Below are 226,717 nucleotides of genomic sequence, written 5' to 3'. Positions count from 1 at the left end.
GCGCAGGTCGAGCCTCTCCAGGCGGAACTTTCCAGGCGGCGAGGCATGCGCCGGGCAAGCGGGCACGGAGGCACTGGTGCAGATGCGGCACGCATGGCGATCGCCTCCCTGCAGGGCTCAATCGCTGTGGCTATGCCCAAGCACTACGACGAGCTGGCCAAGGCTTTGACGGCGGCCTATCGCAGCTTGGCGCATAAGGGCGTCGTCGAAACGGTTGCCATTGCAGATGACGGGGACGTGTCGCTTCTCGACCCTTCGGGTAGAAACTTGCGGGACACCGACGCGTCCGCCGGTGAGAACCAGATTTTCGCGATGGCGCTGATCGCCGCGGTGAGCGGTCTCGGTGGGCGCTCCCTGCCATTGGTGATCGACACGCCGTTGGGGCGTCTCGACACGGCGCATCGGGAGCGCGTCCTCGATTACTTCGTTCGCCGGGACTCCCAGACCATTCTCCTCTCGCAACCCGAGGAGGTCTACGGGCGCTACTACGACCGCATTTTCCACCGCATCGGATCCGAGCACCACCTGGTCTATCGACCCGAGTCAGGTGGCTTGGGCGAAACGGTCGTGGAGAAGGGTTATTTCCCGAGGCAGGCAGCATGAACCAAACTGCAGCGCTTCAGATTGGGGACATCTCCAGAGCTGACTTCCGCACCTCATTCGCTGCCGACAGCGAGAACTCGCGTATCCAAAAGGCATTGGCGCTGCCCTTCCGCTATCAACCGGCCCGTTTGGCTCTGTCGTTGTCGCTCCGCAGACCTGACTTGCCAGCTCCGATCAACGATGGCGGCGGAAGGCCGATTAAGGGGGACACCCTGTTCGGGCAGGACGAAGCGGACCTCACGCTCTGGATTGCTCTCATCGTGCAGCACTGCGGTCAGAGCGGTTTGAGCCGGCGCGCCTTCCAAGACCTGGTCGCAGCCCACTGGGCGCGGGGCATGGATCTGCTTTCAAGGTCCATAACGGGCGCCGCGACGATCGAGCAAGCATTCGCGAGGCTATTGGCAGAGCGACCCACCAAGTAGGGTGCTCCGATCTCGCAAACAACTGTTGCGCATTGTCGATCTGCCAAACTATTCTTGGTACGGGGCAGGGACTTCGCAGCCAAAACCTTCGCAATACCGGCTTGCTGCGCACAGCGCGAGCCGGTTAGGGATTGTTGCGAAATGCCATGCACGGCTGTCGGCCTGGGGGAACGATGAAAGACAAAGAAGGCAGGGCCGCTATCGTCGCTGAGGTCTGCGCGCAAGAGGGCGTCGACCCATCCTTCATAGAGGCCTTGCTCGATCTCGAGACCGAGCATGGCGACCTCCTCGCATGGGGTGCAAGACCTCATTTGAGGCGCGACGTATCACGGATCGTCGACCTCGCGTTGAAGAAGCATCGAGCGGAGGGCGCCGATGAAGCTTCTCAAAGTTAGGCTCGAGAACATCTTTGCATACAAGGATGCGACGTTCGACTTCTCGGCAACCACCCCCGACAAGAACATCGTCCTGATCTGGGGTCGCAACGGCATGGGGAAGACCAGCTTCCTCAACGCTATGAAGCTGTTGTTCACGGGGGCCGAGCAAACCGAATTCCGCATGGTCGGCGTCCCACCCGCACCGCTTTCCGGTCCGCAATACGTTCTCGGCGATGGTTCGCAGTGGACGGGATTGATCAATCGCGAAGCCAGGCGGCGCGCCTCCGCGCTTGGCGAGCCCGTGACTGCTCAAATCGTCGCCTCGTGGTTGGACAACGTGGGCGAGACAGTCACTGCCACACGATGGTGGACCGTGGAGGCCGAGGAATACACCACCGGGATCATCGTTGAGCGCGGCAGCGATCGGAAGACGGCGCAACCGGCTCAAGCGATCTTGGAAGACACCATTCCATCGCGCCTCGTGCGCTTTTTCTTCTTCGATGGCGAGGACATCAAGAGCTTGGCGGAGAGCTCGGGCTCTTACCAGGCAGACTTCAATCGTCTTCTGCAAATCACCTTTCTAGAGGACCTGGCTCGCGAACTGGTGGCACTCTCGGGCGATCGCAAGAGAAGCGGCCTGGAATCAAGTCTACGGAAAGCTCTGGACGAAGCGCAAGCGAGCCTTGCCAAAGCCAAGACCTTGCAGTTGGAGGCCCGGGAAGCCCTCGAGGAGATAGAGTCGCTTCTGAGCATCGACAGCGTCGAACTGCGACGCGTCCAGATCCGCCGGGCCAATCTGAGCTCGGGCGCGTCCGAAGCGCAACGCAAACTGCTCGAGGAGCAATTACGCTCCGAGAACAACAAGCTGAGCAAGCTTATAGACCAGATTGTACGCGAGCTGCCGAAGGACGTTCCGATCCTTGCCAATCTCGGTCTCGTGCAGAAGGCTCTGCAGGAGATCGTGGCTCGGATGTCGCACGCCGGCAGCACCGAGGCCAAGTTTGCCAACAACGTATCGAGCCGGTTGAAGGGTTGGATCGCCGAGGGTTGTCCGGCCTTGTCGGACAGCGAAGGCGCCAGGCTTTCCGATTTTCTTTCGGAGCGCATCAACGGCCTTCTGCGCGTTGAAAACGGCAGCGGACTGTTCGCTGCCGTCAGCCCCGCGGTGCTCGAGCGACTCGTTGGCCGCTTCGAGACCTGGGTAATCGCGGGTGGCGGCTTGCGATCAACTCGAGGTCGGGCGTTGATCGAAGCCTATCGTCTGGGAAACTCGGTACAGGAGATCAAGCGCAATCTGTTCAATCTCGAGGTGGGTGCAAATGGCAACGCCGAAGAGTTTCGTCAGGTGTCTAACAAGGTCGTGGAGCTGGAAGAAGGCATCGCCAAGCAGAACCAGCTGAAGGGGCAGTGGACGGTGCGAGCGGCCGAAGCCGTCGCGGACGAGCAGCGCTGGGCAGCGGAGGTCAAGCGCCTCGAGGAGTCTCAGGATCAGGTCTCGCAGGCGGCCAAGGACAGCCGCTTCGTCCTAAAGGCCGTGAAAGCGCTCAACGAGATCAGCGAGCGTATCAAGATCGTGACCAGGGCCGAACTGGAAACGATGCTGAACGACAGGTTCAAGCGCATCATCCAACATCCCCTGATCGACCGCATCGGCATCGATGAGGGCTACGTGCTGACGTTCTACGAGAAGAGCGGCAAGCCGATCGGCCGGACGAGCTTATCGAGTGGCATGAAGCAACTTGCCGCGACCGCCTTGCTATGGGCGATGAAGGACAGCGCGGACAGTGATGTTCCCGTCATCATCGATACGCCGCTCGGTCGTATCGACCGCGAAAACCAGGAGCATCTGCTTCGGGCCTACTACCCGGTCCTGTCCAAGCAGGTGATAATCCTGCCTACGAACGCCGAGATCGACGACCGCAAGCTGAAATTGCTGTCCCAAAAGGTTGCGACCCACTTCCGCATTCTCAATACCAGCGGTGACGCCGCCACTGTCGAAGAAGGATCGTTGGTCTGATGGTTGCGCGTGTTCAGCTTACCGAAAAGGACAAGAATATCCTCCAGCAGATCATGGAGGAAGGCTGGCAGCGTCCGGATTTGGACTACTGGACGATCGCCAGACTGGCTCTTGCCCGGTCGCTGCAGATGTCGAACGCGCCGGATCCGGAGGCCTATCCTGTGCTTCCCGTTCAGGAGAACGGCATTCAGATGCATCCTGAGCAGTTGATCGGCGAGACCAGACAAGGCGAGGACGATTACTCGGACGTCTATCGAGCCATGATTTCCGTTTACGAAGGGAAGGATCTTTTCGCCGATGAAGCGGCATTCCATGCAGCGCTTCAGCGGCACGTTCGTCGCGGAATCGCGACACTGGCTGCGGAATGGACGCCTGGGTCAGATTTCAACCGCTACTTGCTGCAGGACATGTTCACCGAGGGCCCCGAGAACGATGAACTCGCCGGCGAATTGGGGGATCAGGTAGCAGGAATCATGGCCGAAATGGGTGTCGACGGCCGTTTGATACAGACCGCGCAGGGGCCTAGATTGACCCGCTTCACCTTCCAGCTCACCGGGCTCGATGATCTGAGCAGGCTAAAGAGGGGTGAGGACAAACTCGCCTTCGGACTTGGCCTCGGGGATCGTGCTGCCACTGTCTCGAGTGCTGCCGTCGAGCGCCAGGTATGGGTTGATATCCCGCGTCCTGCCAGTCAGTGGCGAACGATTGATTGGGGCGACTTGGAGCCATCGCTGCGTTCCAAGGCAGCAGAGGGCATGAGTTTGCCCGTTTGCCTCGGAACCGACGTCCTGGGCGCGCCGATGCTCATCGATCTTGCAGTTGCTCCGCATCTTTTCCTTGGCGGAACCACCGGCAGTGGCAAGAGCATGACCCTCCACGGCATCCTGCTGTCATTGCTTTCCGGGCGAGATGTCCCGGACCTGTTGCTCGTCGATCCCAAGGCGGTCGAATTCGCTCCGTACAAGTCGCTCAAGAATCTTATCACTGGTGAGATCGTCACTTCGGTGGGCGATACTCTTGCTGCCTTGAACGATCTCATCAAAGAGATGAACCGACGCCAGGAGGAGTTCACCGAACTGGGCGTACGGGATCTTGCCGAGGCGCGCGAGGCAGGTTCTGACCTGAAGCGCATAGTGGCGGTGATCGACGAGCTTGGCGACTTGTTCATGCAGTCGGATGAGATCGAAGTGCCTTTGATCCGCTTGGCGTCCAAAGCTCGTTCCGCGGGCATCCATCTCGTGCTGGCCACGCAGCGACCGGAGGCGGCCACCTTCCCTGGAATGCTGCGTTCGAACGTTCCGAGCAGGGTGGCACTAACAGTTCAAAAGGGCTCCGAATCCCGGATCATCCTTGATGACGGCGGCGCAGAGAAGCTGCTCGGCAGGGGCGACATGCTCGTCAAGTTCAGCGGGCAAGCAGCGGTGCGGGCCCATGGTCCTAGAATTCAGTCCTCGGACATCAGTGGAGCGGTGGGTGACAATGCCTGACGTGATAATCGGCGAGTGGAAGCTGCTCAGGGTCACCCTCGAAGGATTGGGGCCTTTCCGCAATGGCAGGCAGATCTTCGACATCACGGGTGCCGATACCGATGACGTGGAGTCGGAGACCACCGACGCCGCGAGTATGTATATGATCCTGGCCGCGAACGGCTTCGGCAAGACGACGGTTCTCGAGGCGATTTACGGTTTGTACGGGCTTCTCAATTCCGTGCCTCATGGGAAATTTGCCGATGGGACGTTCAATGGCCGTGCCCAGATCGACGTGAAGGTGTCCTGGATACTGGAGGGCGTTTCCCAGACGATGGTTCTCTCCTTGTGGACTGGCACCGAACAGCCGGTTGATCCACTGTCGACCGTGGACCTTGAGAACCTGGCCGTCACGGACATGTGGGCAAAGCTCGGCCTCGACAGCAGCGGTGCGATCACCGCTGGCTCCAACGATTTCGGCAGACGTATCTTCCAAGCGCTCAAACAAGGGTTGGATGCGCCTCCCACCGAACTTTTCGGCCTATCGCAGAATTTGCCTTCGGTCCTGTATTTTCCGGCCGATCGCCGAGTGGTGGCGCCGACGCGTCATGAGGCCGTGACGAGACCCGCCAACTGGGGTTACCAGCCGGCGGTGCATCTGGGTTCCGACGGCCCGGACTGGGGCTCTTCCATCGACAACGTTCTCGTGTGGCTGGAGTGGTTGGCTACCGCGCCTGGAGCCGATCTGCGCGACCAACGCGTCAACGACCTCTTGGAGTTCGTCAACGAACTGATCTTCAAGGATGCATCCGACAAACGAATCGAGCGCCCTGATCGTGAAGAGCTTCGATCCTATGTCAGGACGAGGCATGGCCTTCATACGCTCAATGCCCTGAGCCATGGCGAGCGGGCCATGCTGCACATCCTGGCTCGAACGCTGACCCACATGACTTCGAACACCATCGTGCTGATCGATGAGATCGAAATCCATCTCCACACCAGATGGCTCAGCCGCATGTTCGAAGCACTCAAGGACCTGTTGCGATCCTACCCAGCCGTGACTCTCATCTTCACGACGCACCACCTGGCATTGATCGATCTCTACAGGTTCGAAGTCAAGGAACCGGGCCTCATCAAGGGTGGCTACCTGATCGACACGGATATCCTCTGATGCCAAGCCTCGGTCAAATCGGTGATACCACTGCGCTCAAGCATGCCTACATCCGCAAGGTCGTCGTGTATGTGGAGTCTCAAAGCGATGTGAAGCTTTTCCGCACGATCGTCGGAACCGGCTTTCAGCAATACATCGATTTCGAAGTGCCGCCGGATGGGGGCACGGGGTGTGGCCCGGTTAGGGCAGCCGTGGAGAAGTATCGACCCAAGAATCCTCAGGTGTTCGCACTTCTGGACGGCGAGGCCTCGGTGGACCAGGAGGACGGTTTCGCACGGTTCGTTGGCACCGATGCTGCGATCTTCTCCCTGCCACAATCCGAAGGCGTTCTCTATCTGGCGGATCATGAAGCGGAGAACATTCTTTTCCGCCAATCGGACATCGTCGCCTACATTGCGGATCAGACCAGGCTCGAAGAGTTGGGAATGCGCGATCCCGTGGAGATCCTCGATACGATATCGGCAATTGTCGACCGACAATTCGAGGGCGCGCTGTGCAAATACGCAAGCTACCTGCTCAAGGCCAAGAAGAAGATGGACGGAGTGCTCAGCGCCACGCACAAGAACAAGCTCGCGGACGACGAGCTTCTGGAGCTGTTGATCAAACGGGTCGAGAAGCAGAACTGCGATTGGGAAACGTTCAAGGCGGAATTGGATCAGGTCCGGAGCCACATCGTTCTGCACATTGAGTCCTTGGGGGAGGATGGAGAACTCACGACCGTGTGGCGCCTTGCCGATGGCAAGCTGGCATTCGACACCATGCGAGACGCATATAGCATACCGCCGACCTGCGAGGCTCCCCTGGCCCGAAAAATCGCCGATACGGAATACGCCGAACGATTTCGGCTAGACTTGTTCAGATTGACAGACATCGACATCGCTGCCTGACCACGCTGGCGATCATGACGCTGCAAGGCCCGGGCGAGGTTCGCGGATGTCGCAGCAGCATTCGTCACTGCTACAGAAGGTTGTGCCGCCGAGCACTCATGATCGGGCAGTCGGGTTGAGAGACATCGAGGTTTTCATGCTCGTCTCCATGCGAGGTCATCGCCGACGGGTCACCGAAGGTGACGGTTCGGATTTCCGATCCTTCCCGCGGTCTACTGTGGATGCCTGCAAAGATAGGCTCGGCTCCCCCGCGATTACCGTGGCACAATCGAATGGACCTATCGGTTCTTGATATGAATTCTTAGACCATCGCTCGCCTATTCTCAGGTACAGAGATTCTAGCCTGAGCTTTCGAACGGTCTCTTGGCCAAGCATTGGACGTGTGCCTCGGCTTATGTGCCAGGCCGAATGGATGGGCGGGTTCATGACAGACGAAGAAGTCGTTGAAGTCTACGAGAAGCTAGTGGCCATCATTCGGCACTATGGCTGGGATCAGTATTTTGAGCCGTTTCCACCAACGGATGCGCTCGAGCGGACCACCGTTTCCCGCGCACAGGTTCTGGAGCTCATCGACAGGCTTGGTCGGCTCGTCGATCTGGTCCCGCTTTTAGAAGAGGCCATCACTTCGACGGGCGATATCAAGTCGGTGGTTTTCGAGAGCGAAGCTAATGAAGACGCTGAGCCGGTTGCCGGACCCCGGGTCGAAAGAAACGCAAGAGCGGCGAACGCCCGCGTCGAGGGGATGAGGGGCGCCCTGGTGGAATTGAGGGCACAAGTTGAAACCGCAGGTTAGTGCGCTGCTGTCGCATGTGAACGCCGGTCTAGCTGGGCTGGCGACGCTCGGTTATGCCAGTGGCAGCGCAGTCGAAGACGTCTATGAAGCGTTCGTCTGGTGGCGCATGCTGGTCGTTGCGAATGGCCTCGGTTGGCAGATCCACTACATGCATCTTGAGAACGGCGCCTTGCGGTTCAGATGCGGGCCGGGGACATCTATAGCCCGGCCGGCTTCAGCCATGCGGTGCTCATCCACCAAAACCACCAACCACTCGAGGTGCATCTGGGCATTCGCGTTGCCGGCCGATCAGGCGTCGAGCACGAGATGGATGTCGTTGCTCTTGATGGGGCCGAAGCCATTGCTGCACGACGAGATAGGAGAGCACCGTCTTGGAGACACGTTCGCGTCCATGCGGAATGCAAGGTCTATGCAGACAAGCTGTCCCTGCCGCTTGGCCGGCAGATGTGGGGCCTGTCCGCGGACTGCCGACTTCGTTTAAAGGGCGGGTTGGTCAGCAATGCCGGCAGGACGGATTCAATCTCCAACCTCTTGGGCAAACATGGCACCTACTACCGTTCAGACGTGGAGCCCAACACGCCCGGGATGTTCGAACTTGATCGGGACCTGCGCGACCGCTTCGAACGCATTTGACAGATCGCGTCAGCAAGACCCTGAGCTGCACTGCGCCTATCAGCTGAAGTTGTTGCACGACGAAAGTCTAACTATCGAAGCAAGGTTCGATCTTTGAAGGCTCCATGGTGAGAGGACCAGCCACTTGAGGAGGTCCCATGCCAACCTGGAGGAACTGATGAGCAACGACAATTCGAGCCTGCGAGATGCTGCGCTCCATTTCCACGAGCATCCTCGCCCCGGCAAGCTCGAGATCGTTGCGACCAAGCCGCTGGCCAATACGCGCGACCTCTCGCTGGCCTATTCCCCTGGAGTCGCCATCCCCTGCGAGGAGATCGCCGCTGACCCGCAGGCGGCCTACAAATACACGTCCAAGGGTAACCTCGTCGCCGTGATTTCCAACGGCACCGCCGTACTGGGCCTGGGCAATATTGGCGCCTTGGCCTCCAAGCCCGTGATGGAAGGCAAGGCGGTGCTGTTCAAGAAGTTCGCCGGCATCGATTCCATCGACATCGAGGTCAACGAGCAGGATCCCAAGCGCTTCATCGAGATCGTCGCGCCGCTCGAGCCGAGCTTCGGCGGCGTCAACCTCGAGGACATCAAGGCGCCCGAGTGCTTCGAGATCGAGGAAGCGCTGCGCGAGCGCATGAACATCCCGGTGTTCCACGACGACCAGCACGGCACCGCCATCATCGTGGCCGCAGCCGTGATCAACGCCATGAAGCTGGTCGGCAAGGATATCGCTTCGGTCAAGATCGTGACTTCGGGGGCAGGGGCGGCCGCCATCGCCTGCATGAACATGCTGATCGCCGTCGGCGCTCGGCGGGAGAACATCTGGATCGCCGACAGCAAAGGTCTGGTCACCACGGCACGACACAACACGGTGGATCGCTGGCGTGGCGCCTTCGCGCAGGACACCGATGCGACCGAGCTGTCGGAGGTCATGGCCGGCGCCGATATCTATGTCGGGCTTTCCAAGGCCGGTGCGCTCAAGCCCGAGATGATGAAGGACATGGCGCCAAACCCATTGATCCTGGCCCTCTCCAACCCGATCCCCGAGATCATGCCCGAACTGGCGCGCGAAACGCGGCCCGATGCGCTGATCTGCACAGGCCGGTCGGACTATCCCAATCAGGTCAACAACGTCCTGTGCTTTCCCTTCCTGTTCCGCGGCGCGCTCGATTGCGGTGCAACGGTGATCAACGAGGCGATGAAGGCCGCCGCCGCCGAAGCCATCGCCCGGCTGGCGCACGAGCCAGGGCTCGAAGCCACCGCCCATGGCGTGCCCGCCATCTTCGGACGCGACTATCTCATCCCCAACCCCTTCGACCAGCGGTTGATCCTGCGCATCGCTCCGGCCGTCGCCAAGTCCGCGATGGACACCGGTGTCGCCCAGCGTCCCATCGCCGATTGGGCCGCCTATCGCGACCAGCTCAATCGTTTCGTGTTCCGCTCGGGTCTCGTGATGAAGCCGATGATCGAGCGGGCGCAGGGGCAGGGCAAGACCATCGCCTTCGTCGACGGCGAGGACGAGCGCGTGCTGCGCGCCACCCAGGTCATCCTCGAGGACGGCATCGGCCATCCGCTGCTCATCGGCCGGCCCTCGGTCATCTCGCAACGCCTCGAGCGCTTCGGCCTCACCATCCGCCCGGGCAAGGACTTCGCCGTCATCAACCCCGAGGACGATCCGCGCTATCGCGACTATGTCGCCGACTTCCATGAGCTGGTCGGCCGCAAGGGGGTCACCGCCGACACCGCCCGCACCATCGTGCGCACCAATACCACGGTGATCGGCGCCCTGGCCGTGCGCCGCGGCGAGGCCGATGCCTTGATCTGCGGCCTCCAGGGCCGCTTCATCAAGCATGCCCGCGACATTCAGAGCGTCATCGGGCTCAGCGATGAGGCATTGCAGCTCTCGGCATTGTCCATGCTGGTGATGAACCGGGGCGTGTTCTTCCTCGCCGACACCTATGTCAACATCGACCCCACCGCCGACGAGATCGTCGCCATCACCCTCCAGGCCCGCGACCACCTGCGCCGCTTCAATATCGAGGCGCGGGCAGCGCTACTGAGCTACTCCAACTTCGGCTCGCGCGATGGCGCGACCTCGATCAAGATGCGCCAGGTCTACGAGACGCTCAAGGAGGTGGCGCCGGACCTCGTGGTGGAAGGCGAGATGCAGGGCGACCTGGCGGTCAACGAGAGCCTTCGCGACCGGTACGTGTCGAGCTCGATGCTGAAGGGCGAAGCCAACCTCCTGATCTTCCCCAATCTCGAAGCGGCCAACCTTTCAATGACGCTGCTCAAGGAGCTCAACAACGCTCTTCCGGTCGGACCGATCCTAATGGGCACCCGGCAGCCGGCGCACATTCTTGCCCCGTCAGTAACCAGCCGTGGTGTTGTCAACATGGCCGCCATCGCGTCGAGCGAAGCGGTGGGTAATTAGGTACGTTCAAACCAGGTCGGGCAGGGAAAAGCCGCACTCACGTTTCTTCGTTCTCCTGCGAATCGTCGGCAGGTCAGGACATGGACCTTTGGTGGCTATCAGCAAATGTCGCACTTGAGTCATCTTTCTGAATCGCCTGCCAACGAAGGTGAACGCGAGGACCACGAGCAACCCATTCGACGATGCAGCGGATCGCCTGCGGCGATCCGACCTCGGTGAATCACCATACCGATGGATCATCGAGCACCAAGGGTCGGCTCGATCGCTCTGCTGCGAATCGGTGGGGGTGGTTGCAAGTGGTTCCTTGGAGGTTCGGCGCACCTTCCTCGCCCCTCGCCAGATGAAGTCTTCAACGGAGGCATCGTTGGGTCATCGTCCATGCAGGTGAACCCAATGGCGCGCTGCGGAGCAGCGAGTCCTCACAATTGTCCTCACAACGGGCAGATTTCCCAAGGATTCCGGGCGCCCACATATGTCCTTAAAGATTTTTTGCTGGATCGTATAGAATCCGATGAACTCACTAAGTCTTTGACCTAATGAGATAAATTCTTGACCAGCATTCCGGGGCTTCGGCTGCAACGGAACTGAAATGAGTGCTTCGGAACGATGAATCCGCACAAATGTCCTCACAGGGCCGGACGGCATCATGCCTGTAGAACGTAGGCGCCGAACCGCTCACCGAAGGATGGGAGTAAGGGCAACGGCTCTTAAGCGCACGGTCATCTGCTCATGGCATTCTGGGCTTTAACCGTACAGAGTTCGAGCGAATCCATGCAGCCACAGCGCCCACAGGAATCATTCTTCACCTTCCTTCCTAGGCGATTCGCGGAGATCGAATCGCGTCTAGAATCGCTGAGGCGAGAGATTCAAACGCTCGAAGCGGAGCACGCAGTGCTGCTTCCACATATGGAGTCGCTCAGGTCGTCCGTCGATGAAGAATGCGCTTCGAACTCGGCACCAGAATCGCTCGGTGAATCCGTACTGGCGGCTGCTTCGACGTCGATTGCCCAATCCCCTGAGCGGGTGAATATCACCGTAGCGACCGACAGCGCTGGGCCATCGGCAGCGATCTGGCAGCAGGTGCTGACGATACTCGATGCAGCCGAAGAGCCGATGACCACCGGCGAAATTATCGCTGCATTCGCCACGCGCTTCGATCGGGTTGTCCCACGAAGCAGCATCTCGCCGCAACTCAATCGTCTTCTGCGCGAAAAGGCCGTTCTGAAGACCGAGAAAGGCTGGATGTGGCTGAAGCCCAACCCGAACGCCGAAAAGACATAGGAACCTGGCGACCTCCGGTTGAGAGCAGTCGCGTTGCTTCCGATGCCACACGGGCCGTGGAACTGGGAGCCCGGGTGCCACACCATTCCTGGAACGTAGAATTGACTGGGGGCGACGAAACAGTGTTGGCACCCTGAAGGCGCCGCAGTTCGCACGATCTATTGCGCGGGTCGTTAACCATCGCAGCGACGTCAGTGCTCCGAGGTCTTGAACCCCGCTGCCCTCAACCTACTTCTGGCCACAGGCGTGGAATTAACGCCGGATGCTTGAATTCGCACCCCGCTCCCGCGTGGTGGCGCGCGCTTCTCAATTTTTAGCGTTCCACCATGGCCAGCATCCCCCACCATTCACCCGCACGATGCGGTTTCCGCTCATCACTGTCGCTGTCGGCCGAGTCTTCTCAGGCATGGGCCCGGGCGTTGTCTACCCGGTCGGGGGACAGAACCAATGGATAATCTCGAGCCATCGATGGACGATGTCGCGTTGGACAAGATCTTCGGCAAGCGCTTGTTGATCCCCATGGCTGAGGCGGCGCACGCACTGGCTATGGACGTCAGGACCCTGCGTGAGCACGCGCAACGAGGCGAGATCGTTTTCACCCAAGTTGGTCGAGGCTCCGACCGGATCAAGCGATGCTTCACCCGGTCGCAACTGCTTGCCTTCCTAGCGCAAGGCGAGAAGCAAGATCGCCCCGCACCTCTCTCGAAAGGTCAGGCCCTGGCCGTCGACGCCATCCTTCGAAAGCGCGGGGCTGGAAGCAGGGACTTCATTCGTTAACGGCCGTTAAGGTCGGAATAAAGCAAAGTTGGACCTTTTCTTAACGTCGATCAAAACTGGTGCGCGTCTTGTTGAGGGACGCAGTTCGGAGAGCACCCATGACCACTTATCTTCGTGGCAAGATCTACCACTACGAATTTCAAATCGATGGGCAAACTTTCCGTGGCACGACCCGCTGCAAGAACAAGCGCGACGCAGACGCTTTCGAAAAGCTCAGGCGTCAGGAAATCCTCGAGATCATAGACGCCCAGACTTCCCATCCTGAGGTCGTCACCTGGAAGTACGCCATCGACCGCTATTTGGCGGACAATCACCATATGCATAGTTCTCGCAAGGACGCCTGTCGACTGGTGCTTGGAGCTTTCGGCCCGGAAACACCGATCTCGGAAACGACCGACGAGGCGATTCATGCTATGGTGGAGGGCGAGCAGATCAAGCATTTTCTATCGACCTGGCGACTTCCCTGCACGGTGGAAGAGTTTCTCGTCGACATCGCGGACGAGCGGTGGCCAGTCCAGCCGGGCCAGAAGCTGTCCTTGCAGGAGAGGGTGGAAATCCGTAATGCGGCCGAGGCTGGGTCCGGCTCCGAGGCCTTGTATTATCGCAAGCACAAGGGCGAATGGACGCGCAGGTCATACGTGGACGACCCACGAGGTCCGCTCAGCAACATCACTCTTCGAAACAATATCATCCAGCCCATCATCGCGGTTCTTCGCTATGCCCGCGATGAATTGTATGTGGTGTTCCGCAAATTCCCAAACCCACGTCGGCACAAATACTCAATCATTTGGCGCCTGAAGACACTCTCTGAAGCCGATCAGCCCAAACTGTTCGACGCCATGGAGGAGGACCTGCGAGATATTTGCGAGTTTGCTCTCGCATCAATGATCCGCTCGAAAAATTTGATGGATTTGACCTGGGAACAGGTGGGCGAGGTCAGCAACTACATCCGATTGCTTCAGAAAGGCGATAAGCCATTCAATCGCTACATCAATGACACCATGCGACGCATCCTCGAGAAGCGGGCCGGCATCCATCCCGTCTTCGTGTTCACCCGTATGACCGAGTATGCTGACCGCGTGAACGAACTTGTGCCATGGACGGGTTGGATCAAGGCACGCAACTTCCGCCGGGCCATGGAAGCGGCGAATATGACCGACCTTCATTTTCATGATCTGCGCCGCACCGGTGCGACCAGGATGTTCGACGCCACCAATGACATCGAGGCAGTGCGGGCCGCGCTGGGTCACAGCCATTGCGGCGTCACTTGGCGGTACATCGGCCGTGATCCAAACGATGTCGAAACGGCCGAGATCAAGCGCGAGGCTCGTGATCAGGTAATGGCTATGATGGTGGAGGCGCAAGCTAATGGTGTAAGGCTCAACACCATTTCAGCCGCGGGCAAGAATGCGCTTATCGATCTTGCGGTGAAGGCGAGGGTCCTCAAGAGCTTTGGAGATGCGGACGCGCAAGCAGTGGAGTTTTTGAAGAACCTCCTTCTCGCGGAGAACAGACCGGATGCAGGCGGTCCCATCATCGACCTCATTCCAAATGCATCCGGGAGCGGCGGCCGTTCGGGCGCTCATACGACCAAAAACCCGGACGCATCCAAGGCCAAGGAGACGATGCCAGTTGAAAAGTTCCTTCCTACGTTCATCAAGCGCCTCGTCTTCCCCGGCCACCCCACCTACTACCTTTGGGCACCCTTCGACGGTGCGGAAGTCGTGCAGGCCTATACCGACGGGCCTGAATACACCCTGCACCTCGTCGTTCGCGCGGCGGGGTACCAGGCTCCGCCTGCACCCTTGGTGTCGCTTCACCAAGTCGACGATCTCGAGGAGTTGCTGTGCGTAGGACCAATCTGCGTGCAAGCAGGACAGCATGTCGCTCTTGTTCGCGATATCAAGGATCTCGAGGCCTATCGTGAGCGCCAACTCAGCTTCGACGATGAGCTTTTTGAATTCACCATGGACTTGGTGAATCATGAAAGCAGCAATGGGCGCCCGGGCACTGCGTTGATCAGCTACGACCAAACCGCGTCGCTTGCCGGCTGAGCCTCGGCATCACCGGCTTGTTGGCCGGACGGCAACCTGCTGCTGACTCCGGTGCCGGTTCGCTGTGCTCATCACCGCGAGATTGCGGCAGATGAGGGGTGGTGAACACTGACATCGGTGAAGACTATGGAAAAACGCCATAGGTGACACGGTCAGCAGACGGAAGAACAACGCGTGCCAGTCGCTTGCACGACGAAGAACCGTACCAATGATCGGAGCATCGTGTTGCTGGTTTCAACGCACACTATCCTGTCCACTGCTTCCACGCCCCGGAGTGGATCATGACCGCCTTGGGCACCACCGTTACCATACATTATCGCGACGCTGCGCTTGATGCCTTGAGAACTGCAGAGTCCCGGATTTCGCCATTGCGCGTGTATGCGGGCCCATGGAGCGATCTCCAGCGGCTCTTCGATGCCGGCCTTCCGCCAGCCCACGGCATATATTTGCTTACAGGGCCGGCATCTGGTCGGTTGGGCGTGCGCCCAGGAGAGGCAAGCGATCTGCGCCGTCGACTGCTGGAGCATGCGTCCGATCCAACAAAGGCGCATTATGCCGAGGTCTATGCCTTGAGCGCGGTGGACTCCAGGCTGACCAAGTCTGCATGTCGATACCTTGAGGCAAGGGTGCACGAGATCATTGGCGCACTGCCGGGCCGGACGCTTGAGGTCGACCGAATGCCCGTGGTTGGCGACTGCCCACCATTCGAGAGGGACGAGCTCGAAGCCCTACTGGCTCAAGCGCGCATGCTGCTGCATGCAGCGGGATGCCGCGCCCTAGATGCTTCATTCTTGCCATTCGAAACAGCAGTCACGGCAGCTATTGCCGACGAAGGCGTCGTGGAAGTGCGCGATGAGATATCAGGGCAGATCGAGGATGAGCACGAGCTGAGCTACGATGGCGTGTGGGCCCGAGGATACCCCACCGACGGTGGGTTCGTGGTCCGCGCTGGATCGGATGTGCGGATGCGTGAAGGGGCGGCACTACTAGCTGGAGTGAGCGGACGCCGGCGGCTTCTCGCTGACCGCGGCGTGCTTGGAGAGTTGCCAGGCGTCACGGACCGGTGGCGGCTGTTGGCCAACGTCTTCTGCTCGTCGAGTCTCTTGGCGGCAAAGATCGTGACTGGCGCTCATCTCAGCCGGGCGCCGTGGCAGCGCATTAACCCACGGGCGCGGCTGGTGGTCGCTCGATAGGCGAAGTTCCTGGTTCACAGTGCGCTTGAGGCTGGTCACGATTAGGTGTCGACGACACTGGAGCGAGTGGCCATGTCTCAAGCTGCGCGGGGCTTAACACCCGTTTCATGTCTCGCCCGGCCGTCAGCAGTCATCTCGATCTCATTGTCGCCGACAGTGATATAGCCCGCGGATTTTGCATGCCCGCGCGCAACGGATGCTTGTTGCCGGGTGAACCCCTGATCCTCCATCCGGTCATAGATCAGGGTTTGGTCCGTCATGCCGTGGTAGATCAAGGCAAGCAGCTCATCGACGGGTTTGCGCTTCTTTGGCGAAAGCATCTGTGCCAGTCGTGCCATTTGCTCTTCGGCGCTGGCTCTCGCGGCGAGTTCCTCCTGCAGACGGGCCACTTCGACCTCCGCTGCCTCGGCTCTGCTCAGAGCAGCGGTTTCGTTCTCTTCCGACGCGCGCAAAGCGTTCAGGAGACCGACCTGGATACTCAGAATGCTCTCGATACGCTGTTCGTAGCGCTGGCTCACCAGTTGTTCGGCTTCCTTCCAAAGCCTCTTGGCAATGGATTCGCTGCTCGCCCGAAGGAAGGCTTCGGCGGTATCCGGAAGTTCGACTTCCTCGCGCTCCCCAAGGATCGTCTGGACATGCTTCGCGATGGTGCTTTGGCTGCCCTCCGTAATCGCACGAATCTCTCGCAGAGTGGGAACTTGCCCTTGGCGCGCAAACTCTTCCCAGACTTCGCGCACAGCAGAGAGTGTTGCTTTTGGCCGCATGGTCAAACCCAGATAGTGGTACGATACGGTACGATACAGTCCTTACTTGATGGCCAACGCGGTTGGTTAAGTGCTCGTCACAATGGGTGCCATTGAGATGGGAAGCCCATGCGGGAGGCGATCGTCATCATCGCCGGCACTACGGACGAATATGCCTGCTGCAGGGCATCGGCGTCGCCCAATTGGCGTGGCGACAGGCGCAGATCCAAGCAGTACTGCTCGAGGAATGGCGACTTGTCGCGATTGGTGATGGCTCCGCGAAGGACCTGGGCATGGAACCTGGCGAGGGCATCGACATACCGAATGTCGGGAATGCGCGCACCTTTGGCAGAGTTCAAGGACCCGGCCACGGGCAGCAGGTTCCAGATCCTGTCATGCGCAACGAAGCTTCGCGGCAAGAAATGGTCCAGATGAAGTGGTCCTTGCACCAAGGCACCAGTGTAGGCGCAGTGAAGCTGTTCCGGTGGCACGCTCCGGAGAAAGAAGGAGCGCTGTTCGCTGAGCGATTTCCGAAGATCGATCGGCTCCAACTTCTGCATGCTGACGGGAACATTGGGATTGCGGTCCTGGACCCACATGCACCAGGCATGATCGACCCAGCCCTGCACCACGGGAAGATTGGCCGTCAAATAGGCTAACCAATCCGCGTCGAGCACGATCGCATTCGCCTGCCGTGCGTAGATTGGAGCAGAGGAAGCCCTTGTCCAAGGTTCGACGAGCGCCTCCACCACGTATCGAAGCGGCGTATTCTTCTTGCCCATCGCAAGATTTGCTCGCGCAGCAGCCAGCGCCTCCGGTCTGGACAGGCTGGCCCTGCCGGACGTGACGATGCCTTCGACCACGGAAGTGAGGATATCGTTGCCGGCTGCGTTGCCGATATTGAGGCGAGAAACCGCAATTGGCCACCACGCGCCGAGGATCATGTCGGCAAGCAGGTCCTCGAACGCAACGATGGGGGCTCGCGTCCTCCGGACAGAAGCTAGGATGGCTCGAAAGAAGAGGAATTTGTAAGATTGGGTGGTGCTGCGGAAGAGCCTCGCCAAGCGATCGACGTCGACCTTTTCGCTATGGGGCAGAGGTTCATGCACTCGAGACCCTCCTCGCCTTGCAGCATTCGTTGGCTTCCGCCGTCAGAAGGATTGTAATAATTCTTCTCAGTAAGCCAAGCAGGATCAAAGGCGTTCTGCATCGACGTTTGCCTGCAAGGATGACATCCTGCACGTGGCCATGGCGCCTCGCGCCGCGCTACCAGATTTTCAGATGAGTGGAGACTTCTATGATTTCTCGACTTGCACAGGCTGCCTTGCTTGCAGCATTCGTCGTACCCTCCGTGTCGGCCGAGGAGTTTCGGGTCGGCACCTTGAACATCACGAACCTTCACCACGAATCAGGCGTCCCCTTGAGGAGCGGCGCCACCCCGCGCGACGACGTGGATTATGAACGTTTGTCTGCTTATGCAGCTTCGCTTGACCTGGATGTGGTGGCTTTGCAGGAAATTGGCTCGCCCGCTGCCGCGGCACGCATCTTCCCAGCGGATCAGTACCACCTAATCTTCTCGACGGACTATGTCGTCGGTGCCGAGGCAGGGGCAGATCGCGACATCTACACGGCGTTCGCCGTGAGCAAAGCAGCCTTTCCGGTCGTCCCGCCATCGCGCACGTTGTCCGCGTTGCGCCTCCCCAACATCGAGATCAACGGTGACGGCCAAGCTCAGGACTTCTCGGTGCGCTCAGGCCTGGTGCTGGAGCTCTCGGCCGGGCCTAGACCGATCGAGCTGCTCAATGTGCATCTCAAGTCGGGATGCAACGCGAATTCGCTGGCCCCAGTCTTCGACACCCGCCAAGACGGTCGCGTGAACAACAATCGTTACGATTGTCGCACTCTGCTGGCGCAAACCGCCATACTCGAGAATTGGATCGAGCAGCGGCACGAGCTAGGTCATGCTGTGCTCGTCCTCGGGGACTTCAATAGGCAACTCAATCGACCAAACGGCGTCGACCACATGTGGCAGATGCTGGACGACGGCGGACCCGGTGACCTCGACCTCGTCAAAGCACCGGAGGGGCTGAACACTGTGTGCTGGCCCGAGCCGCATAAAGGCTTCTTCGCTGAGACGATAGACTTCTTGGTTTACGATGCGAGCCTTGCCAGTGCCGTGAGCGAGGTCGAAAAGGTGGGCATCCCTTTCGCGGACGATCCTCGATATGCAGGGCAAATGAATGCTCGCCTGAGCGATCATTGCCCTGTGGTCGCGAGTATCAAGCTACAGTAGAACAGTTTCCAAGTACGGCTCACCCGTACGTGTTACCGGACGGTTCCACCATCTGTCTGAATTCGTTGGCAAAGTCTGGATCACCTAACTGAGCGTCCACGAGTGATAAAGCTTCGTTGGCCAACTGGCGCCATCTGGGGCCTCGGTCGTTCAGCTCGGCCCACAGATCTTTCAACTCGTAGGGTCGCGTCGGCATTAGTGCGCGGATAAGCTCGACTGCTTGACGAAGATCCTTCTGAGCCTTCGTTTGGCTTTCCTTCGTTGCCAATCGCAAACGACTTACCATCAGCTTGTGAAGAGCATACCGTTCCGGGGCCGGAACGTTGATGGGGATGCCAGGGCCCCAAAGCGCGACCGAACGAACTTCCTGAAAGATCAGGAAGTCCAGGAAGCGCAATGGCTGCGCATCCGATCGAATGGATGGCAATGTCACCAGAGCATCGTCGTCGGGACCTCGGTTGGGCGTTAGAACATCCACGCGATATCCCGTGCCTACGGCATAATGGGAGTTCCGTCCTGGGCTGAACGTATCTGGCACTGGTCGGAACTCAGGATCGACCGTCTGCAGGATCTCGAGCAAGGGCACATCTACCTCGTCGTCGACGGCCACTGAGATCGTCTTGAATTGAGCCAAGTCCAAATCCTCCGTGATGGCATTGCTGGCTGCCAGCTTGGCACCAACAAGGCCCGCGTAGGTTTGATAAGCCGTAGTTCCAACCACAACGGCTCGCATCCTGAAGATGCCAGCATTTGCGAGGGCCTCCAAAATTCTGCCCGTGCGGGCATCCGGGCCCTTTATTCCGGTGCGCTCCAAAGCGGTGACGAGCTGCCTGCGCTGCTTGTAGTCGTCCCGTGCCGTTTCATGGTTCTTGATGAGGCGGCGGAGCTCTTCGCTATCTGGGCCGACATACTTGTCAGTCCTTTCACCGGCCTTCATGGCACTCCGAAAATACCAATATTCCCGTCCGTTCAGTGATCTCGTGATGAAGCGGCCAGCCACGTCGAATTCAGTTTGCAGTTGATGTGCGTGTGCCCTTTCGACGAGCTCGGCGAACAAAGTCTGAACCGGAAGTGCAATCCTCTCCACGATTACCCCCATTTTGAAATTTGAGTGTAAGGAAAACTATCCTATCGGCAGGCATGAGTCAAATTTTTACCCCCACGGTGGAATTTGGGGGTAATCGTGCCAACAGGGATGTTGGAGGTGTCTACAGGGAGCTGAGGATGCGCCTCAGCGCCGTAGGGGCGTTGCGCAAGGTTGTCTCCATGTCTACTGGCGCATCAGCAGCATCACAGAACTCACCGGTTGCAGTTGCGAGCTGAAAGCGTCCCATCGGGGTCTCTAGAACCAGGAGGTCACCTTTAGCAGCGTAGCTCAGGTAGTGCTGCGGGTTGACGGTCGACGAGGTGCACCAACGTGTTCCTTTGCCCCACCAAACAGCTGCTTGGCGGCCCTTCAACCTGATCAGGCGCCACACCCCATCGTCGTGCAGGAACTCGGTCTCGAGCATGGCGGATGCTTTTTCATGCCGACGCCGAGCACGAATGCCAGCTTCATCTAATTCCGTGGCCGCAGCCTTTAGATCCGATGCCGTCATGCAGGTATTGACGTCCCGGCACTCGCTCCGAAGCTGGTGCCGAACCGCTTCGAACTCAGCCAGCGCCTGGGCCAGATCGATGGGATGATCGCTGCCGACCGGTCCGCGCATACCGTGTAAGGGCCAGCTTCTCCGACGCCAGCGCGACAACCAGTCTGCGTAGCGACCTTGCGGCGTGGGATCACAGGCCAGAACCGTCTCGAAAATCTTCCTCTCGCGCTCGACTGCCAAGTATGGGTCGAGCCCTTCGAACCCTGCTCGTTCCCAGGCTTGCTGCAAATGCGCGATCATCACGGCGTCGTTCCGGCGAAGGCGGGGCGTTTTCGTCATTGCACGATCTTGCACCGAGTCGGTCGTCCTGCGCTGGACATTCCGAGCTCTGGCATGTTGACCTTGTGCCAACGATGTCGTCGACAGCGACTTGTTCCGAGCCGAGCAGGGGGTTTCGAGCCAAGACCGACTGCGCAATAATCCAGTCGCTTGGCCTTCCTCAGTAGAGACCCTGGAACTCGCGGAACCATCCTATGTCAGATCCGACTTTCTCCACTCGTTTCGGCTTCCGCGCACCCGACGTCGAGATCACCGTCCGTGAAGACGCTCCGCCCGAAATACGGGATGCAGTTCTGATGGGCGGGTATGCATCGGGCTACGGCCCCAAGGGCATGCGAGATATCGTCTGTGCAGTGATGCTGCGCCGACCGAACCATAATAACTGGTCGGACGAACCTGTGGAACGAGAGGTGCAAGACCTGGTCGATGACGCGCCGTGGTTCCGCATCTACGATCTGGCTGAGAGGATCTATCAATCCCTCGAGCGGCAAGACAGTGACGGCGATAAACCACGTCAGTACGAGGAGCTGCTCAACACCGCGTTCCGCGAACACGGGATTGGGTGGAAGATGGAAAAGGGCAAAATCGTTGTCCGGGGGTCAGAGGCGTTCGAGCTAGCAACGGCAACAGCACCAAGCTTGATGCTGGCCGCAGGAGCACCAACCGCAGCCAACGAGATCCACCAGGCCCTGATAGACATCTCCAGGCGCCCCGAGCCAGATGTGACCGGCGCCATTCAGCACGCTATGGCCGCACTCGAGTGCGTGGCGCGAGAGTACGATGGAACGACCGGCACGTTGGGCTCGATCATAAGTCGGCTGCCCCTGCCCAAGCCAATGGATGAAGCCGTTCGGAAGCTGTGGGGATTCGCGTCCGAGCAGGGCCGGCATATCATGGAAGGCAGGGACCCTGCGTTCGAAGAGGCCGAATTGGTGGCCACGACCGCGGCGGCACTCAGCGTCTACCTGATCCGCGTGAAGACGCGCACTCCTGATCCTAGAACTGAGACAGCCTAGCCGACCAACCGATGTCGGTTCGAGTACGGGCCAGGATTGATGCCGGTGACGATGAAATCGATGCGTCACCTGAGCTTCGAAGCCTTCCTCAAAACTCTTCGAGATCATACCGGAGGTGCGGTGCTCAAGGCACCGCCGCGTACTGGCAGCAAGCGAGGCTGCAAACGCTGTTGAAACCCAACATTTCTGACCCCCTTGAGCTGTCTTGTACCTGTAATTCAAGCTGTGATGAAGAAGGCGTTCACCGACCCCTGCGATGGGTGTTGCTGGAGCGAACGGACGTGGCTCGTCGCTGCGACACCGTTCACGCAGGAAGCGCTATTTAATTGGGAGACGAACGAGCATGGACATCAATACCGTCGTGCTTCGCGTCGCGAGCGCGATCCTTTCGGAGTATTTCTCGATTGCCGAGCGGCTGTTACGGAAGGTCGATCCAGGCTTCAAACTTCCAGTCGAGCTGACGGGTGGCGAACGTCTGACCATCGATGCTCGGATCGCCAAGATAGACAACGCCCGGGAGAACCTGGCAGACGCGATTGCAGCGATCGACGAGCTGCGCCGGGAGGCCGGACAGCAACAAGGCAGAGCTGGAAGCAGCGCTGGGACAGATCGCCCAGCTGGAGGAAACGCGAAAGCAAACCGAAGCAGATATCGCCGCGCTCGATCACCTGGCGAAAACGGACACCGAGGCCTTCAGACGATTGGTCGGAATGCCAACGAAGGCCGACGTGAACCGAGATCGCATCTTCGGTTTCGTCAGCGGCGTGGTCGCCTCGGTCGTGGCCACGGTCCTGTTTCTTATTGGCGGCTGGCTGATTTCATTGTTTTCGTAGACGAAAAAACCTCTCTACAGGGGGTTCACGATGGGCTTCTTGGTGTCCGTCCCCTCATAGCGACTGTTGTTCACGTCGCGTGCGATTGCGATGGAACAGCAGCTGTGCATCGAGATGATTGTCCATCAGCAAAGCCTTGGCGTCCTCGCCCTGAGCTTCGCCCGACAACCAGGCATCGTAGGCGCTCTCTTCGAGGATGACGGGCATTCGGCCATGGATGTGGGCTATGTGATCCACGGCCGGGGCGGTGATGATGGTGCAGCTCGTCACCCTGAGATTGTCGTTGTGTGCCCATAAGCCTGCAAAGCTGAAGCCACGATGTTCTGGCAATGCAGGAGCAAGGGTCCTTCTTCCCATCGATCGGGCTCGTGATCAATTCGAAGTAGCCATCGGCCGGAATGAGGCAGCGTTTCTTCTTGAACGCTTCGCGAAACGCCCCTGAGGTGTACACGGATTCGATGCGTGCATTGAACATGGTCGCCTTGGGCAGTTCTTTGGCGAAAAACGGAACGAGCCACCAGCGACCACGAAGGAATTCATGGGCGCCGGCCTTGTCATTGACGACGAAGTCGACGTCCTGAGTTGGTGCAATATTGTACCTGGGCTGAAGATTAGACCTCGGCCCCGTGGGAAACAATTCATCGCTCAGGCGGTAAAGGGTATGCAGCTCGGCCCATGTGAACTCGTTGGTGAAGCGACCGCACATAACGCACTCCGTGATCAGGAGCCTAGGAGCGCTTCCGTACGACGGTCAATCTCTAAGCTTCTTCTCGACGGCGTCTCGACTGTTGCCAACTGCCTTCACGGCTTCCTTGACCTCCGCCTTCGATGCACCGGTCTTGCCGGCCTCGTATTTGACCTCGTGATCCTGGCCCCCGGCGACCTTGACTCGATCCTGCTTGGAATTGGACATCTGTTTCTCCTCGAAGAAATGGAGCGTGATCAACGTTTGCCGGAATCGATGGTTCACATTGCGCCGCATGCGCGGCAACCGAATGTGCCACCGGCCATTGTGGATTCCCGATGTACCCGAGTGAGACATGGCGGCCGTAGCGGTCCCAACCCGCCAGAAGCGGTCAGCCCGCAGGGACTCAGAATCTACCCGTCAGACAGAACTTCCGAATTTTCGCCCATTTCAACTCTGTACGCTGTCCACGAGTATACCGTCGGGCACGGACTAGCTGTTCGAGATGAAGTTCGACGGATACCGCGCGCAGATCGCGATCTCGGGTGCCGAAGTGCGCGTCTACACCCGGAATGGGCACGACTGGACCGAGCAATTCAAAGTCATTTTGCCGCCTTTGCGTTCGCTGACGAGCGGGTCCGTGCTTCTCGACGGCGAAATCGTAGCGATCGACAGGCATGGACGGACCAATTTTTCCATGCTGAAGACGAGCATCGGCGCTGGCCTGCCGCTCAAGTTCTACGCCTTCGACATCCTAGAGAAGGATGGCCAAAACCTTGCGTCGAAGTCGTTGTTGGAGCGGAAAGCGATCCTGGAAGCGCTGATCGGTCAGCGAGAAGCCAGCGACAGCTTGCAATACTCGCATCATGTCGTCGGGAACGGCAAAGCGGTCTTCGAGGCTATGTGCGCGGGCGGGCATGAGGGCACCATCGGCAAGCGAGCGGACGCGCCCTACAAGGGCGATCGCACCAAGAGCTGGTTGAAGATAAAATGCACGAAGCGTCAGGAGTTCGTCATCGGTGGATGGCGTCCGACCGACGATGGTCGTGGCATGGCATCGTTGATACTCGGCACCTATGAGGACGGCCGGTTCGTGTATCGAGGGCGGGTCGGCACGGGTTTCACCGAAGCGATGAGGGACAAGATCCTCGCCCAGCTCGAACGCCGACGTCTCGACAAGCCGTCGTTTGCCGGCGTGCCGAAGGAGATATCGCGAAAAGCCAGATGGGTCCGCCCAGAGCTGGTGGCCGAGGTCGCCTACGCCGAGATCACCCCTGACGGTTCATTGCGTCACGCCTCCTTCCAGGGCTTGCGTGCAGACAAGCACGCCACCCAGGTTGTGCTCGAAACTGCGGTCGACGACGGCGTCACGAGGCTCGACCCCAAGCTCGGCCTGGAGATCGCAACCGGTCTGGGGTGAAACTCACCAACCCTGACAAGCTGATGTATCCGGGGACGTCGATCACGAAGGCGCATCTTGTCTCCTATTATGCGGCGGTTGCCGACCGCATGCTGCGGCATCTGCGGCACAGGCCGCTCTCGCTGGTACGAGACACGGACGGGGACTTGTCCAAGACCTTCTTCCAGAAGCACAGGCTACCAGGCATGTCGGAGGCGATCCGGTCGGGGCAATTGCAGAAAATGTCAGGCAAGGACAGCAAGATCCTGTGGATCGAAGATCTGGCCGGTCTGGTGGCCGGAGTGCAGATGAATGCCCTCGAGTTTCACGTATGGGGATCCGATCGCCATGCACCGGACCTGCCTGAACGAATGGTTTTCGACATCGATCCGGACGAAGAACTGAGCTTCGCGGAGGTCAAGCAGGCAGCATTCGACATCCGCGACATATTGGGCGCGATCGGCCTGAAATCCTGGCCGCTGGTGTCCGGCGGCAAGGGTGTCCATGTCGTGGTGCCCCTTGTGCCAGAAGCTGACTGGGACGAAGTAAAGTCGTTCTGCCAGGACTTCGCCGAGCTCTTGGCCAAGACCGACCCATCTAGTTTCGTCGCCAACATGAGCAAGGCCAGGCGTAAGGGGCGCATGTTCCTGGACTACCTGCGTAATGGGCAAGGGAGCACCGCGATATGCCCGTGGTCGACGCGGGCTCGGTCAGGTGGAACCGTCGCTGTCCCGGTGTCCTGGGAAGAACTTCAGGACCTCGATCGCGCCAACGGCTTCGACGTGTTCGCTGCTGCCGACCGAGCGCAAGGGCAAGACGCTTGGGAAGGGTATTTCGACGCTGGTCAGGTTTTGACCGAGGCGATGCAACGCGTCGTCAAGCGCTGATCTGGTTCGGCGGCCGCCCGCCAGTCATTGCTATCAATGCCTGAACTGCTGCCAGGGCAGCGATGCAAACGATTACTGCACTCTGTCGTAGACATGGTATCCAGGTCCCGTCGAGAGTTTGGGAGCGAGGGGAGAACAAGGAGCAGGCTACTTGTTGATTTGCGCCGAGAAATGACCCGAGTTTTCCATTAAGAAGTATCTCGATGGAATAGTCCCGCCTAATGGGTCACTTATCAGTGCCAATCAACACCAAGCTCTTCAGTGGAGGCTGCGGTCAGTCTCATCGGGGAAATGGAAGTCGGTCATCCTCTGGCATTTGCTGGACGGACCGAAGCGGTTCAACGAGCTTCGCCGCCGCATACCGAACCCACGCAGCGGATGCTGACCAATCAGCTGCGTGAACTCGAGGAAGACGGACTGGTTCACCGCGAATTCTTCCCGCAGGTGCCGCCCAAGGTCGAATACAGCCTGACGGCCAAAGGCAGTACCCTGAGCCACATTTTGGTGGCACTCAGGGAAGGGGGAGATGCGAACCTGGAGTTAGCCGAGACCCCTTTATGACACCTGATAGCGCAGGTGAATGAAGTCGTGCTCCAGCCGGTCGACGCCGGTGAGCTTGAGCTTGTTGGCAACCCCATCGGTGAAGAGCGTCGGACCCTCTCCGGCATCGGCAACCGGTGCAACAAGTACACTGAGCTCGTCGATAAGGCCCGCCTTGAGGAAGCTGCCGTTGATGCCGCCGCCGCCTTCCAGCAGCAGCCGCTTCACGCCGAACTCGTCACCCAGTCGCCCGATGGCCAGGCTCAGATCGAGTTCTCTCCCGCCGGCAAACAGGTATGAGATGCCGTCCCGCCGCAACTCGGCAAGGTGATCGTCGGTCACCGTTTCGGTCAGGACTGCCACCAGCGGGTCCCCGTTCGCCTTGTGTCGGTTGAGGTGAAGCTTGCCGGCCCGGTCTATGGCCACGGCATAGGGGCCTTTTTCACGCCCGGCGCCTTCCAGGTGCTGCGCGGAAAGGTCTCTGTTGCAATGGCAGGTCGAGGCTCCCCCTTGGCGAATTCTGCCATGGTGACACGTCCCACGATCCATGCGTCGCCCTGGAGGTCGCGATGGATCTGTTCGTAAACATCGTTGAGTTGAGCCGAAACTTCTTCTGGCCATGAGCTCGGGACAATGCGTCCATCGATGCTGATGCCCATATGCATAACGACGTGCGGCTTCATCGGTTCTCTCCTCCGAGATCTGACTGCAGGCCTGCCGCTGAGGCAGACCCGCCGAGAAGTGTTCTTATGGCTTGACCATGACCTTGATCGACTTGCGATCGTTCATGTCGCGATAGCCCTGCGGAACGCCCTGAAGATCGGTCACAACGTCGAACACCTTGCCGGGTTCGATACGTCCTTCCATCACGTCGGGCAGCAGTTCCTCGATGTAAGCGCGAACCGGCGCCGGGCCGCCGCCGACAGTCACGTTCTTGAAGAAGGCGGGAGCGGCTGACGGATTGGCTTCATAGTGCGGCACGCCTACCCGTCCGATGGCGCCACCTGGACGCGCGATCTTGACGGACGTGTCCATCGCCTGATCTGTACCGACGCATTCGAGCACCGAGTGGGCACCGTGGCCGGAGGTGAGCTCCAGGACCTTGGCAACACCTTCCTCGCCGCGCTCGCGGACGATGTCGGTCGCGCCGAACTCGCGAGCCAGCGCGATACGATCTTCGTGGCGTCCGAGCAGGATGATGCGCTCGGCACCCAGGCGCTTGGCGGCAAGGACGCCGCAAAGACCAACAGCACCGTCGCCCACAACAGCCGCGGTCACACCGGGGCTCACGCGCGAAACCACGGCTGCATGGTGGCCGGTGCCCATGACGTCAGAGAGGGTCAAGAGCGAGGGCATCAGCGCATCGTCCGGACCAACATTGAGCGGAAACAGGGTGCCATCGGCATTGGGGATGCGAACGGCTTCGGCCTGGGCGCCACCGACAGCCTCGTTGCCGAAGAAGTGCACGCTTTCGCAGGACGTCGGAAGGTGTTCGCGGCAGAAGACGCAGGTGCCATCAGAGGAGGCAAACGGCATCACGACCAGGTCGCCGACCTTGATCGTCGACACATCGGATCCGATAGCCTCGATACTCGGGGCTGCGTTGGATGGTATCGGACTGGGGTACATCCCCCAGACCTTGGCAGCGCCTCATCTGCGGGATGGCAGCCTCTTCGAGGTGCTGGGAGAATGGTGCCCGCTGTTTGATGGGGAGTACCTATACTATCCAAGCCGCAAGCAGAATTCTCCGGCCTTCACCGCCTTTGTCGAAGCGTTGCGCTATGATGGGCCTAGAGTTTTCACCCTTTGAACCAGGTTCGATAAACCGCGACATCCCAAGTCAAGATGCAACACCTCATCAATAAGACTCCGTCGGCTCCCGGCGAGCCTTGTCACAGACTTCCATATTGAGTGTGCATGACTCGCAACACGAAAGTAGCCGTCAGGTGAGCGCATGGGATTTCTGCTGATGTCACCGCCGCGATGACTTGCATGCGGTAAATCTTTCGCCGCTTCAAAGCCTGGAGGAAGCGCGTTCTTTCGGCTTGAGAACGCCACGCGGCGGTCGCTTCAAATTCCGATTGCACGGGCTTCAGATACTTCATCGAGCCTGTTTGGAGTACTAGCGATCCGGAAACCAAAATTTTCGTTCTCGATTGCGGTCCGGATCAGCAACCAACACGCCAGGAACCGCGACCGAATACAGACTGCCGCCGAAAGCAGTGCCAGTGTAGTTGATGTTCGGCGTTAGCGGAGCTTGAAGCGTCACTACATCGGAGGAAGCTGCTGTCAATCCGACAGCCATTTCCCGCGATAGTGGAATTTGGTCGGACAGATGTCTTTCGAGGTCGGCAAGGGTTCTCATGTATCAAGGTTCCACCAGAGTTTGGACACAGTTGCCACTTGCAGCACTAAAATTAGGTACACAGGGGTAGCCCCAGTGGATATTTGAATGCAGTTTAGATCGAAAAAAGGGTTCGCTGAGATACAATGAGACCCATGCGCTGACTACAAATCTTCTAACGGGCAAGCATCTTGGACGCATTCGAAAACACTCTTCTTGAAGAACGCAGGCTTATAACGTGTCAGCCGCATCCCCAACGTTGGGAGGAATTCTCCAATTCTTATAATCTGGATTGGACGGTAATCCCGTTCGAAGACGGTGGGAACTCTGTGCTTCCCAAGGCCTCTGGCTTCTACTGCTTTGCAGTAGCAAGCTTTTTCCCAATCTACCACAAGTCTTCTACCCTCTGTACGCGGGTGAGACGGACAATCTCTATAGGCGTTACGCGGATTACCTTAGGGAGAAGGATGCCGAGAACGGCCGATTTCACGTCAAGAAGTTCTTACGTGTGTTCGATGGCGAGGCAGTGTTCGTCTACGCACCGTACTCTGCCGACAAGGTGGCCCTGCGGGAGGTCGAGAAGAAGCTGAACGATGCGCTTATGCCGCCGTACAGCCTCAGGGATTTCACGGTCGAAGTCAAACAAGCGAAGGCGGCATGGCAATGAAAAGCGTTCTACTTCCTGCATTGCAGGGGCGCCTCGGCAGTTGGCATTATTATTCGGCTTTGATGAAGTTGTCCGATCTCGTGGATCGTGTCTCCTACGCCGACGAGATTCACGAGAACACGCGTCTCAGCGAAATGATCCAGCGGCGACTGGACGAGGCCAAGCGGTCCGAGGACATCGAGCAATATCTGCTCAAGACCAAGGACCGTTTCTTCAACTCGTTGGTCGTAGGCGTCTACGGCGGCTCACCGCAGTGGCACCCCTTTGAGGTCAAGGTGACGAACCAGAGCCATGCCGAGATCGACATGATGCAGCACGAGGAAGGTCTGGTCGGCTATCTCGAGCTCAATGGTAGCGAGAGGCTGTTCGCACTGGACGGGCAGCATCGCTTGAGCGGGATACGTCGTGCCATCAAGAAGGATAGCAAGCTCGGCGACGAGCTCGTTTCGGTGCTCTTCGTGCCGCACAGCGATACACCTGCAGGCCTTCAGCGAACTCGTAGTCTTTTCGTCGCCATCAATAAGAAGGCGGTACCAGTCGCGAGGCGCGATATCATCGCCTTAGATGAGATCGACCTGGCTGCGATCGTGACGCGGCGCCTTGTTGATACCAACCCATTGTTCTCGAAAGGGCAGGTCGACCTAGATCGGTTCACGCAGAGCATTCCCGCAGGTGCTCCCGCTCTGACCACGATCGGCAACCTCTACGACATCACCAAGATCGCATTGGCCGAGATCATCGAGGATCGCGATGCTGCAGAGTTGGCCAATGCAACACGCATTCGCATGTCAGATGATCGCATTGCCCACTACGAGGCTCAGGCCGCCGAATACATCAAACATCTCATCGAGCTGGATCCTGATCTCATCTCGGCGATAACCCAGGATGACTTCGGTCCGTCGGTCATTCAGCAACGTCGGCCTGACGCGGCAAGAGTGCTCTTTCGGCCGATTGGCCTAACCATCTTCACCAAGGTCATCGCCCAGTTGAGGAAAAAACATTCGCTCGCAGAAGCCATGAATGAGATGAACAAGGTGCCCCTGGTAATGACGGAAGCACCATTCGAGGGCGTGATATGGGACTCTGCACGAGAGCGAATGAACACTGGAAATGCCTCGCTCTGCATCGGTCTGCTACTCTACATGCTAGGTGAGGCACCCGCCGAGGAGCGCCTCGTGAACCGCTACGCCTTGGTCCAAGGGATTGCCCCTGAGGACGTGGTGCTTCCCAGCCCTTTCAAGTAGCGCAAGGGGGCGGGGCAGGGTCCTCTCCTTGCACTAAGTGTAGCTCCATGCAGTTCGCGGGGCGCAAGAATGAACTGGAGAGATGTTTGCCCAATTTTCTGGTGACCTACGATTTCTTGGCAGCAGGCAAAACAGACGGCGCATGCATTTTAGACAAAATGCGAATATTACGCATTTAGGGCAAAGTAAGAATTTGGTGCCATGCTGAGCGCATGAAGGAATTCTCGCTGTCAGATCTGCATCGTCGCTCTGGGGAGATCATCGACGCCGCGCTGTCAGGCCCGGTCGTGCTGAGGAAGCACGGTCGACGTCATTCAGTACTGCTTTCGGCGGCTGCCTACGACGAGCTTGTCGCCGGCATTGGCTCGAGTGACGTCGTGCCTTCGCAACCGGCTGCGAGCGGTGCGCCGAAGGGTAAATTGAGCCGTCTCAGCCAGCTATCGAGAGAGCCTGAGACGGAAGAGGAGCCCTAGTGGACAGTGGTACAGGAAGATGGTACAAATATTGAAGGTTTGGCGCTGAAAAGTTAAGTGATTTCAGCGGTTACTAGCATACAGCGGAGAGTCCCTCTCTCTCCGCCACTTGCTCAAGCGAGTTAGTCGAATTTGTTGAACCAGCGCTAGGTGCGGCGGCATTGCGCCCAGTCGTCTTTCGCCCAACTCGGCCTCAACGACGTCACCGAGCTTTATGTCGAAGATCGGAACGAATCCAATGACCGTGCCAAGCTTGAAGCGCTTGAAGGCGTTCAGGCGGTTTTCTTTTCAGGTGGCGATCAGCTTCGCATCATGAGCCAGATTGGCGGCACGCCCATTTTCGACCCCGTCCTCGAAATCTATAAATCTGGCGACGTTGAACATTAGACGTTGTCACCCCCATTATCCTGCCGCTGGCCTCATTCTCAATCTTCAAAAATCCGCCGCGGCTTCAATGTTCGTAGCGGCCTGGATCAGTGACTGCTTGTTAGCCTTCTTCCGCTACGGCTTAGCCACTTGCCCCAGTGAGGCGTGGCTATGGAAGCCCAGTCCAAATCGTTGTCGTCGCAGATTGCCTATGTGTCCTATGGCTTTGCTGTGACCTTGGTCGTCGTTTTGGCGACTTTTGGGTGGTGGGCTGCTTCCCGCATTGACGATCGCGCCATGGCGCGTCAAACCCGTTCGGTGTTTGCCGAACTCAGTGAACTGGCCGCTCGGATTCCTGTCGAACAGGACAGCTCTGCTATCTGGGACGACTCCGTCGTCAATTTGCGGCTCAACAACGAACCCTGGATCGCAGAAAATCTCGCCGAATGGATGAGCGAGCATTTCAATCACGATCGCGTCTACCTGCTCAACGCAGAAAACAACGTTGAGCGCGCGGTTCGAAACGGCGAGCAGATCGACGAGGGGACTTACACAGCGGAACTGGTGCGAATAGCACCCTTCATAGAGGATCTGCGCCAAAGAATGGCCCGGGCTCGGAAGGGGAAACGGACTCCACATCGTCTATCACGGGCATGGGCAGTCTCGATTATGTTTCGCTGGGTGCCGACCGCGCCGGCATTGTCAGCATCCGCCCGATCGTGCCGTCCAGCGATATCGTGCAGCAGTTGCCCGGTACCGAGTACCTGATGGTTTCCGTGCGCTATCTCGCGGGATCGCTGCTTGAGGAAATTCAGGCCAGCACGGAACTCTTCGACCTCGAATTCGAAACGAGTGTGGCAAGCGGGGATGATCGTATTCGTCGTCCGGTCCTTGACGCGGATGGTCGCATCGTCGGTTTCTTCAGCTGGGTGCCCGAGGAACCTGCCTATGAACTGATTACCGAAACCGCGCCGGTGATCGCATTTGGGATTCTAGCCGCCGCTCTCGCCGTATCCATTTTGCTGCGGCGCCTGAAGCGCACATCGACCAAGCTTGAGGCAACCGAAGCCAAGGCGTCTTATCTGGCTTTTCACGACCCTCTCACCGGCATCCCCAACCGTGCACTGTTTGAAGATCGGCTCGACCAGGCCTTGGCCAACATGCGCAGGACTGGCTCAATGGTGGCGCTCCACTACATCGATCTGGATCGTTTCAAGCACATCAACGATACACTGGGTCACCCAGCGGGAGACGAGCTCATTCGCACTGCCTCGAAGCGGTTGGCTGCGTTGGTGGACGAGGTCGATACGGTGGCGCGCCTTGGCGGCGACGAGTTCGCCATCATCCAGTTCCAGCCACACGACGTGGCAGCGGCCGAAGGGCTGAGCCAAAGAGTGGTGGAGTCGCTATCCGCCCCAGTGCCGATCGCTGGCGTCGAAGCGCTTGTGGGCGCAAGCGTCGGCGTTATCGTCACTGCCGACGCGTCCGCTGACGCTGCCGATCTCATGCGCCAGGCAGATATAGCCCTCTACCAGGCCAAGGATAATGGTCGCGGGCGCTATCAACTCTTCGCCGGCGAGATGGATGAGGCGGTCAAGGAGCGCCACCTTCTTGAGATCGAGCTTCGCGCAGCACTTGCGACCGGGACCGGTTTGGCTCTGGTCTATCAGCCGATCTTCAGCAGCACCGATGGCAGCCTATCTGGGGTCGAAGCCTTGGTCCGCTGGAACCACCCGACGCGCGGCCTCCTGGCGCCGAACGTATTCATCACCCTGGCCGAAGAACGAGGTCTGATTGATCAACTCGGTCTCTGGGTATTGCGATCAGCATGCTTGTTCGTCGCGACTTCAGACCTGCCTTGGGTCGCCGTCAACGTGTCACCCATGCAGTTCCGCAGTGAACGTTTTGCTCAAAGTGTGCTGACGGTATTGCGCGAGACGGGGATATCGCCACATCGGCTTCAGATCGAAATTACTGAAGGGCTGTTGCTGCAGAATTCTCCTGTGATCCAGACGATCCTCACCGAGTTGCGAGCGAGCGGCATCCGCATTGCTCTCGATGACTTCGGGACAGGCTACTCATCGATCAGCTACCTTCGTAATCATGGCATCGACAAGCTCAAGATCGATCAGTCGTTCACGGCATTGCTGGGCAAGGATCCCCAGATCGAGAGCATCATCAAATCCATCGTCGATCTGGGCCGATCCATGAACATGGTGGTCACGGCAGAAGGCGTTGAAACGCCGATGCAGAAGTCGCTTCTCATAAACATAGGGTGCGACGAGTTGCAGGGCTACCTGCTGTCAAAGCCGGTGCCGCCCGAGCAGTTGTCGTCACGCAAATCCCTGAGTTTCGCCTGACGCCGATTACCTGCTCAGCTGCCGCAGCCAACCCCGTTACGGTCTGATGTCGGTATGTAACACGAGGCTCTAATCAAGCATTTCAAGCGGCCACACCTCGACCACCTCGTGCGCGACCGCGCGAGGCGTCTTGGCCGCCAGTGCGATCGCTTCTTCCATCGATGACGCTTCGATGATGCCAAACCCTGCTACAGGCAGATCGGCTTTCATGAACTGACCCGCAGCCGATACGACGCCCGTTGCTTCAGGATTGCGCACTTGCACGGGTTTACCTGCAACGCCGATGATCGCGCCTTTTGCGACCTGTGCAGCATCTGCCGCATGAGCTTCGTCTCTGACGCTGGGCGGCGTGCGATCGTAGCCGGACTGATCGCCATACCCAATGGTGAGATACCTGGGCATTCGGCCCTCCAATGTCGTGGATTACTCTGAGAACCGCATGAACGGCTTCAAGCCCTTGACGCCGTGTTCCTCAAGCGACTTGCGATGCTCTCCCGTAGGCTCACCCCATGTTTCGCCTTCCATATCCACTATGTTGAAGATGGCAGCAGCGTTTTCGCCCATGTTCCCAAAATGGATCAACGCCGCTTCGGAGCTTTCGAACTCTTCATAAACAAGCGCTTCCGTCTCGTCGTCGTTCATGAAGATGTCATAGCGAATAGTGCCGGTGTCATTGGCTTTGGCGAGCGCCATGCAATTGGCGGATAGTCGCTTGAACTCTTCTGTCTTGCCTGGATGGATTTTGAAACGAGCGATGCTTTGAACGCGAGCCATGTTGATCTCCTAGTCATCAAGCAGAACACATGCTCAACAGCCAGGGTTGCAAACTTGGGAGCATTCGGCCGAGCTGATCTGCCGAAACCGAATGAGGCAGAGCAATCATCGAGGGATTAAGGTCTTTGGCGGCGGGCTATACGGGAATAATAGGGCCCTTTCTCAAGCCTGGGCGATAAGAGATTCTATGTAGGCACATGCGGCCCATGATGACGGCCTTGGCAGTAAGGCCAAACTATTCCTCCTGGAACACTTCCTCGCGCTTCTTGCGAATGCTTGGCAAAAGCAGCGTGGCCAACAGAACCACTGCCACAAGAATAAGCCCGGCGCTGATCGGTCGGATGAGGAAGACGCTGAAGTCGCCCTTGGCGAACAGCAGGGCGCGACGGAGGTATTCTTCCATCATCGGCCCGAGGATGAAGGCGAGCAGGAGTGGTGCCGGTTCGGCATCAAGCTTGCGTACGGCGTAGCCGGCGATGCCGAAGATGGCCATGCCGAAAACGTCGAATGTGGTGTTGTTGACGCTGAACACGCCGATGGCGCAGAAGATGATGATGATCGGATAAAGGTAGTGATAGGGGATGGAGATCATCTTCACCCACAGCCCGATGAGCGGCAGGTTTAGCACCAGCAGCATTAGGTTACCGGCCCACATCGAGACGATCAGGCCCCAGAACAGGGCTGGCTGACTGGTCATCACCGATGGGCCTGGCTGGATGCCCTGGATGATCATCGCGCCGATCATCAGCGCCATCACGGAATTGGACGGCAGGCCCAATGTCAGCATGGGAATGAAGGAGGTCTGTGCTCCGGCGTTATTGGCCGATTCCGGACCGGCAACGCCTTCGATGGCGCCTTGGCCGAACTCCTGCGGGTTGCGCGCCAGACGTTTTTCCAGCGAATAAGATCCAAAGGATGCCAATGCCGCGCCGCCACCTGGCAGAACGCCGAGCACGGATCCTAGCGCGGTTCCGCGCAAGATCGGCGCAAGGATACGCTTCCAGTCATCGCGCGTGGGGAGCAGGCCGGTGACCTTCTTGGTCATGGCGCTGCGATCTTCGGTATTTGAAAGATTGGCAATGATCTCGCCGATACCGAAAACGCCCATGGCCAGGACGACAAAATCAAGACCGTCCGAAAGTAGCGGCATGCCGAAGGTGTAACGCGACACGCCCGAATTGACATCGGTGCCCACCATGCCCAGCAAGAGACCGACCAGGATCATGCCGAGCGCATGCAACAGCGCGCCCGATGCCATGACGATCGATGCGATCAGTCCGAGCACCATGAGGGCAAAATATTCTGCGGGACCAAATTGCAGGGCGACAGCGGCCAGCAGCGGTGCAAAGACGGCGATCAGCAGTGTCGCGATCGTCCCGGCAATGAACGAGCCGATCGCCGCAGTGGAGAGGGCGCGGCCGGCCTGACCCTTGCGCGCCATCTGATGACCATCGATCGCCGTGACGACCGAGGATGGTTCACCTGGAAGATTGACCAGGATGGCCGTGGTCGAGCCGCCATATTGGGCGCCGTAGTAGATGCCGGCCAGCATGATCAGTGCCGATTCGGGCGGCAGGCCGAACGTGATCGGCAGCAGCATGGCAATGGTCGCAACCGGCCCAAGACCGGGCAGCACGCCGATGGCGGTGCCCAGGATCGTCCCAACGAAACAATAGAGCAGGTTGGCTGGCGTGAAGGAGACGGAGACGCCCAGCATCAAGTTCGCAAAGATGTCCATGATCCTGGGCTCTTAACGGTACAGGCCGGCGAAGGCCGTGCCGAAAATGGAAATGGGCAGGCCAAGCCCGGTGACAAACACCAGTGCGCAGCAGGCGGCGAAGGCGAAAAGGCCGAGCAAGGCCTGCCAACCGAGCTTGAATCGGTCGTTGGCAGAAGCCGCAATCAGACCGCTAATAACAATCGCAACGATCAGCCCGGCAGGCCTGAGCAACAGTCCGAATGCCACAACCGAAGCGGTAATCAGCGCGATACCCTTGAAATCAATCGGTCCGACCTCGGGACCATCGACGGCCAGGCCACGGCAAATGGCAACAAGGCCGAAAATTACCAGCAAGCCGGCTATGATGACCGGGAAGAAACCGGCGCCCATACGCGCTGGCGTGCCGAAAGGGTAAGTTTGGCCAAACCATAGGCCGGCGGCGCCAAGCGCCAGATAGAGGACGCCGATGTAAAAGTCCTTCTCGCCGCGAACTTTGATCGCCACGTCGATACCTCCTCGCCGGGCGCACGCGCCGCGGCTTTAGTGCCCGTGAGGGCCGCCAATGGACTGGCCCTCGCGCATGCGCATCTGCATGAGTCTGAGGCCATAGGGTGCCGTGGGATTACGCCAGCGCTCGAGCAAGCGCTCGAACACCCCTTCTGCCTGTTCGGCGGCGCTGTATCCCACGATGTCAAAGAAATCGGCGGCTTCCGCCGCCACGTCGGTGCGCCCCAAAAGGACAACCGAAAGCTGATCTGGAACGGAAAGACCCGCCTCACCCAACAGGCTGCGCAACCGCGCGCCGTTTTCGACACCCCAGACGATGATCGCAGGATGTTTAGGCGCGGTGCCTTCAAGCGTGGCCATAATGGCCTCGACCACGGTTTGCTCGAAATCGGCCGAAGGTAGCGACGAAAGGCAGATTTCAGGCTGCAAGAGCCCGGCAAACTCTTCCTGCTGGCGCATGGCGCGATAGCGGTGCAAACCCAATTCGTTGGCAAGGAAGAACCGGTCAGTGGTGACCAAAGTGATGTGGTCATGCCCGGCGGCCAACAGGCGATGAATGGCTGCAGCGATCGGCTCGCCCCATTCAAATCCTACTGCATCGACATCAGTGCCGACGAGCCAGGCGCCGTCAACGACCACCGTATCGGTCTTGCGGCGAATGGCCGAGATCATCTCGATCGGCATGGCATCGAACGAATTTTGGATAATGCATGCATCGAAACGGGGTAAAGTCTGCAAGACCTGCCGCGCATGCGCGGCGTTGGAATAGCCGACATCCAGCGTGACATCACCAGCGTCGGCGATTTTTTCCTGCAATCTATCGAGCACATTACGCGCCCGTGCATTCTGTTGCGAACGGCGCAACAACATGACGCTGCGCCCGGTTCTGATTGCAGGCGATCGCGGAGCAGGGGCCTGTCCAGTGTTGTTGCCGGTGAAGAAGGTCCCTCGACCGACATGGGCTGCTATCAGACCTTCTTGCTTCAGCCCGTCGAGCACCCGCTCGACGTTGAGCTGTGACAAGGCGAAGTCCTTCATCAACTGCCGCACCGTAGGCAGCTTCTCTCCCGGCACCGCTGTTTGAGCAGCTGCCAGGAGCGAGGATCGCAATGAAGACAGATCGGTCATGTGATTTCCATATACAATACAATTACATTTTACAATCCCGTAAGCTGATGGCGGCGCAAGGTGACTTGCCAAGAGCTTTTGTTGGGCTTATCTGTCTACAACAAGTAGCCTAATAATACAATATGTATTGTATTTTCCGGGTGCTAGGAGGAAAGATTTATGTCAAAAAGATCTCTGGCGATTACCGTTGCAACGCTGGCCTTGGCGGCTGCATCCACTGCCGTTTCAGCACAGGATGGCCCAATCACTCTTCTGGTCGGCTATTCTGCCGGCGGCAGCGCTGACTTCGCTGCGCGCGTCATGGCCCCTGAACTCAGCGAGCGCCTCGGTCGCACGGTCGTCGTTGAAAACGCTACTGGCGCTAGTGGCATGATCGCGCTGCAGAACCTGATCAATGCCGAAGCCGACGGCAGCACGCTCTACTATGGCGGCTTCGACACGGTTGCCGTTCCCATGGTCAACGCTGCCGTCAACATCGACTGGAAAGTCGAAACAATTCCGGTGGGCCGTACCGCGACGACCTCGCAGACCATCGCCGTTCCGGCTGCATCACCCTATCAAACGCTAACCGACCTGATCGAAGCTGCACGCGCCGAGCCCGACACGATCACCTACGGCACCCCTGGCATCGGCTCGGCCCAGCACTTCGTGGGCGAGATGATCTCGCACGCCGCGGACGTTACCTTCCTGCACGCGCCCTATCAGGGCGGGTCACAGGTGTCGAACGATCTGCTGGGCGGCATGTTGGACTCCGCAGTCTTTACCACGTCCACCGCGCTTCCCTTCGTCAACGAAGGCAATATTCGGGCGTTGGCCGTGACGAGCGCAGAGCGTTCGCCCGCGCTTCCCGACGTTCCGACCTTGGGCGAAACCGCTGGCCTTGAAGGTCTCGCGCTGCCTCTTTGGCAGGGCATCTTTGTCAAGGCCGGGACGGACGAGGCTTTCGTCACCGAACTTGGCGCTGCCATCGAGGCATCTTTGGCTGAGGCGGATGTGCAGGAGCGTTTGGCAACGGCAGGCTTTACGGCCGCGCCGCTGGCGCCGGCTGAATTCACCGCCTTTATCGAAGAACAGGCTGCTACATACGCTCAGATCGTCGAACAGTCGGCCATCTCGATCCAATAATCTGGACAGGCCGGGCCGTCCCTCCCTCGGCATTCGGTCCCGCGCAACGCGGCTGCACTACCGCGTTGCGCGCCTTTCTCTATCGTTGCGGAAAACCAGCCATGACCATCGGCATGTTCGAGTCCTTTGTAACCCGCCATTGGTTCAGCCCCACGGCCAAGCAGATATGGAGCGACGAGCAAACGCTTCAGGCTTGGCTCGATGTCGAAGCAGCGCTGGCGCTGGCGCAGGCTGATCTCGGCGTCATTCCCATGGACGCTGCGCCGCAGATTGCCGAGGCTTGCGACGCATCGCGTTTTGATCCCGACCAGCTCAGCCGCGACATAGAATATGCCCAGCACCCTTTCGTGCCCGTGCTCAAGCACCTCGAAAAGCTTTGCGGGGATCCAGCGGCCGGATACATACACTGGGGCGCCACGACACAGAATATTTTCGATAGCGCATCGGCGCTGCAAATGCGCCGCACCCACCATCATGTCGTTGCCAAGCTCGCTCATGTCGAGAAGGTGCTTTCGGCTCTTGCCGTCGAACATCGCGACACGTTGCAGGCAGGCCGCACCCATGGACAGCACGCCCTGCCCATGACATTCGGGTTCAAGGCATTAGGCTGGCTCGAAGAAATTCGTCGTGATCACCAGCGTCTCATCGCCCGGATCGAAGAGAGTTTTGTCGCCAATCTTGGCGGAGCAATCGGGACCTTTGCCGCCATAGGCGATAAGGGCAGGGCCGTTGAGGCTGAAATGGCCAACCGCCTCGGCCTTCTTGCTGCCGGTCTTCCGATGCGATCGTCGTTCGACCGCGGTGCCGACTATATCAACTCACTCGGACTACTCGCGGGTACGGCAGAGCGTATCGCTCGCGATGTCGTCTTCATGCAACGTACCGAGATCGGAGAGTTGGAAGAGGCTTTTCACATGGGCAAGGTCGGTTCGTCCACCATGGCTCAAAAGCGCAATCCGTCCACGGCCCTGATGCTGATCAGTCTTTGCCGATTGATGCAGTCACGCGTTACCCTAGCCATGGGCTCGATGGTTCGTATGGACGAGGGCGACTCTTCGGCCACCAACATCACCGATGTCGCCCTGCCCGAGATCGGCATCCTCGCCGCCTCGATCGCTGAAACGCTCGATCGTCTTCTCGATGGCTTAGTCGTGCACAAGCACAAGATGGCGGCCAATCTCGGCCTGACCAATGGTCTTATAGTTTCTGAGGCCGCCATGATGCAGATGTCGGACCAGATCGGCCGCCATCACGCTCATGAATTGCTCTATGACGCGGCCCAGCGGACGGTACATGAAGGCATCCCATTCCTGGAAGCCATTCGCCAGCACGAAATGATGAGCCACCTGCCGGCAGAGCAGGCGATCAACCTTGACCCGGCGGCATATACAGGCGCCAGCGGCACGTTGGTGGATGACTTGGCGGGATAGGTGGAGCAAGCTGGATGGCAGTGAGCAATCAGGCAGGCCCGCGGCCACAGAGAGGCCTGTAGCCCAAATATTTTAGGCGACTGTCACAGTTGGCGGTCACACTGACGAACCCAACTTTGTTTCTTTCGGCGAGACGATTGCCCGCGCCTTTGGGCGCGGCTTATCGGAGCCTGCCTGCCAGGTCACTAAGCGCCTCCGCCACTATGGTCGCCTGACCAGGGTGGAGGTTGCAGGGGTCGAGCCAGAATACGCCTTCGTCGACCTTGTGGCCTCGGACGACGATCGAGGGGCTGCCGGCTGCGAGCGTTTTTGTGAGGGCTGTGGCGGTGGTGCCGGACTTGGGAAGGACCCTGATCTCAAGACGGTCGAGAGGGTTGCCTGTCGGGTCGGGGACGATCTTGATTTCGAGGCCGGGAGTGCCCGCAAGGCTTGCTTGCCAGAGGTCCAGTGCCGCGCGCTCGCTCTGCCTGATGCCGGTGTGATCGCGCCGGGTCCAAGCGTCGAGTGCGGCAATGAGGCCGGCGATGCTTTCCTTGCCCACTTTCATGGCGCGGCCAAGGCCGCTGTTTTGCAGGCGGCAGGCTTCAATGAGGTCGCGCCGGCCGGCGATGATGCCGCTGGTTGGTCCGCCGAGGAATTTGTGGCCGCTATAGATGACGAGATCGGCACCCTCGGCCAGAAAACGCCTGAGATCGTATTCCGAGGCGGCGTCGACGATCACCGGCACGTCGCGCACATGACACAAGCGCGCAAAGGTCGGCAGATCGACCATGCCGGTGCGGGCTGTGGTGTGCGCCACGACGAAAAGCCCGGCGGCTGTGTTTTCGGTGATGGCGTCTTCGATCTGCGCGGCGGTGACCGCCGAGGAAGTTCCGCAGACTACCGGCGTGCCGCCAGCAATGCGGATCGCCTGGGTAAGGGAGTTTCCATAATCCACATCGTGGCCGCCCTGCAGCACGACATCGCCCTTTATGCCCTTGGCGCGCAGCGGCAGCATTTTGATGGCCGGCAGCGAAGGTCCGGTCATCGCCGCCGCAACGGCGATGATGATGCCGGCAGCGGCGGACGCGGTGACAATTCCTGATTCGGCGCCCGTGGCGCGCACTATCTCTTCGCTGGCGCTTTGGTGCAGTTCGGCCATGTCGAGGAATTGGGGAGCGATCGCCGCCATTGCCTCGATGGCTTCGGGCACCATGATCGAGGCGCCTAGCGCGGTCATCGTGCCGCTCACATTAATGATAGGGCGCATCGAGCAGACTAGAGCTTGCGATTGCGGGCGGAGCGCATGTGCTCGACGATGTGCCGGCCGGATCCCAGGATATGAAGGCGCACGGCTTCAGCGGCGCCGGCCGCGTCCTGGTTCTTGATGCGATCGATGATCTGGCGGTGTTCGACCAGGATCTCCTTGCGTCGCACCATCGAATAGGGAAAGCGCCGCGCGATAGTGCGCAGGATTTCGCGATGTCGCCACCAGAGCTCGGCGGCGTGGCGATTATAGTGCCCGTCATAGATGATCTGGTGAAAGCGCGTGTCGAGCTCGGAGTGCCGCAGAGGATCTTCGAAGCCCAGCGCCTCGATTTCATCCTGCACGTCTTCGAGCTGGCGGATCGCTTCTTCGGTCGCGATGCCGACGAACCAGGCGGTGAGATAGGGCTCGATCAGGGCCTCGACCTCATAGATGTCGCGGGCAAAATCCTCGTCGATCGGCCGCACCCGGGCGCCCTTGTTGGGGCTGAAGATGACATAGCCCTCGCCGCGCAGCTGTTGCAGGGCCTCCCGGATCGGATTGGTGCTGGTGCCATAGCGCGTCGCCAATGCCGAGACTTTCAGCCGCTCATTGGCCTGCAGTCGTCCGGCCAGAATGTCCTGGAGGATCTGCTCGTAGATGCTGTTCTCCGAGCTGCTCTCTGGATCAAGCAGCAGGATGGAACTGGCGGTGGTGTTGGTGGCGCTCATACCCTAGCTTTAAGCGAAACTTCGTCACACGCCAATCTCAAAAGTGTACTGAGATGTTGACAGATAATGTACGATCTGGAATGCATCACGCATCGGCTCATTAGAAGGCCGGGGGAGAGGCGAGCATTTCGCGCCCTCATTTTGCATCGTGGCTTGACGACCGGCAGTGTCCTGCCGGCGGAGGAGAAAACATGTCTTTGCATTTCGCCGGGTCGCGCCTGGCAAAGCTCACCCTGGCATCGCTGTTCGGCGCGCTGATGGCGACGAGCTCGCTGGCCTGGGCCCAGGAATACGGCCAGTCGCCGATACTCGACGCCCGCGTCGAATCCGGTGAGCTGCCGCCTGTCGAGGACCGCCTGCCGGCCAACCCCTATGTCGAAACCATGGTCGACGGCGTCGGCCAGTATGGCGGCACGCTGCGCACGACAATTCTCGCCAATGGCGACCACTATAACCTGACCCGCACCATCGCCAACGAACTGCTGGTGCGCTGGACCCCGGACTGGACCGAGGTCGTCCCCTCGCTGGCCGAAGAAGTGACCGCCTCGGACGACGCGACCACCTTCACCTTCAAGCTGCGCGAAGGGCTGAAATGGTCGGACGGCCAGCCCTTTACCGTCGACGACATCATGTTCTGGTATGAAGATATCTTCATGAACGAGGCGCTGACGCCCGACAAGAACCCGATATTCGTGGTCGGCGGCGAGCCGGTCGTCGTCACCAAGGTCGACGGGCAGACCGTCGAGTTCAAGTTCGCGTCGTCCTATGGCCTCTTCCTGCAGCAGCTGGCCTATGGCCAGGGGCACCTCCCGGTCATCTACCCCAAGCACTATCTCAGCCAGTTCCACGAGAAGTATAATGCCGAGGGCATTCCCGCCCTCTTGCAGGGCAATGCCACGGCGTCCGACTGGGTCTCGCTGTTCAATTCCAAGGTCTCGGTTACCTTCCAGCCGGCCTATTGGCAGAACCTCGAACTGCCGACGCTCAACCCCTATGTGCTGACCGTTCCCTATGCCGACAGCGACCGCGTCGAGGCTGTCCGCAATCCCTATTACTGGAAGGTCGACACCGAGGGTAACCAGCTGCCCTATATCGATAACATGACCTGGGCCAAGCTCGACGATCCGCAACTCATGCTCCTGCGCATGACGGCCGGCGAACTCGATTTTGCCTTCCGCCACATCAACAACTCGACCTTCAAGTCGGTGCTGTTCGACGGCCAGGAAACCGGCAACTACCACTTCGTCGACGTCAAGGACCTTCCGGCCAATGACGCAACGCTGCTGCTCAATCTTAATGTCGAAGATCCGGTCAAGAACGAGATCTTCAACAACAAGAACTTCCGCATCGCGCTGAGCCACGCCATCAACCGCCAGGACATCATCGACCTGGTCTATGTGGGGCAGGGCGCGCCGTCACAAGTGGCGCCGCAGCCGGAGCACGAGCTCTACAACGAGGAAATGTCGACCCAGTATACGGAATACAATCCGGAACTGGCCAACCAGATGCTCGACGAGATCATGCCGGAAAAGGATGCCCAGGGCTTCCGTCTCGGGCCGGACGGCAACCGCTTCACCATCAACTTCATGGTGGCCGACGTCTTCGGGCTCTCCTACCCCGACATCATGTCGATGGTGCAGCAATATGCAGCCGATGTCGGCATCGACATCCAGATCCGCACCACCGATCGCGCGCGCCTCAACACCATGTGGTACGCCAACGAGCAGGATGCCTACATCTGGAACTGCGTGGGCGGTCTTTCGGAAGCCTATACGGACGTGCGCTGCTACATCCCGTTCCAGAAGGCCGACATCTTCTTCGCGTCGAAGTGGTCCGAATGGTATTCCGATCCGACCACGGGCGAAGAACCTCCGCAGAGCGTCAAGAATGCCTATGCTGCCTATGACCTCGTCAAGGCCGCAGTCACCGACGAAGACCGTCTGGCCCGCATGAAGGAATTCCTCGCCATCAGCGCGGACAACCTCTTCACCATTGGCATCTCGCGCCCGATGCCCAAATACATGCTCGTCAACAACGACATCAAGAACGTCGTCCAGGGCATCCCGATCACCGGCAACCTCTGGCACCCGGCTCCGACGCTGACCCAGTGGTATTTCGACCGGGCGCAATAGGCTCCTCCCGGCCTCGGGGCGGCGGTTGCGCCGCCCCACCTTCTCCCGCCCGACTTTGGAGGCGAAGCTGCTTACCTTCATCCTCAAACGCATGCTGTTCGCCATCCCGACACTGATTGCCGTGTCGATCGTGGCCTTCATCATCATCCAGCTGCCGCCGGGCGATTATCTATCGACCCTGATGGCCGATCTTGCGAGCCAGGGCGGGGCTGTTGAAGAAGGCACCGTCGCCGCCCTGCGCGAGCGCTTCGGCCTCGATCAGCCCATCTACGTCCAATATTGGAAGTGGGTGTCCAACATCGTCCTTTACGGCGATTTCGGTATTTCCTTCGAGCTCAACCGACCGGTGACCGATGTCATCTGGGGGCGTCTGGGCTTCTCGTTCCTCCTTGCGATCCTGACGCTGTGCTTTGTCTGGGCCGTCGCCGTTCCGATCGGCATCATCTCGGCCGTGCGCCAGTATTCGATTACCGATTACGGCGTCACCTTCTTTGCCTTCTTCATGCTGGCCGTGCCCGATTTCCTTCTGGCGCTGGTCTCGATGTATGTGCTCTCGACCTATTTCGGCCAAAGCGTCGGCGGGCTCTTTTCGCCCCAATTTGCCGATGCGCCATGGAGCCTGGCGCGCGTTGGCGATTTCCTCGCCCATGTCTGGCTGCCGGTCTTCGTCATCGGTATCGGAAGCCTCGCGGCGCTGGTGCGCATCATGCGCGCCAATCTCCTCGACGAGCTGCACCGTCCCTATGTGACCACGGCGCGGGCCAAGGGCATGTCGGAGCTCGAGCTGCTGCTGCGCTATCCGGTGCGCATGGCGCTCAATCCGCTGATCTCCACGCTGGGCTGGATCCTGCCGGCAGTGGTTTCGGGCGAGATCATCGTCTCCGTCGTCATGAGCCTGCCGACCACCGGGCCGCTGCTGCTGCGGGCATTGCTGTCGCAGGACATGTATCTGGCCGGTTCGCTGATCCTCCTAATTTCCGTCCTCACCATCATCGGCACGCTGATTTCAGACGTGCTCCTGGCCATCGCCGACCCCAGGATCCGCCTGCAATGACCACCGAAAGCACCGAGCTCCCTCCGTCCGGCATCGACCACACAGTCATCGATCCGCGCAATGCCGACATCGCCGTGGCCGGGCAATGGAAGCTGTTCTGGCTGAAGTTTTGAAGCATCGCCTCGCGGTTGCGAGCCTCTTCGTCGTGCTGTTCATGTATGTGGTCGCAGCGCTGGCCGACTTCATCGCGCCCTACGATCCCAACCAGACCAATGCGCGTTTTACCTATGCGCCGCCCCAGGCGCTGGGCTTTTTCACCGATGCCGGCTTCCAGCCGCATGTCGATGGTCTCGCCATGGAGCTCAACACCGAGTCCATGCGCCGCGTCTTCACCCCCGATCCTGAGGCTCCGGTCGAGGTGGGCTTCTTCGTGCCATCGACGCCCTACAACCTCATGGGCTTCATCCCCATGCAGCATAAGCTGATCGGCCTTGTCGATGCCGGCCCGATGGACTCGATGTATCTTTTCGGGGCCGACCGCTTGGGCCGCGATATTTTCTCCCGCGTCGTCCACGGCGCGCGCATCTCGCTCTCGATTGGCCTCGTCGGCGTGTTCCTGAGCCTTATCCTCGGCGTCACCATCGGTGGCCTTTCCGGCTTTTTCGGCGGCTGGACCGATACCGTCATCCAGCGCGTCATCGAGTTCCTGCGCTCGATCCCCACCATTCCGCTCTGGATGGGCCTTGCCGCCGCGATTCCACTGTCGTGGCCGCCACTGCAAACCTATTTTGTCATCACGCTGATCGTCTCGCTGCTGGGCTGGACATCCCTCGCGCGCGAAGTGCGCGGCCGCTTCCTGTCGCTTCGCAACGAAGACTTCGTCACCGCAGCGCGGCTCGATGGCATGAGCGAGATCGGCATCATCTTCCACCACCTCGTGCCCTCGTTCATGAGCCACATCATCGCGACGCTGACGCTCGCCATCCCCAGCATGATCTTGGCCGAAACGGCTTTGTCCTTCCTCGGCATCGGCCTTCAGCCGCCGATCGTCTCCTGGGGCACGCTGTTGCAGGAAGCGCAGAACATCCGCGCCGTATCGCAGGCGCCCTGGCTTCTGTTCACGCCCGCTGCCGCGATCGTCATTTCCATCCTCAGCCTCAATTTCCTGGGTGATGGATTGCGCGACGCGGCCGACCCCTACGAGGCGCATTGATGACCACCGATCCCCAACTTCAGCCGGTCCTCAAGGTTCGCAACCTGGCCGTGCAGTTTCCGACCCGTACCGGCGTCGTCAAAGCCGTGGACGATGTGTCCTTCGACCTCTACCGCGGCAAGACGCTGTGCGTCGTCGGCGAAAGCGGCTCCGGCAAATCGGTCTCTGCCCGATCGGTGCTGCAGATCGTCGATCGCCCGGGGCGCATCACCAATGGCTCGATGGAGCTGACCCGGCCTGACGGCTCGGTTGTCGATCTCGCGAAGCTCGACCCGCGCGGCAAGCAGATCCGCGCCATTCGCGGCCGGGAGATCGCCATGATCTTCCAGGAACCGATGTCGTCGCTGTCGCCCATCCATCGCATCGGCGAGCAGATCGGCGAAACGTTGCGCATCCATTTCGGTACGCCCAAGGACGAGCGCCGGACGCGGGTCATCGAATTGCTTAAGCAGGTCGAAATCCCCAATCCGGAAAAGGCCATCGACCGCTATACGTTCGAGTTTTCCGGCGGCATGCGGCAGCGCGTGATGATCGCCATGGCGCTAGCCTGCAATCCATCGCTGCTGATCGCGGACGAGCCGACCACGGCGCTCGATGTCACGACACAGGCTGAGATCCTGGCGCTGATCAAGAAGCTCCAGGCCGAATATGGCATGGCGGTGCTGTTCATCACCCATGACATGGGCGTGGTGGCCGAGATCGCCGACGAAGTGCTGGTGATGTATCGCGGCAAGGTCATGGAGCGCGGGCCGGTCGAACAGATTTTCCACGCCCCACAAGCCGATTACACCCGAATGCTGATCGGTTCGGTGCTGAAGCTCGAAAGCAAGGCCGAAATTCGCCTCAAGCGTGAGCCGGAAGCCATCGCGCCCGAGCTCCTGCTCGACGTGCGCAACCTGAGCCTTACCTTTCCCGGCGGGCTCAAGGCGGTCAACGATGTGTCGCTCACCGTCTCCCCGGCGAAACGCTCGGTATTGTCGGCGAGAGCGGTTCGGGCAAGACCACGATGGGACGTTGTCTCTTGCGTGTTTACGATCCGCAGCAAGGCACCGCCAATTTCCGCCGCTCGGACGGCTCGATCGTCGACCTCTGCTCTGCCAAGGGCGAGGAACTGAAAGCCGCCCGCCGCGACATCCGCATGATCTTTCAGGATCCGGTGGGCTCGCTCAATCCGCGCAAGACCGTGGCCGACATCATCGCCGAACCGCTGAAGCTCGCCAAGCTGGCCCGCGGCAGGGAACTCGACGACCGTGTCGCCGCGCTGATGGCGCAGGTGGGGCTCGAACCGTCCTGGCGCGAGCGCTATCCGCATGCCTTTTCCGGTGGCCAGCGCCAGCGCATCGGCATTGCCCGTGCCATCGCCGTCAAGCCACGTCTCATCATCGCCGACGAAGCAACCTCGGCGCTCGACGTTTCGCTGCGCAGCCAAATGCTGGATCTGATGATGCAGCTCCAGGACGAGATGGGGCTCTCCTTCATCTTCATCTCCCACGACATGTCGGTCATTCGCTACATGTGCGACCGCGTCGCCGTCATGTATCGCGGCCGCGTGGTCGAGACCGGCACCACAGAGGCCGTCACCGGCGCCCCGCAGCACGCCTATACCCAGGCGCTGCTCTCCGCCATTCCCCATCCCGATCCGCGTGACCGTCGCCTTGCCGGCCGCACCCGTTACCAAGAGACTGCCTCGTGAAGATCACCGATATCAAGGTCATCGTCTGCTCGCCCGGACGCAACTTCGTTACCGTCAAGATCATGACCGACGAGGGCCTCTACGGCGTCGGTGACGCGACCCTCAATGGCCGCGAAAAGTCGGTCGTCGCCTATCTCGAGGAACACATCATTCCGTGCCTGATCGGTCGCGATCCGCGCCGCATCGAGGACATCTGGCAATATCTTTATCGCGGTGCCTATTGGCGTCGCGGCCCGGTCACCATGTGCGCCATTTCCGGCATCGATACCGCGCTGTGGGACATCAAGGCCAAGGCCGCCGGCATGCCGCTCTACCAGCTGCTTGGTGGCGCCTCCCGTGAAAATGTTCTCTGCTATACCCATGCCCAGGGCACCGACATCGCCGAATGCGTCGATGCGGTGGGCACTCGACTAGAACAGGGTTATAAGGCCGTGCGCTGCCAGACCGGCATTCCAGGCCTGCCCAATGTCTATGGCACCGGCAAATATGCCGTCACCACCAATGCCGCGGACGACGCCCTGCCGCGCGAAGAGGTGTGGTCCACACCCAAATATCTCAACTATGTGCCCAAACTTTTCGAAGCGGTGCGCGGCGCCTATGGCGACGACCCGCACCTGTTGCACGACACCCATCACCGCCTGACCCCAATCGAGGCGGCGCGGCTTGGCAAATCGCTCGAACCGTTCAACCTGTTCTGGCTCGAAGACACGGTTGCCGCCGAATTGCAGGAAGGCTTCCGCCTTATCCGCCAGCATACGACGACACCGCTTGCTGTTGGCGAAGTGTTCAACACCATCTGGGACGCGCGGCTCCTCATCGAAGAGCAGTTGATCGACTATATCCGCATGACCGTCGTCCATGCCGGCGGCGTCACGCCGATGCGCCGGATCATGGATTTCGCCTCGGTCTATGGCGTACGCACCGGTTGCCACGGCGCCATGGACATGTCCCCGATCTGCCTTGGCGCCAACCTCCATCTCGATCTCTGGGCGCCCAATTTCGGCATCCAGGAATATTCCGGCTACCTGCCGGAAATCCTCGACGTCTTCCCAGGCGCTTGGACGCTTGCCGACGGCATGCTGCATCCCGGCGAGGCGCATGGCCATGGCGTCGATATCGATGAAGACCTTGCCGCCAAGTATCCCTACCAGCGCGCATACCTGCCGGTGAACCGTCTCGAAGACGGCACCCTCTGGCACTGGTAATTCCTCACGAGCATAGACCCATGAAAATCACCGCCATTCGCGCCTTCCCCTGCTGGGTCGGCATTCGCACGCAGCTCCTGGTCAAGGTCGAAACCGACGAGGGCATTTTCGGCTGGGGCGAAAGCGGCCTCACCGGCCGTGAAAAAGCGGTGGTCGGCGCGCTCGAGCACTTTGCCGAACTGATCGTCGGCATGGACCCGTTCAACATCGGCGGCATCTGGCAAAAGCTTTACCGCAGTCAGTATTTCGAAGGCGGCCGCGTGTTGGCAGCGGCGCAGTCGGCGATCGACATCGCGCTCTACGACATCAAAGGCAAGGCGCTGGGCGTGCCGGTCTACCAGTTGCTCGGCGGCAAGCAGCGCAATCATATCCCGACCTTCGCCACCACCTCCGGCGAACCCAACGAAGCAATGATCGAGCAGGCGCAGATGCTGATCGATCATGGCTGGACTGCCATGCGTCTTTCGCCCTCGGGTCATGACGAGACCACCTACGAGCCGCGCGAACATATCGCGACCACGGCCAAGTGGTGCACCAAGGCGCGCGAAGTGCTGGGCGACGACGTCGTGCTTGGCGTCGATTACCATCACCGGCTGTCGGTCGCAGAAGCGGCCAGCTTCTGCCAGAAAATGCCGCGCGGCACCCTCGACTTCCTCGAAGAGCCGATCCGCGACGAGACGCCGGAAGCTTACGAATCTCTCCGCCGCATGACCGATATCCCCTTCGCCATCGGCGAGGAGTTCGCCTCAAGTGGCAGTTCCTGCCCTTCATCGAGCGCGATATCCACCAGTATAACCGCGTCGACGTCTGCAATGTCGGCGGGCTGACCGAGGCGATGAAAGTCGCCGGCTGGAGCGAGGCGCACTATGTCGACATGATGCCGCACAATCCGCTCGGCCCCATCTGCACTGCGGCCACCGTGCACTTTGCTGCCGCGGTCCCGAACTTCTCGTGGCTCGAAACGCGCTCGTCGCCTGCCGAAACCCATCTCGGCTTCGACAATGCCGATCTTTTTCCAGTGCAGCCGCGTCTCGAAGGCGCTGTCTATCCGGTGCCCGAAGGGCCGGGCCTCGGCGTCGAGGTCAACGAAGAGCTGGTGCGCAAGCAGGAGTTCAAGTTCTGGAACGCGCCCATGCTCAACCGCCGCGATGGTTCGGTGACCAACTGGTGAGCCGCTGCGCCACCCCGTTTTTCTTTAAGAGTGCACTGACATGAAGATCGTCGCGGTCACCCCCTATCTCGTCAAGGAATGGCGCACCATGCTGTTCGTCAAGGTCGAGACCGACGAGGGCACTATCGGCATCGGGGAGGGCGGGCTGACCTCGCGCGAAGCCGGTGTCGCCGGCATCATCGAAGCGCTGGCGCCGCTCTTGGTCGGGCAGGACCCGATGCGCTCGGAACATCTCTGGCAGCTGATGTGGCGCAGCGGTTTCCACCCCTCCAATCAGGTGCTGACCTCCGCCATCGCCGCCATCGACATTGCTCTCTGGGACATCAAGGGCAAGGCGCTGGGCGTACCGGTCTACCAGCTGTTGGGCGGCAAGGTGCGCGATAAGGTCGATACTTATTGCCATATGGCTGCGGCGACGCCCGAGGAACTGCTCGGTGTCGCGCGCGAGCGCGTCGCCGAGGGCTGGAACTGCCTGCGCTGGGACAGCGGCCCGTTCGGTGGCACGCTTTACGAGCCGCGTCACGCCGTCGACTGGACCATCGAGGCCTTCCGCCTGCTGCGCACCGAACTCGGGCCTGAAATCGAACTCGCCTTCGACGCCCACACACGCACCAGCGTTCCCGACGCCGTGCGCTTGTGCCGTGGTGTCGAAGCCTATCGCCCGATGTTCATCGAGGATCCCCTGCGCATCGAAAATCCCGAATCCTATCGGCGCCTCCGTGACCAGACCGCCGTGCCGATCGCGGCCGGCGAGCAGTTGGGTACGAAGTGGCAGTTCCGCGCGCTGATCGAGGAAGAGCTGATCGATTACGCCCGCATCGATATGTGCATTGCGGCCGGCTTTACCGAAAGCCGCAAGATTGCGGGCTGGAGCGAAACGCACTTCATCGATATCGCCGTGCACAATCCGATCGGTCCTGTTTCGACGGCCGCCTGCCTCCATCTCAACATGGCAACGCCAAACATGCTGGTGCAGGAACTTCCTCGCCGTCCCGGCGAAAGCCTCAACAACGCCATCACCAGCAATCATCGCTGGGAAGACGGCTGGCTGATCTGCTCCGACGATCCGGGTCTCGGCCTCGAGGTCGACTGGGACGCACTGGGACAATTTCCGTTCGAACATGCCAGCCTGCCGATTTTTTATCGGACGGACGGATCGCTGACCAACTGGTAGGCATGAGCCGGTTACGTCTTTTCAGGAAGGACATGCCCCTCGCCGTCGACGCGTAAGTGGACGGTGTCGGCGGTGGCGACGTGATGGGCGCTGGTGACGATGTCGATCGGCTGGTCAAGGCCTGGACAGGCGATCTTCAACCGCCAGGAAGCGCCCTGGTAGAGCCGGCTTAGGACGGTGGCCTCGGCGATCTGGCTGGTGCCGACCTGGACTGGCGACACGGTCAATTGCTCGGGGCGAAGTAGAATGCTGGCGCGGCGCGATCCGGTCGCATCGACGCGGATGGCGCCCAAGACGGTGTGTGCAAGGCCGTCGCGGATGTCTCCGTCAAGGATTATAGCCGGACCCAGAAAGCGCGCGGTGGCTGCGGTATTTGGACGGTCGTAGAGGCGTTGTGGGGGACCGGCGTCGGCGACGCGGCCGGCCTGCATGACGACGAGATGGTCAGCAAAGGCCAGCGCTTCGGATTGGTCATGGGTCACGAGGATCGAGGCGATGCCAGCCTCGCGCAGCACGGTCTCGACCATGTCGCGCATGTTTTTCCGCAGGCCCGCATCAAGCGCTGAAAACGGCTCGTCCAGCAGCATCAAGGCCGGTTGCTGCGCCAGGGCGCGGGCGAGCGCGACACGCTGCTGCTGGCCGCCCGACAGTTCGTGCGGGCGGCGGCTTTTCATGCTCGTGGGAAGGCCGACGCGGGCCAGGAGGTCGTCGATCCGCGCAAGGCAGTCGGTGGCGCGGCGCGGCATGGCAAAGCCGATATTGTCGGCGACGCTCATATGGGGAAAAAGCGCGCCTTCCTGTGCCACATAGGCAATGTTGCGCTGGTGCGGTGGAACGGAATCGAGCGGCTGACCATCGAGAGTGATGCTGCCATCGTCGGGACGCTCGAAGCCGGAGATCAGGCGAAGCAGGGTGGTCTTGCCCGATCCCGAGGGACCAACGATCACTGTGCGGCGGCCTGCGGGGGCCACGATGCCGATGTCGGACACGGCTTGCTGGTCGCCGTAGGATTTGGAGACGCCGACAAGTTGCAGCATGGTCAGGCCTGACCCATGCGATCGGCACCGCCATGCAGCAGTACGACAAGCGGCACCGAGAGCAGAACCATCAGCAGCGCATAGGGTGCCGCCATGGCGAGGTCGAGTTCGCTCGTATGGGCCCAAAAGCGCATCGCCAGCGTCCGCGTGCCGTTGGGCGCGAGCATGAGCGTGGCGGTGAGTTCAGTCGTGATGCCCAGGCCGACAAGCGCTGCGCTGGCCAATGCCCCTGGCGCCGCAAGGCGGATGGTCGTGTGCCAGATGGCGGAAAGGGGGCGTCCGAGGCTTGTGGCAGCACGTTCGAGCTCGACGGGCGCTTGGGCGATGCTGGTGCGCAGACCAACAAGGGCGCGTGGCAAGAACATCAGCACATAGGCAAAGAGCAGAATTGCAACGGTCTGGTAGAGGGGCAGGTAGACGTTGACGGTGACGGTCACAAGGGCGAGGGCGATGATGATGCCGGGCAAGGCGCCGACGTAGGAATGCGCCGCCTCGAGCAGCTTTTGCAGCCGGCTCGGCGCGCGCACGGTCAGCCAGGCGATGGGCAGGGCCGCCATAGTCGTCAGCGCGGCACCGGACAGGGTAAGAAGTGCAGTCTGCCCCAGAGCGGGGAGGATGAAGTCGAAGCGCCAGATTTCGGCGCCCCCTGAAGCAAGCCAGCGCAGAAGCGTCCATGCAGGGACAGCGAGGGACAAGAGGGCGAACGATCCGCAGAGGGTCAGCGCGGGCCATGTCCAGCGGCCAAGCGTGCTGCGGCGCCTGCTGCGGGCGGCACCGGCCCCGACGCGAGCATAGCGTTCCCGGCCGCGCAGGCGCGTTTCGAGCCCAAACAGGATCAAACAGAGGAGGACGAGGACGCCGCCGAGCAGGTTGGTCGAGGGGCCATTGCCGACCGACTGGAACTGGTCGACGATGACTGTGGCAAAGGTGTCGAAGCGGGTGAGGACGAAAAGCCCATACTCGGCCAATAGGTGCAGTCCGATCAGCAGCGCTCCGCCCATGATGGCCAGCCGCAGCTGCGGCAGCACCACCCGCAAAAAGACGATCGGCGGCGACTTGCCCATCGACTGTGCGGTTTCTTCCAGAGCCGGATCGAGCCGGCGCAGCTGGGCGGCAATCGGCAGATAGATGAAGGGCAGGTAGGCGAGAATGGAGACGAGGACGGCGGCGCCCAGGCCATGGAAGCGCGGCGCAAAAGCGCTCCAGGCGTAGGAGTGGACAAAGGCTGGTACCGCCAGCGGCGCAACCATGATCCAGGACCAGAACCGCGCAAAGGGGATGTCGGTGCGCTCGATCAGCCAGGCGAAAGCCAGCGCCAGCACCGCCGACACGGGAAGCACGATCGCCAGCAAGGCCGACGTGTTAAGCAAGAGCGTGCCGACCTTGGGGCGGAGTACGAGGTCGGCGATCGCCTGCCAACCACTGGTCAGGGCGACATAGAGCACGAAGGCCAGGGGCAGGAGGCTCAGGAGGCCGGTCACCACCGCGGCACAGAGGATAAACGATGGTCCTTCCCAGCGCGCACGCGGTTTGGGTATTGCGCGGATCGACTGCAGGTCGGTGGTGACGGTCATGACAGGGACCGCCTAGAGCAGTCCGGCCTCCGTCATGAGCTCGGCGGCCTTGACCGTATCGAGCCGGGTCGGGTCGATCTGCGGCGCCCCTAGGTCGTTCAGCGGGGGCAGGGCGGCGTTCGATTCATGATCCACGCCAATCGCATATTCATAGGAGCTGCCGTCCCGCAGCACATCCTGCCCCTTGGTGGTGATGAAGCGGAGGAAAGCTTCGGCCTCCTCCTTGTGCTGGCTCGAGGCGAGCACGCCGCCGCCGGAAATGGAGACAAAGGCGCCTGGGTCGTGGGCGCCGAAGTAATGAAGCGAAGTGTTGGCGCTGCTTTCGCCGGTCCCCGCCTGATCGCCGAACCAGTAGTAATGGTAGATCAGCGCGCCATCGACTTCGCCGTTGTTGGCCGCGGCCAGCGCAGCGCGATTGCCGCGGACGATGACGGCATTGGCCGCCATGCCCTGGAGCCATTCGAGCGTCGCAGCTTCTCCCTCGAGTACGAGATAGGCGGCAACGATCGCCTGGAAATCGGCGCCGCTCGGCGATGCCGCCCAACGACCTTGCCAGGCGGGATCGGCAAGCTCCGCCATGGTCTTGGGAAGATCGGCTTCGCCTAGGCTATCCTTGTTGTAGGCAAAGACGGTGGAGCGCGCAGCTATACCGGTCCAGTTGCCGTTTTCGGGCCGAAACTGCGCCGGCACGGCATCCAGGATGTCCCGGGGCAAGGGTTCGAAGAGACCGGCATTGTCCACCAGCACCATGCCCGGAGAGTTTTCCGTGAGGAAAACGTCGGCGGGGGAATTGGCGCCTTCCTGAAGGATCTGGTTGGCGACTTCGAGATCGGATCCCTGTCGGATGATGACGGGAATGCCGGTTTCCTCGGTAAAACCGGTGGCCCATTCCTGCGCCAGCGTTTCGTGCTGGGCATTGTAGACGGTGATCGGCCCCTCCTGCGCGAGAGCCAAGGAAACACCAAGCGCCAGAAGCGCTATCGAAGCGAAGAAAGCCTGCCTGATCATTGTGCATCCAAGGCGCCAGACCGCCGGTCGCAAAGTTGATGCGCAGTGTCTAATTTGAAGTGGAGCAGATGTCCACGCCCAGTTGCTTTCCTAAGGTGAGAAGCGTACTCAGCTTTGCCAATTTCACCCGAGGAGTGGTTGATGCCTTTGATCGACAAGCGCTGGCTGCGCGGTCTTGCCCTGTCTCTTGCCGTGTCGGTTTCGCCCATGGCGGTACAAGCGCAGGCGCCGGCCGATGCGGATGTGTTGAGCAATTACGCCGACCTGGCTCTTGCCGGCTACGAGGATAGCCTTGCCACCGCAAGGACGCTCGATGTAGCAATAGACGCCTTGATCGCCACTCCGAGTGAGCAAACCCTCGAGGCTGCACGCGATGCCTGGAAAGCGGCGCGCATTCCTTATCAGCAGACCGAGGCTTTCCGCTTCGGCAATCCGATCGTCGACGAATGGGAGGGTCGCGTGAATGCCTGGCCGCTCGACGAAGGGCTGATCGACTATGTCGCCACAAGCTATGGCACCGAAAGCGACAGCAATGCTCTTTACGTGGCCAATGTCATCGCCAACTCGGACATCACCATCGACGGAGCGGCAGTGGACGCTTCCGATATCACGCCCGAATTGCTGCGCGACGCGCTCCAGGAAGCTGCAGGCGTCGAGTCCAATGTGGCGACCGGCTACCATGCCATCGAATTTTTGCTCTGGGGGCAGGACCTCAACGGCACCGAGGCTGGCGCGGGCGAGCGCCCCTTCACCGATTACTCCAGCGCCGACCATGCCGATCGCCGCTCTGCATACCTCAAAGCGGCTTCCACCCTCCTGGTGAGCGACCTGAAAGAAATGGTGGGCAACTGGGAAGCGGGCGGAGCTGCCCGCGAGGCGCTTCCGGAGCGCGGCATTTCCGCCATCCTAACTGGTATGGGTTCGCTCAGCTTGGCGAGCTGGCCGGCGAGCGCATGAAGCTTGGCCTCCTGCTCCATGATCCGGAAGAAGAGCATGACTGCTTCTCGGACAACACGCATGTGTCCCATCTTGAGGATGCCCGCGGCATCCAGAACGTTTACCTGGGCAAGTATGTGCGTATCGACGGATCGGTGGTTGAAGGGCCATCCCTGTCCGATGTCATCGCCGCCAAGGACGAGGCGCTCGACACCGAGATCAAGGCGCTCCTCGACGACACCATGAGCAAAATGCAGGTTATGGCAGATCGTGCCGAAGCCGGCGAGGCCTATGACCAGCAGATCGGCGAGGGCAACCAGGAAGGCAATGCGGTGGTGCAAGCCGCGATCGACGGGCTGATCGCCCAGACGCGCGGCATCGAACGCGCCGTGGCCCTCCTAGAGCTGTCGGATGTCACGATCGAGGACAGCGATTCCCTCTCGGACCCTGACGCCGTGTTCCAGTAGGCGCTCTGCTCAAGAGGCCCGGGCCACGCGCCCGGGTCCGCTAACTCCGGTTGCCCGCATGCATCTTCGTCTCACCCTTGCGCTGATTGCCGTTCTGGCAGGCGGGCTGGTGTTTGCCGACGAAAACGGCACGCGCCCCGACCTTAGCAGCGAGGATCTGGCGCGAGTCCGGTCCGTGACGGCGGCGACAACCGATTTTACGGCGCCGGAAAAATTCGAGACCAATCCCGCCGGCGCAGGGACGACGCGGTTCTCGGTCAACCAGGACGCGTTCAGCCATTTTCTGGACAATCTCAGCTTCGAGCAGGAAGAACAGTTCAAGCTGGGCAATGCCCTGTTCCGCAAGATCTGGGTGAGTTCTCCCAGTTCTACCCAGGCCTCAGATGGGCTCGGGCCCCTGTTCAACGCGCGCGGGTGCCAGAGTTGTCACATCAAGGACGGTCGGGGCACACCCCGTTTGCCGGACAGGCCGAGAACGTTTCGATGTTCCTCCGTCTTTCCGTGCCGCCGACCGATCGCGACCCTCGCCTCGCCATGGATGGCGTCATTGCTGGGGAAGTGGGCGATCCGACCTATGGCCTGCAGCTGCAGGATTTTGCCGTGCCGGGCTTAAAGGCCGAGGGGCGCATGGTCATCGACTATGTCGACCTGCCAGTGACCTTGGGCGATGGAACGGTCGTGACGCTGCGCAAGCCGAGCTATTCCGTGGCCGATCTCGCCTATGGCCCGCTGGCAGACGACGTCATGATCTCGCCGCGCATCGCCAATCCGATGATCGGGCTTGGTCTGGTCGAGGCCATTCCTCAGGAAGACATTCTTGCCCATGCCGATCCCGATGATCTCGACGGCGATGGGATTTCCGGGCGCGCGAACTGGACCATAGCACCGGAACGCAACGAGACGGCGCTGGGGCGTTTCGGCTGGAAGGCGGGCATGGCGACCATTCGCAGCCAATCCGCCTCAGCCTTTGCCGGCGACATCGGTATTTCGACGCCGCTTATCGATCTGCCGCACGGCGATTGTACCGAGAAGCAGCCTGAGTGCCTCGTTTTGCCCACCGGCGAGCAGCCGCGCCTGGGCGAGGGGGAAGCCCCAATCCGGTCCTTGATCTTGTGACCTTTTATGCCGGAACACTGGGTGTGCCGGAGCGACGGAATGTCGGTGACGCGAAAGTTCTGGCTGGCAAGGCGGCCTTTTACCAGGCTGGTTGCGCCAGTTGCCATGTGCCCAAATTCGTGACCAGCAAGCGTGCCGAGAACCCGGCGCACCGCTTCCAACTGATCTGGCCCTATTCGGACTTCCTGCTGCACGACATGGGCGAAGGCCTGGCCGATGGGCGTCCCGAAGGACTGGCGGATGGCAGCGAGTGGCGCACTCCACCGCTTTGGGGGATCGGGCTCACTGAAACGGTTTCCGGCCACACATTCTTCCTCCATGATGGGAGGGCGCGTAATCTTACCGAAGCCATCCTTTGGCATGGCGGCGAAGCGCAGGCGGCGCGCAACAGCTTTGCGGCCATGAGCGAAAAGCAACGTGCCGACCTTTTGGCGTTCCTGGGATCTCTTTGATGCGCATTGTTGCCGCCATCCTCGCCGCCCTTTTGCTGATGACACCCGCTGCGGCGCAGGTCATCTCCCCTCTGAAATGCTGCGCTCGAGCGTTTCCAACTTTATCCGGCCCCAGACCAAGGCCTTCGCGCTGCGCACCGCCGAGCTTTCCAAGGCCATGTATGTCCTTTGCGAGACCGGTGATCTTCGCGGAGCACAGGAAGCCTTCGCATCGGCCGCGTCGGCCTATGGTCGCATCGAGTTTCTTCGCGTTGGCCCGCTCATGGAGGCGAACCGCGCCGAGCGCATCCTGTTTTTCCCGGATCGAAAGGGCATCGGCCTCCGCCAAATCCAGCAACTTCTCGCCGAAAAGGATCTTGCCGCCACCACTGTGCCGGGGCTCCAGGGCAAAAGCGTTGCCCTTCAAGGGCTCGGTGCCTTGGAATTCGTGCTGTTCGGCGCCGGCTTTGAAACAATCGCCACATCCGACGGTGCCTTCCGCTGCGCCTACGGGGCGGCTATTGCCAAGAACCTTGAGCAAATGGCCAGCGAAATCGCCGCCAGCTGGGCAGATCCTGAGGGCATTGCCAAGCGCCTGGCACAACCCGATGCGGCCTATGCCGACTATCGGACAAGTACGGAATCGCTCGAGGCTGTGGTTGGTCTTGTGTCGCACGGCATCGAAAACATACGCGATACGAGGATCAACCCCGTCATCGCCAATGCTGATCGGAAGGCCAATCCGAAACAGGCCTTGTTCTGGCGTTCCGGCCTCACCATGGCCATGCTCGATGCCAATGTGGAAGGGCTGCGCGCCTTGGTGGAGCTCTCCAGTGTCGTCACCGATCCGGCGCTGCTCGCCGAGATCACAAGTGCCTTCGATCGCGCCGAGACCGCAATAGGCGCTGTCACTTTACAGATCGACCAGGCCCTTGCCGATCCAGAGCAGGCTGGAGCCCTCGTCGATCTGGTCGGAGCAACGCAGGATCTGCAACGCCTCATTGGCGAAGACCTCTCGGCCACGCTCGGGCTGAGCGTCGGCTTTTCGTCTTTGGACGGAGACTGAGCATGTGGCAGCGCCGCGCCTTTCTCAAATCTGCAGGCGCCGGCTTCATCGCCAGCCTCATGCCACGCCAGCTCTTGGCCATCGAAAGCAACGACCTGGTCTTTGCCAGCGCCATTGAGACAGCAAGCGGCGGCTATGGCGCGGTGTTGCTGGGCGAGCGTGGCGACGTCATCTCCACCATCGACCTGCCGGATCGTGGCCACGACATCACCGTAAGCCGGGAGGCTGGACGCGGCGTCGTCTTTGCCCGGCAACCAGGCACGTTCGCCTTGATTTTTGATGCCAGCGGGCGAGAAGCGCCGCAAACGCTCACCAGCGCCGAAGGCCGGCATTTTTTTGGCCACGGCGTCTTTTCGCCCGACGGGCGTCTGCTTTATGCCACGGAAAGCGACTTCGAAGCCGCCAGGGGCGTCATCGGCGTCTACGACGCCACCGACCGCTATCGGCGTGTCGGGGAATTTCCCACCTTTGGCACCGGCCCCCATGAAATGCTGCTGATGCCAGACGGCATCACATTCGTGGTAGCCAATGGCGGGATCGAGACGCATCCAGACTATGGTCGTGCCGAGCTCAACCTCGACACAATGGACCCGTCCATTGCCTTTATCGACCGCCGCGACGGTGCGCTGGTGGGCCAGTTGCGGCTCGACGCCGGCTTGCATCAGCTTTCGATCCGCCACATGGCGGTGGACGGAAGAGATCGCGTCTGGTTTGGGTGTCAGTACAAGGGATCGCCCAGCGATACGCCGCAGCTGGTCGGCTATGCGACGATGGACGGCGACATCCGGCTCGTTGAATTGCCGCCTGCAACCCTTGGCGACCTGCGCAACTATGTTGGCTCGGTTGCCGCCTCGGCGGACGGCAATTTGGTGGCCTTGTCGTCGCCCGAAGGCGATCTGCTGGTCACTTTCGACGCCGAGCAGCAGCGTCCGGTGCTAATTGAAACGCTGCGCAATGGCTGCGGCCTTGCCCCAGACCGCACCGGGTTTCTCGCGACCAGCGGCAAGGGCGCGATGGTCGGCATCGCCGGGGCAGAGCGGCAATCGCGGCAGTTCGACTTCCTTTTCGACAATCACATCCTGCGAATCTAGGCGTGGTCGTTTCATCGAATATTGAGGACTAACCGCGTATTCTCCCCAAGTAGGTGAGAACACGCACATGCAGAAAACTGCAGATCAACTGCTGACGGGAAAATTCAATCGACGCTTGATGCGGTCGTTGTTCGCCCTGTCTATTGCGGCCCTCGTTCTGGTTGTCACCTTTTCCGTGCTCGGGGCGGTGAGCCAAAACCGGTTGGCGATCGAGTCATCGAGGCAGTTGGCAGCGACGGCGCTTGAGGTCAAACAGCGCGAGATCGCCCGCAATCTTGAAGACTACGCCTATCGCGAAGACTCATATCGAAATCTCCACGCAGACTTCGACTACGGTTGGGCGTCGGCGAGCGGTAACTTGGGCTCCAACATTTTTGCCAATCTCGGCTATGAGATGGCCTTCGTCATCTCACCGGACAAACAAACGCTTTATGCCACGGTCGAAGGACAACCTCAGTCGCTCGACGCCTTCGAGGCAATAGGTTCGGGCCTCTTGCCGCTGGTGCAGGAGGGCGCGCAGCGCCTTGCCCCAGCCGTGGGCATGCTGCGGTCCGACGACAGCGTTCTTCTTGTGGCTGCCACGGCTATTCGTTCGCCTGAAAAAGCCATGGAAAGCCTTGGCCGCAGCGACAATTCCGTTCTGGTTTTTGCCAAGCGCCTGAACGGGCCGCTGCTCACCCGGATCGGCAGCGACTATCTGCTGAACCGGTTGAGACTTTCGGGCCCCAATGCGGTGGATCTGGGTGCCTCGTTGCCGCTGCAGACCCATGGCGGGGAAAAGATAGGGCAGGTGACCTGGGTGCCCGAGCAACCGGGCTACGAGAACCTTCGTACGCTGCTGCCGCTGATGGGCGGATGCTTTCTGGTGTTCGGCCTGTTTGCGTTCTTGGCCATGCGCTATGCGCGACGCTCCAGCAAGGAACTGCAGTCCTCGGCTCGCACCATCGATGCTTATTCCGAGACGCTGAAAAAGAGCGAGGCGCGGTTCCGCGACGTTGCCGAAGCCTCGTCCGACTGGATTTGGGAATGCGACAAAGATCTTGCGATCACCTTCGTTTCCGCACGCTTCGGCGATGTCACGGGCCATGCCGATAAGGTTGCCCTCGGTTCGACGATCGAAAATTTCTTTGCGCCTGACTTCGACAATGCGGAAGCAAAGCTTCATTGGGCGGCCATCGGCAGCCGCAAGCCGTTTCGAGATCTTCGCTGCAGTTTCCGCAATGCTGCCGGTGAAAAGCGGATCTGCCGCGTTTCGGCCCGGCCTATTGTTTCGGAAGATGGACAGTTCCAGGGTTATCGGGGCACCGCGGCTGATATTACCGAGGAAGTGGAAGCACAGGCCCGGGCCGTGCACCTATCCCTCCACGACTTGTTGACCGGCTTGCCCAATCGCGCCCTGTTCCGCGATCGGCTGCAGACGGCCTGCGACGAGCCGCTGCAGCAGCGCAGCCGCATAGCCGTGCTCTGCATCGACCTTGATCATTTCAAGCACATCAACGACACCCTGGGCCATGCCGCCGGTGATCTGGTGCTACAGCAAGTTACGTCTCGCCTGCGCCAATGCGTCAACGCTACCGATACGGTGGCGCGGCTGGGCGGAGACGAGTTCACCGTCATTCAATACGGCTCGTTCCAACCGCTCGACGCCTCCGTGCTGGGCCGCAGGATCATCGAAAAACTCAGCGAACCCTATCTCTTGGACGACAAGGAGCTGTTTCTCGGCGCCAGCATCGGCATTGCCTTGGTCGGGGAAGACGGCGACACGCCCACCGCGCTGCTCAAGAATGCCGATATCGCGCTCTATCGCGCCAAGCAGGCCGGCCGCGGCACCGCCCGGCGCTTCGAGCCCTTCATGGACCAGGAGCTGCGGATGCGGCGCTCACTCGAGCATGACATGCGCCAGGCCATCGCCAAGGATCAGTTGGTGCTCCATTACCAGCCGCTGGTTCAACTCCATTCCGGGGAGGTGGTCGGGGTGGAGGCACTGGTCCGCTGGAACCATCCGGAACGCGGGCTGGTGCCACCCAATCATTTCATCCCGCTTGCCGAAGACACAGGTCTCATCCTGTCCATAGGCGAATGGGTGCTTCGGACGGCCTGCCAGCAGGCCGCCCAGTGGCCCGGGTTGGTTGTGGCCGTGAACCTTTCACCGGTTCAGTTCAAAAGCCGCGACCTGGTCGAAACGGTTTCGCAAATCCTGCGGGAGACCGGCTTGCCGCCGGGCCGGCTCGAACTCGAAATCACCGAAAGCGTGTTGCTGCACGATTCTGCCGCTGCGCTGGCTGTCCTCGAGCGGCTCAAGGCTGCCGGCGTGCGCATCGCGATGGATGATTTCGGCACCGGCTATTCCTCGCTGGGCTATTTGAACTCTTTCCCGTTCGACAAGATCAAGATCGACCAGTCCTTCATCCGCGATCTCGATGCGGAGAAGTCCAATGCCATCGTCCGCTCGGTGGTGAGCCTCGGACAGAGCCTCAAGATGATCACGACGGCTGAAGGCGTCGAGACGGTCGGGCAGGCCGAATTCCTGCGTCAGGTCGGCTGCGAGCAGGTTCAGGGCTATCTCTACAGCCGTCCGCTTCCCGCCGAACAACTTGCACCGCTCTTGCTGGGCTGGGTGCAAGGGAGCGCCAGTGCAGCATAGCTGCGCTGGCCTTTAGAATTGGGACGGATTGCCGGTACGGACCACGCCATTGCCGTCGATGACGCCGTTCTTGAGCCAAAGCACTTCCCCTGCGGAGGTCAGGCTGGCGCCCCAGCATTGGGCGGGCGACGTCTCGTCGTAGACAAAGCACAGCGTATCGTCCACCACGCTCCACTTGCCGTCATAGTTGGATCCGCGCAGGGTGCCGTCGGGAAGATAGAATTCCTCATAGGGTCCGCCGGCCGCCATGTTGCCAACGACGGTATTGCCCGCGATCAGCGTAGCGATCTCCGGGCCAGACAGAACCCGTGGCTGCTCCTGCGCGGAGAGCGGCGTCACCAAAGCCGCAAAGGTGACGAAGGCCGCAAGCTGACGCATCATAATCCTCTCCATCGAAGCGCCTCAAGAAACCGGGGACAGCAATTGTCGCGCCCCGGATCATTCCTTCACTGGCATAGCTTGGCAAGGCCGTGTTGGTATCGTCTTAACGTCCGAAACGTGGGCCAGATGCAGTCGAAGAAAGGATTGACCGGCAGCGATCCTTCCATCGGGCTTTGGCTGCAGGTTCTGGGGCCGGAAGGGCGTGGGTAAGATGCCAAGGTAACTGTCTGATCGGCTCGGCTAGCGACCAGCCTCGTTGGCAAACCGGTTACAGCTCCTGAACCATTTTGATCACCACGGCGATGACACAACCCTAAACCGCTTGACGTCACTCAAAAGTATACCATACCGTATAGTATATTTTTTTGGTGTGGTGCCCTAGCGGCTTGGTTCCTGAGGATAGGTGTCGATGGTCTATGCGGTAAGGGTCAACGGCAGCCTCCATAAGGTCGAGGCAGATGGGCAGACGCCGCTGCTATGGGTGCTGCGCGACACGCTGGGGCTGACCGGTACGAAATATGGATGCGGCATCGCGCAATGCGGTGCCTGCACCGTGCATGTGGATGGGCAGCCGATGCGGTCGTGCTCCCTGCCGATCGAGTTTGTCGGCTCTGCGGAAGTGACGACCATCGAGGCGATCGATGATCCGATCGCCACGGCGGTGCAGCAGGCGTGGGTCGCGCGCGATGTGCCGCAATGCGGGTTTTGCCAATCCGGTCAGGTGATGAGCGCCGTCGCTCTGCTGCGTGCGATGCCGTCGCCCAGCGATAGCGACATCGACACCGCCATGAGTGGCAATATCTGCCGTTGCGCGACTTACAATCGTATCCGCGCTGCCATTCACGACGCTGCCGCTACCCTCAGAGGAGAGGCAGTGTGACCCGGCGCTCGGACAGGCCCAGGCGACGACGTTTTCGCATTGCGCGCATTTTCGGGATTGCCGGATTGCTGGTGGTCGCGGCGATCGGCCTTGGGCTCGTTTATCTGCTGTACCCGCGTCCGGTTCTGCAAAGCGAACCGATCGCGGTCGAAACGCTCTACGCTCAGCTTGAAAGCCTGCAGCCCGTCTCGGCATTCGACACCATTGTCGAACCCCGGCTGCGCTCGGTCGCATTATTTGAGGAAGTCGGCCGCGTGCTGCAAAGTCCGCGCTGTATGAACTGCCATCCGGCGACGGATCGACCGACCCAGACCGAAGCCATGTGGCCGCACATGCCATGGGTATCGCGCGGCCTGGATGGCGGCGGGGAGGCCAATATGCGCTGTACAACCTGCCATCAGGCCCAGAATGCCGAAGCCTCCGGCGTCCCCGGCAACGCCAAGTGGAGCCTCGCGCCCATCGAAATGGCCTGGCAGGGTAAGTCGCTGGGCGACATCTGTCGGCAGTTGCTCGATCCGGCGCGCTCGCACATGACGCGCGAGGAACTGCTGCATCACATGGCCGAGGATGACCTTGTCGGCTGGGCCTGGAACCCCGGCGGCGGCCGTCAGCCCGCGCCCGGGACGCAAGACGAGTTCGGCGCCCTGGTCGCGGCCTGGTTGGAAACCGGCGCCCAGTGTCCGCAATAATGGGCAGGACCTTAAAATGACCGAAGATGCTCAAGACTCCCGCGGTTTTCGCCTGACAAGGCGGCGCCTGATCCTCGGCGGCACGCTGCTCGGCGGTGCGCTCCTCGTGGGCTATGGGGTGGCGCGGCCAATGGATGTTGCCGGGGCAATTCTGAGCGGTGGCGGCACCGACCCGGAAGAGAGCCCCTTCGGCGCCTTTATCCGCATCGATCTTGAAGGCTGGGTGACGGTCGTCAACAAGCAGCAGGAACTGGGCCAAGGCATCCATGCCGGCATGGCGGCGATGATTGCCGAGGAGCTGGATGCGGATTGGGACCGAGTGAAAGTGGTCGAGGCGCGCAGCAATTTCCGGGCCTATGGCGTCCAGATCACCGCAGGCTCCAACGCTATCGCCACGAACTGGGATGCCATGCGCAATGCGGGCGCCGCTGCACGCAGCATGTTCGTCAATGCCGCAGCGCTGCGCTGGGACGTCGAGCCTGACGCGATCGAAGTGCGCGACGGCGTGGTCTCGCATCCCGCTTCGCAGCAGTCGGCCAGTTTTGCGGAACTGCTGGTCGAGGCTTCGCGCCAGACACCGCCGCAGGTGCCGGTGCTCAAGACGGCAGAGCAGTATCGCCTGATCGGCACCGATCGCGTCCGGCGAAAGGACAGCCAGCCCAAGAGCAATGGCAGCCTGATCTATACCCAAGATGTGCAGCGGCCGAACATGCTGGTCGCCATGGTCGCTCACAGTCCTCGCTTCGGCGGCAGGCTCGCCCGCTTCGATGACTCGGACGCGCTCAAAGTGCCTGGCGTGGTGGAGGTCTTTGCGATCGACACGGGCGTGGCCGTCCTTGCGGAAACCACCTATGCCGCCAAGCTCGGGCGGGATGCGCTGCGCCTCGAATGGGACGACACCGAGGCCGAGACACGCTCGACCGCCGACCTCGTCGCCTATTACCATGATATCGCGGCGGGCAATGGCGGCATCGGCTCGGCCGACTTTGCGACGATGGGAGAAGACCCTGACGCGCCGTTGACCGGCGACATGGTCGAATTCAGCTTCGATTTCCCCTATCTGGCGCACGCGCCGATGGAGACCATGGACTGCGTGGCTGAGGTCAATGGCTTCGATGTTTCCATCAGTTCGGGCGCACACCTTGCAAGCCTCGACCAAGTCATGGCGGCGTTCACCGCGCGCACGATCCCCGGTAGGGTCGATCTCGAAGTCCTGCCTGCCGGTGGTTCGTTTGGCCGGCGCGGCGTTATGACGGCCGACTATTTGGTGGAATGCGTACGCATTGCACAGCGCGTGCAGGGTCGTCCGGTCAAGCTGATGTGGACCCGCGAAGACGAGATGCGCGCCGGGTTCTATCGGCCGATGTCGCACCATCGCGTCTGGGTTGAGATGGGTGCGGACGGTTTTCCCGCGCGCTGGCGCTTTCACAGCGTCTGCCAGGCTTTGACACCGGTGGGCGACAATATTCAGGCGACCGAGGGCATCACCCACTCGCCTTATTTCTCGACGGCCAGGACCGTCGCGGGCAAGATTTTCAGTCCTCGCTTTCCTGTCCCGGTCGGCTTCTGGCGCTCCGTCGGCGCGTCCCATACTGCGCTGGTGATGGAACATGTCATCGATCAGCTGGCCCGCCGCGCGGGACAGGATCCAGCTGCTTATAGACGCAGTCTCTTCGAAAAGGCTGGGGACGACCGACGCATTGCCGTGCTCGATGAACTCATGGAGAAATCGGGCTGGTCCACTCCGATCGAGGCCGGTTGGAGCCGGGGCATGGCGATCTCGGAGGCATTCGGCACGATCGTCGGCCAGGTGGCGGAGGTTCGTCTCGAGGGCGGACGGCCGGTCGTGCGGCGCGTCGTGGCGGTGGTCGATTGCGGCATCGCCGTTGCTCCCGACCAGATCACCGCGCAGATGGAGGGAAGCATCGGCTTTGGCCTTTCCGCGGCGCTTTTTGGGGCCGTGACGCTTAAGGACGGCTATGTGCAGGAAACCAATTTCGACACCTATCCCGTGGTGCGCATGAACGAAATGCCCGCGGTCGAAACGCACATTATCAAGTCCACCAACAGGCCGACCGGGATGGGCGAACCCGGCGTGCCGCCGATCGCACCGGCTGTCGCCAATGCCATCCTGGCGCTGACCGGCACACCGACCACGGCGCTTCCCTTCCTGAGTGGCGCCGCGGCGACGAATGCCGGCTTTTCCATGCGCGGCTAGGCCTAGGGCCTGTTGTCCGCAATGGGGGCTGCCAGACTGGTGCCGGCAAGAAAGATCGCTATGGCGCGCTGGATCGCGGGGCGATCGGTGTCCGACGGACCGCCGACATGGGGATGGACAGCAGACGGCTGACGATGCTCGAGCAGCGTTGCGAAACGCTGCGGTCCGGTCGTCATGTTGAGAAAAATGCTGGCCAACTCCCAATAGTTCTCGCGCGTCTGGGAGATATTTCGAGCATTCAAGGTCGCTACCGCTTCGAAATAGTCGGCAAGCATGGCTTCGGCATGCTCGATGATCTGTTCATGCAGCATCTTACCCAGATCGGCAAAGCGTTCCGCGCCGCCCATGACCACGCGCTGCAGCTGGACCGCGCCCCGCCAGGTGCTAAGATCGCTGAACCCCATGGCAAAAGCTTCAAGCTCGCGAGCGGGGTCGGACGGGTCGGCAAGTTTTGGCATCTCGCTTTGAAAAAGCTCGACTGCCTTGACGAGGGCACTGCGAAACAGCGCATCTTTGCTGCCGAAATGGGAATAAACCGTGCGCTTGGTGGTCGAGGCGCGGGCCGCAACGTCATCCATCGAGGCGTTGTCATAGCCTTTTTCGACAAAGGTCAGGATAGCGGCAAACAGGATGGCTTCGCTCAACGGCAAGCCGTCAACTTTTTCATATCCCCTCCTGTCGCCCTCTTATGCATAGGGTGGAGAGCACTGACAATCGGCAGCTAGTGTTTGGGACGCGGTGGTGGCGCTTTGGTCCCGATCAGGCGGGAATGGTTGCGCTATAAGCCGCAATCATGAAGCCGAGCGAGGCCATGTAGAGCGTGGAAAGGATCAGGGTGCGGCGCATCGTATTGTTTCCTGGTCTGGCGGTTAAGTCACTCGCCGAAGTAACGGGGTCCAGCCGGCCGAGGTGACCGGCTGGATCGTGATTTTTAGCGAACGACGTAAACGATCTGTCGTGTGCTTGAATGACGAATTAGTTGGTGACGGTGACGGCCGGAAGGTCGACGTTGACGGCGTCGCCATTGCTGGTGATGCCGCCGTTGACGACCCACATGATCAGCAGGGCCGCGACGATGACGGCGATGACGAGGCCGATGATGCCGAACGGGCTGCCGCCGCTGACGACGGTGGTTTCCGTTGCGGCGGGACGCTCGATAATGGTTTCGCGTTCGATGGGCATGTTGCTCTCCAAAATATCTGGAGGGTCTAACGCGTCGTGCCTGCAAAGTTTCCAGTTAAGCCATTGTTTTTGTTATTGCATTTTGGTTACGGCAGCTGTCAGCGATGCGTAAGGCAGTGCTCGGTCTTGCTTTCGGCAGCCTTTGACCCATAGCTAGCAGGTGTGTGTCTCCGAAGACAGTTGCTGACAAAGGATGGAAGCCGGCATGTTGGCAACGATCATTTTGTATCGTGTCCCAATCGAGACGCCGGTGCGCACGTCCTTCGGCGTCATGCTGGATCGACCAACCCTTGTTCTTCGTCTCGAGGACGGGGACGGCGCCGTGGGATATGGCGAGGTCTGGTGCAATTTTCCGAGCGGGGGCGCAGAACATCGCGCCCATCTTTTGGAAACCGTCATCCTGCCGCTCGCCGCTTCCAGCGGTCTGCTTGATGATCCGGGCGCCCTCTGGGTCTGGCTCACGCGGCGCCTTCATGTGCTGGCAATCCAATCGGGTGAGCCGGGCCCCTTTGCGCAATGCCTTGCCGGGCTTGAATGTGCCTTGACCGATCTGGCGGCGCGCCGTGCCGGTCTGTCTCTGTCCAGGTTTCTCAATCGGGAAGCGCCGGCATCGGTCGGCGTCTATGCCAGCGGCATAAATCCCGAGGGTGCGCCGGAAGCGGCGGCCCGGGCCCATGCCGACGGGTACGCCGGCAGCAAGATCAAGATCGGGTTTGATCCCGTGGTGGATCGAGAAAACCTGCGCCAGGCGCGCGCCTTGCTCGGGCGTGAAAAGCTGCTGATGGCCGACGCGAACCAGGGCTATGGCCTTGCCGAAGCGCTGGCCATTGCTCCGGTGGCCGACGAGGTCGGCCTGTTTTGGCTTGAGGAACCTCTGCCGCAAGATGCGCTCGATGAGGACTGGGCCGCCTTGCACCGCGGACTGCAGACACCGCTGGCAGCGGGCGAAAATTTCAGCCGAGAAGAGCATTTCACCGCTTTGGCGGACAGGCGCTCGATAACCGTCCTGCAGCCTGATCTTGGCCGATGGGGTGGCGTCCGAAAGATGCTGGAGGTCGCAGAAGATGCCAAGCGTGCCAACCGTTTGCTGTGTCCGCATTGGCTGGGCGGTGGTATAGGGCTTCTGACCAGCTGCCACGTCAAGGCCGCATCCGGCGTGAGCACGGGCTTTGTCGAAGTGGACTACAACACCAATCTCATGCGTAGTGAACTGGCCCATGACATGCTGGCCACCCTTGCGGGTGGCCGGGTTGTGCTCAGTGACAGTCCAGGCATCGGGATCGACGATGCTGCCATGGCAGGCTTTAAGAGCTATGCCGTCCAAACTCGCGAGATCGCGCTCTAGATGGCTCAATCCGCCGCTCGGACCTATGACTATGTGATCGTCGGATCGGGCTCGGCCGGCTCGCTTCTGGCCAATCGCCTATCGAAAGATCCAGACACGCGTGTCCTCGTCATCGAAGCCGGTGGACAGGATCGCAATCATTGGCTGAAACTGCCGGTCGGTTATTTCCGCACGATCTATGACACGCGCTTTTCGCGCATCTTCGAAACGGAAGCCTCCGATGGCTCGGGCGACCGCGCCATAGCCTGGCCACGCGGGCGAGTGGTCGGCGGATCGAGTTCCATCAACGGCCTCATCTTCATAAGAGGCCAGTCCGAGGATTTTGACGACTGGGCGCAATCGGGTGCCAGCGGCTGGTCCTATGGGGATGTGCTCCCACACTTCAAAAATATCGAGCGCTATAGCGCCGGGTCTGACACCTATCGCGGTCGAAATGGCGAGCTTGCCGTGTCGCAACTGCGCAATGCCAATCCCGCCTGCGCCGCCTGGCTGCGGGCGGCGCAACAGACCGGTCTACCCTACAATACCGATTTTAACGGGGAGACCACATTCGGTGTGGGCTCCTATCAGCTGACGCTTGGCCGGCGGATGCGCGCCAGCGCTTCGGCCTCGTTTTTGCGGCCTGCACTCAAGCGGGGAAATGTCGACCTCATGACTGGCGCCATGGCCAGCCGCGTGGTGCTGGAAAGTGGCAAGGCGATCGGCGTGCAATATGTCGTCGGCACAAAGACCCATGTCGTGCGGGCGGGACGCGAGGTGATCCTTGCGGCCGGCACGATCCAATCGCCGCAATTGCTGCAGCTATCGGGCATCGGGCCTGCCGATCACCTCCGCGCGCTTGGGATCGATGTCGCGGTGGATGCGCCCGAGGTCGGCGAGAACCTTCAAGACCATTATCAGATGCGGCTGATTGTGAGGCTCAAGGACAAGCTGTCGCTTAACGACGCCGTGCGCAATCCTCTCGAACTGGCCAAGATGGGCGCGCAATGGCTTTTCCGGGGAACGGGACCGCTGACGGTCGGAGCAGGGCAGGTGGGCGGTGCGGCCTGCACGCCCCTGGCGTTCGGGGGCGGCCCGATGTGCAGTTCAACGTCATGCCCTTGTCGGTCGACAAGCCCGGCACGCCATTGCACCGCTATTCCGGTTTTACCGCCTCGGTCTACCAGTGCCATCCCGAAAGCCACGGCCGAGTTCGGATCACGAGCGCCGATCCTTCTGTCGCTCCCCGTATCGAACCACGGTATTTCGAGCGCGAGATCGACCGCCGAACGATCGTCGAGGGCGTCAAGATGCTGCGCGAGATCCACGAGCAGCCCGCCTTCAGGGCGCTGTGGGATGAAGAAGTGGTTCCAGGCGCGGCGTTCGAAACCGACGAGCAGATCTGGAACGCCGTGCGCATCATGGGCGGAACGGTGTTTCACCCCGTCGGCACCTGCCGCATGGGTTCGGACAGCACAGCCGTGCTCGATCCTCAGTTGAGAGTAAGAGGCATCGACAATTTGCGCGTCATCGACGCCTCGGTCATGCCCAAGATCGTCTCGGCCAACACAAATGCCGCGACATTGATGGTGGCCGAGAAGGGCTCAGCCATGGTGTTGGGTAGAGAGGGAAGGGCCTAACCGGCGCTTCCCCTATCCCGGCGATGCATATTGTCCCAGCCGGGCAGGACTATTCTTCCTCCGCTGCGCCAGCCAGTGCCTTGGGATGGGTTCCTGCTTCTGTGGCCTTCAGGGTCGTGACCAAGTCGGTCATCGTATAGGGCTTGGTCAGCACCTTCTCTGCGGCGTCCTTGGGAACGGCCGCGACATCGCCGGTGGCGAAGACAACTTCGATATGCGGCCTGATGCTGCGAGCGCGGCGGGCAAGGTCGACGCCGGATGCGCCGGGCAGGTTGACGTCGGTGACCAGAACGTCGACCGGCGCTGTTTCCAGCGCGGCCAAGGCGTCCTCAGCGCTCGCTGCCGAGACCACGACAAAGCCGGCGTCTTCCAGCATGTCGGCGGTGGAGAGGCGGATCAGGGCTTCGTCTTCGACCAGCAGCACTGTGCGCTTCCTGGTCACGGTGGCGCTGCCGCCTTCGGCAGCCAGCGTCGGTCTTGGGGTGGATTGGATCAGTTGGCGTTGGTCACGATTGGCCAAAACATGGCGGAATTTTCGTGCCAAGGCCTCGCGCGTATAGGGCTTGGACAAAAGCTCGACCCCCGCATCGAGCCGGCCGCCGTGGACGATGGAGTTCTCGGTATAACCGGAGGTAAAAAGCACGGCGATGTTGGGCAGCCGTTCCTTGACCTTGCGGGCCAGCTCCGGGCTCTTGAGCGTTCCGGGCATGACGACGTCGGTGAAGAGCACATCGATCGGAATGCCGGATTCGACGACATTGAGCGCGCTGGCGGCATCGATGGCCTTGAGCACACGATAGCCAAGATCGCCCAGCATCTCGACCACGGTGGCGCGCACTTCCTCATCGTCTTCGACGACGAGCACGGTTTCGGTGCCGCCCACGACCGGACCGGCGCTGGCGACGACTTCGATATCCTCGCTTTCAAGCGCCCGCGGCAGGTAAAGCTTGATGGTCGTGCCGTGGCCGACTTCGGAATAGATCTTGACGTGGCCACCCGACTGCTTGGTGAAGCCATAGACCATGGAAAGGCCAAGCCCAGAGCCCTTGCCTTCGCTCTTGGTTGAAAAGAACGGCTCGAAGACCTTATCGATGATATCGGGCGACATGCCCGAGCCGGTGTCGCTGACGGCCAGCATGACATATTGGCCGGGCGTTACTTCGTCATGGGTGCGCGCATAGTCGTCGTCGAGATGGGCATTGCCCAGTTCGATGGTGAGCTTGCCGCGGCCATCCATGGCGTCGCGCGCATTGATGGCGAGGTTGAGAAGGGCGTTCTCGACCTGCGCCGGATCGATGAAAGTGTTCCAAAGACCGCCACCGACCACGGTTTCCACTTCGATCGCTTCGCCGATGGCGCGCGCAGCATGTCGTCCATGTCGCGCACGAGGCGGCTGATATTGGTGACCTTGGGCTCCAGCGCCTGGCGGCGCCCGAAGGCGAGGAGTTGCGAGGCGAGCTTGGAGCCGCGCGACACACCGGCCATGGCATTGCCGACCCGGCGCTCGGCGCGCTCGTTGCCGGCAATGTCCTTGGCCAGAAGCTGCAGATTGCCGGAAACGACCTGCAGCAGGTTGTTGAAATCGTGGGCCACGCCGCCGGTCAGCTTGCCGACGGTTTCCATCTTCTGGGCCTGGGCGAGCTTGGCCTCGGCGCGGCGGCGTTCATCGATCTCGGCGATAACGCGGGCTTCAAGATCCTCGTTGAGCTGCCGCAGTGCCTGTTCGGCAGCACGGCGATGGGTGATGTCGGTATGGACGCCGATCCATTCGAGGATGTCGCCCTTGTCATCGAGCGCGGGAATGGCGCGAATGGCAAAGGTGCGCCAGGTGCCGCCTTTTTCGCGCACGCGATGTTCGTGGACGAACATGGACTTGGCCGCGACGGCGGCGTTCCAGTTGGCGACGCTTTCGGCCTGGTCGTCGGGGTGAACGGCATTCGACCAGCCAAAGCCCTGGTATTCTTCAAAGCTCTGACCGGTGAGCTTGGCCCAGCCGGGCTGCTCGCCCAGCATCTGGCCATCGGCGCTATTGGTCCACAGCACACCGTGGACCGCATCCATGGCCGCCCGGAAACGATGATTGCTGGTCTTGAGATTGGCTTGCAGCAGGACCTGATCGGTCTGGTCGATGACGGTGCACATGACGCCGCCGACTGCGCCGTGATCGTCATAGACAGGAGTGTAGTGGAGATCGAAAATGAAGTCGCCCTTGCGATGCTTGTTGTCGAGCTGCATGGCTACACCGGTGTTGGAGATCAACTCGCCGCGGTGTCCAGCCTCAAGAATGGAACGATTGAAATCCCAAACCTCGGGAAGCGCGGTCGCAACGGCTTCGCCCATGGCCGTGGGATGGCGCTGGTCGATAATGGGCGCATAGGCATCGTTGTAGAACATGCGGTGCTCGGGACCCCACATGAGGACCTTGGCAACCGGGGAATTGACGATATTGGCGACCGTTGCGCGCAAAGCCGGGGGCCAGCTCTCCACAGGGCCAAGGGGCGTGCTGGCCCAATCCTTGGTGCGGATGAGGGCGCCGCATTCGCCACCGGCGATCGGCCAGCCGACCGGCAAGGCAGAGCTTTGTCCCGGGCCGTCGCGCAGCTGACGCAGCGCCGAGCGCACGACTTCGCTGGCATTGGCGTAATCGCCCGATGCCAGCTGGTCCGAGATAAAGGCCTCTAGCTCGGGTGTGAGGGAAACATTGCGGGACTGACGGGTGCTCATGCCTGCTCATTTGCAGCAGGCGAAGAGTGTGTCAACGACTGACACGCCTCGGTGCTATCACTTCGAGGATTGGGATTTAGCTGTTCGCTCATCCTGTCGGGAAAACGTGGACAGAAGACCAAGAAAGTCGCGAGGAAAAACGTGATCGACTCTGGCGCAACTTAAAGCGAATTGCTTCTTTTTCCCTGCAACTATGCGGGGACGAAGATGGCGGACTATGAGCAATTAAAACCAGGCATGCGCACGCCGCACGATGCTGTCGTGGTGGAAGTGACGCAGATCTTCGGTCGCAGTGTTGCTGACGTCGCGAGTTTTGACGAAATCGCGTCGCTGCCCGTCCCGGTCAAACAGGCGCTCGCCAAAGCGGAAGCCTTGCGCAGCGAGGCGGGGCTCAAGCGCATCGTCATTCGTATCACCGATGAAAAACTCTGGAACCCGGCCTGGGGCAGGTTGGTCGAACTGGTTTCGTAACGGCTTCTATTCCGTCGCGACCACCTGGTTTCTGCCCCGCGCTTTTGCATAATATAGCCTGTCGTCCGCCAGGCGCAGCATTTCGTTGAAGCTGTGCGATGCAGGATCGCCGCGGAATACACCGAAGCTTGCCGTGATCGTCGTGGCGACGCCGCCCAGGGTGGGCTGCCAGTCCTCGATCGCTTGTCGGATGCGTTCGGCGGCCCTGATGCCGAAGTCATCGCTGGCATCCGCGGAAACGACGCAGAATTCTTCCCCGCCGATCCGGGCAATGAGGTCGTAAGGCCTAAGTTGGCGCTGGGTGACTTCGGCCACGATCATGAGGACCTCGTCGCCCGCCGCGTGACCGAAGCGATCGTTGATTTCCTTGAAGCGATCGAGGTCGAAGGCGATGACCCAGATCGACTGGTTGCGGCGCATTGCGCGGCTGATCTCGACCGAAACGGCATTCTGGAGCCAGCGTCGATTACCGAGGCCGGTCAGCGGATCACTGTTCGCCTGCCGTCTCAAAGCGCTCAAGGATTGCTCCTGGGCCCGCACTAGGCTCGCAACCTTTTCCGCAAGCCTCTTGACGCTGTCGCTTCCGCGAACTTCGACAAAAGGCTCGGTGCCTTCTTCCTGATAACGGTCCACCGCCCGTACCAGTCGATCTATTGGGCTGACCATCTGATAGATGGCGAGGTAGGACAGGATCGATCCCAGCAGAGTCGCGATCAGCGCGACAACCAGAATGGATATCGGGTCTGCCGGACGCCCAAGGCCGAGGTAAAGGCTCAGCGAAAGCAGGGGAACGTGGATGGCCAAAAAGCTCACCCCGAACACTTTGGCCACAAGCGAGCCCCTAATCCGCTCAACCATCCCCATGATCACGCCTCCGCTATCGAAACGGAGGCAAACTGCCATGGCGAAGTTGGCAATCTGCCGAGGATAAAGCTAAACTTTTATCGTTTGGTCAGAGCAAGATACCCAGGCCAAGCGTTGGAAACCGCCTTGCAATGAAAGCGGCTTCCAACGTTCACGGTGCAACTAGTTCGGCTCGTGGATTGGGCAGCGATTGAAGGCTGCTCGGAAGTCCGAAGAGTGTTTGTAGGGCTCGTTGCGGGCGCGGTTGATATTGCCCAAAGGTTGGTGGGCGGCAAGGCCGGTCCAGATGCTGAAACGCATTTCTTCGTCCACGGCCTGAACCTTGCCGGGGTCCCAGCTGTCCTGCGGCGAGGCTTCAAGCGTTGCGACGGTGACATAGGGGCTGATGTCCTCGTCCCACTCGACGGTGGGGTCTTCCACCGGCTGTTCCTCAAGATCGCGACAAAGCTGGACGCGGAATTCCCAGCGGCCTTTGGCCTCAGCCATGTCGCTTCGCACTGTGTGGCGGATTGCATCCTCGTCCTTGCTGGCGTTGATTTCCTGGCCTGTCAGCGACGTCAGGTCGTCTGACACCGGCACTACAGAAAACTTGGCGATGTAGTCGCCATAGCGGAAGGGCGTGACACTGAAATAGCTTTCGCCAAGCGGGTGTACATTGGGAGCGCCGCCCAGCGTCTGCACCTTGGGGCTTTCCACGCCGACAGCCGTCAGCACCTTGTTGACGCCACGCAGCACCCCGACATGACTTCCTTGGTTTTTTCCATCTTGTCGGTGGTGGCAGCAAGCAGCTTGAGATTGCTCAAGAATTTGTCGCTGGTCTTGTTCTGGAAGACCGAACCGTTGACAAGGACGAAGTCCTGCGTCGTGCCCTCGGCACCGGCGAGGCGTGCCCCCTCTGCGTCCAAAACTTTGAGCGCCATGCCGCGGGGCAGGGAGATGGCATCGGGCAAGATGTCGCCGGCATTGGTCGAGATGCGGATATAGGCCTTGTGCTCGCCGGGCCTTGCGAAAAGCCCCTGCGCGTATTCGGGCGGAAGGTTGGGGTGGACACGCAGCACGCCTTCGAGGATGCCATGCGCCTTGGCATGCACCGACCGGACGGCGTGACCATAATCCTCGGCGGTCTTGTGGAGGATTTTGTCGAAAGTCTCGTTGAGCTTCTGGATGGTCTCGCCCTCATCCTCGCGGATGGTCTCGACACCGGGATGAAAGCGGATTGGGGAAGCGTGGGGCATGGTTGTTCTCCGAACTGGAAGAAGAACAGGGGCCTGCCAAGCTAAGTTCCTGCGGAACGACGCCTCTGCCGGTCACTTTTATGCTCAGCCTAGCTGAAGACCTCGAAGCCATCGTCGCGCGCCACGCCGATCAGCGTAATGCCGGCGGCCTGCGCCGCATCAACGGCGAGCCGTGTCGGGGCCGAGACCGCGATCAAGACGGGCGCCCCCAGCACAGCGGTCTTCTGGATCAGCTCGATGCTGACGCGGCTGGTGAGCAGCACGGCGCAGTGGCCGGCATCTAGGTTCATCTGCGCGGCGCGTCCGGCCAGCTTATCGAGCGCATTATGTCGCCCGACGTCCTCGCACACGGCAAGCACGCCGTGGTCGGGATGCCAGAGCGCTGCCGCATGGACGGCGCGGGTGATGGCATTAAGGCTCTGCACCGGCCGCAGGCTCGAGGCAGCTTCACGGATCTTCTCTACGGAGAGATCAAGCCGCGACCTCACCGGCCGCGATACGCGCATTGCCTCTTTGAGACTTTCGATGCCGCAAAGTCCGCATCCTGTCGGTCCAGACTGTTGCCGGCGGCGTGCGGCCATCGCCTGCGCCTTGTCCGCGCCTATCCACAAGCGCACTTCGATGCCCAGATCGTGGTTAACCACCTCGAGCCGTGAAATTTCCGATGCCTGCTCGATCACGCCTTCGGTCAGCGCAAAACCGACGCCGAAGGCTTCGAGGTCTGCCGGCGTCGCCATCATCACCGCAAGCGTGCTTCCGTTGACGACGATCGCCACGGCCACCTCTTCGGCCAGTTCGCGCGTGCTGCGCCCCTTGCCCCAGCTTTGCGGGGACACGGAGTAGTGCGTGGCAAAGCTCACAGCACCAGCCTCACCGGCACCGATTTGGCCGCCGGCACCTTACTGCCCTGCGCATGCTGGTAGACCGGGATCAGCACATTGCATTCCGGGTAGTAGCCGCCACAGCTGCCTTCGGGAATGTTATAAGTCACCGCGCGCAAGCCGCCGAGCCAGCGATCGACGCCATCATCGGCGACCGTTGCAAGACCCACTTCCTGGCCCTCGGAAATGCCATAGCGCTTCATGTCGGCCGCGTTGAGCAACAGCACGTCGCGGGTGCCGTGAATGCCGCGGAAGCGATCGTCATAACCGTAGACGGTGGTGTTGAACTGGTCGTTGCTGCGCAATGTTACGAGCCGCAGCACATCCTTGTCTTGGCCGGTGTCAAAGCTCGCATTAATGGCTTCGGGCACGGTGAACTGCGCCTTGCCGCTTTTAGTCTTCCACTCGCGGTGGCTTGCAGCGATCGGACGGCGAAAGCCTTCGGGCTTTTTCATGCGCTCATTGAAGTCGAAGAACTGGTCGGGATAGGTCGCGGCGATGGCATCGCGCACCTTGCCGTAATCGCCGACCCACTCGTCCCAAGGCACTTTGGGATTAAAGGGCAGGGTCGCCCTGGCGATCTCGGCGACGATCTTGGGCTCCGACAGCAGGTCCTTGCTGGCCGGCTCCGACAGGGCCTTGGAGCGATGGATCACCGCCGTGCTGTCTTCGACGGTCACGATCTGCTCGCCGGTCGCTTGCCGATCCTTTTCGATGCGGCCGAGACAGGGCAGGAGGTAGCTGGTTCGCCCGTTGAAGAGATGCCCGCGATTGAGCTTGGTCGCGACCTGCACCGTCAGCCGCAGCCGCGGCCAGGCCGCCTCCATCTGCCCGTGATCGGGCACGGCGCGCAGGAAATTGCCGCCGAGGCCGATAAAGGCATCGACCGTTCCTTCGATGATGCCCTTGCAGGTATCGACCGTCGTCAGCCCATGTTCGCGGGGCGCCGAAAATCCATACTGCTTTTCAAGCAGGTCGAGCGGCACCAGTTCGGGATTGTCGGCAATGCCGACGGTGCGCTGTCCCTGGACGTTGGAATGCCCGCGCACCGGACAGATGCCGGCACCCGGCCGTCCGATATTGCCGCGCATCAACGCCAGATTGACCAGCATCTGCACGGACTGCACGCCCAGTTTATGCTGGGTAATGCCCATGCCATAGATGATCATGGCTGCCGGGGCTTCCGCATAAAGCCTTGCCGCAAGCTCGATCTGGTTGCGCCGCAGACCGGACTCGCGCTCGATATCGGCCCAGTCCTGGGTCATGACCCAGGCAGAAAATTCTGCAAAGCCATGGGTGTGTTCTGCGATGAAGCCATGGTCGATCTTGTCGGCTTCAATCAGCCAGCGGCACATGCCGGCGACCACGGCCATGTCGCCACCGGGGCGCACCTGGAAATATTCGCGCGCGATGGGCGTTTCGCTGCGCGTCGCCATCTGTATTGGGTTTTGCGGGTCGGTGAACCGCTCGAGCCCCCGCTCTCGCAGCGGATTGAAGGCGACGATGGTGGCGCCGCGATCGCTGGCATCCTTGAGCTGATGCAGCATGCGCGGGCTGTTGGACCCCACATTCTGCCCGAAGAAGAAGAGGGCGTCGGCATGGTCGAAATCGTCGAGCACCACGGTGCCAACGGGAACGCCGATGCTTTCCTTGAGCCCGACCGAGGTGGACTCGTGGCACATGTTCGAGCTGTCCGGCAGATTGTTGTTGCCGTAGAGCCGCGCCATCAGCGCATACATATAGCTGGTTTCGAGCGATGCCCGGCCCGATGCGTAAAATACCGTGCGCTTAGGGTCGATCTCGCGGATCGCGGCCAGCTCTCGGCCGATCGCGGCAAAGGCCTCGTCCCATTCGACGGCGACATATTTGTCGGTCGCGGCGTCATAGCGCATCGGCGTGGTCAGGCGTCCGATTTCCTCGAGCTGGAAATCCGACCAGCCCTGCAGCTTGCTCACCGTATGCTTTTGGAAGAATTCCGGCGTTACCCGCTTCTTGGTCAATTCCCAGGCGGTCGCCTTGGCGCCGTTTTCGCAGAACTCGGCCGGGTGGGACGGAACGGGCTTGGCCCAGGCGCAGCTGACGCAGGCAAAGCCATCCGGCTTATTTTGCTTGAGCAAAATGCCCGGCCCTTCTACCAAAAGGTGTTCGCTGCCCAAATATTTGGCGACTGACTTTGCCGATCCCCAACCGCCAGCCGGTCCCTTGTAGGGATAGATTTTGGTCTTCATGGTCATTGCCGCTGGCTCCCGCGCGTCCTTGAACCTAAAGGCTTTTGACAAGGCTTCGTTCCTGCCGGAATGCGACAAGCAAACGCCGCGCCGTTTGACAGGCGCGGCGTCAAGAAACGCTAGGTGTCAGGCAAGAAACGGTGTCGCCGCTGCCAAGACGGCATTCTTGCTCAGTGGCTTGTCGAAGGCGCTGTCCCAGCCGTATTTGAGGCCGATGCGGCGGACTTCGGAAGCATGGCGGGCTTCGACAGAGTGGATCTGCAGGGCAACCGTGAGGATCGCACCCGAGCCCATGAGATTGCCGGCCTGGCCCTTGTAGGCTGCAACGCCCAGGTCTTCGAAGGTCTGGCTGAGCAGACGGAAGGTCTCGAAGTTCTCAAAGACGTCGGCATACTGGCCGCCGGCAGTGAAATCGACGGCGGGTGCTGCAACGGAAGCCGAGCCGAGAACGCCCTTGAGCAGTTTGACGTGGGCATTTTCGTGTTCGCCTATGGTGCGGAACACCGCGCGATATTCGCGCGGCACGACGCCCGACTTATTGCCCTGGTCGTAGAAGGCGGCTTCGAGATATTCGAGCGTCAGCGCGAAGTTGAGAACGTCGACGACCTGGCTCGGCAGCGACTGGCCGAAGGCTTGGTTCGAGGCAAGGGCCAGAGCCAACGGGGCGCTGGCAACGATGCCGCCCATCTTGGCATAGCGGGAGAACATTTCCCGGCGGCCGACCGCGATGCGGTCGACGACTTCGGGCTCGATCTCGGAGAGGATGGAATTTTCCTGGGTCATTTCAAACTCTCCTTATGGCAGCGTTGCGGCGGTGACGGGCGTCGTGATGAACGGCGCCGCGGCAGGCAGGACCTGGGACGGCAGCAGCGCCTTGTCCAAGCCCTTGCGATCGACGACGCCGCGGCCGGCAGCTTCGGCGCTGAACGGGCGGAGCAGGTCGGTGATGGCCGCAGCGTGGCGGGCTTCGATCGATACGATCGAACCGGCAGCGACGAGGTAATCGGGGTTGGAGATCAGCTGGCCGGCGCCGTTATAGGCGGCAACGCCCAGGTTCTCGAAGACTTCTGCGGTGCCGAGGACGCTGCGGCGCGAGCCGAAATCGACGGCGGAGAAATCGACCTCGAGCGCCGGGATGGCGCGGCGGCCCAAAGCGCCCTTGAGGAAGTCGCGGTGGGCGATTTCATGATCGCGGATCTGGGTGAGGATGCGCTGGTCATTGACCTGCATCTCGCCGAACGGGTTCTGCAACACGGTGGTGTAGAAGGCCGCTTCAAGCTGTTCGAGCGCATAGGCATAGTTCAGCACCCCAATATCGCCATCGCCGAGTTCTGCGGCTAGCGCGGCGGAAATGCCGAAATTGGGGAGCATGGCACCGGCTACCGCCAAGGTCCCGGCAGCGCCGGTCCACTTGAGCAGGTGACGCCGGGATAGGCGGGAAGTGCTGTCCATTTGTTGTTTCTCCGGGTGGGCAGGATCAGTTCGAGCACGCAACCGTGAGCAGTTACGGCGACGGCAGCGAACGAGTTTCGGGCGGGACGGCGCAAAAAAAAAAGCCGCCGCGCTTGTAGGGCAAGGCGCGGCGGCGGGACGCTGGAGTGTTTTAGGCGAGGAACGGGGTGGCCGCTGCCAACACTTCTTCTTTCGTCATCGGTTCGTCGAAGGCGCCGTCCCAGCTCTTCTTGCCGCCGATCTTGCGGACAATGGCAGCGTGGCGGGCTTCGACGGAATGGATCTGCAGAGCAGCCTGCAGGATATCGTCATTGGAGATCAGGTTGCCGGCCTGGCCCTTATAGGCGGCGACGCCCAGATCCTCGAAGGTCTGGCTGAGGGTGAGGTAGGTGTCGAAGTTTTCGAGCGCGTCGGCATATTTGCCGCCGGCGGTGAGATCGAGCGCCGGACGGTCGATGGCGGCGCTGCCCAAGGCGGTCGAGAGGAAAGCGACGTGTGCCGCCTCATGCTTGCCGATCTGGTTGAAAATGCCGACATATTCGTCCGGGATCAGGCCATCGGCCTCGAGACCCGAGCGATAGAACGCGTCCTCGATATGCTCGAGTGTCAGCGCGAAAGTCAGCACATCGACGATTTCCTGCGGCAATTCCTGCCCGAAAGCCTGCTGCGAGGCCATGGCGAGAACCAGCGGTGCAGAGGCCATGGCGCCGAGCTTGAGCGCGGACGAGCGGAAGAACTCGCGGCGATTGGCGACGAGGCGCTCGGTGATTTCCGGATCGACGGTGGAGAGGATGGATTTCATGGTCATGGGTGTTCTCCTCAAACCAGCGCTTCGGCGGTGACTTCGGTGGTGATGAACGGATCGGCTGCAGCCAGCACTTCCGCCGGTTCCTTGGCGACGTCGAGACCGTTTTCGTCGACCACGTCATCGCCGGCAAAGGCGACCGAGTTCATGTTGACGAGGTCGCGAATGGCGGCGGCGTGGCGGGCTTCGACCGAAACGATCTTGCCCGCAGCAAGCAGGTAATCGCCGTTTTCGATGAGCTTGCCGGCGCCGTTATAGGCTGCAACGCCGAGGTCTTCGAACGTCTGGGCCGTTGCCAGAACGCTGTCGCGGCTGGTGAAGTCCACGGCGGAGAAGTCGACTTCAAGATCGGGAATGGCACCTTCGCCGAGGGCTTCCTTGAGGAAGTCGCGGTGTTCGACTTCATGGTCGCGAATGTCGGTCAGCCAATCGGTTTCTTCATCGGTAATGCCCTCGAATGGCGTTTCGATGACCTGGGTGTAAAAGGCTGCCTCAAGCTGCTCGAGCGCGTAGGCGTAATTGAGAACGCCAATGTCGCCTTCACCCAAATCGGCGGCAAGGGCGGCGGAAATGCCGAAATTGGGCAGCATGGCGCCGGCGACAGCGATGCCAGCATTGGCTCCCGTCCATTTCAGCAACAGACGGCGTGAAAGAGTTTGGGTCATGTCGTACCTCCTGCGAAGAATCTATGAAGAATCTATGCGGGAGCAACGCGCAAATTTACTGGGCCCGCAATCCGGGTTTGTTTGAAATTTAAGCTATAGGCATGGCAACCAAAGTTGGCTTTGCTTGTTCACGCGGACCAAGCCGAAGGAAACATTTTTCCAGCAACTTTTCGGTCGGCATAACCGTTCACGGAAAACATCATCACGGCTTTGCTACTGCGCGCCGGAAACTTCCCTAAAATGCGACCCGTATCCACCGGTATCAACTCAGATACCGGAGCTTTTTGCACGTGGAGCATATCTACCGCGGCTTTCGCATTTCCTTGCGGCAGGACCATGACGGCTGGCACGCCAAGTTCTGGCGGGTCAGCGGCGCGGCTGTTTTTCTGACCGCCGTCGCGACGGAAGCCGAAGGGCAAGATGTATGCTTAAGGCGTGCGGAAACGGCGGTCGCAAACTTTCTTGCGTATGTCGGCGCGACTACAACTACGGAGCCGTAACGTCAGAGATTGTCCGCTCAGTCTCTTGCCAGAATGATCAGCCGATCGCCTTCGACATAGGTTTCGGCAACACCCTTGGGGGATTGATGAGGATGCCGTTGGCGGCGGCGTCCGGGCGCGGCCGGTGGTAGCCGATCGCGACCTCACCGCGTTGCCGAGCCGCTTCGCTGACCGTGTAAAAGCTTACCGACACGTCCAGGGCAACATAGTCGCTGGCGGACCGCATATAGAGTTCCGAGCCGGCTTCATCGAGGAGATCATCGAAAATGGCGGTCAGCGCATCGTTTTCCGAGGCCTGCGCGAGCATCAGGCTGACGAGCTTGTTGGACACGACGAAATCGTCTGCCCGGGTCACCTCGGCCAGTTCGCGATTGCGCACGTCGACCATCTCCGACACCACTTTCACCCGGCGCCCGGTGCTTTCGGCAATCTTGCGCAGGTGCAGTAGCGTCACCAGCGTCCGCGTGTCGGTGGGTTGCGGCGCCAATATGTCGGAATAGCCGAGCACCAGCACATGGTCGTAGCTCGAAATATTGAGCTCTTCGAGCGCCTTGCGGCTCGTGATGTCGGTGCGGCTGAAATAGACCTTTAAGTTTTCACTGGCGACGGCCAAAGCGCCGATATCGTCTTCGATCGTGGGCGTGTCCGCTGCGATGGTCAGGGCCGAACCCGGCTCCACATAGCGGCTGAGTTCGAAGGTGATGACCGGCGCCCGACGGTTCCACCCCAGCAGCAAGACGCGCTCGGGTTGTTGGGCGACCGCTGCCGGCATGCGGATTTGTGAAAGGTCGGGTTCGACGAGCGGCGCCTTGATCTGGATCGCAGCATCGTCCTCGGCGATGATCACCGCCCGGTCGCCCGCCGCCACGCGCCGGTCCATTGGTGGATTGAGCTCCACATGTCCCTCGGCGGTCACGAGCCCAATCAGCGTCGAGCTCTCATAGGACATGACGCTTTCCGCGAAGGTCTTGCCGACAAGGCCCTGCTGCTCGACCGTGTAGATCTCGCAGCCATCGAAATCGAGTAGTTCTGAGTAAACCGCGGAAAGGCCCGATTGGCGGCTCGAATGCACGACGATGCGCCCGATCAGGTCATCGGCCAGCACCAGTTGCGCCTCGCGTCCCCCGACCACCCGTGCCACCTCGACATTGCGGGCGTCGCGGATTTCTGCGGCGATGCGATAGGGCTCGGCCCGGCGCCGCGGATCATGCACCAGCGCCAGGATCGACTTGATGACGCAGCTATCCGGATCGTCCTCGCTGTCAGGGGAGAGAATGATGATCGAGCGCGCCGATTGCGGGGTTACCAGCGAGAGGTCGTACAGGTCGGTCGGGTCGCCGCTGCGGCAGATGATGCGGGTATTGCCAAGCTCTGCGACCTTGGCCGCGATCTCATCCTCCATCTCCACCTTGTCGCGGTTGGCCATGATGACGATGCGTGGGCGGTTGCGGCTCCGATTGGCGACGACCAGTTCGGAGATGACGTCGAAGATCGACGGGCTCCAGTTCAGAATAATGGTATGGTCCTTCTCGAGCACCTGGCTGCGACCCTTGCGCAGGTCTTCGAGCTTGCCTTCGATGCCCGAGGAAAGGACACCGATCAGCGTCGAGAAAATGAAGATGCCGGCAATGGTGACCACGAGCCCGACGGCGCGGAAGGTCCAGCCCGTATCGCCGGCGACCGTGCCCGCATCCATCGATCGCATCAGCGATTCCCAGGCGGCCTCGAGAAAATCGACCGGCTGCCCGCCTTCGGGCGCCAGCTGGAACAGCACGAGGATGATCGAGGCCACCATGATCACGACGATCGAGAGCAGCGCCAGCCAGCCGATCAGGGCCACGGGACCTGCCGACATCGACTTGTCGAACTCGTAGCGAAGGCGGGCTCGCAGGGATGGCCGGGAAGGGCTGGTCATGAAAGGGAATCTCCGGACCGAACGCGTCGGTACGCCAAGCGATATCCCAAGCGCGCCCGGCTTCCAACGGGTGACCGCCGAATTTTTGCAGCAAAATCATGGCCGTGCGGGGGTGAGCCAGGGCCCCGAGAAGATTCTCGCATTCTAAATTCTGGCTGACGTCTCGGTTCAGGTCCGGTTCATGCCGGAAGGCGCCTTATGCGGTCAACGGACCAGATGGTCCCCCCCGAATGAGGAAGCTGAAATGCAGATCAAGAAAAACGTCATGAAGGCTGTGGTCGCCGGCGCTGTGATGCTGGCTTCGGCCGGTGCTGCTTTTGCCGCGCAGGCGACTGCCACCACCCATGTCAATGTGCGCTCGGGTCCAGGAGGCGGCTACGGCGTGGTCGATAGCCTGCGTCGCGGTGATCGCGTCGAGGTGCAGGAATGCCAGGCCGGTTGGTGCTACGTGCAGAAGCGCGGTCCCGACGGCTGGGTGTCCTCGCAGTATCTCCAGCTTCGCGGCAATGGCGGCTATGGCAACAACTATGGTGGCGGCTATAACGGCAGGCCGAACTACAGCTTCGAGTTCAACTTCGGCAACGCTCCGGCGCCCCGTCCGCAGCCTCAACCGCCCCGCCCGCCGCGTCCCGATCATGGCGGCTGGAACAATAATGGCGGCCACAACAATGGCGGCTGGAACAACGACTGGGATCGCGACGATCGCTCCGATGAGTGGCCGCGCGGCTGGAACTGAATAGCCCCGTCAAAATAGACGCCGTCTCGGGAAACCGGGGCGGCTTTTCGATTCAGTCAGCGCGCGGCGAGCACCGCAAGTTTGGCTGGCACGGAAATGACATCGCGGATCAGCTGCACGCGCTCGGGCGTAAAATGGCCGGCAACGTCGAGGATGTTGACCACCGCAATCAGCGTGCCGCCGACGATGACCGGCATGTTGACGATGGACTGGCAGCCGAGCTCGTTGATGAGTTCGTGGTCGAACAAGACCTTGGCGATGTCTTCGATCGTGTTGGCGATAAAATAGGCCTTCTGCGTGTGCACGGTGTCGAACCAGGGCCCGTAATTGATCGGCTTGGTGCCCGAGGTCGGGTAGTTGACCGGATCGCTGGTGTAGGCGCGGCGGCTGAGATCGTGCTTCATGTCTACGGTCATGACCGTAAAGAGCTTGGCGCCCACCGTGGCGCGAACCAATTCCTCAAGCGCCAGATAAGCCGCCTCGGCGCCTTTTGCCTCGGCAATGGCGGCGTCGAAGTGGGCAAGGTCCGTGGCGTGTTCGGTCATCGCGCTCATGCCCAATAGGTCTTGAGCGTCGTCGGCGTGTGCATGTTGCCGTAAAGATATTCCCAGAACTCGGCGCGACGCTCGGCGGGGACTTTGCTCCACACTTCATGCACCGCCATGTCGCCGCACCAATAGGCATAGACGAAGGGCGCGCGCAGGTTGTGGCCCAGAAAGGCCAGACGCGAGCGGGCCGTGACCGGATCCTGGAACCCGCCTTCGGCAATGATCGGCACGATCTCGTCCAGCGTCATGCCCTCTTCATGCATCATCCAGGCCGCGTTGCAGCGGAGGGCACCGCGCAGGCGCTGCAGCGCAACGCCAAGCTCGTCTTCGGGGCCTTCAATCCAATCGAGAAAGAACGTGCCATTATCGGCAATGCCTTCGAAGAGCGCACTGCTGGCGGAGCTGGTCACCACCTGTGCGCCATCGAGCGGCATGGTTCCTTCGGCAACATACTTTTCCCGCAGGGCAAGATGCACAAGGTGGCCGGGAAACACTTCGTGCGTCGCGAGGTGCTTGAGAGCGAAGCGTGTATAGGGAAGTCGAGGTTCATCAGCACCTTGCGCGAGGGGTAGTCGCAATAGGCCGAGAACGGCACGGCGGAAACGCCCACCGGCTCCATCCACTGGTCGGCCATCGGGTACATGGTGGCCGTGACGCGCTCGCGAGCTTCAAGGGTCAGCGCTCGCATGGTGTCGAGCACCTGATCGACGGGGACGCGCACCGTTTCCTCGTAGCGCGCCAAATCGTCCGCCAGCGCACCGCCGCTATAGCCGAGCTCGTCGAGCTTTTCGCGAATGACGCTGCGATAGCCGTCCAAGACATCGTCGCCGATGCGCTGGGTAGAGACGCGGATCTGCCGGCTGACGCGATCGGCGAAGGAGACTTGTTCCTCGCGGAATGTCGCCACCAGCGTCAGCAGCGAGTCGATCATCTCGTCGAGATAGTCGCGGCGCAGCGGGCTTTCCGCTTCCGCTGGAAGACGAGCCCGCAGGGCGTTCAAGGCGTCCACCGCTTCGTCGTAATCGGCCAGCGGGCGGGGCGTTACCTCGGCGACCGCGACGGGGATTAGGCCCTCCTTATCGAGGAAACCGTCGCTGCGCGGCGTGTTGCGATAGAGCTGGTCGATGCCGGCGGTGAGTTCTGCCAGTTCCTTGCCGAGTTTCATCTGCGCAACTCCTTACTGGTGACCGGCGACCGGCTTAGGATGGTAGGGCGCTTCCATCGCTGCGACGTCCTCATCGCTGAGCTTGATGTCGAGAGCGGCAACGGCGTCATCGAACTGGTGGAGCTTGGAAATGCCTACCAGCGGCGCGGTGATGCCGGGACGGCTGGCAACCCAGGCATAGGCAATCTGCGCCAATGGCCTTTCGTGCCGTTCGGCCACCTGGCGCACGGCGGCGACCACCGCTTCATCCTGCTCCGCCGATCGGTCATAAAGCGCACCGGCGGTCTTGTCGGTCTGCGAGCGGGTCGAGGCATCCGCTCCGCGTCCGGCCAAACGACCCCGGGCCAGCGGGCTCCACGGAATGACGCCGACGCCTTCCGAGCGGCAAAGCGGGATCATTTCGCGCTCTTCCTCCCGATACATCAGGTTGTAGTGCGGCTGCATGGAGACGAACGGCGCCCAGCCATGGGCGCGCTGCAGGCCTAGCGCCTTCATGAACTGCCAGGCATGCATGGAGGAGGCGCCGAGATAACGCACCTTGCCGGCGCGGACCACGTCGTTGAGGGCATCCAGCGTTTCCTCGAGCGGCGTCTCGTAGTCGAAGCGATGCAGCTGATAGAGGTCGATGTAATCGGTGCCGAGGCGCTTAAGGCTGCCATCGACGGCTTCGAAAACGTGCTTGCGCGAGAGGCCGCGATCGTTCGGGTCCTGGCTCATCGGGTTATAGAGCTTGGTTGCCAGCACCAGCTTGTGGCGCGGCACATGGGCGAGGGCTCGGGCGACCACGATCTCACTTTCGCCAGCCGAATACATGTCGGCCATGTCGAAGAAGTTGATCCCCAGCTCCAGCGCCTTGTGGATGATCGGCGTCGAGGCCGCTTCGTCCAACACCCAGGGCGCCCAGTTCGGCGAGCCGAAGGTCATGCAGCCGAGCCCAAGCCGAGAGATCTTGAGGCCGGTTCGGCCAAGGTTGACATAGTCCATTAGTACACCGCCTTCACATGCGCCTGGTTCGGTTGGTACCGCCCAACTGCCGAAGGGCAGACGAGCGGACTGCAAACCGAAGCCGTTTTGCGCTAAAGTGCACATAATTTCGGCGGATGCAAACTGTGGATAAATTCTGTCCAGACCTATTGCGTCGCGCAAGTACCTACTGTTACGGTTGAGGTGTACTAGCGCGGAAGAACACGTGTTTCCCATTGACGCTGCCAGCATCGACAAGTCTTTGCCCGTGCCCGTCGGTACGCAGCTGCATGGTCTTTTGAGCTACGCTCTGGCCTTCGGGAACATTCCGTACGGCACCAAGCTGCAATCGGTGCGCCAGCTCGCGTCAGAGCTCGGCATCGCGCCGATGACGGTCAGCCAGGTCTATCAGCAGCTGCGCGACGAGGGGCTGATCGAGATGCGCGCCGGGCTCGGCGCCTTTACCGCTGGCGATCCGCGCAAGGGCATCGACAATTCGCAGCCGATCAATGCCCTGCGCGGCGACATCGACGCCATCCTCGCCAAGGCGGAGACGCTGGGCGTTTCGCCCATGGCCCTCGTTTCCATGATCAGCGCCCGCGCCCAGATGCGCCGGCCTTCGGTGGGCCTCGACATCATTTTCGTCTGTATTTTCGAAGGACCCGGCCGCGATTACCTCGAACAGGTGCGCGCCGTGCTTCCCGCCGGCGACGAGATCAAGCTCGTCACCATCGATGCCTTGCGCAAGGGTGCGGAAACGCTGGCCGCCTGCCATGCCGCCGACATCGTCGTCACCTTCAGCCACCGCGAAGCCGAAGTGCGCGCCCTTCTCGGGCAGGGAGAGGTGGTGGGCCTTCGCATGCTGCCCTCGCAAGGCACGCGCCGGAGCCTTGCCGGCCTCGACTCGCGCTCCCGGGTCGCCGCGGTCACCCACTTTCAGGAATATATCGCCATCATGCGTCCCAGCGTGCGCGAATTCGCGCCGCATGTTTCGGACATCCGCGTCACCTGGTCATCGGCACCGGATCTTAAAGACATCATCAGCGGCTGCGACGCCGTCATCTACGCCTCGGGCGCCGACCATGTGGCCGAACTCGTCGGCCCGGACGTGCAGTGTTTTGAATACCGGCACGCCGTCGATCCCGGCGGGCTCGACACCATTTTGACGCCGCGCCTCACCGAACTGCGCCACGCCAAGGGCGCTCGACAGAACTCAAGATCGCCTGAGCGGTCTTCGGTAAAAAAGGGAACAGGGAATGAAAACTTTTCTTTTGACCACCAGCGCCATCGTCGCGCTGAGCTTCATGCCGCTGCAGGCGGTTGTCGCACAGGATGCCGATACGCTCGTGATCGGCGCCGACGTCGATGCCGGTACGCTCGATCCGCGCTTGACGCGTGACTCGACCGCTTCGCGCACCGCCGACCTCATCTATTCGGGCCTCGTGCACATCACGCCGGCGCTCGAACCGGTGCCGGACCTGGCCGAAAGCTGGGAAAATCCCGATCCGACCACGTTCATCTTCAAGCTGCGTCCGGACCTCACCTTCTCCGACGGCAGCCCGCTGACCGCCGACGACGTCGTCTATACCTACACCACCCTGGTCAATCCCGATTTCAACGCCCCGCAGCGCGCGCTTTATAGCCCGATCAGCGCCGTGGAGGCTGTTGACCCGCAGACCGTCAAGTTTACGCTGAGCGCGCCCCTATGCGCCGCTCCTCAGCTACCTCGATATCGGCATCGTGCCAAAGGCGCTGGTCGAAGGCGGCACCGATATCGGACTCAACCCGGTCGGCGCCGGTCCGATGAAGATGGTGTCGTGGAACCGCGGCAGCGAAATCGTGCTCGAAGCCAATGACAGCTACTGGCGCGGCGCTCCCGAGATCGAGAACGTCACCATCAAGATCATCGGCGACAACTCGGCTCGCGCCCAGGCCTTCGAAGCCGGCGACCTTGACGTGATCCAGTCGCCGCTGTCGCCGCAGGACATCGAGCGTCTCTCCGCTGACGACCGCTTCGGCAATGTCATCACTGCGGGCCTCGGCATCAACTACCTCAACTTCAACACCAAGGATCCGCTGCTCGCCGATCCCAAGATGCGCCAGGCCTTTGCCAAGCTCGTCGACCAGGACACCATCGTCAACGACATCTACCAGGGTGTCGACCAGGTTGCGCATTCGATCATCCTGCCCTCGTCCTGGGCATTCTCGGACACGATCTCGCAGCCGACCTTCGACATCGAAGGCGCCATGGCCGATTTTGCGGCGCTTGGCTGGACCGACAGCAATGGCGACGGCGTGCTCGACAAGGACGGCCAGGATCTGGCCATCACGCTTGCCACGCATAGCGAAGATCCCAACCGTGTTCAGACCGTCGAATATCTGCAGGCCATCTTTGAATCTGCTGGCGTAAAGGCCACCGCGCAGATCACCGATTGGCCGTCCTTCTCGACCAATTACGTGCAGCAGGGCCTGCACCAGATCGCCTTGCTCGGCTGGCTCAATATCGTCGATCCCGATCGCCTGATGTTTGCCCAGTTCACCACGGACGGCCCGACCAACTGGGGTGGCTATTCCAACCCGGATGTCGACACCCTGCTCCAGCAAGGCCGCTCGACCCTTGATCAGGCGCAGCGCGCGACGGCCTATCAGGCTGCCGCCACCATCCTGGCGGAAGAACTGCCATACTACGTGGTTTCGGCCCAGGGCTACCAGCTGTTCTACTCCAAGGACATCCCGGTCGAAGTCCAGGGCACGCCCCGTGGCAACCTGCGTGGCCTGATCGGTTTTAACGACTGATCGGCTAAACGCGGCCGGCGCTTGCCCCCAGCGCCGGCCAAATCTTTCCATCAAGGATATCGTCATGAGCTTCTCCCAGCGGCTGAGCGCCGATTACTATGCCGCGCTCCACCGCGACATTCGCGCACGGATGGCCGAAACCGGCGTCGATGTGCTGCTGCTCGATAGCAATGACGACGTCATCTATACGACCGGTTTTTCCCACTACACGACCGAGCGTCCGGTGGTATTCGCGCTGACGCAGCAGAATGCCTATCTCCTGGTGCCTGAACTCGAGCGCCACCACGCCACCGAGCAGCACACCGCCGCCGAACTCGTGGTCTATTTCGAATTTCCTGGACGCGACCGGCCATTTGCCGTGCTCGGCCGTACCCTCGGCCACATCAAGGGCGTCGTCGCCCATTCGCCCAGCTTTCGCTTGCCCGGGTGCCACAGATCGAGGCCGCTTTCCCCAATGCCACCGTTCGCGCTTCCGGCATCGTCGGCCATATGCGCCTCACCAAGCGCCCCGAAGAGTTGGTGCTGCAGCGCGAAGCGGCGCGCATTTCCGACTCCATGGTCAGCGCCGGCGTCGCCCTGATCGGCGAGGCCCTGCGCAACAACACGCAGATGCCGACGGAGATCGAGATCGAGTCGCACATCATCCGCCATGCGCTCGACACCATGTATCGCGAGCACGAAGACATCATGCTGGTGCAGGGCACGGCCGGCGGCCTCGTTTATTCCGGCAAACGCTCGGCATTCCCCATGGCATGCCGTCCGGCCATCGCCCGCAGCGCGGCGAAAGCATGATCCTGTCGCTCGGCTGCCGGGTAGGTGGACGCGCGGCTGAAAGCGAGCGCACCTTTATTCTGGGCGAGCCCACCAAAGAACAGGAATGGTTCTACACCACCGCCCAGCAGGCACAGGAAATAGGAACCGCCGGCCTCGTCGCCGGAGCCACCTGCGCCTCGGCCGATGACCGGGCCCTCGATTTCATCCGCGACGCGGGCATGGGTCCCTACTGCCTCCATCGCGTCGGCCACGGCATGGGCGTGATGTTCCATGAGCCCCCGTGGGTCGAAGGCGGCGACGACACCATCCTCGTGCCCGGCATGGTCTGCTCCTCCGAGCCCGCCCTTTATGTGCCCGGCCTCGGTGGCTTCCGCCTTGCCGATACCGTGCTCGTCACCCAGGACGGGCCGGAAAGCCTCACCCAGTTTCCGCGCAAGCTCGACGAGATCATCATTGTCTGATCCCCACCACCTTCTCGAGGGACCGCCATGCTAGCCTATGTCGTTCGCCGGCTATTGCTGCTGATCCCCATGGCCATCGGCATGGTCGTGGTCACCTTTGGCCTGCTGCTGCTGATCCCCGGCGATCCGGCTGCGGTGCTGCTCGGCCAGGACGCGACGCCCGAGGCCATCACCAACCTGCGCAATACGCTGGGGCTCAACGATCCCTGGTTCATCCGCCTCTGGGACTATTTCGCTGCGCTCCTGCAAGGCGATATGGGCCGCTCTATTTTCCAGAACCAGCCCGTCGCCACGATCATCGCCGGCCGTCTTGGCGCAACGATCGAGCTTGCCGTAGTCGCCTTGATCCTTGCGACCCTCATCGGGCTGACCCTGGGCGTCCTTGCGGCCATCCGGCAGGGGTCCTGGATCGATACGGTCACCATGCTTTTTGCCCAGATCGGCGTTTCCATGCCGGTTTACTGGCTGGGCCTGCTGCTGATGCTGCTCTTTGCGGTGCAGTTGGGCTGGCTCCCGGCCATCGGTCGCGGCGTGCCGCTGCATGAGGCACTGTTTGCCGCCGTCACCGGTCGCCCGCAGGTCTTGTGGGACTCGCTGACCCATATGGCCCTGCCGGCGCTGGCGCTGGCCGCCAACTCGGCCGCCATCATTTCCCGTCTCGTGCGCGCCTCCATGCTCGAAGTGCTGCGCGAGGACTTCGTCCGCACCGCTTATGCCAAGGGTCTGCGCAAGGGCAGGGTGGTGGTGCGCCACGCGCTGCGCAATGCGCTGTTGCCGGTTTTGAGCGTCATCGGCCTGCGCTTTGGCGCGCTTCTGGGTGGCGCGGTGATCACGGAGTCCATCTTTGCCTGGCCTGGCCTCGGACAGCTGACGATCGCCGCCATTTCGCAGCGCGACCTGCCGCTGATCCAGGGCATCGTCTTGACCTTCGCCATCGTCTACGCGCTGGTCAATCTGGTGGTCGACCTTCTTTACGCCGCGGTCGATCCGCGCATCCGGCTCGGGTGATCCTCATGCAGCTCCCAAAAGCGCTTCGCAACACCTCGCTGGTCCTTGGCCTTTTCATCACTCTCGCCATCATCTTCTGCGCCGTTTTCGCGCCCTATGTGGCCACCCATGGCGTCGAGCAGATGGACATGCGCAACCGCTTCGAGGGCCCGACCTTCGAGCACATCATCGGCACCGACAATTTTGGCCGCGACCTCTGGTCCCGCCTCGTCTTCGGCGCCCGCATTTCGCTGACAATCGCCGTCATTTCGGTTGTTTGCTCGGCCCTGATCGGCACTGTGGTCGGTCTCGCCGCCGGCTATTTCGGTGGCTGGGTCGACCAGCTCCTGATGCGCATCACCGATGTCTTCCTCGGCTTTCCGGCCATCGTGCTCGCCCTGGCCATCGTTGCCGTGCTCGGGCCGGGCGTGCTCAACGTGTCCTTCGCCATTATCGTCGTGGCCTGGACCGAATATGCCCGTGTCGTACGCTCCACCACTTTGGTTTTGCGCGAACAGAACTATGTGCAAGCCGCACGCGCCCTGGGCGCCAGCCCAGTGCGCATCCTGTTCCGCGAGATCCTGCCCAATGCCCTGGGCCCGATCATCGTCCTGGCCTCGCTCGGCCTTGGCACCGCAATCATTTCGGAATCGGCCTTGAGCTTTCTCGGCTTCGGCCTGCCGCCGCCGACCCCCACCTGGGGTTGGACCCTGGCCTATGGCACCAAGTTCATGCGCGATGCACCCTGGCTCTCCATCATTTCGGGCGCGACCATCATGATCACCGTGCTCGGCTTCAATCTCCTGGGCGACGGGCTCAGGGACGTTCTCGATCCACGCCAGCTTTCGCGCGGCGGGGCCAAGGCCTCCAAGGCCAAATAACACCAAGGAATATTCGCATGGTCAAAACCATCAACCAGCTCCGTCCCAAGTTCACCACCAATGCTGATGGCAGCGATGCGGTGCTCTTTATCCACGAGCTGGTCGGCGAGGAAGCGGGCCCCACCGTCGGCATTTCGGCCTCCATCCATGGCAACGAAAATACCGGCTCGCAGGCAATCCTTGAGCTCTTCCACATCCTCAAGGACATGCCGCTCAAGGGCCGCATCCTGCTGCTGCCGGTCGCCAACCCATCCGCCTTTGCCGTAAACGAGCGCTATGCGACCATCGACAAGGTCGACCTCAATCGCCAGTTCCCCGGCAACCCCAAGGGCACCTATAGCCAGCAGCTCGCCCATGCCCTGACCGAGCAGTATCTCAACGTCATCGACATCCACATCGACCTTCATAGTGGCACCGATCGGCCGACCGTCGACTATGTCTACATCTGGAACGACGAAGAACTGTCGCGCGCCTTCGGCTCGAAGGTGCTGTACCGTCCGGTCGAGAACAAGCAGGGCACCGTTTTTGGTGGCACCACCAAGTCGGTGACCATCGATACCCGCAACATTCCGGTCGCCGTCATCGAGCTCGGCGGCGGCATCGTCGACCAGACCCCTATATCAAGCGCACGGTCGACGGCGTTCTCAACATGCTGCGGACCAAGGGGGTCATCCCGGGTGAAGTCACGCCCAACCCCAAGCAGATCGTCGTCACCGAGCTGGCCGGTATTCGACCTACACAGGGCGGTTTCATCGAAACGCTGGCTCCCGCGAACGGGGAAACCATTACCGGCGATCAACTGCTCGGCCGCGTCGTCAGCCCCTACAATTTCGAAGTGCTCGAAGAGATCAAGACCCCGTTCAAGAACGGCATCATGATCATGCAGCACCTCACCCGCAACGTCGTCCAGAGCGGCGACTATGCCTACATGGTCGGCAATCTCGACGGCGCCACCGACTGAACGGGCACCAGGACAAGGAGACAATAGCGATGAACGCCATTGTACAAAACGATCAGGCTCCCGTGCTGCAGGTCACCGATCTTGAGATCGAGATCAATGGCGGCCAGGGAAGCTTTGCTGTTGTCTCCGAAATGAACCTTCATGTGCGTGCCGGCGAAACGCTCTGCATCGTTGGGGAAAGCGGTTGCGGCAAGTCCATGACCGCGCTTGCACTTCTGCGCCTTCTCCCGGATGCCGCCAAGGTGGCTTCCGGCAAGATCCTCATCGATGGCCAGGATTTCATGGCCATGAGCGAGCGGCAGGTCGAAGACTATCGCGGCGAAAAGATCGCCATGATTTTCCAGGAGCCGCTGACGGCGCTCAATCCCGTGCTGCGCATCGGCGAACAGATCGCCGAAGCCGTCCGCCAGCACCGCAAATGCTCGCGCAAGGAAGCCTATGCCAAGGCCGTCGAGACGCTGCAACTGGTGCAGATGCCCGACCCCGAGCGGCGGGCCGGGCAGTTTCCGCACGAACTTTCGGGCGGCATGCGGCAGCGCGCCATGATCGCTTTGGCGCTGGCCTGCGATCCCAAGATCATCATCGCCGACGAGCCGACCACCGCTCTCGACGTTACCATCCAGGCCCAGATTCTGGGCCTGATCTCGACCTGCAAAAGCGTCTCGGCACGGCGCAAATCCTCATCACCCACGACCTCGGCGTCGTCTCCGAGGTCGCCGATCGGGTGATCGTCATGTATGCCGGCCGCAAGGTTGAAGAGGCCAGCATCTTCGACCTCTTCGACCGGCCCTTCCACCCCTATACGATCGGCCTCATGGGTGCGGTGCCGCAGGGCGGCGCCTCGAGCCAGGCCGGCGATCGCCTCGCCGATATTTCCGGCACCGTGCCGCCGCTCTGGGATCTGCCGAAGGGCTGCGCCTTCGCACCAAGATGCCCGGGTGCCTCGGCCCGCTGCCTCGAGGAGCGCCCGCCGTTCCAGGAAAAACGCCCCGGCCACTGGGCCGCTTGCTGGGAGCACGACAATGCAGCCTGACGCTACGCCGCTCCTCAGCGTCGACAATCTCGAAGTCCATTTCCCCATTCGCGCCGGTGTGTTGCAGCGCCAGGTAGGCGCCGTCAAAGCCGTCGATGGCGTCAGCTTCTCGCTTAATCGCGGTGAAACGCTCAGCCTTGTGGGTGAGAGCGGATGCGGCAAGTCGACGACCGGCCTGGCGCTGATGGGGCTGGTCAAGCCGACCGGCGGCACGGTCAATTTCGACGGGCAGGAGATCCGGGACTTCAACCGCTCGGCGCTGAAAAGCTATCGCCGTCGCATGCAGATCGTCTTCCAGGACCCGTTCTCGTCGCTCAACCCGCGCCAGCGGGTAAAAGACATTATCCGCGCGCCGCTCGATATCCATAAGGTGGGCACCAAGGCCGAGCGCGACGATCGCGTCGCCGAGCTGATGCAGCGCGTGGGCCTGCGCCCCGACCAGGCCGACAATTTTGCGCACCAGTTCTCCGGCGGCCAGCGCCAGCGCATCGGCATTGCCCGCGCCCTGGCGCTCAACCCCGATGTCATCGTCTGCGACGAGCCGGTTTCGGCGCTCGACGTGTCGGTGCAGGCGCAGATCCTCAATCTCTTGAGCGATCTGCAGCGTGACCTCGGCGTTTCGTTTCTCTCCATCTCGCATGACCTCGGCGTCGTCGAATTCATCTCGCATCGCGTCGCCGTCATGTATCTGGGCAAGATCGTCGAGATCGCGCCCAAGACGCTGATCTTCGGGCACCCGACCCACCCCTATACCGAGCTCCTGATGCGCTCGGCGCCTTCTCACGATCCGCGCAGGCGCCATCAGTTCAGCGCCACCAATGATGATATCCCGAGCGCCACGCGCAAGCCCTCCGGCTGCCCGTTTCACACGCGCTGTCCCCTCGCCACCGAAGTGTGCAAGACGGTTGAGCCGGCATTGACGGCGCGGCCGGAAGGGCAATTGGTGGCGTGCCATCACCGCTAGGTTTGGAGAACTTTTGATGACGTCCAGCACTCTTTTCACCGGCGGCCGCGTGCTAGACGCAGAGCAGGGCACTCTGGCCGACGGTCTCGATGTGCTGGTGACCGGCGACCGGATCGTCGCCGTTGGCGAGAACATCGCGGCCCCCTCCGATGCGGTGACCATCGACGTTGGCGGACGCACCATCATGCCCGGACTCATTGATTGTCATGTCCACGTCGTTGCCGAAACGCTTGACCTTTGGGGTAACATGACGGCGCCCGCTTCGCTCGCGGCCTTGCGCTCGGCGCGGGTGATAAGCGAGGCGCTGTTGCGCGGCTTTACCACACTGCGCGACCTGGGTGGCGCCGACTATGGCCTGGTGCGCGCCGTCAACGAGGGTGTCATCACCGGCCCGCGCATCGTCATCTGCGGCAAGGGACTGACCACGACCGGCGGCCATGCCGACCTGCGCTCGCGCACTGACGACCGGCCGGGCATCTTCTCGGACCGTCTCGGCTCGATGGGGCTCATCGTCGACGGCGTCGACAATGTCCGCGCCGCCTGCCGCACGATGATCAAGGAAGGCGCCAACTTCATCAAGGTCATGGCCAATGGCGGCGTGTCCTCGCCCAACGATCCCATCCACTCGATCCAGTATTCGCGCGAGGAAATCCTCGCCATGGTGGAAGAAGCCGAAAACGCAGGGCTCTATGTCGCCGCCCATGTCTATACCGATAAGGCCATCCGCCGCTGCGTCGAACTGGGCGTTCATTCCCTCGAACATTGCAACCTGATCGAGCCGGAAACGGCAAGGCTCGCTGCCGAAAAGGGCTGCATCGCGGTGCCGACGCTTGTCGCCTATGACGCGCTGGCGCTCGAGGGAGAAGCCCTCGGTCTCGGCGCCGCCGAGTTCGCCAAGATCGAAGTCGTCCGCAGCGGCGGCCTGCGCTCGCTTGAGATCATGCGCGATGCCGGACTGCCGATGGCCTTCGGTTCCGACCTCTTGGGCCAGTTGCGCAAGTATCACTGCATGGAATTCGAGCTTCTGGCCAAGGTGCTCACTAATGCCGAAATCATCCGCTCTGCCACGACAATCGGCGCGCGGCTGTGCCGGCTTGAAGGCGAGGCTGGCGTCGTTGCGGCCGGCGCCTCCGCCGACCTACTCGTCGTCGATGGCGACCCGCTCGAGGACATCTCGGTGCTGCAGGGCGATGGCGCTCACATGCCCGTCATCATGACTCGCGGCCAGTTTGCCAAGAACCAGCTGCACTGATCTTCCGACCCGGTGAGATGCCATGCTGCTCGGATTGTTCGCTCTGCTGGCCTGCCAGCTTGCCGGCGAGGTCATCGTTCGCGCCTTCGCCTGGCCCGTGCCGGGGCCGGTGATCGGCATCGTCCTGATGTTTGCCGTCCTGACCCTTCATGGTCATCTCCGAAAGCCTGAAGCAGCCGAGCAGGGGCCCATCGCCAAAGTCGCCGATACGCTGCTGTCCAATCTAGGCCTCGTCTTCGTACCGGCAGGCGTCGGCATCTCCCAGCATTACGGCCTGATCCTCGACCACGGCCTTGCGCTGGTCGTGGCTCTCGTCGTCTCGACCGTGCTGACGCTGCTGGTGACGGTCGGCGTCTTTCGCCTCGTCAGCCGGTTGCAGTCCAGTCGCCGGCCAGTTCCATGAGTGCAGCAACGCCCTTCGACCTTTGGGTCTACCTTGCGGCGAGCCCGCTGCTCTGGCTCACCATAACCGTCGGCATTTTCGTGGGCGCCCAGCGCCTCGCCAAGGCCAGCGGCTTCAACGCCTTGGTCAATCCGGTGCTGATCACTATTGTCGCCGTCGTCATCGTGCTGCAGCTGACCGGCACGCGCTATGACACCTATTTCGATGGCGCCCAGTTCATCCACTTCATCCTGGGTCCGGCCACAGTCGCGCTCGCCGTTCCACTGTATCGCGCCCGCCAGCTTGTACGGGCAAAAGCCCTGCCGATCCTGGCCGCCCTTGCCGTCGGGGCGCCGTTCGCCATCGCCTCGGCCACGATCATCGCCTTTCTGCTGGGCGCGGGCCGAGAGATCATCCTCGCTCTCGTCCCCAAATCGGTGACCGCTGGCATCGCCGTGGGCATAGCCGGTGAAATCGGCGCCGAACCGGCGCTCACAGCCGTGCTCGTGATCGCAACCGGCATTCTGGGTGCCGTCATCGTCACCCCGCTCATGAATGCGCACAAGATCACCGACTACGCCGCCCGCGGCTTTGCTGCGGGCCTCACCTCGCATGGCATCGGCACCGCACGGGCCTATCAGGTCGACCAGATCGCCGGCTCGTTTGCGGGCCTTGCCATGGCGCTCAACGGCCTCGCCACGGCCATCATCGTTCCGCTGGCCTTCGGCGTGTTCGGCTGATGACGAAACTCCCTCCCTTGCGGGGGAGGAGATGAGCTTGGGCCTATTCGATGCCGAAGGTCCAGAACATGGTTTCGCCCGAGCTATCGTCCACGCCATCATTGTCGGTAATGACATAGGCCTTGCCATCGCTGTCGATAGCGAGGCTTTCGACCTTGTCGACGATGTAGCCATCTTGCGCGGCCAGATCGGGGAGGAGGTCGCGCACCAGTTCCTTGCTGACGGTAGGCAGGTCGCTGTCCAGTTCTGCGCCAGAAAGGTCGGCGACCGGGACGCGGTAGACGGCCTTGAGCCTGGCCTTGTCGGCGATCTGGTTGTCGCGTTCGATCAGATAGACATAGTCACCATGCAGGCTGATCTCGGAAAGGCCGACCCAGGCGCCTTCCGCGGCGGTTTCGAGCGGATAGCGCACGGCGCTCCATTCTTCGGTGGCTGTGTTGTAGCCGACGAGCTTCACAAAACCTTTTTCGTCGTCCTTCCACTCGCGCTGGATGGCGATCCAAAGCGTGTCGCCAACTTTGGCGATACCTTCGGCACCCGAGCGGGTTTCGCCGGCAAGCAGTTCGGCCGGGAAGGCGATCTCTTCTTCGATCTCGCCCTCGGCATTGACGTGGAACAGGGCGTGCGGGGTGAGCTTGGCGGTGTCGCCTTCCGAAGCAAGCCAGAAGCCGCCTTCGCCATCACCGGTGATGCCTTCAAGATCGAGCTTTTGCGCCGGCTGTCTGTTGCGCGTGATCACGGTCTTGGCCGTGATGCGGGCCGGGGTGGCCGTCGCATCGATCGTATAGATAGCCGCCTCCGCAAAGGCGCTGTCGCTGACGGCGACGAGCTTGCCGGGTTCGGTCGCATAAGCACCAGAAAGCGCTGCCCAACCGATCGGGCGATCGTCGGCGTCGAGGTCCGAAATCAGCTGCGGGTAGTTGGCTTCGCCTTCCGCCAGTTCATAGATCATGACATGGGAGCCGACACCGCCATCTTCGCGCAGGTCAGCCTCGTTGGCGGTGGCCAGGAGGTTGCGCGACGGGATGGCGACGACGCCTTCGGGGAAATGCCGGAAGGAACGGCCTGCACGAATTGGGGCGTCTCGCCATCGGTGTAGACGGCGATCAGCGAGGAGCGCTCTTCGGTCACGAAGATATAGTCGGTGTCGCCGAAGGTGGCGACTTCGAGCCCTTCGGGTTCGACGCCCTTGGAGGCACGGTGCTCGGGATAGTGACCGAGCTGCGCCGCGTTGTGATCGAGTGCATTGCCGGCTTCGAACAGCTCTTCGCCGGTCTTGCTGAAGATGGTGAAGCCGCGCGACCCGCCGTTCCAGTCGCCCTCATTGGCGATGACCAGGCGATCATTGTCGAGCCACTTGACGCTATCGGGCTCGCGCAGGCGATCTTGCTGGGTGCCGGAGAAATCGAGCACGCCGTTGCGCTCGGTGTCGACATCGGTGACGGTGGTCGAGCCGGCGCTAAAGTGGTTGGTAACCGCGCCGGTCTTGCCGTCGATGATCACCACATGATTGTTTTCCTGCAGCGTCAGGGCGATCTCGTCATTGGCGTTGAAGTCGACGAATTCGGGTTCGGGATCTTCGCCCGCGATATCGGCGAGACCGGTGACGTTGATGGTCTTGAGCTCTGCCGAAGCGACGTCGAAGATGACCAGGAAACCAGCCGGCATCTGCGGGATGGCGCCGTCATTGACCTCTTCGTTGCGCTCATTCTCGATGGCGATGGCAAGGAGCGTGCCGGCTTTGTTGCGGGCAACGGAGTCGGGCTGGCCGCCCAGGTCGTACTCGGCCTCGGCCGTTTGCGTCGCTATATCGACGACGACGAGCTTGCCGGAGGGCTCGGTGAAGCTCTCGGACGTGTTGACGCCCACATAGGCCTTGTCGCCGATGATGGCGACGGAGGTCGGCTCGCCCTCGATGGCGAGGTAGCCGGCGGGTTTGGGCGCGGACGCATCGGTGATGTCGATGAAGCCGATGCCGCCGCCGGGGCTATCGGAATAGATCAAGGTCATGCCGTCTTCGCTGGCGGCAATGATTTCAGAGGATGTGGCTTCCGCCTCGGGCGCGTTTTCCGCCACGGCAAAGCTTGCGATGCGATTGAAGTATGGCGCGGCTTCAACGCCTGTAGTGGTCAACAACAGAACGGCGCTCAAGGCGGCCAGACGCTTTTGTGCGATCATAAAAAGTCCCCAAATGACGGGGTCCGATTAGGCACAGTGCATGACGTCCATGTGACAGGCCGCAGGCTGCAAGAATTCACCGTCGCCGTTAGCTCCGTAGTTACTCTAAGGCCCCTTGCGGCTTGTCCTTGCCCACCCCGCTTGCCAGCTTCGGAGCATAAAGGATCGAGGAGCGGTGATGCGACACAGTGCACTTTTCCATTCGGCGGCGGTCTTTGGGCTGTGCCTTGCTGGACATTCCGCCGAGGCGGGCGAGATCAGCGTCACTCTTTCGGGCGCGGCCTTCGAGGGCGGTCCTGCCTTCGAAATGGCGCTGGGCGGCACGGTGGTCGGCAGTGGCACGGTCGAAAACCCGGTACCAGAAGGGCAAACTTTTACCTTTGCTGTCGGCGACGATCTCCTTGCCACGCAAGGCGATCTGACGCTGCGCCTCACCAATGATTATTTTGCCGGCGAGGGGCAGGACCGCAGCCTTGAGTGCTAGGCGCCAATGTCGGTGCGACGGCCCTCGCCGCTGCCGATTTCAACATTGTTGCGGATGGTACCATCATCGAACGCGACAAGTCGGCCGGAGCCCTGGTCTGGTCGGAGAACGAAACGGCAGTGGCCAATGCGCCGCCCGGCAGCTGGCAGGCTTTGACCGAACAGTCTGCAGCCGCCGCTTGCTCCGCATCCGCTGACGTCACCGGCTTTGCCAGTGACAGCACGGCGGCGGACGCGGGCGAAGCCCTCTCACCACTCGTTTCCGCTGCTGCGGCCTACAACTGCTCCGTCACCATTACCGGTTACGCCGATGTCAGCGGCACCGAACTGGGCAACCTGCGCTTGACCGCTGCCCGCGCCAGCGCTGTGCTCGATGACCTCCTGGTCGCCGGCGCGCGCTTCCCTGCCGCCAACATCGTACCAACGCCTGGCACCGACCAATTCGGCGCGGAAGCCGCGGACAATCGACTCGTAAGGGTGCAGCTCTGGAGCCCGGCGCCTGTCGCTCAGCCGCCCGCTGTCGTACCCGACAACCCAGTTTCGCAACTGGCCGGTGAAGCGCAGGGCGCGGATCTTGCGCATATTCTTGTTCTCGGATGGCGCAATGACGGCACCCTTTATGTCCGCTCCAGCAACACCGATCCCAAGGAGGTGTTGTGGCTGCTCGAGCAGGCCAAGGCGCGCCTGATCGCAGGGGAACCAGTGCTCGGACCAGGGCATTAGCGGTGCCATGACGGATTACGGTTTCCGCTCGCGTTTTGCGGCACAAAAACCTTGGACGCCCCTGCGCTATTCGCCATGGCATGAGGCGCTCTGGCAGTTCCTCAGCACCGCATGCCTGGCCTTTGGCGCCTGGTACATCATCTGGCGCTGGATGTTCTCGGTCAATTTTGAGGCGCTGTGGTTTTCCATTCCCCTGCTCGTAGCCGAGACCGGCGCCTATCTCGGCCTCTTCCTTTTCACCCTCAACCTCTGGTCGGCAAAATCCCCGGAACGGCCGCCGCTGCCGGTGACCACGCGCGACTGCAGCGGCGATCCCGATGCACCCGAGCGGCCGCTCGCCGTCGATGTGTTCTTTGCCACCTATAGCGAGGATCCCGAGCTGGTGCGCCAGGGCCTGCAAGCGGCAAAGGCGCTGACCTACCCTCATCCGATCGACCTTAAGGTGCATGTGCTCGACGATGGCAAGCGCCCGGCCATGGCCGCCGTCGCGGCAGAAGAAGGGGTCAACTATATCACCCGCAGCGACAATCTGGGCTTCAAGGCCGGCAACCTGCGCAATGCGATGACCGTCACCGGCGGCGACTTCATCCTGATCTGCGACGCGGACATGATCCCGTTTCCCACATTCCTTGAGGAAACGCTGGGCTATTTCCGCGACGAAAAGGTTGCTTGGGTGCAGACGCCGCAATGGTTCTACGATGTGCCCCCGGCGTGCCGCTGCCGGCAAAGCTGGAGCGCCGCCTGGGCCGGCCCGGTCGCTGGCTGGGGCGGGCGGTGGAGCGGCTAGTCGGTCCGATCCAGTTGGGCGAAGATCCCTTCGCCAACGATCCGCAATTGTTCTTCGATGTCATCCTGCGCCGACGCAACTGGGCCAATGCCAGCTTTTGTTGCGGTGCTGGCTCCATTCATCGCCGCGAGGCCGTGATGGAGGCCGCCCTTCGTCAATGGTCGGACGCCATAGAAGCCGAGGCCGGCCGTGACGAGGCTTCGGCGCGCCGGCTGACCGGCGAAACGGCGATCGCCGAGTCGATCAAGAGCGCGATGCGCTGGCAGGGCGCGCTCGATACCGAGTTTCAGCCCTATAAATTCCACGTCTCGGAAGACATCTATACCTCGATCGCCCTCCATGCCGACCGCGAGCGGGGCTGGAAATCGGTGCTGCACCCGGTCCCGCAAGCGCGCATGCTCTCGCCCAACGACCTTCTGAGCTGGACGCTGCAGCGCTTCAAATATGCTGGCGGCACGCTCGACATCTTCGTTACTGACAGTCCGCTCTTTCGCCCGGGGCTGACCGGGGCGCAAAAGCTCATGTATGCGGCGACGTTCTATTCGTACCTGTCGCCGATCTGGAACGTCATCTTCCTCGTCTCGCCCATCGTTTTTCTTCTGACCGGCGTCGCCCCGCTGGCGGGCTATTCGCTGGATTTTTTCATCCACATCACTCCGTTCCTCGTGCTCAACGAGCTTAGCAAGCTGGTCTCCACCTGGGGAAATTCTAATAGCAAAGGCCGCGCCTGGTATCTGGCGACATTCCCGCTGAGCCTACAGGCGCTTTGGACCGTGCTGCGCGGCAAGAAGATCGCTTTTCCCGTGACCCCCAAGGATCGGCAGGTCGGCACTTACGGTCGCCTCGTGCGATGGCAGATCGGGGTTGTGGTGTTGACGCTCGTGAGCCTGGCCTGGGGCTGGGTCGCCTATGCCCAGGGCCGTCATGGCTATGGCCTGGGCGCCATGCTGGCCAACACGCTTTGGGGCCTTACCAATGCCAGTTCCATGCTCCCCATCATCCGCGCCGCCTTCTGGCAACCCGACGCCGAATTCGAAAGCGAGATCGTCGCCGGCAAGATGCATCCGCACCAATCCAAAGGCGAGGAGGCCGTGTCGCCATGAGTTTTCGCGATGGCATGCTGCAAGCCCGCGGGCAGATCGTCTTTATCGCCGCGCTGCTTTGTTCCACCGCTGCGATCGTCTACCTCGAATACTTCGATACGACTGGGCGTATCCGGGACCAGGTTATTGCGGCTCAAGCCACGACAGGCTCGAAGGCTCCCGTGCTTGCCCCGGACTTCGTCGGGACGGCGATGCAAATGGGAGAGGATGCTTATGGCGCCGATCCCAGCACCGCCGGCAATAGGGCGGCAGCGTTGAACGCGGCCGTCCTCGGCCTTTCCCAGGGACTGGGTCAACCGGCGCAGCATCGTCAATCGCTGGAACAGGTCATCGCCACGCTCGAGGCGGAGGCACCCTCTGCGGCTCAGGAGGTCGCGCCGGCTTTGGCGCTGGTGGCCGCAGCCGTTCCGGATCTGGAGCCGCGCGTCAGGGCGCTACTTGCGCGACAATAGCTTGGTCAAGGTCAGCGTGTTGACGCCCTTGCGGGACGAATAGGCCACTTCGTCCATCGTCATCTGGATCAAGGCCAGGCCCATGCCGCCTTCGGGCAGATCCTGCGGCTCGGCCGCGTCTATCCCGGCCCAGGGATCGCTGGGCTGCAGTGCCGACGGGGGCATGGGCGGTGCCTGATCGATGATCTCGACCACCACCTTGTCGGCCTTGAGGCCGACGCGCACCTGCACCAGCGACCCCTTCTGGCCGGCATAACCGTGCTTGATGACGTTGTTGAGCGCTTCCACCACTCCCAGTTCGAGCTCGTCGAGCGCTAGCTCGTCGAGCGTTTCTGAGCACAGCGCGCGCACCGCCCGAGCCACCGGTCCGACACCTGCAAGGTCGCTGTCAATCTTCAGACTGAGGGAGGATGACATGGCCTATGCCCGAAGGTTTTCGATAGCCGATTGCGGCGTATCGTAGAGGATAAAGACGCGGTCCATGCGGGTGAGGCTGAAGAGGCGCCGTACGGCGCTATTGGCGCTGGCAATGGCAAGACTTCCCGAGGGGCCGAGCCGTTTCAGCACCGAAACAATCACACCCAGCCCCGAGCTGTCGATGAATTCCACCTGTCCCAGGTCCAGCACCAGCCGGTTCACGTCGCCGCCAAGAGCTGCGCTCACATGCTCTTTGAACAAGGGCGCCTTGCTGGCGTCGAGCCGGCGCTCTTCCACCCGCACGATCAGCACGCCGTCGATGGTTTCAGTGGATAACATGGTTGCTCCTTAAGTCGGTTCGTTCAACGATCAGCACGCTGACATCGTCGGTCAGCTCGCTTTCTCCTCGCCACATGCGCAGCGAATTCTCAAGGAACGCCAAAAGGTCGGGTGTAACGCTCCGGGCATGGCCAGCGACGAAATCGTGGAGGCGTTCTTCCGAGTAAAAGGCGCCGCGCGGATTTTCGGTTTCCACCACCCCGTCGGAATAGATCAGCAGCCGGTCGCCGGTGCGGAAGGCAAATTCGATGCTTTCATAATCGGCCTGGGCGACCATGCCCACCGGGAAGCCGCTGCCACCCAAGGGAACTACTTCGCCGCTGGAGCGGATTAAGAGCGGGCTGGGATGCCCGGCCTGAACGATGCGGCCAACCGGCGCCGCTGTGTCGATCTCGCCCAAGATGGTGGTGAAGTAGGGCAGGTCCTCGGGCCATTCGCGGTTGACCTGGGCGAGGATTTCTTCGATCGGCTCCTCGCGCCGCCGCGTCAGGATCGCCTGGGAAAGCGTATGCTGCCCCGCCACCGACACCAAGGCCGCCGCCGCCCCGTGTCCCGCGACATCGATCTGGAAAAAGCCGACACCGCCCTCGGGTTGGGCGATGACATTGTAGGTGTCGCCGGCAACAAGGCTCGATGGGCTATAAAGCCCGTTGTGGCTGATGCCATTGACAACGGCCGGCGCCGGCAGCATGGCGAGTTGGATGGTTGCGGCCGCCTCGAGGTCATGCCGCAACTGATCATAGGTGCGCTGCAGGTTCTGGTGCACCGCGTGCAATTCGCGCTGGGTCCGTTGCCGCTGGATGGCATTGGCCTTGAAGGTGCGCAGAGCATTGGTCATCACGCCAACCTCGTCGAGGCGCCGGGCGCGCGGCACCGGCGTCGACAAATCGTTGTCGGCCAGCCGCACCATGGCGCCACTGATCCGCCCGATGGGCTCGATCACCCGCCGCCGCACCACAAGCAGGATCAGCACCGCCGCGACGGCGCCGGCTCCCGCAATCAGGAAGAACATGATCGCCGAGCGCCGGGCATCGCGAACCAGCAGTTCGAGCCGTTCGGATGAGCTTGCGATCAGCGTATCCTGGAGCGCACGGAGCGCATCGAGCATCTGGTCCGACGTCGCTTCCCAGTTCGCAACCACCGCACCTAAAACTGTGCTCGTTTGTGCATCGACAAGGCCGAGCAGCAGCGGATCGTAGTCGAGGCGATAATGTGCGCGTGCACTGGCGACCGCCGCGCGCACCCTCGCGCTGAGCGATGTGTCGACCTCGTTTTCGATCATCTGCCAGGCAAGACTCATCCTGCCCACGGTGCGCTCCACCGTGACCAAGGTATCGCTCGGCGCCCCGTTCCCCTGGGTCAGCAGGGCAACCCCGATCGCCTCGTTAAAGGCGATTGCCTCATGCAGAATATCGACATAGGCGCGAATGTTGGCTTCCGCCGCCAGCACGGCATCGGTCGGGCGATTGTCGTTGAGGAGGTCGAGCCGCGAAGCCTGCAAATCGTCGATCAAGGCAGATGCCTCGGTGAGCCAGGCCGCCGCTGCGGCGCGGCGTGCACCCTCATCCCCAACGCCGATGGCGCGGTCGATCCTCGCACGCAAGGCCGTCAGTCTGCGCCCGTTGGCGACGATCCGCGCATGGCTTTCCCCAGCTCGTGCGAGCAGCGCCTCGCCAGATCGAAGCGCCGTCCCCGCCCGGTTCAGTGCTTCATCGGCATCGGCGCGCATCTGGGCGATGTCGGCGTCGAATGCATCCTGGTTCGATGTGGTGAGCTGGATGAAGGTCTTGGTGCGCTCGCGGGCCAGGGCAGTGCTCGCCACCAGCAATTCCTGCCGCACCGCGTTGGAGGCTTGGAGGCGCTCTGCGGTTTCAAGCTTGGAAAGCTCGCCGCGAAGCAGCACGATGGCCACAAGGATCAGGGCCAGGCCCAGGCCAGCGGTGAGCACCAGGATTATGTCGCGTATCTTCATGGGCGGCTCGCGTCTGGCTCGCTAATGCTTTGAAAGAAAAATCGTTGAAACAGTTCGACGAAAATCGTGGCTCGGCTCCTTTCCCCACATTTGGCTATGCCGTCACGACGGCCGACCTTGACCACCGCGCACGCCGCGCGGCGATCCTGCGCGATTGCACCTCGCTGACGCCCGAATATGAGGGCAAATGGGACGCCGTATGCCGCGCCGACGGCAGCCTCGAATTTGCGGCGCTCGATCGCCTTGCCGACTTCGCCAAGGCCAATGATCTTGCGCTTCATGGCCATACTTTGTGCTGGCATGGTTCGGTCCCCACGCAGTTCACCAAGGTGGACGCCGAGCGATTCCGCACGGCCGCAACAGTCTACGTGCGCAACGCGGTCGACCGGTACCGTGGCGTCATGCGTTCATGGCATGTCGTTAACGAACCCTTGCACCTGCCCGATGGCCGCGACGATGGACTGCGGCGAACGCTCTATCTCCATGCCTTCGGCCCCGCATACATCCACGAGCTATTCAGGATCGTTGCGTCGCGCGATCCCGACGCGCTGCTGGTGCTCAACGAAATGGGTCTTGAAGACCAATCGCCAGAGGCCGACGCCAAACGGCGCGCCATGTTGCGGCTCCTCGAGACGGCGCTGGGGGACGGGGTGCCCATCCATGCCCTGGGCCTGCAGTCGCATCTCGATGCCGCGACGTTTTTGCGCGGGAGCCACGAGCCCTTTGCCCGCTGGCTGCGCGATGTCACCGCGCTCGGCATCGAGGTCATGGTCACCGAACTCGACGTCGACGATCGCGGTCTCGACGGAAACACTGACCTGCGCGACGCTCTAACCGCCGTGGTTTATCGCGACTATCTTGCTTTGGTCCGCGATAATGCCCTTTTGCGCGACGTCACCTTATGGGGTCTTTCCGACGACCACAGTTGGCTTAATGCTAGCTGCGACGATCGCTCGGCGCGCCCGCTTCTCTTCGATAAAAATCTCATACCCAAACCGGCCTGGCACGAAGTGATGGCTTTGCGACGCGGTGTTCGCCGCTCCTAAAGATGCATTGACGCCAGCGTCACCATGCCGCCCTCATCAGTCCCCGAAAGCTTGAGCATCTGCGCCCGTTTGCGTAATGACAAAGCGCGCCCAAAGAAATCAAAGAACAGCACCGGGCGACGGTACCCACCCTTGAGCATGATCCTCGACAGCACCTCATCCATTGCGACCGAAATTCTTGAGAGGGATTGGTCGGCGACAGCGTTGGGTCACCGCGAAACCTGGCCCGCCGCGTTGCGCACCATGGTCTCGTTCATGCTCGACGCCGATACGCCGGTCTGGCTTGCCTGGGGTCCGGACCTGACGCTCCTTTATAATGATGCTTATCGCCCCCTGCTCGGCGACAAGCCGCCCGCCTTGGGCCGCCCGCTCAGGGAAGTCTGGGGAGAGGTATGGGACACTGTCGGCCCGCTGATCGATCAGACGCTTTCCGGCAAGGGCGTCGTTGTCGAAAATGCCGGTCTTCGCGTCGACCGCGGCCACGGGCTCGAAGACGCATGGTTCAGCTTTTCGTATACGCCGCTGCGCGATCACGAAAAGGTCGCGGGCTTCATCTGCCTCGTGACCGAAACCACCGAGCAGGCGCTGGCACGGCGCTCCGAGCAATTCTTGAGCCGCCTCGAAGAAGACCTGCGCACGCTAGCGGACCCAGCCGAGATCATCCAGGTCTCTCAACGCTCGCTTGGGCAGCACCTCAAGGCCAACCGCGTCGGTTATGGGTCGGTCGACGTGACCGAACGCTTCTTTACCACCGAGAACAACTGGACCGACGGGCTGATCGAAAGCTTCAACGGTACGCACGATCTGGCTGGTTTCGGTCCCGAAATCCACGGCGCGCTGAAGCGGGGCGAGCCGCTGGTGGTCGACGACGTTTATAACGATCCTCGTATTGCCGATGACGCCAGCAAAGCCGCTTTCGCCTATCTGCAGACGTTCTCCGCCTTAACCGCGAGTCTGGTCAAAAATGGCCGCATGATTGCGGCCTTCTATATCCATTGCCGTGATGTGCGGAAGTGGACGCCGGCCGAGACCAAGCTCATCCAGGATGTCGCCGAGCGCACCTGGTCTGCCCTCGAACGTGCCCAGGCCCAAAATGCGCTCGAACGCGCCAATCGGGAGCTCGAGCAACGGGTCGAGACCAAGACGCGCGACCACGACCGGTTGTGGAAGATCTCGCAGGAACTGATGCTTGTCGCCGACCACGAAGGCCGCATCACCTCGATCAATCCCTCGGCCACGCGCATTCTGGGATACGATCCCGAGCACCTAACCGGGCGCTTGCTGACCGACTTCATTCACCCCGATGATCTGGCTTCCACCGAAAGAGAAATCAGGCGCCTGTCCGAGGGCTACACCACCTTGGCCTTTGAAAACCGCTACCGCCATGCAGATGGGACCTATCGTGTCCTCGATTGGACGGCAGTGCCCTTCGAAGATCACATTCATGCCGTGGGCCGCGATGTGACGGCCGAGCGCGAAGCTGGGAGGGCGCTGCGGCAGACCGAGGAAGCGCTTCGCCAGGCGCAGAAGATGGAAGCCGTGGGCCAGCTCACGGGCGGCATCGCCCACGATTTCAACAACATCATTGCCGGGATCACGGGCAGCCTCGAGCTGATGTCCAAGCGCCTGGCGCAAGGACGCGTTTCGGAAATCGAGCGCCACATCATCGGTGCCACGGGGGCCGCCAACCGGGCGGCCAATCTCACGCAGCGGCTCTTGGCCTTCTCGCGCCGCCAGACGCTGGAACCCAAGCCAACGCGCCTGTCCGCGCTGATCGCGGGCATGCTGGAGCTGATTCAGCGCAGCGTCGGGCCGGAGATCGAGGTCAAGACCGTCGAGGAGAACGACCTCTGGACGACCTTCCTCGATGTCGGACAACTCGAAAATGCTCTCCTCAACCTCTGCATCAATGCGCGTGACGCCATGCCCGATGGTGGAACGATCACCATCCGATCGGCCAATACGCGTTTAGATGCGTCGGAGGCACGACAGCATGGCCTGAACGCCGGAGACTACGTGTCCCTATGCGTTGAAGACACCGGCGTCGGCATGCCGCCAGAGGTGGTACAGCGGGCCTTCGAGCCATTCTACACCACCAAGCCCATGGGGCAGGGTACCGGGCTAGGCCTTTCCATGGTCTATGGCTTTGCCGGGCAATCGGGTGGCGCCGTCAACATCCGGTCCAAGGTTGGCGAAGGCACGGTAATCTGCCTTTATCTGCCGCGCCATCAGGGTCAGTCGCTTACCAATGATGCGGACAATGCTGCGTCCGAGGCCATCTTACCCGAGGGCAAGGAAACGGTCCTAGTCGTCGATGACGAGCCGCTGGTCCGCATGGTCGTCGTCGAAGCGCTGGAAGACCTCGGCTATTCGATCCTCGAAGCTGGGGATGGCGCCTCGGCCCTGAAAGTGCTCGAGTCCGACGCCGTGATCGATCTTTTGGTGACCGATGTCGGCCTGCCCGGCGGCATGAATGGCCGCCAGGTCGCCGCTGCCGCAAGAGAGGTACGGCCAGGCCTCAAGGTGTTGTTCATCACTGGCTATGCCGAGAATGCCGTGCTCAATCACGATCATCTGGAGCCGGGCATGCAGGTTCTGCCCAAGCCCTTCCAGATGCATGCCCTGGCACAACGCGTGCAGGAGCTCCTGGCCCTACGCTGATGGGCGAAGGGCAATAATCTCCGAAATGTTTGGCGGCGTCGGGCCCTAGACGATGCCGCCCGAACCGCCTTCGACTTCTGGCCGAATGTCGGCAACCTTGGCGCGATAGCCCGAGGCGCGGTAAGTCGCGAGCGGATCGATGGCGCCGCCCTGTTCGAGGCGGGCCATGGCCAGAATAGGCTCGACATCGGTGCGGAAGGCGTGTCGCAGCTGCTGGGTTGCAGTCAGCGCATCGTTAGCCACCTGCGCAGCCTTGAGCGCTTTTCTGTCCACAAGCAGAGCCTGCGCGTAGGAGCGCTGCACGTCCGACGCCGACAGCATCAGCGACTCGATCGGATCGGTGACATTGTGCGACTGGTCCAGCATATGCGCCGGGCGGAATTCGGCGTCCCGGGTTTCGATATCAACGAGTTCGTTGAAGACGAGGAACAGGCGATAGGGATCGACCGAGCCGGCGTCGAGATCGTCGTCGCCATATTTGCTGTCATTGAAATGGAAGCCGCCAAGCTTGCCGAACTGGGCAAGGCGGGAGACGATCATTTCGATATTGACGTTGGGGGCATGGTGGCCGAGGTCGACGAGGCAGAAGGCCTTATCGCCCAGTTCCTTGGCGATGATGTAGTTCGTGCCCCAGTCCTGCACGACCGTCGAATAGAAGGCCGGCTCGTACATCTTGTGTTCGGTATAAACGCGCCAGTCGTCGGGGAGTGCGGCGTAGATGGCCCTGGCGCTATCGAGGTAGTTGGCGAACTGGTCGGCGAAATTGACCTGGCCCGGAAAATTGGAGCCGTCACCGATCCAGATGGTCAAAGCTTTCGAGCCGATTGTCTTGCCGATCTCGATGCATTCGAGATTGTGCTCGATCGCCTGGTCGCGGGTCGCCTTATCATAGGCCGAGAGCGAGCCGAACTTGTAGCTCTGCATCTGCCCCTTGGCGTCCGAAAACGTGTTCGAGTTCATGGCATCGAAGCCCAGGTTGAAGCGGCTCGCAGCCTGCTTCAACCGGTTCGGATCGGCCTTGTCCCATGGAATGTGGAGCGAGATGGTTCTGGTCGCCTGGGTCAGCTGGGCGATGACGGCGCAGTCTTCGATCTTGTCGAAAATATCGCGTGGCTCGCCCTTGCCCGGGAACTTCGCAAAGCGCGTCCCGCCGGTGCCGACGCCCCAGGAGGGGACGGCCACGGAAAAATCGGCGACCTTGGCTTTGATCGCGTCGATGGCGATGCCACGGCGGTCGAGGCGTTCGCCCAGGGTTTCATAATCCCGGCGGAGGTCGGCCTCGCGCTTGGCGTTTTCCGCTTCGACAACGGACTGCTCGATGATCTGTTCGGTCATTTTATTGCTCCTCCTCCCACACCCACCGGCTGTCATCCCGGCCTTGAGCCGGGATCCATCTTGAGATCTCAGGATGGGCCCCGGCCTTCGCCGGGGTGACATTCAGTGGGTGGGCTAGGACAATGCCAGATTAGCGCGGGAACGACTGGGCATTGCCCGCGTCGACGTTGAGGATGTTGCCGGTGGATTTTGCCGAGGCTTCCGAAGCGAAGAAGTAGATCGCCTCGGCAATGTCTTCGGGGAACACCGAACGCTTCAGCATCGAGCGCTGGCGATACATTTCCTCAAGACCATCTTTGTCGGTCTTGTAGGTCGAAGCGCGCTGCTCGAGCCATTCGCCGGCCCAGATCTTCGAGCCTCGCAAGACGGCGTCCGGATTGACGACATTGACGCGGATCTGCGCTTCGGCGCCTTCCAGCGCAAGGCAGCGGGCGAGATGGATTTCGGCGGCCTTGGCGGTGCAATAGGCGGCGGCGTTGGGGAAAGCGGCGAGGCCGTTTTTGGAGGCGACGAAGACGACGTTGCCGCCGATCTTCTGGCTTCGGAATAGCCGGAAGGCTTCGCGCGACACAAGGAAATAGCCCGTGGACAGGATGTCCATGTTCTTGTTCCAGAGCTCGAGCGTCGTCTCCTCGATTGGCGCCGAGGAAGCTAGACCGGCGTTCGACACGAGAATGTCGAGGCCACCAAACTCCACTACGGCATGGGCGAAGCCGGCGGTGACCTGCTCTTCCTTAGTGACGTTGATGTTCACCGGACGGACAAAGTCAGCGCCAAAAATGCCGGAAAGCTCGGCCATGGCGCCATCGAGGGCGGTCTGATCGATATCGGCTAGGACCACACAGGCGCCTTCGCGCAGCAAGCGGGCAGCCGTGGCCTTGCCGATGCCACCGGCGCCGCCGGTGACGAGAGCGATCTTGCCGGCCAGCGATTTGGGCTTCGGCATGCGCTGCAGCTTGGCTTCTTCGAGCAGCCAATATTCGATGTCGAAGGCTTCCTGCTCGGGCAGGCCCTGGTACTCCGAGACGGTCGAAGCGCCGCGCATCACGTTGATGGCGTTGACATAGAACTCGCCGGAAATGCGGGCGGTCGCCTTGTCCTTGGCAAAGGTGATCATGCCGACGCCCGGGATCAGGTAGACGACGGCGTTCGGGTCGCGGATGGCGGGCGAATTAGGGTGCTTGGAGCGCTCGTAATAAGCGGCGTAATCGGCACGGTAATCGGCAATCTGCTTGTCCAGCCCGGCGATGACGGCATCGACATCGGGATTGGCCGGATCGAAGTCGATGACCAGCGGTCGAATCTTGGTGCGCAGGAAGTGGTCCGGGCAGGAGGTGCCGAGCGCCGCCAGCGGGCGCAGGTTTTTCGAATTGACGAATTCGAGCACCGCGTCGCTATCGTCGAAATGGCCAAGCTTATGGCTGTCTTCGGAGATGAAGCCACGAATCTTCGGCATCAGTTTTGCCGCAACGGCGCGACGCTCTTCAGCCGAAAGCGACTGGGTGGCGATGCCACCAAAGATGGTTTTGCCCTCCGTCTGCCCTTCGAACCATTCGATCGCCTGGTTGATGATGCGGATCGTGGTTTCGTAGCATTCCTTGGGCGTATTGCCCCAAGTGAAGAGGCCGTGTGACTCTAGGATCACCCCCTCGGCTTCGGGATGTTCCAGGTAGAACTTTTCCAGCCACAGGCCAAGCTCGAAGCCCGGCTTCTTCCAAGGCAGCCAGCCGATCGTGTTGCCAAAGATCTGCTGCGTCAGCTCGCGCGAGTTTTTGGAGGCGGCGATGGCGATGATTGCGTCCGGATGCATGTGATCGACAAAGGGCCGGTTCACATAGGCGTGGAGCGGGGTGTCGATCGAGGAGGCGCGCGGGTTGAGGTTGAAGGTCGCGTGCGGCAGGTAGCCCACCATCTCGTCTTCGAATTCGACGCCGCGATAAAGCCCCTTCAGCGCGCGCAGCTTGTCCATATAGAGGGTGGCAAAGCCATCGAGCTTGATCGAGGCATTGTCGCCACCCGAACCCTTGACCCAGAGCACTTCCACGTCCTCGCCGGTCAGCGGATCCTTCTGCCAGATCTTGGAGGAGGTGTTACCGCCGCCATAATTTGTGACGCGCTTGTCGGAGCCCAAAAGGTTGGAGCGATACACCAGCCGCTCAGGCTCGCTCATGCTGGCGGCAACCGCATCGTCCCACTTGTTTTCGAGGCGCTTGGGCGCGGTGGACATGGCATTCCTCCCAGATCGGCAATAGTCAGTTGCGCGGAAAAGGCCACAGCCACCTGATCCCTGTCAATCAGAAACAATCACTTCGCGTCATCGATGCGCAATAATGATTGGTCCTGAATTTTTGATGATTGACTTTGATCGCGGCGAGTGGAAGGAAATGCGTTCAGGGAGTATCAGCATTGCACGAAACGGAACGCCATCGCGTTATTCTGGCCGCAGCGCAGTCCCGCCCCGTCGCGACGGTGGCGGAGTTGTGCGAGGTCACCAATTCGTCCGAAGCCACCATTCGCCGGGATATTGCGGCCCTGCATGTGCAAGGCAAGCTGCGCCGCGTGCGCGGTGGCGCCGAGGCCATCAACCCACCGTCGCAAGGCGGACTGATTGGTCGCCCATTCTCCGTCAACGAAACGATCAACATAGGGCAAAAGCGCGCAATTGCGCGCATCGCTGCCGATATGTGCGTTGATGGCGAGCCCATCATCATCAATGGCGGCACCACCACCTACCAGATGGTGCATCATCTGACGGCCAAGCGTCTCAGCGTCTTCACCAACAGCTTCGCCATTGCCGAGTTCCTGATCCACAACTCGCGCAATTCCGTGGTCATTCCGGGCGGCACCGTTTATCGCGAGCAGAACGTCATCCTCTCGCCCTTTGGCGGCGTGGTGGCGTCGCATTTTTTTGCCAAGCGCATGTTCATCGGCTGCCAGGGCCTCGGCGCTCACGGCCTGATGGAGGCGGACCCGATGGTGGTCCAGTCCGAACTGGCGCTGATCGGACAGGCCGACGAGCTGATCGTCCTTGCCGACTCCTCGAAATTTTCCGCCCGCTCGAGCCTCATCCTTTGCGGGTTGGACCGAATTGCTGCCGTCATCACCGACAGCGGCATCCGCGACGAAGATCGCCAAATGCTGGAAACGGCAGGCGTGCGGCTCCTTGTTGCGGACGTAACCTCTCAGGCCGACAAGCAAGCAACCGTCGCCTGAGAACAAGATCAGATATCATGGGAGGAAACCAAATGAACCTGTTCAAACTGCTCGCTGCCACGGCCACCGTTGCCGTCATGATCGCGGCCCCCGCCGCGGCCCAGGACGGGACCCGCATCGCGCTGGTCGTCAAGTCGCTAGGCAATGGCTTCTTTGACGCCGCCAACAAGGGCGCGCAGGAAGCCGCCGAAGAGCTCGGCGTCGAAGTCATCTATACCGGCCCGACCGCCGCGACTGCCGAAGCCCAGATCGAGGTGGTCAACACCCTGATCGCCCAGCAGGTCGATGCCATCGCCATTTCCGCCAACGATCCGGACGCTTTGGTCCCGGTTCTGCAGCGCGCCCAGGAACGCGGCATCAAGGTCATCTCCTGGGATTCGGGCGTTGCGCCGGAAGGCCGCCAGATCCACCTCAACCCGTCCGACGTCAACCTCATCGGCGAAACCATCATCAAGCTCGCCGCCGATTACCTGCCGGAAGGCGGCGACGTCGCGATCCTGTCGGCCGCGTCAACCGCGACCAACCAGAATGCCTGGATCGAAGCCGCCAAGGCAGCGATCCCGGAAAAATTCCCCAATATCAATCTCGTCGCGACCGTCTATGGCGACGATGACTCGGTGAAGTCGACCGAAGAAGCCCGCGGCCTGATCTCGGCCTATCCGGATCTCAAGGCGATCATCGCCCCGACCACGGTCGGCGTGGTTGCCGCGGCGCAGGTCGTGACCGACCAGGACCTGATCGGCAAGATCAACGTCACCGGCCTCGCCTTGCCGTCCGAGTTCAAGCAGTTCATCGATAACGGCGCCTCGCAGGCCGTTGCCCTCTGGAACCCGATCGACCTCGGCTACTCGGCCGTGTTCCTTGCCAATGCCCTCGTCGAAGGCGAAGAAGCTGCCCCCGGCGCCTCCTTCTCGATCGGCCGCGTCGGCGAAGTGACGCTGGACGACACCAACTCCGCCGCCATGGCCGCCCCGTTCCAGTTCGACGCCTCCAACATCGAAGAGTTCTCCAAGATCTACTGATCTGAAAGATACTCGGTCCTGATGCGGGCTGCCGCATCAGGGCTTTGGCACTAGTGGCCCCACCCCACCCTCATTCCCTCCCCATCAAGGGGAGGGAGGCGCATACTGCGACGCCGGTGTTCATCGCCTCCCTCCCCCTTGTGGGGAGGGAATGAGGGTGGGGGTTCTTTTCTAAGAGAAGACAATGACCGACCCCATCCTCACCCTTTCCGGCATCACCAAGAGCTTTCCCGGCGTCCGGGCGCTCAATGATGTGTCGCTGGAACTCTATGCCGGTGAGGTCACCGCGCTGATCGGGGAAAACGGGGCCGGCAAGTCAACCCTGGTCAAGACCATGACCGGCATCTACCAGCCCGACGCCGGCGAAATCCGCATGGCCGGCGGCCAGATCACCCTGCCGACCGCTCATTCCGCCGCGCAGATGGGGATCACCGCAATCCACCAGGAAACGGTGCTTTTCGACGAGCTGTCGGTCGCCGAGAACATCTATCTTGGCCACACGCCGACCAACCGTTTCGGCATGATCGACTGGAAGACGATGCGGCGCGAGGCGCAGCTGACGCTTGATTCCATGGCGTCCGGCATCGACGCCAGCATGCCGCTCAAGGAACTCGGCATTGCCAAGAAGCATCTGGTTGCCGTCGCCCGGGCGCTGAGCGTCGACGCTCAGGTCGTCATCATGGACGAGCCCACTGCGGCGCTGAGCCAAAAAGAGATCGAGGAGCTTTACGTCCTCATCGAGCTCCTCAAGGAAGACGGCAAGGCCATCCTCTTCATCTCGCACAAATTCGACGAAATCTACCGCATCGCCGACCGCTACACCGTCTTCCGCGATGGCGAGATGGTCGGCAAGGGCTTCATCAAGGACACGCCGCAGTCCGAAATCGTCCGCCTCATGGTCGGGCGCTCCGTCGACCAGATCTTCCCCGCCCGCGAGGCGCAGATCGGCGAAACGGTGCTCGAGGTCAAAGGCCTGACCCATCCCACCGAATTCGAAGATGTCAGTTTTTCCGTCCGCAAGGGCGAAATCCTCGGCTTTTATGGTCTCATCGGGGCAGGGCGCTCCGAGGTGATGCAGGCCGTCTTTGGCATGACCAGGCCTTCGGGCGGCACCATGGTGCTCGGCGGCAAGACGGTGGCGCCGCGTTCTCCTGCCGACGCCGTGGAAGCGGGCATCGTCTATGTGCCCGAAGAACGCGGCAAGCAGGGCGTCATAACCGGCGAGCCGATCTTCAAGAATGTTTCGCTCCCCAGCCTCGGCAAGACCAGCCGCTCCGGCTTCCTGCGCATGGCCGAGGAATATCGGCTCGCCCGCACCTATACCGAGCGGCTTGATCTTCGCGCCCATTCGCTGAGCCAAAACGTTTCGACCCTCTCGGGTGGCAATCAACAGAAGGTCGTCATTGCCAAGTGGCTCGCGACCCTGCCCAAGGTCATCATCCTCGATGAGCCCACCAAGGGCATCGATATCGGCTCCAAGGCCGCCGTGCACGAATTCATGGGCGAACTGGTCGCGCAGGGCCTCAGCGTCATCATGGTCTCGTCCGAACTGCCGGAAGTCCTGGGCATGAGCGACCGCATCGTCGTCATGCGCGAAGGGCTTGTGATCGATACGCTCGACAACAAAAGCCTCGCCCCCGAAACCCTGGTGCGTCTCGCCGCCGGCATCGTCGAGGAAGCAGCATGAACAGGCTTCTCAAAACCCGCGAGATCTGGCTGGCGCTCGCCATCCTCGCCGTCATCGTCCTCGTGACCTTCCGCTTTCCGCGCTTTTCGCAGCCAGCAAACCTGCTGACCATCTTCAACGACACTTCCATCCTGATGATGCTGGCGCTCGGGCAGATGGCGGTCATCCTCACCCGCTCGATCGACCTCTCCATGGCCTCCAATCTTGCCCTCACCGGCATGGTCGTCGCCATGGTCAATGCCGCCTTCCCAATGATCCCGATCCCGCTCCTGATCCTTGGATGTATCGTCGTCGGCGCCGCGCTTGGCGCCTTCAATGGCATCCTGGTGTGGAAGCTCGATATTCCGTCCATCGTTGTGACGCTGGGCACGCTGACCATTTTCCGAGGCCTTGTCTTCGTCATTTCCGGTGGCGCCTGGGTCAATGCCGCGCAGATGAGCCCGGCCTTCATCCAGTTGCAGCGCGGCTCGTTCCTGGGCCTGCCGATACTGAGCTACTTTGCCATCGCCGTCGCAATCCTGGTCTATATCCTGATGACCCGGACCCCGCAGGGCCGCGCCTTCTACGCTATCGGCGTCAATCCGACGGCCGCGGTCTATACCGGCATCGATGTCGGCCGCACCAAGTTCCTGGCCTTCGTGCTGTCGGGCGCCATTTCAGGCCTTGCTGGCTATCTCTGGATCTCGCGCTACGTCATCGCTTCGGTGGAAGTCGCGAGCGGCTATGAACTCACCATCATCGCCGCCTGCGTCATCGGCGGCGTTTCCATCGCCGGCGGCATCGGCACTGTGGCCGGAGCCCTGCTCGGCGCGCTGTTCCTTGGCGTCGTCAACAATGCCCTGCCGGTGATCGGCGTCTCGCCCTTCTGGCAGATGGCCATTTCCGGCGCCGCCATCCTTGTCGCCGTCATCCTCAACGCCCGCGGCGAAAGCCGCAAGGGCAGGGTGATCTTGAAGCGTGCGGGGGTGTCGCGTGATGGTGCGGCAAGACCCCCACCCAACCTCCCCGGAAGGCGGGGAGGAGCCCTATCGTGCTCGACCACCGTTCTGCTCCTCCCCTTCTTCAGGGGAGGCCGGGTGGGGGCGCTTACACAAACCCAACCTTATCTTTCGCGCCGGAACAGCACCCATGACCTACACGACCGCAAGCGGCCGCCGCCTTCCGGACAGGCTCGATACGCCGCTCAAATCCGCTGTCCTCAGCTGGGAAACCTTGCTGGTGCTTGTCGCCATCGGCATCTTCATCGCCAATTCGATCGCCTCGCCCTATTTCCTGAACGCTTGGTCGCTTTCCGACATGACGTTCAACTTCACCGAAAAAGCGCTGATCGCGCTGGCCATGGCGCTGGTGATCATCACCGGCGAGATCGATCTTTCCGTCGCTTCGATCATCGCGCTGGCCTCTACGCTGATGGGCCTGGTGCTCAACCAGTTCGGCGCGCCAACTTCGGTCCTGGTACTGGTCGGCATCCTTACCGGCCTTGCCTGCGGCGCCTTCAATGGCTGGCTGGTGACAGGGCTGAAGCTGCCCTCCATCGTCGTGACCATTGGCACGATGAGCCTGTTTCGCGGCATCGCCTTTATCATCCTCGGCGACCAGAGTTATGGCGGCTACCCGCGCGATTTCGCCTGGTTCGGCCAAGGCTATCTCTGGTGGGTGATCTCCTTCGAGCTTGTTCTATTCCTCGTCGCCGCCGTGATCTTCTACGTGCTGCTGCACCATACCAATTTCGGCCGCCGCGTCTTTGCCATCGGCAACAACGCCACCGCCGCACAGTTTTCCGGCGTGCGCGTCGACCGCATCAAGTTTGTGCTCTTCTGCCTCACGGGCCTGATGAGCGGCATCACCGCCGTGCTCCTTACCGCGCGCCTCGGCTCGACCCGGCCCTCGATTGCGCAGGGCTTCGAGCTCGATGTCATCACCATGGTCGTCCTTGGCGGCGTCTCGATCCTGGGAGGTGCCGGCTCAATCATCGGCGTCGTGCTGGCGGCGTTGATCATCGGGCTCGTGACCTTCGGTCTTGGGCTGCTCAACGTCCCCGGCATCGTCATGACCATCTTTACCGGCACGCTCTTGATCATCGTCATCGCTCTGCCGATCCTTTGGAACATGTGGAAGGCGCGCCGGGCATGATCACCGATCAGGGTTTTGAGAAACACGCCTTCCGCATGCAGCTAAAGCCGGGCATGGCGGCCGAGTACAAGAAGCGGCACGACGAGATTTTTCCCGAACTCGTCGATCTGCTGCACGCGGCTGGGGTGAAGGACTATTCCATCTTTCTCGATGAAAAGAGCGGCGTGCTGTTCGGCGTGCTCTGGCGGCGCCTTGATCACACAATGGACGCGCTTCCCGAAAACGCCGTGATGAAACGCTGGTGGGCGCACATGGCCGACATCATGGAAACTTATTCGGACAAAAGCCCGGTGCAGGCCGATCTCACCCCCGTCTTCCATCTGCCTTGAGCCATGGCAGTTCCCGTCCGACATGTTGCCGTCATCGACATCGGCAAGACCCACGCCAAGCTGGCCCTCGTTGATCTTGAGGCTCGCGCGGAAATCGCCGTGTGCAAGCAGCAGAACACGGTGGCGGCGGATGGCGACTATCCCCATTTTCCCGTCGAGCCGCTCTGGCAGTTTCTCGTCGAAGCACTGGCCGAGCTTGGCAAAACCCACCCCATCGACGCCATTTCCGTCACCACGCATGGCGCCACTGCCGCTTTGCTCGACGAAAGCGGTGAACTTGCCCTGCCGATCCTCGACTATGAATATGCCGGGCCGGACGCGCTTGACGATGAGTACAGGGCCGTCCGCCCGCCGTTCGCCGAAACCGGTTCACCACGGCTTCCGGCGGGCCTCAATCTCGGGGCACAGCTGTTCTGGCAGCAGCGCATTTTTCCGGAGCGTTTCGCCCGCGTTCGCCACATCCTGACCTATCCGCAATACTGGTCGTACCGGCTCACCGGCGTGCTGGCGACGGAAGTGACGAGCCTTGGCTGCCATACCGACCTCTGGAATCCGGCGATCGGCGACTTTTCGTCGATGGTCCGCGCGCTGGGCTGGACCGAGCTCTTTGCGCCCGTGCGTCTTGCCGGCGATCGCCTCGGCACAATGCGGCCAGAGCTTGCCGCAGAGCTAGGGCTCTCGCCGCAAACGCCCGTCTTCTGCGGCGTCCACGATTCCAATGCCTCGCTCCTGCCGCATCTTTTGACGCGACAACCGCCGTTTGCGGTCGTCTCCACCGGCACCTGGGTAATCTCGATGTCGATCGGCGGCTCATCGCCGGCGCTCGATCCCGATCGCGACACGCTGATCAACGTCAACGCCTTCGGCCAGCCGGTGCCGTCGGCGCGCTTAATGGGTGGTCGCGAGTTCACGCAGGCGACCGCCGGCCTCCCCGATGGCCACAGCGAGCAGGATCTCGCCGACGTTCTGGGCCAACCCATCCTGTTGCTGCCCTCGCTCACCCCCGATCGGGTCCGTTCCCCCATGCCGCCCCGCAATGGCTGCCGCAGCAGCCGAACGAACCCGGCCGACAGCGTGTCGCCGTGTCCTTTTACCTCGCGCTGATGACCGCCACCTGCCTCGATCTGACCGGTGCCGAAGGACCGATCATCGTCGAAGGCCCCTTCGCCGCCAACGAGCTGTTTTTACGCATGCTGAGCGCTGCCAAGGGCCGGCCGGTCATCGCCGAAACACTGGCACTGACCGGCACCAGCATCGGCGCTGCCCTCCTGACGCAAGATCATGCTCCCTCCGCGCAAGCCGCCGCACAGATGGAAATCGTCACCGACCCGCAATGGCACGCTTACCCCGCTGCGTGGAAAGCGAGCCTGCGCAGCCAAAACCGCTGACCGCCGTTCCATAGACTGACTAGCTATGGAGCCCGACTTGAAGAACGATCAGCCGACTGACAGTGAACGCGCGGCGATGCAAACCATCATCGGCAGGGCTCTCAAGGCCAGGAACGAGAGCGGCAAAGCGGGTATTGCTGCCAGCATTATCCGCGACGGGCAGGAAGTCGGCGCCGGCGAGAACCAGGTGCGGTTGCAGTCCGACCCCACCAAGCATGCCGAAATGGTGGCGCTGACCGCGGCCGCGACCCAGCTCGGCACGACCGATCTATCCGATTGCGTCATGATCTCGACCCTGCAGCCCTGCGAAATGTGCCTTTCGGCGATGCGCTTTGCCGGCATCAAGCGGGTCATCTTCGCGGCGACGCAAGAAAAGGTCGCCGGCAAGTATTTCGTCTTTCCCGGTCTTTCCCTCCAGGATTTTCAGAAGGCCGGCGAGCCCTTCACCGCTCTGGGCGGTGTTTTCGAAGACCAAGTCCTCAAGCTCTATGAGCATGGCGACGAGTAGCGGCGATCACGAAGCCGTAAACTTGGCACATTCCCCGCCTAGCCCTGTCAGCCGGTTTCCGCATTTCGGGGGCCGGCTCATAGCGCTGCGACCAGCGCAATTTCAAATGTTCAAATCGCGAAGGGTTATGCCCGTGTTCAAGATTTTGCCCATTCTCCCTCTTTTGGCCTTTGCTTCAGCAGGCGTCGCCTACGCCAAGACTTTGTTGCTCCCGGCACCGCGCTGGCGGTCGGCGAAGAAGCCAGCGTTCCTTTTCTCATCCCCAACGGCCCGGAAGTGCCGATCGCGCTTACCGTCACCGAGATCGAAGCGGGCGATATTGCCGATCTCGGCAATTTTGAAATTCCCGCCGGCTTCGATGATGCCCGGCCCTATTACGTGCGCTTCACCTATGCCAATGCCGGCGCCGAAGACCTTGCCAATTACCAGGTCGCCGGCTTTGTCGGTTTCGATGCCGAGGGTGCCGAAATCATGCCCTCGATGACCATGGGCGGCAGCGAGCCGTTCACCGCCTGCCAGAATATTGCCCCTTCTGCCCTCGCCGAAGGCGAAAGCGCCGAGGGCTGCGTCCTCTTTCTCGTGCCTGACGATGGCGAACTCGCATCGGTCGGCTATCGCGGCAATTACCGCTACGAAGAAGGCAAGAACACCGAGGCCGATTTCCCGATCTACTACGATCCAGTGCTTTGGACTGCGGAGCAAGCCAGCACCAAGAGCAAAGGCGCGGTGATAGCCCCCGCCAACTAAATTGCCTAATTGAGGGTCAGCTAAGGCCGCTTTCGCCAAGTCGCGAAGGCGGCCGTTCTTTGTCGATGAGAACAAGCACGCCTTTGAGGGCGCGAGCGATACACGCTATGAGGATGCATTCCGGCCAGAAGGCTGCTGCCTCTCGGTCACGCCCATCGACATTGCAATTCCTCAGGAACACCCATGCTCACCTTGTCTCGCCTCGATCTCGCCGACGCCCGCAAGCTTTTGGAAGGCGCGCGCGAAAAGCCGTCGCCATCGGTGTTCCCATGTGCATCGCCATCACCGATGAAAGCGGCAACCTGATCGCCTTCGAGCGCATGGATGGCGGCAAGATCACCAGCGTCACCATCGCCATCGACAAGGCTTTCACCGCCGGCGCTGCGCGCAAGGCCACGCATGAATATGGCACGGCCAGCCAGCCGGGCGCTGCCGCCTACGGCATCGGTCGGCGATCGGCGGCCGCCTGATGGTGGTTGGCGGCGGCCTGCCTGTGTTGGTTGGTGGCGACGTCGTCGGCGCGATCGGCGTCAGTTCCGGCACGCCGCAGCAGGACATGGAGGTCGCGCAGGCCAGTATCGACCACTTCCTGCGCGGCCTCTGATCTCGCCAGTTAAAAGGGGAGGGCTTAAAGAAGCCCTTCTGCCTTGAGGTCGGACCACAGTGCATCGGGCACATCCGTATCTAGGCTGGCCAGATTCCGCTCGAGATTGCGCGTGTTCGACACGCCCAAGAGAACCGAGGCGACCGCCTCATGGCGCAGTGGAAAATGGAGGGCTGCCGTCGCCAGCGGCACGCCGTGGGCGGCGCAGACGCGCTCGATGTGCTGCGCCTTGGCGATGACTTCGTCCGATGCTGGGGCGTAGTTGAACATCGCGCCCGGCTTGGGCCCCGTGGCCAGGATGCCGGAATTGAACACGCCGCCGACGACGAGGCTGGCGCCGCGATGGCGGCAGGCCTCGAGCAGGGGTGCAGCGCTATCGTGGTCGAGCAGCGAATAGCGCCCGGCAAGAAGGAAGCAGTCCAGATCAGCGTGTTCGAAAGCGTCGAGGCAGACCTGCACCTCGTTGACGCCGAGTCCGATGGCTTTGACGAGACCCTGTTCGCGTAGCTCCACCATGGCCTTGAGGCCGCCGTCGAAGGCGATCGGCTGCCAATGCGCATTGGCATCGCCATGGGTGTCGGTGCCGATGTCGTGCATGTAGAGCACGTCGATCTGGTCGAGGCCGAGCCGCTGCAGGCTGTCCTCGAAGGAGCGCATGACGCCGTCATAGCTATAGTCGTATTCCTGCTCGAAGGGCAGGGGATCGGTAAAGCCATAATCGGTCATGGTGCGGCCGCGTAGCGGCGTCAGCAAGCGCCCGACCTTGGTCGAGAGCACATAGCTGTCGCGCGGTTTTTGCCGCAGGAAATCGCCCAGCCGACGTTCGCTGAGGCCATGGCCATAGCGGGGCGCCGTATCGAAGAAGCGGATGCCGGCATCCCAGGAGCCATGGAGCGTTGCTTCGGCATCGTCGCGCGTAGCCGGCTTGAAGAGATTGCCGATGCCGCCGCCGCCAAAGCTGATGGCGGTGACATCGAGGCCGGTGCGGCCGAGCGGGCGGGTTTGCATGGGATCAGCCTTTAAACTCATTGGCGGCAATGGATTGGCGCTTCATCTCGATCGAGAAACCCGGGAGCTTGGGCGGCATGTAGGCGGCGTTTTCAATGACGCAGGGCTCAAGGAAATGCTCGTGCAGGTGATCGACATATTCGATCACACGACCGTCCTTGGTGCCGGAAACGACCAGGTAGTCGATCATCGAAAGATGCTGCACATATTCGCATAGGCCGACGCCGCCAGCATGCGGCCACACGGCCTTGCCGTATTTGGCGGCCATCAGCAACACCGAGAGCACTTCGTTCAAGCCGCCGATGCGGCAGGCGTCGATCTGGACGATGTCGATGGCGTCGCGAGTGATGAACTGCTTGAACAGGATGCGGTTCTGGCACATTTCGCCGGTGGCGACTTTGACCGGGGCGACGCCGTCACGGATCTTGCGATGGCCTTCGACATCGTCCGGGCTGGTCGGCTCTTCGATGAAGAAGGGGTTGAAACGCTTGAGTTCGTTCACCCAATCGATTGCCTGGTCGACTTCCCAAACCTGGTTGGCGTCGATCATCAGGTAGCGATCCGGCCCCATGATCGATCGCACGATTTCGAGGCGGCGGATGTCGTCGGCCAGATCGCGGCCGACCTTCATCTTGATATGGTTGAAGCCGGCTTCGACCGCTTCGGTCGCAAGCCTCGTCAGCTTCTCGTTGGAATAGCCGAGCCAGCCGGCGGAGGTCGTGTAGCAGCTGTAGCCCTCGGCCCGGAGCGTCGCGATCCGCTCTGCTTTCCCGGCTTCAGCCTTGCGGAAAATGGCGAGTGCTTCCTGGGGCGTGATGGCGTCGGTGAGGTGAGGTAGCGGAAGTCGATGATGGAAACGAGCTGCTCGGGGCTCATTTCGGCGACATAGAGCCAGACCGGCTTGCCGGCCTCCTTGGCAAGGAGGTCCCAGACGGCGTTGACGACGGCACCGGTGGCAAGATGCATGGCGCCCTTGTCGGGGCCGATCCAGCGCAGCTGGCTGTCGCCGGTGACGTGGCGCCAGAAGCGGCCAGGATCTTGGGCAATCCAGTCGAGATCGAGGCCGACGACGCGATCGGTCAGCGCCTTGATCGCCGCCACCACAACCTCGTTGCCGCGGCCGATGGTGAAGGTCAGGCCATGGCCCTCGAGGTCGCCATCGGTCCCTAGGATGACATAGGCGGCCGAATAGTCCGGATCGGGGTTCATGGCGTCCGAGCCATCGAGCGATGCCGAGGTCGGAAAACGCAGGTCGTGAGTTTTGAGGGAAGTGATCTTGGTCATGGTTGCGCTTTGGATGCCACGACCTCGTGGTTCGACAGGCTCACCATGAGGTCTACTGCGGGCTCACAATTGATTTGCAAGACCTCATCCTGAGCCTGTCGAAGGACGAGGTCTGGGCACGCTGTCACGCCGTCCATCCACCATCAATGATGTGGACCTGGCCGGTCGTATAGGTTGCGCCTGCAAGGTAGACCGCAAGATCGGCGACCTCTTCCGGGCGGGCGATGCGACCGATCGGCTGGCGCGCGATAAAGGCTTTCCGCGCGCCCTCGAAGTCGCCGGTCGCGGTCCAGCGCTCATGGAGGCTTGGGCTGTCGACCGTGCCGGGGCAAATGGCGTTCACGCGGATATTGCTGGTCGTGTAATCGGCAGCGATCGACTTGGTGAGGCCGACAACGGCTGCCTTGGAAATCGTATAGGCGGCGCGGTTGGGCACGCCTTTGATCGACGACGCAACCGTTGCCATGTTGATGATGGCGCCATCCTTGCGTTCCAGCATCTGCGGCAGGATGGCCTTGATCGTCCTGATCTGCGCGCGGACATTAAGGTCCAACGCAAAATCGAGATCGCTGTCGCTCATGTCGAGCAGCGCGCCGTTATGCACGACGCCGGCGCAGTTGAAGAGCACGTCGATGCGGCCGATCTCCGCCACGGCCGTGCGCACAGCCTCGTCGGACAAGACATCGAGCCGGCGCGTCGTGACATTGGGCACGCCTTCGAGCGCCGCGAGCTTTTCACTATTGATGTCGGTGGCGATCACCTTGGCACCCGCCTCGGCGAAGGCGCGGACGGAGGCTTCGCCGATGCCTTGCGCTGCAGCGGTAATGAAGACGATTTTTCCGGTGAGGTCGGCCATGATGATCCTGGAAGAAAACCGGGCAGCGCGATGCTGCCCGGCCTTGGAGAAGATATCAGTCGTAGAGGACAGCCGCGATCTCCGGGTCGGCCATGTTGGACTTGTCGTAGTAGTTGAAACCCGAGTCGATGATGGCGGGCAGGGTTTCGCCCTTGAGCGCGCCGATCGCAGCCTTGACGGTTTCGTAGCCGATGCCGACCGGGTTCTGGGTGATAGCGCCGGCCATGGCACCGGACTCGATGAAGCCCTTCTGGGCAGCGCCCGAGTCGAAGCCGATGACGACGATGTTGCTGCCCAGCTCGGTCTTGCCGTTGACGACACCGATGGCCGAGCCTTCGTTGGCGCCGAAGATGCCCTTGAGGTCCGGGTTGGCAAGGAGGATCGACTTGGTGATTTCAGTCGATTGCAGCTGGTCGCCGCCACCGTACTGAACGCTCACCACTTCGATATTGGGGTGGGCTTCCTTGATGCGGTTGACGAAGCCATCGACGCGGTCGATGCCGGTGCGGCTGGTCTGGTCGTGGGCGACCACGGCAACCTTACCTTCGTCGCCGATCAGTTCGGCCATCTTGTCGGCGGCAAGCGCTGCCGCGGCAACGTTGTCGGTGGTGACGGTGGTGACCGGGATGTCGCTATCGACGCCACTATCGAAGGCGATGATCGGGATATTGGCGGACTGCGCCTGCTGCAGCTGCGGCGTTGCGGCCTGCGAATCGAGGGCAGCAAGGCCGATGGCGTCGGGCTGGCGGGAAAGGGCGGCAGCCAGCATGTCGAGCTGACGATCGACCTGGGTTTCGGTTTCCGGACCTTCAAAGGTCACGGTCACGCCGAACTCTTCGGCAGCCTGGTCGGCGCCAGCCTTCACGGCCTGCCAGAACTGGTGCTGGAAGCCCTTGGAGATGATGGCGATGTCGTAGTTTTCCTGCGCGAAGGTCGGGCCGCTGGCGGCGGCCAGCATGGCGACGGCGCTGATGGCGCCAAGCAGGGTGCGGCGGGTGAGCATGGTTTTCCTCCCAGATGCTGCGTTGAAGCGTTTGCCTATTTTCTTGTTCTTGTTGGCGCCGGAGCGCTGTTGGTGGGTCGGCGCCTAAAGTGCGCGGCGCCGCAGTATGTCGGCATAGACGGCCAGGATGATGATGCAGCCGGTCACCACCGTCTGCCATTCCTGAGCCACCGATAGGATGCGCAGGCCATTGGCCAGCACGGAAATAATGAGCGCGCCGATCAGCGTGCCCAGAACGGTGCCGCGGCCGCCTGACAGCGAGGTGCCGCCGATGACCACGGCCGCGATGGCGTCGAGCTCATAGCCCTGGCCGAGCGCCGGCTGCGCCGAATTGAGGCGGCTTGCGATCAGGAGGCCGGCAACGCCGCAGATGGCGCCCGTCACCGAGTAGACGGCGATCTTCCAGCGATCGATGTTGACGCCGGAAAGACGCACGGCCTCTTCGTTGCTGCCGAGCGCAAAGGTGTAGCGGCCGAGCGCGGTCTTGGAGAGCACGAAGGCAGCTATCAGCGCCACGGCAAAGAGCACCAGCACGCCATTGGGCAGCGGCACGGCGGGGAAGATCTGCCCGATGAAGGAGCCCAGGGCGATCTGGTTGAAGCCGGGCGTGTCGTTGAAATAGATGGGCTTGGTGCCCGAGATCACCAGCGACAGGCCCTTGAGGATCAGCATCATGCCCAGGGTGGCGATAAAGGGCGGCACCTTGAGCTTGGCGATGATGGTGCCCGAGACGAGGCCGCTGGCAGCGCCGGCAAGGATTGCGCCCAAAATACCCACCGGCAGCGGCAGGCCCCAATAGGTGAGGATGACACCGGCAACGACCGCGCAAAATGTCATCAGCGTGCCGACCGAAAGATCGATGCCGCCAGTGATGATCACCAGCGTCGCGGCGATGGCAAGGACGCCATTGACCGAAGTCGCCTGCAGGATCGCGAGGATATTCTGCGTCTGCAGGAAGTTCGGCGAGGCCAGCGAAAAGGCGACGATGAGCGCAATCAGGCCCGAAAAGGCAAGCAGCCGATGGAAGGCGCCGGAAATGCGGGGGCCGGTCTTGGCGGCCGGGGCGGGGGCGGTGGTGTCGGTCATGCTGGTGCTCCCGAAAGGTGGACGGCGGCAAGAAGGGTGAGGCGGCTAACTGGCATGGCGCACCGCCATGGCTGGTTCGCGCAGGGTCGCAAGGCCCATGATTTCTTCCTGGCTGGCGCCGCCGGGCAGGATGCCGGTGAGGCGTCCCTCGCACATGACGGCGATGCGGTGCGACAGGCGCAGCACTTCGGGCAGCTCGGAGGAGATCACGATGATGGCCTTGCCCTGGGCGGCCAAGGCATTGAGCAGCTTATAGATTTCCGACTTGGCGCCCACGTCGATGCCGCGTGTCGGTTCGTCGAAAATCAGGATGTCGCAGTCGCGCAGGAGCCACTTGGCGATCACGACCTTCTGCTGGTTGCCGCCAGAGAGGAGCCGCGCTTCCTGCGTGTCGCTGGGCGTCTTGATCGCGAGCTGGCGAATATAGCTCACCGCCTCGCGCTGCATGCCGGCTTCGTCGAGCACGCCGATGGGGCTGGTGAAGCGCTCGAGACTGGCCAGCGCCACATTGTTGCGGACGTCGAGCCCGGTGGCGAGGCCGAAGTGCTTGCGATCCTCGGAGAGGTAGCCGATGCCGGCGGCGACGGCATCCTTGGGCGTCGAGATGCTGACCCGCTGCCCATGCACGAAGATGTCGCCGCTTTCGCGCCGGTCGGCCCCGAAAATGGCGCGCGCCACCTCGGTGCGACCCGCACCCATCAGACCGGCAAAGCCCAGGATCTCGCCCTTGCGCACCGCAAAACTGACGTCGCGGATTTCGCGGCCACGGTTGAGATTGCGCACTTCGAGCGCCACCGGCTGGCTCGCCGTATCGGGGATCACCAGGGCGTCGTTGGACAGCGTGCGGCCGACCATCATCGAAATAATGGTTTCGATCGGCGTTTCCGCGCCCGGCACGGTGCCGACATATTCGCCGTCGCGCATGATGGTGACGCGATCGGAGATGCGCTTGATCTCATCCATCTTGTGCGAAATGTAGACGACACCCACCCCTCCGCCTTGAGGCGGTTGATGATGGCGAAGAGTTCGGCGATTTCGGCGTCGTTGAGCGCCGCCGTCGGCTCGTCCATGATCAGGACGCGCGAGCGATAGGACAGCGCCTTAGCAATCTCGACCATCTGCTGCTTGGCAATGGTCAGCGTCTCGACCTTGACCGTCGGCTCGAGCTTTAGGTTCATCGACTGGAAGATCGCGGCGGCGTCGCGGTTGAGCTGGCCTTCATCGAGGATGCCGAAGCGGCGCGGCTCGCGGCCGATGAATATGTTCTGCGCCGCCGTCAGGTCGCGCATCAGCGCCAGTTCCTGATGGATGATGCCGATGCCCAAATCCTGCGCCTGGCGCGGCGAGCTGATCTCCACCGGCTGCCCGTTCAGGAGCACCGTCCCGGCATCGCGGGTGTAGACGCCCGAGAGGATCTTCATCAGCGTCGACTTGCCGGCGCCGTTCTCGCCCATCAACGCATGCACCTCGCCGGGCAAAAGTTCGAAACGGGCCTTGGACAGCGCGCGGACGCCGGGGAAGGATTTGTCGATCTCGGTCATCACGACCAGCGGCTGCACACCGGCACCCGCGGACATGGATCGCTCCTGACCTGACATCCTCATCCTCCCAAGGTCCGCAGCATCTCTCATGGAGCCGTCTTGACCTGCCCGAGTGAATTTCAAATCGAATAGGCTGTCAAGTGGTCATACCAGTAGACCAGCGCGAAACTCTGCGCTAAGGTTTGAGCGAGACGGCAACGACTGTCTCGGGGAGCAATGAAACTTCAAGCCGTTTCCAACCGCAAACTTTATATCCAGATCGCCGACCAGATCCGGGACCAGATCCTGCTGGGTGCGGTCGAAGCTGGGCAGCAATTGCCGTCCGAGCGCGACCTGGCGACGAGCCTCAATGTATCGCGGCCAACGGTGCGCGAAGCGCTGATCGCGCTTGAGGTTGCGGGCTTTGTCGAGGTGCGGGTTGGCGTCGGTGCCTTTGTGCGCGATCAGGGCAAGGCCGGTGCGGCCCTCCCGGACGAAAACCATTCACCCCTCGAAATCATGGAAGTGCGGCGCTTGCTCGAGCCGGAAGCGGCTGTGCTTGCCAGCCAGCATATTTCGGCCGAGGGCAAGGCTCGCCTCAAGCTCAGCATCGAGCGCCTGGGTGCCGACAAGGCCAACGGTCTCTGGTCGACCGACAGCGATCGCATGATGCACATGACCATTGCCGATGCGTCGGGCAATTCGATGCTGCGTGAAATTCTCGACCTGCTCTGGAATTCTCGCTCCGAAGTGGTCGACACGCGCTTCCATGAACATCTGGGCGCTATGGCCGAAGTCCGCGAACATATTTTCATCGACCACAGCAAGGTGGTCGAAGCTATCGTCCACGGCGACGCCGATGCGGCACGGGACGCCATGGCCGACCACCTCGATTTTGTCACCGCCGCGATGATGAAGGCGTGGGACTGAGCTTTAGACGAAAGAGTTTTGCCATGCAGGCGCTACGCATTACCAAACCCGGACTGGCGGAAATCGCCGACATCGACGTGCCTGTGCCCGCTCAAGGCGAAGTGGCGATCGACGTGGCCTATGTCGGCTATTGCGGCTCGGACCTCACCTCCTACCGCGGCCTCAACCCGCTGGTGAGCTATCCGCGCGTTCCGGGGCACGAGATCGCCGGCACGGTCGCTGCAGTTGGACCGGGCGTCGACGGACTGGAGATCGGCCAGTCGGTGACGGTGATCCCCTATTTCAATTGCGGCCAGTGCAAAGCCTGCCGCGGCGGAAAGCCCAATGCCTGCGCCTTGAACGAGACCATGGGCGTGCAGCGCGAAGGCGCAATGACCGGCCGCGTCGTCGTTCCCGCCGGCAAGGTCTTGCCCGTCGATGGCATGGCCCTGCGCGACTTGGCGCTGATCGAGCCCTGTGCCGTCGGTTTTCACGCCGTGCGCCGCGCCGCTGTTACAAATGGCGAGACCGTCTTGGTGCTGGGCTGCGGCATGATCGGGCTCGGCATCATCATGGGTGCCTTGCGCGCCGGGGCGACCGTCATTTCCGCCGACCTCAGCCCCGGCAAGCTCGAAACCGCCAAGGCGCTAGGGGCCGCTCACGTCCTCGAAGGCGGTGCGGGCCTCGGTGACCGCTTGCGTGCCCTCGTGCCGGAAGGGCCGGACGTGGTCATCGAAGCCGTCGGCGCCGAAGCGACTTTTCTCCAGGCCGTAGACCTCGTCGCTTCGACCGGACGCGTCGTCTATGTCGGCTATGCCAAGGCGCCGATCGCTTATGACACCAAGGTGTTTTTGACCAAGGAGCTCGACATCCGCGGCTCGCGCAACGCCACGCCCGCGGATTTCGAAGCCGTCATCGAGTGGCTCAGCACCCATCCCGGTGCCGGCGATCTCGTAGTTTCGGAAACAGTGAGCCTTGAGGATGCCCCCGTGCCCTCGAGGCCTGGCACCAGGCGCCGGGCGACTTCACCAAGGTCATGGTCAAGCTCGGCGCATAGCCGCTGGCACATCTCTCCTAGTGGCTGTAGCGTAGCGACACGCACGGAGGAGGATCCATGCTGGACGCCGCGGCTATCGAGGAACCAGGCATTGCCTTTGCGGCACTGCCCTATGACGTCGGTCTAGATCCTGACGATCCGGCGTCGGTATTCACGCTGCTCTCATTGGGCCTCGAACACGGCGTGCCCGGCGCGCTCCTCACCATTATCGACATTTCCGGTGGCGCGCCGCGCGGGCTCGGGGCGCAAATGGCGGTTCTGGCCGATGGCCGCTATTGTGGCTACGTCTCTGGCGGCTGCGTCGAAGCTGCGGTCGCGGCCGAAGCCATGCGCGCCATCGAAGCCGGGAAAGACGAAATCCTGCGCTTCGGTACGGGTTCGAAATTCATCGACATACGCCTGCCCTGCGGCGGCAGCATCGATGTCCATGTCCATGTTCGGCCCGATGCCACGATCATCGCAGAAGCGCTGAACCTGCTCGCCGCGCGCAAGACCTTTTCCCTCCGCTTCGATACGGCAGCGTCAAGCGTCAAGCTCACACCGCATTCGGCGCCGCGGGCGCGCAGCGAATGGCAGGCGTTCGTTTTCGTCCGTCACTATCATCCGCTAACGCAGCTTTTGCTGATCGGCGAAGGACACGAACTGGTAGCGCTGGCCCGTCTCGGCTGCGCCGCCGGACTGCCGGTGCGCGCCTATATGACGGCCGAGGCTGGCTCGGATCAGGTTCAAACTTTCGGCGCTGCCGTTACCCTTCTCGATGGCGCCGACCTGCCCGAGCTGCCCGCTGACCCCTTCACTGCCATCGTGTTTCTGCTGCACGACCGCTTCAAGGAAATGCGGCTTCTCGAAAGCGCGCTCGGCTACGATCCCTTCTATGTCGGTGCCCTGGGCAGCCGCCGCACCCATGCCGCGCGCGTGTCACGGCTCGAAGCTGCCGGTGTCAGCGACAGCCGCATTGCGGCGCTGAACGGACCTATCGGACTGTTCGGCCCGACCCGCACCGCCTCGGCCCTGGCCATCTCGGTGCTCGGCGAAATCACCGACGCTCGCGTGCGGCTGGATGGTTGAGCCAGACCAGGGCGCCGTCGTGGTCCTCGCGGCCGGCCTCTCCCGCCGCTTCGGCGCCGACGACAAGCTTCTCGCCGATCTCGATGGCCAGCCCCTCGTCCAGCATTGCGCGGAAACCCTTTCCCGCCTCGATTTCGCTCATCACATCGCCGTCTGCCAGGACAACTCGCCGCTCACCACCCTCTTCGCCGATCGAGGCTTTTCCGTCCTCATCAACCCTGACAGCGCCCAGGGCCAGGCCTCATCCCTCGCACTCGGCGTGGCGGAAGCCGCCAAGCGCGATGCCAATTTCGTGCTGATCTGCCTCGCCGACATGCCCTTCATTACCGCCGAGCACCTGCTCCACCTGGTCGACGTTCTGGACCACACCCCCAATGGCGTCGCCGCCTCGGCTGCGCACCCGGACGCTCCACCCACCCCACCGGCGATCTTCGCTGCACAACATTTCCCGGAACTCATGGCCCTCACCGGAGACCAGGGCGCCCGCCACCTCTTGCGCCAGGCTCAGATCGTCATCTCCGGAGAAGGCGAGCTCGCCGACTTCGACACGCCGGCAGACTTCGGCTAGCCGTGCATCGACAGCTTGAGGCTATGCGTTGACGGGCCGGAGTGAATCGACCAACGCTGCCGCCCTGATGGCAAACCTCGTCTACTATTCGTCCAGCTCTGAAAACACCCATCGCTTCGTGCAAAAGCTCGGGCTACCGAGCACGCGGCTGCCGGTCGATGCCGCTTCGGAGCCGCCCACGGTCGACGAACCCTTTGTCCTGGTGCTGCCCACTTATGGAGGCGGCGACGGCAAGGGCGCGGTGCCCAAGCCGGTGATCCGTTTTCTCAACAACAAGACCAATCGCGAGCTGATCCGCGGCGTCATCGCCGCCGGCAATACCAATTTCGGTACCGGCTATGCCCTCGCCGGCGACATCGTGGCGCAAAAATGCGCCGTGCCGCTGCTTTATCGCTTCGAGCTTTTGGGCACAGCGGAGGACGTGGTCGCGGTCAAGGACGGGCTCGCCCGCTTCTGGGCTCAGACCGGCTCGGGCACGATGGTTGCAACGATGGACGCATCCAGGGCCTCGTAATCGGCCAGCCCGATCTTTTCATAGAGCTCGGCGCGCGTCTGCATTTCGGGCACCATCGCCTGGGTCGAGCCATTGCGGGCCAGCGTCGCATAAAGCTTTTCCTGCGCCTTGTTGGCGACGCGCAGCGACGACACCGGCCAGATCACCATGCGGTAGCCCATGGCTTCGAATTCGCTGGCGGTAAAGAACGGCGTGCGGCCGAATTCGGTCATGTTGGCGAGGAGGGGACGCCCGGCATGCGGGCGGCAAATTCGCGGAACATGTTGGCCGTGGTCAGGGCCTCGGGGAAGATCGCGTCGGCGCCCGCTTCCATATACATTTTGGCGCGGGCAACGGCGCCGTCCATGCCTTCGCTGGCCGCCGCATCGGTGCGGGCGACGATATAGAGGTGACGGCGCGCCCGGGCGGCAGCGGCGACCTTGGCGGCCATGTCATGGGCCGTCGCGAGCTTCTTGTCGTTGAGATGGCCGCATTTTTTAGGAAGCAACTGGTCTTCGATATGAACGGCGCCGGCGCCGGCATCCTCGAATGTGCGGACCATATGCATGACGTTGAGCGCTTCGCCATAGCCGGTATCGCCATCGACAAGGAGCGGCAGTCCGCTTGATCGCGCAATCTGGCGAATAAAGAAGCTCACTTCATCGACGGTGATGATCCCAAGATCGGGCAGGCCCATCGATGCGGTCATCGCGGCGCCCGAAAGGTAGAGCGCCTCAAAGCCCGCCGCCTTGGCCTGGAGGCTTGCCATGCCGTTATGGGCGCCGGGGAGCTTGAGGATACCGCCGCGTTCGATCAGGGCGCGGAAACGTTCGCCGGCTGGGGCGGTGGGGAGGTCAGCGGAAACGAGATAGGGCATCGGTGTGTCTCAGCGGCGATCGATGGGAATGAATTCGAGGTCTTCGGGCCCGGTATAATTGGCCGAGGGGCGGATGATCTTGTTGTCCTCGCGCTGCTCGATCACATGCGCGGCCCCAGCCTGCCGTGCGGGCAATAACGAAGAGCGGGGTGAACATGGCGGTCGGCACGCCCATGGCATTATAGGAAACGGCGCTGAACCAATCGAGATTGGGGAACATCTTCTTGGCATCGGCCATGGTCGTCTCGATGCGCTCGGCAATGTCGAAAAGCCTTGTCGTGCCCGCCGCCTCCGAAAGCGAACGGGCCACGTCCTTGATCACCACATTGCGTGGATCCGAAATCGTATAGACGGGATGGCCGAAGCCGATGATGACTTCCCTGGCCTCGACCCGGGCGCGAATGTCGGCCTCGGCTTCGTCCGCCGTCCGGTAGCGCTTCTGGATATCGAAGGCGACTTCGTTGGCGCCGCCATGCTTGGGGCCGCGCAGCGCGCCGATGGCGCCGGCGATCGCCGAATACATGTCCGAACCGGTGCCGGCGATGGTGCGGGCGGTAAAGGTCGAGGCGTTGAACTCGTGCTCGGCGTAAAGGATCAGCGAGACGTTCATAGCCTGTTCATGCGAGGGGTCCTGGACCCCTCCATGCAAAAGCGTCAGAAAGTGACCGCCGATGGTTTTGTCGACAGTTTCTGTTTCGATGCGACGGCCATTATGGGCGAAGTGGTACCAATAGAGCAGCATCGAGCCGGTCGAAGCTAGGAGCTTGTCGGCGATGTCGCGGGCGCCGCTGCCGTTATGGTCATGCGCTTCGGGCAGCACACAACCGAGAACCGAAACTCCGGTGCGCAAGACATCCATCGGATGCGTCGCTGCCGGCAAGACTTCGAGCGCGCGCTTCACCACGTCCGGCAGGCCGCGCAAAGCCTGCAATTTCCGCTCGTAAGCCGCCAGTTCCTGCCGGTTTGGCAGGGTTCCGTGCACCAGAAGGTGGGCGACTTCCTCGAAACTGCATTGCCGCGCCAGGTCCAGAATGTCGTAGCCGCGATAATGAAGATCGTTGCCGCTGCGGCCAACGGTGCAGAGCGCCGTATTGCCGGCAACCACCCCTGAAAGGGCCACCGATTTCTTTGGCTTGAACGCAGTCATGGACACCCATCCTCGCACATTTTTGTCAACAGAACGATTGAACTCAGGCTCTAACTTATCATAGGCTAGCCGACAAGACGGGATTATGTCGACAAAAGACCCGTTCGCAAGGAGGATTTAATGAAGATCAAGACAGCCCTGGCGTCCCTGGCGCTATTCGGCGCCCTCGCCACCGGCGCCGCGCAGGCCCAGGTCAATGTGATGCTGCCGGCCAATCCGGGTGGCGGCTGGGATGGCCTTGGCCGCCAGGCCTTCCAGGCCATGAACGATGCCGGCATTTATACCGAAGGCGTCAACTTCACCAATACCGGCGGTGCCGGCGGCACTGTTGGTCTTGCCGAGTTCCTGGGCACCTCGTCGGGCCAGCCCGATGCGCTGGCCGTGTTCGGCGCCATTACGGTGGGCGCGATTGAGCTCAACAATTCGCCGATCAACCTGGCCGAGTTCAAGCCGGTCGCCCGCATGACCGCCGAATATCTCGTGGTCGCCGTGGCCGCTGACTCGCCCTACAACACGCTGGCCGACCTCGTTGAAGCCATCAAGGCCGATCCCGGCGCGCATCCGCTCGGTGGCGGTTCGGCCGGTGGCGTCGACCACATCGCACTGGCGCTTCTCGCGCAGGAAGGCGGCATTTCGGTCGCCGACCTCAACTACATCCCGCAGACTTCGGGCGCCGAAACGGTCACCGCCATCGTTAACGGCACGCTGACCGCGGGCGTTTCGGGTACGTCCGAATTTGGCCAGTTCGCTGAACAGGGCCGCATCAAGATCCTCGCCGTGACCTCGGCCGAGCGTCGCGAAAACCTGCCCGACGTCCCGACCTTCACCGAAGCCGGATACCCGGTGGAACTCGCCAACTGGCGCGGCATCCTTGCGGCTCCCGGCGCTCCGGAAGAAAACACCGCTCTTTGGGTCGATCGCTTCACCCAGCTGTCGCAGAGCGATGCCTGGAAGCAGGTTCTCGCCACCCAGGGTTGGGAAGACTTCTTCCTTGCCGGTGATGAGTTCGGTGCCTTCATTGCCGAAGAAACCGAGACACAGGGCCAGATCCTGAAGGACGCTGGTCTTGTCCAATAACGGCAACCCGACGCCGAACACTCTGGAAGGGGGCAGCCATCTGGCTGCCCTGCTCCCTCCCGTCCCTACTGGATCGGCATTGGCCTCATGGTCATAGGCGCGGTCTGGCTGGTCAACGCTTATGGCCTGCCGCAGGGCGCGCGCTATGCTGCCGTTGGTCCCGGGCTCTTCGTGACCATTTCGGGCGCAGCGCTGCTGATCCTTGGCGCTATCCTCATTCTCCAGATTTGGCGCGGCGAAAGCTTTCAGCCGCAGGACGCTGAAGACGCCCTTGCTGATGCCAAGATGGACAAGCGCGCCTTTTTGACGGCGCTGGTCGCCGTGGCTGTACCCGTCGCGACGATGGGCCCCCTGGGCATGCCCTTTACGGCGACTCTTTCCTTCGTCCTCGTTGCTAATGCCTTCGGGTCGCGCCGCTGGTGGATGGACCTAACTTGCGGCGCCATCCTTGCCTGCGCGTCCTGGTTCCTGTTCAGCCAGCTCGGCCTGCAGCTCGGGCGCTTTTTCCCGCCACTGGGGTTCTAGGCCATGGATACTCTCGGGCTTCTTCTGCAAGGCTTTGGCGTTGCGCTTCAGCCGGTCAACCTCATGTGGGCGTTGGTCGGGTCGGTGCTCGGCACCGCCATCGGCATCCTGCCCGGTATCGGTCCGGCACTGACCATCGCGCTGCTTTTGCCGGTGACGACAGCACTGGCGCCGACCTCGGCCTTCATCATGTTCGCCGGCATCCTGTATGGCGCCATGTATGGCGGCTCCACCACCTCGATCCTGCTCAACACGCCGGGCGAAGCCGGCTCGATGATGACGGCGCTCGAGGGGAACAAGATGGCCCGCGCCGGTCGCGGCGCCGCGGCGCTGGCGACCGCGGCCATCGGCTCCTTCGTTGCCGGCACTTTCGCGACGCTGGCGCTGACTTTTGCCGCGCCCTTCGTTGCGGAACTGGCCTTCTACTTCAAGCCGACCGACTATTTCGCCATCACGGCGCTGGCCTTCTGTTCGGTTGCCGTGGTGATGGGTGCCTCGCGCACGCGCGGCTTCATCTCGCTGTTTTTGGGCATAGCCATTGGCGTCATCGGCATCGATGCGATGACCGGGCAGCCGCGCCTCACCTTTGGCAATATGCAGCTGTTGCGCGGTATTGCGCTCACCGTCGTGCTGGTGTCGCTCTTTGCCGTGGGCGAAATCCTTTATGTCGCCAGCCGCTATCGCAGCGTTCCCGGCGTCATGGCGCCGGTCAAGGGCAAGCTCTGGATGACGCGGGAAGATTTTGCCCGCTCCTGGAAACCCTGGCTGCGCGGCACCGCCATCGGCTTCCCCATGGGCGCACTTCCGGGCAGTGGCTCGGAAATCCCGACCATGCTGAGCTATACGCTTGAGCGAAAGCTCTCCAAGCACCCCGAACAGTTCGGCAAGGGCGCCATCGAGGGCGTTGCCGGGCCGGAAGCTGCCAACAATGCCGCCGCCGCCGGCATCCTCGTGCCCCTGCTGACGCTGGGCCTGCCCACGTCGGCCACCGCCGCCGTGCTGCTGGCCGCTTTCCAGAACTATGGCCTCCAGCCCGGCCCCTTCCTCTTCACCTCGAACCCGGCGCTGATCTGGGGCCTCATTGCCTCGCTCTATGTGGGCAATGTGATGCTCCTGGTGCTCAACCTGCCGCTGGTCGGCATCTGGGTGCAGTTGCTGCGCATCCCGCGACCGCAGCTTTATGCCGGCATCCTCGTCTTTGCCATGATCGGCGTCTGGGGCTTGGCCGGTTCCTGGGTGGACCTGGCCATCATGTTTGTGGTCGGTCTCGCCGGTTATGTGATGCGCGTCTACGACTTCCCCATTGCCCCGGTGCTGATTGGGTTGATCCTCGGCCCCATGGCCGAAAACCAGCTGCGCACGGCGCTTGCGGCAGGCCAGGGCAATCCGATGGTGCTGGTCTCGACCCCGCTTTCGGCCATTCTTCTCACCATCGCCGTGCTGCTTTTGGCGCTGCCGATCCTCCTCAAGCGCTTGCGCGCACACGCCTGATCTTTCTCCTAAGGACAACGACCCAATGAAGACCTACGACGTCAAGGTTCATCCCTCAGCCGCCAACCTGCCCCGCGAAGGGCAGCTGGCCTGGCACATTGCCGAGTTTGCGGCCAATTGCGGCCCGCTTGATGCCGATGTGTCCGAGATGATCGCCTGCCGTATCGTCGACAATGCCAGCGTGGCGCTGGCCGCGATCAACCGCGCTCCAGTCGCTGCAGCGCGTGCCATGGCGCTGGCCCATCCGCGCAAGGGTGGCGCGACCCTCTACGGTCTTTCCGGTGTTCGCGTCGATGCCGAATGGGCGGCCTGGGCCAATGCCACGGCGGTACGCGAGCTCGACTATCACGACACCTTCCTCGCCGCCGACTACTCGCATCCGGGCGACGCCATTTCGCCGCTGATTGCGGTGGCGCAGCAGATGGGTCTTGATGGCGCAGCTTTGGCGCGCGGCATCGCCGTGACCTATGAAGTGCATGTGGCGCTGGTGAAGGCCATTTCGCTGCACAAATACAAGAAGGACCACGTCGCGCACCTGGCACCCGCCACCACCGCCGCGATCGGCGCCATGCTCGGATTGTCGACAGAAGTGATCTTCCAGGCCGTCAACCAGGCGGTGCACCTCTCCTTTTCCACCCGCCAATCCCGCAAAGGCGAAATCAGCTCCTGGAAAGCCTATGTTCCGGGCTTTTCAGGCAAGCTTGCGATCGAATGCGTCGACCGCGCCATGCGGGGCGAGAAGTCGCCCTCGCCGATTTATGAGGGCGAAGATTCCGTCATTGCCTGGATGCTCGGCGGCAAGAACGATGCCTACCAGGTGTCACTCCCGACGCCCGGCGAAAGCCCGCGCGGCATCATGGAGACCTATACCAAGGCTCATTCCGCCGAATATCAGGCGCAGGCGCTGATCGATCTTGCGATCGATCTTTCCAGCCAGATCGGCGATCTCGGCCAGGTCAAGGACATCCTCCTCGAGACCAGCCACCATACGCACAACGTCATCGGCACCGGCGCCAACGACCCGCAGAAGATGGATCCGGAAGCCAGCCGCGAAACGCTCGATCATTCGATCATGTATATTCTTGCGGTCGCGCTCGAAGACCGCAAATGGCATCATGTCGACAGCTATACCCGCGAGCGTGCCCGCACGCCTTCGACCGTTGCCCTCTGGCACAAGATCCGGACGGTGGAAGAACCCACCTGGACCACGCGCTACCTCGACCCTGATCCGGACAAGCGCGCCTTCGGCGGCAAGATCATCGTCACGCTTGACGATGGCCGCGTGATCACCGGCGAGCGCGGCGTGGCCGATGCTCATCCCAATGGCAACCTTCCCTGGACCTGGCCGGACTATGCCGGCAAGTTCGAGAGCCTGACGCGCGACGAGCTCGGCGACGCCGAACGGCAGAGCTTCCTCGACGCCGCCAAGGGCTATGCCGGCCTCCCGGCCGGGGGTCTCGATGCGCTGCTTCCGGTGCTCAAGTCCGGTGCGGTCACGCCGTCCCAGCCCACCGGCCAGGGCATTTTCGACCACGGCCTCTAAGTCCTGCACAAAATGCCTCCAGGTGCCGCAGATTTGGACATGGACGCTAGCAGTTTGCTAGCTGACAGCCTCTTCAAGCAGCTCTGCGAGGCCATCGTTACCGGGCAGATCGCGCCCGGTAGCAAGCTCAGCGAACCGCGGCTGGCTACCCAATATGGCGTCAGCCGCGGGCCCTTGCGCGAGGCGATAAGGAGGCTCGAGGAGCGTAAGCTCGTCACCCGCCTGCCGCGGCAAGGCGTGCGCGTCATCGTTCCAACGCGCGAGGCGGCCGACGAACTCTTTAGAATTCGCGAGGTTCTGGAAGGGCTTGCGGCACGGGAGGCGGCGCGTCACGCCACTGCCGAAGACATTGTCGAGGTCCGCGCCATGCTCGCCAAGCATGCCAGGGCGCTCGACCGGCCCGATGCCATGCTTTATTGGCAGGACACCGCCAATTCGGATTTCCACTTCCTGATCGCCCGCATCGCTCGCAGCCAGTCGCTGTTCGACCTTCTATGTGGCGAATATTACACGCTTTTTCGGCTTTTCCGCATGCGCCACCAGATCGTCCCCGGTCGGGCGCAGCGCGCGCTGGTGGAGCATGAGCGCATCGTCGACGCCATTGCCGATGGGGATGAGGAGCTGGCCGAAATGTTGATGCGCCGGCACATCGCCACGGCCCGCAACGGCCTTGCTGCCAATCCCGAAGCGCTCTAGCCGCGGCCGATAAAGGGCATGTTGGTGGCCATGACGGTCATGAACTGCACATTGGCTTCAAGCGGCAGGCCGGCCATGTAGAGCACGGCATCGACCACGTGGCGAAGCTCAAAAGTCGGCTCGGGCATGGTGCGTCCGTCGGGCTGCAAAACGCCACCGGTCATGGCTGCCGTCATGTCGGTTGCGACATTGCCGATATCAATCTGCCCGCAGGCGATGGAATAGGCGCGGCCATCCAGGGAGATGGCCTTGGTGAGGCCGGTGATGGCGTGCTTACTGACCGCATAGGCCGCAGCGTGCGGGCGCGGCACACGGGCCGAGATCGAGCCATTGTTGATGATGCGGCCGCCTTGCGGGTTCTGGTCGCGCATGGCCCGAAAGGCGGCATGGGCTATGTTGAAGGCGCCGGTGAGGTTGACGTCGATGACGCCATCCCAGTCGCCGGGGTCGATGTCCCCAAAATTGGCAGTAGGCGCCGATCGCCCCGCATTGTTGAAGACCAGGTCGAGGCGACCAAGCGCTTTCTGCATGCCGGCAAAGTAGCGGGCGACATCTGCTCGGTCGGTGACGTCGCAAGCCTGAGCAAATGCAATCGGGTGATCTGAGACAAGACTTTGGAGCGCATCATCCCGGCGGCCAAGCGCGGCGACGCGATAGCCCGCCGCGGCAAGCCCAATGGCGGTTGCTCTGCCAATACCGGACGTGGCGCCGGTGACGAGCGCGACGCGATCACTCATGGGTGCACCGGCCTTGTGTTGAGGTAGACCGCATAAAGCGAGGTGGTGGCAGCGATGAAGAGCCGGTTGCGCTTGGGTCCGCCGAATTCGACATTGGCGACGACCTCGGGGATCAGGATGCGTCCAAGGCGCGTGCCGTCCGGCGCGTAGCAGTGGACGCCATCGCCAGCGCTGGTCCAGACATTGCCGTGTTGATCGACGCGAAAACCGTCGAAGCCGCCGATCTCGCAACTGGCGAAAACATGGGAATGACCCAGCATCTTGCCGTCATCATCGACGCTGAGGGCCCGAATATGGCTCGGGCTCACGCCGGTGTCGCTGATGTAGAGCACGCTCTCATCCGGCGAGAAAGCAAGGCCGTTCGGCCGCACGAAGTCGGTCGCCACAGCGGCCAGGGTTCCATCGGGATCGATTCGATAGACGTAGCAGCCATCCTGCTCGCTCGGGGCCTGGTCGCCTTCATAGTCGGTGTCGATGCCGTAGCTTGGGTCGGTAAACCAGATCGAGCCGTCGGACTTGACCACGACATCGTTGGGCGAATTGAGCTTTTTGCCGTTGAAGTGGTCAGCCAAGATGACGCGCTTGCCATCATGGTCGATCATCGACACGCAGCGGCCGAGGTGTTCGCAGGAGATCAAGCGGCCCTGGGCATCGACGGTGTGGCCGTTCTGATGGTTGGAGGGCTGCTGGAAAACGGAAACCGAGTTGTCGGTTTCGTCGAAACGCAGCAGGCGGTTATTCGGGATGTCCGACCAGAGCAGGTATTTGCCGGCAGCAAAATAGGCCGGCCCCTCAGCCCAGCGAGACCCGGTATAGAGCTTTTCGACAGCGACATTGCCCAAGACCAGTCGCTCGAAGCGAGTGTCTTCGACCACGAAATCCTTTGCGAGCATGATGCCTCTGTTTTAGCCGACGGCCAGCAGTTGGGGCTTGGCGAGCTTGTTGTCGCCGAAATAGCGAAGCGGGCGGATCTCATAGGAGCCGACACCCGGATTGGCGACGGCGAGTTGCTTGGCGAAGTCGAGCGCTTCATCCATGTTATCGCAATCGGCGACGTAGAAGCCCAAGAACTGTTCCTTGGTTTCGGCAAAGGGGCCATCGAAGACGACGTGCTCGCCGTTCATCTTGCGCAGCGTCATGGCTTCGTCGGTGTTGACGAGGCGGACGACGGGTCCGAGCTTGCCCTTGGCGCTCATGCCCTGCTGCACAGCGGCAAGGCGCTCCATGCAGGCCGCGTCTTCAGCCGGAGTCCAGCTGGAGACCACTTTTTCCTCGTTATAGCACAGGATGGCGTAGAGCATGTCGACCCCTCAATCGTTTGCGGCGATGACTATGCTCCGCTCTTGCCCTAATTCCAAGATGTCAGCTGTGGCGCGCGATGGTGAGCGTTGCGCCGATTGAAGCTGCAATAATCGCAGCGATACCTGCGATCTGCAGAACCGAGAGTGTTTCGTTCAGGACAATTAGTCCCGTAAGCGCAGCCAAGGCCGGTTGCCCGCTCATCAGGATACCGAAGAGACGCGCCGGAATATGGGGCAACGCGACCATGTCGAGGGCATAGGGAATAGCGCTCGACAAAAGAGCGACCGCAAATCCCAGCGGCAACACGGCAGGATCGAACAAAGCAGGGCCGGTGGTGATAATGCCCAGTGGCAAGGCAATCGTTGCCGCCGCGGTGACGCCGAGCGCTGCGATATGAGGCCCGCCGCCCGTTCCGGCACGCTGCCCGTAGATGATGTAACCGGCCCAACAAGCGCCGGCGCAAAGGGCTAGGGCTATGCCGAAGGGCGAGATGTCACCGGACGTTTGCGACCACGGCAAAAGCGAGGCGAAGCCCACAAGCGCCAGGGCGATCCAGAAGAAGTCCAAAGGCTTTCGTGCTCCGAACAGAGCAACGGAAAGCGGACCGGTAAATTCGAGCGCCACGGCAACGCCGAGCGGGATATGCTCGATGGCAGCATAGAAGAAGAGATTCATGGCGCCCATCATGCCGCCATAAAGCAGGACGCTGCGAATCTGCAGGCGGGTCAACTTGAACCGCCATGGCCGGAAGACGAGCAGCAGCACTATTGCTGCAAGCGTCAGCCTCAGCGCGGTCGCGCCGAACGCGCCGACAAGCGGAAACAGCAGCTTGGCAAAGCTCGAACCGGTCGCCGTGAAGACCATGCCGAGGGTGACAAGCAGGATGGGCAACAGAATGGAAGTCGGACGCAAAGGGCGCGCTTTCGAAGAGGTCGGCACCCTTTAGCAGAAGCGCGCGTGAAACGGTGAAGTTCTGTTGACCGCCACGAATGGAAGCTTTAGCCCTTGAGCGCCAAGAACAAAGGAGGAATCTCGTGGAATATCGATTGCTGGGACGCTCGGGCCTCAAGGTCTCGGTGATGACCATGGGAACCATGACTTTTGGCGGCAGCGAGCGGATCGGCAACACCGATCAGGCGGGCGCTGCGCGGCAGGTCGACATGTGCCTCGATGCCGGCATCAATTTCTACGACACCGCCAATGTCTACAATGCCGGCGTTTCCGAAGAAATTTTGGGCGAAGTGCTGAGCGAGAATGGGCGGCGGGAACGCGCGCTGGTCGCCACCAAGGTGCGCTTCAAGATGGGCGAGGGCCCCAACCAGATCGGGCTCAGCCGTCACCACATCATCGAGCAGTGCAAGGCCAGCCTCAAGCGGCTCAAGACCGACCATATCGACCTTTATCAGGTGCACGAATGGGACGGGCAGACGCCGATCGAAGAAACCATGGAAGCGCTCGACACGCTCGTGCGCCATGGCCATGTTCGCTATATCGGCTGCTCGAACTATTCGGGCTGGCATATCATGAAGGCGCTGATGGCGGCCGGCGCACGCCATGGCGAACGCTTCGTCAGCCAGCAGATCCACTATTCGCTGTATTCCCGCGATGCCGAATTCGAACTGGTGCCGATCGGGCAGGACCAGGGACTTGGTATTCTCGTCTGGTCGCCGCTGGCTGGCGGCCTGCTTTCGGGCAAATACCGGCGCGACAGCCAGCCGGATAGCGGCCGTCATGTCGGAGGCTTCCGCGAACCGCCGGTCTACGATTGGGACAAGCTCTATGACATCATCGATGTCGTGGTGGAGACTGCCGAAGCGCGTGGCGTGTCTGGCGCGCAGGTGGCGCTGAGCTGGCTCCTGGGTCGACCGGGCGTGACCTCAGTGATCATCGGCGGGCGCAATGAGAAGCAGTTTGCCGATAACATCGCTGCTGCCGACCTGGTGTTGAGTGCCGAAGAACGGGCGCGTCTCGACGAAGTAAGCCGTCCGCCGCTGCTCTACCCGTATTGGCACCAGTCGTTCACCGCGCAGGACCGGCTGAGCAAGGTCGATCTCGACCTCATCGCCCCCTATGCCGAGGAGTTCAAGCGTGGCTGATTTTTTTCTGTTCGAGCCGCAGGCGCCGGTCGCCATTCCGATCGCACGGGGCGGCCAATTTGCGGTGCGGCGCATCTATTGCGTCGGACGCAACTATGCCGAGCACATCCGTGAGATGGGCAATGACGAGCGCGATCCTCCCTTCTTTTTCAGCAAGCCTGCGGATGCCGTGGTCACCGGCGGCGCGCCCATGCCCTATCCCCCGCAAACGGGGGATCTTCATCACGAAATCGAACTGGTCGTGGCGATCGGCAAGGATGGCAGCGATATCGCCGTCGATGCCGCGCTGGACCATGTTTATGGCTATGCCGTCGGGCTCGACATGACCCGGCGCGACCTGCAAGCCATGGCGAAGAAGGCCGGGCGCCCGTGGGAGATGGCGAAGGCTTTCGATCATTCGGCGCCCGTTGGTCAGATTGAGCCTGCCGAATTTATCGGCCATCCCGCGCAGGGCGCCATCACGCTGCGGGTCAATGGTGACGAGCGCCAGCGCGGCGACCTCGGGGACCAGATCTGGAACGTTGCCGAGACCATTGCCGAGCTTAGCCGCTTCGTGACGCTGCGGGCCGGCGACCTGATCATGACCGGTACACCTGCAGGGGTTAGTGCCGTCACACGCGGTGACGTGCTCGAAGGTGCGATAGAAGGCGTTGGCACCGTACGGACAACGATCGTCTGATGGTGCCGGTCTGGTCCTCGCAGCAGGACGCGGCGCTGGTCGCCGTCTCCAAATGGCTCAAGGATCGGAATGGGCCGCAGGTGTTTCGCCTGTTCGGTTGGGCGGGGACGGGCAAGTCGACGCTGGCCGTGCATCTGGCGCAGGATGTGCGGACCGTCAAATATGCGGCCTTCACCGGCAAGGCGGCGATGGTCATGCGCAAGCGCGGCTGCAAGGGCGCGCAGACCATCCATTCGCTGATCTATACGCTGGTAAGCGAAAAGGAGGGCGAGCCACGCTTCGTCCTTGATCCGGAATCGCCGGCGGCAGATGCCGACCTCATCGTCATCGACGAAGTCTCGATGGTGGACGAACAGCTCGGGGCCGATCTTCTGAGCTTTGGCACCAAGGTTTTGGTGCTCGGCGATCCTTTCCAGCTGCCGCCAGTGCAGGGGGCGGGGTTTTTCGTCGCCACCGAGCCCGACATCATGCTGACCGAGATCCACCGGCAGGCGGCGGACAATCCCATTATCCAGCTGTCGATGGCGGTGCGTGAGGGTGGCTATCTCGAGCATGGCCGCTATGGCGAAAGCGTCGTCGTCGGCCGCGATAAGGTAGACCGCGATGCGGTGATGCAGGCCGATCAGGTGCTGGTGGGCCGCAACAAGACACGGCTGACCTATAATGACCGTTTACGCGAACTGCGTGGCCTGCCGTTTCACGAGCCGGTCGTGGGCGACCGCATGGTCTGCCTCAGGAACAATCCACGCAAGCGCCTGTTGAACGGGCAAATCTGGATCGTCACGGACACGACGCGGCGGTCCAACGGCAAATGGAGCCTGATGCTGGCCGATGACGAGGGCAAGGGTGAGACGCGCGTGCTGACGCACAAGGCGTTTTTCTCCGGCGAGGAGGAAGCCATGTCCTGGAACGAACGGCGCCAGTTCGACGAGTTCACCTTCGGCTATTGCCTCACCGTCCACAAGGCGCAGGGCAGCCAGTGGGACAATGTTTATCTCTTTGACGAGAGCTTCGTCTTCCGCGAGGAGCGGGCACGCTGGCTTTACACGGGCATTACCCGCGCCGCCGAAAAGATCACCATCGTCAGCTAAGACCCAACTTCAGCCAAGTTTGCTGCCTTTATGAGCGCATGGTCGCTTCTTAGCCTAACGGACAATCGGCTTTTGCCGATGAACGCTTGCGCTCGGAATGTCGTTACCCCATTGTCCCGATAGAGATTTTCAAACCCGCACGGAGGCGCGAATGCACCATGACACCCCCTGATCTCAACGATCGTCGCGGGTCTGGTGCTGGCCTTTATCTTTGGCATGATCGCCAACCGGTTCAGGATGCCACCTCTGGTGGGGTATCTCTTTGCCGGTATCCTCGTCGGGCCACATACGCCTGGCTTCGTGGCAGACCAGCAGCTGGGCTCGGAGCTCGCGGAAATCGGCGTCATTCTGCTGATGTTCGGCGTGGGTCTCCACTTTTCGCTCAAGGACCTGATGAGCGTGCGGGCGCTCGCCATTCCGGGCGCCGTGGCACAGATGGGCTTTGCGACGTTGCTCGGCACAGTCCTGGGCCTACTTCTGGGTTGGGAGTTGTTCGGCTCGATCCTTTTTGGCCTCGCGCTTTCGGTGGCTTCGACCGTCGTGCTGCTCAAGGCGCTGCAGGACCGGCGCTTGATCGAGAGCGAGCGTGGCCGCATCGCGGTCGGCTGGTTGATCGTCGAAGACCTGGCCATGGTTCTGGCGCTGGTTCTGGTGCCGGCCATCGCGAGCTTAAATGGCGGCGATACCGGGGTACATGATCCATTCGTGTCCTTTGTGACGCGGCTCCTTGGTGTCAAGTCGGCATCTGGGGCATTTTGATCCTGACGCTGATCAAGGTCGCGGCCTTTGTCGGCTTCATGCTTGTCGTCGGGCGGCGCGTCATTCCCTGGGCGCTGCATGGCACGGCCCATACCGGCAGCCGTGAACTGTTCCGGTTGGCCGTGCTGGCCATCGCGCTCGGCGTGGCCCTGGGATCGGCCGTGTTATTCGGCGTGTCGCTGGCGCTGGGTGCCTTCTTTGCCGGCATGATCCTTTCGGAAAGCGAGCTGAGCCACCGGGCTGCGCAGGAGACGCTGCCGCTGCGCGACGCCTTTGCCGTTCTGTTCTTTGTTTCGGTCGGCATGCTGTTTGACCCAATGATCATTGTCACCCAGCCGCTTCTGGTGCTGGCGACGGTTTTCATCATCGTGGTCGGCAAGTCGCTGGCGGCTTTTGCGATCGTGATCCTTGCAAGGCGACCGATCTCGACGGCGCTCACCATTTCGGCCTCCCTGGCGCAGATCGGCGAGTTCTCGTTTATCCTCGCCAGCATGGGTGTTGCGCTGGCGATCCTGCCACCCGAGGGCCAGGACTTGATCCTTGCCGGCGCGCTGATCTCGATCGTGCTCAACCCCGTCGTGTTCATGGCGCTCGATGTGCTCAAGCCGCGGCTCGAAGCACGCGCCGGCTTCCGCCGGAGCTTCGAACCCGATGTGGCAACAGACACGCGTCGCGAGCCGAGCATGGCGGCGCAGGGACCGATCACAACGGATGCGCCAAGCACTGCCGCGGTGGATCGCGGAGCACCAGGTGCCGATGACGATACCGGCGAGCCATCGCACCAGACCGGGCATACAGTGCTGGTCGGGTATGGCCAGGTCGGCCGGATCGTTGCTGCTGGCATCAAGGCAGACCGCGGCGGGTTGGTGGTGATCGAAGATAGCGATCACGACGTTGCTGCCGCCCGCGCCGAGGGCTTCGAGGTGATATTCGGCAATGCGGCAAGCCAGGACGTGTTGCGGCTGGCCAATCTGCCGGCGGCTCGAAATCTCCTCGTCGCGATTTCCAATGGCTTTGAAGCCGGCACGGTCTGCGAAAGCGGGCGCAAGCTCAATCCCGGGATTTCGATTATTGCCCGCGCCTATTCCGAGGAGGAAGAAAGCTTCCTGCGCGGGCTGGGTGCCTCGACGGTGATCCGCGGCGAGCGCGAGATCGGCAAGGGCATTTTGCAGTTCCTGCGCAATGAAGGCGCAGCAAACCCGATGCACGAGACGACCAAGCTGCCCGTTGGCGAGAACATCGTGGCGAGCGCAGCGATCAACGCGGCGGAACCCGTAGTGCTCGAGACGGTCGAAGTCATCAGCGAACCGAGCCTCGAAGCGCCGTCGCCGGAAGCCGAGATCACCGTGGTCGAGGCTCAGCTGCCGCCGGCCGACGAGCCTCAAATCGACCTGCCGCCGCCGGTGGAAGAGCCGGATGCCGATGACGAGATCGAAGCCGTCGAGGTGGTCGAGGCCGTGGTGATCGACGAGGAGACGGCAGCCGAGGTGGTGGTTGCCGCCGAGGCGGAGCCCGTGCCTTCGGCAGAGATCGTGCCGGTTGAATCGGCGCCGGAAATTGGCGAGGCTCCGGCAGACATCGACGAAGTCGTGCCCGCCCCCAAAGCCACCAAGCCAAGGCGGAGCCGTAAGAAGGCGGCGGAGGGTACCGGCACCGTGCCGCCGGTGGAGCCGGAGTCCAAGAGCTAGACCATGATCTCGCAAAAGGCCAAATATGCTCTGCGCGCCCTCGTGGCGTTGGCGCGCGCCGGGCGCGGGCAGAGCCGGATGATTGGTGAGATCTCCCGGGACCAGGCCATCCCAAAGAAGTTCCTGGAGCAGATCCTCCTCGAGCTCAAACGCGCCGGGATCGTGACGAGCCGCCGCGGGCGCATGGGCGGTTATGAGCTGGTCCGGGCACCCGAGGAGATCATGTATGGCGAGGTGCTGCGGCTGATCGACGGACCGATCGCGCCGTTACCGTGCCTGAGCAAGATCGCCTATCGCAAATGCGAGGATTGCAAGGACGAGGGGTCTTGTGAAATCCGGCACGTATTCGAGCGGGTGACACTGGCGACACGAGCGGTTCTGGACCGGACGAGTTTGGCGGATTCGCTTAATCTTGAGGATATCTCGGTGGACGCGGCTTAGAGCCCCCACCCGGCCTCCCCGTAAGGCGGGGGAGGAGCACCATCGAGTGCGGTCTTTCTTCGTATTCCTGGGCCTTTTCAGGGAAGGTTGGGTGAGGCAGCTTAACTTTTTACCCAAACACCACGGTTTTCTTTCCATTCAGCATCACCCGGTTTTCGAGGTGGAGCTTTACGGCGCGGGCGAGGACGCGCGATTCGATGTCGCGGCCGGCGGCGACGAGGTCGTCGGGGCTCATGGCGTGGGTGACGCGGGCGGTTTCCTGTTCGATAATCGGGCCTTCATCGAGATCGGGGGTCACGTAATGGGCGGTGGCGCCGATGATCTTGACGCCGCGCTCATGCGCTTGGTGATATGGCTTGGCGCCCTTAAAACTTGGCAGGAACGAGTGGTGGATGTTGATCACTTGGCCGAAAAGGCGGGTGGAGAGCTGGTCGGAAAGGACCTGCATGTAGCGGGCGAGGACGACGAGGTCGGCGCCGGTGGAACGGACGATGTCGAGGATCTGCGCTTCCTGAGCGACCTTGGTGTCCTTGGTGACCGGCAAATAATGGAACGGAATGCCAGAGTCCTCGGCAATCTTGCGCGCTTCCTCGTGATTGGAAATCACGGCGGCAACGTCGGCATCGAGCCAGCCGACGCGGATTTGGTAAAGCAGGTGCAGGAGGGTGTGGTCGAACTTCGAGACCAGAATGGCGATACGCTTGCGGCGGCTTTCGTCGCTCAGCATGGTCTGCATGTCGAAGCGGGCGATCGGGGCCTTAAGGGCTTTTTCGATTGTCTCGCGGCTCACGCCATCCGGGGCAGCGAAGGCCAAGCGCATGAAGAAACGGCCGGTTTCGCGATCCCAGAACTGGTTGCTTTCGGCGATATTGGCGTTGAGCGCCGCCAGCTCGGTGGTGATGGCCGCAACGATGCCGGGACGATCGGCGCAAGAAAGGGTCAGGACGAAATTGGCCGACATGCTGGCTACCCGCTGAGATACTGGGCAGCGGTATCGATGGCCTGAGCCTTCCCGTCAAGGAAAACAGAAAAGGCCCACTCTTGCGAGCGGGCCTTCCCTGAGTTTAAGGTCTCGAGCGACCTAGGAGGGGTGTTTTAGGTGAGATCACTCCCGACCGCCACACCAAAACCCAGAACGACCTCGAGCACCAAATTCTCATGAGACACTGGATCACCTCCTTTGCAATTGTTGAACATGACCGAAAGATGCGCCTCGTTTGCTGTCTTGTCCAGAGGCACGGTCGTTCACGATTTTTGTGATCGGTTCAAACGGCGCTCCGTCTGTTCGAGGCAAGCCGAGAGGCCGGTCGGGATCACTGCCGATCAGGCACCGGGAGGAAGAGCGCTATACCCGCGCCTTCTTTGGCTTCGACCTGAGCTGAATGATTGTTGCCGCCAGCACGCCGAGGGCGACGATGCCGATGATGATCGTCGCCAGGGCGTTGACGTCGGGAGAGACGCCTAGGCGGACTTTCGAGAAGATGACCATGGGCAGTGTGGAGGAGCCGGGGCCGGAGACGAAGCTGGCGATGACGAGGTCGTCGAGCGACAGCGTGAAGCCCAGGAGCCAGCCCGAGACCAGGGCCGGAGCGATAATGGGCAGGGTGACGTCGAAGAAGGTGCGCAGGGGCGAGGCGCCCAGGTCCATCGCGGCTTCTTCAAGGCTGCGGTCGAAGTCGGACAGACGAGACTGGACGACGACGCAGACATAGGCCGTGCAGAAGGTGGCGTGGGCGATAACGATGGTTAGCATGCCGCGGCCGCGCGGCCAGCCGATCAGCGACTCCATGGCGACAAAGAGCAGCAGGAGCGCGAGGCCGGTGATGACGTCGGGCATGACTAGCGGGGCGGAGACCATGCCGGAAAAAAGCGTGCGGCCCTTGAAGCGGCGGAAGCGGACGAGGGCGACGGCGGCCAGGGTGCCGAGAACGAGGGCAATCGAGGCCGCGAGGGCTGCGATCTGAAGGCTCAGCCAGGCGGCGCCCAGCATCTGCGGATCGCGGAAGAGTTCACCATACCATTTCAGCGAGAAGCCGGACCAGACGGTGACCAGCCGGTTTTCGTTGAAGCTGAAAATGACGAGGCTGACGATCGGCGCATAAAGGAAGGAGAAGCCGAGCGCGGCAGCGATGGGAAGGAACCAGCCACGACGCATGTTACTTCTCCACCACCGCGCCCTGGGCGCGCTGCAACAGCATGATGGGCACGACGACCACCAGGAGCATGGCCATGGCAACCGCGGCAGCGCGGGGCCAATTGGCATTGGTGAAGAACTCGTCCCAAAGAACGCGGCCGATCATCAGGGTTTCGGGACCGCCGAGCAGCGACGGGATGACGAATTCACCGATGGCCGGGATGAAGACCAGCATGGAGCCGGCGATAATGCCGGGCAGCGACAGCGGCAGCGTCACCGAAAGGAAGGTGCGGAGCGGCTTGGCGCCAAGGTCGGCAGAGGCTTCGAAGAGCGAGGTGTCGAGCTTCACCAGCGTCGTATAGAGCGGCAGGATCATGAAGGGCAGGTAGGTGTAGACGATGCCGACATAGACGGCAAAATCTGTCTGCATCATCACCAGCGGCTGGACGCCGAACAGGCCCAGGACCTGGTTGATGACGCCGTTGCCGCGCATGAAGCCCGTAAGGGCGTAAACGCGCAGGAGGAAGGAGGTGAAGAATGGAAGGATTACCAGCATCAGCAAGATATTGCGCCAGCGGTCGGGCGCGCGCGCGATGGCATAGGCCATGGGATAGCCGACGATCAGGGTGATGATCGTGGCGATCGCGGCGATGCGGATCGAGGAAAGGTAGGCGGCGACATAAAGATTGTCGGTGAAAAGGCGAATGAATGTAGTTGGAAAGGTGCAGGGTGAGCTGCACGGTGCCGTCTTCGGTGGAGAGAAGGGCGGAATAGGGCGGGCGGCCGAACTGCTTGGTGGCGAGCGAAATGCCGAAGACCACGGCAAGCGGGATCAGGAAGAAGATCAGGAGCCACAGCGCCGGCGCGGCCAGCACCAGCATGCGGCCGGTGATGCCGACCTTGGCGAGACGGCGCTCGACGGCGTTCCAGGGGCGCAGGCGGCGGGGCGGTGGGTAGGTGGGGTCGTGGCTCATGCGAGAATACCCCTCACCCGTCTCGCGCTGCGCGCGATCCACCCTCTCCCAGAAGGGGCGAGGGAAAGGGAGAAACCCCTCATCCGCCCTTCGGGCACCTTCTCCCGCAAGGGGAGAAGGGGATGGCGCCGAGCGTTCGCAGTCAGTCCCTTCTCCCCTCGCGGGAGAAGGTGGCGCGTAGCGCCGGATGAGGGGAAGTTCGCGCTCATGACGTCAGCACCGAGCCGGCATTGTCGTTCCAGGTGACGTAGACGGTTTCTTCCCAGGTGATGGCGTCGGGGTTGCCGCGGACGGAATTGGTCTGGCTGACGCGGATGCGTTTGCCGCTTTCAAGGACGATCTGGTAAAGCGAGATATCGCCGAGATAGGCGATTTCCTCGACCACCCCCTTGGTGACGTTGGCGTCGAAGAGGCCTACGGGGCGCTCGCGTGAGATCGACATCTTTTCGGGGCGAATGGCCCACCAGAGGATCTGGTCGGGGGCGCAATCGACGCCGTGGCCGACATAGATATCGCAGCCCAGTTCCGCCGAGCGGATGCGGACGTGATCGGGTTCGTCTTCGCTGACGACGCCTTCGACCATGTTGGCGGAGCCGATGAAGCCGGCGACGAAGCGCGAATTGGGGAATTCGTAGATATCGGTGGGCTCGCCGATCATGGCGATTTCGCCCTGGTTCATGACGCCGATGCGGGTCGCAAGGGTCATGGCTTCTTCCTGGTCGTGGGTGACCACGATAAAGGTGACGCCAAGCTGTTCCTGGATTTTTACCAGTTCGAACTGGGTTTCCTCGCGCAGCTTCTTGTCGAGCGCGCCAAGGGGTTCATCGAGTAGCAGCAGCTTGGGACGCTTTGCCAAAGCGCGGGCAAGCGCCACACGCTGGCGCTGGCCGCCGGAGAGCTGGTGCGGACGGCGCTTGCCATAGTCCTGGAGCTTGACCAGGGCCAGGAGCTCGGCGACGCGAGCGTTGATCTCGTCGCGGGGCAGGTGATCGCGCTTGAGACCATAGGCGATGTTCTGCTCGACCGACATGTGCGGGAAGAGCGCATAGGACTGGAACATCATGTTGACCGGCCGCTGATAGGGCGGCACGTCGGTCATGTCCTGGCCATCGATTTCGATCGTGCCCGAAGTGGGGCGTTCAAAGCCGGCCAGCATGCGCAGAAGCGTCGACTTGCCGGAGCCCGAGCCGCCCAGGAGGCAGAAGAGTTCGGAGCGGTAGATGTCGAGCGAAACGTCATAGACCGCAGTGATGTCACCGAATTTCTTGGTGACGTTCTTGATGCGGACAAAGGGCTTGTTGTTGGAGGGATCACGCCAAGGGCGAGTGTCGATGGCAAGCTGTTGTGGTTTCTTGGCCATTTGGCGGTCTCTGCTCAAGAGTGAAGGGCAGCTTGCGCCGCCCCTTGCTGAAGACAATTACTGGCCCGTTTTGATGCGGGTCCAGGTGCGGGTCAAGAGCTCTTCGAATTCAGGTGTGTGCGCCCGCATGGTGAAGCCGGCGGCCAGCGTTTCGGACGACGGATAGATCGAGGGATTGGACTTGACCTCTTCATCGACGAATTCGAGTGAAGCCGGGTTCGGGTTGGCATAGAACACGGTGTTGGTGATCTCGGCCACGACTTCGGGACGCAGGATATAGTCGATGAACTTGTGGGCATTCTGCGGATGCGGCGCATCGGCTGGGATGGCGAGGACGTCGTAAAGGGTCGGCGCGCCTTCGGAGGGGATCAGATAGCTGATCTCTGTGCCTTCGGCAGCCGCATCGGCGGCGATGAACATGTCGCCCGAATAGCCCATAGCGAGGCAGATTTCGCCATTGCCGAGGTCATCGATATATTGCGAGGAGTGGAAGTAACGCACCGACGGCTTGATGGAATTGAGCAGTTCCTCGGCCTTGGCGAGATCTTCTTCGCTCTCCGAATTCGGATCGAGGCCGAGATAGTGGAGCGCAGCGCCGACGACTTCGGAGGGGCTATCCATGACGGCGACGCCGCAGGAGGCGAGCTTGCCGACGGTTTCCGGATCGAACAGGAGGTCCCAGCTGGTGGGCGGGGTATCGGTGCCCAGGGCTTCGGCGACCTTGGCGGTGTTGTAGCCGAGGCCGATGGTGTTGAGCATATAGGGAACGCCATGGGCGTTGTCGGGATCAAGCTCGGCCACGGTTTGCATGGCGACGGGATCGAGATTTCCCAGGTTCGTCAGCTGGCTCTTGTCGAGCGGCAGGATCAGGCCGGCCATAATCTGGCGGGCGAGGAAATTGCCGGAAGGGACGACGATGTCGTAGCCGGAATTGCCGGCGAGGAGCTTGGCGTCGACGATCTCGTTGTTGTCGTAGACGTCGTAATTGACCTGGATGCCGGTTTCCGCCGTGAAATTGGCGATCGTGTCTTCTGCGATGTAATCGGACCAGTTGTAGACGTTAAGGATCGGCTCTTCCTGGGCAAAGGCCGGGGAGGCGGCGAGAAGGGCGCCAAGGGCGATGGCGAGCGACTTTGTCATGAGGGCCAAGTCTCCTGATGTGGACCGTATGGGGAGGTGAATTTCAGGGGCGCGGGAAGGCGCGCGGGGCAGTCGCAAGGATCAGCCCAGATTTGGGCGCATATCGTGGCGCGCTCGGCGCACCATCAACAATGGACCTGGTCAGCGAAGTGCCCTTTCCCGTATCGATGGCCGCACGGTACTCATAAAGGTGAGGAGCGGCAAGGCTTGGACACTTAGTTTTATGAGGGTTGACCGGGTTTTTGCCCTAGCGCACAAGCGGGGCAAAGCGGGCCGCCCGACGGCCTCGGTCACAGAGTTTTCGGAGCGTTTAGCATGAGCGGCAAGGCCTATCTTTCGGTGAGCAACGAGGTCGAGGCGGCGCTTGCTTCCGGCAAGGCGGTGGTGGCGCTGGAATCGACCATCATCACCCATGGCATGCCCTTTCCGCAGAACCTCGACATGGCCCGCGAAGTGGAAGAGGTGATCCGGGCTCAGGGCGCGGTGCCAGCGACGATCGCGATCATGGACGGCAAGCTCAAGGTAGGCGTTTCGGGCGAGGATTTGGAACGGTTGGCGCGCGAGGGGCACAAGGCGGCCAAGGCAAGCCGGCGGGACATGGCGGCGCTTCTGGCCAATGGGGTAATGGCCGGCACGACGGTGGCGACGACGATGCAGATCGCGGCGCTGGCGGGGATCAAGGTTTTTGCCACCGGCGGCATCGGCGGCGTGCATCGCGGGGCCGAAGATAGTTTCGATATTTCGGCCGACCTCGAGGAGCTGGGGCGCACGCCGGTGGCGGTGGTTTGCGCGGGGGCCAAGTCGATCCTCGATATCGCCAAGACATTGGAAGTGCTGGAAACCAATGGCGTGCCGGTCTTGGGCTTTGGCACCGACCATTTCCCGGCCTTCTGGGCGCGTGAAAGCGGGTTTGGGGTCGATCAGCGGTTCGACGACGCCGCGGGCGTGGCGCGGATGCTGGCGATCCAGAACGATCTGAGCATGGGAGGCGTGCTGATCGCCAACCCAATCCCCGAAACGGATGCCTGGGAGGCATCTGCGATCGAGGGCTTTATCACCCAAGCGCTGAATGACGCTGACAGCCAGGGCGTCAAAGGCAAGGCGATGACGCCGTTCCTGCTCCAGCGCATCTTCGAGCTGACGGGCGGCAAGTCGCTGGTGAGCAATATCGCGCTGGTCAAAAACAATGCGCGGGTGGCGGCCGATATCGCCGCGGCGCTGGCAGGCATCGCCCGCGCATGAGCCGGCGCATTCTCGTTGTCGGCGACGTCATGACCGACATCATCGTCAAGCCCGATGGGCCGATGGTGATGGGATCGGACCGGGCCGCTTCGATCCGCAACCGGCCGGGTGGGTCGGGCGCCAACCAGGCGGTGTGGCTCGGCGCGGCGGGTGCGGACGTGATGTTTGCAGCGCGCGTCGGGGCCGACGAGCGGGCGATGTACGAGAACTATTTTCGCGGACTCGGCGTCGTGCCGGCGCTGGCGGGGATCGCGAGCTGCCTTCCGGGGTGCTGGTCACGATTCTTGATCCGAGCGGCGAGCGCAGCTTTCTTACCGACCGTGGCGCGAACCTCAATCTTTGCGCCGACGACCTGCCGCCTACGCTGCTCGATGGCGTCGGCATGGTGATGGTGTCGGGCTATAGCTTTTTCGCGCCTGGACCGCGGAAAGCCGTGCAGGGCCTCTTGGCGGCAGCACGCCAGCGCGGGGTCGCGATTGCGATCGATCCAGCCTCGATCGGTTTTTTGGCCGAAGTCGGGCCGAGGCATTTTCGCGACTGGGTCGGGACAGCAGACTGGCTCTTTGCCAATGAAAGCGAAGCCGAAATGCTGACCGGCGAGGCGGAGTTCGAGCGGCAGATGCAGTTGCTCGGCGAGCAGTTCGGCGATGTGGTGATCAAGCGGGGCCGCTTCGGCGCGGCACTGGGCGGCCGGGATGGCATTGCGATCAGCCAGCCGGCGCCCGTAGTGCAGGTGGTGGATACGACCGGGGCGGGCGATGCTTTTGCCGCGGGGTTCATGGCGGCGCTGATGCGGGGCGAGGCGCATGACCGGTGCTTGGCACAAGGGATCGAGCGGGGCGCCAAGGCGGTGCAGTTCGTGGGTGGGCAGCCCGGCTAGACTATGAGTTTCCAGTAGACCTCATCCTGAGCCCGTCGAAGGACGAGGTCGTGGCAGAATTTGTGTGCCCGACCTCGTGGTTCGACAGGCTCACCATGAGGTCTCCGCTCTATTTGAGCTTTGATACCAAAGGTCGGCTGCGCGCGATGGCGCTGGAGACCTGGCTGAGGATATCGCTCTTGTCCTGATGGTCGAAGACTTCGAGAAACTCGACGCCAGCCTTGCGGAGCACTTCGCGCTTGATGGCGTCGCGGGCTGCAGCGTCGGTCTGGTAGTGACCGCTGCCCTGGTGTTCGATGGCAAGGATCGGCTGGGCGAAGGTGTCGATGACCAGCATGTCGACGCGCTTGGCGTTGATGGCGCGATAGGCCGCGACGTCTGTCGACTCGATGAACTCGCCCATGCTGGGCTGTGCCATCAGCCGCAAGCCTGGTCCGCATCTGGGCAGATGGGCTTCGACGAGCTTGAACAGATCCAGCTCGCTTCGCGAGAGCAGGCGTTTGCGTGTGAACGTTGCGCCCATGACGGCGCGCAATTGGTCGGCTGCATCATGCGGACGTCGCGGCTGAAACAATGAAAACAGGCCCACGTATGGCTCCCCGAGATGAGGGGAGCCAAGCCGATCAGGCCGGTGGCGTCAACGTGTCAATGATCCTCGTGCGCGTCGGGCGTGCCGCGGTTCCAGTACCCCGCGGCCTTGATGTATTCGGGGTTGAAGCCTCGGGCTTCGAGATCGGCACGGACGGCCCGGGACATGGCGACTTCACCGGCAATGTAGGCGTAGGCGATGCCTGCCGGGAAAGTGGCAGCGGCGATAGCGTCCTGGATCAGCGTCGTGGTGCCGGCGGAGGCGCCGTTGCGGTGGAGATAGGTGAGGCTGAGGTCGGCAGCGGTTTGAAAGCGCTGCTCCTCGGCTGAGTTTTCGACTTCGATGAAGGCGAGGATTTTTGCGTTGGCGCCCAGTTCCTCGATGCGGCGGCCAATCGCGGGAAGGGCGGTTTCGTCGCCGGCCAGGAGATACCAGTCAAAGGTCATGGGCACGACCATGGAGCCGCGTGGCCCGCCGATGACCAGGGTCTTGCCGGGCGCAGCCTCTGCGGCCCAGCTCGAGGCAGGGCCGTCGCCGTGAAGCACGAAATCGAGCTCGATCCAGCCTTCGGCGACGCTCCAGTGGCGCGGGGTATAGTCTCGCATTTCCGGCCGTGTGCCGGGCTGGAACTCGGCGCCATTGGGGCCCATGGGCGGCAGCAGCGGCTCGACACCTTCGGGGAAAAGGAAGGCCTTGATGTGATCCGCATGGGCCGGGGACACGAAGCCTGTCATGTCGCCGGTCAAATGAATGCGGCGCATCAGCGGGGTCATGTCGGTGACCGTCTCGACGGTAAGGAGGCGCAGGCGGGTTTCGTGGCGGACGCGTCGCGGGGCGCGCGGGTCGAGGGTGTCGGTCATGCAGTCAATCCTGATTTGGTTTGTCAGCATTAGCGATGTGTCGGTGGCGAGACAAGTTACGGCTGGGCAAGGTTGCGGCTTTCAAAACCCGGAGGCGAGCTTATAACGGGCCCATGCACCCCTTGGTCCACCGATTCATTGCCCGGCACGAGCCGCGTCACGATTGGCGCGTGCATGCAAAATCGGCTGCTGCGGTGACGCTGAGCGTGTCGCTGGTCGGTGGGCTCGGAGCGCTTACCGGCATTCCGCTGCTATTGGCGCCGCTGGGGCCGACGGCTCTTCTGATCTTTGGGCAGCCCAATTCGGCCGGGGCGCAGCCGATCAATATCTTTGCCGGCTATTTCATCAGCACATTGGTTGCCGTGGCGGCGATGCAGGTCATGCCCGAGCCCTGGTGGCTCGCGGCAATGGCGGTCGGGGTTTCGATGATGGCCATGCTGGTGTTGCGGGTGACGCATCCGCCAGCGCTTGCGGTGCCGCTGTTGATCCTCACCGGGCCGGTCGATGCCGGACGGCTCTTCGGCGTGCTGCTGGTGGCGTGCCTGGTGCTGGTGACGCTGGGAATGGTGCTCCATCGCCTGCCGCCCAAAATGCGCTATCCCCTGCCGCTGGCTGAAGAGATCGAAAAGAGCTGATTGCTGCGCCGGGGTTGAACCTTGTGCGCTCTACTCTATGTCAGGCGCCTAACAACAGGAGCCAGTTTCATGAAGCGCGCAATTCATTCCGAGTTCGGATCGCCCGAAAAAGTGTTGCGCAGCGATGAGGCGCCACGGCTGGAGCCGGGCAAGGGGCAGGTGCTCGTCCGCATGCTGCTGTCGCCGGTGCACAACCACGATCTCATGACCATTGCCGGCCAGTATGGGTTCAAACCCGATCTCCCCTATGTGCCGGGCACCGAGGCGGTCGGCGTGGTCGAGGCGTTGGGCGAAGGCGTTTCGAACCTCCGAATTGGGCAGCGCGTGGCGGGTGGCGCGAGCGGCACCTGGGCGGAATTTTACCTGGCCGATGCGGCGCGGCTCGTGCCGGTACCCGAAGGGGTCAGCGACGAGACGGCGTGCCAGTTGGTGTCGATGCCGCTGAGCGCCAAGATGCTGCTGGAATCGCTCGATGTGCAGCCTGGCGAGTGGATCGTCCAGAATGCGGCCAATGGCGCGGTGGGCAAGCTCGTGGCGCAATATGGAAAGGAGCGCGGCATTAAGGTTCTGGGCCTCGTGCGCCGGTCGGCGGCAGTCGAGGAAATGCGGGCGCTCGGCATCGACAACGTGGTGGCGACCGATGAAGACGGCTGGGTCGAGAAGGCCAAGGCGCTGACGGGTGGTGCGCCGGTCGTGCGGGCCGTGGATTCGCTCGGTGGCGATGGCGCCGCGCAGGTGCTGAGCGTCGCCTCGGATGGCGCGGTGCTGATCAGCTTTGGCGCGATGACGCAGCGGCCGCTCAAGATCGCGGCGGGCGAGCTCTTGTTCCGTGGCATCACTGTCAAAGGGTTCTGGGGTGCCAAGCCACCGGTCAAGCCCGAGCGGATCGGCGAACTGCTCGGCGAATTGGTGCGCGATGCAGCGGCGGGGAAGCTGGTGCTGGACGTCGAGAAGGCATTTCCGATCGGAGAGGTGGCAGAGGCAGCGCGGGCGAGTGGAGAGCCGGGCCGCAAGGGGAAGATTGCGATAAAGAGCTAGTTGCGCCAAGGCGGCCACATGCTCGATTGTCACCTCGGGCCTGACCCTCGGCCCATCCTCCTATCTCAGGATGGCCCTGGCTTTCGCCGGGGTGACAGCCGGTAGGTGTGGTCGGCTTGCCCCGCCATTCGCGCGTAGCGCTCATGGCCTTCTCACCTCAAATCTCTCCACTGGAGAGATTTGCCTTTCAGGACGGTTCTAAGCCCAGCAGGCGGTCCTGCTCCTGGCGCAGGGCGTAGAGGCGGGTGGAGGTGTCGGGCTGGGCGTTGGCGCGGGTGAGGAGTTCGCCGATCTTGATCGGGGCCGTGACAACCCCGCCTTCGAGGAGGCCGACGGGCAATGCGCCCTGGGCGCGGGCTTCGTCGGCGCGCATGGCATAGGAGCGGTAGGAGGTTTCGCCGATCGCGTCGAGGCTGTCGCCGGGCTTGAGGTCGCGCTTGGCGACGGCGCAGACTTCGGCGACGGGGCGGGGGAGTGGGACCATGTCCGGCTTGCCGTACATCATGATGCGCGCGGCGGTAAGCGGGACTTCGAGGCTCGTAAGGTGGTAGGGGCGGAAGAAGGCGTAGTAGGGCCCGTGGCCAATGTGAAGATCGTCCATGCGCTCGATGATGCGCGGATGCTCGGCCTTGACGATGACGAAGACGCCGGGGGCGACGCCCTTGCCGATGGTGAAATCGACGACGCCGGAGCCGTTGAGAATGCCGCCATCGGCCTTGGGGATCAGCACCTTGGCCATACCGTCGCGATTGGTGGCGGGGCCGTGCATGCCCGGGATATCGGGCATGAGGCCAGTGGCATTGGCGATGGCGGTCATTTCGACGGCGGTCTTGGAGCCATCGACGAACTCGACCAGCATGCGCGGGTTCATGTTGCGGCGGGTGGCTTCTTCCCGGTAGTCGTCGGGGACGGCGGAGTGCTTGAGTGGATTGTTCTTGCCCTTGCCGGCGGCGACAATGTCGAGGCCGAGGGCGGAGACGAACTCAATCAGCTCCATGCAGGAACTGGGTTCATCGCCAGCGCCGACGGAGTAAACAACGCCGAGGCGATCGGCCTGGGCCTTGAGATAGGGTCCGATGGTGACGTCGGCTTCGACATTCATCATCACCAGATGCTTGCCGTGCTCCATGGCCATGAGATCGTAGTCTGCTGCGACGCCAGGCTTGCCGGTGGCGTCGATGACGACATCTATATTGGGCGTTGTGACCAAGGTTTCGGCTGAGGTGATGGCGATCTTGCCCGCTTCGATGGCGGCGGTTGCGGCAGCGGGACTGTCGGCGGTCCTGCCCTTGCTGTCGTCGCCATAGGCAATGCGCATGGCGTCGAGCGCGGTATGCGGGCGGCGCGTGGCGATGGCAGCCATTTCGATGCCGGCCATCAACGACATCTGGGTGACGAGATCGGTGCCCATTTCGCCCGAGCCGATGACGCCGACGCGGATGGTCTTGCCCTCTTCGGCACGGGCGGCGAGGTCGCGGGCGATGCCGGTCAGGGCGATTTTGGCGGGCATGACGGTTCCGATCTTGTGGTCGGGTTGCGATAAACCGCGCGGCTGGCTGCGGCAAGCGTTTAGCGGATTTACGCGCGGGGGAGCGGGCCGGATCAGATTTAGCGATTTCTAAACCGTTCCTCACGAATATGACTTTCGGAGAATGCTCCGGGGAAAAGCCATAATCATGGCCAAGCAGAGCCTGAGGAAGATCGCCTTGCCGGCGGTCATCGACCTCGATGCCATCGATGGAATTCGCGACACGCTGATCGACGCCCTTGAGGAGGGTTCGGTGACCGTGGTCGGTGGCGCCGTCGAGCGGGTCTCGACCAATGCGCTCATGCTCCTTGCCAGCGCGGCCGAGACCGCGCGGCGACACCAGTTCGATTTTACTATTGAAGCGCCGAGCGCGGCGATGACTGCCGCGATCGAGCGGCTGGGCCTGGGCGCCCAGTTTTCAGGGATGATGAGACAATGACCTTGCGCGTACTGACGGTTGATGACAGCCGCACCATTCTGGCCATGCTGCACCATACGCTGAGCAATGCCGGGTTCGAGGTGCTGCAGGCCGAGGACGGCAGGCAGGGGCTCGACATGCTCAAGAACGAGACCGTGGACGTGGTAATCACCGACATCAACATGCCGGTGATGGATGGCATCGAATTCATCCGCAATGTGCGCGCCACCGGCCAGCACAATTCGCTGCCGATCCTGATTCTGACCACCGAGACCTCGCAGGACAAGCGCGATCAGGGCAAGGCTGCGGGCGGCACCGGCTGGATCGTCAAACCGTTCGATCCCGAAAAACTCATCTCCGTCATCCATCGCGTAGTCCACTAAGCGCAACAAACCCAGAAGGGTTGGGCGGTTCGCATGAGCGATCTCGACGATTTCAAGGCCACCTATTTCGACGAATGCTCCGAGCTCCTGACGGCGCTCGAGGAAGAATTCGCGGCGATCGAGGCGGGTGAGCGCGACAGCGACCGGCTCAATGCCGTATTCCGCGCCATTCACTCAATCAAGGGTGGCGCCGGGGCGTTCGGCTTCGGTGCGCTGGTGGGCTTTGCCCATGCCTATGAAACGCTGCTCGATTACGTTCGCGACGGGCGGGTGGAATTGACCGACGAGGTGGTGAGCCTTTGCATCCGCGCCAATGACATCGTCGCCGATCATGTCAACGCGGCGCAGACCGGCGAGGCGCTCGACGCCGACTATGGCGCCGAGGAAAAGGCGCGCTTCGATGCGTTGGCGCGTGGGGAGAGTGGCGAAGACGACGAGGGCGGCGAGCCGCTCGAGGACTTTGATATCGATTTTACCCCGGTGATGGTCAATCTGGGCCATGCCGAGGGCGAGGCTGCGGTCGAGGACGTGTTCGACGTGCCGCCGATGGCGCCGGCGGAGGGAAGCTGGGAAATCCGCTTCACGCCGCATCGGGCGCTTTACGCCCGCGCCAACGATCCGCTGCTGCTGTTCCGCGAACTTGCGGCCCTGGGCACGATGCGGGTCAAGGCGCGCATGGGGCAGGTGCCGCCTCTGAGCGACTTCGAGCCGTTCGCGGTCTATTGCTCGTGGGAAATCTCGCTCAGCGAGCCGAGCCTTACCGAAGCGCAGATCCGCGAAGTGTTCGAATTCGTCGATGGCGATTGCGATATCGCGATCACCCAGGCCGGTGCCGTGCCGGCGGCTGACCTCGCGGCAATGGAAGATGATCTGCTCCTCGATACCGGCGAGTCGGATCTCGCCAGCCTACTGGCATTGACCGAAGACGAAATGGCGCTGCCGGAGCCAGAAGCGGCGATTGCATCGCTGCTCGATTTTGCGCCGGAGCCAAAGCCCGTCGCAGCGAGCAAGCAGGACCGCTTCGAGGAAGCACCGGCGCTGAGCTTTGCCGATCTTGCCGCAACGATCGCGCCCGCGTCGGTCGCAGCGCCCAAGCCGGTGGCGGTGGCGCCCAAAGCGATGGCGCCGGCCAATAGCGATGGCGAAGAAAGCCATCGCAGCAATGGCGTGCAGTCGATCCGCGTCGATCTCGATAAGGTCGACCGCGTGGTCAACATGGTGGGCGAACTCGTCATCACCCAGTCGATGCTGACCCAGCAGATGGATGAGACGCTGCGGGCGCGCTACACCGAATTGGTGCGCGGGCTCGAAGTGCTGGCGCAGACGACGCGTGGGCTACAGGATTCGGTTATGGCGATCCGCGCGCAGCCGGTAAAATCGGTGTTTTCGCGCATGCCGCGGTTGGTGCGCGAGCTTGCGACCAAGACAAGTAAGCGGATCAAGCTCGAAACGATCGGCGAGAATACCGAAATCGACAAGACTGTGATCGAGCAGCTGTCGGACCCGCTGACGCATATGATCCGCAATTCGGCGGACCATGGCATCGAAAGCCCGGACAAGCGCCTCGCAGCCGGCAAGTCGGAGACCGGCACGATCCGGCTTTCGGCCGAGCAGGCGGGCGGCAACATTCTCATTATCGTCGAGGATGATGGCGCCGGGATCAATCGCGAGCGGGTGCTCAAGCTTGCGCGCGACAAGGGGATCGTGGCGCCGGACTTTACACCAAGCGACGAACAGATCGATCAGCTGATCTTTGCGCCTGGTTTTTCGACCGCCGAAGCGGTGAGCGATATTTCGGGCCGCGGTGTCGGCATGGACGTGGTCCTCTCCAACATCAAGAAGATCGGCGGTTCGGTGCATGTCCGTTCGTGGACGGGCAAGGGCTGCAGGATGACCTTGCGCTTGCCGCTGACGCTGGCGGTGCTCGATGTCATGCTGGTCAAGGTCGGAGAGTCGCCATATGTCGTGCCACTCTCTTCGATCGTTGAAACCATGCAGTGCTCGCGCGCCAGTTTCGAGCGCGTGCCATCGGGTGGCCGCGTGCTGCAGGTGCGGGGCGAATATGTGCAGGTGATCGACCTCGGCAAGCGCTTCGGGCTGGCCAAGCCAGCATCGTCGGCAGATCAGTTCGTGGTGCTGTGCGAGAGCGAGGGCAGCCAGAAGGTGGCGCTTGTGGTCGACGACATCATTGGCCAGCAGCAGGTGGTGATCAAATCGCTCGAGGAGAATTTCGAGCGCGTCGAAGGCATCGCCGGCGGCACGATCCTGGGCGACGGCAATGTGGCGCTGATCGTCGACGTGCAGGGGCTGCGCACGACGCATCTGCACCAGAACGCTGCTTAAGAGATTGGCGTCATTTGGACGCTAGAGTGTGTATCGAGTTGAGTGAGGCGCCCAGAAGGGCGTGAAGGGGCTAAAACAATGGAAGCGTTGAGCCTTCGGGACGATCTGGGTGATCGTGCCGCAGCCGCCGGGCAGAACAGCCTGCAACTGATCGCCTTTTCCATCGGCGAACAGACCTATGGCGTCGAGATCACCACCGTGCGCGAAATCCGCGCCTGGAACGGGGCGACGCCGCTCCCCAATACGCGCGAATATGTGCGCGGGGTCATCAACCTGCGCGGCACGATCGTGCCGATCTTCGACCTGCGCGCGCGCTTCGGCGACGGCCAGACCTCGCCGACCAAGAACCATGTCGTCGTGGTGATGAGCGTCGGCGACAAGTGGGTCGGCATTCTGGTGGATGCGGTGAGCGATATTCTGACCGTCAATCGCGACGACATCCACAATGTGCCGGAAGGCAATTCGATCGACACCGAACTGCTCAACGGCATCGTGACGCATGAGAGCCGCATGGTGGGGCTGATCGATCTGCAGGCAGTGGTGTCCGGCGCCAAGGCAGACGCTTAGCGTTGGGCCACTATCCAAGTTGAGAATGGATGAAGGGGCGCCTCGGGCGCCCTTTTGTTTTTGGGCGCTTCGGTCTTGCGCATCCCTCCCCTTGATGGGGAGGGATCGAGTGTGGGGTGGGGCGCCGGGTGTGGAGCTCGTGACTCCACCCCACCCAGCTTCGCTAGGCCTGCGGCCAAGCTACGCTACCCTCCCCATCGAAGGGGAGGGAGGTGCTGGAGCCGATGGATCGGGTTTCGGGGAGAGTCGTTCAGGGACTCGGAGGACTGTCCGATGCCTGATCTTGATTTCATTGCGCCCATGGAAGCCAAGCTTGTGACCAAGCTGCCGGATGGGGATGGGTGGCAGTTTGAGCCGAAGTGGGATGGGTTCCGATGCATTGCGGTCAAGGATGGTGCCGCGACGGCGCTTTATGCAAAGTCGGGCAAGGATCTTGGGCGGTATTTTCCCGAGGTCCTGGCGCTGGTCGAAAAGCTGCCGGCCAAGCGGTTCGTGCTGGATGGCGAACTGCTGGTGACGGTGGATGGCGTTGCCTCGTTCGATGATCTGCAACAGCGGCTCCATCCGGCGGAGAGCCGGATCCGCAAGTTGTCCAAGGAAACACCGGCGCTGCTGGTGGTGTTCGATCTCCTCGTGGATGGAAAAGCCGACCTGACCGGTAAGCCGCTCAAGGAGCGGCGGCAGCGGCTCGAGACATTTTTCGGCAAGGTAAGCGAGGTCGCCGGTTTGCGACTGTCGCCGGTGGGCCGGGATGTGGAGGAAGCGCGGGGCTGGTTCGAGCATCTCAGCCAGGAGCTCGACGGCATCATCTGCAAGCGGCTGGAAGGGCCCTACAAGAGCGGCGAGCGTGCCATGCTCAAGGTCAAGCGCATCCGCTCGGCCGATTGCGTGGTCGGCGGCTTTCGCTATGGCACCGGCAGCGACGAGGTCGGCTCGCTCTTGCTCGGACTTTTCAATTCTGAAGGCAAGCTCGACCATGTCGGCTTCACCTCGGCCATTTCCGCCAGCGAAAAGCCGGCGCTGACCAAGAAGCTTGAAAAGCTTAAGGGTGGGCCCGGATTTACCGGTGATGCGCCGGGCGGGCCGAGCCGCTGGTCGACGGAGCGCTCCAGCGAATGGGTACCGCTCAGGACCGAGCTCGTGGTCGAAGTTTCCTACGACCAGATCACCGGCAACCGCTTCCGCCATGGCACGCGGCTCTTGCGCTGGCGGCCCGACAAGGCGCCGGAGCAATGCACGTTCGAGCAACTGGCCGAGCCGGTCGATCCGGATGCGGTGATCGGGGCAGTGGTGGCGCCGGAAGCGCGTTAGCTCGAAGCGTCTAGAACAGCTCGGCTTCGCCGTGCATCTGGTGAGCAGCGATACCGGAAAGGGCGGGGACGCGCAGTTCGTCCAGCGTCAGGCTGGCCCAGATCTCGTCATAGACGCTATCGGGTGCGGTGGGCGGAAGGAGCGCAAACTGGCGCACGGCCAGAGCCATGTTGTGGCAGCGCTGCTCGATGCGGTCCTGGCCCTGGAGGGCGGTAATGATCAGCTGCACGGCTTCGCGGACGGTAGGGTCCTTGCCGACCTTGTTGTCGGCCAGAATTTCCAGCGCTTCGGTGATGCCTTCGAGCATGGACGCGGTTTGCCGCGCGGTCTCGTCCAGTTCGCGTGCAAGCTTTTGCAATGACATTGCGGTTGATCCTAGCCCCCAGTCCGACCACCCTATCGTCTTATTCCTAAACCGCTTCTTGCCAACGCGCCCTGCTGCGTGTGCCTCGTATGTCTTGGTTAGCGATTGGCTAACGAGTTTACCGCTACGATCCGAAGCAATTCGATCGCACCAGGTATTCGCGACCAATGGCCCTGACTAACTCCCTGCCGCCCGAATTCGACCGTGGGGTGGTAACGACCGTACACCAGGGCGACTGCCACGTGTCCAACGCTCCCGATGTTACTTTTTCGACCGTGCTCGGCTCGTGCATTTCCGCCTGCGTGCGGGACCGGGTCGCCAATATCGGCGGCATGAACCACTTCCTCCTCGCCGAGCAATCGGGCGTCGCCAAGGATCGCTATGGGGCGTCCGCACGCTATGGCGCCTTTGCCATGGAACAGCTGATCAACAAGGTCCTGAGCCAGGGCAGCGGCAAGAAGGGCAATCTCGAGATCAAGGTCTTCGGCGGCGGCAAGATCAATTCGGCGCTCGACGATGTCGGGGCCAAGAATATCGAGTTCGTGCGCCAGTTCCTGGCGCTGGAGGGCTATACGGTAACGAGCGAAGACCTGGGCGGTACCTATGCCCGCCGGGTGCTGTTCAAGCCCCATTCCGGCCGCGCCTTCGTCAAGCGCCTCGATAGCGACATGAATGCCAATGTGGCCCGGGAAGAAGAAGCGATCGCGCGCCGCCGCGTCGTTGTGCCCGCGCCAGTGGACGATATCGAGCTGTTCTAGCCGCAACACTTGCGCAAGTGTTACTCGGCCGGGCCGAGCTACACTCTTGGTTAACCATAATCCGGCTAGGGTTTTCCCTATGTCGGACCATGCCGCAAAACTTCACGATTCGCGCCCGCTTGGCGGGGGCTGAGGCTCGCACTGCAGGCGTCGGGAACGTGGCTTTTCGGCAGCGCCGTGGGCGTCGGCCTGTTGCTGGCGATGGGGCCGGGGCCGGGATGGTTCGCGGCGGTCGGGAGCCTTTGCGGGCTTGCAACCGTCGGCACGATCGGCGCGGCGTTTCTGGCGGACCGCAAGGAAAGCCAGCATCTTGCAGCCCTGGCGCGTGCGGCGGGACTGAGCGATCGTCCGGACGACACGCTGACCATGGCCGACATCGTCCGTCGCCTGGGCAATCGGCTCGAGCGGGCCAACCATTTTCGTGCGGCGCTCGGAACGCTGGAAACGGCAGCGGTCGTCGTCGATGAAAAGGGCGCCCTTCTGGCGGTAAGCCAGGGTGCCGAGCGGCTGGTGCCGGGCCTCCATGAGGGCGAGACGCTGGATCGCCTCTTCGGCAAGGGTTATCTCGAGAGCGGCGGCGGTGCACCGGCCGAAAGCATGGTGTTGATGGGCGGGCGGCGCTTTTCCATGCTGCGCCGCAACCTGCCGTCGGGGCGCTATGTGCTCGAGTTCAAGCCGGCGGGCAATTACCTTGAAGATGATGAATTTGATGCGCTGCTGGGCGCCTTGGCGACGGGGCAGCTGAGCTTTCGCTTCGAAGGCGTGGCGCAAAAGCCGGCGCTTGCTGCGTTCAACGAAGGGCTAGAGCGGCTCGACCAGGGGCTATGCAATTGCGCGGCGCCCTGTCCGGGCGGGTCGAGACACTGGGCGACGCCGATTTGCCGCTCGCCGACGAAGCCAAGGACGTGCTCGATCTTTTGGCGCTGGTCGAGGATCGGCAGCGCGAGGAAGAAGCGATTCGCGATGGGCTCGAGGATAAGCTCGGGGCAGTCAAGGACCTGTTGCGCCAGTTCGAGGCGCGCGCGGCCGAGCTCGAGGCCAAGGGCGAAACCGGCAGGCAGGCCCTGGCGGCGGGGGTGGAGCGCATGTCGGCGCTGGAAAGCGCGCTTGCTGCAGCCAATCAACGGGCCGCCGATGCGCGGGCCATGGCAGTGCAGGCCGATAGTGCAGCGGGGCGGACGCAGGCGCTGGTGAGCGAGATCGCGCGGATGACGCAGGAAATCGACACCATGACGGCCAGCATCGAGGACGTGTCGTTCCGCACCAATCTCCTGGCGCTGAATGCGGCCGTCGAAGCGGCCCGGGCGGGCGAAAAGGGCGCGGGCTTTGCAGTGGTGGCCGATGAAGTGCGGCAGCTGGCGCAGGTCACCAATCGCTCGGCCAAGGAAATCCGGGTCATTGCCGACAAGGGCCGGGCGCAGGCGCGGATCGGGCTTGGTGAAGCGGTGGAACTGCAAAAATCACTGCGGCGCTCCAGGATAGTTTACGCAATCTAAGCAATGATCGCCCCAATATTGGTGCAGACGAGAGCAACGGGACGCTAGAGATGCGCCCCTTTGCTGTTGATCAGCCCAAGAGCAGCGCGATTGGCCGGGGGCCGGCCTGTTGCGGCGGGCGGCAGGCTAGCCGGATCTTTGCCCGGCGCAGAGGGGTAGTTGCATGGAACAGGGAGAACTCTCCCTCAGCGAGCGTGAGTTCGCGCGGATCAAGGCCCGCGTCTACACGGTCGCCGGTATTTCGCTCAGCGATGCCAAGAAAACCCTGGTGCTGTCGCGGCTCTCCAAGATCGTGCGTACGCTCGGGCTCCAAAGCTTTGATGCCTATATCGATTACCTCGAGCGCGGCGGTTCGGCGCAGGACGGGCAGGATTTCGTCAACGCTCTGACCACCAATCTGACGCGGTTCTACCGCGAGGATCACCATTTCGACCATCTGCGCAGCTATGTCGGAACGCTGCTGTCAGAGCGGCCGCGGGGCACGCGGCTGCGCATCTGGTCGGCGGGCTGCTCAACGGGGCAGGAGCCCTATACGATCGGCATGGACCTGCTAGCGGCTTTTCCGGATTTGCGGCGCTGGGATTTCAAGATCCTCGCCACCGATATTGATACGGCGGTGATCGCCAAGGCGGACAAGGGCGTTTATCCGGAGGGCGAGCTTTCGGGGCTCAGCGCCGAGCGGGCGCGGCTGTTTGAGCGCGGCAGCGACGGGTCGCTGATCATTCCGGCGGCAGCGCGGGAGCTAGTGGCGTTCAAGCCGCTCAACCTCATCCAGGCCTGGCCGATGAAGGGGCCGTTCGACGCCATCTTCTGCCGCAATGTAGCGATCTATTTCGACAAGCCCACCCAAGGCGAAGTCTTCGGCCGTTTTGCCGGGATGATGGCGCCGGAAGGCTTTTTATACATCGGCCACTCCGAAAATCTCGGATCGGGTGGCGAGGGTTTCCGGCTGGTGGGCAAGACCATCTACCAGTCTCGAGAAAAACTGAACAGAAGAGCTGCATGATGAGCATCAAGGTTCTGGTCGTCGACGACTCGGCGCTTATCCGCGAGGTGCTCGGGCGCATGCTGACGCGCGATGGCGACATCACCGTGGTAGGCACGGCGGTGGACCCGATCGAGGCGCGCGAGAAGATCAAGACGCTCGATCCCGACGTCGTGACGCTCGACATCGAAATGCCCAACATGAACGGGCTGGCGTTTCTGGAAAAGCTGATGCGGTTGCGGCCGACGCCGGTGGTGATGGTGTCGACCCTGACCAAGCGCGGTGCGAGCGAAACGCTTTTGGCGTTGGAATTGGGCGCGGTGGATTTCGTTGCCAAGCCCAGCGGAATTTGCCGGCGGGCTCGATGCCTTTGGCGCAGGCCTGCGCGACAAGATCAGGGCGGCGGCCAAGTCGGATGTACGGGGCCGGTCGGCCAGCCGGGCCGAGGCGCCGAAGGTGCCGGTGCGTAGCGCTGCGGCGCCCGAAGGGTCGCTGATCGCGATCGGGGCATCGACCGGCGGCGTCGAGGCGATCCGAACAGTTCTCGGTTCCCTGCCGGCCGATTGCCCGCCGGTGGTTATCGCGCAGCACATGCCGCCGGGCTTTACCGGGCGCTTTGCGGCGCGGCTCGATGAGCTTTGCGCGCTCAAAGTGGTGGAGGCCGAGGACCGCATGCCGCTTCTGGCGGGTCATGCCTATGTGGCGCGCGGCGACTATCATTTGCGGGTCGAGCGCTCGTCGGGGCAGCTCAAGTGCCGGCTGGGGCAGGAAGCGCTGGAAAGCGGGCACCGGCCCAGCGTCGACGTGATGTTTGAATCCGTTGCCAAGGTCGTGGGGCCCATGGCGGTCGGCGCGATCTTGACCGGAATGGGTCGCGATGGCGCGCGCGGGCTCAAGCTCATGCGCGATGCCGGTGCCTATACGGTGGGGCAGAGCCAGGCTTCGGCACTAGTCTATGGCATGCCGCGCGTCGCCTTTGAGGAAGGCGCGGTGATCGAACAGGCGCCGGTGGAGCAGATTGCCTCGCGTCTGGCCAATGCGCTGGTTCGGCTCAAGTCGGCAGCTTGAGCAGGCCGGGTTGAGAGATTTGTAACGCTTGAACCTTAGTGTTGGCGTCAGGTGCGGGTTTCTAGAGCCCAGGCGTCGGTAAAGGTAACGAGTCCATGCCAAAAGCAAGCGCAGTCAGCGTCCTGATCGTTGATGACCAGCAGTCGATGCGCGGTATCGCCAAGTATATTCTCAACCAGCTGGGTTTTAAGGACATCATCGAGGCCAAGTCCGGCCGCGATGCCTTGGGCAAGCTCGAAAGAGCAATGTCGATCTCATCATTTCCGACTGGAACATGGACGATATCGACGGGCTGACCCTCCTTAAGGTGATCCGCAAGCATCCGCGGACGCAGACCATGCCCTTCATCATGGCCACCGGCCGCTCCGACAAGGAGCAGGTCAAGGAAGCCATCTCCTTCGGAGTCAACAATTACATCATCAAGCCGTTCGACGCGATGACGATGAAAAAGCGCATCGAAGCAGTGATCGGCGCGCTGACCTGATCTCTTCCACACTGGAATTGTCAAAGGCCGCCCAAGAGGCGGCCTTTTGCTTTCAAGCTCGTCCGTTTCAAGCCTCAGCATTTCCCCGTAACCAGGGGTTAATCGTCCCGCGGTATCGTTTCAGTCGGCCTAACATGGCCGATGGGGAAAGCCGTCTGGACGCGCTCAAGCGCGAATTCTGCACCGAGCTGGGCAGGGGCGGCAGTGTTTGGGTGGAGTTGAGCCATGAGCGTGCTGTCGCGTCTTAAGATTTCGCAGAAGCTGCCTTTGGCGCTGTTGGGCATGGCGATGACGGTGGGCGTCGGCATCGGCATCGCGGGCTATATGATCGGCCTTTCGACCGTGCAGGTGCAGCGCGAACAGGCGATGACGGCATCGCTGTCGAGCGCGCGCGACCGGGTGCACGATTATTTTGCCATGGTCGAGGGCGACCTGCGGCTCTTCACCCAACGCGCCGAAACCATCGACGCGGTCGAGAAGCTGACGCGTTCCTACAACGAGCTCAAGAGCGGGTTGGGCGACAAGGCGGCTGAACAATTCCAGAAGACGTTTGTTTTCAACAATCCCGACCAGTCCAAGCGTTGGCTGATGGATACGTCGGGGGCATGACCGGCAGCTACGATACCCAGCACAAGCGCTTCCATCCCAGCTTCCGCGGGCTGATGCTGGAGCGCGGCTATAGCGACGTGCTGTTGTTCGACCTCGAGGGAAACCTCGTTTATTCGACCGCCAAGAACCCAGATTTTGCGCTCAACTTCGTGGCCGATCCGGCGCTTGCGGCGACGGGCTTCGCCAAGGCAGTCGCCTCTGCGCCCGGTCTGCCCGAGGGCATGGCGCAGTATTCCGACTTCGAGACCTATGGTCCGATCGGAAACAAGGCGGCAAGCTTCATGGTGATGCCGGTCTATAAGAGCGATGCCGTGGTCGGGACCATGGCCTTGCAGATCCAGGCGCCGGCGCTGACCAAGCAGATCGCCGGCATCGATGGCCTTGGCCAGACAGGCGAAGTCATCGTCGTCGGCGAAGACGGGTTGATGCGCACGCAGTCGAAATTCTCGATGGCCAATGACGTGCTGGTCTCCTCGGTTCAAGGCGATCCGACCTTCGAAGCGGCGCTGGCCGGCGAAAAGGCCAGCGGCCTCGTCAACTTCCGCGGCGCGCCGACATCGGTCATGGCGCTGCCGATCAGCGTGGCTGGCGTCGATCTCGTCGTGGCCGCCATTCAGAACCAGTCCGAGGTGATGGCGCCGGTGGTCGAGATGCGCAACACCATGTTGGTCGTGGGTGGTGCTCTGCTCGCGGTTGCAGCGCTGCTCGGCTACGTCATCGCGCGCTCGGTGAGCCGCCCGATCAGCCGGCTGACGGGATCGATGGAGGCGCTGGCGCAGGGCGAACTCTCGGTCGATATCTCCGGCCAGCATCGCCATGACGAAATCGGTGCCATGGCGCGCACCGTGGAAGTGTTCCGCGAGAACGCACTCAAGGTCAACGAGATGACCGAAGCCGAGGCGGCGCGGATCATTGCGACGCAGGCCGAGCGCGCCGCGATGATGCAGGATCTGCAGCGGGCTTTCGGGCAGGTCGTAGACGCGGCAATCGCCGGCGATTTCTCGCGCCGCGTCGATGCTGAATTTCCCGATGACGAACTCAATACGCTGGCGCGTTCGGTCAATGGATTGGTCGAAACGGTCGATCGCGGCGTGTCCGAGACCGGCACCGTGCTCTCGGCTCTGGCCAATACCGATCTCACCATCCGCATGGAAGGCGATTACCAGGGGGCGTTTGCGCGGCTCAAGGCCGACACCAATGCGGTGGCCGACAAGCTGACCGATATCGTGGGCCAGCTGCGCGACACGTCGCGCACGCTCAAGACCGCAACGGGCGAGATTCTTTCCGGCGCCAACGATCTTTCCGAGCGCACCACCAAACAGGCGGCGACCATCGAGGAAACGTCGGCAGCCATGGAGCAGCTGGCAGCAACGGTGTTGCAGAATGCCGAGCGCGCCCGCGAAGCCTCGACGGTGGCAAGCGGGGTGACGCAGACCGCCGAAGAAGGCGGCCAGGTTATGGGCAAGGCGACCGATGCCATGGACCGCATCACCCAGTCGTCGGCCAAGATTTCCAACATCATCGGGCTGATCGACGATATCGCGTTCCAGACCAATCTCCTTGCGCTCAACGCGTCGGTGGAAGCGGCGCGGGCGGGCGAAGCGGGCAAGGGCTTTGCCGTGGTTGCGGTTGAAGTGCGACGCCTCGCGCAATCGGCGGCGCAGGCTTCGAGCGAAGTCAAGGCGCTGATCGAGCAGAGCGCCACCGAGGTCAAGGGCGGTTCGCGACTGGTGGCCGATGCGGCGCAGCGGCTCGAGCAGATTCTCAATTCGGCGCGGTCGTCGAGCGCGTTGATGAATGGCATTGCCCATGAAAGCCGTGAACAGGCGGCCTCGATCGAAGAGGTCAATACTGCCGTCCGCACCATGGACGAGATGACCCAGCACAATGCGGCGCTGGTCGAGGAAATGAACGCTTCGATCGAGCAGACCGAAGCGCAGGCCGCCCAGCTTGATCGCATCGTCGATATCTTTGCGCTCGAAGAGCGTGCGCCGGCGCCGAAGCCGGTGGCTGCGCCCAGCCCGGTAAGGGCCTTGGCGGAAGGCGCACGCGGGTTGCAGGCTAAGCTTTCGACAGCAGCGCGCTCTTACCTCAGCAAGGGCAATGCGGCGCTCGACGTGGATTGGAACGAGTTCTGATCTTTTCAATCACTAATCTGCAGGGGCGCCGCGAGCGCCCTTGTTTTGCGTGATCTTGCTCGGGCGCGCGCTGCATAGATAACGCTCGGTTAAGCCGGCATTGTTACTGTTACGCATGACGCAACGACAGGTCGCGACGCTGCGCGATGACTTGGGGGAAAGTCGATGTTCAAGTGGGTGGGCCAAAAACTTGGCAATACCAAGCTAACAACCATGATTGCGGCTCTGGTGGTGTCTTCCATCACCGTGGCAATTGCCGTGGTCAGTACCGCCATCTTCATCAATCTCAGCGCTTCGGCGCAGCAGACCGCCGAGGCGCAGCGGCAGATCGATCTCAAAACCGCGGCGACAATCCTCCAGAACCAGTTGCCTGGGGCAGAAGTGACCTGGTCCGAAGACGGCAGGCAGATTGCCGGCATTTCGGTGTTCGGCATGCCGGGCAAGTTCAGCGACCACGGCATCGTCGACTCCATCGCCCGCGTCACCGGTGGCGCGGCGGCGATCTATATTTTCAACGAAGCAACGCAGGAATATGCGGCGCAGACCACGACTATTGCCGATGCGGAGGGCAATCGGCTGATCGACGCCGTGGTCGGGGCCGACAATCCGCTTTTCGAACCGGCAGCCGCCGGGGCGCCGCTGTTCAGCCAAGACACGATTTCCGGCACGCAGTATTACACGGCCTACCAGCCCATTCTCAGCCGCGCCGGCAAGCCGCTGGCCCTGTTGTTCGTTGGGCTCGATCGCGCACAGGTCGATGGTGTGATCTACGATACCTTGCGGTTGATCCTCCTTGTGAGTGGCGCGACGCTGGCGGCCTTGGGGCTTATCGGCTGGGCGCTCTCGCGGCAGATGATGCGGCCCATTCCGGTTCTTGCGGGCGTCATGAAGGAGATCGCTGCAGGCGACCATAGCGTCGCGGTGCTGTTCAGCCCGCGCGGCAACGAGATTGGCGAGATGGCGCGGGCGGTAGAAGTGTTCCGCGAAAACGGGCTCAAGATGAGCACGATGAGCGAGGAAGAACGCGCCGCCTCCGAACGCCGCCGCATCGATCGTACCGACATGATGGTGGCACTTCAGGCAGCCTTCGGCGAAGTGGTTGATGCGGCGATTGCCGGCGATTTTTCCAAGCGCGTCCATGCGCAATTCCCGGATCGCGAGCTCAACAGTCTTGCCGGAAGCGTCAATGCGCTGGTCGAGACGGTGGATCGAGGCCTTTCCGAAACCGGGCAGGTGCTGTCGGCGATGGCGCATGCCGATCTTACGCAGCGCATGGTGGGGGACTACAAGGGGTCCTTCGCCAAGCTCAAGGAAGACACCAATGCGGTGGCCGAAAAGCTCAGCGACGTGATCGGCTCGCTGCGCGTCACCTCGCGGGCGCTGAAGACGGCGACGGGCGAAATCCTCTCAGGCGCCAACGATCTTTCGGAACGCACGACCAAGCAGGCGGCGACCATCGAGGAAACCTCGGCAGCAATGGAGCAGCTGGCGACGACGGTGGCCGAAAACGCGCGCATGGCCGACGATGCCAATAAAAGCGCGACGGCGGTTTCCACCAATGCGGCCAAGAGCGGTGAGGTAATGGACCAGGCCAATGCGGCGATGGAGCGGATCACCCAGTCTTCCGGCAAGATTTCCAATATTATCGGCATGATCGACGATATCGCGTTCCAGACCAATCTCCTCGCGCTCAACGCCTCTGTGGAAGCGGCGCGGGCGGGCGACGCCGGCAAGGGTTTTGCCGTGGTGGCGGTGGAAGTGCGGCGGCTGGCGCAATCGGCGGCGCAGGCGTCCTCGGAGGTCAAGGCGCTTATTGAGGCCAGCGCCACGCAGGTCAAGGGTGGCTCGGACCTGGTGTCGAGCGCGGCAGGGCAGTTGCGCGACATGCTGGGCGCGGTCTCGGCCAATGCGCAGCTGATGCAGCTGATCGCCAAGGCGAGCCAGGAGCAGGCGGCGGCGATTGACCAGGTGGGGGTCGCGGTGCGCACGCTCGACGAGATGACGCAGCACAATGCGGCGCTGGTGGAAGAAACCAATGCGGCGATCGAGCAGACCGAGGCGCAGGCCACCGAACTCGACCGGGTGGTCGATATCTTCACCATCGGCGACGAGGAAGCGGAGCGGGACGTTGCTCCGGCACCCGCGCCGGTGCAGCGCCGGCAGCTGGCGCCGCGGGCGGAAACGGAAAGGGTGCGCAGTGCGGCTCGATCCTATCTCAGCCAGGGCAATGCAGCGATCGCGGCGGACTGGTCCGAATTCTAGTTTCGAATCGCAGCAAGTAAATCGAACGCCGCCTTCACGGGCGGCGTTTGCTTTTAGCCTGTGTTATATATTGCGTATAATGAGAAGACCGGGATCTGCAGCTTGAGTAGTTCGCCGCAAGTTTCGCGTAACACAATTCACAATTTGCCTCTAAGGGTAATCTCTAGAGGCCCAGCAGGTCTCCGTTAACCAGGATTAGCTCAAACTTGGTCCCATGTCGCAGAATGGGCGGCTCAAGGGTCTCAAGAATGGGCATTTTATCTTTCAGTCGGTCGGGTCTAGCCAGCAGCAACGCCGCCAAGGTCGCCGCGATGATGCGCAGCCAGGCAGTGATCGAGTTCGAACTCGATGGCACGATCGTCACGGCCAACGACAATTTCCTCGATGCCATGGGCTATTCGCTCGAGGAGGTCGCGGGGCGCCACCATTCGATGTTCTGCGACGCCGACCTTGCCGGTAGCGCCGAATACAAGGCGTTCTGGGCGCAGCTGGCGCGGGGCGAATTTCAATCCGCGATCTACCGGCGCTTTGCCAAGGGCGGGCGGGAAGTCTGGATCCAGGCAAGCTATAATCCGGTGCTCGACCGGTCCGGCAAGCCGGTACGGGTGATCAAGTTCGCCACCGACATTACCGCGCAGATGCAGCAGGCGGCGGACCGGAAGGCGCAGATCGACGCGATCTCGCGCGTGCAGGCGGTGATCGCGTTCAATCTCGACGGCACGGTGATCGAGGCAAACGAGAATTTCGTGGCGACCGTCGGCTATGGGCTCGACGAGATCGTGGGTAAGCACCATTCGATGTTCTGCGACCCGGCCTATGCTAAGTCCGACGAATATCGGCGCTTCTGGGAGCAGCTGCGGAGCGGGGAATATGTGGCCGCCGAATTTCAGCGCTTCGGCAAGGGCGGCAAGGAAATCTGGATCCAGGCGTCCTACAATCCGATCTTTGATGCCTGCGGCAAGATCGTGAAGGTGGTCAAGTTTGCCACCGACATTACCGAGCGCAAGCGCTCCGAGGGGATCATTGCCGAGCTGACCGCTTCGTTGGCGAGGATGGCGGAAGGGGATCTGGGCGGGCGGATCGATCGCAGTTTTACCGGGCAATACGAGGCCTTACGGCAGGCGTTCAATACGTCGCTGACGCAGCTCGAGGAGATCGTTTCGAGCTTGCGATCGGCGTCGCGGGCGCTGCGCACGGCGACCTCGGAAATCCTGTCGGGGGCAAACGACCTCTCAAGCCGCACGACGCGGCAGGCGGCGACGATCGAGGAAACCTCGGCATCGGTCGAGCAGCTTTCGACCACCGTCACCGAGAACGCGCGAAGGGCGTCGACGGCCAGCGAAAAGGCGCGGCTCGTGGCGCGCAGTGCAACCGACGGCGGCGCGGTGATGGGCGAGGCGACCGAGGCCATGTCGGCGATCCAGGCGTCGTCGGGCAAGATTTCCAATATCATCGGCATGATCGACGACATCGCCTTCCAGACCAATCTCCTGGCGCTCAACGCCTCGGTCGAGGCGGCGCGAGCGGGGGACGCCGGCAAGGGCTTCGCAGTGGTGGCCGTGGAAGTGCGGCGCCTAGCGCAATCGGCGGCAGGGGCATCGGCGGACGTCAAGGCGCTGATCGAAACCAGTGCCGGAGAGGTGCGCACCGGGGCGCAGCTGGTGGGCAAGGCGGCGGAAAAACTGTCCGACATCCTCCACGGCGCCGAGGAAAGCGCCGGGCTGATCGACGAGATCGCCCGCGCCAATCGCGAGCAGTCGGGTGCGCTCGAAGAGGTCACCGTGGCCGTGCGGCAGATGGACGAAATGACCCAGCACAATGCGGCGCTGGTGGAGCAGACCAATGCGGCGATCGAGCAGACCGAGGCGCAGGCCGGGGAACTCGACCGGATCGTCGAAGTGTTCCGTATTGCCGGTCATGCGCCGGAAGCGCGGCAGGCACGACCGCGGCTGGTCAAGGTCGCCGGCGGTGGGTGGCTCGAAGCCTGAGCTACATGCGGCGTTAACGATCACGATCCCGGCCGATGCGCCGGGGTCTTTGTTTTTGGGGCTTTACGCGGCGTCTACGTAGATGCCGGTAGCAATTCGTTAACCATAATTGGAGGGTCGGGTGGCTTGATGGGAGTGGCGATGATCGCCCGACTGTCAGGAGAAGTTTCGATGCAAGACCAGCTTCAGGGCCGTGTCGAATATCTGGGCCTTGATGAGGAGGCGCGTGCCCGGATTGAGCAGCTGCAGCCTTTGCTCGAGAGGCATTTGCCGGTGGCGCTCAAGGAGGACCGCGGCGGGCTGATCCCAAGCTCGGTGCGGTTTTTGTTCGGCAAGGATCAGCTCGAAACCGGCGGGGCGCGGCAGGCCGAGCAGGTGCGAGCGGTGCTGGGTGGAAAGGCTGACGAACACAGCGCCGAAGGCAGCCAGCGGCTGGGGCACCGGCATGCGCGGCTGAAGCTCGATCCGCGCTGGCATGTGGGTGGCTATGGCGTGATGCTGGAGATCATCATTCGCGGCGTCGTGCAGGACGTGTTGGCAGAAGCGTTGAAACCGCGCAAGAACCGGCTCGGGCTTTCGGCGCAGCGCGACCCCGAGGCGATCCTTGCGGAAGCCGATGCCATGGCGCAGGGGTTGGCCGGCGTGATTAAGGCGGTGTTGCTTGACGTCGATCTCGTTGCCACATCGCATATCAAGCGGGTCAACGAGGATGCGCGGGCTGGCGAGGAGCGCATTCGCGCCCGCATGCGCCGGGCCTCGGAGGCAACGGGACAGACGCTGCGGCTTGTGGCCGGCGGCAAGTTCGACGAGCGCTTCACCGATGCGGTGGAGCCCGAATTCGAAGAGGTGCGCAACAGCGCCAATGCGGTGGCCGACCGGCTGGCGCAGGTACTGCTGAAACTGCGCACGACCTCGCATTCGCTGCGCAGCTCGACCGGTGACATCTCGGCCAGTGCTGGTGACTTGGCGGGAAGGACGCTGCAGCAGGCTGTTGCCATCGACCAGGCCAATGACATGATCCGGCAGCTGGCAACGACGCTTGCCGAAAATGCTAAGCGGCTTTCGGCGGCAGGCAAACTGACCAAAGGGCTGATCCAGGGCGCTTCGGCGAGCGGCGAGGCGATGCGCAAGGCGAGCACGTCGCTGGCGGCGATCGTCGAGGGTAATGAGCAGCTTACCGGCTTGGTCAAACTCTTCGATGACATGGCGTTTCAAAGCAACCTCCTGGCGCTCAAGGCATCGGTGGAGGCCGCAAATTCTGGACCCTCGGGTACCGGCTTTGGCGATGTCGCGATGGAGATGCGGGCACTGGCGCAGCGGGCGGCGGAAGCTTCGGCAACGGGACGCACGCTGGTCGAGACCGGCAACAGCAAGGTGCGTTCGGGCATCGATCTTGTATCGCGGGCGCTGGATGGGCTGAGCACGATCACCGGCAATGCAACGGAAAGCGCGCAGACGGTGGACGCCGTGGCAAAGGCTGGGCGCGCGCAGGTGGATGCGCTCGAACAGGTGATCATCGTCTTGCGCGAAATGCACGAGACCATCCAGCACAATGCGGTCCTGGGCGAGCAGACAAACGCAGCGCTCAGCGAAACAAGTCTGCAAATCGAAGCGCTGGACGTTGTCATGCGCTTGTTTGATGCGCAAACTACGGAGGAAGAGCTGGCCCGAGCCGGCTAAGCGCAGGGAGCTTTTATGGCACGCATCGGCCTTGTGGCGCATGACGATCGCAAAGACGAACTCTGCCGCTGGGCCGAGACGCACAAGGCGCAACTGGCGCTACACGAGCTTTGGGGGACGGGCACGACGGGGGCGCGGGTCACGGCCGAGACCGGCCTTGCCGTGACCTTATTGAAAAGCGGACCGCTCGGCGGGGACCAGCAACTGGGCGCCATGATCTGCGAGGGGCGGCTCGATGTGCTGGTGTTCTTCATCGATCCGCTTTCGGCGCAACCGCATGATGTCGACGTCAAGGCGCTGACGCGGCTCGCCACGCTCTACGACATCATGCTGGCCAACAACAAATCCACAGCAGACGCGGTTCTTGCGGCCATTTGACCGAACGGAAACGTTGACCACTAGCCTTGACTATGAACAGATGCCGCAAATTTGCCGGGATTAAACCGGGCGGCATCCCTTCAGGAAATCGGGGCTTTCAGGCACTTGTCTTCCGACTTGGTTATCGACGTTCGCAACGTCTCCAAACGCTTTGGCGGTCTTCGGGCCGTCAACAACTGCTCGCTGTCGGTCCGGCGCGGCTCCATCACCGGGCTGATCGGGCCCAATGGCGCCGGCAAGTCGACGCTGTTCAACATGGTGGCCGGCAATATTACGCCCGATGAAGGGCAGGTGATCTTCGACGGCCAGGACGTGACCGGCTGGAAGCCGTTTGAGCTCTTCCGCGTGGGCATGTTGCGCACATTCCAGATCGCGCATGAATTCGGCCAGATGACGGCGCTCGAGAACCTGATGATGGTGCCGGGCGACCAGCCGGGCGAGCATCTGATCGATACTTGGTTTCGTCCGCGCCTCGTCAAGTCGCGCGAAATCGAGGTGCGCAAGAAGGCGCTCGACGTCATCGATTTTCTCAAGCTCGGCCATGTGCGCGACGAGCTGGCGGGTAATCTCTCCGGCGGCCAGAAAAAGCTGCTCGAGCTTGGCCGCACCATGATGGTCGATGCCAAGGTGGTGTTGCTCGACGAAGTCGCGGCGGGCGTCAACAAGACCCTGCTCAACGACCTCGCCGGCAATATCGAGCGCATGAACCGCGAGCTCGGCTACACCTTCTTCGTCATCGAGCACGACATGGACCTGATCGGCCGGCTCTGCGATCCGGTGATCGTGATGGCGCAGGGCGAAAAGATTGCCGAGGGTCCGATGGCAGAAATCCGCGCCAATCCGGCGATCGTCGAGGCCTATTTCGGCACTCCGGTGGAGGTTGCGTAAATGGCCCTGATCGAACTCAAGCACGTCGTCGGCGGGTACGGCGGCGCGCCGATCCTCAATGGCGTCAATATCGCTATCGAAAAGACTGATATCGGCGTCATCGTCGGGCCGAACGGCGCCGGCAAGTCGACGACGCTCAAGGCCATTTTCGGCCTGCTCAAGGTCACCGGCGGCACGATCGATTTCGGTGGCGAGAATATTGCCAATTCGCTGCCCGACAAGCTCGTGTCCAAGGGGCTGAGCTTCGTGCCGCAGGAAAAGAACGTCTTTACCTCAATGAGCGTCGAGGAGAACCTCGAAATGGGCGCCTTCACCCGGCGCGACGATTTTCGACAGACCATGAACTGGGTTTATGGAATGTTCCCGGTGCTTGCGGAAAAGCGGCGGCAGCCGGCGGGCGAGCTTTCGGGCGGCCAGCGGCAGATGGTGGCGATGGGCCGGGCGCTGATGAGCAAGCCGAGCCTCTTGATGCTGGACGAGCCCTCGGCTGGGCTTTCGCCGCGCTATGTGATCGAAATCTTCGAGACCATCCAGCGCGTCAACAAGGAAGGCGTCGGCATCCTGATGGTAGAGCAGAATGCCCGCCAGGCGCTGGCTTTTGCCAGCAAGGGCTTCGTGCTCGCGGGCGGCCAGAACCGCTTCACCGGCACCGGCCAAGAGCTCATCGCCGATCCCGAAGTCGCCAAAAGTTTCCTCGGGGGCTGATCGAAGTGACCGAACTCGTTTTCTTCACCAACCAGGTGATCATTTCCGGCCTCGTGCTCGGCTGCATCTATGCGCTGGGTGCGGTGGGCATCACGCTGATCTTCGGCATTTTGCGCTTTGCGCATTTCGCCCATTCCGAGCTCATGACCGGCGGCGCGTTCATCGCCTTCCTCCTGGCCTCCGCCTTTGCGGCCTGGGGCATTACGACACCGATTCCGACGGGCTTCGTCGTGTTGCCGATCGCCATGGTCATCACCGCCATTCTGTCGCTCGGCATCGACAAGGGCTTTTATGCGCCGCTGCGCAAGCGCGGGGCCAAGCCGGTGACCCTGCTAATCGCCTCGATCGGCGTGACGCTGATGGTGCAGGGGCTTATTCGCCTGTTCTTCGGCGCTGGGTCATATTCGTTCTTCGAGACCGAAACCAAGGATGTGTTCCGCATCGACCTTTCGGCGCTCGGCTCGACGCGCCCGCTGGTGATCACCGAGCCGCAGGTGTTCATGATCGTCGTGACCTTCGTTTCGGTCCTGGCGCTGCACTTCTTTCTCACCCGCTCGCGGCTGGGCAAGGCAATGCGCGCCATGGCGGACAATGCCGACCTGGCGCAGGTTTCGGGCATCAACACAGCGCTGGTGGTGCGGGTAACCTGGATCGTGGCCGGAGCGCTGGCCTGCATGGCCGGCACGATGCTGGCGCTGGACGTGACGCTGAAGCCGGACCTGGCGTTCAACATCATCATCCCGATCTTTGCCGCTGCCATCGTCGGTGGCCTGGGCCAGGCCTATGGTGCCATTGCGGGCGGCCTGCTCATCGGCTTTGCCGAGTCGCTTGCCGTGTTCAACTGGACCATGGTGTTGCGGCCGCTGAACGGCGTCCTGCCCGATTGGCTGCAGCTGCCCGCGACGCTGGCGCTGGTGCCGACCGAATATAAACTCACCGTCGCCTTCGTGATCCTCGTCGTCGTGCTGCTGGTACGGCCCACCGGGATCTTCAAGGGAGCCTCGTCATGATCCAGCGTTCCCTTTCGCTGTTTGCCGGCCTGTTCGTCCTGATCCTCCTGATCGGCTGGGTCATGGGCGCGCCCTTTACTAGCTCGCGCCTCGTGGAAGCGGCGGCCTACGCGCTGATCGCGCTGGGCCTCAACATCCAGTGGGGCTATGGCGGGCTTTTCAACTTCGGCATCATGGGCTTTCTGATGGTGGGCGGCGCGGCGGTCACCTTTATCTCGGCGCCGGTCAATCCGGTGTTCTGGGGTCGGACGGTCCGGCCATGCTGGGGCGCGCCCTGCTGGCCTTTGCAGCCGGCGCGGCGATCGTTTATGGCGCGCGCAAGGCTGATCGGATCGGCATTACCGGGCGCTGGAAGACTGTGCTCACCGTCTTTGCCTGGTTCGTTGCCTATGTGCTTTATCGCAGCCAGCTCGATCCGGCTGCGGCCTATATCGAATCCGCAGTCGGTGGCGGCTGGGTCGGCGGGCTGGGCGGCCATCCGGTGCTGGGCTGGCTGTTTGGCGGGCTGCTCGCGGCGGGCATCGCCTATATCGTGGGCAAGATCTCGCTGGGTCTGCGCACCGATTATCTCGCTATCGCAACGATCGGCATTTCCGAAATCATCCGGGCGCTGATCAAGAACATGGATTGGCTGACGCGCGGTACGCTGACCGTGTCGCCGATCCCGTGGCCAACGCCCTTGCCGCAGAGTTTCCAGGCCGGCGGCATGGATAATCTCAGTGCCCTGGTCGCGGCGCGTGGTGGGTTCCTCGTGCTGGCGCTGGTGGTGCTCGGCATCGTGCTGTGGCTGATCTCACGCGCCTATGCCGGGCCCTGGGGCCGCATGATGCGCTCGATCCGCGACAACCACATTGCCTCCTCGTCCATGGGCAAGAACGTCAAGGCGCGCCAGCTCGAGATCTTCATTTTCGGCTCGGTGCTAATGGGGATCGGCGGCGCGATGCTCGTAAGCTTCGTGCAGATCTTTGATCCATCGAGCTACCAGCCGATCAACCACACCTTCCTGATCTGGGTCATGGTGATCGTCGGCGGCGCGGGCAACAACTGGGGCGCGCTCTTCGGGGCCGTGCTGATCTGGCTGATTTGGGTGATCTCGGAGCCGCTGAGCAAGGCCGTGTTCGAGTTCGTCTCGATGTGGTCGAGCAATGTGGGCTGGGGCGCCATCCCCGAGATCGAAGCGCGATCGGCGCAGATGCGCGTCTTCGTGCTTGGCCTTGTGATCACCATCGCGCTGCGCTTTGCGCCCAAGGGGTTGATCCCCGAGGTCGTCAAGCGCGGCTAGGCCGCCTTTTTGTGGATTGAGACCTTGCCGAAGGCACGCACGAGCGCGAGTTCGAGCTTGCCCTTGGCAGCTAGGCCCTCGAGCACGGCATAGGCTTCGTCCGGGCTCTTGGGCGGCTTATAGGCTCGCCGCTCGACCAGCGCGGCATAGATGTCGCTGATGGTGATGATGCGGGTGATGTCGTCGATCTCGGTGCCGCTCAGCCCGTCGGGATAGCCGCTGCCGTCCAGGAATTCATGGTGCGAGCGGACACTGCGCAGGGCGTCCGCAGCGATGCGGCTCTTGCGCGCCAGGTAGTCATGCCCGATCGCCGGGTGATGGCGCATGGTCTGCGTTTCGGCGGGGGTGAGCGGTCCGTTCTTGTCGAGGATCTCGATGGGAATGGCGGACTTGCCGATGTCGTGCACAAGGGCGGCGGCGGTGACCTTGATCACGTCGCTGCGGCGCATGCCCAGCTGGCGGGCAAAGCTCGACGCGGTGGCGGTGACCAGCATGCAATGCTGGAAGGTGCCGACATGGTAGCCGCGGACAGTGGCCATCCAGTCGTCGACGCCGGCGCTGTCGATGGCGTCGATGATCTGGCTGCTGGCATTTTCCATCCCCGCCGTGTCGAAGATTTCGTCGCGCAGGAGGCTGCGGAAACCGCCGTCGAGCGCGGCAATACCCGTATCGACCGAGCGGGTTATCTCAGGCTTGACCACCATGCCATGGAATTCGCGCAAAGCCGCATGGATGACGTCGGCGCCGCTGCGGGGCGGCAGGACATGATCGGCATCGAGGATGCGGGCGCCGGCCATGCCGGTGCGGGCTGAGGTGTCGACCAAAAAGATGCGGCAGCCCGTGCCACGCCGGTTCAGCATGGTCTTGAGCTTGTGCATGGTGGTGTTGCTTCGGAGGTCGACGTCAAAGATCAGGTTCGGGTCGAGCTTGAGGTGCTCGGTGTTGAACTCCCTTATGCCCAGCGGCTCGATGCCGAGGGCTCGTCCATAGGCCTTGTATTCGAAGGAACTTGTGTTCTCGGTAATATAGAGCAGTCCACGATCTTGGATGTCGCGCACATTCGCCTCCCGCAAACAGTGTTCTAGCGGGAACTACTTAAAGCTGTGCTAAGCGAATTTTGGCGCGTAAGCTTTTTGTCAGGTAAGGTCGCCGGAGGATTCCGGGTAGCTGACCTTGGTCAAATGCTCAGATTTTTCCCATAGACGCCTTGCGACATCGGCGTCGGCGGCTGCCTTGGGCGGTTTGGCCTTGGCAGGCTTGCCCTTCAATCCCATCCAGTCCTTTGGGCCCCAATAGTCGCCATTGCTGACATTGGGGTCGGTTGCCGCAACGATCAGGGGCAGGGCGCCTTCGGCGGCGGAGTGCGAGAAGATGGGGTTGAGCAACATGCCGAAGACGCCGGCAATACCGCCTTCGCCGGGGCCGTTGGCGACGAGGTCGGTCCGCGCTAGGCCGGGGTGAGCGGCGACTGCGGTGATGTTCCAATCGTTGCGCAGGCTGCGGCGACCCAGCTCTTCGGTGAACAGGAGATTGGCCAGCTTGGACTGGCCATAAACACGCATGGCATCATAGCCGCGTTGGGCTTCCAGATCGTCGAAGTCAATCTTGCCGAACATGGCGGCAAGGCTAGCGACTGATACGACCCGGGCATTGCCGGACTTTTGCAACAGCGGCAGGAGGCGTCCCGTGAGGGCGAAGTGAGCTAGATGGTTGGTGCCGAACTGAAGCTCGAAACCGTCCTTGGTGGTCTTGCGCTCGCGCGGCGCCATGACGCCGGCATTGTTGATGAGGATATCGAGGTGATCGTATTCGGCGCTGAGCCGTGCCGCGCCCGCCGCAACATCGGCGAGATCCGCAAGGTCGATCTGTTCGAAGGCAACGGTGCCCTTTGGGTTCGTCGCCGCAATGGTGCGGATCGCCTCGGCGCCCTTGTCGGCATTGCGGCCGATGAGCACGACGTGGGCGCCTGCCCCGGACAGCATGCGCGCCGCCTCGATGCCAAGCCCACCGGTCGCGCCGGTTACGGCGGCGAGCTTGCCGGAAAGATTGGGGATTTCGGCTGGCGAGGTGATCGGCATGGCGGGCTCCTTTTCAGCCAAACGACAGCCTGTGCCTATGGTTCAGAAACAAAAGGCCCGGGATTGCTCCCGGGCCTTCATGATTGGGTGAGCAGATCAGACTATTCGATCAGGCCCTTTTCGACGAAGGCGCCGCCTTCGACGGCGAGTTCGACGATGATGCCGTCAACGTCGCCGGCTTCGTCGAAGTCGAGCGAGCCGCCAGCGCCTTCATAGTTGATGTCGGTACCAGCTGCGATCAGTTCCTTGGCCTTGGCCCATTCGCCGGGGCGGATGGTTTCGCCCGGAGCGGACGCGACGTCGCGCAGCGCGGCCGAGAGGCCTTCGCGGTCGGTCGAGCCGTTTTTTTCGATGGCGAGGGCCAGGAGGAAGGCCGCGTCATAGGCCTGGGGGCATAGGTTGCGTTGGCGGTAAAGCCTTCGGCGGTGAAGGCGTTGTAGAGGTCGACCGATTCACCGGTGGGGGCACCGGCGCGGGTGGCGATCAGGCCTTCGACGGCCGCAGCGTCGATGCCGGAAAGAAGGTCGTCGCCGACCATGCCGTCACCGCCGACATAGGTGGTGAAGTTGCCGCTCTCGACAGCCTGGCGCAGGATGGTGTTGCCTGAAGCATTGGCATACGCGAGGACGACGAGGTTCTGGGAAGCAACGAGGTTGCCCAGTTCGGCGCGGTAGTCGGCCTTGCCTTCTTCGTGGGCGACATTGGCTGCCACGGTGCCGCCGGCAGCGGTAAAGGCAGCCGAGAGGGCATCGGCAAAGCCTTTGCCGTAGTCGTTGTTCACGTAGGTGATGGCGATGTCGTTGATGCCCTTGGCGATCAGAAGATCCGCCATCTTGACGCCCTGGAGCGCGTCGGAGGGGGTAGTGCGGTAGACGAGGTCGTTGTCTTCAAGCGTAGTCAGGGCCGGAGCGGACGAGGCGGGGGAAACGAAAACGACATTGCCCGAGAGACCCGAGCCGTTGAAGGCGCCGATGGTTTCGCCGGTGCAGAGGGCGCCGACGACGGCTACGACGTTGTCGGTATTGATGACGCGGTCGGCAGCGGCGGCGGCTGCGGTTGCGTCGCAAGCGCCGTCAGCGGACACCAGGGTCAGGTCGCCACCGAGGATGCCGCCCTGTTCGTTGACCTGGCTGACCACGAGTTCGGCGCCGGCAAAGATTGGCGGGGTGAGGGATTCGATCGGGCCGGTGAAGCCGCCGATGAAGCCGATGGTGGCCCCGGTATCCTGCGCCATGGCCGGTGCGGCGGCGAGCAGGGCGGAGGCAGCGACCGCAAGGGTCAGAGTATTCTTGAACATGGACGTCCCTCTGGTTCGGTTGCGCGCTGGTTAAGCCTTTTTGGCTTCTTCTCGCTGCGCGCAACAGGATCGGGGGCGTATCAGACGCCCCGCTGGTGGGGACTTTGCACAATCATGGCGCGCTTGTCACCGGGGTTTCCGCGCCAAATCCGACTGCCGCCGCAGTTGCTTAACAGCACGGCATTCCGCATAAACTGCCGGGCAAAGAATAAGGAGATGCACATGCCGTCAAAGCGTTTCCTCGCATCGCTTCTTGCCCTGGTCTTGATGGCGGCGCCGGCCGTTGCGCAAGTCGAGGTGCTCGACCAGGCGCAGGACGCGGCGGCTCAAGGCCAGATCGCAACACGGGCGCCGGACGCGCTTTGCGGCAACCAGCCTCTCACCATTGCCAGCATGAGCTGGCCTTCGGCGACGCTGCTCGCCGAGATCCATGCGCGGATCCTGCGGAACGAATTCGGCTGCGAGGTACGGGTGGTGCCGGGCGATCTCGCCGCGACGGCGTCGTCCATGGGATCGACCGGCCAGCCTTCCGTTGCGCCCGAGCTTTGGGTCAACCGCATCGCCGATGTGTGGAATGGCGCCATGGATGCGCAAATGGTGCGCAGCGCTGCCCCAACCTTCACCGAGCCCGATTTCGAAGGCTGGTTCATTCCGGCCTATATGAACCAAGGTCTCTCAGAAGTGCCGACGGCGGCAACGCTCGCAACCTTTTTGCCGACGCTCGAGACCGAGGGGCAGAAGCTGCGCTTTATCTCCTGCCCGATCGATTGGGCCTGTTCGGTGATCAACCGCAATCTCATCACGGCGCATGCCATTTCCAACCTCGTCGAAATCGTCGAGCCGGCCAATCGGCTGGAAATGGACCGGCTGATCGCCGAAGCCGTCAACCGGCGCGAGCCTTTCCTTTTCTATTACTGGCAGCCAAATGCCGTTCTGGCGCAGCTCGATTTCATCGGGCTCGACATGGGCGAGTACAGCGAAGATGCCGCGCAGTGCCTCGGCACCCGCGATTGCGCCAGCCCGGTGCCTTCGGCTTTTCCGCAGGACAGCGTGATCATTGCCGTCGCGGAGCGGGTGTTCACCACGACGCCTACCATCGCCAGCTATTTCCAGCGCAGCTCGATCACGCTTGAAGAGATGAACACGCTGTTGGCCCAGCTGACGGCGGAAGGGGCGACGCCCGAGGCGGTGGCCGACCGTTTCGTTGCCGAACGGCGCGACCTTTGGGGTGGGTGGCTCGGCGCGGTGCCGTAATTGCCGGCGTTCGGTGAGCCGATAGGAGGTCTGTGCGGCACGCAGTTGCGTCGGACGGAACCTCGCGGCTATAACGGCACGGTAGTCAGCGGCTGGGGAGCAGTGCCTTGGACTTGAAGCGAATAAACGACCATGTCAGCGTTTCTGGACAGATCCAGCCCGAAGATGTGGCGACGCTTAAAGACCTCGGCTTTGTCGCCATCGTCAACAATCGGCCGGACGGGGAATCGCCCGACCAGCCGGAAGGCGCCGAAATCGAAGCAGCCGCCAAGGCTGCCGGGCTCGCCTACCATGCCATTCCGCTTGGGCGCGAAGGGGTCAATCCCGAACTCGTCGCCAATACCAAGGCCGTTCTCGAGGGGAGCAACGGTCCGGTCTTTTGCTACTGCCGCTCCGGCACGCGGTCGACGACGCTCTGGGCGCTGAGCCAGGCGGGCGAGGCGCCGGCCGAGGAGATTATCTCACAGGCGGCCGAGGCGGGTTACGACATGAGCCACCTGGCCGGATATCTCGGCCGCACCTGAGTTTTGTTCTGACGGCACGGACGGGTTGCCGTCCATTCCGTCGCATTTGCTGAGCCGGACCCGCGCAACGGGTCCCAAGCCCCTCCTGCTCGGAATTTAAATCGATGCCAATCAAGAAAATCCTCGTCGCCAATCGCAGCGAGATCGCCATTCGCGTATTTCGCGCGGCCAATGAGCTGGGGCTGAAAACCGTCGCGGCCTATGCCGAAGAAGACAAGCTCGCACTGCATCGCTTCAAGGCCGACGAGGCCTATCTGATCGGCAAGGGGCTCGGGCCGGTCGAGGCGTATCTGCAGATCGACGAATATATCCGCATCGCGCGCCTCTCCGGCGCCGATGCCATCCATCCGGGCTACGGGCTTCTATCGGAGTCACCAGAATTCGTGGATGCGTGCGAGGCGGCTGGCATTACCTTTATTGGGCCGCGGGCGCAGACCATGCGCGACCTGGGCAATAAGGTTGCCGCGCGCAACATGGCGATCAAGTCCAACGTTCCGGTCGTGCCGGCGACGGACGCGCTGCCCGACGACATGGACGCGGTCAAGGCCATGGCTGCCGAGATCGGCTATCCGCTGATGCTCAAGGCCAGCTGGGGCGGCGGTGGCCGCGGCATGCGCCGGATCATGGACGAAGCCCATCTCGTCAACGAAGTCTCGGAAGGCAAGCGCGAGGCCAAGGCGGCGTTCGGGCAAGGACGAGATGTATCTCGAAAAGCTGATCGAGCGGGCGCGGCACGTCGAGGTGCAGCTGATAGGCGACGACCACGGCAATCTCGTCCATCTCTTCGAGCGCGATTGCTCGGTGCAGCGGCGCAACCAGAAGGTCGTGGAACGCGCGCCGGCGCCATATCTGTCGGATGCCGTGCGCAAGGAACTGACTGACGCGGCGGTGCGGCTGGGCAATGCCGCGAACTATCGCGGTGCCGGCACCGTCGAATTCCTGATGGATGCCGATACCGACAAGTTCTACTTCATCGAAGTGAATCCGCGCATCCAGGTCGAGCATACGGTCACCGAAGAGGTCACGGGCATCGACATCGTCAAGGCGCAGATTCATCTGCTGGATGGCGCGGTGATCGGGACGCCGGAGTCCGGCGTGCCGCTGCAGGAGAGCATCCGCCTCAACGGCAATGCCATCCAGTGCCGCGTCACCACGGAAGACCCGGAACAGAATTTCATACCCGACTATGGCCGCATCACCGCCTATCGCGCCGCGACCGGCTTCGGCGTGCGTCTCGATGGCGGCACCGCCTATGCGGGCGCCATCATCACGCGCTACTACGATCCGCTCCTCGAAAAGCTTACCTGCTGGGCGCCGACGGCAGACGAGGCCATCACCCGCATGCATCGCGCCTTGCGCGAGTTCCGCATCCGGGGTGTCGCGACCAACCTGGCGTTTCTTGAAAACATCATCACGCATCCGGATTTTCTCGAGAACCGCTACACGACGCGCTTCATCGACACGACGCCGGATCTCTTCAACTTCAAGCCGCGTAAGGACCGGGCGACCAAGCTTCTGAGCTATATCGCCGACGTGACCGTCAACGGTCATCCCGAAGTGCGCGATCGTCCTCGTCCGCCGGCGGATGCCGCGGCGCCGATCGTGCCGCAGTTCGAGCCGTTGATCGTCATCGAAGGGTCGCGCCAAATCCTCGACCGCGAAGGGCCCATGGGCCTCGCCCACTGGATGAAGCGGCAAAAGCGCGTGCTTTTCACCGACACGACGATGCGGGATGCGCACCAGTCGCTGCTGGCGACGCGCATGCGCTCGTTCGACATCACCCGCATTGCCGAAAGCTATTCGCGTGGGCTGCCCAACCTTTTCAGCCTCGAATGCTGGGGCGGCGCGACGTTCGACGTGTCCATGCGCTTCCTCAACGAGGACCCGTGGGAGCGTCTCGCCAGGGTGCGGGAGGGCGCGCCGAACATTTTGACGCAGATGCTGCTGCGCGGCTCCAATGGCGTCGGCTACACCAACTACCCCGACAATGTGGTGCAGTTCTTCGTCAAGCAGGCGGCGCGCGGCGGCGTCGATATCTTCCGCATCTTCGACTGCCTCAATTGGGTCGAAAATATGCGCGTCTCGATTGATGCGGTCGCGGCCGAGGGAAAGGTCGCGGAAGGAGCGATCTGCTATACCGGCGACCTCTTCGATCCCGATCGCAGCAAGTATGACCTCAAATATTATGTGGGTCTTGCCAAGGAGCTCGAGGCGGCCGGCGTGCATGTGCTGGGCATCAAGGACATGGCGGGGCTCTTGAAGCCCGCCGCGGCCAAGAAGCTGGTCTCGGTGTTGAAGGAGGAGATTGACCTGCCGATCCACCTTCATACGCACGATACGTCCGGCGCTTCGGCGGCGACGGTGCTGGCGGCGGTGGAGGCCGGGGTGGACGCCGTCGATGCGGCGATGGACGCCCTGAGCTCGACGACGTCGCAGCCGACGCTGGGTTCGCTGGTTGCAGCGCTTGAAGGCGATGCGCGCGATCCGGAGCTTGATCCCAAGGCGATAAGGCAGATTTCGTTTTACTGGGAAGCGGTGCGCAACCAGTATGCGGCTTTCGAGAGCAATCTCAAAGGCGGCGCTTCGGAGGTTTACCTCCACGAAATGCCGGGCGGACAGTTCACAAATCTTAAGGAACAGGCGCGTTCGCTGGGGCTGGAAACGCGCTGGCACGAGGTCGCGCAGACTTATGCCGACGTCAACCAGATGTTCGGTGACATCGTCAAGGTGACGCCATCGTCCAAGGTGGTCGGCGACATGGCGCTGGCCATGGTCTCGGCCGGCATTTCGCGCACCGATGTCGAAAGCCCAGACAAGGACATTGCCTTCCCGGACTCGGTGGTTGGCTTCTTTGCTGGCGATCTCGGGCAGCCGCCGGGTGGCTTCCCGGAAAAGCTGCAGAAGAAGGTGCTCAAGGGCCGGACGCCGATGAGCGAAAGGCCAGGCTCCTATCTCGAGCCGATCGATCTTGAAGCCGAGCGCAAGAAGGTCTCCGAAGAGGTCGGCATGCCGGTGGACGATCTGCGGCTTGCCTCCTACCTCATGTATCCCAAGGTCTATACTGACTTCGAAAAGACCCAGGATCGTTATGGGCCGACCGAAGTGCTGCCGACTCCGGTCTATTTCTATGGGCTCAGCGAGGGCGACGAGCTTTTGGTCGATATCGAGCGCGGCAAGACGCTGGTCGTGACCCTATCAGGGCCGTGCCGAAACCAATGAGAAGGGCGAGGTCCGCGTTTTCTTCGACCTCAACGGCCAGCCGCGTACCATAACGGTGCCGGATCGTTTAAAGGCCGGCGAGGTCAAGGTTCGCGCCAAGGCGACCGCTGGCGACCCCAAGCAAGTCGGCGCGCCGATGCCGGGCGTCATCTCCACTCTTGCCGTCAAGGAAGGCCAGAAGGTTTCAGCCGGCGACGTCCTCTGTTCCATCGAAGCCATGAAGATGGAAACGGCGATCCACGCCGAAGTGGATGGCACGGTGGCCGAGCTCCTCATCAAGCCAGGTGACCAGATCGATGCCAAGGACCTGCTGGTGCGGCTGGACTAAAGCAAAAGGCCCGGGAGCGATCCCGGGCCTTCTCATTCATCTGCCTCGCCGTTAGCGGCGGCGGGCCTGGCCGTCGATGGTCTGGCCGTAACCGCGGCGATTGCCGGGGGCGTGGGCGTAGGCGCGCTGGGCGGTGACGTCGAGCGGCAGGCGCGAGACGATCCAGCTCATCAGCAGCGGCACGACGACAAAATCGTCCATGATTCCGAGGAACGGAATGAAATCGGGGATGATGTCGATCGGGCTCACCAGATAAAGCGGCACGAGCAACATGGCAGCCTTCAGATAGAAAGGCGTCTCCGCGTGGCGAAACGCCTTCCACAGGATCATCAATTCCTTGCGGAAGATAAAGAACCGGCCGATGGTGAAGCGACCGAGCAGGGCCAAAGGCGAGAATGGGTTTTTCATGAGCCTTAAATGGCCCATCTCCGATAAGGTTCAAGACCTCGATCATCACGCAAGCGTAACATTGCGCAAATAGGCTCGGCGGCTTATCTCTGGCGCCAGTTACGAGGTGATCAAATGGCCGGTCCAGCGCCGCGCAGGCAGTCGGTGGGTGTTAATGTCGGTGGGGTCATGGTCGGTGGCGGTGCCCCGGTCGTCGTCCAGTCGATGACCAATACCGACACGGCCGATATCGATGCGACGGTGAAGCAGGTGATGCAGCTGGCGCGTGCCGGCTCCGAGATCGTTCGCATCACGGTCGATCGCGACGAGAGCGCCAAGGCGGTGCCCATCATCCGCGATCGCCTGGCCTTCATGGGCTATGACGTGCCGCTGGTCGGCGACTTCCATTATATCGGCCACAAGCTGCTTACCGACCACCCGGCTTGCGCGGAGGCCTTGGCCAAGTACCGCATCAATCCGGGCAATGTGGGCTTCAAGGCCAAGCGCGACACCCAGTTTGCGACGCTGATCGAGATCGCCAACCGCTACAACAAGCCGGTGCGCATCGGCGTCAACTGGGGCTCGCTCGATGAAGAGCTGCTGACGCGGCTGATGGACGAGAATGCCGTTTCGGCAGCGCCGATTTCGGCGTCTGCAGTGCAGCGCGAGGCGATCATCCAGTCGGCGCTGTTGTCGGCGGCGCGGGCTGAGGAGCTGGGCATGCGGCGCGACCAGATCCTCCTTTCGACCAAGGTGTCGGATGTCCAGCACCTCATTGCCGTATACCAGGACCTCGCCGCGCGCTGCGATTATGCGCTCCATCTGGGGCTTACCGAAGCCGGCATGGGCTCGAAGGGCATTGTGGCGTCCTCGGCGGCACTCGGCATTCTTTTGCAGCAGGGGATCGGTGACACGATCCGCATTTCGCTGACGCCCGAACCGGGTGGCGATCGCACCACCGAGGTCAAGGTGGCGCAGGAATTGCTGCAGACCATGGGCTTCCGCCAGTTCTTGCCCGTCGTCGCGGCGTGCCCGGGTTGTGGCCGGACGACCTCGACCACGTTCCAGACCCTAGCCAAGGAAATCCAGGATCACCTGACCTCCTCGATGCCGGAGTGGAAGGAACGTTATCCGGGCGTCGAGGCACTGTCGGTGGCGGTGATGGGCTGCATCGTCAACGGGCCGGGGAGTCGAAGCACGCCAATATCGGCATTTCGCTGCCGGGCACTGGCGAAACGCCGGCCGCACCGGTTTTCGTCGATGGCCAGAAGGTCGCAACGCTGCGCGGTGCCGATGTTGCCGACCAGTTCAAGGTCTTGGTCGCCAACTATATCGAACAGAAATTCGGCAACGGCCAAAAGACCGCCGCCGAATGAATGGACGCAATGGTCGGCGCCTGTTCTGGCTCGCCATGCTGATCCTGGTGCTTGGCGGGCTCAAGCTTATGGGCCAGATCTAGGCTACTCGGTCGCCATCACCATGACCGGCAATTCGCCGCCGATCTCGACGGCCTTGCTCTCTTTATCGAAGACGCAGACGATGCTGGTCGTGTCGGTGGAGACGATGGCAAGGCCATAGCTCTCGCTGCCGAAGGGATCGACGGTAGCCGTCGCGCCGGGCAAGGCCTCGGCCGTTGCCGTGAGGCAGGCCGTTTCCACTTCAGCGGCGAACTCTGCCCAGGCGTCTTCGGAGGCGGCCTGCGCACTGCCGAGTGCGGCAAGGCTGATGGCGAGAATGGCGATAGGCTTGAGCATGGTCTCTCCTTTTTGGGTCTGCGCAGAGTTGCAACCCAATCAGGCTTTTTGGTGCCACTCCGGCAGCGGAAAAATGCGGTCGTAGCCCCAGTTAAAGACCAGCGCATAGAGCATGTAGAAAAGCGCAAAGCCCAGATCGAGCAGCAGCGCCTGCCACAGCGAGATACCCAGATAGAGCGCGATCAGCGGCATCAGCATGATCAGAAGCCCAATCTCGAACAGCACGGCGTGGGCGATGCGCAGCGTCGGCGTCTTCAGCGTCGTGCCGGCGAACCGGACCATGGCGCGGTCGAACAGGAGGTTGAAGACGTAGTTCCAGGCCATGGCAACGGTGGCGCTGCCGATGACGATGACGGCCGAGTCGCCGGTGTGGAGACCGAAGGCAAAAGCGGCCAAAGGGGTGGCGATCAGAACGCCCAAGATTTCAAAGCTGATGGCGTGGCGAATACGATCTGCGGTTGTGCGCATGAGAAACTCCCGAAAGCCGGGCCGTCCCGCGCAAAAGATCCCGAACCGGGGAGGTCGTCCTCGCAATTCTCTATCTAGGCCGAGCGCGGACGCAACTCAAGGTTTGGGGAGCTTCGGTGCGAAAACGCCAGAGCGGACAGGGGCATCGCTGCCGAAATCGGGGACGCGATATTCAGCGATGAGCTCGAGTTGGTCCAAGGGCAGGTCGCGCCGGAAAGGGTCTCCGACGAGAATGCGTCTGCCTTGTGCGGCCAGACGGGTCAGGGTTGGTAGCGTCGCCGCTGCGACCTCTGCGTCGTAGAAGACGTCTCCGGCGAGCACGACTTCGGCCTCCACGATTGCGTCGCTTATAGCAAGGCTGACGCCGTTCGCTTCGGCGTTGAGCGCGATCGCGGCGCGTCCGATTGGGTCGGGCTCGAAGGCGGTGACCGTCGCGCCGGCTTTGGCTGCGGCGATGGCGACTAGTCCGCCGCCCGCGCCGAAATCAAGGACGGTTCTGTTGGCGACGAGCTCAGGGTAATTCACCAGATGAAGGGCGAGCACTGCGCCGCCAGCCCAGGCATAGGCCCAATAAGGCGGTTCGTCGGCGCGGCCCTGCGCAGCCAGCCAGCCGATCAGCCCACTCTTGGGCGCTGGGCGGTAAAGCGAAATGTCGGGGCGAAAGGGCAGGGGCGCCAGCACCAACCGCTCGCGAATAAATTGTTGCGGCGACAGGCTCACTCGGGGAGCTGGCACGCATCGACCCAGCGATTGCCGCAGAGTTCCGCCAGCCTCTCGACCGTCAGCTTGACCGAGGCGTGGGTGTCGCCGCCGGCGGGAATGACGAGGTCATAGATCTTGAGCGAGACGTCGAGATAGATCGGCAGCGGCGAGGGCAGGCCGAAGGGGCAGACGCCGCCGACCTGGTGGCTGGTGAGCCGCAACACGTCTTCGGCGCCCAGCATGCGGGGGCGGCCGCCGAAAGCCGTTTTGGACTTGCCATTGTCGAGCCGCGCATCGCCGCGGGTCACCAGCAGCACTTCCTCGTCGCGGACGCGCGGATGCAGAGCGTCTTGGCGATCTGGCCGGGCGCGACGCCATGCACGTCTGCTGCCAATTGCACCGTGGCGGTCGAGGCATCGGTGACGATGACGTCGAGGTCGGGAGCGCGGGCCGCAAGGTCGTCGCGGACGGACTGGAGGCTCATGGACGTCCTTTCAGAACAGGCTTGCCAGCCGCGTCTCGTATTTGAAGCGGGTTTTCTCGCGGATCGGCGTGGTTACCGCGCGGCGGATGAAGTCGAGGGGAATGTCCTTGCCGTCTAGCGCCATAAGCTCGCTGACAGTGACGCGCTCACCGGCATAGGGCGTGATGCGCACGTCCATGCCAGCGGTGACAGTGCCTTCGGCCAGCACCCTGCAATAGGCGCCGGGGCGGTTGGCACGCTGGAAGCGCTTGAGCCAGCGCGGGTCACCCATCTTGGCCGAAAAGGTAACGCAAGGCTGTCGGTAATAGGTGACTTCGAGCAGCGTGTCGCCGATGGCGAAGCGGTCGCCAATGGCGGTCTCGGCGCTGGTGGTGCCTGCTATCGTGAGGTTTTCGCCGAAGAGGCCTGGCTCTGGCGCGTAGCCGAGCTCGCCCGTCCACCAGTCGTAATCGTCCTGGAAGTAGACGTAGATCGCCTGGTCGCGGCCGCCATGGTGGCGGGTATCGAGCACGGCGTCTTCGGCAATGCCCAGCGTCTTGATCTCGACAGGGCCCTGGACGGGCTCCTTGTAGATACCGGTCTTAGCGCGCATGCCGGGGATGGGGCGCGGTTGGCCGACGGAGACGGCGACGAGCGTGCCCACACTCATTTCTGACGCGCCGCGAAGTAGCGCGCCGTGGCGCGCAGGCCATCGGCCTTGGGCCCAAAGGTTCGCAGCGCCAAAAGCGCCTCGTTGACGATGCCGTCGAGCATTTTGCGGGCGCCATCGACGCCGACGCGGCTGACGACGGTCTGCTTGCCGGCCTCCTGATCCTTGCCGGTGGCCTTGCCCATGGCTTCGGGCGTGGCGGTGACGTCGAGGATGTCATCGGCGAGCTGGAAAGCGCGACCAGCAGCTTCTGCATAGGCGGTCAACGCCGACAAAGCCCGCGCATCGGCGCCGCCGAGTATGGCACCCATGCGGACGGCGGCGCGGATCAGGGCGCCGGTCTTCATGGCCTGCATGGTGGCGATGTCGGTTTCGGAAAATCCGCCCTGTTCGCCCTCGATATCGCGCATCTGCCCGCCGACCATCCCGCCGGTGCCGCTGCCGGCAGCTAGCTCGCCGACAAGGCGGATGCGGGTTTCGGCATCGGGATGGCAGGCCGGATCGGCGAGGACGGCGAAAGCTTGGGTGAGGAGGGCATCGCCGGCGAGGATGGCGGTCGCGTCGTCATAGGCCTTGTGCACGGTCGGCCGGCCGCGGCGCAGATCGTCGTCGTCCATGGCGGGGAGATCGTCGTGGATCAGCGAATAGCAATGCACCATTTCGATGGCGAGACCGGCGCGCAGGGTTTGGTCCTTGGGCAAGGAAAAAGATCGCCGCTGTCTGGCGCACGAGAAGCGGACGGAGGCGCTTGCCGCCTTCGAGGCTGCCATGGCGCATGGCCGCCACCAGCCGCTCCGCCACGGGCCCCGGCCCCGAAAGTCGCGCGCCGGTCAGATATTCGGAAAGCCCCGCCTCAACGGCACGGGCACAATCGGCGCTGTCGGCGGAAAAGTCATACATGAGGATGTGCTAGCGGTTTGGCTTGGGGGCGGCAAGGGCCTTGGCCTCTTCCCAAGCCGTCGCTATTGAAGCCTCATGGCCCGACGCAAATCCTTTCTCCGGCACGTGCGCCTTCCGCTCGGCATCCTTGCCGTGCTGGTGGCCACTCCGCTGGTGCTGACGCCGGTTTACCTGGTCGTGCCGCCAATTTCCGTCCCCATGCTGGCGCGCCTCGTGACCGGCCAGCCGATGGATCGGGACTGGCGGCCGCTCGACGAGATTTCGGACCGGCTCAAGGCCTCGGTGATCCTCTCCGAAGACGGCCAGTTCTGCCGTCACTGGGGCGTCGATTTTACGGCGCTGCGGGTCGAGATCGACAATTACCTGGCCGGGCGGGAAACGCGCGGCGCCTCCACCATAACCATGCAGGTGGCGCGCAATCTCTTCTTGTGGAACGGCCAAAGCGCCGTGCGCAAGGCGCTCGAAGTGCCGTTGGCGCTCTATATCGACTTGGTGATGCCCAAGAAGCGCATCATGGAAATCTATCTTAACATCGCCGAATGGGGGCCTGAAGGGCAGTTCGGCGTCGTCGCGGGCTCCTATCGCGCGTTCGGGCGAGAGCCGCAGAACCTCGATTGGCGCACGGCCAGCCTCCTCGCCGTCACCCTGCCGAACCCCTTGTCCGCCGCCCGGCGTCGCCCAATGCCGGATTGTTGCGCCTCGCCGACATCGTCGCGGGCCGGGCTCAGCAATATGGGGAGAGGGCTGCCTGCGTGGGGCCGGCCGGCAGGCTGGCGCTTTGACGACTCGAACCTGCCGGTGTATATATATTCTGTTGATGGAGGTATATACGATGGCGTTTTATGTGCGGGATGAGAGCACGGATCGGGCAGTTCGTCGCCTGGCTCAACTCAAGAACAAGAGCCTGACCGAGACTATTCGGGAGGCCGTTGAGTCCGAATATGCGCGCCAGCGTCGTGCCGTTCCGCTCAGCGAGCGTCTGGCACCCGTAGTCCAACACTACCAATCGTTTCCTGCGAGCGGGGAGGAAGCGGACAAGGCATTTTTCGATGACTTGTCGGGGGACGCTTGATGTTCGTGGATGCCTCCGCCGCGATCTCGATCCTCAGCGGTGAGGAGGATGCAGCGGCGTTGGCCGCGCGTCTCGACACGGCGCCCGTGGTATTGATGTCGCCGATGTCGATCTATGAGACGGTGGCCGGGCTCGCCCGGAAGCGCCAATGCCCGATCGAGGAGGCCCTGGCCATGGTCGACTTCTTCATCGCGGAGACCAGCGCCACTATAGTCGATATCGACGACAAAACTGGCCGGATCGCCATTCTGGCGTTTGCCAAGTTCGGGAAGGGCCGTCATCCCGCCGACTTGAACATGGGCGACTGCTTTGCCTATGCCTGCGCGCAAGTGCACAGTGTTGCCTTGCTCTATAACGGCGATGATTTTGTCCACACCGATATTTCCAAGGCCTAGCACGGCGACAAATGCTCTAGCCAAGCGGGCGCGGTTGCTCTATAGAGCCCACCAATCCTGACAGAGACACGTCTCTGGCCGCTTTTGGCGGCGCAACGATTTTGATTTTCGGAGTACCACCATGGCAGTGCCAAAACGCAAGACCTCGCCGATGAAGCGCGGTTTCCGTCGCTCGGCCGATGCGATTGCCAACCCGACCTATGTCGAAGACAAGGATTCGGGTGAGCTGCGTCGTCCGCACCACGTCGATCTCAAAAGCGGCATGTATCGCGGCCGTCAGATCCTCGCGGCGAAGAACTAAGCCGAAAGGCACTTGGCGCATATGCGCTAGATCATGTTATTGAGCGGCCGGCCCCCAACAGGGTCGGCCGTTTTCGTTTGCCGCCGAAGAGCGGCCCAGCCGGAGAAGCACTTGATGAGCACGCGCGTCGAATCGGACACCATGGGCACGATCGAGGTCCCGACCGACAAGTATTATGGCGCGCAAACCGCCCGCTCGCTCATGAACTTCGATATCGGCGGCGAGAAGATGCCGACCGAGATCGTGCGCGCCTTCGGCATCCTCAAGAAGGCCGCGGCGCTCGCCAACCACAAGCTCGGTCTCATGGACGAGGCCACGCGGGACCTCGTGGTCGCCGCCGCCGATGAGGTGATCGAGGGCAAGCTCGCCGATCATTTTCCGCTGGTGGTCTGGCAGACCGGTTCGGGCACGCAGTCGAACATGAATGTCAACGAGGTGATCTCCAACCGCGCCATCGAAATGGCCGGCGGCACGATGGGCTCGAAAAAGCCCGTGCACCCCAATGACCACGTCAATATGAGCCAAAGCTCGAACGACACCTATCCGACCGCCATGCATATCGCCGCGGTCGAGGCAGTCGAAAACTATCTTTACGAGCGCGTGCAGCTCTTGCGCGACACGCTGGCGCAAAAATCCGAAGAGTTCATGGACGTGGTCAAGATCGGCCGCACCCATCTTCAGGACGCAACGCCCCTGACGCTGGGCCAGGAAATTTCCGGCTGGGTGGCGCAGATCGACTATGCAGTCGCTGCCATCAAGGCGACGATGCCGCAGCTCAAGGAGCTGGCGCTGGGTGGCACGGCGGTGGGCACGGGGCTCAATGCGCATCCGGACTATGCCGTGGCGGTGGCCAGTGAAATTGCCGAACTCACCGGCCATGACTTCGTCACCGGCCCCAACAAGTTCGCGCTGCTGGCTGGGCACGACGCCTTTGTCGGCACGTCGGGTGCGCTCAAGCAACTCGCCGTTGCCTTCATGAAGATTGCCAATGACGTTCGTTGGCTGGCGTCCGGCCCGCGTTCGGGTCTCGGCGAAATCACCATTCCGGAAAACGAGCCGGGCTCGTCGATCATGCCGGGCAAGGTCAATCCGACCCAGTCAGAAGCCATGACCATGGTCGTGGCGCAAGTGATGGGCAATGATGCCGCCATCGGCTTTGCCGCTTCCCAGGGCAATTTCGAGCTCAATGTGTTCAAGCCGGTGATCGCCTACAACTTCCTGCAGTCGGTACGGCTGCTGGCGGATGCGGCGAAGAGCTTTAACGACAATTGCGCCATCGGCATCGAGCCGGACCGCAAGCGCATCAAGCAGCTGGTGGATCAGTCGCTGATGCTGGTCACCGCTCTCAACCGCAAGATCGGCTATGACAATGCCGCCAAGATCGCCAAGACCGCCCACAAGAATGGTGGCACGCTGCGGGATACGGCAATCGAGCTTGGGCTGCTGACGGGCGAAGAATTCGATGCGGAAGTGAAGCCCGAGCAGATGGTGGGGCCGCTGAAAATTAAGAAGTAAGGCCGATTAGCTGATTGGCCCAGCTCAAGCCGGGCCGTCAGTAGACCTCATCCTGAGCCTCCTGAGCTTGTCGAAGGGCGAAGGACGAGGTCGTGGCATGTTCGGCGTGCCCGACCTCGTGGTTCGACAGGCTCACCATGAGGTCTAAAGTGCCATTCTTTTTGACGCTCGCTACGGGCTAACCTCTCACCGCCGCCTCGATCGCCGCCACGTCGATCTTGCGCATCGTCATCATGGCTTCGAACGCCCGCTTGGCGCCGGGGCCGCCGGCTTTCATGGCGTTGGTCAGGGCGCGGGGTGTGATCTGCCAGGAGATGCCCCACTTGTCCTTGCACCAGCCGCACATGCTTTCCTGGCCGCCATTGCCAACGATGGCATTCCAGTAGCGATCGGTTTCTTCCTGGTCGTCGGTGGCGATCTGGAAGGAGAAGGCGTCGGTATGTTGCGGGCCGGGTCCGCCGTTGAGCCCCATGCAAGGGATGCCTAGGACGGTAAATTGCACCGTGATCACATTGCCGGCCGAGCCGGACGGAAAGTCGGACGGGGCGCGATCGATATCGCCGACGACCGAATTGGGAAAGGTCTGGGCATAGAATCGGGCCGCTTCTTCGGCGTCCTTATCGTACCACAGGACGATGGTGTTCTTTTCGACTTGCATCGGGTTCTCCTCGATCTACGCTACCACCGATCGGCAGCTTCATGCCGACGACGGTTGGCGGAACGGGAATTGAACGCCCCTCCCGATCTTTTTCCAAGCCCTTCCGCGCAACGCCTCCTTCTGGCATCTTCCCTCTACTCTTACCGAGGCCAGCCATGAGCGAAACCGTCGTCCTGCCCACCCATCCTCTGCGCCCGCGCGGCAATAGCTTCATCGTGCCGCTGCTGGTCGTGCCGTTTCTGCTCTACAACCTCGTCGTGTTTCTGTTTTTCGGCGGCAATCCGGTCAATTGGGGCGCCGGGCTCTTTGCCATTCCGATGCCGTCGGGCATGCCCTGGGCTGTCACCGCGGGTGATCTGTTGCTGGTTGTCGGCATCATCATGCTGTTTGTCGAAGTGCTGAAATCCACTGGCACATCGCGAAACTCCATCATCGAGCATATGCTCTCGATGGTGCTGTTCGTCGTGTTCCTGATCGAATTCCTGCTGGTCGGCGCGGCGTCGAGCTCGGTGTTCTTTTTGCTCATGGTCATGAGCCTGATCGACGTGGTCGCGGGCTTTACGGTCTCGATCACCAGTGCCAGCCGCGATGTATCGATGAGCTAGACGACGACAGTCTTGCGATAGCCGGCCGGCATGCGGCGCTCGGCGATCCGGGCGCCGTTATTGTAGGCGCTGGTCGCCGCTTCCGGTGTGCCCTGGCGGCGGACCCGCTGCGGTGCCATGCGGTCTCGTGCGGCGATGAGCTGGCTGACGAAAGCTGCAGTCGGAGCGGAGCGCGCGAGCGAGGGTCGCGGGTCGACCGTGGCGGTGGTGACCGGCAATGCGCTCAGGGTTTCGCTTTGATCCAGATCCGACATCACTCTGTACCATCCAGAGCCGCCCTGTCCCGTTATGGGGCAGAGGCAGCGGCGCTTGCTGGTTTAGGGGCAAGCGCCATGCCAGATGGTAACAGCTCGTTAAGAGATTTCGATCCCTTGCCTTGTATCACTTCACAGGGAAATGGCGCGCCTAGAAGTTGTCCTTGCCCTTGCGGATGGCGGCAAACACCTCGGAAGGCGCCTTGCCTTCGAGCCCGTAATGAGCCGCGAGTTCGGCGGCATCGGCGCGCAAAAGGGATTGGCGCGCTTGTCTTCGCCCAGCTTGAACGGAATGGTGGGCTTGCCTTCCGCGCGCAGTGCATCGACATCGGCAGCGCGCTGCTGCAGGGCGACGTTGTCGGGGTCCACCGAGAGGGCAAAGCGGGCATTGGACTGCGTATATTCGTGCCCGCAATAGACCAGCGTCTCGTCTGGCAGGTCGCGGAGGCGCTTGACGCCTTCCCACATCGGCCCGGGCGTGCCTTCGAACATGCGGCCGACGCCGAGCGAGAAGAGCGCGTCGGCGGAAAAGAGGTGCCCGCCGTCGCGGTCGTAAAGACGATGTGGCCCAGCGTGTGGCCGGGCGCATCCATCACCTCGAAGGTGGTTTCGCCAAGCGTCACCACATTCCCGTCGCCCACGAGTTCGTCGAGGCCCTCGATCTTTTCGGCTTCGGCGCGCGGGCCGACGACGCGGGCGCCAAAGGCGGATTTGAGCTCGGGAATGGCTTCCACGTGGTCGATATGGTGATGGGTGATGAAGATGTCGGAGAGCGTCCAGCCGCGGCGGGTCAGTGCGTCGCGGATGGCCTTGGCTTCGGGCGCGTCGATGGCGGCGGTGCGGCCCGTGGCCTCGTCATGCACCAGGTAGCCGTAATTGTCCTGGCGGGCGGGAAAGACGTCGACGATGAGGGCCATGGGCATATCCTTTGCTTTTGGCTGCAAGCTAGGGATGCCTCCGGCCGATGGCAAGCCGGGGTTGGACAAGCGGCGGGCGGTTTCCTAAGTTTGCCCGATGACCAGCGATGTTTCGCGCCTTATCGGATATTACAAATCGCCGCTCGGCCGGCTGTCGCGCGCTCTGGTGCGCGAGCAGGTCATGGATCTGGCCGGCGATGTGCGCGGCAAGCGGGTGCTGGGGCTTGGCTTTTCGACGCCCTATCTGCGCTTTACGCTGGAGAAAGCCGAGCGCGTCCTGGCCTTTATGCCGGCCCGGCAGGGGGCTTCGGCCTGGCCGCGTGAGGGGCCGTCGCATACCGTGCTCTGCGATCCGCTGGAAATGCCGCTAACCGATGCCGCGGTCGATCTCACCATTGCCATTCACGCGCTCGAGCATGTGGCGGATGCCGAAGAGCTGATGCGCGAGCTGTGGCGGGTCACCGCGCCCAATGGGCATCTGCTTCTGGTGGTGCCGCGGCGGCGAGGCATCTGGGCGCAGCGCGACAATACGCCGTTCGGCCAGGGCAATCCTTATTCCGGCAGCCAGCTCGAAAAGCTGCTGCGGGATCATAGTTTCGTGCCGGAAGCCTGGCGCGACGCTTTGTTCCTGCCCCCGTTCCAGTCGCGGTTTGTGCTGAAATATCCGCGCTTTTTCGAGCGTTTCGGTCGCCTGTTCGGCCCTGCGATGAGCGGGGTCATCTGCGTGCGGGCGCGCAAGGAGGCTTTTCCCGCAGTGCCGCGGCGCAAGAAGGCGGAGCGCTATGTCCGCGTGCCAGGGCTGTCTCCGGCGACGGCACGGTCGGGTTAGACCCCCACCCAGCCTCCCCCTGCAGAAGGGGAGGAGTCCTGCCGTTGGCTTAGACTCGATCGAGCTCCTCCCCCGACTTACGGGGAGGCGGGGTGGGGGCGGTGGCAGAAAGCGACACCCTTTGCTTTCGACCCTCAACCCGCCTATGGTCCGCGCGAATTTTCCGCCGCAGACTTGTCCAATGTCCGATCCCGTTCGTCCCGTCCCGCAACCTGGCATTCTCGATATCGCGCCTTATCTGCCTGGCAAGGCCGGGGCGCCGGGAAGCAAGGCGATCAAGCTTTCGGCCAATGAGTCTCCGCTCGGGGCCAGCCCCAAAGCTATCGAGGCCTTCGCCGCGGCGGCGCAGCAGCTCGAGATCTATCCGGAAGGGTCGTCGCGCCTGTTGCGCGAGGCGCTGGGCGAGGTGCATGGGCTCGATCCGGCGCTGATCGTTTGCGGCAATGGGTCGGATGATCTCCTCCACCTTCTGGCGCAGACCTATCTCGGCGACGGCGATGAGGCGGTGATGAACCGCTATGGCTTCTCGGTTTATCCGATCATCACCCAGGCAGCCGGCGCCCGTATCGTCATGGTCGACGAGACGGACTTTACCGCCGATGTCGACGCGCTGCTTGCTGCGGTCACGCCGCGCACCAAGGTGGTGTGGCTCGCCAACCCGAACAATCCGACCGGCACCTATTTGCCCGACGCGGAAGTTCGGCGGCTGCATGCCGCCTTACGTCCCGACATTTTGCTGGTCATCGACAATGCCTATGCCGAGTATGTCACCGCGGACGATTTTACCGTCGGCAGCGATCTCGTGCGCGAGGCCGACAATGTCGTCATGGTGCGCACCTTTTCCAAGATGGGGCTGGCGGCCGCGCGGATCGGCTGGATGTTCGGGCCGGCGCATGTAGTCGATGCCATCCACCGCATTCGCGGGCCGTTCAACGTCAACCTGCCGGCGCAGATGGCGGGGGCGGCTGCAGCGCGGGACACCGCGTTCACTGAGCAGCTCAAGAGTTTCAACGCGCAATGGCGCGACTGGCTGACGGCGGAACTCGACGGCAACCATATGCGCGTCATCCCTAGCCAGGCCAATTTCATCCTGGTGCAGTTTCCCGATGCCGAACATGCGGCCTTAGCGTTCACGACCTTGCTCGAGCGGGGTCTGGTGGTGCGCGAAGTCGGTGCCTCCTATGGCATCCAGGATGCCTTGCGCATTTCCATCGGCAGCGAGCAAGCCATGCGCGGCGTTGCCGGCATTCTCCAGGCCTTGGTGAAGGTCGGATGAGCGTACATTTCAAGAAACTTGCGCTGATCGGTATCGGTCTGATCGGCTCTTCGATCGCTTTAGCGGCGCGCCGGCATGGTCTGGTGGACACCATCGCCATCGCCACGCGACGGGAGGAAACGCTGGACGAGGCGCGGGCGCTTGCTCTGGGCGACATCTATACGCTTGATGCCGCGGAAGCGGTGCACGGCGCTGATCTCGTGATCCTCTGCGCTCCGGTCGGTGCTTATGAGGCGCTGGCAAAGGCGATTGCGCCGGCGCTGGAGCCGGGCGCGATTTTGTCCGATGTCGGCTCGGTCAAGGCGCATGTGCACAAGGTCGTCGGGCCTTATGTGCCGCCAAACGTTGCCTTTATCCCGGGTCACCCGCTGGCGGGGACCGAGCATTCGGGGCCCGGTGCGGGCTTTGCGGAACTTTTCAGCGGCCGCTGGTGCGTGCTGACGCCGGGACCGGAAGTGCCGCAGGAGCAGACCGACAAGCTGGTCGGTTTCTGGCGCGCCATGGGCAGCAATGTGGAATGCATGGATGCGGCGCATCATGACATGGTGCTCGCGATCACCAGTCATGTGCCGCATCTGGTTGCCTACAACATCGTGGGGACCGTGGCCGATCTTGAAGCCGACACCAAGTCGGAAGTTATCAAGTTCTCGGCCTCCGGTTTCCGCGATTTCACCCGTATCGCCGCGTCTGACCCGGTGATGTGGCGCGACGTGTTTTTGACCAATCGCGATGCGGTGCTCGAAATGCTGGGCCGCTTTCTCGAGGATCTTTCGGTGCTGCAACGTGCGGTGCGCACCGGCGACGGGCCAGCGCTGGAAGAAATGTTTACGCGCACCCGCGCCATTCGCCGCTCGATCATCAATGCTGGCCAGGAGACCGCGGCTGCCGATTTTGGCCGCCCGCATGAAGCGGTGCCGAAATCGGAGGAACAGCGCTGAAAATCCAGCGCATGGCCCCACCCCACCCAGCGCCGCTACGGCCTAAGAGGCCTAGCTCTGCTACCCTCCCCCTCAAGGGGAGGGAGGTGCAAGAGCCGCCACTTTGGAGCCTCTAACTCAGCTGTTCATCGCCTCCCTCCCCTTGAGGGGGAGGGAATGAGGGTGGGGTGGGCTCGCGAAAGTGGAGTTCTTGGCTTCTGAGCCGTTATCTAGAAAAGGCTCGGCAGGGCAGAGATGGGCACGAGGCCTGAGCTCAGGCCGCCATTGGCGAAGCTGAGCTGGTTCTTGTGGCGGCCATCTTCGCCCGGAACGCCGAGCACCAAGGTACGCCAGGGCTCCTGGATGAACGGGCCAATGCGTTCGGCGACGCCCTTGGAGTCGATGGCGAGGGATCCGGTCGGATATCCGGCTTCGTCGAGGGCGAGGTCACCCGTGGCCGAAAGATCGGAAACCCCGTCATTGGCGCGAACGGCGACGAGGCGAAGCTTGCCGCCAGCCTGTTGCCAATCCTCAAGCAATGGCGCGGTGCCCCAGTTGCGGATGTCGTCAGGCAGGCCGGTCAACTCGCCTTCGATCTCGGCTGCGGTCTGCGCCAACTCGATGCCGGGCACTTCAACGTCGCTGGCACTGACATAGGCAGCAAGCGCGGCGCGGCCGGTGGCGGGATCGTGGAGTTCGGGCATGTCGAGAAGGTGCGCCTCAAGGTGCCCGCTCTTGCCGATCAGGGCATTGCCGAAGAGCGTGTCGTTCCAGCTCAGCCCCTCGCCTTCGACCGACAGACGAGCGATGCGCCAATTCTCGATGCGCAGGCTGGCGTCGAGCGCGGTCCAGCTTACTTCGTTGCGCCCGCCGGTGAACGCGTCGGAAATTTCGGCGGGGCCAGCGGCTGACGCCAGCACGTGGTTGGGGCGGTAGGCGAGGACGCTGGCGCGCAGATCGGGAACGGTCACCATCAGATCGCCGCTGACCAGCGTTGCGCCGGCACAACGGACGTCGAAGTTGAACGGATAGCCGCCGATGTCGAGCGTCGCGCAGGTGAGTTGTGGCGCGGTTTCGCCATCGGCCAGAGCGAGGGCATCGACCTGCGTCTTAATCTGCGACGAGACGAAGAGCCAGGCGCCGCTCCACAGAACGACCAGGGTCAAAAGAATCGAGCCGAGAATGATGATTCGCTTTTTCATGGCTTCGTCTTACCCTTGTGCCGCCCGTGTCAGAAGCGGGTTTGCGCCTTGCCGTCGATTTGCCATCAATGCCGGGTCTGGCATTGTCGCCGGGAGACGGGCACTATCGTGATGAAATCGGGTCAAGCCATGACGTCGACGCAAAGCAACACAGTCTGGGTTTTCGGCTACGGCTCGCTGATCTGGAACCCGGGCTTTGTGTTCGTCAGTTCGCAGCTTGGACTTTTGCGCGGGGCGCACCGGTCCTTGTCGATCATTTCGCACCATCATCGCGGCACGCGCGAGCAGCCGGGCCTGGTGTTCGGGCTGACGCGCGGTGGCTCCTGCCGCGGCATGGCCTTCGAGGTTGCGGCAGAAAATTGGAACGAGGTGCGCGCCTATCTCGATGCGCGTGAACTGGTGACTTCGGTTTATCGCGACGTCATGCGCCCGGTCGTGCTCTCCGATGGCCGCCGGGTCATGGCGCTGACCTATGTGGTGGACGAGGCGCATGAGCAGTTTGCCGGGGTGCTGAGCACCGAGCAGCAACTGGCAATGATCCGTGCCGGTGTCGGCATTTCAGGCCGCAATGTCGATTACGTGCTCAACACTGCGCGCCATCTCGAACAGCTCGGCATCCGGGATCGGGCGCTGATGGAGCTTGTGGACGCGCTGGAGGCAGGGCTTGAGGGTCAGGCCGCCTGAGCGGTTATGGCTTGCACGGGATAAGCGTTTTCGAGATCCCAGATGGCGGCCATGCGATCGTGCGGCGCGGGCATGCGCAAGACTTCGGTGGCGCAATCGAGCGCCAGGCGGCAGCGGGTGCGGCTCATGGGATCGGCAACCAGTTCCTCAGTCGAACCAACCCAGAGCGGCAGGCCACCCTTAACGATCACATAAAGATCAGTTTCGTGCATGGCGAAGTTTTCGAGATTGTCGTGGGTCAGCTCATAGCGCCGCCCCGAGCGTCCCTGCCATTCCGACCTGCGGCTCCGGCCGCTGTCGCCCCGCTCGAACACTACCATCATCGGCACCATGGTCGCTCTCCCGTTCCCAGGAACAAAAGTAGAACGTATTTTACGGAAGGTCAAGCAGTGGTGTTTTTGCGCAGGAGATTGAGGCGCTCTTTGAGCCGATCGTCTAGCGGACGCGCTATGCCCGATTCCAGCGCTTCGAGAGCGAGGCGATTGCTTTCGGCCTCGATGACCGAGCGCAGCCGCTCGGAAAAGACGTCGGGCGCGAGGCCCGGCTCGATCGGCGGCAGGAAGCGCGCCTTGGCCGTGCCCGGCCAGATAATGCGGCTGTTGCGGCCCCAGTAGAGGCCCGAGTTGAGGGCGACCGGCACGACCGGAACACCGAGCGTCGTATACAGGCGGACGATACCCTGGCGGTATTCGGCAGGGGCGAGGGCAGCCTTGCGGGTGCCTTCGGGATAGATGACAATCTGGCACCCGCGCTCGGCAGCGGCCTTGGCCTGCGCCAGCATCTGCGGAATGGCCTGGGCGCCGCGTTTGCGGTCGATCTCGATACAGTCCAGCGACCGCGCGGCCCAGCCGAAGAAGGGGATTTGCATCAGCTCCTTCTTGGCGATGTAAGCCGGGCGAACGAGGTGGGGAAAGATCGCGAAGATGTCCCAGTCCGATTGGTGCTTGGAGCCGATGATCGCGCCGCCGGGCGGAATGTTTTCTTCGCCTTCGACTTCGGTCCGCACGCCGCAAATGACCCGCAGCAGCACAAGGCTCGATGCGCACCAGTATTTGGCGATGCTCCAGCCGAAGGCCGTGCGCTCGGCAAAGAGTCCGACCGTGCCCGCGATCAGCGCGCAGATCGTCGTATTGCCGATAAAGAGGGCGTAAAAAATGCCGTGCGAAAGGCTTGGATGGCGGTGCGGATCGGCTGACCCATTTCAGGAAGCCTCGCTCAAGTAACGCCGCACCGTCGTGCGCGAGGTCACCGCGGTCAAGACCGCAATCACCGGCACAACCGCGAGGATGAAGACGAGGCCAGTCCAGCCGAGGAGGAAGTCACCGAAAAGAACACCGACCTGCGCCGTAGCCTCGCTGGGGAGGACGCTGTTGGCAGCGGTGCCGATGACGAGGAAGAAGAGGATGGCCAGCAGCGCGCCCAGGATCCCGCCCTGCAGGCCGATCGAAAGGAAGCGACCCTGGAAGGCACCGGCGATGAACTTGTTGGAGGCGCCGATGAAGTGGAGAACGTCGACGATCTCGCGATTGGAGGCCATGGCGCCGCGCGTGGCGAAGACGATGGCCAGAACCGTGGCGACGCCGATGAGACCGAGGATCAGGAGGCCCGAGATCACCACCGTGCCGGCCATGACATTGAGCTGTTCGCGCCAGGCGGCGTGCGTGTCGAGGCTGGCGCCGTTGATCGCCTGGAGGTTGCGCTGAAGCTGCTCGACGTCGGCATCGACCGGATCGGTCAGCTGCACGACGATGAGGCGTGGGATGTCGATGGCGGAAAGATCAAGGCCGGCGCCGAGCCATGGCTCGAGCAGGGCCTGGCTTTCTTCCACGGTCAAGGCGCGCGCAGCGCCGACGCCGGGGGTCGATTGCGCCAGCGACACGGCGGTGCGCAGATTGATTCCATCACCTCGCCCTCGACCGGGCGCAGCTGAATGGTCATTTCGCGACCGACATCGGCAGACCAGGCGATGGCCGATTTTTGAACCAGGACCACGCCGCCCAGCGTCACGGCGGAGAGGAAAGCCATGATGGTGATCAGCAGCAGCAGGGTGCGGCCGGCAACCGACTTTTCCGGCACGATCGGCGCGGCGCCGCCGCGGCGGGGGGAGGAGGCGAAGCAATTGCCTAATCATGGATGGTCAACTCCCCTTGTTGAGCACCATGCGCGGATACGAAAAACGATCGAGCAGCGGCAATTCGTGGGTCGCCAGAATAATGGTCATGCCCAGCGTGCGGTTGAGCTCGGCGAAGAGGTGCACGAGGCGGCTCGACAGATCCGGATCGACATTGCCCGTGGGCTCGTCGGCGAGCAGCACCTTTGGCCGGGCGATCACGGCGCGGGCAATGGCGGCGCGCTGTTTTTCACCGCCCGAAAGCAGCGTCGGGAGTGCATGCATGCGCTCGCCGAGACCCACCCATTCGAGAAGTTCGACCACATTGGGCCGGTATTCGCTTTCCGGCTGGCCGAGGACGCGGAGGGGCAGGGCGACGTTTTCAAAGGTCGTCAGGTGATCGAGAAGGCGGAATTCCTGGAACACGATGCCGATATGGCGGCGCAGCTGCAGCAGCCGATCCTGGTCGAGCTTACCGACATCCTCGTCGAACATGGTCACCCGGCCGCGGCTGGGCTTGAGTGCCAGAAGCAGCATGCGCAAAAGCGAAGTCTTGCCGGCGCCGGACGGTCCGGTCAGGAAATGAAACGAGCCGGGCTCGATCGAAAAGGTGAGGTCTTTGAGGATCTCTGGGCCATTGCCGTAGCGCAGGCCCACATCGGAAAATTCGATCAAGAACGGGTGCTCCCAGTTCACACCGGCGGTGTGGCGGCGCCAAGGGCGAATCAGCCTTTTGCCGCATCATAGCAGCCGTGACCAAGTCCTGCGGCTCTGGCCAGCTTTGGCTGGGGGAAAGCGGCACAATTTTGGTGAAATCAGGGGTTTGAGGAGTTTTAACCCAGCTCCGCTAGGGTTGCGGTTTAAAGCCCAAGGTTTTTCCGCCCTCCATGATCATCACCTGTCCGCATTGCCAGACCAAGTACCAGGTGACCTTCGAGGCCATCGGCTCGGCAGGGCGCAAGGTGCAGTGCGCCCATTGCGGGCAGGCCTGGGACCAGCGTCCGCTGGCGCCGGCCGAGCCCGAGGTCGAGGACGATCGACTGTTCGACCAGATGGCGGAAGATGCTCTGGACGAAGTGATGGCGGCCGAGGAGCAGGCCGTTGCCGCTGAAAAGGCTGCCACGCGGCCGCCGGCGCCACCATCCGAGACTGTGGTCGCGCGCGCGCCCGATGCCGCCGAGTTGCGCAAGCGGCAGGCTGCGTTTTCGCGCCGGCAAAGCGCGGTGAGTTCGCGCCTGCCATTGGCGCGGCTGCGGCGGGCGGCGCGGGTGGTCGGTGTCGTGCTCTGCGCCAGTCTGGCCGTCGGTGCCTATTTCGGCCGCGCCCAGCTGGTGGAGCGCTATCCAGACCTTGCAGGCGTCTATGAAGCCATGGGCATCGGCGTCAATGTCGTGGGTCTCAACTTTGCCGAGGTGGCAACGCTCAAGACCTTGTCGAACGGCAGCGAAGTGCTGATGGTTTCGGCCCAGATCGTGGGGCTGCAAACGCAGCCTGTGCCGGTGCCGCCGGTCGTGGTGAGCCTCCTCGATGATGGCGGTCGCGCCATCTACGAGTGGAGCGTCGTGCCGCCGCAGGTGCCTGACCTGATGGCTGGCGAGCGCGCCACATTCGACACCCGCCTTTCGCAACCGCCAGGCGAGGCCGTGCGCGTGCGCCTGAGCTTCGCCGGCGACACGGCGCAATCGCCTGTGCAGGCTGGCGGCCATGGAACGCCCCCTGCCGCTGCGCCGGCCGAGCCGGCACACGCCACACCCGAGCCAAGCGCGCCCGCAGCGGCGGCGCATGGCGCCCCTGAACACCACTAAAGAGAAGACCCTTGGCCCGTATCCTCCTCGCCGAAGACGATCCTTCCGTTCGCGCCTTCGTGGTCAGTGCCCTCACCATGAAGGGCCACGAGGTCGTCGCCGAAGAGGATGGCGGCCTCGCCGCCGAAACCGCCGATGCCGAGGGTGGGCGCTTCGACCTGCTGCTCTCCGACATCAAGATGCCGGTGATGGACGGCATCGCCCTGGCGCTCCATGTCGGCGCGCTCTATCCGGACGTCACCATCCTCTTGATGACTGGCTTTGCCGACCAGCGCGAGCGCGCCCATGGGCTCGACGCGCTGATCTACGACGTCATCACCAAGCCGTTCACGCTGGCGGATCTCCTGGCCAAGGTGGATGACGCGCTAACGGGCAAGCCGGTCGAGGTGGTGAGCCTGGGACGGCGGGAGCTGGGGGAAGGGCACTAAGTCACCCCCTTCCGAGCTGCGCTAGGCTTCTTCGTCGCCAAGCTCCGCTTGCCTTCCCCTCTGAGGGGGAAGGTGACAACGAGTGCTTGGCAAAATAGCGCCGCATCCACGGACCTTACCCTCCCCCCTCAGAGGGGAGGGTAGCGCCGCTAGGCTCAAAGAGCCGTAGCAAAGCTAGGGAGGGGGTGCCTTCAAACCCAGTCTGGCACGCTATCGAGCGCCAGCAATTCCTCCAGCGACTTCCTGGGCCGGATGACGTGCCAGCGGGCGCCGTCCACCAGAACTTCGGGGATCAGCGGGCGGGAGTTATAGGTCGAGGCCATGACCGCGCCATAGGCGCCGGCGCTCATGACGGCGAGGAGGTCGCCCTCCTTGACGCCGGCAATGGTGCGGCCCTTGGCGAGGTAATCGCCGGTTTCGCAGACCGGGCCGACGATATCGCCGGTGATTGGCGGCAGGTTGGATGGGTTGACCGGCTGAATGTCGTGATGCGCCTCGTAAAGGGTGGGGCGGATCAGGTCATTCATGGCGGCGTCGACGATGATGAAATCGGCCTCGCCGGTTTTCACATATTCGACCTTGGTAACGAGAATGCCGGCATTGCCGACAAGCAAGCGGCCCGGCTCGATCACCAGCGAACAGCCGAGTTGCCCGACTTTTTCGCGCACCAGGGCGGCATAGGCCTCCGGCAGGGGAGGCGCGTCCTCTTCGGGGTCATAGGGGATGCCGAGGCCGCCGCCGACATCGACATGTTCGATGTGGTGGCCATCGGCGCGGAGGTCGCCAACGAGCTCGGCCATCAGGGCGAAGGCGTCACCAAATGGTTCGAGATCGGTGATCTGTGAGCCGATATGCATGTCGACGCCGACGGCTTCGATATTGGGCAGCGCAGCGATGCGCCGATAAACGTCGCGCGCTCGCACGAAGGGAATGCCGAACTTGTTCTCGCTCTTGCCGGTCGAAATCTTGGCATGGGTCTTGGCATCGACATCGGGATTGATGCGGACCGAGACGCGCGCGGTGAGACCCATGTCGGCGGCGATCATCGACAGGCGTTCGAGCTCGGGCTCGCTTTCGACGTTGAAGCACTTGATGCCGACCTCGAGGCCGCGCCGCATTTCGGCGACCGTCTTGGCGACGCCGGAGAAGACAATCTTGTTTGGGCTGATGCCCGCGGCCAGGGCACGCTCGAGTTCGCCCAGCGAAACCACGTCGGCGCCACAGCCTTCCGAAGCCATGAGCTTGAGCACGGCCTGGTTGGAATTGGCCTTCATGGCATAGGCCATCAGCGTCGGAATGCCGGCAAAGGCCTCGCGCAGGACGCGCACATGGCGGCGGAGCGTGGCGCTGGAATAGACGTAAAAAGGCGTGCCGACCTCTGCTGCCAGAGCGTTGATGTCGACGTCCTCGGCATAAAGCACGCCGTCGCGGTGATTGAAGTGGTGGACCATGATGCGCGCCCCGCAGGTTTCGGGCACTTCCTAAAGCAGTGCCTTCGAAAACGAAAGCTAGACTTGCTTCGGCTCGAACGCGGTTTCGATGCGGTCGGCGACGAGGTGTTGCAGGCGCCAGAGATGCGGATCGTGGATGCCCATCTGTTCGAGGTGGTCGACGGTCTGGTGCAAATATTCGGCCATGGAGCCGCGGCTGCCTGTGGCCTTGGCGAGGACATCTGCGACTTCGGCTTCGCTGAGGCCGGAAACATAGCGGCCGGATTGGCGATCGATGCAGAAGGTCAGCGCCTTGATTCGATGATCGCCGCTTTGCACGGTGACCCAGCGCGGCGGAAAGGCCGAAGGCAGCCAGGCCATTTCGCGCTCGAAAAGCTGAATCAAGCACTCTTCGACGCGATCTGCCGGCAGGCGATAGGCGACGCCCTTGCAAGCCCCGCCACGGTCGAGCGCCAGCATGAGGCCCGGATTTTCGTCGCTGCCGCGCCAGCGATTGTTCCAGCCGAGGCAGAAGGCCCGGTGCCAGCCGCGGACCACGCCGGTGCGCATCTCGACGAAGTCGCAGGCCGGCTTCCAGATCAGTGAGCCATAAGCAAAGACCCAGATCTCGCCGGGATCGTCGATCTGAGCCATGAGCCGCGCAATGGTCGCGCGATGATCGTCAACGGTCGCCGCATGGTATCCCTCGGGCGGCGCCGGCATGTCCTCGGTGGTCTCTGGCGGCTGCACATAGGCGACGTGACGGGCGGTAAGGCGCATCTGTCGCGGTTTCCGGGGCATTGGCGATCCAAATCAGTCCAAAGATCGGATCAGACTAAAACGATGCTCGGATCAATCAACCCCGCCATCGCCATGGCCGCCATGCTTGCGCTTAGCCAACGGCTTGGGCTCGTGGGTTTGCCCGGTCAGCTGTGACTTCCAGCGCGCGGCTTGTTCGAGAACATTGGCGGGCGCCGTGCCGCCATATGATTTGCGGGCGGCGACCGAGGCTTCCACGGTCAGCACCTTGTGGATGCGGGAATCGATGCGCTCGTCGACTTGCTTGAAATCCTCGATGGTGAGGCCTTCAAGGCCGCAGTTCTTGCCTTCGGCCAATGCCACGATCTGCCCGGTGATGTGGTGGGCGTCGCGGAAGGGAATGTTGAGCTCGCGCACCAGCCAATCGGCGACGTCGGTGGCCGTCGAAAAGCCAGCCGAGGCAGAAGCGCGCATGCGGTCGCGATTGGGCTGCATGTCACCGACCATGCCGGTCATCGCGGCCAGCGACAGCGAAAGCGCATCGAGCGCGTCGAAGGCGACTTCCTTGTCTTCCTGCATGTCCTTGGAATAGGCGAGCGGCAGGCCCTTCATGACGACGAGCAAGGAATTGAGCGCGCCCAAGATGCGGCCGATCTTGGCGCGCACCAGTTCGGCCGCGTCCGGATTGCGCTTTTGCGGCATGATCGAGGAGCCGGTGGTGAACTTGTCCGAAAGCCGGATGAAGCCGAACTGGGCGCTCGACCAGATCACCATCTCCTCGGCAAAGCGGGAGAGATGCATGGCGCAGATCGAGGCGGCGGCGAGGGTTTCGAGAATGAAATCGCGATCCGATACGGCGTCGAGCGAGTTGGCGGTCGGCCGGTCAAAGCCGAGCGCTTGCGCTGTCGCATGGCGATCGATGGGGTAGGGCGTGCCGGCCAGGGCGGCCGAGCCGAGCGGATTTTCGTTGAGGCGCTTGCGCGCATCTTCGAGCCGGCCGGCATCGCGGCCGAGCATTTCGACGTAGGCCAGCAGGTGATGACCGAAGGTCACCGGCTGGGCGTTCTGGAGGTGGGTAAAGCCGGGCAGGATGGTTTCAGCTTCTTCTTCGGCCCGGGCCACGAGGCCGAGCTGCAGGGCGCGGATCTGGCCGACCAGCGTATCGATATAGTCGCGCACATAGAGGCGGAAATCGGTCGCGACCTGATCATTGCGCGAGCGCGCCGTGTGGAGGCGCCCGGCGGCATCGCCGATCTTTTCGCGCAGGCGCGATTCGACATTCATATGGATGTCTTCGAGCGCCCGCGAAAAGGTGAAGCTGCCACCCTCGATTTCGCCGAGCACCTCGTCTAACCCTTGCAAAATGGCGTCGCGATCGTCTCGCGTCAAAATGCCCGTGGCTTCGAGCATTGTCGCATGGGCCTTCGATCCGGCAATATCCTGGAGATAGAGGCGCTGGTCGAAACCGATCGAGGCGTTGATTTCTTCCATGATGGCGTCGGGTCCGGAAGCGAACCGGCCGCCCCACATCTTGTTGCTCATCTTTATGCCTTTTTCGGAGTTGCCCATGTCGAATTCCAGCGTAGCCCAAACCGGTCGCAAACGCTGGATGCTGCCGGTGACGCTGGCAGGTGCGGTCTTGGCGCTAGCTATAGCTTCGTGGATTTATCTGGGCAATGCCGCCCAGGCCATGTCTTGTCCGGCACAGGGTCCTGCCGCGCAGGTGATCGATGCGGCCGCCACGGGTGAACTTGCGGCGCTGATGGGCACAGGCACCGGCCGCGGCTACCAGGACATGGCGTTCAAGGATGCCTCGGGGGCGGACAAGACCATCGCCGATTTCAAGGGCAAGGCGCTGCTGGTCAATTTCTGGGCCAGCTGGTGCGTCCCGTGCCGGGAGGAAATGCCGGCGCTCGATGCCATCGCGACGCAGTATAATTCGGACAAGTTCGAAGTGCTGCCGATCAATCTCGATATCGGTGAGGGCGGTCTTGCCAAGGCGCAGGAGTTTCTGGCCGAGGGTGAATTCCAAAACCTGCCGCTTTATGCCGACAACACTTTTGCCGCCTTCGACCGGCTGAAGCGCGAAGCGGTGGCGGTGGGCCTTCCGGCGACATTGCTGCTCGATGCCGATGGATGCGAGCTGGCAGTATATTGCAGGGACCGGCGGAGTGGCACAGCCCGGATGGGGAGGCTGTGGTCAAGGCGTTGATGGGCTTGCGGGGGTAAGAAGCGCGACCCGCCAGTAGACCTCATCCTGAGCCTGTCGAAGGGCGAGGTCGTGGCAGGATCAGTGTACCCGACCTCGTGGTTCGAGACGCTTCGCTCCTCACCATGAGGTCTCATCCAGTGATTGGAACTAAGCCTGCTTGTCGACCTTGAGGCCCTGGCCCGGTGGCGGGGCGCTGGGGGTGGAGCCCATCAGCATGGTGATGAGGTTCATCTCCATCTCGTGGCTCTTTTTGGCGACGGCAATCTGGACCGATTGCTGCGTCTGGGCAGCGCGGGCGGTCAGGAGATTGCTGGCGAGGTCGGTGTTCATCGCCTGACCCTATGCCGCCGGCGTTAAGATCTCGTCAGCGCCCGCCCCAGAGAACGACGCCTTTACGCCGCAGCAACGGCGCCAGCACCACGCCTGCCGCAAAGCCGCCGATATGGGCCCACCAGGCCACGGGTTCATTGGAGCCGACCAGAACATAGAAAAACTGGCTGGCGATCCAGAAGCCCAGCATCCAGAAGGCAGGAACCGGCAGCGGGATCAGCCAGACAATGCGCGCAAGAACGAAGACGCGGGCATGGGGATAAAGCAGCACATAGGCGCCCATGATGCCGGCAACGGCACCCGAGGCACCGATCAGCGGACCATTGCCGTTGATGTTGAAGAGAAGATGCGCGAGCGCGGCCAGCACAGCGCAGGCGATGTAGAAAAAGAGGTATTTGGCGTGGCCGAGCGCGTCCTCGATATTGTCGCCGAAGACCCAGAGAAACAGCATATTGGTGAGGAGGTGCAGCCAGTCGGCATGCAAGAAGGCGTAGGTGACGAGGTTGGCCCAATCCGGCAGCCACGGCACCGGCTGGGGATAAAGGTCGCGCACGACGATCGGGATCATGCCGAAGTTAATCGCCGCTGCCTCAAAGGCGGCGGGCGGCAGCGTCGACTGGACAAGGAAGATCAGAACCGTCAGCGCAATCAGCCCGTAATTGACGAAGGGCAGGCGCACGTGGCGGATCGGGTTGCTGTCGTGGAGGGGCAGAAACAGGGCAAACTCCTTCAGGGGAAGGAAGCTCAGCCCTTCTTGTCCACGTCACCATAATTGCCCGGCACCCACAAGACATCTGCAGCGCCATTGTTGTTGGCAACCCGCGACAGAACGAACAGCAGGTCCGAAAGGCGGTTGAGGTATTTCAGCGTTTCATGATTTGTGTCGGGTTCGGCTTCGACAAGCGCGGAGACCAGCCGCTCGGCGCGTCGGGTCACGGTGCGGGCAATGTGAAGGCTTGCGGCAAGCGCCGAACCGCCAGGCAAAACGAAGCTGGTGAGGGGCGCAAGATCGGCATTGAAGCGGTCGATCGTGGTCTCGAGCCATGTCGTCTGCACGGGACGGACGCGAAGGCTGGGATATGGGGCGGCAGGATCGTCGGCGCCGGGTGTTGCAAGGTCGGAGCCAATGTCGAAGAGGTCGTTCTGTATGCGGGCCAGAACGGCGTCGATTGGGGCGCTGGCATGGAGCCGTGCCTGGCCAAGCGTGGCATTGGCTTCGTCCACGGTGCCATAGGCTTCAATGCGCAGGTCGTGCTTCAGCCGCCGTGGACCGCGCACCAGGCCCGTCGTGCCGTCATCGCCGGTCTTGGTATAGATGACGTTGAGCTTGACCATGAAAAGCGCTCTTAGCCGCCGCGGCCGCCAAAGAAGAACAGGGCGCCGAGCAGCAGCACGAGGGCAACGGCCTGGCCGATGACGCGCAGGCGCATCAGGCGCTGGCTGGTATTGCCGGGACCGCCCTTGAGCATGTTCCAGAGGCCCATGCCAAGAACGATGACGACGAACAGCAGCGCGAGCGCAATGGCGATATTGAGGAGCGTTTCCATCTTTGCCTAAGGGTTGGAGAGAGGAGCAGATGTCCCATTAATATAGGCAAGGAGGCCGCTCGCCACTGCGTCATAGATGGCACGAATTCGATGCGAGGTGAACAATTCCCTGTGTGTGGTGAGCCAGATCGGCATGGGCGGGATGTGGAGATCGATGGGGATCACCACCAGCCCCGGGGTCTGCCGTGCCAGCGTCTCCTGCCCGAAGCCGACACCGAGCCCGGCGCGGATCAGCTCCCACAAATGGGCCTGGTCATCGGTGCGGATGACGAAGTTCTCCCGCTTGAGCTCGAAGCCGAGCTTGCGGGCATGAAGGATGATGGCGTCGGATCGATCAAAGCCGAGGAGGTCATGTTCCCAGAGGTCGGCGATTTCCTTGGGCATGCCGCGGCGGGCGAGATAATCTTCATGCGCGACGGGCACGAGGGGATGTCGCCCAGGTGGCGCGTGACCAGTTCCAGCTGCGTTGGCCGGAACATGCGCACGGCGATGTCGGCCTCCCGCATCAGGAGGTTTTCGGCAGAATCGGAGGGCACGACCTCGATGCCGATGCGCGGATGGGCTTTGCGGATGGCGCCCAGGATTTTTGGCAGCACATAGTTGGAGATCATAAAGCTTGCGGTGATGCGTACTGTGCCGCCGGTATCGTCCTGCGCGCCTTCGGCAAGGATTGCGGCCTCGGCCAGCGAGTTTTGCGCGCGTTGCACCGGCTCATATAGGCGAAGCGCCGTTTCGTTGGGTTTGAGGCCCGTCAGTGTTCGCTCAAAAAGCGGAATGCCGAGATTTGCTTCCAGCGTTTCGATGTGCCGGCCGATTGTCGGTTGGCTCATGCTGAGATGTCGCGCGGCGGCCGAAAGCGAGCCTTCCGAGATCACGGCAGCAAAGCTGCGCCACAGTGCCCAGTCCGGTTCTCTATTCACGATTGAATACTCGACCCACGCTTCTGGCTAATCGCCATTCATTCTTGTAGCGCCCATCTTGGGCTCCAGCAACACAAAGGAGCTTTGAGATGAGCAAGGGTAAGGTCACGGTCCTCGGCAGCAATGGCCATATCGGCAACACCCTGATGTGGGCCTTTCGCGATGCCGGCTGGGACGTCACCGGGCTTGGCCGCATCAACCGCAAGCCGGTGCCGAATACGCGCTTCGTCAAGGGTGACGCCGACGACATCGCGGTGGTGAAGGCTGCGATCGCCGAGGCCGACGTCGTCGTCAATGCGCTCCATCTCCCCTATGACAAGTGGGGGAATGGCGCTGCCGAAGCACAGCTTCAGGTCGTGCTCAATTCTCTCAAGGGTAGCGGCAAGACGCTGATGTTTCCCGGCACGATCTACAATTATCGCGCTGCAGACCGTCAGCTGACCCCGACCTGCGACAAAGCGGCGAAAAGGCGCGTGGCCGCATTCGCGAAAACCTCGAGCGCATGATCCGCGCGGGTGCGGAAGCGGGCCATTACCAGGCGATCATCCTGCGTGCCGGCGATTTCTTCGGGCCCGGGCAGCGCGGTGAGTGGTTCGAGCAGGCCATCCTGATGGGTGAAGGCAAGGGCAAGATCCATCACCTCGGTGACTTGGACAAGCGCCATTCCTGGGCCTATTTGCCGGACCTTGGCCGGGCATTCGTGGCGCTGGCGGAGCAGCGGCAGGCACTGGGCAGGTTCGAAAACTTCCATTTTGCCGGCCACTGGATCAGCCATGGCGAGATCATGACCGCCACCCAGTCTGCGCTTGGCCGCCAGCTCAAGGTCACGCCCTTCCCCTGGTGGGGCATCCGCCTTGTCGGCCTCGTCAACGCGATCATGCGCGACCTTCATGAGATGCGCTACATCTGGAGCAACGAGATGGAGCTTGTGGATGAAAGGCTCGATGCGCTGCTGGGGCCCAGCTTTGCGACGCAATATGAGGTGGCGGTGAAGGCGACGGTGGATGAGTTGATGGGTGCGAAGCAGGCGGCTTAATCAAGAGCCCCCACCCCAACCTCCCCGTAAGTCGGGGGAGGAGCCGCATCGAGCCATGATCTCCAGCCGGACTCCTCCCCCTTCTTAAGGGGGAGGTTGGGTGGGGGTGCTAAAACCCAACCGCCCGCCTCACATCCTCAGCCGTCCACCCTTCCCTCCGCAAATCTCTTAAGCTTTGCGAGCCCTTCGACTTGCTGAGCTTGCCGCCATCGTCGCCCAACAGCAGCCGGTGGAAGAAGTAGATCGGCGACTGCAAGCCCAGGAGCATCTGCAGCAGGACGTGGATGTCGGTCGCCGCCTCAAGATCGCGGCCGCGCGTCACATGCGTGATGCCCTGCGCCGCGTCATCCACCACGACGCTGAGGTGATAGCTCGTCGGCACGTCCTTGCGCTGCAGCACGACATCGCCCCATCGCTCGGGTCGCGCATAGCGCACCTGAGGCCGGTCGAGCACGGTTGGGCCGACCACAGTGAAGGTCAGCATGCCGACACGATCCATTGCCTTTTCGACATCGAGCCGGAATTGCACCGGATCGCCGCGTTCAAGCCGCTCGATGCGTTCGGCGTTGGAGAGATGGCGGCAGGTGCCGGGATAAAGCGGCGCGCCGTCGGGATCGGTACCAGTGGAGGCTTCGGCGATCTCGGTCCGGCTGCAGAAGCAGGGATAAATCAGGTCCATGTCGCGCAGGCGATTGGCGGCTTCGGCATAAAGATCGAAGCGTTCGGACTGGATCAATATGGGCTCGGGCCAGTCGAGGCCGAGCCAGTGGAGATCCTCGATGATCGCCTCGGTAAATTCGGGTTTACAGCGGTTGAGGTCGATGTCTTCGATGCGCAGATGCGCTGTGCCGCCCAGTTTTTTTGCCGCGTCCCAGGTCACCAGCGCCGATAACGCGTGGCCGAGGTGAAGATATCCATTGGGGCTGGGGGCGAAGCGAAGCTGGGGTTTGGCCATGAGCCATTATAGGAATTCCGAGTGACTGTGACGAGTGAAACCACGCCCCGCATCGATACGCCCGAGGGTGTTGCCTGGCATTTGGATGCCCTCGTGAGCATGGTGCCGCGTCTGGCCCCGATGCGCGACGCCGTTGGCGTGGTCATGCCACGGGTCAACCCGAAACAGTTTGCCGGCATGGCCAAGGTGATTTCGGGGCAGCAGATTTCGGTGCAAAGCGCAGCGGCAATCTGGGGCAGGTTTTCGCAGCTACCCGGCGCGCTCGAGCCCGAGACTTATCTGCTGCTCGACGAAGACACCGTGCGAGCCGCCGGGTTCTCGCGCAGCAAGTACCTTACCTTGCGCGCGATCTCCGAGGCGGTGGTCGCAGGAGAGCTCGACTTTGATGAAGTTGATAACTTGCCCGGCGATGAAGCCATCAGCCGGCTTGTGGCTTTGCGCGGCATCGGGCCCTGGACGGCAGAGGTATACCTCTTGTTCTGCGCCGCCCATCCCGACATTTTCCCCGCTGGCGACCTGGCTTTGCTCAAGGCCGCGCATCACGGTCTCGGGCTTGACGCTCGCCCGACCATCAAGGAAATGATCGTCATCGCGCATGAATGGTCGCCGCACCGCTCAGTCGCGGCGCTGCTGTTTTGGCGCTATTTCGCTGCTCTCAAGAACCGAGAATCGAGCCTTCTATGATCAAGCTCTCCGGCCCCATGCTCGCGCCGATCAATGGCGGT

215 protein-coding genes and 28 pseudogenes (2 of these 243 only partly in view) are annotated in these 226,717 nt (G+C 62.1%); 144 read left to right on the top strand and 99 right to left on the bottom strand.

Annotated elements, in window-relative coordinates; translation table 11 throughout:
* The 14 genes from G5575_RS01465 to G5575_RS01400 form a co-directional block, all read left to right on the top strand.
* Positions 1-603, top strand: partial view of an AAA family ATPase gene (locus tag G5575_RS01465; protein ID WP_164532784.1) — the 3' portion only. The gene continues 1,626 nt to the left of window position 1, outside the view; 603 of the gene's 2,229 nt are visible here — the last part of the coding sequence; its start codon lies off the left edge, out of view; it ends in the stop codon at positions 601-603.
* Entirely contained in the window at positions 600-1,025 is a 426-nt protein-coding gene (locus G5575_RS01460; protein ID WP_164532783.1) for a DndE family protein, read from the top strand. Before G5575_RS01465 ends, G5575_RS01460 begins: the two co-directional genes overlap by 4 nt.
* A 173-nt stretch (positions 1,026-1,198) precedes the next feature.
* Positions 1,199-1,420, top strand: a complete 222-nt coding sequence (locus G5575_RS01455; RefSeq protein WP_164532782.1) for a hypothetical protein — start codon at positions 1,199-1,201, stop codon at positions 1,418-1,420.
* Positions 1,401-3,419: an AAA family ATPase gene (locus G5575_RS01450; protein WP_164532781.1), complete on the top strand. Its 2,019-nt coding sequence runs from the start codon at positions 1,401-1,403 to the stop codon at positions 3,417-3,419. The genes G5575_RS01455 and G5575_RS01450 overlap by 20 nt, the downstream gene beginning before the upstream one ends.
* The gene (locus G5575_RS01445; RefSeq protein WP_164532780.1) at positions 3,419-4,906 is read left to right on the top strand and encodes an FtsK/SpoIIIE domain-containing protein; all 1,488 of its coding nucleotides are present in this window, start codon (positions 3,419-3,421) and stop codon (positions 4,904-4,906) included. Before G5575_RS01450 ends, G5575_RS01445 begins: the two co-directional genes overlap by 1 nt.
* Positions 4,899-6,056 (top strand): AAA family ATPase, encoded by a 1,158-nt coding sequence (locus G5575_RS01440; protein ID WP_164532779.1) that lies wholly within the window; start codon positions 4,899-4,901, stop codon positions 6,054-6,056. The genes G5575_RS01445 and G5575_RS01440 overlap by 8 nt, the downstream gene beginning before the upstream one ends.
* A complete protein-coding gene (locus G5575_RS01435) occupies positions 6,056-6,943 on the top strand; it encodes a hypothetical protein (RefSeq protein WP_164532778.1) in 888 nt (295 codons plus the stop codon). Before G5575_RS01440 ends, G5575_RS01435 begins: the two co-directional genes overlap by 1 nt.
* 424 nt (positions 6,944-7,367) lie before the next feature.
* The gene (locus tag G5575_RS01430) at positions 7,368-7,736 is read left to right on the top strand and encodes a hypothetical protein (RefSeq protein WP_164532777.1); all 369 of its coding nucleotides are present in this window, start codon (positions 7,368-7,370) and stop codon (positions 7,734-7,736) included.
* 180 nt (positions 7,737-7,916) lie between these two features.
* A complete protein-coding gene (locus tag G5575_RS01425) occupies positions 7,917-8,369 on the top strand; it encodes a hypothetical protein (protein ID WP_164532776.1) in 453 nt (150 codons plus the stop codon).
* A 157-nt stretch (positions 8,370-8,526) separates the two neighbouring features.
* Positions 8,527-10,794, top strand: coding sequence for an NADP-dependent malic enzyme (locus G5575_RS01420; protein ID WP_164532775.1), 2,268 nt, complete (start codon positions 8,527-8,529; stop codon positions 10,792-10,794).
* A gap of 729 nt (positions 10,795-11,523) precedes the next feature.
* Positions 11,524-12,075: a hypothetical protein gene (locus tag G5575_RS01415; protein WP_164532774.1), complete on the top strand. Its 552-nt coding sequence runs from the start codon at positions 11,524-11,526 to the stop codon at positions 12,073-12,075.
* A 447-nt stretch (positions 12,076-12,522) separates the two neighbouring features.
* A complete protein-coding gene (locus tag G5575_RS01410) occupies positions 12,523-12,852 on the top strand; it encodes a helix-turn-helix domain-containing protein (protein WP_164532773.1) in 330 nt (109 codons plus the stop codon).
* Between the two features lie 98 nt (positions 12,853-12,950).
* Positions 12,951-14,906: a tyrosine-type recombinase/integrase gene (locus G5575_RS01405; protein WP_164532772.1), complete on the top strand. Its 1,956-nt coding sequence runs from the start codon at positions 12,951-12,953 to the stop codon at positions 14,904-14,906.
* Between the two features lie 281 nt (positions 14,907-15,187).
* Positions 15,188-16,099, top strand: coding sequence for a GIY-YIG nuclease family protein (locus G5575_RS01400; RefSeq protein WP_164532771.1), 912 nt, complete (start codon positions 15,188-15,190; stop codon positions 16,097-16,099).
* Positions 16,100-16,176: 77 nt separating this feature from the next.
* Here the strand turns inward: G5575_RS01400 and G5575_RS01395 are convergent, their stop codons facing one another.
* Both G5575_RS01395 and G5575_RS21420 read right to left on the bottom strand, forming a co-directional pair.
* Entirely contained in the window at positions 16,177-16,863 is a 687-nt protein-coding gene (locus G5575_RS01395; RefSeq protein WP_164532770.1) for a hypothetical protein, read from the bottom strand.
* A gap of 77 nt (positions 16,864-16,940) precedes the next feature.
* On the bottom strand, positions 16,941-17,951 hold the full coding sequence (locus tag G5575_RS21420) for an HNH endonuclease domain-containing protein (protein ID WP_207632963.1): 1,011 nt from the start codon (positions 17,949-17,951) through the stop codon (positions 16,941-16,943).
* A gap of 188 nt (positions 17,952-18,139) precedes the next feature.
* On the opposite strand from G5575_RS21420, the gene G5575_RS01385 reads away from it, so the two are divergent.
* Positions 18,140-19,135 (top strand): endonuclease/exonuclease/phosphatase family protein, encoded by a 996-nt coding sequence (locus tag G5575_RS01385; protein WP_164532768.1) that lies wholly within the window; start codon positions 18,140-18,142, stop codon positions 19,133-19,135.
* 19 nt (positions 19,136-19,154) lie between these two features.
* Here G5575_RS01385 and G5575_RS01380 read toward each other — a convergent pair whose 3' ends face one another.
* Together G5575_RS01380 and G5575_RS01375 are read right to left on the bottom strand one after the other, a co-directional pair.
* Positions 19,155-20,222 (bottom strand): nucleotidyltransferase family protein, encoded by a 1,068-nt coding sequence (locus tag G5575_RS01380; protein ID WP_328765800.1) that lies wholly within the window; start codon positions 20,220-20,222, stop codon positions 19,155-19,157.
* Between the two features lie 121 nt (positions 20,223-20,343).
* Positions 20,344-21,063, bottom strand: coding sequence for a hypothetical protein (locus G5575_RS01375; protein ID WP_164532767.1), 720 nt, complete (start codon positions 21,061-21,063; stop codon positions 20,344-20,346).
* 194 nt (positions 21,064-21,257) lie between these two features.
* Here G5575_RS01375 and G5575_RS01370 point away from each other — a divergent pair, with 194 nt between their 5' ends.
* Both G5575_RS01370 and G5575_RS01365 read left to right on the top strand, forming a co-directional pair.
* A complete protein-coding gene (locus G5575_RS01370; RefSeq protein WP_164532766.1) occupies positions 21,258-22,079 on the top strand; it encodes an AbiJ-NTD4 domain-containing protein in 822 nt (273 codons plus the stop codon).
* Positions 22,080-22,615: 536 nt separating this feature from the next.
* Positions 22,616-22,912: a hypothetical protein gene (locus tag G5575_RS01365; RefSeq protein WP_164532765.1), complete on the top strand. Its 297-nt coding sequence runs from the start codon at positions 22,616-22,618 to the stop codon at positions 22,910-22,912.
* Between the two features lie 54 nt (positions 22,913-22,966).
* Here G5575_RS01365 and G5575_RS20920 read toward each other — a convergent pair whose 3' ends face one another.
* The 3 genes and pseudogenes from G5575_RS20920 to G5575_RS01355 form a co-directional block, all read right to left on the bottom strand.
* Positions 22,967-23,242 carry an SOS response-associated peptidase family protein gene (locus tag G5575_RS20920; protein WP_268904365.1) on the bottom strand — a complete coding sequence of 92 codons (276 nt, stop codon included), beginning with the start codon at positions 23,240-23,242 and terminating at the stop codon, positions 22,967-22,969.
* 70 nt (positions 23,243-23,312) lie between these two features.
* A pseudogene (locus tag G5575_RS20915) lies at positions 23,313-23,618 on the bottom strand (SOS response-associated peptidase family protein); the annotation flags it as partial.
* Between the two features lie 45 nt (positions 23,619-23,663).
* On the bottom strand, positions 23,664-23,825 hold the full coding sequence (locus G5575_RS01355; protein ID WP_164532764.1) for a DUF3606 domain-containing protein: 162 nt from the start codon (positions 23,823-23,825) through the stop codon (positions 23,664-23,666).
* Positions 23,826-24,102: 277 nt separating this feature from the next.
* Here G5575_RS01355 and ligD (G5575_RS01350) point away from each other — a divergent pair, with 277 nt between their 5' ends.
* From ligD (G5575_RS01350) to G5575_RS01340, 3 genes and pseudogenes are all read left to right on the top strand, one after another.
* A complete protein-coding gene (gene ligD, locus G5575_RS01350; protein WP_164532763.1) occupies positions 24,103-25,017 on the top strand; it encodes a non-homologous end-joining DNA ligase in 915 nt (304 codons plus the stop codon).
* Between the two features lie 23 nt (positions 25,018-25,040).
* Positions 25,041-25,883 (top strand): non-homologous end-joining DNA ligase, encoded by an 843-nt coding sequence (ligD, locus tag G5575_RS01345; protein WP_235935710.1) that lies wholly within the window; start codon positions 25,041-25,043, stop codon positions 25,881-25,883.
* Between the two features lie 261 nt (positions 25,884-26,144).
* Positions 26,145-26,444: pseudogene (locus G5575_RS01340) on the top strand (winged helix-turn-helix transcriptional regulator).
* On the opposite strand, the gene G5575_RS01335 reads toward G5575_RS01340, so the two are convergent.
* From G5575_RS01335 to G5575_RS19750, 3 genes are all read right to left on the bottom strand, one after another.
* Positions 26,439-26,849, bottom strand: coding sequence for a dihydrofolate reductase family protein (locus G5575_RS01335; protein ID WP_328765799.1), 411 nt, complete (start codon positions 26,847-26,849; stop codon positions 26,439-26,441). The pseudogene G5575_RS01340 and the gene G5575_RS01335 overlap by 6 nt on opposite strands.
* Positions 26,840-27,106: a protein kinase family protein gene (locus G5575_RS19755; protein ID WP_235935863.1), complete on the bottom strand. Its 267-nt coding sequence runs from the start codon at positions 27,104-27,106 to the stop codon at positions 26,840-26,842. Before G5575_RS19755 ends, G5575_RS01335 begins: the two co-directional genes overlap by 10 nt.
* 64 nt (positions 27,107-27,170) lie before the next feature.
* On the bottom strand, positions 27,171-27,992 hold the full coding sequence (locus G5575_RS19750) for a zinc-binding dehydrogenase (protein WP_328765798.1): 822 nt from the start codon (positions 27,990-27,992) through the stop codon (positions 27,171-27,173).
* Here G5575_RS19750 and G5575_RS19745 point away from each other — a divergent pair.
* Entirely contained in the window at positions 27,934-28,233 is a 300-nt protein-coding gene (locus G5575_RS19745; protein ID WP_164532760.1) for a LysR substrate-binding domain-containing protein, read from the top strand. The genes G5575_RS19750 and G5575_RS19745 overlap by 59 nt on opposite strands.
* 82 nt (positions 28,234-28,315) lie before the next feature.
* Here the strand turns inward: G5575_RS19745 and G5575_RS22010 are convergent, their stop codons facing one another.
* Both G5575_RS22010 and G5575_RS01315 read right to left on the bottom strand, forming a co-directional pair.
* On the bottom strand, positions 28,316-28,528 hold the full coding sequence (locus tag G5575_RS22010; RefSeq protein WP_164532759.1) for a YiiD C-terminal domain-containing protein: 213 nt from the start codon (positions 28,526-28,528) through the stop codon (positions 28,316-28,318).
* A gap of 17 nt (positions 28,529-28,545) precedes the next feature.
* Entirely contained in the window at positions 28,546-28,788 is a 243-nt protein-coding gene (locus G5575_RS01315; RefSeq protein ID WP_164532758.1) for a YiiD C-terminal domain-containing protein, read from the bottom strand.
* Between the two features lie 487 nt (positions 28,789-29,275).
* On the opposite strand from G5575_RS01315, the gene G5575_RS01310 reads away from it, so the two are divergent.
* From G5575_RS01310 to G5575_RS01285, 6 genes are all read left to right on the top strand, one after another.
* Entirely contained in the window at positions 29,276-29,434 is a 159-nt protein-coding gene (locus G5575_RS01310) for a hypothetical protein (protein WP_164532757.1), read from the top strand.
* Positions 29,425-30,678 carry a DNA sulfur modification protein DndB gene (locus G5575_RS01305; RefSeq protein WP_164532756.1) on the top strand — a complete coding sequence of 418 codons (1,254 nt, stop codon included), beginning with the start codon at positions 29,425-29,427 and terminating at the stop codon, positions 30,676-30,678. Before G5575_RS01310 ends, G5575_RS01305 begins: the two co-directional genes overlap by 10 nt.
* Before the next feature lie 212 nt (positions 30,679-30,890).
* Positions 30,891-31,151: a type II toxin-antitoxin system prevent-host-death family antitoxin gene (locus G5575_RS22005; protein ID WP_164532755.1), complete on the top strand. Its 261-nt coding sequence runs from the start codon at positions 30,891-30,893 to the stop codon at positions 31,149-31,151.
* Between the two features lie 150 nt (positions 31,152-31,301).
* Complete coding sequence (locus tag G5575_RS01295) at positions 31,302-31,538, top strand: type 1 glutamine amidotransferase family protein (protein WP_164532754.1); 237 nt, start codon at positions 31,302-31,304, stop codon at positions 31,536-31,538.
* 150 nt (positions 31,539-31,688) lie between these two features.
* The gene (locus G5575_RS01290) at positions 31,689-32,285 is read left to right on the top strand and encodes a CHASE4 domain-containing protein (RefSeq protein ID WP_164532753.1); all 597 of its coding nucleotides are present in this window, start codon (positions 31,689-31,691) and stop codon (positions 32,283-32,285) included.
* Positions 32,171-33,877: a putative bifunctional diguanylate cyclase/phosphodiesterase gene (locus G5575_RS01285; RefSeq protein ID WP_164532752.1), complete on the top strand. Its 1,707-nt coding sequence runs from the start codon at positions 32,171-32,173 to the stop codon at positions 33,875-33,877. Before G5575_RS01290 ends, G5575_RS01285 begins: the two co-directional genes overlap by 115 nt.
* Positions 33,878-33,946: 69 nt before the next feature.
* On the opposite strand, the gene G5575_RS01280 is transcribed toward G5575_RS01285, so the two are convergent.
* From G5575_RS01280 to G5575_RS01260, 5 genes are all read right to left on the bottom strand, one after another.
* Entirely contained in the window at positions 33,947-34,279 is a 333-nt protein-coding gene (locus G5575_RS01280) for a YciI family protein (protein ID WP_164532751.1), read from the bottom strand.
* Between the two features lie 21 nt (positions 34,280-34,300).
* On the bottom strand, positions 34,301-34,651 hold the full coding sequence (locus G5575_RS01275; protein ID WP_164532750.1) for a putative quinol monooxygenase: 351 nt from the start codon (positions 34,649-34,651) through the stop codon (positions 34,301-34,303).
* Positions 34,652-34,886: 235 nt separating this feature from the next.
* On the bottom strand, positions 34,887-36,389 hold the full coding sequence (locus G5575_RS01270; RefSeq protein ID WP_164532749.1) for a tripartite tricarboxylate transporter permease: 1,503 nt from the start codon (positions 36,387-36,389) through the stop codon (positions 34,887-34,889).
* A 12-nt stretch (positions 36,390-36,401) separates the two neighbouring features.
* Positions 36,402-36,875, bottom strand: a complete 474-nt coding sequence (locus tag G5575_RS01265) for a tripartite tricarboxylate transporter TctB family protein (RefSeq protein ID WP_164532748.1) — start codon at positions 36,873-36,875, stop codon at positions 36,402-36,404.
* Positions 36,876-36,911: 36 nt separating this feature from the next.
* Positions 36,912-38,006: a substrate-binding domain-containing protein gene (locus G5575_RS01260; RefSeq protein ID WP_164532747.1), complete on the bottom strand. Its 1,095-nt coding sequence runs from the start codon at positions 38,004-38,006 to the stop codon at positions 36,912-36,914.
* Between the two features lie 159 nt (positions 38,007-38,165).
* On the opposite strand from G5575_RS01260, the gene G5575_RS01255 reads away from it, so the two are divergent.
* Together G5575_RS01255 and G5575_RS01250 are read left to right on the top strand one after the other, a co-directional pair.
* The gene (locus G5575_RS01255; RefSeq protein WP_164532746.1) at positions 38,166-39,131 is read left to right on the top strand and encodes a tripartite tricarboxylate transporter substrate binding protein; all 966 of its coding nucleotides are present in this window, start codon (positions 38,166-38,168) and stop codon (positions 39,129-39,131) included.
* A 101-nt stretch (positions 39,132-39,232) separates the two neighbouring features.
* On the top strand, positions 39,233-40,561 hold the full coding sequence (locus tag G5575_RS01250; RefSeq protein ID WP_164532745.1) for a class-II fumarase/aspartase family protein: 1,329 nt from the start codon (positions 39,233-39,235) through the stop codon (positions 40,559-40,561).
* A gap of 160 nt (positions 40,562-40,721) precedes the next feature.
* Here G5575_RS01250 and G5575_RS01245 read toward each other — a convergent pair whose 3' ends face one another.
* Together G5575_RS01245 and G5575_RS01240 are read right to left on the bottom strand one after the other, a co-directional pair.
* Positions 40,722-41,810, bottom strand: a complete 1,089-nt coding sequence (locus tag G5575_RS01245; protein ID WP_164532744.1) for an aminotransferase class V-fold PLP-dependent enzyme — start codon at positions 41,808-41,810, stop codon at positions 40,722-40,724.
* Positions 41,811-41,818: 8 nt separating this feature from the next.
* Positions 41,819-42,517 carry a GntR family transcriptional regulator gene (locus G5575_RS01240; RefSeq protein WP_164532743.1) on the bottom strand — a complete coding sequence of 233 codons (699 nt, stop codon included), beginning with the start codon at positions 42,515-42,517 and terminating at the stop codon, positions 41,819-41,821.
* 191 nt (positions 42,518-42,708) lie between these two features.
* On the opposite strand from G5575_RS01240, the gene G5575_RS01235 reads away from it, so the two are divergent.
* The 7 genes and pseudogenes from G5575_RS01235 to G5575_RS01205 all read left to right on the top strand — a co-directional run bounded on the left by G5575_RS01235 (position 42,709) and on the right by G5575_RS01205 (position 52,099).
* Positions 42,709-44,649 carry an ABC transporter substrate-binding protein gene (locus G5575_RS01235; RefSeq protein ID WP_164532742.1) on the top strand — a complete coding sequence of 647 codons (1,941 nt, stop codon included), beginning with the start codon at positions 42,709-42,711 and terminating at the stop codon, positions 44,647-44,649.
* 67 nt (positions 44,650-44,716) lie between these two features.
* Positions 44,717-45,703: an ABC transporter permease gene (locus G5575_RS01230; protein WP_164533702.1), complete on the top strand. Its 987-nt coding sequence runs from the start codon at positions 44,717-44,719 to the stop codon at positions 45,701-45,703.
* Positions 45,700-46,856, top strand: a pseudogene (locus G5575_RS01225) (ABC transporter permease). Before G5575_RS01230 ends, G5575_RS01225 begins: the two are co-directional and overlap by 4 nt.
* Positions 46,856-48,549: pseudogene (locus G5575_RS01220) on the top strand (ABC transporter ATP-binding protein). The pseudogenes G5575_RS01225 and G5575_RS01220 overlap by 1 nt, the downstream one beginning before the upstream one ends.
* Positions 48,546-49,754, top strand: a complete 1,209-nt coding sequence (gene manD / locus G5575_RS01215) for a D-mannonate dehydratase ManD (protein WP_164532741.1) — start codon at positions 48,546-48,548, stop codon at positions 49,752-49,754. Before G5575_RS01220 ends, manD begins: the two are co-directional and overlap by 4 nt.
* A 20-nt stretch (positions 49,755-49,774) precedes the next feature.
* A pseudogene (locus tag G5575_RS01210) lies at positions 49,775-50,925 on the top strand (mandelate racemase/muconate lactonizing enzyme family protein).
* A 40-nt stretch (positions 50,926-50,965) separates the two neighbouring features.
* Positions 50,966-52,099, top strand: coding sequence for a mandelate racemase/muconate lactonizing enzyme family protein (locus G5575_RS01205; RefSeq protein WP_164532740.1), 1,134 nt, complete (start codon positions 50,966-50,968; stop codon positions 52,097-52,099).
* An 11-nt stretch (positions 52,100-52,110) separates the two neighbouring features.
* On the opposite strand, the gene G5575_RS01200 is transcribed toward G5575_RS01205, so the two are convergent.
* The 3 genes from G5575_RS01200 to G5575_RS01190 are packed head-to-tail and all read right to left on the bottom strand — an operon-like array spanning position 52,111 to position 55,718.
* Positions 52,111-53,142: an ABC transporter ATP-binding protein gene (locus G5575_RS01200; protein WP_164533701.1), complete on the bottom strand. Its 1,032-nt coding sequence runs from the start codon at positions 53,140-53,142 to the stop codon at positions 52,111-52,113.
* Positions 53,139-54,710 (bottom strand): ABC transporter permease, encoded by a 1,572-nt coding sequence (locus tag G5575_RS01195; protein WP_164532739.1) that lies wholly within the window; start codon positions 54,708-54,710, stop codon positions 53,139-53,141. The genes G5575_RS01200 and G5575_RS01195 overlap by 4 nt, the downstream gene beginning before the upstream one ends.
* A gap of 12 nt (positions 54,711-54,722) precedes the next feature.
* On the bottom strand, positions 54,723-55,718 hold the full coding sequence (locus G5575_RS01190; protein ID WP_164532738.1) for an extracellular solute-binding protein: 996 nt from the start codon (positions 55,716-55,718) through the stop codon (positions 54,723-54,725).
* 150 nt (positions 55,719-55,868) lie between these two features.
* Here G5575_RS01190 and G5575_RS01185 point away from each other — a divergent pair.
* The 5 genes and pseudogenes from G5575_RS01185 to G5575_RS01165 all read left to right on the top strand — a co-directional run bounded on the left by G5575_RS01185 (position 55,869) and on the right by G5575_RS01165 (position 63,469).
* Positions 55,869-57,121 (top strand): annotated as a pseudogene (locus G5575_RS01185) (imelysin family protein).
* Between the two features lie 58 nt (positions 57,122-57,179).
* Positions 57,180-58,689, top strand: a pseudogene (locus G5575_RS01180) (di-heme oxidoreductase family protein).
* 76 nt (positions 58,690-58,765) lie between these two features.
* Positions 58,766-59,734: an imelysin family protein gene (locus tag G5575_RS01175; RefSeq protein ID WP_164532737.1), complete on the top strand. Its 969-nt coding sequence runs from the start codon at positions 58,766-58,768 to the stop codon at positions 59,732-59,734.
* Between the two features lie 2 nt (positions 59,735-59,736).
* Positions 59,737-60,825, top strand: a complete 1,089-nt coding sequence (locus tag G5575_RS01170; protein ID WP_164532736.1) for a DUF1513 domain-containing protein — start codon at positions 59,737-59,739, stop codon at positions 60,823-60,825.
* 118 nt (positions 60,826-60,943) lie between these two features.
* Positions 60,944-63,469: a bifunctional diguanylate cyclase/phosphodiesterase gene (locus tag G5575_RS01165; protein WP_235935493.1), complete on the top strand. Its 2,526-nt coding sequence runs from the start codon at positions 60,944-60,946 to the stop codon at positions 63,467-63,469.
* A 12-nt stretch (positions 63,470-63,481) separates the two neighbouring features.
* On the opposite strand, the gene G5575_RS01160 is transcribed toward G5575_RS01165, so the two are convergent.
* Positions 63,482-63,850: a hypothetical protein gene (locus tag G5575_RS01160; RefSeq protein WP_164532734.1), complete on the bottom strand. Its 369-nt coding sequence runs from the start codon at positions 63,848-63,850 to the stop codon at positions 63,482-63,484.
* Between the two features lie 409 nt (positions 63,851-64,259).
* Between G5575_RS01160 and G5575_RS01155 the strand changes: the two genes are divergently transcribed.
* From G5575_RS01155 to G5575_RS01145, 3 genes are read left to right on the top strand one after another with little or no spacing between them, the layout of a single operon-like run.
* Positions 64,260-64,730, top strand: a complete 471-nt coding sequence (locus tag G5575_RS01155) for a (2Fe-2S)-binding protein (RefSeq protein ID WP_164532733.1) — start codon at positions 64,260-64,262, stop codon at positions 64,728-64,730.
* Positions 64,727-65,419, top strand: coding sequence for an Isoquinoline 1-oxidoreductase subunit (locus G5575_RS01150; RefSeq protein ID WP_164532732.1), 693 nt, complete (start codon positions 64,727-64,729; stop codon positions 65,417-65,419). The genes G5575_RS01155 and G5575_RS01150 overlap by 4 nt, the downstream gene beginning before the upstream one ends.
* A 16-nt stretch (positions 65,420-65,435) precedes the next feature.
* A complete protein-coding gene (locus G5575_RS01145; protein ID WP_164532731.1) occupies positions 65,436-67,637 on the top strand; it encodes a xanthine dehydrogenase family protein molybdopterin-binding subunit in 2,202 nt (733 codons plus the stop codon).
* Positions 67,638-67,639: 2 nt separating this feature from the next.
* Here G5575_RS01145 and G5575_RS01140 read toward each other — a convergent pair whose 3' ends face one another.
* Entirely contained in the window at positions 67,640-68,281 is a 642-nt protein-coding gene (locus G5575_RS01140) for a TetR/AcrR family transcriptional regulator (protein ID WP_164532730.1), read from the bottom strand.
* A 331-nt stretch (positions 68,282-68,612) separates the two neighbouring features.
* Positions 68,613-68,819: a hypothetical protein gene (locus G5575_RS01135; protein WP_164532729.1), complete on the bottom strand. Its 207-nt coding sequence runs from the start codon at positions 68,817-68,819 to the stop codon at positions 68,613-68,615.
* A 205-nt stretch (positions 68,820-69,024) separates the two neighbouring features.
* Here G5575_RS01135 and G5575_RS01130 point away from each other — a divergent pair, with 205 nt between their 5' ends.
* Together G5575_RS01130 and G5575_RS22475 are read left to right on the top strand one after the other, a co-directional pair.
* The gene (locus G5575_RS01130; protein ID WP_164532728.1) at positions 69,025-70,164 is read left to right on the top strand and encodes a mandelate racemase/muconate lactonizing enzyme family protein; all 1,140 of its coding nucleotides are present in this window, start codon (positions 69,025-69,027) and stop codon (positions 70,162-70,164) included.
* A pseudogene (locus G5575_RS22475) lies at positions 70,165-71,783 on the top strand (GMC family oxidoreductase).
* A gap of 49 nt (positions 71,784-71,832) precedes the next feature.
* On the opposite strand, the pseudogene G5575_RS01120 reads toward G5575_RS22475, so the two are convergent.
* Together G5575_RS01120 and G5575_RS22000 are read right to left on the bottom strand one after the other, a co-directional pair.
* Positions 71,833-74,384, bottom strand: a pseudogene (locus G5575_RS01120) (response regulator).
* A pseudogene (locus G5575_RS22000) lies at positions 74,382-74,507 on the bottom strand (type II toxin-antitoxin system ParD family antitoxin); the annotation flags it as partial. The pseudogenes G5575_RS22000 and G5575_RS01120, both read right to left, overlap by 3 nt.
* Positions 74,508-74,714: 207 nt before the next feature.
* On the opposite strand from G5575_RS22000, the gene G5575_RS01115 reads away from it, so the two are divergent.
* Complete coding sequence (locus G5575_RS01115) at positions 74,715-74,978, top strand: hypothetical protein (RefSeq protein WP_164532727.1); 264 nt, start codon at positions 74,715-74,717, stop codon at positions 74,976-74,978.
* Between the two features lie 6 nt (positions 74,979-74,984).
* Here the strand turns inward: G5575_RS01115 and G5575_RS01110 are convergent, their stop codons facing one another.
* The 11 genes from G5575_RS01110 to G5575_RS01065 form a co-directional block, all read right to left on the bottom strand.
* A complete protein-coding gene (locus tag G5575_RS01110) occupies positions 74,985-75,809 on the bottom strand; it encodes a GGDEF domain-containing protein (RefSeq protein WP_164532726.1) in 825 nt (274 codons plus the stop codon).
* Positions 75,810-76,004: 195 nt separating this feature from the next.
* Positions 76,005-76,577, bottom strand: a complete 573-nt coding sequence (locus tag G5575_RS21405) for a catalase family protein (RefSeq protein ID WP_328765794.1) — start codon at positions 76,575-76,577, stop codon at positions 76,005-76,007.
* The gene (locus G5575_RS21400; RefSeq protein ID WP_328765793.1) at positions 76,550-77,077 is read right to left on the bottom strand and encodes a catalase family protein; all 528 of its coding nucleotides are present in this window, start codon (positions 77,075-77,077) and stop codon (positions 76,550-76,552) included. Before G5575_RS21400 ends, G5575_RS21405 begins: the two co-directional genes overlap by 28 nt.
* Before the next feature lie 89 nt (positions 77,078-77,166).
* The gene (gene fdhD / locus G5575_RS01100) at positions 77,167-77,937 is read right to left on the bottom strand and encodes a formate dehydrogenase accessory sulfurtransferase FdhD (protein WP_164532725.1); all 771 of its coding nucleotides are present in this window, start codon (positions 77,935-77,937) and stop codon (positions 77,167-77,169) included.
* Positions 77,934-80,192, bottom strand: a complete 2,259-nt coding sequence (locus G5575_RS01095; protein ID WP_164532724.1) for an FdhF/YdeP family oxidoreductase — start codon at positions 80,190-80,192, stop codon at positions 77,934-77,936. The genes fdhD and G5575_RS01095 overlap by 4 nt, the downstream gene beginning before the upstream one ends.
* 120 nt (positions 80,193-80,312) lie before the next feature.
* Positions 80,313-80,969 (bottom strand): ferritin-like domain-containing protein, encoded by a 657-nt coding sequence (locus tag G5575_RS01090; RefSeq protein ID WP_164532723.1) that lies wholly within the window; start codon positions 80,967-80,969, stop codon positions 80,313-80,315.
* Positions 80,970-80,981: 12 nt separating this feature from the next.
* Positions 80,982-81,638, bottom strand: a complete 657-nt coding sequence (locus G5575_RS01085) for a ferritin-like domain-containing protein (RefSeq protein WP_164532722.1) — start codon at positions 81,636-81,638, stop codon at positions 80,982-80,984.
* Positions 81,639-81,789: 151 nt separating this feature from the next.
* Positions 81,790-82,446, bottom strand: a complete 657-nt coding sequence (locus G5575_RS01080) for a ferritin-like domain-containing protein (protein ID WP_164532721.1) — start codon at positions 82,444-82,446, stop codon at positions 81,790-81,792.
* A gap of 11 nt (positions 82,447-82,457) precedes the next feature.
* A complete protein-coding gene (locus G5575_RS01075; RefSeq protein ID WP_207632960.1) occupies positions 82,458-83,108 on the bottom strand; it encodes a ferritin-like domain-containing protein in 651 nt (216 codons plus the stop codon).
* Positions 83,109-83,236: 128 nt separating this feature from the next.
* Entirely contained in the window at positions 83,237-83,527 is a 291-nt protein-coding gene (locus tag G5575_RS01070; protein WP_164532720.1) for a hypothetical protein, read from the bottom strand.
* Between the two features lie 118 nt (positions 83,528-83,645).
* The gene (locus tag G5575_RS01065; RefSeq protein WP_235935492.1) at positions 83,646-85,523 is read right to left on the bottom strand and encodes a CASTOR/POLLUX-related putative ion channel; all 1,878 of its coding nucleotides are present in this window, start codon (positions 85,521-85,523) and stop codon (positions 83,646-83,648) included.
* A gap of 244 nt (positions 85,524-85,767) precedes the next feature.
* On the opposite strand from G5575_RS01065, the gene G5575_RS01060 reads away from it, so the two are divergent.
* A complete protein-coding gene (locus G5575_RS01060; RefSeq protein ID WP_164532719.1) occupies positions 85,768-86,259 on the top strand; it encodes an SH3 domain-containing protein in 492 nt (163 codons plus the stop codon).
* Between the two features lie 56 nt (positions 86,260-86,315).
* On the opposite strand, the gene G5575_RS01055 is transcribed toward G5575_RS01060, so the two are convergent.
* Genes G5575_RS01055 through G5575_RS01045 form a run of 4 tightly spaced genes read right to left on the bottom strand, consistent with a single transcriptional unit; the run spans position 86,316 to position 88,956 of the window.
* A complete protein-coding gene (locus G5575_RS01055) occupies positions 86,316-86,813 on the bottom strand; it encodes a GAF domain-containing protein (RefSeq protein WP_328765792.1) in 498 nt (165 codons plus the stop codon).
* The gene (locus G5575_RS19740) at positions 86,810-87,241 is read right to left on the bottom strand and encodes a hypothetical protein (RefSeq protein WP_235935491.1); all 432 of its coding nucleotides are present in this window, start codon (positions 87,239-87,241) and stop codon (positions 86,810-86,812) included. The genes G5575_RS01055 and G5575_RS19740 overlap by 4 nt, the downstream gene beginning before the upstream one ends.
* A complete protein-coding gene (locus tag G5575_RS01050; RefSeq protein WP_235935490.1) occupies positions 87,214-87,972 on the bottom strand; it encodes a hypothetical protein in 759 nt (252 codons plus the stop codon). Before G5575_RS01050 ends, G5575_RS19740 begins: the two co-directional genes overlap by 28 nt.
* 12 nt (positions 87,973-87,984) lie before the next feature.
* Positions 87,985-88,956: an aldo/keto reductase gene (locus tag G5575_RS01045; protein WP_164532718.1), complete on the bottom strand. Its 972-nt coding sequence runs from the start codon at positions 88,954-88,956 to the stop codon at positions 87,985-87,987.
* A 205-nt stretch (positions 88,957-89,161) separates the two neighbouring features.
* Between G5575_RS01045 and G5575_RS01040 the strand changes: the two genes are divergently transcribed.
* The 15 genes and pseudogenes from G5575_RS01040 (at position 89,162) to G5575_RS00990 (ending at position 100,166) form a co-directional block, all read left to right on the top strand.
* Positions 89,162-90,334, top strand: coding sequence for a GntR family transcriptional regulator (locus tag G5575_RS01040; protein WP_328765791.1), 1,173 nt, complete (start codon positions 89,162-89,164; stop codon positions 90,332-90,334).
* The gene (locus G5575_RS20910; RefSeq protein ID WP_328765790.1) at positions 90,282-90,791 is read left to right on the top strand and encodes an ABC transporter substrate-binding protein; all 510 of its coding nucleotides are present in this window, start codon (positions 90,282-90,284) and stop codon (positions 90,789-90,791) included. The genes G5575_RS01040 and G5575_RS20910 overlap by 53 nt, the downstream gene beginning before the upstream one ends.
* Entirely contained in the window at positions 90,676-91,731 is a 1,056-nt protein-coding gene (locus G5575_RS01035) for an ABC transporter substrate-binding protein (protein WP_328765789.1), read from the top strand. The genes G5575_RS20910 and G5575_RS01035 overlap by 116 nt, the downstream gene beginning before the upstream one ends.
* Positions 91,732-91,795: 64 nt before the next feature.
* A pseudogene (locus tag G5575_RS21395) lies at positions 91,796-92,014 on the top strand (aminopeptidase P family N-terminal domain-containing protein); the annotation flags it as partial.
* Between the two features lie 143 nt (positions 92,015-92,157).
* Positions 92,158-92,523, top strand: coding sequence for a hypothetical protein (locus G5575_RS19730; protein ID WP_328765917.1), 366 nt, complete (start codon positions 92,158-92,160; stop codon positions 92,521-92,523).
* Positions 92,520-92,966, top strand: coding sequence for a M24 family metallopeptidase (locus tag G5575_RS19725; protein WP_235935488.1), 447 nt, complete (start codon positions 92,520-92,522; stop codon positions 92,964-92,966). The genes G5575_RS19730 and G5575_RS19725 overlap by 4 nt, the downstream gene beginning before the upstream one ends.
* 27 nt (positions 92,967-92,993) lie before the next feature.
* Positions 92,994-93,974, top strand: a complete 981-nt coding sequence (locus G5575_RS01025) for an ABC transporter permease (protein ID WP_164532717.1) — start codon at positions 92,994-92,996, stop codon at positions 93,972-93,974.
* A gap of 5 nt (positions 93,975-93,979) precedes the next feature.
* Positions 93,980-94,834, top strand: coding sequence for an ABC transporter permease (locus G5575_RS01020; RefSeq protein WP_164532716.1), 855 nt, complete (start codon positions 93,980-93,982; stop codon positions 94,832-94,834).
* Positions 94,835-94,851: 17 nt separating this feature from the next.
* Positions 94,852-95,712, top strand: coding sequence for a succinylglutamate desuccinylase/aspartoacylase family protein (locus G5575_RS01015; RefSeq protein ID WP_235935487.1), 861 nt, complete (start codon positions 94,852-94,854; stop codon positions 95,710-95,712).
* Positions 95,670-95,795, top strand: coding sequence for a hypothetical protein (locus G5575_RS20905; RefSeq protein ID WP_268904364.1), 126 nt, complete (start codon positions 95,670-95,672; stop codon positions 95,793-95,795). The genes G5575_RS01015 and G5575_RS20905 overlap by 43 nt, the downstream gene beginning before the upstream one ends.
* 29 nt (positions 95,796-95,824) lie before the next feature.
* A pseudogene (locus tag G5575_RS01010) lies at positions 95,825-96,828 on the top strand (ABC transporter ATP-binding protein).
* The gene (locus G5575_RS01005) at positions 96,818-97,792 is read left to right on the top strand and encodes an ABC transporter ATP-binding protein (protein ID WP_164532715.1); all 975 of its coding nucleotides are present in this window, start codon (positions 96,818-96,820) and stop codon (positions 97,790-97,792) included. The pseudogene G5575_RS01010 and the gene G5575_RS01005 overlap by 11 nt, the downstream one beginning before the upstream one ends.
* A 16-nt stretch (positions 97,793-97,808) precedes the next feature.
* Entirely contained in the window at positions 97,809-99,044 is a 1,236-nt protein-coding gene (locus G5575_RS01000) for a metal-dependent hydrolase family protein (protein WP_164532714.1), read from the top strand.
* Between the two features lie 22 nt (positions 99,045-99,066).
* On the top strand, positions 99,067-99,447 hold the full coding sequence (locus G5575_RS00995) for a CidA/LrgA family protein (RefSeq protein ID WP_164532713.1): 381 nt from the start codon (positions 99,067-99,069) through the stop codon (positions 99,445-99,447).
* Positions 99,444-100,166 (top strand): LrgB family protein, encoded by a 723-nt coding sequence (locus G5575_RS00990; RefSeq protein WP_164532712.1) that lies wholly within the window; start codon positions 99,444-99,446, stop codon positions 100,164-100,166. Before G5575_RS00995 ends, G5575_RS00990 begins: the two co-directional genes overlap by 4 nt.
* A gap of 43 nt (positions 100,167-100,209) precedes the next feature.
* On the opposite strand, the pseudogene G5575_RS00985 reads toward G5575_RS00990, so the two are convergent.
* Positions 100,210-102,344: pseudogene (locus G5575_RS00985) on the bottom strand (esterase-like activity of phytase family protein).
* Positions 102,345-102,522: 178 nt separating this feature from the next.
* On the opposite strand from G5575_RS00985, the gene G5575_RS00980 reads away from it, so the two are divergent.
* The 5 genes from G5575_RS00980 to G5575_RS00965 are packed head-to-tail and all read left to right on the top strand — an operon-like array spanning position 102,523 to position 105,892.
* A complete protein-coding gene (locus G5575_RS00980; RefSeq protein WP_164532711.1) occupies positions 102,523-102,828 on the top strand; it encodes a carbohydrate-binding domain-containing protein in 306 nt (101 codons plus the stop codon).
* Entirely contained in the window at positions 102,822-103,550 is a 729-nt protein-coding gene (locus G5575_RS00975) for an OmpA family protein (protein ID WP_164532710.1), read from the top strand. Before G5575_RS00980 ends, G5575_RS00975 begins: the two co-directional genes overlap by 7 nt.
* 7 nt (positions 103,551-103,557) lie before the next feature.
* A complete protein-coding gene (locus G5575_RS19185; RefSeq protein WP_207632959.1) occupies positions 103,558-104,337 on the top strand; it encodes a glycosyltransferase in 780 nt (259 codons plus the stop codon).
* Positions 104,262-105,440 (top strand): glycosyltransferase family protein, encoded by a 1,179-nt coding sequence (locus G5575_RS19180; protein ID WP_207632958.1) that lies wholly within the window; start codon positions 104,262-104,264, stop codon positions 105,438-105,440. The genes G5575_RS19185 and G5575_RS19180 overlap by 76 nt, the downstream gene beginning before the upstream one ends.
* Complete coding sequence (locus G5575_RS00965; RefSeq protein WP_164532709.1) at positions 105,437-105,892, top strand: hypothetical protein; 456 nt, start codon at positions 105,437-105,439, stop codon at positions 105,890-105,892. The genes G5575_RS19180 and G5575_RS00965 overlap by 4 nt, the downstream gene beginning before the upstream one ends.
* Here G5575_RS00965 and G5575_RS00960 read toward each other — a convergent pair.
* The 3 genes from G5575_RS00960 to G5575_RS00950 are packed head-to-tail and all read right to left on the bottom strand — an operon-like array spanning position 105,875 to position 108,620.
* Entirely contained in the window at positions 105,875-106,309 is a 435-nt protein-coding gene (locus tag G5575_RS00960; RefSeq protein ID WP_164532708.1) for an ATP-binding protein, read from the bottom strand. The genes G5575_RS00965 and G5575_RS00960 overlap by 18 nt on opposite strands.
* A 3-nt stretch (positions 106,310-106,312) precedes the next feature.
* On the bottom strand, positions 106,313-106,648 hold the full coding sequence (locus tag G5575_RS00955) for an STAS domain-containing protein (RefSeq protein WP_164532707.1): 336 nt from the start codon (positions 106,646-106,648) through the stop codon (positions 106,313-106,315).
* Positions 106,635-108,620: a SpoIIE family protein phosphatase gene (locus G5575_RS00950; RefSeq protein WP_164532706.1), complete on the bottom strand. Its 1,986-nt coding sequence runs from the start codon at positions 108,618-108,620 to the stop codon at positions 106,635-106,637. Before G5575_RS00950 ends, G5575_RS00955 begins: the two co-directional genes overlap by 14 nt.
* A 44-nt stretch (positions 108,621-108,664) precedes the next feature.
* Here G5575_RS00950 and G5575_RS00945 point away from each other — a divergent pair, with 44 nt between their 5' ends.
* Together G5575_RS00945 and G5575_RS00940 are read left to right on the top strand one after the other, a co-directional pair.
* Positions 108,665-109,666, top strand: coding sequence for an endo-1,4-beta-xylanase (locus G5575_RS00945; RefSeq protein ID WP_164532705.1), 1,002 nt, complete (start codon positions 108,665-108,667; stop codon positions 109,664-109,666).
* A gap of 138 nt (positions 109,667-109,804) precedes the next feature.
* Positions 109,805-112,327, top strand: a complete 2,523-nt coding sequence (locus G5575_RS00940) for an ATP-binding protein (protein WP_235935695.1) — start codon at positions 109,805-109,807, stop codon at positions 112,325-112,327.
* A gap of 45 nt (positions 112,328-112,372) precedes the next feature.
* On the opposite strand, the gene rhaI is transcribed toward G5575_RS00940, so the two are convergent.
* Both rhaI and G5575_RS00930 read right to left on the bottom strand, forming a co-directional pair.
* Positions 112,373-113,662: an L-rhamnose catabolism isomerase gene (gene rhaI / locus G5575_RS00935; protein ID WP_164532703.1), complete on the bottom strand. Its 1,290-nt coding sequence runs from the start codon at positions 113,660-113,662 to the stop codon at positions 112,373-112,375.
* A 130-nt stretch (positions 113,663-113,792) separates the two neighbouring features.
* Positions 113,793-115,889 carry a bifunctional rhamnulose-1-phosphate aldolase/short-chain dehydrogenase gene (locus G5575_RS00930; RefSeq protein ID WP_164532702.1) on the bottom strand — a complete coding sequence of 699 codons (2,097 nt, stop codon included), beginning with the start codon at positions 115,887-115,889 and terminating at the stop codon, positions 113,793-113,795.
* Between the two features lie 179 nt (positions 115,890-116,068).
* Here G5575_RS00930 and G5575_RS00925 point away from each other — a divergent pair, with 179 nt between their 5' ends.
* The 11 genes and pseudogenes from G5575_RS00925 to G5575_RS19715 all read left to right on the top strand — a co-directional run bounded on the left by G5575_RS00925 (position 116,069) and on the right by G5575_RS19715 (position 125,293).
* Entirely contained in the window at positions 116,069-116,875 is an 807-nt protein-coding gene (locus tag G5575_RS00925) for a DeoR/GlpR family DNA-binding transcription regulator (protein WP_164532701.1), read from the top strand.
* A gap of 32 nt (positions 116,876-116,907) precedes the next feature.
* Positions 116,908-117,897, top strand: coding sequence for a rhamnose ABC transporter substrate-binding protein (gene rhaS / locus G5575_RS00920; RefSeq protein WP_164532700.1), 990 nt, complete (start codon positions 116,908-116,910; stop codon positions 117,895-117,897).
* A 184-nt stretch (positions 117,898-118,081) separates the two neighbouring features.
* Positions 118,082-119,584: a sugar ABC transporter ATP-binding protein gene (locus tag G5575_RS00915; protein WP_164532699.1), complete on the top strand. Its 1,503-nt coding sequence runs from the start codon at positions 118,082-118,084 to the stop codon at positions 119,582-119,584.
* A pseudogene (locus G5575_RS00910) lies at positions 119,581-120,546 on the top strand (ABC transporter permease); the annotation flags it as partial. The gene G5575_RS00915 and the pseudogene G5575_RS00910, both read left to right, overlap by 4 nt.
* A gap of 166 nt (positions 120,547-120,712) precedes the next feature.
* Positions 120,713-121,717, top strand: coding sequence for an ABC transporter permease (locus G5575_RS00905; protein ID WP_164532698.1), 1,005 nt, complete (start codon positions 120,713-120,715; stop codon positions 121,715-121,717).
* Complete coding sequence (gene rhaM / locus G5575_RS00900; RefSeq protein WP_164533698.1) at positions 121,714-122,046, top strand: L-rhamnose mutarotase; 333 nt, start codon at positions 121,714-121,716, stop codon at positions 122,044-122,046. The genes G5575_RS00905 and rhaM overlap by 4 nt, the downstream gene beginning before the upstream one ends.
* Before the next feature lie 3 nt (positions 122,047-122,049).
* Positions 122,050-123,434, top strand: a pseudogene (locus tag G5575_RS00895) (FGGY-family carbohydrate kinase).
* Between the two features lie 37 nt (positions 123,435-123,471).
* Positions 123,472-123,942, top strand: coding sequence for a nucleoside deaminase (locus G5575_RS00890; RefSeq protein ID WP_164532697.1), 471 nt, complete (start codon positions 123,472-123,474; stop codon positions 123,940-123,942).
* A 276-nt stretch (positions 123,943-124,218) separates the two neighbouring features.
* Positions 124,219-124,689: a hypothetical protein gene (locus G5575_RS00885; RefSeq protein WP_164532696.1), complete on the top strand. Its 471-nt coding sequence runs from the start codon at positions 124,219-124,221 to the stop codon at positions 124,687-124,689.
* A 269-nt stretch (positions 124,690-124,958) separates the two neighbouring features.
* Positions 124,959-125,159 carry a GlcG/HbpS family heme-binding protein gene (locus G5575_RS19720; protein WP_235935486.1) on the top strand — a complete coding sequence of 67 codons (201 nt, stop codon included), beginning with the start codon at positions 124,959-124,961 and terminating at the stop codon, positions 125,157-125,159.
* Positions 125,159-125,293, top strand: a complete 135-nt coding sequence (locus G5575_RS19715) for a heme-binding protein (RefSeq protein WP_235935485.1) — start codon at positions 125,159-125,161, stop codon at positions 125,291-125,293. Before G5575_RS19720 ends, G5575_RS19715 begins: the two co-directional genes overlap by 1 nt.
* 24 nt (positions 125,294-125,317) lie before the next feature.
* On the opposite strand, the gene G5575_RS00875 is transcribed toward G5575_RS19715, so the two are convergent.
* From G5575_RS00875 to G5575_RS00850, 6 genes and pseudogenes are all read right to left on the bottom strand, one after another.
* Positions 125,318-126,301 (bottom strand): aldo/keto reductase, encoded by a 984-nt coding sequence (locus G5575_RS00875; RefSeq protein WP_164532695.1) that lies wholly within the window; start codon positions 126,299-126,301, stop codon positions 125,318-125,320.
* 4 nt (positions 126,302-126,305) lie between these two features.
* Positions 126,306-127,585 (bottom strand): annotated as a pseudogene (locus tag G5575_RS00870) (L-fuconate dehydratase).
* Between the two features lie 124 nt (positions 127,586-127,709).
* Entirely contained in the window at positions 127,710-128,441 is a 732-nt protein-coding gene (locus G5575_RS00865) for an SDR family oxidoreductase (protein WP_164532694.1), read from the bottom strand.
* Positions 128,442-128,496: 55 nt separating this feature from the next.
* Positions 128,497-129,444 (bottom strand): ABC transporter substrate-binding protein, encoded by a 948-nt coding sequence (locus G5575_RS00860; protein WP_164532693.1) that lies wholly within the window; start codon positions 129,442-129,444, stop codon positions 128,497-128,499.
* Positions 129,445-129,528: 84 nt separating this feature from the next.
* Positions 129,529-130,530: an ABC transporter permease gene (locus tag G5575_RS00855; RefSeq protein WP_164532692.1), complete on the bottom strand. Its 1,002-nt coding sequence runs from the start codon at positions 130,528-130,530 to the stop codon at positions 129,529-129,531.
* Between the two features lie 45 nt (positions 130,531-130,575).
* A pseudogene (locus G5575_RS00850) lies at positions 130,576-132,107 on the bottom strand (sugar ABC transporter ATP-binding protein).
* A gap of 180 nt (positions 132,108-132,287) precedes the next feature.
* On the opposite strand from G5575_RS00850, the gene G5575_RS00845 reads away from it, so the two are divergent.
* From G5575_RS00845 to nrdI, 5 genes are all read left to right on the top strand, one after another.
* Entirely contained in the window at positions 132,288-132,980 is a 693-nt protein-coding gene (locus G5575_RS00845) for a FadR/GntR family transcriptional regulator (RefSeq protein ID WP_164532691.1), read from the top strand.
* A gap of 23 nt (positions 132,981-133,003) precedes the next feature.
* Positions 133,004-134,143: a zinc-binding alcohol dehydrogenase family protein gene (locus G5575_RS00840; protein ID WP_207632956.1), complete on the top strand. Its 1,140-nt coding sequence runs from the start codon at positions 133,004-133,006 to the stop codon at positions 134,141-134,143.
* Positions 134,074-135,084, top strand: a complete 1,011-nt coding sequence (locus G5575_RS00835) for an XdhC family protein (protein WP_164532690.1) — start codon at positions 134,074-134,076, stop codon at positions 135,082-135,084. The genes G5575_RS00840 and G5575_RS00835 overlap by 70 nt, the downstream gene beginning before the upstream one ends.
* A complete protein-coding gene (locus G5575_RS00830; RefSeq protein ID WP_164532689.1) occupies positions 135,077-135,652 on the top strand; it encodes a nucleotidyltransferase family protein in 576 nt (191 codons plus the stop codon). Before G5575_RS00835 ends, G5575_RS00830 begins: the two co-directional genes overlap by 8 nt.
* Before the next feature lie 67 nt (positions 135,653-135,719).
* Positions 135,720-136,166 (top strand): class Ib ribonucleoside-diphosphate reductase assembly flavoprotein NrdI, encoded by a 447-nt coding sequence (gene nrdI, locus G5575_RS00825; RefSeq protein WP_164533697.1) that lies wholly within the window; start codon positions 135,720-135,722, stop codon positions 136,164-136,166.
* Here nrdI and prpB read toward each other — a convergent pair.
* Positions 136,112-137,022 (bottom strand): annotated as a pseudogene (gene prpB, locus G5575_RS00820) (methylisocitrate lyase). The gene nrdI and the pseudogene prpB sit on opposite strands and share 55 nt — an antisense overlap.
* 9 nt (positions 137,023-137,031) lie before the next feature.
* Positions 137,032-138,169 (bottom strand): annotated as a pseudogene (gene prpC / locus G5575_RS00815) (bifunctional 2-methylcitrate synthase/citrate synthase).
* A 120-nt stretch (positions 138,170-138,289) separates the two neighbouring features.
* Here prpC and G5575_RS00810 point away from each other — a divergent pair.
* From G5575_RS00810 to G5575_RS00790, 5 genes are all read left to right on the top strand, one after another.
* Positions 138,290-139,246: a Bug family tripartite tricarboxylate transporter substrate binding protein gene (locus tag G5575_RS00810; RefSeq protein ID WP_164532688.1), complete on the top strand. Its 957-nt coding sequence runs from the start codon at positions 138,290-138,292 to the stop codon at positions 139,244-139,246.
* A gap of 72 nt (positions 139,247-139,318) precedes the next feature.
* A complete protein-coding gene (locus G5575_RS00805) occupies positions 139,319-139,771 on the top strand; it encodes a tripartite tricarboxylate transporter TctB family protein (protein WP_328765893.1) in 453 nt (150 codons plus the stop codon).
* A 3-nt stretch (positions 139,772-139,774) separates the two neighbouring features.
* Positions 139,775-141,262: a tripartite tricarboxylate transporter permease gene (locus G5575_RS00800; RefSeq protein ID WP_164532686.1), complete on the top strand. Its 1,488-nt coding sequence runs from the start codon at positions 139,775-139,777 to the stop codon at positions 141,260-141,262.
* 25 nt (positions 141,263-141,287) lie between these two features.
* Positions 141,288-142,805 (top strand): MmgE/PrpD family protein, encoded by a 1,518-nt coding sequence (locus G5575_RS00795; RefSeq protein WP_164532685.1) that lies wholly within the window; start codon positions 141,288-141,290, stop codon positions 142,803-142,805.
* 54 nt (positions 142,806-142,859) lie between these two features.
* Positions 142,860-143,501 carry a GntR family transcriptional regulator gene (locus G5575_RS00790; RefSeq protein WP_235935484.1) on the top strand — a complete coding sequence of 214 codons (642 nt, stop codon included), beginning with the start codon at positions 142,860-142,862 and terminating at the stop codon, positions 143,499-143,501.
* Here the strand turns inward: G5575_RS00790 and G5575_RS00785 are convergent.
* From G5575_RS00785 to G5575_RS00770, 4 genes are all read right to left on the bottom strand, one after another.
* Complete coding sequence (locus G5575_RS00785; RefSeq protein ID WP_164532683.1) at positions 143,498-144,238, bottom strand: SDR family oxidoreductase; 741 nt, start codon at positions 144,236-144,238, stop codon at positions 143,498-143,500. The two genes, G5575_RS00790 and G5575_RS00785, sit on opposite strands and share 4 nt — an antisense overlap.
* A complete protein-coding gene (locus tag G5575_RS00780; RefSeq protein ID WP_164532682.1) occupies positions 144,235-145,131 on the bottom strand; it encodes an SMP-30/gluconolactonase/LRE family protein in 897 nt (298 codons plus the stop codon). The genes G5575_RS00785 and G5575_RS00780 overlap by 4 nt, the downstream gene beginning before the upstream one ends.
* A 12-nt stretch (positions 145,132-145,143) precedes the next feature.
* Positions 145,144-145,539, bottom strand: coding sequence for a YciI family protein (locus G5575_RS00775; RefSeq protein ID WP_164532681.1), 396 nt, complete (start codon positions 145,537-145,539; stop codon positions 145,144-145,146).
* A 61-nt stretch (positions 145,540-145,600) separates the two neighbouring features.
* Positions 145,601-146,431, bottom strand: a complete 831-nt coding sequence (locus G5575_RS00770; RefSeq protein ID WP_235935483.1) for an EamA family transporter — start codon at positions 146,429-146,431, stop codon at positions 145,601-145,603.
* 143 nt (positions 146,432-146,574) lie between these two features.
* Between G5575_RS00770 and G5575_RS00765 the strand changes: the two genes are divergently transcribed.
* The 5 genes and pseudogenes from G5575_RS00765 (at position 146,575) to G5575_RS00745 (ending at position 152,294) form a co-directional block, all read left to right on the top strand.
* Positions 146,575-147,636, top strand: coding sequence for an aldo/keto reductase (locus tag G5575_RS00765; RefSeq protein WP_164532680.1), 1,062 nt, complete (start codon positions 146,575-146,577; stop codon positions 147,634-147,636).
* Positions 147,611-148,315: a fumarylacetoacetate hydrolase family protein gene (locus tag G5575_RS00760; protein WP_164532679.1), complete on the top strand. Its 705-nt coding sequence runs from the start codon at positions 147,611-147,613 to the stop codon at positions 148,313-148,315. The genes G5575_RS00765 and G5575_RS00760 overlap by 26 nt, the downstream gene beginning before the upstream one ends.
* 2 nt (positions 148,316-148,317) lie before the next feature.
* Positions 148,318-149,406, top strand: coding sequence for an ATP-dependent DNA helicase (locus G5575_RS00755; RefSeq protein WP_164533695.1), 1,089 nt, complete (start codon positions 148,318-148,320; stop codon positions 149,404-149,406).
* 168 nt (positions 149,407-149,574) lie between these two features.
* Positions 149,575-151,343 (top strand): annotated as a pseudogene (locus G5575_RS00750) (cation:proton antiporter domain-containing protein); the annotation flags it as partial.
* A gap of 513 nt (positions 151,344-151,856) precedes the next feature.
* On the top strand, positions 151,857-152,294 hold the full coding sequence (locus G5575_RS00745) for an RrF2 family transcriptional regulator (RefSeq protein WP_164532678.1): 438 nt from the start codon (positions 151,857-151,859) through the stop codon (positions 152,292-152,294).
* Positions 152,295-152,403: 109 nt separating this feature from the next.
* Here the strand turns inward: G5575_RS00745 and purU are convergent, their stop codons facing one another.
* The 5 genes from purU to G5575_RS00720 form a co-directional block, all read right to left on the bottom strand.
* Positions 152,404-153,255: a formyltetrahydrofolate deformylase gene (gene purU / locus G5575_RS00740; protein WP_164532677.1), complete on the bottom strand. Its 852-nt coding sequence runs from the start codon at positions 153,253-153,255 to the stop codon at positions 152,404-152,406.
* A 384-nt stretch (positions 153,256-153,639) separates the two neighbouring features.
* Positions 153,640-154,449: an ABC transporter permease subunit gene (locus G5575_RS00735; RefSeq protein WP_164532676.1), complete on the bottom strand. Its 810-nt coding sequence runs from the start codon at positions 154,447-154,449 to the stop codon at positions 153,640-153,642.
* 1 nt (position 154,450) lies between these two features.
* A complete protein-coding gene (locus G5575_RS00730) occupies positions 154,451-155,254 on the bottom strand; it encodes an ABC transporter permease subunit (protein WP_328765787.1) in 804 nt (267 codons plus the stop codon).
* 353 nt (positions 155,255-155,607) lie between these two features.
* On the bottom strand, positions 155,608-156,762 hold the full coding sequence (locus G5575_RS00725; protein ID WP_164532675.1) for an ABC transporter ATP-binding protein: 1,155 nt from the start codon (positions 156,760-156,762) through the stop codon (positions 155,608-155,610).
* A gap of 57 nt (positions 156,763-156,819) precedes the next feature.
* A complete protein-coding gene (locus G5575_RS00720) occupies positions 156,820-157,902 on the bottom strand; it encodes a polyamine ABC transporter substrate-binding protein (RefSeq protein WP_164532674.1) in 1,083 nt (360 codons plus the stop codon).
* Positions 157,903-158,217: 315 nt separating this feature from the next.
* Between G5575_RS00720 and G5575_RS00715 the strand changes: the two genes are divergently transcribed.
* From G5575_RS00715 to G5575_RS00710, 3 genes are read left to right on the top strand one after another with little or no spacing between them, the layout of a single operon-like run.
* Positions 158,218-159,144 carry a pseudouridine-5'-phosphate glycosidase gene (locus G5575_RS00715; RefSeq protein WP_164532673.1) on the top strand — a complete coding sequence of 309 codons (927 nt, stop codon included), beginning with the start codon at positions 158,218-158,220 and terminating at the stop codon, positions 159,142-159,144.
* A complete protein-coding gene (locus G5575_RS20900; protein WP_268904363.1) occupies positions 159,141-159,533 on the top strand; it encodes a carbohydrate kinase family protein in 393 nt (130 codons plus the stop codon). The genes G5575_RS00715 and G5575_RS20900 overlap by 4 nt, the downstream gene beginning before the upstream one ends.
* Entirely contained in the window at positions 159,416-160,024 is a 609-nt protein-coding gene (locus G5575_RS00710; RefSeq protein ID WP_268904379.1) for a carbohydrate kinase family protein, read from the top strand. Before G5575_RS20900 ends, G5575_RS00710 begins: the two co-directional genes overlap by 118 nt.
* Positions 160,025-160,133: 109 nt before the next feature.
* On the opposite strand, the gene G5575_RS00705 is transcribed toward G5575_RS00710, so the two are convergent.
* On the bottom strand, positions 160,134-160,613 hold the full coding sequence (locus G5575_RS00705; protein WP_164532672.1) for a DUF2726 domain-containing protein: 480 nt from the start codon (positions 160,611-160,613) through the stop codon (positions 160,134-160,136).
* 56 nt (positions 160,614-160,669) lie between these two features.
* Positions 160,670-161,473 carry a siderophore-interacting protein gene (locus G5575_RS00700; RefSeq protein WP_164532671.1) on the bottom strand — a complete coding sequence of 268 codons (804 nt, stop codon included), beginning with the start codon at positions 161,471-161,473 and terminating at the stop codon, positions 160,670-160,672.
* A gap of 35 nt (positions 161,474-161,508) precedes the next feature.
* On the opposite strand from G5575_RS00700, the gene G5575_RS00695 reads away from it, so the two are divergent.
* Positions 161,509-162,108, top strand: a complete 600-nt coding sequence (locus G5575_RS00695; protein WP_456236458.1) for an HPP family protein — start codon at positions 161,509-161,511, stop codon at positions 162,106-162,108.
* 69 nt (positions 162,109-162,177) lie between these two features.
* Entirely contained in the window at positions 162,178-163,146 is a 969-nt protein-coding gene (locus tag G5575_RS00690) for a zinc-binding dehydrogenase (RefSeq protein ID WP_164532669.1), read from the top strand.
* Between the two features lie 187 nt (positions 163,147-163,333).
* Here G5575_RS00690 and G5575_RS00685 read toward each other — a convergent pair whose 3' ends face one another.
* Positions 163,334-164,656 (bottom strand): NAD(P)H-dependent oxidoreductase, encoded by a 1,323-nt coding sequence (locus G5575_RS00685; protein WP_164532668.1) that lies wholly within the window; start codon positions 164,654-164,656, stop codon positions 163,334-163,336.
* Positions 164,657-164,822: 166 nt separating this feature from the next.
* On the opposite strand from G5575_RS00685, the gene G5575_RS00680 reads away from it, so the two are divergent.
* The 5 genes from G5575_RS00680 (at position 164,823) to G5575_RS00660 (ending at position 169,696) form a co-directional block, all read left to right on the top strand.
* Positions 164,823-165,113, top strand: a complete 291-nt coding sequence (locus G5575_RS00680; RefSeq protein WP_164532667.1) for an STAS domain-containing protein — start codon at positions 164,823-164,825, stop codon at positions 165,111-165,113.
* Positions 165,110-165,475, top strand: a complete 366-nt coding sequence (locus G5575_RS00675) for a response regulator (protein ID WP_164532666.1) — start codon at positions 165,110-165,112, stop codon at positions 165,473-165,475. The genes G5575_RS00680 and G5575_RS00675 overlap by 4 nt, the downstream gene beginning before the upstream one ends.
* 33 nt (positions 165,476-165,508) lie before the next feature.
* On the top strand, positions 165,509-167,818 hold the full coding sequence (locus tag G5575_RS00670) for a chemotaxis protein CheA (RefSeq protein ID WP_164532665.1): 2,310 nt from the start codon (positions 165,509-165,511) through the stop codon (positions 167,816-167,818).
* A gap of 78 nt (positions 167,819-167,896) precedes the next feature.
* Positions 167,897-168,385, top strand: a complete 489-nt coding sequence (locus G5575_RS00665) for a chemotaxis protein CheW (protein ID WP_164532664.1) — start codon at positions 167,897-167,899, stop codon at positions 168,383-168,385.
* Positions 168,386-168,658: 273 nt separating this feature from the next.
* Positions 168,659-169,696, top strand: a complete 1,038-nt coding sequence (locus G5575_RS00660) for an ATP-dependent DNA ligase (protein WP_164532663.1) — start codon at positions 168,659-168,661, stop codon at positions 169,694-169,696.
* A 10-nt stretch (positions 169,697-169,706) separates the two neighbouring features.
* Here the strand turns inward: G5575_RS00660 and G5575_RS00655 are convergent, their stop codons facing one another.
* The gene (locus G5575_RS00655; RefSeq protein ID WP_164532662.1) at positions 169,707-170,060 is read right to left on the bottom strand and encodes a hypothetical protein; all 354 of its coding nucleotides are present in this window, start codon (positions 170,058-170,060) and stop codon (positions 169,707-169,709) included.
* A gap of 167 nt (positions 170,061-170,227) precedes the next feature.
* Here G5575_RS00655 and G5575_RS00650 point away from each other — a divergent pair, with 167 nt between their 5' ends.
* Complete coding sequence (locus G5575_RS00650; RefSeq protein ID WP_164532661.1) at positions 170,228-170,818, top strand: chemotaxis protein CheD; 591 nt, start codon at positions 170,228-170,230, stop codon at positions 170,816-170,818.
* A gap of 102 nt (positions 170,819-170,920) precedes the next feature.
* On the opposite strand, the gene G5575_RS00645 is transcribed toward G5575_RS00650, so the two are convergent.
* Positions 170,921-171,589 (bottom strand): hypothetical protein, encoded by a 669-nt coding sequence (locus G5575_RS00645; RefSeq protein ID WP_164532660.1) that lies wholly within the window; start codon positions 171,587-171,589, stop codon positions 170,921-170,923.
* A 53-nt stretch (positions 171,590-171,642) separates the two neighbouring features.
* On the opposite strand from G5575_RS00645, the pseudogene G5575_RS21390 reads away from it, so the two are divergent.
* From G5575_RS21390 to G5575_RS19700, 16 genes and pseudogenes are all read left to right on the top strand, one after another.
* Positions 171,643-172,186, top strand: a pseudogene (locus G5575_RS21390) (methyl-accepting chemotaxis protein); the annotation flags it as partial.
* A gap of 291 nt (positions 172,187-172,477) precedes the next feature.
* Entirely contained in the window at positions 172,478-173,320 is an 843-nt protein-coding gene (locus tag G5575_RS00635) for a CheR family methyltransferase (RefSeq protein ID WP_164532658.1), read from the top strand.
* Positions 173,317-174,367: pseudogene (locus G5575_RS00630) on the top strand (protein-glutamate methylesterase/protein-glutamine glutaminase). Before G5575_RS00635 ends, G5575_RS00630 begins: the two are co-directional and overlap by 4 nt.
* Before the next feature lie 95 nt (positions 174,368-174,462).
* Positions 174,463-174,663 (top strand): response regulator, encoded by a 201-nt coding sequence (locus tag G5575_RS19175; protein ID WP_207632952.1) that lies wholly within the window; start codon positions 174,463-174,465, stop codon positions 174,661-174,663.
* Entirely contained in the window at positions 174,642-174,851 is a 210-nt protein-coding gene (locus G5575_RS00625; protein WP_235935482.1) for a response regulator, read from the top strand. The genes G5575_RS19175 and G5575_RS00625 overlap by 22 nt, the downstream gene beginning before the upstream one ends.
* Positions 174,852-175,076: 225 nt before the next feature.
* Positions 175,077-175,460: a hypothetical protein gene (locus G5575_RS00620; RefSeq protein WP_164532657.1), complete on the top strand. Its 384-nt coding sequence runs from the start codon at positions 175,077-175,079 to the stop codon at positions 175,458-175,460.
* Positions 175,457-177,598 (top strand): methyl-accepting chemotaxis protein, encoded by a 2,142-nt coding sequence (locus G5575_RS00615; protein ID WP_235935481.1) that lies wholly within the window; start codon positions 175,457-175,459, stop codon positions 177,596-177,598. The genes G5575_RS00620 and G5575_RS00615 overlap by 4 nt, the downstream gene beginning before the upstream one ends.
* A gap of 165 nt (positions 177,599-177,763) precedes the next feature.
* Positions 177,764-179,860, top strand: coding sequence for a methyl-accepting chemotaxis protein (locus G5575_RS00610; RefSeq protein ID WP_235935480.1), 2,097 nt, complete (start codon positions 177,764-177,766; stop codon positions 179,858-179,860).
* A 248-nt stretch (positions 179,861-180,108) separates the two neighbouring features.
* Positions 180,109-181,848 (top strand): methyl-accepting chemotaxis protein, encoded by a 1,740-nt coding sequence (locus tag G5575_RS00605; protein ID WP_207632951.1) that lies wholly within the window; start codon positions 180,109-180,111, stop codon positions 181,846-181,848.
* Between the two features lie 171 nt (positions 181,849-182,019).
* Positions 182,020-183,528, top strand: a complete 1,509-nt coding sequence (locus G5575_RS00600; protein ID WP_164532655.1) for a globin-coupled sensor protein — start codon at positions 182,020-182,022, stop codon at positions 183,526-183,528.
* Between the two features lie 15 nt (positions 183,529-183,543).
* Entirely contained in the window at positions 183,544-183,906 is a 363-nt protein-coding gene (locus G5575_RS00595) for a methylglyoxal synthase (RefSeq protein ID WP_164532654.1), read from the top strand.
* Between the two features lie 105 nt (positions 183,907-184,011).
* Positions 184,012-184,794, top strand: a complete 783-nt coding sequence (locus G5575_RS00590; protein WP_164532653.1) for an ABC transporter ATP-binding protein — start codon at positions 184,012-184,014, stop codon at positions 184,792-184,794.
* Positions 184,795-185,499 carry an ABC transporter ATP-binding protein gene (locus G5575_RS00585; protein WP_164532652.1) on the top strand — a complete coding sequence of 235 codons (705 nt, stop codon included), beginning with the start codon at positions 184,795-184,797 and terminating at the stop codon, positions 185,497-185,499.
* A gap of 5 nt (positions 185,500-185,504) precedes the next feature.
* A complete protein-coding gene (locus G5575_RS00580; protein WP_164532651.1) occupies positions 185,505-186,509 on the top strand; it encodes a branched-chain amino acid ABC transporter permease in 1,005 nt (334 codons plus the stop codon).
* A pseudogene (locus G5575_RS21385) lies at positions 186,506-186,685 on the top strand (branched-chain amino acid ABC transporter permease); the annotation flags it as partial. The gene G5575_RS00580 and the pseudogene G5575_RS21385, both read left to right, overlap by 4 nt.
* 83 nt (positions 186,686-186,768) lie before the next feature.
* On the top strand, positions 186,769-187,791 hold the full coding sequence (locus G5575_RS19700; RefSeq protein ID WP_235935479.1) for a branched-chain amino acid ABC transporter permease: 1,023 nt from the start codon (positions 186,769-186,771) through the stop codon (positions 187,789-187,791).
* On the opposite strand, the gene G5575_RS21380 is transcribed toward G5575_RS19700, so the two are convergent.
* The 4 genes from G5575_RS21380 to G5575_RS19685 form a co-directional block, all read right to left on the bottom strand.
* Complete coding sequence (locus G5575_RS21380; RefSeq protein WP_164532650.1) at positions 187,788-188,849, bottom strand: HD-GYP domain-containing protein; 1,062 nt, start codon at positions 188,847-188,849, stop codon at positions 187,788-187,790. The two genes, G5575_RS19700 and G5575_RS21380, sit on opposite strands and share 4 nt — an antisense overlap.
* A gap of 78 nt (positions 188,850-188,927) precedes the next feature.
* A complete protein-coding gene (locus G5575_RS00565; protein ID WP_164532649.1) occupies positions 188,928-189,869 on the bottom strand; it encodes an oxidoreductase in 942 nt (313 codons plus the stop codon).
* 101 nt (positions 189,870-189,970) lie between these two features.
* A complete protein-coding gene (locus tag G5575_RS19690; protein WP_328765892.1) occupies positions 189,971-190,222 on the bottom strand; it encodes a hypothetical protein in 252 nt (83 codons plus the stop codon).
* Complete coding sequence (locus G5575_RS19685; RefSeq protein WP_328765785.1) at positions 190,108-191,166, bottom strand: ABC transporter substrate-binding protein; 1,059 nt, start codon at positions 191,164-191,166, stop codon at positions 190,108-190,110. Before G5575_RS19685 ends, G5575_RS19690 begins: the two co-directional genes overlap by 115 nt.
* A gap of 222 nt (positions 191,167-191,388) precedes the next feature.
* Between G5575_RS19685 and G5575_RS00555 the strand changes: the two genes are divergently transcribed.
* From G5575_RS00555 to pyc, 3 genes and pseudogenes are all read left to right on the top strand, one after another.
* Positions 191,389-192,420, top strand: a complete 1,032-nt coding sequence (locus G5575_RS00555) for a glycine betaine ABC transporter substrate-binding protein (protein WP_164532648.1) — start codon at positions 191,389-191,391, stop codon at positions 192,418-192,420.
* A 107-nt stretch (positions 192,421-192,527) separates the two neighbouring features.
* The gene (locus G5575_RS00550; protein ID WP_164532647.1) at positions 192,528-192,944 is read left to right on the top strand and encodes a TIGR01244 family sulfur transferase; all 417 of its coding nucleotides are present in this window, start codon (positions 192,528-192,530) and stop codon (positions 192,942-192,944) included.
* Positions 192,945-193,048: 104 nt separating this feature from the next.
* Positions 193,049-196,491, top strand: a pseudogene (gene pyc / locus G5575_RS00545) (pyruvate carboxylase).
* A gap of 51 nt (positions 196,492-196,542) precedes the next feature.
* On the opposite strand, the gene G5575_RS00540 reads toward pyc, so the two are convergent.
* A complete protein-coding gene (locus tag G5575_RS00540; RefSeq protein WP_207632949.1) occupies positions 196,543-196,899 on the bottom strand; it encodes a YkvA family protein in 357 nt (118 codons plus the stop codon).
* 114 nt (positions 196,900-197,013) lie between these two features.
* On the opposite strand from G5575_RS00540, the pseudogene ispG reads away from it, so the two are divergent.
* Positions 197,014-198,254 (top strand): annotated as a pseudogene (gene ispG, locus G5575_RS00535) (flavodoxin-dependent (E)-4-hydroxy-3-methylbut-2-enyl-diphosphate synthase).
* An 84-nt stretch (positions 198,255-198,338) separates the two neighbouring features.
* Here the strand turns inward: ispG and G5575_RS00530 are convergent.
* From G5575_RS00530 to G5575_RS00505, 6 genes and pseudogenes are all read right to left on the bottom strand, one after another.
* On the bottom strand, positions 198,339-198,632 hold the full coding sequence (locus G5575_RS00530) for a hypothetical protein (RefSeq protein WP_164532646.1): 294 nt from the start codon (positions 198,630-198,632) through the stop codon (positions 198,339-198,341).
* Between the two features lie 39 nt (positions 198,633-198,671).
* Positions 198,672-199,100, bottom strand: a complete 429-nt coding sequence (locus G5575_RS00525) for a PACE efflux transporter (protein WP_164532645.1) — start codon at positions 199,098-199,100, stop codon at positions 198,672-198,674.
* Positions 199,101-199,196: 96 nt separating this feature from the next.
* Positions 199,197-199,835 carry a class I SAM-dependent methyltransferase gene (locus G5575_RS00520; protein WP_328765783.1) on the bottom strand — a complete coding sequence of 213 codons (639 nt, stop codon included), beginning with the start codon at positions 199,833-199,835 and terminating at the stop codon, positions 199,197-199,199.
* A pseudogene (locus G5575_RS00515) lies at positions 199,817-200,286 on the bottom strand (YbaK/EbsC family protein). The gene G5575_RS00520 and the pseudogene G5575_RS00515 overlap by 19 nt, the downstream one beginning before the upstream one ends.
* 10 nt (positions 200,287-200,296) lie before the next feature.
* Positions 200,297-200,935 (bottom strand): MOSC domain-containing protein, encoded by a 639-nt coding sequence (locus tag G5575_RS00510; RefSeq protein ID WP_164532644.1) that lies wholly within the window; start codon positions 200,933-200,935, stop codon positions 200,297-200,299.
* Positions 200,932-201,636, bottom strand: a complete 705-nt coding sequence (locus G5575_RS00505) for a polyprenyl synthetase family protein (RefSeq protein WP_235935478.1) — start codon at positions 201,634-201,636, stop codon at positions 200,932-200,934. Before G5575_RS00505 ends, G5575_RS00510 begins: the two co-directional genes overlap by 4 nt.
* Positions 201,637-201,910: 274 nt before the next feature.
* Between G5575_RS00505 and G5575_RS00500 the strand changes: the two genes are divergently transcribed.
* The 5 genes from G5575_RS00500 to fumC all read left to right on the top strand — a co-directional run bounded on the left by G5575_RS00500 (position 201,911) and on the right by fumC (position 205,118).
* Positions 201,911-202,690 carry a transglycosylase domain-containing protein gene (locus G5575_RS00500; protein ID WP_235935477.1) on the top strand — a complete coding sequence of 260 codons (780 nt, stop codon included), beginning with the start codon at positions 201,911-201,913 and terminating at the stop codon, positions 202,688-202,690.
* The gene (locus G5575_RS00495; protein WP_328765782.1) at positions 202,653-202,907 is read left to right on the top strand and encodes a type II toxin-antitoxin system VapB family antitoxin; all 255 of its coding nucleotides are present in this window, start codon (positions 202,653-202,655) and stop codon (positions 202,905-202,907) included. Before G5575_RS00500 ends, G5575_RS00495 begins: the two co-directional genes overlap by 38 nt.
* Positions 202,907-203,302 (top strand): type II toxin-antitoxin system VapC family toxin, encoded by a 396-nt coding sequence (locus tag G5575_RS00490; protein ID WP_164532642.1) that lies wholly within the window; start codon positions 202,907-202,909, stop codon positions 203,300-203,302. Before G5575_RS00495 ends, G5575_RS00490 begins: the two co-directional genes overlap by 1 nt.
* Positions 203,303-203,423: 121 nt before the next feature.
* Positions 203,424-203,603 carry a 50S ribosomal protein L32 gene (rpmF, locus tag G5575_RS00485; RefSeq protein ID WP_092425495.1) on the top strand — a complete coding sequence of 60 codons (180 nt, stop codon included), beginning with the start codon at positions 203,424-203,426 and terminating at the stop codon, positions 203,601-203,603.
* A 114-nt stretch (positions 203,604-203,717) separates the two neighbouring features.
* Positions 203,718-205,118 carry a class II fumarate hydratase gene (fumC, locus tag G5575_RS00480; RefSeq protein ID WP_164532641.1) on the top strand — a complete coding sequence of 467 codons (1,401 nt, stop codon included), beginning with the start codon at positions 203,718-203,720 and terminating at the stop codon, positions 205,116-205,118.
* Between the two features lie 178 nt (positions 205,119-205,296).
* Here the strand turns inward: fumC and G5575_RS00475 are convergent, their stop codons facing one another.
* Positions 205,297-205,776: a VOC family protein gene (locus tag G5575_RS00475; RefSeq protein ID WP_164532640.1), complete on the bottom strand. Its 480-nt coding sequence runs from the start codon at positions 205,774-205,776 to the stop codon at positions 205,297-205,299.
* 155 nt (positions 205,777-205,931) lie between these two features.
* On the opposite strand from G5575_RS00475, the gene G5575_RS00470 reads away from it, so the two are divergent.
* Positions 205,932-206,381, top strand: a complete 450-nt coding sequence (locus tag G5575_RS00470; RefSeq protein WP_164532639.1) for a hypothetical protein — start codon at positions 205,932-205,934, stop codon at positions 206,379-206,381.
* Here the strand turns inward: G5575_RS00470 and G5575_RS00465 are convergent.
* Together G5575_RS00465 and gloB are read right to left on the bottom strand one after the other, a co-directional pair.
* Positions 206,378-206,635 carry a hypothetical protein gene (locus G5575_RS00465; RefSeq protein WP_164532638.1) on the bottom strand — a complete coding sequence of 86 codons (258 nt, stop codon included), beginning with the start codon at positions 206,633-206,635 and terminating at the stop codon, positions 206,378-206,380. The two genes, G5575_RS00470 and G5575_RS00465, sit on opposite strands and share 4 nt — an antisense overlap.
* A 151-nt stretch (positions 206,636-206,786) precedes the next feature.
* A pseudogene (gloB, locus tag G5575_RS00460) lies at positions 206,787-207,552 on the bottom strand (hydroxyacylglutathione hydrolase).
* A gap of 97 nt (positions 207,553-207,649) precedes the next feature.
* Between gloB and G5575_RS00455 the strand changes: the two are divergent.
* The 3 genes from G5575_RS00455 to G5575_RS00445 all read left to right on the top strand — a co-directional run bounded on the left by G5575_RS00455 (position 207,650) and on the right by G5575_RS00445 (position 210,595).
* Positions 207,650-208,381 (top strand): class I SAM-dependent methyltransferase, encoded by a 732-nt coding sequence (locus tag G5575_RS00455; protein WP_164532637.1) that lies wholly within the window; start codon positions 207,650-207,652, stop codon positions 208,379-208,381.
* A 181-nt stretch (positions 208,382-208,562) separates the two neighbouring features.
* Complete coding sequence (gene hisC, locus G5575_RS00450; RefSeq protein WP_164532636.1) at positions 208,563-209,657, top strand: histidinol-phosphate transaminase; 1,095 nt, start codon at positions 208,563-208,565, stop codon at positions 209,655-209,657.
* Positions 209,654-210,595 (top strand): prephenate/arogenate dehydrogenase family protein, encoded by a 942-nt coding sequence (locus G5575_RS00445; RefSeq protein ID WP_164532635.1) that lies wholly within the window; start codon positions 209,654-209,656, stop codon positions 210,593-210,595. Before hisC ends, G5575_RS00445 begins: the two co-directional genes overlap by 4 nt.
* A gap of 209 nt (positions 210,596-210,804) precedes the next feature.
* Here G5575_RS00445 and G5575_RS00440 read toward each other — a convergent pair whose 3' ends face one another.
* Positions 210,805-211,776: a DUF2125 domain-containing protein gene (locus G5575_RS00440; RefSeq protein ID WP_164532634.1), complete on the bottom strand. Its 972-nt coding sequence runs from the start codon at positions 211,774-211,776 to the stop codon at positions 210,805-210,807.
* A 129-nt stretch (positions 211,777-211,905) separates the two neighbouring features.
* Here G5575_RS00440 and G5575_RS00435 point away from each other — a divergent pair, with 129 nt between their 5' ends.
* Positions 211,906-212,460 carry a gamma-glutamylcyclotransferase gene (locus tag G5575_RS00435; protein ID WP_164532633.1) on the top strand — a complete coding sequence of 185 codons (555 nt, stop codon included), beginning with the start codon at positions 211,906-211,908 and terminating at the stop codon, positions 212,458-212,460.
* On the opposite strand, the gene G5575_RS00430 is transcribed toward G5575_RS00435, so the two are convergent.
* The 5 genes from G5575_RS00430 to ftsE form a co-directional block, all read right to left on the bottom strand.
* Positions 212,448-212,792 carry a hypothetical protein gene (locus tag G5575_RS00430; RefSeq protein WP_164532632.1) on the bottom strand — a complete coding sequence of 115 codons (345 nt, stop codon included), beginning with the start codon at positions 212,790-212,792 and terminating at the stop codon, positions 212,448-212,450. The genes G5575_RS00435 and G5575_RS00430 overlap by 13 nt on opposite strands.
* Before the next feature lie 50 nt (positions 212,793-212,842).
* Positions 212,843-213,490 carry a lysophospholipid acyltransferase family protein gene (locus G5575_RS00425; RefSeq protein ID WP_164532631.1) on the bottom strand — a complete coding sequence of 216 codons (648 nt, stop codon included), beginning with the start codon at positions 213,488-213,490 and terminating at the stop codon, positions 212,843-212,845.
* 171 nt (positions 213,491-213,661) lie between these two features.
* A complete protein-coding gene (locus G5575_RS00420) occupies positions 213,662-214,339 on the bottom strand; it encodes a cell division protein FtsX (RefSeq protein ID WP_164532630.1) in 678 nt (225 codons plus the stop codon).
* Positions 214,291-214,536, bottom strand: coding sequence for a hypothetical protein (locus G5575_RS00415; protein WP_164532629.1), 246 nt, complete (start codon positions 214,534-214,536; stop codon positions 214,291-214,293). The genes G5575_RS00420 and G5575_RS00415 overlap by 49 nt, the downstream gene beginning before the upstream one ends.
* Positions 214,537-214,597: 61 nt before the next feature.
* Positions 214,598-215,245 carry a cell division ATP-binding protein FtsE gene (gene ftsE / locus G5575_RS00410; protein ID WP_164532628.1) on the bottom strand — a complete coding sequence of 216 codons (648 nt, stop codon included), beginning with the start codon at positions 215,243-215,245 and terminating at the stop codon, positions 214,598-214,600.
* A gap of 212 nt (positions 215,246-215,457) precedes the next feature.
* Here ftsE and G5575_RS00405 point away from each other — a divergent pair, with 212 nt between their 5' ends.
* Positions 215,458-216,375, top strand: a complete 918-nt coding sequence (locus G5575_RS00405; protein WP_164533690.1) for an MJ0042-type zinc finger domain-containing protein — start codon at positions 215,458-215,460, stop codon at positions 216,373-216,375.
* An 11-nt stretch (positions 216,376-216,386) separates the two neighbouring features.
* Positions 216,387-216,803, top strand: a complete 417-nt coding sequence (locus G5575_RS00400; protein ID WP_164532627.1) for a response regulator — start codon at positions 216,387-216,389, stop codon at positions 216,801-216,803.
* A 191-nt stretch (positions 216,804-216,994) separates the two neighbouring features.
* Here G5575_RS00400 and lysA read toward each other — a convergent pair whose 3' ends face one another.
* From lysA to argH, 3 genes are all read right to left on the bottom strand, one after another.
* The gene (gene lysA / locus G5575_RS00395; protein WP_164533689.1) at positions 216,995-218,254 is read right to left on the bottom strand and encodes a diaminopimelate decarboxylase; all 1,260 of its coding nucleotides are present in this window, start codon (positions 218,252-218,254) and stop codon (positions 216,995-216,997) included.
* 57 nt (positions 218,255-218,311) lie between these two features.
* On the bottom strand, positions 218,312-219,013 hold the full coding sequence (locus tag G5575_RS00390) for a gamma-glutamylcyclotransferase (protein WP_164532626.1): 702 nt from the start codon (positions 219,011-219,013) through the stop codon (positions 218,312-218,314).
* Positions 219,014-219,085: 72 nt separating this feature from the next.
* Positions 219,086-220,534, bottom strand: coding sequence for an argininosuccinate lyase (gene argH / locus G5575_RS00385; RefSeq protein WP_164533688.1), 1,449 nt, complete (start codon positions 220,532-220,534; stop codon positions 219,086-219,088).
* A 25-nt stretch (positions 220,535-220,559) separates the two neighbouring features.
* On the opposite strand from argH, the gene G5575_RS00380 reads away from it, so the two are divergent.
* The gene (locus G5575_RS00380; protein WP_164532625.1) at positions 220,560-221,204 is read left to right on the top strand and encodes a TlpA disulfide reductase family protein; all 645 of its coding nucleotides are present in this window, start codon (positions 220,560-220,562) and stop codon (positions 221,202-221,204) included.
* 147 nt (positions 221,205-221,351) lie between these two features.
* On the opposite strand, the gene G5575_RS00375 is transcribed toward G5575_RS00380, so the two are convergent.
* From G5575_RS00375 to G5575_RS00350, 5 genes and pseudogenes are all read right to left on the bottom strand, one after another.
* Positions 221,352-221,534 carry a putative motility protein gene (locus G5575_RS00375; RefSeq protein WP_164532624.1) on the bottom strand — a complete coding sequence of 61 codons (183 nt, stop codon included), beginning with the start codon at positions 221,532-221,534 and terminating at the stop codon, positions 221,352-221,354.
* Between the two features lie 34 nt (positions 221,535-221,568).
* On the bottom strand, positions 221,569-222,213 hold the full coding sequence (locus G5575_RS00370; protein WP_207632948.1) for a rhomboid family intramembrane serine protease: 645 nt from the start codon (positions 222,211-222,213) through the stop codon (positions 221,569-221,571).
* A gap of 65 nt (positions 222,214-222,278) precedes the next feature.
* Positions 222,279-222,869, bottom strand: a complete 591-nt coding sequence (locus tag G5575_RS00365; RefSeq protein WP_164532623.1) for a cob(I)yrinic acid a,c-diamide adenosyltransferase — start codon at positions 222,867-222,869, stop codon at positions 222,279-222,281.
* A gap of 11 nt (positions 222,870-222,880) precedes the next feature.
* Positions 222,881-223,081 carry a twin transmembrane helix small protein gene (locus tag G5575_RS00360; protein WP_164532622.1) on the bottom strand — a complete coding sequence of 67 codons (201 nt, stop codon included), beginning with the start codon at positions 223,079-223,081 and terminating at the stop codon, positions 222,881-222,883.
* Positions 223,082-223,087: 6 nt separating this feature from the next.
* Positions 223,088-224,001, bottom strand: a pseudogene (locus G5575_RS00350) (LysR family transcriptional regulator).
* Between the two features lie 89 nt (positions 224,002-224,090).
* On the opposite strand from G5575_RS00350, the gene G5575_RS00345 reads away from it, so the two are divergent.
* Both G5575_RS00345 and G5575_RS00340 read left to right on the top strand, forming a co-directional pair.
* Complete coding sequence (locus G5575_RS00345; protein WP_164532619.1) at positions 224,091-224,507, top strand: NAD-dependent epimerase/dehydratase family protein; 417 nt, start codon at positions 224,091-224,093, stop codon at positions 224,505-224,507.
* Positions 224,504-225,037 carry an NAD-dependent epimerase/dehydratase family protein gene (locus G5575_RS00340; RefSeq protein ID WP_164532618.1) on the top strand — a complete coding sequence of 178 codons (534 nt, stop codon included), beginning with the start codon at positions 224,504-224,506 and terminating at the stop codon, positions 225,035-225,037. Before G5575_RS00345 ends, G5575_RS00340 begins: the two co-directional genes overlap by 4 nt.
* A gap of 109 nt (positions 225,038-225,146) precedes the next feature.
* Here the strand turns inward: G5575_RS00340 and gluQRS are convergent, their stop codons facing one another.
* Complete coding sequence (gene gluQRS / locus G5575_RS00335) at positions 225,147-225,992, bottom strand: tRNA glutamyl-Q(34) synthetase GluQRS (RefSeq protein WP_164532617.1); 846 nt, start codon at positions 225,990-225,992, stop codon at positions 225,147-225,149.
* 21 nt (positions 225,993-226,013) lie between these two features.
* Here gluQRS and G5575_RS00330 point away from each other — a divergent pair, with 21 nt between their 5' ends.
* Both G5575_RS00330 and G5575_RS00325 read left to right on the top strand, forming a co-directional pair.
* Entirely contained in the window at positions 226,014-226,676 is a 663-nt protein-coding gene (locus tag G5575_RS00330; RefSeq protein WP_328765781.1) for a DNA-3-methyladenine glycosylase family protein, read from the top strand.
* Positions 226,673-226,717 carry the 5' portion of an alpha/beta hydrolase gene (locus G5575_RS00325; RefSeq protein WP_164532616.1) on the top strand. It continues 621 nt past the right edge of the window, so 45 of the gene's 666 nt are visible here — the first part of the coding sequence; it begins with the start codon at positions 226,673-226,675; the stop codon falls past the right edge of the window. Before G5575_RS00330 ends, G5575_RS00325 begins: the two co-directional genes overlap by 4 nt.

It is taken from the genome of Devosia aurantiaca (assembly GCF_011058215.1).
Lineage (GTDB): Bacteria > Pseudomonadota > Alphaproteobacteria > Rhizobiales > Devosiaceae > Devosia > Devosia aurantiaca.
The sequence above is the reverse complement of the archived record's forward strand: the minus strand, read 5'-3'. Positions and strand labels throughout refer to the sequence as shown.

What these genes read in the sequence shown, in the direction of transcription:
- G5575_RS01025 (WP_164532717.1), top strand. Translation starts at nt 92,994, where the DNA reads ATGCTAGCCTATGTCGTTCGCCGGCTATTGCTGCTGATCCCCATGGCC.
- G5575_RS00530 (WP_164532646.1), bottom strand. Translation starts at nt 198,632, where the DNA reads ATGCTCAAGCCTATCGCCATTCTCGCCATCAGCCTTGCCGCACTCGGC.
- G5575_RS01245 (WP_164532744.1), bottom strand. Translation starts at nt 41,810, where the DNA reads ATGCGCCCTATCATTAATGTGAGCGGCACGATGACCGCGCTAGGCGCC.
- G5575_RS19175 (WP_207632952.1), top strand. Translation starts at nt 174,463, where the DNA reads ATGCCAAAAGCAAGCGCAGTCAGCGTCCTGATCGTTGATGACCAGCAG.
- G5575_RS01165 (WP_235935493.1), top strand. Translation starts at nt 60,944, where the DNA reads ATGCGGTCGTTGTTCGCCCTGTCTATTGCGGCCCTCGTTCTGGTTGTC.
- G5575_RS19185 (WP_207632959.1), top strand. Translation starts at nt 103,558, where the DNA reads ATGACGGATTACGGTTTCCGCTCGCGTTTTGCGGCACAAAAACCTTGG.
- purU (WP_164532677.1), bottom strand. Translation starts at nt 153,255, where the DNA reads ATGTCGGCCAATTTCGTCCTGACCCTTTCTTGCGCCGATCGTCCCGGC.
- G5575_RS22010 (WP_164532759.1), bottom strand. Translation starts at nt 28,528, where the DNA reads ATGAAGTATCTGAAGCCCGTGCAATCGGAATTTGAAGCGACCGCCGCG.
- G5575_RS19725 (WP_235935488.1), top strand. Translation starts at nt 92,520, where the DNA reads ATGATCCTGTCGCTCGGCTGCCGGGTAGGTGGACGCGCGGCTGAAAGC.
- G5575_RS01235 (WP_164532742.1), top strand. Translation starts at nt 42,709, where the DNA reads ATGTCTTTGCATTTCGCCGGGTCGCGCCTGGCAAAGCTCACCCTGGCA.
- G5575_RS00510 (WP_164532644.1), bottom strand. Translation starts at nt 200,935, where the DNA reads ATGAGTGTGGGCACGCTCGTCGCCGTCTCCGTCGGCCAACCGCGCCCC.
- G5575_RS00465 (WP_164532638.1), bottom strand. Translation starts at nt 206,635, where the DNA reads ATGTCGGATCTGGATCAAAGCGAAACCCTGAGCGCATTGCCGGTCACC.
- G5575_RS00600 (WP_164532655.1), top strand. Translation starts at nt 182,020, where the DNA reads ATGCAAGACCAGCTTCAGGGCCGTGTCGAATATCTGGGCCTTGATGAG.
- G5575_RS00965 (WP_164532709.1), top strand. Translation starts at nt 105,437, where the DNA reads ATGAGTTTTCGCGATGGCATGCTGCAAGCCCGCGGGCAGATCGTCTTT.
- G5575_RS00875 (WP_164532695.1), bottom strand. Translation starts at nt 126,301, where the DNA reads ATGCAAACCCGCCCGCTCGGCCGCACCGGCCTCGATGTCACCGCCATC.
- G5575_RS00495 (WP_328765782.1), top strand. Translation starts at nt 202,653, where the DNA reads ATGGAGGTATATACGATGGCGTTTTATGTGCGGGATGAGAGCACGGAT.
- G5575_RS00835 (WP_164532690.1), top strand. Translation starts at nt 134,074, where the DNA reads ATGCTGGACGCCGCGGCTATCGAGGAACCAGGCATTGCCTTTGCGGCA.
- G5575_RS01410 (WP_164532773.1), top strand. Translation starts at nt 12,523, where the DNA reads ATGGATAATCTCGAGCCATCGATGGACGATGTCGCGTTGGACAAGATC.
- G5575_RS00365 (WP_164532623.1), bottom strand. Translation starts at nt 222,869, where the DNA reads ATGGTCAAGCTCAACGTCATCTATACCAAGACCGGCGATGACGGCACG.
- G5575_RS00340 (WP_164532618.1), top strand. Translation starts at nt 224,504, where the DNA reads ATGATCCGCGCGGGTGCGGAAGCGGGCCATTACCAGGCGATCATCCTG.
- G5575_RS00660 (WP_164532663.1), top strand. Translation starts at nt 168,659, where the DNA reads ATGCCTGATCTTGATTTCATTGCGCCCATGGAAGCCAAGCTTGTGACC.
- G5575_RS01280 (WP_164532751.1), bottom strand. Translation starts at nt 34,279, where the DNA reads ATGCCCAGGTATCTCACCATTGGGTATGGCGATCAGTCCGGCTACGAT.
- G5575_RS01090 (WP_164532723.1), bottom strand. Translation starts at nt 80,969, where the DNA reads ATGACCCAGGAAAATTCCATCCTCTCCGAGATCGAGCCCGAAGTCGTC.
- rhaS (WP_164532700.1), top strand. Translation starts at nt 116,908, where the DNA reads ATGAACCTGTTCAAACTGCTCGCTGCCACGGCCACCGTTGCCGTCATG.
- nrdI (WP_164533697.1), top strand. Translation starts at nt 135,720, where the DNA reads ATGGCAAACCTCGTCTACTATTCGTCCAGCTCTGAAAACACCCATCGC.
- G5575_RS01370 (WP_164532766.1), top strand. Translation starts at nt 21,258, where the DNA reads ATGTCAGATCCGACTTTCTCCACTCGTTTCGGCTTCCGCGCACCCGAC.
- G5575_RS01375 (WP_164532767.1), bottom strand. Translation starts at nt 21,063, where the DNA reads ATGACGAAAACGCCCCGCCTTCGCCGGAACGACGCCGTGATGATCGCG.
- G5575_RS01250 (WP_164532745.1), top strand. Translation starts at nt 39,233, where the DNA reads ATGACCATCGGCATGTTCGAGTCCTTTGTAACCCGCCATTGGTTCAGC.
- G5575_RS01080 (WP_164532721.1), bottom strand. Translation starts at nt 82,446, where the DNA reads ATGACCATGAAATCCATCCTCTCCACCGTCGATCCGGAAATCACCGAG.
- G5575_RS00865 (WP_164532694.1), bottom strand. Translation starts at nt 128,441, where the DNA reads ATGGCCGACCTCACCGGAAAAATCGTCTTCATTACCGCTGCAGCGCAA.
- G5575_RS00525 (WP_164532645.1), bottom strand. Translation starts at nt 199,100, where the DNA reads ATGCGCACAACCGCAGATCGTATTCGCCACGCCATCAGCTTTGAAATC.
- G5575_RS19720 (WP_235935486.1), top strand. Translation starts at nt 124,959, where the DNA reads ATGTGCATCGCCATCACCGATGAAAGCGGCAACCTGATCGCCTTCGAG.
- G5575_RS01450 (WP_164532781.1), top strand. Translation starts at nt 1,401, where the DNA reads ATGAAGCTTCTCAAAGTTAGGCTCGAGAACATCTTTGCATACAAGGAT.
- G5575_RS00595 (WP_164532654.1), top strand. Translation starts at nt 183,544, where the DNA reads ATGGCACGCATCGGCCTTGTGGCGCATGACGATCGCAAAGACGAACTC.
- G5575_RS00635 (WP_164532658.1), top strand. Translation starts at nt 172,478, where the DNA reads ATGGAACAGGGAGAACTCTCCCTCAGCGAGCGTGAGTTCGCGCGGATC.
- G5575_RS00605 (WP_207632951.1), top strand. Translation starts at nt 180,109, where the DNA reads ATGGGCATTTTATCTTTCAGTCGGTCGGGTCTAGCCAGCAGCAACGCC.
- G5575_RS00695 (WP_456236458.1), top strand. Translation starts at nt 161,509, where the DNA reads ATGTGTCGGTGGCGAGACAAGTTACGGCTGGGCAAGGTTGCGGCTTTC.
- G5575_RS00555 (WP_164532648.1), top strand. Translation starts at nt 191,389, where the DNA reads ATGCCGTCAAAGCGTTTCCTCGCATCGCTTCTTGCCCTGGTCTTGATG.
- G5575_RS19685 (WP_328765785.1), bottom strand. Translation starts at nt 191,166, where the DNA reads ATGTTCAAGAATACTCTGACCCTTGCGGTCGCTGCCTCCGCCCTGCTC.
- G5575_RS00490 (WP_164532642.1), top strand. Translation starts at nt 202,907, where the DNA reads ATGTTCGTGGATGCCTCCGCCGCGATCTCGATCCTCAGCGGTGAGGAG.
- G5575_RS19755 (WP_235935863.1), bottom strand. Translation starts at nt 27,106, where the DNA reads ATGAAGCCGCACGTCGTTATGCATATGGGCATCAGCATCGATGGACGC.
- G5575_RS00735 (WP_164532676.1), bottom strand. Translation starts at nt 154,449, where the DNA reads ATGCGTCGTGGCTGGTTCCTTCCCATCGCTGCCGCGCTCGGCTTCTCC.
- G5575_RS00950 (WP_164532706.1), bottom strand. Translation starts at nt 108,620, where the DNA reads ATGAAGATACGCGACATAATCCTGGTGCTCACCGCTGGCCTGGGCCTG.
- G5575_RS01050 (WP_235935490.1), bottom strand. Translation starts at nt 87,972, where the DNA reads ATGAAACTCGGCAAGGAACTGGCAGAACTCACCGCCGGCATCGACCAG.
- G5575_RS00435 (WP_164532633.1), top strand. Translation starts at nt 211,906, where the DNA reads ATGACGTCGACGCAAAGCAACACAGTCTGGGTTTTCGGCTACGGCTCG.
- hisC (WP_164532636.1), top strand. Translation starts at nt 208,563, where the DNA reads ATGTCCGATCCCGTTCGTCCCGTCCCGCAACCTGGCATTCTCGATATC.
- G5575_RS00380 (WP_164532625.1), top strand. Translation starts at nt 220,560, where the DNA reads ATGTCGAATTCCAGCGTAGCCCAAACCGGTCGCAAACGCTGGATGCTG.
- G5575_RS00780 (WP_164532682.1), bottom strand. Translation starts at nt 145,131, where the DNA reads ATGCTCGCAAAGGATTTCGTGGTCGAAGACACTCGCTTCGAGCGACTG.
- G5575_RS01415 (WP_164532774.1), top strand. Translation starts at nt 11,524, where the DNA reads ATGGCATTCTGGGCTTTAACCGTACAGAGTTCGAGCGAATCCATGCAG.
- G5575_RS01400 (WP_164532771.1), top strand. Translation starts at nt 15,188, where the DNA reads ATGACCGCCTTGGGCACCACCGTTACCATACATTATCGCGACGCTGCG.
- G5575_RS19715 (WP_235935485.1), top strand. Translation starts at nt 125,159, where the DNA reads ATGGTGGTTGGCGGCGGCCTGCCTGTGTTGGTTGGTGGCGACGTCGTC.
- G5575_RS00375 (WP_164532624.1), bottom strand. Translation starts at nt 221,534, where the DNA reads ATGAACACCGACCTCGCCAGCAATCTCCTGACCGCCCGCGCTGCCCAG.
- G5575_RS01075 (WP_207632960.1), bottom strand. Translation starts at nt 83,108, where the DNA reads ATGACCCAAACTCTTTCACGCCGTCTGTTGCTGAAATGGACGGGAGCC.
- G5575_RS00940 (WP_235935695.1), top strand. Translation starts at nt 109,805, where the DNA reads ATGATCCTCGACAGCACCTCATCCATTGCGACCGAAATTCTTGAGAGG.
- G5575_RS00625 (WP_235935482.1), top strand. Translation starts at nt 174,642, where the DNA reads ATGGACGATATCGACGGGCTGACCCTCCTTAAGGTGATCCGCAAGCAT.
- rpmF (WP_092425495.1), top strand. Translation starts at nt 203,424, where the DNA reads ATGGCAGTGCCAAAACGCAAGACCTCGCCGATGAAGCGCGGTTTCCGT.
- G5575_RS00995 (WP_164532713.1), top strand. Translation starts at nt 99,067, where the DNA reads ATGCTGCTCGGATTGTTCGCTCTGCTGGCCTGCCAGCTTGCCGGCGAG.
- G5575_RS00670 (WP_164532665.1), top strand. Translation starts at nt 165,509, where the DNA reads ATGAGCGATCTCGACGATTTCAAGGCCACCTATTTCGACGAATGCTCC.
- G5575_RS00810 (WP_164532688.1), top strand. Translation starts at nt 138,290, where the DNA reads ATGAAGATCAAGACAGCCCTGGCGTCCCTGGCGCTATTCGGCGCCCTC.
- G5575_RS00990 (WP_164532712.1), top strand. Translation starts at nt 99,444, where the DNA reads ATGAGTGCAGCAACGCCCTTCGACCTTTGGGTCTACCTTGCGGCGAGC.
- G5575_RS01065 (WP_235935492.1), bottom strand. Translation starts at nt 85,523, where the DNA reads ATGACCAGCCCTTCCCGGCCATCCCTGCGAGCCCGCCTTCGCTACGAG.
- G5575_RS00455 (WP_164532637.1), top strand. Translation starts at nt 207,650, where the DNA reads ATGACCAGCGATGTTTCGCGCCTTATCGGATATTACAAATCGCCGCTC.
- G5575_RS01135 (WP_164532729.1), bottom strand. Translation starts at nt 68,819, where the DNA reads ATGCCCATCGAACGCGAAACCATTATCGAGCGTCCCGCCGCAACGGAA.
- G5575_RS00775 (WP_164532681.1), bottom strand. Translation starts at nt 145,539, where the DNA reads ATGCTCTACGCCATCCTGTGCTATAACGAGGAAAAAGTGGTCTCCAGC.
- ligD (WP_164532763.1), top strand. Translation starts at nt 24,103, where the DNA reads ATGAAGTTCGACGGATACCGCGCGCAGATCGCGATCTCGGGTGCCGAA.
- G5575_RS01425 (WP_164532776.1), top strand. Translation starts at nt 7,917, where the DNA reads ATGCGGGCCGGGGACATCTATAGCCCGGCCGGCTTCAGCCATGCGGTG.
- G5575_RS01115 (WP_164532727.1), top strand. Translation starts at nt 74,715, where the DNA reads ATGGCGGACTATGAGCAATTAAAACCAGGCATGCGCACGCCGCACGAT.
- G5575_RS01195 (WP_164532739.1), bottom strand. Translation starts at nt 54,710, where the DNA reads ATGACCGTCACCACCGACCTGCAGTCGATCCGCGCAATACCCAAACCG.
- G5575_RS01290 (WP_164532753.1), top strand. Translation starts at nt 31,689, where the DNA reads ATGGAAGCCCAGTCCAAATCGTTGTCGTCGCAGATTGCCTATGTGTCC.
- G5575_RS01060 (WP_164532719.1), top strand. Translation starts at nt 85,768, where the DNA reads ATGCAGATCAAGAAAAACGTCATGAAGGCTGTGGTCGCCGGCGCTGTG.
- G5575_RS01285 (WP_164532752.1), top strand. Translation starts at nt 32,171, where the DNA reads ATGGGCAGTCTCGATTATGTTTCGCTGGGTGCCGACCGCGCCGGCATT.
- G5575_RS00620 (WP_164532657.1), top strand. Translation starts at nt 175,077, where the DNA reads ATGAGCGTGCTGTCGCGTCTTAAGATTTCGCAGAAGCTGCCTTTGGCG.
- ligD (WP_235935710.1), top strand. Translation starts at nt 25,041, where the DNA reads ATGTATCCGGGGACGTCGATCACGAAGGCGCATCTTGTCTCCTATTAT.
- G5575_RS01455 (WP_164532782.1), top strand. Translation starts at nt 1,199, where the DNA reads ATGAAAGACAAAGAAGGCAGGGCCGCTATCGTCGCTGAGGTCTGCGCG.
- G5575_RS00955 (WP_164532707.1), bottom strand. Translation starts at nt 106,648, where the DNA reads ATGTTATCCACTGAAACCATCGACGGCGTGCTGATCGTGCGGGTGGAA.
- G5575_RS01015 (WP_235935487.1), top strand. Translation starts at nt 94,852, where the DNA reads ATGGTCAAAACCATCAACCAGCTCCGTCCCAAGTTCACCACCAATGCT.
- gluQRS (WP_164532617.1), bottom strand. Translation starts at nt 225,992, where the DNA reads ATGGCCAAACCCCAGCTTCGCTTCGCCCCCAGCCCCAATGGATATCTT.
- G5575_RS00685 (WP_164532668.1), bottom strand. Translation starts at nt 164,656, where the DNA reads ATGCCCGCCAAAATCGCCCTGACCGGCATCGCCCGCGACCTCGCCGCC.
- G5575_RS00650 (WP_164532661.1), top strand. Translation starts at nt 170,228, where the DNA reads ATGGCCCTGACTAACTCCCTGCCGCCCGAATTCGACCGTGGGGTGGTA.
- G5575_RS00565 (WP_164532649.1), bottom strand. Translation starts at nt 189,869, where the DNA reads ATGCCGATCACCTCGCCAGCCGAAATCCCCAATCTTTCCGGCAAGCTC.
- G5575_RS01405 (WP_164532772.1), top strand. Translation starts at nt 12,951, where the DNA reads ATGACCACTTATCTTCGTGGCAAGATCTACCACTACGAATTTCAAATC.
- G5575_RS01355 (WP_164532764.1), bottom strand. Translation starts at nt 23,825, where the DNA reads ATGTCCAATTCCAAGCAGGATCGAGTCAAGGTCGCCGGGGGCCAGGAT.
- G5575_RS00830 (WP_164532689.1), top strand. Translation starts at nt 135,077, where the DNA reads ATGGTTGAGCCAGACCAGGGCGCCGTCGTGGTCCTCGCGGCCGGCCTC.
- G5575_RS01385 (WP_164532768.1), top strand. Translation starts at nt 18,140, where the DNA reads ATGATTTCTCGACTTGCACAGGCTGCCTTGCTTGCAGCATTCGTCGTA.
- G5575_RS01395 (WP_164532770.1), bottom strand. Translation starts at nt 16,863, where the DNA reads ATGCGGCCAAAAGCAACACTCTCTGCTGTGCGCGAAGTCTGGGAAGAG.
- G5575_RS01430 (WP_164532777.1), top strand. Translation starts at nt 7,368, where the DNA reads ATGACAGACGAAGAAGTCGTTGAAGTCTACGAGAAGCTAGTGGCCATC.
- G5575_RS01315 (WP_164532758.1), bottom strand. Translation starts at nt 28,788, where the DNA reads ATGAGAACCCTTGCCGACCTCGAAAGACATCTGTCCGACCAAATTCCA.
- G5575_RS00440 (WP_164532634.1), bottom strand. Translation starts at nt 211,776, where the DNA reads ATGAAAAAGCGAATCATCATTCTCGGCTCGATTCTTTTGACCCTGGTC.
- G5575_RS01000 (WP_164532714.1), top strand. Translation starts at nt 97,809, where the DNA reads ATGACGTCCAGCACTCTTTTCACCGGCGGCCGCGTGCTAGACGCAGAG.
- G5575_RS19700 (WP_235935479.1), top strand. Translation starts at nt 186,769, where the DNA reads ATGCTGGGGCGCGCCCTGCTGGCCTTTGCAGCCGGCGCGGCGATCGTT.
- G5575_RS01160 (WP_164532734.1), bottom strand. Translation starts at nt 63,850, where the DNA reads ATGATGCGTCAGCTTGCGGCCTTCGTCACCTTTGCGGCTTTGGTGACG.
- G5575_RS00905 (WP_164532698.1), top strand. Translation starts at nt 120,713, where the DNA reads ATGACCTACACGACCGCAAGCGGCCGCCGCCTTCCGGACAGGCTCGAT.
- G5575_RS00430 (WP_164532632.1), bottom strand. Translation starts at nt 212,792, where the DNA reads ATGGTGCCGATGATGGTAGTGTTCGAGCGGGGCGACAGCGGCCGGAGC.
- G5575_RS01445 (WP_164532780.1), top strand. Translation starts at nt 3,419, where the DNA reads ATGGTTGCGCGTGTTCAGCTTACCGAAAAGGACAAGAATATCCTCCAG.
- G5575_RS01420 (WP_164532775.1), top strand. Translation starts at nt 8,527, where the DNA reads ATGAGCAACGACAATTCGAGCCTGCGAGATGCTGCGCTCCATTTCCAC.
- G5575_RS01305 (WP_164532756.1), top strand. Translation starts at nt 29,425, where the DNA reads ATGGCAATGAAAAGCGTTCTACTTCCTGCATTGCAGGGGCGCCTCGGC.
- G5575_RS01240 (WP_164532743.1), bottom strand. Translation starts at nt 42,517, where the DNA reads ATGAGCGCCACCAACACCACCGCCAGTTCCATCCTGCTGCTTGATCCA.
- G5575_RS01270 (WP_164532749.1), bottom strand. Translation starts at nt 36,389, where the DNA reads ATGGACATCTTTGCGAACTTGATGCTGGGCGTCTCCGTCTCCTTCACG.
- G5575_RS00675 (WP_164532666.1), top strand. Translation starts at nt 165,110, where the DNA reads ATGACCTTGCGCGTACTGACGGTTGATGACAGCCGCACCATTCTGGCC.
- G5575_RS00405 (WP_164533690.1), top strand. Translation starts at nt 215,458, where the DNA reads ATGATCATCACCTGTCCGCATTGCCAGACCAAGTACCAGGTGACCTTC.
- G5575_RS01130 (WP_164532728.1), top strand. Translation starts at nt 69,025, where the DNA reads ATGTTGGCAACGATCATTTTGTATCGTGTCCCAATCGAGACGCCGGTG.
- lysA (WP_164533689.1), bottom strand. Translation starts at nt 218,254, where the DNA reads ATGGTCCACCACTTCAATCACCGCGACGGCGTGCTTTATGCCGAGGAC.
- G5575_RS00845 (WP_164532691.1), top strand. Translation starts at nt 132,288, where the DNA reads ATGAAACTTCAAGCCGTTTCCAACCGCAAACTTTATATCCAGATCGCC.
- G5575_RS00360 (WP_164532622.1), bottom strand. Translation starts at nt 223,081, where the DNA reads ATGGAAACGCTCCTCAATATCGCCATTGCGCTCGCGCTGCTGTTCGTC.
- G5575_RS01440 (WP_164532779.1), top strand. Translation starts at nt 4,899, where the DNA reads ATGCCTGACGTGATAATCGGCGAGTGGAAGCTGCTCAGGGTCACCCTC.
- G5575_RS00980 (WP_164532711.1), top strand. Translation starts at nt 102,523, where the DNA reads ATGCGACACAGTGCACTTTTCCATTCGGCGGCGGTCTTTGGGCTGTGC.
- G5575_RS00585 (WP_164532652.1), top strand. Translation starts at nt 184,795, where the DNA reads ATGGCCCTGATCGAACTCAAGCACGTCGTCGGCGGGTACGGCGGCGCG.
- G5575_RS00860 (WP_164532693.1), bottom strand. Translation starts at nt 129,444, where the DNA reads ATGCTCACCCGCCGCACCCTGCTTGGCGCCATCAGCGCCGTCGCCATG.
- G5575_RS00690 (WP_164532669.1), top strand. Translation starts at nt 162,178, where the DNA reads ATGAAGCGCGCAATTCATTCCGAGTTCGGATCGCCCGAAAAAGTGTTG.
- G5575_RS00715 (WP_164532673.1), top strand. Translation starts at nt 158,218, where the DNA reads ATGAGCGGCAAGGCCTATCTTTCGGTGAGCAACGAGGTCGAGGCGGCG.
- G5575_RS19740 (WP_235935491.1), bottom strand. Translation starts at nt 87,241, where the DNA reads ATGCCGCTCGATGGCGCACAGGTGGTGACCAGCTCCGCCAGCAGTGCG.
- G5575_RS00700 (WP_164532671.1), bottom strand. Translation starts at nt 161,473, where the DNA reads ATGACCGACACCCTCGACCCGCGCGCCCCGCGACGCGTCCGCCACGAA.
- rhaI (WP_164532703.1), bottom strand. Translation starts at nt 113,662, where the DNA reads ATGACCGAACAGATCATCGAGCAGTCCGTTGTCGAAGCGGAAAACGCC.
- G5575_RS00345 (WP_164532619.1), top strand. Translation starts at nt 224,091, where the DNA reads ATGAGCAAGGGTAAGGTCACGGTCCTCGGCAGCAATGGCCATATCGGC.
- G5575_RS00745 (WP_164532678.1), top strand. Translation starts at nt 151,857, where the DNA reads ATGATCTCGCAAAAGGCCAAATATGCTCTGCGCGCCCTCGTGGCGTTG.
- G5575_RS00800 (WP_164532686.1), top strand. Translation starts at nt 139,775, where the DNA reads ATGGATACTCTCGGGCTTCTTCTGCAAGGCTTTGGCGTTGCGCTTCAG.
- G5575_RS00445 (WP_164532635.1), top strand. Translation starts at nt 209,654, where the DNA reads ATGAGCGTACATTTCAAGAAACTTGCGCTGATCGGTATCGGTCTGATC.
- G5575_RS00960 (WP_164532708.1), bottom strand. Translation starts at nt 106,309, where the DNA reads ATGTCATCCTCCCTCAGTCTGAAGATTGACAGCGACCTTGCAGGTGTC.
- G5575_RS00760 (WP_164532679.1), top strand. Translation starts at nt 147,611, where the DNA reads ATGCCGAGGAGTTCAAGCGTGGCTGATTTTTTTCTGTTCGAGCCGCAG.
- G5575_RS00470 (WP_164532639.1), top strand. Translation starts at nt 205,932, where the DNA reads ATGAGCGAAACCGTCGTCCTGCCCACCCATCCTCTGCGCCCGCGCGGC.
- G5575_RS00615 (WP_235935481.1), top strand. Translation starts at nt 175,457, where the DNA reads ATGACCGGCAGCTACGATACCCAGCACAAGCGCTTCCATCCCAGCTTC.
- G5575_RS00665 (WP_164532664.1), top strand. Translation starts at nt 167,897, where the DNA reads ATGGAAGCGTTGAGCCTTCGGGACGATCTGGGTGATCGTGCCGCAGCC.
- G5575_RS00930 (WP_164532702.1), bottom strand. Translation starts at nt 115,889, where the DNA reads ATGTCCACCGCGCCCAAGCGCCTCGAAAACAAGTGGGACGATGCGGTT.
- G5575_RS00655 (WP_164532662.1), bottom strand. Translation starts at nt 170,060, where the DNA reads ATGTCATTGCAAAAGCTTGCACGCGAACTGGACGAGACCGCGCGGCAA.
- G5575_RS00475 (WP_164532640.1), bottom strand. Translation starts at nt 205,776, where the DNA reads ATGCAAGTCGAAAAGAACACCATCGTCCTGTGGTACGATAAGGACGCC.
- G5575_RS00785 (WP_164532683.1), bottom strand. Translation starts at nt 144,238, where the DNA reads ATGAGTGATCGCGTCGCGCTCGTCACCGGCGCCACGTCCGGTATTGGC.
- G5575_RS01275 (WP_164532750.1), bottom strand. Translation starts at nt 34,651, where the DNA reads ATGGCTCGCGTTCAAAGCATCGCTCGTTTCAAAATCCATCCAGGCAAG.
- G5575_RS01155 (WP_164532733.1), top strand. Translation starts at nt 64,260, where the DNA reads ATGGTCTATGCGGTAAGGGTCAACGGCAGCCTCCATAAGGTCGAGGCA.
- G5575_RS00795 (WP_164532685.1), top strand. Translation starts at nt 141,288, where the DNA reads ATGAAGACCTACGACGTCAAGGTTCATCCCTCAGCCGCCAACCTGCCC.
- G5575_RS00610 (WP_235935480.1), top strand. Translation starts at nt 177,764, where the DNA reads ATGTTCAAGTGGGTGGGCCAAAAACTTGGCAATACCAAGCTAACAACC.
- G5575_RS01095 (WP_164532724.1), bottom strand. Translation starts at nt 80,192, where the DNA reads ATGACCATGAAGACCAAAATCTATCCCTACAAGGGACCGGCTGGCGGT.
- argH (WP_164533688.1), bottom strand. Translation starts at nt 220,534, where the DNA reads ATGAGCAACAAGATGTGGGGCGGCCGGTTCGCTTCCGGACCCGACGCC.
- G5575_RS01085 (WP_164532722.1), bottom strand. Translation starts at nt 81,638, where the DNA reads ATGGACAGCACTTCCCGCCTATCCCGGCGTCACCTGCTCAAGTGGACC.
- G5575_RS01435 (WP_164532778.1), top strand. Translation starts at nt 6,056, where the DNA reads ATGCCAAGCCTCGGTCAAATCGGTGATACCACTGCGCTCAAGCATGCC.
- G5575_RS00540 (WP_207632949.1), bottom strand. Translation starts at nt 196,899, where the DNA reads ATGAAAAACCCATTCTCGCCTTTGGCCCTGCTCGGTCGCTTCACCATC.
- G5575_RS22005 (WP_164532755.1), top strand. Translation starts at nt 30,891, where the DNA reads ATGAAGGAATTCTCGCTGTCAGATCTGCATCGTCGCTCTGGGGAGATC.
- G5575_RS01255 (WP_164532746.1), top strand. Translation starts at nt 38,166, where the DNA reads ATGTCAAAAAGATCTCTGGCGATTACCGTTGCAACGCTGGCCTTGGCG.
- G5575_RS01020 (WP_164532716.1), top strand. Translation starts at nt 93,980, where the DNA reads ATGCAGCTCCCAAAAGCGCTTCGCAACACCTCGCTGGTCCTTGGCCTT.
- G5575_RS01205 (WP_164532740.1), top strand. Translation starts at nt 50,966, where the DNA reads ATGAAGATCGTCGCGGTCACCCCCTATCTCGTCAAGGAATGGCGCACC.
- G5575_RS00390 (WP_164532626.1), bottom strand. Translation starts at nt 219,013, where the DNA reads ATGCGCCTTACCGCCCGTCACGTCGCCTATGTGCAGCCGCCAGAGACC.
- G5575_RS21400 (WP_328765793.1), bottom strand. Translation starts at nt 77,077, where the DNA reads ATGCCCCACGCTTCCCCAATCCGCTTTCATCCCGGTGTCGAGACCATC.
- G5575_RS01005 (WP_164532715.1), top strand. Translation starts at nt 96,818, where the DNA reads ATGCAGCCTGACGCTACGCCGCTCCTCAGCGTCGACAATCTCGAAGTC.
- G5575_RS01045 (WP_164532718.1), bottom strand. Translation starts at nt 88,956, where the DNA reads ATGGACTATGTCAACCTTGGCCGAACCGGCCTCAAGATCTCTCGGCTT.
- G5575_RS01145 (WP_164532731.1), top strand. Translation starts at nt 65,436, where the DNA reads ATGACCGAAGATGCTCAAGACTCCCGCGGTTTTCGCCTGACAAGGCGG.
- fumC (WP_164532641.1), top strand. Translation starts at nt 203,718, where the DNA reads ATGAGCACGCGCGTCGAATCGGACACCATGGGCACGATCGAGGTCCCG.
- G5575_RS01175 (WP_164532737.1), top strand. Translation starts at nt 58,766, where the DNA reads ATGCTGCGCTCGAGCGTTTCCAACTTTATCCGGCCCCAGACCAAGGCC.
- G5575_RS01055 (WP_328765792.1), bottom strand. Translation starts at nt 86,813, where the DNA reads ATGAGCGCGATGACCGAACACGCCACGGACCTTGCCCACTTCGACGCC.
- G5575_RS00725 (WP_164532675.1), bottom strand. Translation starts at nt 156,762, where the DNA reads ATGGCCAAGAAACCACAACAGCTTGCCATCGACACTCGCCCTTGGCGT.
- G5575_RS20900 (WP_268904363.1), top strand. Translation starts at nt 159,141, where the DNA reads ATGAGCCGGCGCATTCTCGTTGTCGGCGACGTCATGACCGACATCATC.
- G5575_RS00500 (WP_235935477.1), top strand. Translation starts at nt 201,911, where the DNA reads ATGGCCCGACGCAAATCCTTTCTCCGGCACGTGCGCCTTCCGCTCGGC.
- G5575_RS00855 (WP_164532692.1), bottom strand. Translation starts at nt 130,530, where the DNA reads ATGACCGACACCACCGCCCCCGCCCCGGCCGCCAAGACCGGCCCCCGC.
- G5575_RS01460 (WP_164532783.1), top strand. Translation starts at nt 600, where the DNA reads ATGAACCAAACTGCAGCGCTTCAGATTGGGGACATCTCCAGAGCTGAC.
- G5575_RS00840 (WP_207632956.1), top strand. Translation starts at nt 133,004, where the DNA reads ATGCAGGCGCTACGCATTACCAAACCCGGACTGGCGGAAATCGCCGAC.
- G5575_RS01170 (WP_164532736.1), top strand. Translation starts at nt 59,737, where the DNA reads ATGTGGCAGCGCCGCGCCTTTCTCAAATCTGCAGGCGCCGGCTTCATC.
- G5575_RS00720 (WP_164532674.1), bottom strand. Translation starts at nt 157,902, where the DNA reads ATGACAAAGTCGCTCGCCATCGCCCTTGGCGCCCTTCTCGCCGCCTCC.
- G5575_RS00680 (WP_164532667.1), top strand. Translation starts at nt 164,823, where the DNA reads ATGGCCAAGCAGAGCCTGAGGAAGATCGCCTTGCCGGCGGTCATCGAC.
- G5575_RS01190 (WP_164532738.1), bottom strand. Translation starts at nt 55,718, where the DNA reads ATGATCAGGCAGGCTTTCTTCGCTTCGATAGCGCTTCTGGCGCTTGGT.
- rhaM (WP_164533698.1), top strand. Translation starts at nt 121,714, where the DNA reads ATGATCACCGATCAGGGTTTTGAGAAACACGCCTTCCGCATGCAGCTA.
- G5575_RS00915 (WP_164532699.1), top strand. Translation starts at nt 118,082, where the DNA reads ATGACCGACCCCATCCTCACCCTTTCCGGCATCACCAAGAGCTTTCCC.
- G5575_RS01260 (WP_164532747.1), bottom strand. Translation starts at nt 38,006, where the DNA reads ATGACCGATCTGTCTTCATTGCGATCCTCGCTCCTGGCAGCTGCTCAA.